The organism is Massilia oculi (assembly GCF_003143515.1).
Lineage (GTDB): Bacteria > Pseudomonadota > Gammaproteobacteria > Burkholderiales > Burkholderiaceae_D > Telluria > Telluria oculi.
In genome coordinates this window covers 5070257-5300942 of record NZ_CP029343.1, presented here as the reverse complement: position 1 = coordinate 5300942, position 230686 = coordinate 5070257, and the positions used below count along the sequence as shown (strand labels likewise).

At 68.0% G+C, this 230686-nt stretch carries 179 protein-coding genes and 6 pseudogenes (2 of these 185 cut by a window edge); 85 read left to right on the top strand and 100 right to left on the bottom strand.

The window, feature by feature from the left end; all coding sequences use genetic code 11:
• Positions 1 to 3021 carry the 5' portion of an exodeoxyribonuclease V subunit gamma gene (gene recC / locus DIR46_RS23815; RefSeq protein WP_109347449.1) on the bottom strand. Its footprint begins 390 nt before the window's first position, so the window shows 3021 of its 3411 coding nt (coding positions 1-3021); the start codon lies at positions 3019 to 3021; its stop codon lies off the left edge, out of view.
• Positions 3022 to 3099: 78 nt separating this feature from the next.
• Positions 3100 to 6159 carry a CHASE domain-containing hybrid sensor histidine kinase/response regulator family protein gene (locus tag DIR46_RS23810; RefSeq protein WP_229446386.1) on the bottom strand — a complete coding sequence of 1020 codons (3060 nt, stop codon included), beginning with the start codon at positions 6157 to 6159 and terminating at the stop codon, positions 3100 to 3102.
• A 131-nt stretch (positions 6160 to 6290) separates the two neighbouring features.
• On the opposite strand from DIR46_RS23810, the gene DIR46_RS23805 reads away from it, so the two are divergent.
• On the top strand, positions 6291 to 8333 hold the full coding sequence (locus DIR46_RS23805) for a prolyl oligopeptidase family serine peptidase (protein WP_109347448.1): 2043 nt from the start codon (positions 6291 to 6293) through the stop codon (positions 8331 to 8333).
• Between the two features lie 7 nt (positions 8334 to 8340).
• Here DIR46_RS23805 and DIR46_RS23800 read toward each other — a convergent pair whose 3' ends face one another.
• Positions 8341 to 8922: an acyl-homoserine-lactone synthase gene (locus DIR46_RS23800; RefSeq protein WP_109347447.1), complete on the bottom strand. Its 582-nt coding sequence runs from the start codon at positions 8920 to 8922 to the stop codon at positions 8341 to 8343.
• A gap of 186 nt (positions 8923 to 9108) precedes the next feature.
• Here DIR46_RS23800 and DIR46_RS23795 point away from each other — a divergent pair, with 186 nt between their 5' ends.
• On the top strand, positions 9109 to 9381 hold the full coding sequence (locus DIR46_RS23795; protein WP_109347446.1) for a helix-turn-helix domain-containing protein: 273 nt from the start codon (positions 9109 to 9111) through the stop codon (positions 9379 to 9381).
• Here DIR46_RS23795 and DIR46_RS23790 read toward each other — a convergent pair.
• Positions 9356 to 10042 (bottom strand): helix-turn-helix transcriptional regulator, encoded by a 687-nt coding sequence (locus DIR46_RS23790; protein WP_109347445.1) that lies wholly within the window; start codon positions 10040 to 10042, stop codon positions 9356 to 9358. The two genes, DIR46_RS23795 and DIR46_RS23790, sit on opposite strands and share 26 nt — an antisense overlap.
• Before the next feature lie 402 nt (positions 10043 to 10444).
• On the opposite strand from DIR46_RS23790, the gene DIR46_RS23785 reads away from it, so the two are divergent.
• Positions 10445 to 15358 carry a hybrid sensor histidine kinase/response regulator gene (locus DIR46_RS23785; protein ID WP_109347444.1) on the top strand — a complete coding sequence of 1638 codons (4914 nt, stop codon included), beginning with the start codon at positions 10445 to 10447 and terminating at the stop codon, positions 15356 to 15358.
• A 7-nt stretch (positions 15359 to 15365) separates the two neighbouring features.
• Positions 15366 to 16208: a protein-glutamate O-methyltransferase CheR gene (locus DIR46_RS23780; protein ID WP_109347443.1), complete on the top strand. Its 843-nt coding sequence runs from the start codon at positions 15366 to 15368 to the stop codon at positions 16206 to 16208.
• Positions 16209 to 16211: 3 nt separating this feature from the next.
• Here the strand turns inward: DIR46_RS23780 and glpD are convergent, their stop codons facing one another.
• Positions 16212 to 17753, bottom strand: a complete 1542-nt coding sequence (glpD, locus tag DIR46_RS23775; protein ID WP_109347442.1) for a glycerol-3-phosphate dehydrogenase — start codon at positions 17751 to 17753, stop codon at positions 16212 to 16214.
• A gap of 116 nt (positions 17754 to 17869) precedes the next feature.
• On the opposite strand from glpD, the gene DIR46_RS23770 reads away from it, so the two are divergent.
• Together DIR46_RS23770 and DIR46_RS23765 are read left to right on the top strand one after the other, a co-directional pair.
• Positions 17870 to 18508 carry a phosphohydrolase gene (locus tag DIR46_RS23770; RefSeq protein ID WP_109347441.1) on the top strand — a complete coding sequence of 213 codons (639 nt, stop codon included), beginning with the start codon at positions 17870 to 17872 and terminating at the stop codon, positions 18506 to 18508.
• A complete protein-coding gene (locus DIR46_RS23765; protein ID WP_109347440.1) occupies positions 18501 to 19316 on the top strand; it encodes an SIR2 family NAD-dependent protein deacylase in 816 nt (271 codons plus the stop codon). Before DIR46_RS23770 ends, DIR46_RS23765 begins: the two co-directional genes overlap by 8 nt.
• Before the next feature lie 267 nt (positions 19317 to 19583).
• Here DIR46_RS23765 and DIR46_RS23760 read toward each other — a convergent pair whose 3' ends face one another.
• Together DIR46_RS23760 and DIR46_RS23755 are read right to left on the bottom strand one after the other, a co-directional pair.
• A complete protein-coding gene (locus DIR46_RS23760) occupies positions 19584 to 21677 on the bottom strand; it encodes an ATP-dependent helicase (RefSeq protein WP_109347439.1) in 2094 nt (697 codons plus the stop codon).
• 376 nt (positions 21678 to 22053) lie between these two features.
• Complete coding sequence (locus DIR46_RS23755) at positions 22054 to 22272, bottom strand: hypothetical protein (RefSeq protein ID WP_109347438.1); 219 nt, start codon at positions 22270 to 22272, stop codon at positions 22054 to 22056.
• 190 nt (positions 22273 to 22462) lie between these two features.
• Between DIR46_RS23755 and DIR46_RS23750 the strand changes: the two genes are divergently transcribed.
• From DIR46_RS23750 to DIR46_RS23720, 7 genes and pseudogenes are all read left to right on the top strand, one after another.
• Complete coding sequence (locus DIR46_RS23750) at positions 22463 to 22633, top strand: hypothetical protein (RefSeq protein WP_205289033.1); 171 nt, start codon at positions 22463 to 22465, stop codon at positions 22631 to 22633.
• Positions 22634 to 22694: 61 nt separating this feature from the next.
• Complete coding sequence (locus tag DIR46_RS23745) at positions 22695 to 23321, top strand: chromate transporter (RefSeq protein WP_109347436.1); 627 nt, start codon at positions 22695 to 22697, stop codon at positions 23319 to 23321.
• Positions 23318 to 23908: a chromate transporter gene (locus DIR46_RS23740; RefSeq protein ID WP_109347435.1), complete on the top strand. Its 591-nt coding sequence runs from the start codon at positions 23318 to 23320 to the stop codon at positions 23906 to 23908. Before DIR46_RS23745 ends, DIR46_RS23740 begins: the two co-directional genes overlap by 4 nt.
• A gap of 63 nt (positions 23909 to 23971) precedes the next feature.
• Positions 23972 to 24825: pseudogene (gene fghA, locus DIR46_RS23735) on the top strand (S-formylglutathione hydrolase).
• Positions 24826 to 24913: 88 nt separating this feature from the next.
• Complete coding sequence (locus tag DIR46_RS23730) at positions 24914 to 25624, top strand: phosphoribosyltransferase (RefSeq protein WP_109347434.1); 711 nt, start codon at positions 24914 to 24916, stop codon at positions 25622 to 25624.
• 19 nt (positions 25625 to 25643) lie between these two features.
• Positions 25644 to 26966, top strand: a complete 1323-nt coding sequence (locus DIR46_RS23725; protein WP_109347433.1) for an SRPBCC family protein — start codon at positions 25644 to 25646, stop codon at positions 26964 to 26966.
• A gap of 1 nt (position 26967) precedes the next feature.
• The gene (locus DIR46_RS23720) at positions 26968 to 28302 is read left to right on the top strand and encodes an erythromycin esterase family protein (RefSeq protein ID WP_109347432.1); all 1335 of its coding nucleotides are present in this window, start codon (positions 26968 to 26970) and stop codon (positions 28300 to 28302) included.
• A gap of 9 nt (positions 28303 to 28311) precedes the next feature.
• On the opposite strand, the gene DIR46_RS23715 is transcribed toward DIR46_RS23720, so the two are convergent.
• Positions 28312 to 30309: a diguanylate cyclase domain-containing protein gene (locus DIR46_RS23715; protein ID WP_109347431.1), complete on the bottom strand. Its 1998-nt coding sequence runs from the start codon at positions 30307 to 30309 to the stop codon at positions 28312 to 28314.
• Between the two features lie 193 nt (positions 30310 to 30502).
• Between DIR46_RS23715 and DIR46_RS23710 the strand changes: the two genes are divergently transcribed.
• Together DIR46_RS23710 and DIR46_RS23705 are read left to right on the top strand one after the other, a co-directional pair.
• A complete protein-coding gene (locus DIR46_RS23710) occupies positions 30503 to 30982 on the top strand; it encodes a (2Fe-2S)-binding protein (RefSeq protein WP_109347430.1) in 480 nt (159 codons plus the stop codon).
• The gene (locus DIR46_RS23705) at positions 30979 to 33222 is read left to right on the top strand and encodes a xanthine dehydrogenase family protein molybdopterin-binding subunit (protein WP_109347429.1); all 2244 of its coding nucleotides are present in this window, start codon (positions 30979 to 30981) and stop codon (positions 33220 to 33222) included. The genes DIR46_RS23710 and DIR46_RS23705 overlap by 4 nt, the downstream gene beginning before the upstream one ends.
• Before the next feature lie 42 nt (positions 33223 to 33264).
• Here DIR46_RS23705 and DIR46_RS23700 read toward each other — a convergent pair whose 3' ends face one another.
• Positions 33265 to 33603, bottom strand: coding sequence for a hypothetical protein (locus DIR46_RS23700; RefSeq protein ID WP_109347428.1), 339 nt, complete (start codon positions 33601 to 33603; stop codon positions 33265 to 33267).
• A gap of 155 nt (positions 33604 to 33758) precedes the next feature.
• On the opposite strand from DIR46_RS23700, the gene DIR46_RS26820 reads away from it, so the two are divergent.
• Positions 33759 to 33950 carry a hypothetical protein gene (locus tag DIR46_RS26820; RefSeq protein WP_162819613.1) on the top strand — a complete coding sequence of 64 codons (192 nt, stop codon included), beginning with the start codon at positions 33759 to 33761 and terminating at the stop codon, positions 33948 to 33950.
• Here DIR46_RS26820 and DIR46_RS23695 read toward each other — a convergent pair.
• From DIR46_RS23695 to DIR46_RS23665, 7 genes and pseudogenes are all read right to left on the bottom strand, one after another.
• Entirely contained in the window at positions 33910 to 34302 is a 393-nt protein-coding gene (locus DIR46_RS23695) for an ASCH domain-containing protein (RefSeq protein ID WP_229446384.1), read from the bottom strand. The two genes, DIR46_RS26820 and DIR46_RS23695, sit on opposite strands and share 41 nt — an antisense overlap.
• 13 nt (positions 34303 to 34315) lie before the next feature.
• Positions 34316 to 34480, bottom strand: a pseudogene (locus DIR46_RS23690) (RidA family protein); the annotation flags it as partial.
• A 112-nt stretch (positions 34481 to 34592) separates the two neighbouring features.
• Positions 34593 to 35459 (bottom strand): hypothetical protein, encoded by an 867-nt coding sequence (locus DIR46_RS23685; RefSeq protein ID WP_162819612.1) that lies wholly within the window; start codon positions 35457 to 35459, stop codon positions 34593 to 34595.
• Positions 35460 to 35668: 209 nt separating this feature from the next.
• Positions 35669 to 36061, bottom strand: a complete 393-nt coding sequence (locus DIR46_RS23680) for a RidA family protein (protein ID WP_109347426.1) — start codon at positions 36059 to 36061, stop codon at positions 35669 to 35671.
• Between the two features lie 19 nt (positions 36062 to 36080).
• A complete protein-coding gene (locus DIR46_RS23675) occupies positions 36081 to 37235 on the bottom strand; it encodes an acyl-CoA dehydrogenase family protein (RefSeq protein WP_109347425.1) in 1155 nt (384 codons plus the stop codon).
• Positions 37235 to 38089 (bottom strand): enoyl-CoA hydratase family protein, encoded by an 855-nt coding sequence (locus tag DIR46_RS23670; RefSeq protein WP_109347424.1) that lies wholly within the window; start codon positions 38087 to 38089, stop codon positions 37235 to 37237. The genes DIR46_RS23675 and DIR46_RS23670 overlap by 1 nt, the downstream gene beginning before the upstream one ends.
• A 23-nt stretch (positions 38090 to 38112) precedes the next feature.
• Positions 38113 to 40494, bottom strand: a complete 2382-nt coding sequence (locus DIR46_RS23665) for a bifunctional salicylyl-CoA 5-hydroxylase/oxidoreductase (RefSeq protein ID WP_109347423.1) — start codon at positions 40492 to 40494, stop codon at positions 38113 to 38115.
• A 187-nt stretch (positions 40495 to 40681) separates the two neighbouring features.
• On the opposite strand from DIR46_RS23665, the gene DIR46_RS23660 reads away from it, so the two are divergent.
• The 8 genes from DIR46_RS23660 (at position 40682) to DIR46_RS23625 (ending at position 52041) form a co-directional block, all read left to right on the top strand.
• Positions 40682 to 41854, top strand: a complete 1173-nt coding sequence (locus DIR46_RS23660; RefSeq protein ID WP_109347422.1) for a pyridoxal phosphate-dependent aminotransferase — start codon at positions 40682 to 40684, stop codon at positions 41852 to 41854.
• A complete protein-coding gene (locus DIR46_RS23655; RefSeq protein ID WP_109347421.1) occupies positions 41851 to 44100 on the top strand; it encodes a hybrid sensor histidine kinase/response regulator in 2250 nt (749 codons plus the stop codon). The genes DIR46_RS23660 and DIR46_RS23655 overlap by 4 nt, the downstream gene beginning before the upstream one ends.
• A 186-nt stretch (positions 44101 to 44286) precedes the next feature.
• On the top strand, positions 44287 to 46155 hold the full coding sequence (locus tag DIR46_RS23650) for a putative bifunctional diguanylate cyclase/phosphodiesterase (protein ID WP_109347420.1): 1869 nt from the start codon (positions 44287 to 44289) through the stop codon (positions 46153 to 46155).
• 86 nt (positions 46156 to 46241) lie between these two features.
• A complete protein-coding gene (locus DIR46_RS23645) occupies positions 46242 to 46733 on the top strand; it encodes a MarR family winged helix-turn-helix transcriptional regulator (RefSeq protein ID WP_109347419.1) in 492 nt (163 codons plus the stop codon).
• A gap of 75 nt (positions 46734 to 46808) precedes the next feature.
• Positions 46809 to 47903: a S41 family peptidase gene (locus DIR46_RS23640; protein WP_109347418.1), complete on the top strand. Its 1095-nt coding sequence runs from the start codon at positions 46809 to 46811 to the stop codon at positions 47901 to 47903.
• A gap of 108 nt (positions 47904 to 48011) precedes the next feature.
• A complete protein-coding gene (locus DIR46_RS23635) occupies positions 48012 to 49670 on the top strand; it encodes a Na+/H+ antiporter (protein ID WP_109347417.1) in 1659 nt (552 codons plus the stop codon).
• 105 nt (positions 49671 to 49775) lie between these two features.
• Positions 49776 to 50966 (top strand): DNA topoisomerase IB, encoded by a 1191-nt coding sequence (locus tag DIR46_RS23630; RefSeq protein WP_109347416.1) that lies wholly within the window; start codon positions 49776 to 49778, stop codon positions 50964 to 50966.
• A 19-nt stretch (positions 50967 to 50985) separates the two neighbouring features.
• On the top strand, positions 50986 to 52041 hold the full coding sequence (locus DIR46_RS23625; protein ID WP_109347415.1) for an L-dopachrome tautomerase-related protein: 1056 nt from the start codon (positions 50986 to 50988) through the stop codon (positions 52039 to 52041).
• On the opposite strand, the gene DIR46_RS23620 is transcribed toward DIR46_RS23625, so the two are convergent.
• From DIR46_RS23620 to DIR46_RS23545, 16 genes are all read right to left on the bottom strand, one after another.
• Positions 52022 to 52444 carry a DUF4019 domain-containing protein gene (locus DIR46_RS23620; RefSeq protein ID WP_109347414.1) on the bottom strand — a complete coding sequence of 141 codons (423 nt, stop codon included), beginning with the start codon at positions 52442 to 52444 and terminating at the stop codon, positions 52022 to 52024. The genes DIR46_RS23625 and DIR46_RS23620 overlap by 20 nt on opposite strands.
• A 133-nt stretch (positions 52445 to 52577) precedes the next feature.
• A complete protein-coding gene (gene pncB, locus DIR46_RS23615) occupies positions 52578 to 53774 on the bottom strand; it encodes a nicotinate phosphoribosyltransferase (RefSeq protein WP_109347413.1) in 1197 nt (398 codons plus the stop codon).
• Between the two features lie 48 nt (positions 53775 to 53822).
• On the bottom strand, positions 53823 to 54365 hold the full coding sequence (locus tag DIR46_RS23610; protein ID WP_109347412.1) for an SET domain-containing protein: 543 nt from the start codon (positions 54363 to 54365) through the stop codon (positions 53823 to 53825).
• Between the two features lie 84 nt (positions 54366 to 54449).
• Positions 54450 to 54941 (bottom strand): VOC family protein, encoded by a 492-nt coding sequence (locus DIR46_RS23605; RefSeq protein ID WP_109347411.1) that lies wholly within the window; start codon positions 54939 to 54941, stop codon positions 54450 to 54452.
• Positions 54942 to 54972: 31 nt separating this feature from the next.
• Positions 54973 to 56661 (bottom strand): AMP-binding protein, encoded by a 1689-nt coding sequence (locus DIR46_RS23600; RefSeq protein ID WP_109347410.1) that lies wholly within the window; start codon positions 56659 to 56661, stop codon positions 54973 to 54975.
• 94 nt (positions 56662 to 56755) lie between these two features.
• A complete protein-coding gene (locus DIR46_RS23595) occupies positions 56756 to 58444 on the bottom strand; it encodes a 4Fe-4S binding protein (RefSeq protein ID WP_109347409.1) in 1689 nt (562 codons plus the stop codon).
• The gene (locus DIR46_RS23590) at positions 58441 to 58887 is read right to left on the bottom strand and encodes a DUF3306 domain-containing protein (protein ID WP_109347408.1); all 447 of its coding nucleotides are present in this window, start codon (positions 58885 to 58887) and stop codon (positions 58441 to 58443) included. The genes DIR46_RS23595 and DIR46_RS23590 overlap by 4 nt, the downstream gene beginning before the upstream one ends.
• A complete protein-coding gene (locus tag DIR46_RS23585) occupies positions 58884 to 59327 on the bottom strand; it encodes a DUF3305 domain-containing protein (RefSeq protein WP_109347407.1) in 444 nt (147 codons plus the stop codon). The genes DIR46_RS23590 and DIR46_RS23585 overlap by 4 nt, the downstream gene beginning before the upstream one ends.
• Positions 59324 to 59869, bottom strand: a complete 546-nt coding sequence (locus DIR46_RS23580) for a hypothetical protein (protein ID WP_229446383.1) — start codon at positions 59867 to 59869, stop codon at positions 59324 to 59326. Before DIR46_RS23580 ends, DIR46_RS23585 begins: the two co-directional genes overlap by 4 nt.
• 5 nt (positions 59870 to 59874) lie before the next feature.
• Positions 59875 to 60315 (bottom strand): hypothetical protein, encoded by a 441-nt coding sequence (locus DIR46_RS23575; RefSeq protein ID WP_109348134.1) that lies wholly within the window; start codon positions 60313 to 60315, stop codon positions 59875 to 59877.
• 9 nt (positions 60316 to 60324) lie between these two features.
• A complete protein-coding gene (locus DIR46_RS23570; RefSeq protein WP_109347405.1) occupies positions 60325 to 61404 on the bottom strand; it encodes a formate dehydrogenase subunit gamma in 1080 nt (359 codons plus the stop codon).
• 9 nt (positions 61405 to 61413) lie between these two features.
• On the bottom strand, positions 61414 to 61632 hold the full coding sequence (locus DIR46_RS23565) for a hypothetical protein (protein WP_109347404.1): 219 nt from the start codon (positions 61630 to 61632) through the stop codon (positions 61414 to 61416).
• A complete protein-coding gene (gene fdh3B, locus DIR46_RS23560; RefSeq protein WP_205289032.1) occupies positions 61629 to 62312 on the bottom strand; it encodes a formate dehydrogenase FDH3 subunit beta in 684 nt (227 codons plus the stop codon). The genes DIR46_RS23565 and fdh3B overlap by 4 nt, the downstream gene beginning before the upstream one ends.
• Before the next feature lie 19 nt (positions 62313 to 62331).
• Positions 62332 to 65151, bottom strand: a complete 2820-nt coding sequence (locus DIR46_RS23555; protein WP_109347402.1) for a formate dehydrogenase subunit alpha — start codon at positions 65149 to 65151, stop codon at positions 62332 to 62334.
• An 18-nt stretch (positions 65152 to 65169) separates the two neighbouring features.
• Positions 65170 to 65385, bottom strand: coding sequence for a formate dehydrogenase (locus DIR46_RS23550; RefSeq protein WP_109347401.1), 216 nt, complete (start codon positions 65383 to 65385; stop codon positions 65170 to 65172).
• Entirely contained in the window at positions 65372 to 66058 is a 687-nt protein-coding gene (locus DIR46_RS23545; RefSeq protein ID WP_229446382.1) for a TorD/DmsD family molecular chaperone, read from the bottom strand. Before DIR46_RS23545 ends, DIR46_RS23550 begins: the two co-directional genes overlap by 14 nt.
• A gap of 232 nt (positions 66059 to 66290) precedes the next feature.
• Here DIR46_RS23545 and fnr point away from each other — a divergent pair, with 232 nt between their 5' ends.
• The 3 genes from fnr to DIR46_RS23530 all read left to right on the top strand — a co-directional run bounded on the left by fnr (position 66291) and on the right by DIR46_RS23530 (position 68805).
• Positions 66291 to 67052 (top strand): fumarate/nitrate reduction transcriptional regulator Fnr, encoded by a 762-nt coding sequence (gene fnr, locus DIR46_RS23540; RefSeq protein WP_109347399.1) that lies wholly within the window; start codon positions 66291 to 66293, stop codon positions 67050 to 67052.
• Between the two features lie 6 nt (positions 67053 to 67058).
• Entirely contained in the window at positions 67059 to 67805 is a 747-nt protein-coding gene (locus tag DIR46_RS23535) for an AraC family transcriptional regulator (protein WP_109347398.1), read from the top strand.
• A 61-nt stretch (positions 67806 to 67866) separates the two neighbouring features.
• The gene (locus DIR46_RS23530) at positions 67867 to 68805 is read left to right on the top strand and encodes a DMT family transporter (RefSeq protein WP_109347397.1); all 939 of its coding nucleotides are present in this window, start codon (positions 67867 to 67869) and stop codon (positions 68803 to 68805) included.
• 56 nt (positions 68806 to 68861) lie between these two features.
• On the opposite strand, the gene DIR46_RS23525 is transcribed toward DIR46_RS23530, so the two are convergent.
• Complete coding sequence (locus tag DIR46_RS23525; RefSeq protein WP_162819611.1) at positions 68862 to 69626, bottom strand: transporter; 765 nt, start codon at positions 69624 to 69626, stop codon at positions 68862 to 68864.
• Positions 69627 to 69951: 325 nt separating this feature from the next.
• Between DIR46_RS23525 and DIR46_RS23520 the strand changes: the two genes are divergently transcribed.
• Complete coding sequence (locus tag DIR46_RS23520; protein ID WP_109347395.1) at positions 69952 to 72222, top strand: penicillin-binding protein 1A; 2271 nt, start codon at positions 69952 to 69954, stop codon at positions 72220 to 72222.
• 6 nt (positions 72223 to 72228) lie between these two features.
• Here the strand turns inward: DIR46_RS23520 and DIR46_RS23515 are convergent, their stop codons facing one another.
• The 4 genes from DIR46_RS23515 to DIR46_RS23500 all read right to left on the bottom strand — a co-directional run bounded on the left by DIR46_RS23515 (position 72229) and on the right by DIR46_RS23500 (position 77988).
• Positions 72229 to 73062: a metallophosphoesterase gene (locus DIR46_RS23515; protein WP_109347394.1), complete on the bottom strand. Its 834-nt coding sequence runs from the start codon at positions 73060 to 73062 to the stop codon at positions 72229 to 72231.
• A gap of 51 nt (positions 73063 to 73113) precedes the next feature.
• Positions 73114 to 75399 (bottom strand): catecholate siderophore receptor Fiu, encoded by a 2286-nt coding sequence (locus DIR46_RS23510; RefSeq protein ID WP_109347393.1) that lies wholly within the window; start codon positions 75397 to 75399, stop codon positions 73114 to 73116.
• A gap of 233 nt (positions 75400 to 75632) precedes the next feature.
• Entirely contained in the window at positions 75633 to 77462 is a 1830-nt protein-coding gene (locus DIR46_RS23505; protein ID WP_109347392.1) for a DUF885 domain-containing protein, read from the bottom strand.
• Positions 77463 to 77616: 154 nt separating this feature from the next.
• Positions 77617 to 77988: a hypothetical protein gene (locus DIR46_RS23500; protein ID WP_162819610.1), complete on the bottom strand. Its 372-nt coding sequence runs from the start codon at positions 77986 to 77988 to the stop codon at positions 77617 to 77619.
• A 134-nt stretch (positions 77989 to 78122) separates the two neighbouring features.
• Here DIR46_RS23500 and DIR46_RS23495 point away from each other — a divergent pair, with 134 nt between their 5' ends.
• Positions 78123 to 79073: an arsenic resistance protein gene (locus DIR46_RS23495; protein ID WP_109347390.1), complete on the top strand. Its 951-nt coding sequence runs from the start codon at positions 78123 to 78125 to the stop codon at positions 79071 to 79073.
• Here the strand turns inward: DIR46_RS23495 and DIR46_RS23490 are convergent.
• From DIR46_RS23490 to ccoN, 6 genes and pseudogenes are all read right to left on the bottom strand, one after another.
• On the bottom strand, positions 79054 to 79590 hold the full coding sequence (locus tag DIR46_RS23490; protein WP_229446381.1) for a FixH family protein: 537 nt from the start codon (positions 79588 to 79590) through the stop codon (positions 79054 to 79056). The two genes, DIR46_RS23495 and DIR46_RS23490, sit on opposite strands and share 20 nt — an antisense overlap.
• A gap of 39 nt (positions 79591 to 79629) precedes the next feature.
• Entirely contained in the window at positions 79630 to 81039 is a 1410-nt protein-coding gene (ccoG, locus tag DIR46_RS23485) for a cytochrome c oxidase accessory protein CcoG (RefSeq protein ID WP_109347388.1), read from the bottom strand.
• Positions 81036 to 82004: a cytochrome-c oxidase, cbb3-type subunit III gene (gene ccoP, locus DIR46_RS23480; RefSeq protein WP_109347387.1), complete on the bottom strand. Its 969-nt coding sequence runs from the start codon at positions 82002 to 82004 to the stop codon at positions 81036 to 81038. Before ccoP ends, ccoG begins: the two co-directional genes overlap by 4 nt.
• Position 82005: 1 nt before the next feature.
• Positions 82006 to 82176 carry a cbb3-type cytochrome oxidase subunit 3 gene (locus DIR46_RS23475; protein ID WP_109347386.1) on the bottom strand — a complete coding sequence of 57 codons (171 nt, stop codon included), beginning with the start codon at positions 82174 to 82176 and terminating at the stop codon, positions 82006 to 82008.
• Between the two features lie 13 nt (positions 82177 to 82189).
• Positions 82190 to 82803: pseudogene (ccoO, locus tag DIR46_RS23470) on the bottom strand (cytochrome-c oxidase, cbb3-type subunit II).
• A gap of 18 nt (positions 82804 to 82821) precedes the next feature.
• Complete coding sequence (gene ccoN / locus DIR46_RS23465; protein ID WP_109347385.1) at positions 82822 to 84282, bottom strand: cytochrome-c oxidase, cbb3-type subunit I; 1461 nt, start codon at positions 84280 to 84282, stop codon at positions 82822 to 82824.
• 256 nt (positions 84283 to 84538) lie between these two features.
• Here ccoN and DIR46_RS23460 point away from each other — a divergent pair, with 256 nt between their 5' ends.
• Positions 84539 to 84937, top strand: a complete 399-nt coding sequence (locus tag DIR46_RS23460; RefSeq protein WP_109347384.1) for a TraR/DksA family transcriptional regulator — start codon at positions 84539 to 84541, stop codon at positions 84935 to 84937.
• Positions 84938 to 84979: 42 nt separating this feature from the next.
• Here the strand turns inward: DIR46_RS23460 and ccoS are convergent, their stop codons facing one another.
• The 6 genes from ccoS to DIR46_RS23430 all read right to left on the bottom strand — a co-directional run bounded on the left by ccoS (position 84980) and on the right by DIR46_RS23430 (position 92620).
• Positions 84980 to 85135: a cbb3-type cytochrome oxidase assembly protein CcoS gene (gene ccoS, locus DIR46_RS23455; RefSeq protein WP_109347383.1), complete on the bottom strand. Its 156-nt coding sequence runs from the start codon at positions 85133 to 85135 to the stop codon at positions 84980 to 84982.
• Between the two features lie 3 nt (positions 85136 to 85138).
• Positions 85139 to 87613 carry a heavy metal translocating P-type ATPase gene (locus tag DIR46_RS23450; RefSeq protein ID WP_109347382.1) on the bottom strand — a complete coding sequence of 825 codons (2475 nt, stop codon included), beginning with the start codon at positions 87611 to 87613 and terminating at the stop codon, positions 85139 to 85141.
• Positions 87610 to 88389 carry a sulfite exporter TauE/SafE family protein gene (locus DIR46_RS23445; protein WP_109347381.1) on the bottom strand — a complete coding sequence of 260 codons (780 nt, stop codon included), beginning with the start codon at positions 88387 to 88389 and terminating at the stop codon, positions 87610 to 87612. Before DIR46_RS23445 ends, DIR46_RS23450 begins: the two co-directional genes overlap by 4 nt.
• 10 nt (positions 88390 to 88399) lie before the next feature.
• Positions 88400 to 89860: an oxygen-independent coproporphyrinogen III oxidase gene (gene hemN, locus DIR46_RS23440; RefSeq protein WP_229446380.1), complete on the bottom strand. Its 1461-nt coding sequence runs from the start codon at positions 89858 to 89860 to the stop codon at positions 88400 to 88402.
• Between the two features lie 153 nt (positions 89861 to 90013).
• On the bottom strand, positions 90014 to 90982 hold the full coding sequence (locus tag DIR46_RS23435) for an IS1595 family transposase (RefSeq protein WP_109347380.1): 969 nt from the start codon (positions 90980 to 90982) through the stop codon (positions 90014 to 90016).
• A 78-nt stretch (positions 90983 to 91060) separates the two neighbouring features.
• Positions 91061 to 92620, bottom strand: coding sequence for a methyl-accepting chemotaxis protein (locus DIR46_RS23430; RefSeq protein ID WP_109347379.1), 1560 nt, complete (start codon positions 92618 to 92620; stop codon positions 91061 to 91063).
• A 166-nt stretch (positions 92621 to 92786) separates the two neighbouring features.
• Here DIR46_RS23430 and DIR46_RS23425 point away from each other — a divergent pair, with 166 nt between their 5' ends.
• Both DIR46_RS23425 and DIR46_RS23420 read left to right on the top strand, forming a co-directional pair.
• Positions 92787 to 94010 (top strand): metal-dependent hydrolase, encoded by a 1224-nt coding sequence (locus DIR46_RS23425; protein WP_109347378.1) that lies wholly within the window; start codon positions 92787 to 92789, stop codon positions 94008 to 94010.
• Between the two features lie 94 nt (positions 94011 to 94104).
• A complete protein-coding gene (locus tag DIR46_RS23420) occupies positions 94105 to 94500 on the top strand; it encodes an MAPEG family protein (RefSeq protein WP_109347377.1) in 396 nt (131 codons plus the stop codon).
• On the opposite strand, the gene DIR46_RS23415 is transcribed toward DIR46_RS23420, so the two are convergent.
• Positions 94497 to 95297, bottom strand: coding sequence for a ThuA domain-containing protein (locus DIR46_RS23415; RefSeq protein ID WP_109347376.1), 801 nt, complete (start codon positions 95295 to 95297; stop codon positions 94497 to 94499). The two genes, DIR46_RS23420 and DIR46_RS23415, sit on opposite strands and share 4 nt — an antisense overlap.
• Positions 95298 to 95500: 203 nt before the next feature.
• On the opposite strand from DIR46_RS23415, the gene DIR46_RS23410 reads away from it, so the two are divergent.
• Together DIR46_RS23410 and DIR46_RS23405 are read left to right on the top strand one after the other, a co-directional pair.
• Positions 95501 to 96334, top strand: a complete 834-nt coding sequence (locus tag DIR46_RS23410) for a universal stress protein (protein ID WP_109347375.1) — start codon at positions 95501 to 95503, stop codon at positions 96332 to 96334.
• Positions 96335 to 96363: 29 nt separating this feature from the next.
• On the top strand, positions 96364 to 96837 hold the full coding sequence (locus tag DIR46_RS23405) for a hemerythrin domain-containing protein (RefSeq protein ID WP_109347374.1): 474 nt from the start codon (positions 96364 to 96366) through the stop codon (positions 96835 to 96837).
• A gap of 3 nt (positions 96838 to 96840) precedes the next feature.
• Here the strand turns inward: DIR46_RS23405 and DIR46_RS23400 are convergent, their stop codons facing one another.
• Entirely contained in the window at positions 96841 to 97383 is a 543-nt protein-coding gene (locus DIR46_RS23400; protein ID WP_109347373.1) for a flavin reductase family protein, read from the bottom strand.
• Positions 97384 to 97556: 173 nt separating this feature from the next.
• On the opposite strand from DIR46_RS23400, the pseudogene DIR46_RS27445 reads away from it, so the two are divergent.
• Positions 97557 to 97799 (top strand): annotated as a pseudogene (locus DIR46_RS27445) (winged helix-turn-helix domain-containing protein); the annotation flags it as partial.
• Positions 97800 to 97849: 50 nt separating this feature from the next.
• On the opposite strand, the gene DIR46_RS23390 reads toward DIR46_RS27445, so the two are convergent.
• Complete coding sequence (locus DIR46_RS23390) at positions 97850 to 100093, bottom strand: hybrid sensor histidine kinase/response regulator (protein ID WP_109347371.1); 2244 nt, start codon at positions 100091 to 100093, stop codon at positions 97850 to 97852.
• 79 nt (positions 100094 to 100172) lie between these two features.
• Positions 100173 to 100658, bottom strand: coding sequence for an Lrp/AsnC ligand binding domain-containing protein (locus tag DIR46_RS23385; RefSeq protein ID WP_005667188.1), 486 nt, complete (start codon positions 100656 to 100658; stop codon positions 100173 to 100175).
• A gap of 107 nt (positions 100659 to 100765) precedes the next feature.
• Here DIR46_RS23385 and DIR46_RS23380 point away from each other — a divergent pair, with 107 nt between their 5' ends.
• Both DIR46_RS23380 and alr read left to right on the top strand, forming a co-directional pair.
• On the top strand, positions 100766 to 102058 hold the full coding sequence (locus DIR46_RS23380) for a D-amino acid dehydrogenase (RefSeq protein WP_109347370.1): 1293 nt from the start codon (positions 100766 to 100768) through the stop codon (positions 102056 to 102058).
• Positions 102059 to 102062: 4 nt separating this feature from the next.
• Positions 102063 to 103187 carry an alanine racemase gene (gene alr / locus DIR46_RS23375; protein ID WP_109347369.1) on the top strand — a complete coding sequence of 375 codons (1125 nt, stop codon included), beginning with the start codon at positions 102063 to 102065 and terminating at the stop codon, positions 103185 to 103187.
• Here alr and DIR46_RS23370 read toward each other — a convergent pair.
• Positions 103184 to 103873, bottom strand: coding sequence for an SOS response-associated peptidase family protein (locus DIR46_RS23370; RefSeq protein ID WP_109347368.1), 690 nt, complete (start codon positions 103871 to 103873; stop codon positions 103184 to 103186). The two genes, alr and DIR46_RS23370, sit on opposite strands and share 4 nt — an antisense overlap.
• Before the next feature lie 77 nt (positions 103874 to 103950).
• Between DIR46_RS23370 and DIR46_RS23365 the strand changes: the two genes are divergently transcribed.
• Positions 103951 to 104169, top strand: a complete 219-nt coding sequence (locus DIR46_RS23365; protein WP_109347367.1) for a hypothetical protein — start codon at positions 103951 to 103953, stop codon at positions 104167 to 104169.
• A complete protein-coding gene (locus DIR46_RS23360; RefSeq protein WP_109347366.1) occupies positions 104166 to 107192 on the top strand; it encodes a hybrid sensor histidine kinase/response regulator in 3027 nt (1008 codons plus the stop codon). Before DIR46_RS23365 ends, DIR46_RS23360 begins: the two co-directional genes overlap by 4 nt.
• On the opposite strand, the gene DIR46_RS23355 is transcribed toward DIR46_RS23360, so the two are convergent.
• Genes DIR46_RS23355 through DIR46_RS23340 form a run of 4 tightly spaced genes read right to left on the bottom strand, consistent with a single transcriptional unit; the run spans position 107163 to position 111785 of the window.
• Entirely contained in the window at positions 107163 to 108752 is a 1590-nt protein-coding gene (locus DIR46_RS23355; protein ID WP_109347365.1) for a chemotaxis protein CheW, read from the bottom strand. The genes DIR46_RS23360 and DIR46_RS23355 overlap by 30 nt on opposite strands.
• The gene (locus DIR46_RS23350; protein WP_109347364.1) at positions 108749 to 109246 is read right to left on the bottom strand and encodes a chemotaxis protein CheD; all 498 of its coding nucleotides are present in this window, start codon (positions 109244 to 109246) and stop codon (positions 108749 to 108751) included. Before DIR46_RS23350 ends, DIR46_RS23355 begins: the two co-directional genes overlap by 4 nt.
• Before the next feature lie 7 nt (positions 109247 to 109253).
• On the bottom strand, positions 109254 to 110078 hold the full coding sequence (locus tag DIR46_RS23345; protein ID WP_229446379.1) for a CheR family methyltransferase: 825 nt from the start codon (positions 110076 to 110078) through the stop codon (positions 109254 to 109256).
• A gap of 9 nt (positions 110079 to 110087) precedes the next feature.
• Positions 110088 to 111785, bottom strand: coding sequence for a methyl-accepting chemotaxis protein (locus DIR46_RS23340; RefSeq protein WP_109347363.1), 1698 nt, complete (start codon positions 111783 to 111785; stop codon positions 110088 to 110090).
• 360 nt (positions 111786 to 112145) lie between these two features.
• Between DIR46_RS23340 and DIR46_RS23335 the strand changes: the two genes are divergently transcribed.
• From DIR46_RS23335 to DIR46_RS23290, 10 genes are all read left to right on the top strand, one after another.
• Positions 112146 to 112658 (top strand): DUF11 domain-containing protein, encoded by a 513-nt coding sequence (locus DIR46_RS23335; RefSeq protein ID WP_162819609.1) that lies wholly within the window; start codon positions 112146 to 112148, stop codon positions 112656 to 112658.
• A 128-nt stretch (positions 112659 to 112786) separates the two neighbouring features.
• Entirely contained in the window at positions 112787 to 114100 is a 1314-nt protein-coding gene (locus DIR46_RS23330) for a DUF11 domain-containing protein (protein ID WP_109347361.1), read from the top strand.
• Positions 114101 to 114171: 71 nt separating this feature from the next.
• Positions 114172 to 119028: an SdrD B-like domain-containing protein gene (locus tag DIR46_RS23325; RefSeq protein WP_109347360.1), complete on the top strand. Its 4857-nt coding sequence runs from the start codon at positions 114172 to 114174 to the stop codon at positions 119026 to 119028.
• Between the two features lie 19 nt (positions 119029 to 119047).
• Positions 119048 to 120736 carry a CLIPPER-2 domain-containing protein gene (locus DIR46_RS23320; protein ID WP_109347359.1) on the top strand — a complete coding sequence of 563 codons (1689 nt, stop codon included), beginning with the start codon at positions 119048 to 119050 and terminating at the stop codon, positions 120734 to 120736.
• Between the two features lie 219 nt (positions 120737 to 120955).
• Positions 120956 to 121615, top strand: coding sequence for a response regulator (locus DIR46_RS23315; RefSeq protein ID WP_109347358.1), 660 nt, complete (start codon positions 120956 to 120958; stop codon positions 121613 to 121615).
• A gap of 15 nt (positions 121616 to 121630) precedes the next feature.
• Positions 121631 to 123223, top strand: a complete 1593-nt coding sequence (locus tag DIR46_RS23310) for a sensor histidine kinase (protein ID WP_109347357.1) — start codon at positions 121631 to 121633, stop codon at positions 123221 to 123223.
• A 128-nt stretch (positions 123224 to 123351) separates the two neighbouring features.
• Positions 123352 to 123999 carry a response regulator gene (locus DIR46_RS23305; protein WP_109347356.1) on the top strand — a complete coding sequence of 216 codons (648 nt, stop codon included), beginning with the start codon at positions 123352 to 123354 and terminating at the stop codon, positions 123997 to 123999.
• A 44-nt stretch (positions 124000 to 124043) separates the two neighbouring features.
• Positions 124044 to 125618, top strand: a complete 1575-nt coding sequence (locus DIR46_RS23300; protein ID WP_162819608.1) for a sensor histidine kinase — start codon at positions 124044 to 124046, stop codon at positions 125616 to 125618.
• Positions 125615 to 125986, top strand: a complete 372-nt coding sequence (locus DIR46_RS23295; protein WP_109347354.1) for a response regulator transcription factor — start codon at positions 125615 to 125617, stop codon at positions 125984 to 125986. The genes DIR46_RS23300 and DIR46_RS23295 overlap by 4 nt, the downstream gene beginning before the upstream one ends.
• 51 nt (positions 125987 to 126037) lie before the next feature.
• On the top strand, positions 126038 to 126403 hold the full coding sequence (locus tag DIR46_RS23290; protein ID WP_109347353.1) for a VOC family protein: 366 nt from the start codon (positions 126038 to 126040) through the stop codon (positions 126401 to 126403).
• Positions 126404 to 126420: 17 nt separating this feature from the next.
• Here DIR46_RS23290 and DIR46_RS23285 read toward each other — a convergent pair whose 3' ends face one another.
• Positions 126421 to 128700 carry a sensor histidine kinase gene (locus DIR46_RS23285; protein WP_229446378.1) on the bottom strand — a complete coding sequence of 760 codons (2280 nt, stop codon included), beginning with the start codon at positions 128698 to 128700 and terminating at the stop codon, positions 126421 to 126423.
• 311 nt (positions 128701 to 129011) lie between these two features.
• Between DIR46_RS23285 and DIR46_RS23280 the strand changes: the two genes are divergently transcribed.
• From DIR46_RS23280 to DIR46_RS23230, 11 genes are all read left to right on the top strand, one after another.
• Positions 129012 to 129332 carry a hypothetical protein gene (locus tag DIR46_RS23280; RefSeq protein WP_162819607.1) on the top strand — a complete coding sequence of 107 codons (321 nt, stop codon included), beginning with the start codon at positions 129012 to 129014 and terminating at the stop codon, positions 129330 to 129332.
• 290 nt (positions 129333 to 129622) lie between these two features.
• The gene (locus DIR46_RS23275; RefSeq protein ID WP_109347351.1) at positions 129623 to 131728 is read left to right on the top strand and encodes a TonB-dependent siderophore receptor; all 2106 of its coding nucleotides are present in this window, start codon (positions 129623 to 129625) and stop codon (positions 131726 to 131728) included.
• Positions 131728 to 133158: a DUF3526 domain-containing protein gene (locus DIR46_RS23270; protein WP_109347350.1), complete on the top strand. Its 1431-nt coding sequence runs from the start codon at positions 131728 to 131730 to the stop codon at positions 133156 to 133158. The genes DIR46_RS23275 and DIR46_RS23270 overlap by 1 nt, the downstream gene beginning before the upstream one ends.
• Positions 133155 to 134555: an ABC transporter permease subunit gene (locus DIR46_RS23265; RefSeq protein ID WP_109347349.1), complete on the top strand. Its 1401-nt coding sequence runs from the start codon at positions 133155 to 133157 to the stop codon at positions 134553 to 134555. The genes DIR46_RS23270 and DIR46_RS23265 overlap by 4 nt, the downstream gene beginning before the upstream one ends.
• Positions 134556 to 134563: 8 nt before the next feature.
• Entirely contained in the window at positions 134564 to 135289 is a 726-nt protein-coding gene (locus DIR46_RS23260) for an ABC transporter ATP-binding protein (protein WP_109347348.1), read from the top strand.
• Positions 135290 to 135310: 21 nt separating this feature from the next.
• Positions 135311 to 137572 (top strand): TonB-dependent receptor domain-containing protein, encoded by a 2262-nt coding sequence (locus tag DIR46_RS23255; protein WP_109347347.1) that lies wholly within the window; start codon positions 135311 to 135313, stop codon positions 137570 to 137572.
• A 105-nt stretch (positions 137573 to 137677) separates the two neighbouring features.
• Positions 137678 to 138517 carry an alpha/beta fold hydrolase gene (locus DIR46_RS23250; RefSeq protein ID WP_109347346.1) on the top strand — a complete coding sequence of 280 codons (840 nt, stop codon included), beginning with the start codon at positions 137678 to 137680 and terminating at the stop codon, positions 138515 to 138517.
• 280 nt (positions 138518 to 138797) lie between these two features.
• Entirely contained in the window at positions 138798 to 139985 is a 1188-nt protein-coding gene (locus tag DIR46_RS23245) for an efflux RND transporter periplasmic adaptor subunit (RefSeq protein WP_109347345.1), read from the top strand.
• Between the two features lie 6 nt (positions 139986 to 139991).
• Entirely contained in the window at positions 139992 to 143144 is a 3153-nt protein-coding gene (locus DIR46_RS23240) for an efflux RND transporter permease subunit (protein WP_109347344.1), read from the top strand.
• A gap of 7 nt (positions 143145 to 143151) precedes the next feature.
• Positions 143152 to 143832: a winged helix-turn-helix domain-containing protein gene (locus DIR46_RS23235; protein WP_109347343.1), complete on the top strand. Its 681-nt coding sequence runs from the start codon at positions 143152 to 143154 to the stop codon at positions 143830 to 143832.
• Between the two features lie 24 nt (positions 143833 to 143856).
• Positions 143857 to 145239 (top strand): sensor histidine kinase, encoded by a 1383-nt coding sequence (locus DIR46_RS23230; protein WP_109347342.1) that lies wholly within the window; start codon positions 143857 to 143859, stop codon positions 145237 to 145239.
• Here the strand turns inward: DIR46_RS23230 and DIR46_RS23225 are convergent.
• Positions 145236 to 146321: an amidohydrolase family protein gene (locus DIR46_RS23225; protein WP_205289031.1), complete on the bottom strand. Its 1086-nt coding sequence runs from the start codon at positions 146319 to 146321 to the stop codon at positions 145236 to 145238. The genes DIR46_RS23230 and DIR46_RS23225 overlap by 4 nt on opposite strands.
• An 8-nt stretch (positions 146322 to 146329) precedes the next feature.
• On the opposite strand from DIR46_RS23225, the gene DIR46_RS23220 reads away from it, so the two are divergent.
• On the top strand, positions 146330 to 146542 hold the full coding sequence (locus tag DIR46_RS23220) for a hypothetical protein (protein ID WP_109347341.1): 213 nt from the start codon (positions 146330 to 146332) through the stop codon (positions 146540 to 146542).
• A 190-nt stretch (positions 146543 to 146732) separates the two neighbouring features.
• Here the strand turns inward: DIR46_RS23220 and DIR46_RS23215 are convergent, their stop codons facing one another.
• Complete coding sequence (locus DIR46_RS23215; RefSeq protein ID WP_229446377.1) at positions 146733 to 147383, bottom strand: YitT family protein; 651 nt, start codon at positions 147381 to 147383, stop codon at positions 146733 to 146735.
• A 340-nt stretch (positions 147384 to 147723) separates the two neighbouring features.
• Complete coding sequence (locus tag DIR46_RS23210; RefSeq protein WP_109347339.1) at positions 147724 to 148632, bottom strand: LysR substrate-binding domain-containing protein; 909 nt, start codon at positions 148630 to 148632, stop codon at positions 147724 to 147726.
• A 93-nt stretch (positions 148633 to 148725) separates the two neighbouring features.
• Here DIR46_RS23210 and DIR46_RS23205 point away from each other — a divergent pair, with 93 nt between their 5' ends.
• Complete coding sequence (locus DIR46_RS23205; protein ID WP_109347338.1) at positions 148726 to 149814, top strand: tartrate dehydrogenase; 1089 nt, start codon at positions 148726 to 148728, stop codon at positions 149812 to 149814.
• Between the two features lie 74 nt (positions 149815 to 149888).
• Here the strand turns inward: DIR46_RS23205 and DIR46_RS23200 are convergent, their stop codons facing one another.
• Complete coding sequence (locus tag DIR46_RS23200; RefSeq protein ID WP_109347337.1) at positions 149889 to 151055, bottom strand: mandelate racemase/muconate lactonizing enzyme family protein; 1167 nt, start codon at positions 151053 to 151055, stop codon at positions 149889 to 149891.
• A 95-nt stretch (positions 151056 to 151150) separates the two neighbouring features.
• Here DIR46_RS23200 and DIR46_RS23195 point away from each other — a divergent pair, with 95 nt between their 5' ends.
• The gene (locus DIR46_RS23195) at positions 151151 to 152047 is read left to right on the top strand and encodes a LysR family transcriptional regulator (RefSeq protein ID WP_109347336.1); all 897 of its coding nucleotides are present in this window, start codon (positions 151151 to 151153) and stop codon (positions 152045 to 152047) included.
• A 24-nt stretch (positions 152048 to 152071) separates the two neighbouring features.
• Here the strand turns inward: DIR46_RS23195 and DIR46_RS23190 are convergent, their stop codons facing one another.
• The 5 genes from DIR46_RS23190 to DIR46_RS23170 form a co-directional block, all read right to left on the bottom strand.
• Positions 152072 to 152839, bottom strand: a complete 768-nt coding sequence (locus tag DIR46_RS23190) for a sulfite exporter TauE/SafE family protein (protein ID WP_109347335.1) — start codon at positions 152837 to 152839, stop codon at positions 152072 to 152074.
• Between the two features lie 61 nt (positions 152840 to 152900).
• Positions 152901 to 155102, bottom strand: a complete 2202-nt coding sequence (locus DIR46_RS23185) for an NADP-dependent malic enzyme (protein ID WP_109347334.1) — start codon at positions 155100 to 155102, stop codon at positions 152901 to 152903.
• 201 nt (positions 155103 to 155303) lie between these two features.
• On the bottom strand, positions 155304 to 155798 hold the full coding sequence (locus tag DIR46_RS23180) for an RrF2 family transcriptional regulator (RefSeq protein ID WP_109347333.1): 495 nt from the start codon (positions 155796 to 155798) through the stop codon (positions 155304 to 155306).
• Positions 155799 to 155835: 37 nt separating this feature from the next.
• The gene (locus DIR46_RS23175) at positions 155836 to 156516 is read right to left on the bottom strand and encodes a Crp/Fnr family transcriptional regulator (protein ID WP_162819659.1); all 681 of its coding nucleotides are present in this window, start codon (positions 156514 to 156516) and stop codon (positions 155836 to 155838) included.
• 574 nt (positions 156517 to 157090) lie between these two features.
• Positions 157091 to 159502, bottom strand: a complete 2412-nt coding sequence (locus DIR46_RS23170) for a PAS domain-containing hybrid sensor histidine kinase/response regulator (RefSeq protein WP_229446376.1) — start codon at positions 159500 to 159502, stop codon at positions 157091 to 157093.
• A 255-nt stretch (positions 159503 to 159757) separates the two neighbouring features.
• Between DIR46_RS23170 and DIR46_RS23165 the strand changes: the two genes are divergently transcribed.
• From DIR46_RS23165 to DIR46_RS26815, 3 genes are all read left to right on the top strand, one after another.
• A complete protein-coding gene (locus DIR46_RS23165; RefSeq protein ID WP_162819606.1) occupies positions 159758 to 160864 on the top strand; it encodes a mechanosensitive ion channel family protein in 1107 nt (368 codons plus the stop codon).
• A gap of 344 nt (positions 160865 to 161208) precedes the next feature.
• Entirely contained in the window at positions 161209 to 161418 is a 210-nt protein-coding gene (locus DIR46_RS23160; RefSeq protein ID WP_109347330.1) for a cold-shock protein, read from the top strand.
• Positions 161419 to 161457: 39 nt separating this feature from the next.
• On the top strand, positions 161458 to 161664 hold the full coding sequence (locus tag DIR46_RS26815; protein ID WP_162819605.1) for a hypothetical protein: 207 nt from the start codon (positions 161458 to 161460) through the stop codon (positions 161662 to 161664).
• Here the strand turns inward: DIR46_RS26815 and DIR46_RS23155 are convergent.
• The 4 genes from DIR46_RS23155 to ilvB form a co-directional block, all read right to left on the bottom strand.
• A complete protein-coding gene (locus tag DIR46_RS23155) occupies positions 161646 to 162236 on the bottom strand; it encodes a nitroreductase family protein (RefSeq protein WP_109347329.1) in 591 nt (196 codons plus the stop codon). The two genes, DIR46_RS26815 and DIR46_RS23155, sit on opposite strands and share 19 nt — an antisense overlap.
• Positions 162237 to 162382: 146 nt before the next feature.
• Positions 162383 to 164788 carry a PepSY domain-containing protein gene (locus tag DIR46_RS23150; protein ID WP_307719110.1) on the bottom strand — a complete coding sequence of 802 codons (2406 nt, stop codon included), beginning with the start codon at positions 164786 to 164788 and terminating at the stop codon, positions 162383 to 162385.
• Positions 164785 to 166890 (bottom strand): TonB-dependent siderophore receptor, encoded by a 2106-nt coding sequence (locus tag DIR46_RS23145; protein WP_109347328.1) that lies wholly within the window; start codon positions 166888 to 166890, stop codon positions 164785 to 164787. Before DIR46_RS23145 ends, DIR46_RS23150 begins: the two co-directional genes overlap by 4 nt.
• A gap of 66 nt (positions 166891 to 166956) precedes the next feature.
• The gene (gene ilvB, locus DIR46_RS23140) at positions 166957 to 168723 is read right to left on the bottom strand and encodes a biosynthetic-type acetolactate synthase large subunit (RefSeq protein WP_109347327.1); all 1767 of its coding nucleotides are present in this window, start codon (positions 168721 to 168723) and stop codon (positions 166957 to 166959) included.
• Between the two features lie 86 nt (positions 168724 to 168809).
• Here ilvB and DIR46_RS23135 point away from each other — a divergent pair, with 86 nt between their 5' ends.
• On the top strand, positions 168810 to 169286 hold the full coding sequence (locus DIR46_RS23135; protein ID WP_109347326.1) for an Lrp/AsnC family transcriptional regulator: 477 nt from the start codon (positions 168810 to 168812) through the stop codon (positions 169284 to 169286).
• On the opposite strand, the gene DIR46_RS23130 is transcribed toward DIR46_RS23135, so the two are convergent.
• Both DIR46_RS23130 and DIR46_RS23125 read right to left on the bottom strand, forming a co-directional pair.
• Entirely contained in the window at positions 169283 to 170428 is a 1146-nt protein-coding gene (locus tag DIR46_RS23130) for a glycerate kinase (RefSeq protein WP_109347325.1), read from the bottom strand. The genes DIR46_RS23135 and DIR46_RS23130 overlap by 4 nt on opposite strands.
• An 11-nt stretch (positions 170429 to 170439) precedes the next feature.
• On the bottom strand, positions 170440 to 171774 hold the full coding sequence (locus tag DIR46_RS23125; protein ID WP_205289030.1) for an MFS transporter: 1335 nt from the start codon (positions 171772 to 171774) through the stop codon (positions 170440 to 170442).
• A 215-nt stretch (positions 171775 to 171989) separates the two neighbouring features.
• Here DIR46_RS23125 and DIR46_RS23120 point away from each other — a divergent pair, with 215 nt between their 5' ends.
• The 3 genes from DIR46_RS23120 to DIR46_RS23110 all read left to right on the top strand — a co-directional run bounded on the left by DIR46_RS23120 (position 171990) and on the right by DIR46_RS23110 (position 176259).
• Complete coding sequence (locus DIR46_RS23120) at positions 171990 to 173144, top strand: sugar diacid recognition domain-containing protein (RefSeq protein ID WP_109347324.1); 1155 nt, start codon at positions 171990 to 171992, stop codon at positions 173142 to 173144.
• A 71-nt stretch (positions 173145 to 173215) separates the two neighbouring features.
• A complete protein-coding gene (locus DIR46_RS23115; RefSeq protein WP_162819604.1) occupies positions 173216 to 176047 on the top strand; it encodes a triple tyrosine motif-containing protein in 2832 nt (943 codons plus the stop codon).
• Complete coding sequence (locus DIR46_RS23110) at positions 175936 to 176259, top strand: ATP-binding protein (protein ID WP_370659979.1); 324 nt, start codon at positions 175936 to 175938, stop codon at positions 176257 to 176259. Before DIR46_RS23115 ends, DIR46_RS23110 begins: the two co-directional genes overlap by 112 nt.
• On the opposite strand, the gene DIR46_RS23105 is transcribed toward DIR46_RS23110, so the two are convergent.
• The 3 genes from DIR46_RS23105 to DIR46_RS23095 form a co-directional block, all read right to left on the bottom strand.
• Positions 176249 to 177583, bottom strand: coding sequence for an MFS transporter (locus DIR46_RS23105; RefSeq protein WP_229446375.1), 1335 nt, complete (start codon positions 177581 to 177583; stop codon positions 176249 to 176251). The two genes, DIR46_RS23110 and DIR46_RS23105, sit on opposite strands and share 11 nt — an antisense overlap.
• A gap of 92 nt (positions 177584 to 177675) precedes the next feature.
• The gene (locus DIR46_RS23100; protein WP_109347321.1) at positions 177676 to 178047 is read right to left on the bottom strand and encodes a DsrE family protein; all 372 of its coding nucleotides are present in this window, start codon (positions 178045 to 178047) and stop codon (positions 177676 to 177678) included.
• 140 nt (positions 178048 to 178187) lie between these two features.
• Positions 178188 to 179087, bottom strand: coding sequence for a LysR family transcriptional regulator (locus tag DIR46_RS23095; protein WP_109347320.1), 900 nt, complete (start codon positions 179085 to 179087; stop codon positions 178188 to 178190).
• A gap of 128 nt (positions 179088 to 179215) precedes the next feature.
• On the opposite strand from DIR46_RS23095, the gene DIR46_RS23090 reads away from it, so the two are divergent.
• Positions 179216 to 179566, top strand: a complete 351-nt coding sequence (locus DIR46_RS23090) for a hypothetical protein (RefSeq protein ID WP_109347319.1) — start codon at positions 179216 to 179218, stop codon at positions 179564 to 179566.
• A 3-nt stretch (positions 179567 to 179569) separates the two neighbouring features.
• Here the strand turns inward: DIR46_RS23090 and DIR46_RS23085 are convergent, their stop codons facing one another.
• The 4 genes from DIR46_RS23085 to DIR46_RS23070 form a co-directional block, all read right to left on the bottom strand.
• Positions 179570 to 179902: a winged helix-turn-helix domain-containing protein gene (locus DIR46_RS23085; RefSeq protein ID WP_162819603.1), complete on the bottom strand. Its 333-nt coding sequence runs from the start codon at positions 179900 to 179902 to the stop codon at positions 179570 to 179572.
• A 391-nt stretch (positions 179903 to 180293) separates the two neighbouring features.
• On the bottom strand, positions 180294 to 180773 hold the full coding sequence (locus DIR46_RS23080; RefSeq protein WP_109347317.1) for a nuclear transport factor 2 family protein: 480 nt from the start codon (positions 180771 to 180773) through the stop codon (positions 180294 to 180296).
• A gap of 33 nt (positions 180774 to 180806) precedes the next feature.
• On the bottom strand, positions 180807 to 181754 hold the full coding sequence (locus DIR46_RS23075; protein ID WP_109347316.1) for a PDR/VanB family oxidoreductase: 948 nt from the start codon (positions 181752 to 181754) through the stop codon (positions 180807 to 180809).
• On the bottom strand, positions 181747 to 182682 hold the full coding sequence (locus DIR46_RS23070; RefSeq protein WP_109347315.1) for a pyridoxamine 5'-phosphate oxidase family protein: 936 nt from the start codon (positions 182680 to 182682) through the stop codon (positions 181747 to 181749). The genes DIR46_RS23075 and DIR46_RS23070 overlap by 8 nt, the downstream gene beginning before the upstream one ends.
• A 246-nt stretch (positions 182683 to 182928) precedes the next feature.
• On the opposite strand from DIR46_RS23070, the gene DIR46_RS23065 reads away from it, so the two are divergent.
• On the top strand, positions 182929 to 185715 hold the full coding sequence (locus tag DIR46_RS23065) for a TonB-dependent receptor (protein WP_109347314.1): 2787 nt from the start codon (positions 182929 to 182931) through the stop codon (positions 185713 to 185715).
• 44 nt (positions 185716 to 185759) lie between these two features.
• On the opposite strand, the gene DIR46_RS23060 is transcribed toward DIR46_RS23065, so the two are convergent.
• The 9 genes from DIR46_RS23060 to DIR46_RS23020 form a co-directional block, all read right to left on the bottom strand.
• Complete coding sequence (locus DIR46_RS23060) at positions 185760 to 187037, bottom strand: sugar MFS transporter (protein ID WP_205289193.1); 1278 nt, start codon at positions 187035 to 187037, stop codon at positions 185760 to 185762.
• Between the two features lie 40 nt (positions 187038 to 187077).
• Complete coding sequence (locus tag DIR46_RS23055) at positions 187078 to 189567, bottom strand: GH92 family glycosyl hydrolase (RefSeq protein ID WP_229446374.1); 2490 nt, start codon at positions 189565 to 189567, stop codon at positions 187078 to 187080.
• The gene (locus tag DIR46_RS23050; protein ID WP_109347312.1) at positions 189564 to 190469 is read right to left on the bottom strand and encodes a carbohydrate kinase family protein; all 906 of its coding nucleotides are present in this window, start codon (positions 190467 to 190469) and stop codon (positions 189564 to 189566) included. Before DIR46_RS23050 ends, DIR46_RS23055 begins: the two co-directional genes overlap by 4 nt.
• 10 nt (positions 190470 to 190479) lie before the next feature.
• A complete protein-coding gene (locus tag DIR46_RS23045; RefSeq protein ID WP_109347311.1) occupies positions 190480 to 191697 on the bottom strand; it encodes an AGE family epimerase/isomerase in 1218 nt (405 codons plus the stop codon).
• Positions 191698 to 191719: 22 nt separating this feature from the next.
• Positions 191720 to 192706 carry a LacI family DNA-binding transcriptional regulator gene (locus DIR46_RS23040; protein ID WP_109347310.1) on the bottom strand — a complete coding sequence of 329 codons (987 nt, stop codon included), beginning with the start codon at positions 192704 to 192706 and terminating at the stop codon, positions 191720 to 191722.
• Between the two features lie 297 nt (positions 192707 to 193003).
• The gene (locus DIR46_RS23035; RefSeq protein WP_229446373.1) at positions 193004 to 196432 is read right to left on the bottom strand and encodes a GH92 family glycosyl hydrolase; all 3429 of its coding nucleotides are present in this window, start codon (positions 196430 to 196432) and stop codon (positions 193004 to 193006) included.
• Positions 196429 to 199134 (bottom strand): beta-mannosidase, encoded by a 2706-nt coding sequence (locus DIR46_RS23030; protein ID WP_205289029.1) that lies wholly within the window; start codon positions 199132 to 199134, stop codon positions 196429 to 196431. Before DIR46_RS23030 ends, DIR46_RS23035 begins: the two co-directional genes overlap by 4 nt.
• A complete protein-coding gene (locus tag DIR46_RS23025; protein ID WP_109347309.1) occupies positions 199131 to 200669 on the bottom strand; it encodes a tryptophan halogenase family protein in 1539 nt (512 codons plus the stop codon). The genes DIR46_RS23030 and DIR46_RS23025 overlap by 4 nt, the downstream gene beginning before the upstream one ends.
• Before the next feature lie 104 nt (positions 200670 to 200773).
• Positions 200774 to 203962, bottom strand: a complete 3189-nt coding sequence (locus tag DIR46_RS23020) for a TonB-dependent receptor (RefSeq protein ID WP_205289028.1) — start codon at positions 203960 to 203962, stop codon at positions 200774 to 200776.
• A gap of 343 nt (positions 203963 to 204305) precedes the next feature.
• Between DIR46_RS23020 and DIR46_RS23015 the strand changes: the two genes are divergently transcribed.
• From DIR46_RS23015 to DIR46_RS22995, 4 genes are all read left to right on the top strand, one after another.
• Entirely contained in the window at positions 204306 to 205433 is a 1128-nt protein-coding gene (locus DIR46_RS23015; protein WP_109347307.1) for a metallophosphoesterase, read from the top strand.
• Positions 205434 to 205446: 13 nt separating this feature from the next.
• The gene (locus tag DIR46_RS23010) at positions 205447 to 206556 is read left to right on the top strand and encodes an ATPase domain-containing protein (RefSeq protein WP_162819602.1); all 1110 of its coding nucleotides are present in this window, start codon (positions 205447 to 205449) and stop codon (positions 206554 to 206556) included.
• Between the two features lie 16 nt (positions 206557 to 206572).
• Complete coding sequence (locus DIR46_RS23005) at positions 206573 to 208228, top strand: response regulator (RefSeq protein ID WP_109347305.1); 1656 nt, start codon at positions 206573 to 206575, stop codon at positions 208226 to 208228.
• 230 nt (positions 208229 to 208458) lie between these two features.
• Positions 208459 to 208854 (top strand): type 1 glutamine amidotransferase family protein, encoded by a 396-nt coding sequence (locus tag DIR46_RS22995; protein WP_109347303.1) that lies wholly within the window; start codon positions 208459 to 208461, stop codon positions 208852 to 208854.
• A gap of 31 nt (positions 208855 to 208885) precedes the next feature.
• Here the strand turns inward: DIR46_RS22995 and DIR46_RS22990 are convergent, their stop codons facing one another.
• The 4 genes from DIR46_RS22990 to DIR46_RS22975 form a co-directional block, all read right to left on the bottom strand.
• Positions 208886 to 209269: a helix-turn-helix domain-containing protein gene (locus tag DIR46_RS22990; RefSeq protein ID WP_109347302.1), complete on the bottom strand. Its 384-nt coding sequence runs from the start codon at positions 209267 to 209269 to the stop codon at positions 208886 to 208888.
• A gap of 2 nt (positions 209270 to 209271) precedes the next feature.
• Positions 209272 to 210552 carry a type II toxin-antitoxin system HipA family toxin gene (locus DIR46_RS22985; RefSeq protein ID WP_229446372.1) on the bottom strand — a complete coding sequence of 427 codons (1281 nt, stop codon included), beginning with the start codon at positions 210550 to 210552 and terminating at the stop codon, positions 209272 to 209274.
• A 174-nt stretch (positions 210553 to 210726) separates the two neighbouring features.
• Positions 210727 to 212919 (bottom strand): TonB-dependent receptor, encoded by a 2193-nt coding sequence (locus DIR46_RS22980; protein ID WP_109347301.1) that lies wholly within the window; start codon positions 212917 to 212919, stop codon positions 210727 to 210729.
• A 120-nt stretch (positions 212920 to 213039) separates the two neighbouring features.
• Positions 213040 to 214332 (bottom strand): hypothetical protein, encoded by a 1293-nt coding sequence (locus DIR46_RS22975; protein WP_109348124.1) that lies wholly within the window; start codon positions 214330 to 214332, stop codon positions 213040 to 213042.
• An 896-nt stretch (positions 214333 to 215228) separates the two neighbouring features.
• Between DIR46_RS22975 and DIR46_RS22970 the strand changes: the two genes are divergently transcribed.
• From DIR46_RS22970 to DIR46_RS22955, 5 genes and pseudogenes are all read left to right on the top strand, one after another.
• Positions 215229 to 218075: a TonB-dependent receptor gene (locus DIR46_RS22970; protein WP_109347300.1), complete on the top strand. Its 2847-nt coding sequence runs from the start codon at positions 215229 to 215231 to the stop codon at positions 218073 to 218075.
• Positions 218075 to 218410: pseudogene (locus tag DIR46_RS27980) on the top strand (DUF4874 domain-containing protein); the annotation flags it as partial. The gene DIR46_RS22970 and the pseudogene DIR46_RS27980, both read left to right, overlap by 1 nt.
• Positions 218411 to 218451: 41 nt before the next feature.
• Positions 218452 to 218664: pseudogene (locus DIR46_RS27975) on the top strand (DUF4874 domain-containing protein); the annotation flags it as partial.
• An 18-nt stretch (positions 218665 to 218682) separates the two neighbouring features.
• Positions 218683 to 219462 (top strand): DUF4832 domain-containing protein, encoded by a 780-nt coding sequence (locus DIR46_RS27435; protein WP_229446666.1) that lies wholly within the window; start codon positions 218683 to 218685, stop codon positions 219460 to 219462.
• A 230-nt stretch (positions 219463 to 219692) separates the two neighbouring features.
• Positions 219693 to 221501: an NPCBM/NEW2 domain-containing protein gene (locus DIR46_RS22955; RefSeq protein ID WP_205289027.1), complete on the top strand. Its 1809-nt coding sequence runs from the start codon at positions 219693 to 219695 to the stop codon at positions 221499 to 221501.
• On the opposite strand, the gene DIR46_RS22950 is transcribed toward DIR46_RS22955, so the two are convergent.
• Positions 221482 to 221727 (bottom strand): hypothetical protein, encoded by a 246-nt coding sequence (locus DIR46_RS22950; protein ID WP_109347298.1) that lies wholly within the window; start codon positions 221725 to 221727, stop codon positions 221482 to 221484. The two genes, DIR46_RS22955 and DIR46_RS22950, sit on opposite strands and share 20 nt — an antisense overlap.
• 358 nt (positions 221728 to 222085) lie before the next feature.
• On the opposite strand from DIR46_RS22950, the gene DIR46_RS28080 reads away from it, so the two are divergent.
• From DIR46_RS28080 to DIR46_RS22940, 3 genes are read left to right on the top strand one after another with little or no spacing between them, the layout of a single operon-like run.
• Positions 222086 to 222796 carry a universal stress protein gene (locus DIR46_RS28080; RefSeq protein ID WP_162819600.1) on the top strand — a complete coding sequence of 237 codons (711 nt, stop codon included), beginning with the start codon at positions 222086 to 222088 and terminating at the stop codon, positions 222794 to 222796.
• Positions 222721 to 222897 carry a universal stress protein gene (locus tag DIR46_RS28075; protein WP_162819599.1) on the top strand — a complete coding sequence of 59 codons (177 nt, stop codon included), beginning with the start codon at positions 222721 to 222723 and terminating at the stop codon, positions 222895 to 222897. The genes DIR46_RS28080 and DIR46_RS28075 overlap by 76 nt, the downstream gene beginning before the upstream one ends.
• Positions 222898 to 222910: 13 nt before the next feature.
• Complete coding sequence (locus DIR46_RS22940; protein WP_109347296.1) at positions 222911 to 223750, top strand: universal stress protein; 840 nt, start codon at positions 222911 to 222913, stop codon at positions 223748 to 223750.
• A 125-nt stretch (positions 223751 to 223875) separates the two neighbouring features.
• On the opposite strand, the gene DIR46_RS26790 is transcribed toward DIR46_RS22940, so the two are convergent.
• Positions 223876 to 224022: a hypothetical protein gene (locus DIR46_RS26790; protein ID WP_162819598.1), complete on the bottom strand. Its 147-nt coding sequence runs from the start codon at positions 224020 to 224022 to the stop codon at positions 223876 to 223878.
• 90 nt (positions 224023 to 224112) lie between these two features.
• The gene (locus tag DIR46_RS22930; protein WP_109347294.1) at positions 224113 to 224559 is read right to left on the bottom strand and encodes an Hsp20/alpha crystallin family protein; all 447 of its coding nucleotides are present in this window, start codon (positions 224557 to 224559) and stop codon (positions 224113 to 224115) included.
• A 273-nt stretch (positions 224560 to 224832) separates the two neighbouring features.
• Between DIR46_RS22930 and DIR46_RS22925 the strand changes: the two genes are divergently transcribed.
• Complete coding sequence (locus DIR46_RS22925) at positions 224833 to 225903, top strand: GGDEF domain-containing protein (protein ID WP_162819597.1); 1071 nt, start codon at positions 224833 to 224835, stop codon at positions 225901 to 225903.
• Between the two features lie 31 nt (positions 225904 to 225934).
• On the opposite strand, the gene DIR46_RS22920 is transcribed toward DIR46_RS22925, so the two are convergent.
• The 3 genes from DIR46_RS22920 to rbbA all read right to left on the bottom strand — a co-directional run.
• Positions 225935 to 227692, bottom strand: a complete 1758-nt coding sequence (locus DIR46_RS22920; RefSeq protein ID WP_229446371.1) for a cation:proton antiporter domain-containing protein — start codon at positions 227690 to 227692, stop codon at positions 225935 to 225937.
• Positions 227693 to 227787: 95 nt separating this feature from the next.
• Positions 227788 to 228912, bottom strand: coding sequence for an ABC transporter permease (locus DIR46_RS22915; RefSeq protein WP_229446370.1), 1125 nt, complete (start codon positions 228910 to 228912; stop codon positions 227788 to 227790).
• A gap of 1 nt (position 228913) precedes the next feature.
• On the bottom strand, positions 228914 to 230686 hold the 3' portion of the coding sequence (rbbA, locus tag DIR46_RS22910) for a ribosome-associated ATPase/putative transporter RbbA (protein ID WP_205289192.1). The gene runs 981 nt beyond the window's last position; the window shows 1773 of its 2754 coding nt (coding positions 982-2754); its start codon lies off the right edge, out of view; its stop codon occupies positions 228914 to 228916.

Here is a 230686-nt window from a genome sequence, read left to right as displayed (position 1 = left end):
GCCCAGCTGGCGCAGCCAGGGGGCGATCAGCTTGTCGCCGCGCGGGCGCCCGTTGCGGTCCAGAACCTTCGAGGAAAGCTGCATCAGCCAGGCGGTGTGTTCGCCGCTGCTGTCCTTGCTCCTGAGACGGTCGATCCAGTCGTCGAGCACGATGCCGTGCAGCTCCAGGCGGAGCGCCTGCTTGGGCGCCGCCTCGGGGAAGCTCGCGCGCAGGCGCAGCCACTCGGTGCGCACCGGCGCCAGGCTCTCGACCAGCTGCGCCTGCCACATGCGGCCCATCAGCCCGATCGGCAGCACGCCTTCGCGCGCCAGCCTTTCGGCACGCGTGGCAAGCAGGGCGCGCACCTCGTGCAACGCCTCGGGCTCGCCGCTGTCGTCCAGCAGGTGGTCCTCGATCTGGTAGCGTTCGAGCGCGTCGAGCGCGAACGGTTCCTCGTCTTCTCCCACCTGGGCGGCGTCGGCGAATACCACTCCCAGGCGGCGGCGGAAGAAGTAGCGCGCGGGCTGGCGCAAGAAGCTGGCCAGCTCGCCCAGCTTGAGCACGAAGTCGGGCTCCAGCTCGTAGGGCGGCAGCGCGTCGCCCGCTTCCAGCTGTTCGGCGCCGTGGGCCAGGCGCCATTCGCCGGCATAGGTCAGCAGGCCACCCTGCTGGAAATAGACGCGGCTGAAAGGCTGCAGCGCGTGCTCGGTTGTCAGCGCATGCAGGTCCAGGTCCCAGCCCTCTCTCAGGTAGTCGCGCAGCTGCGACACCAGCACCGATGGCGGCTGCTCGCTGTTGTCACGCACATTGCGGCCCACCCAGCTCACGTAGAACTTGTCGCGCGCCGCCAGCAGCGCTTCGAGCATCAGGTAGCGGTCGTCGTCGCGGCGCGAACGGTCGCCCGGGCGCGCCATGCCGGGCAGCGCCAGCAGGTCGAAATCGGCCTGGCGCGCGCGGCGCGGGAAATCGCCGTCGTTCATGCCCAGCAGGCACACCACGCGGAACGGCACCGCGCGCATCGGCATCAAGGTGCAGAAGGTTACGCCGCCAGAGACGAACTGGTGGTTCAGGGTCGGTTGGTCGAGCTCATTCATCCATGCTTCGCGCAGCACGCCCAGGGGCACCTCCTCGTCGAAGCCGGCAGCAGCGCAGGTCTCGAGCCAGCACTGCAGGCCTTCGTTCAGGCCCTGCAGGGTGAGGCGGTCGGCCTCGATGCTGGCGGCGTAGAAGCAGGACAGCATTTCACGCGCGGCCTCGCCCCAGGCGGCGGGCGTGCGCGGCGTGTCGAGCTGGGCGCGCCAATAAAGCAGGCAATCGACCAGCTGCGCCAGCGCGCCGGCCAGCGCCGCATCGAGTCCGCCGACCTCGGCGTAGGGCTCGATGTCGGCGAAGCTGGCGCCGGCGCCGCTGGCATAGCCGAGCAGCATGCGGCGCACGCCGAAGATCCAGGCATTCTGCTCGCCGGCCATGCCCAGGCCCAGGCCGGCGCGGTGTTCGTGGTCCAGGCCCCAGCGCACGCCGGCGCCTTCGATCCAGCGGCCGAGGGTGGCCAGGTCGTCCTCGCCCAGCCCGAAGCGGCGCGCCACGGCCGGCACGTCCAGCAGGTCGCGCACCTCGCTCTGGCGGCAACGCTGCTGCGGCAGGCGCAGCAGCCACTCGAGCGACACCAGCAGCGGGTTGACGCTGCGGTCGCGCATGTCGCCGATCTCGAACGGGATGCGGCGATCGTCGTTCTGGCGATGCTGGTCGAACACGGCGTGGATCGCCGGCGAGAAGGTGTCGATGTCGGGCACCATCACCACCACGTCGCGCGGACGCAGGCTCGGGTCTTGCGCGAACCACGACAGCAGCTGGTCGTGCAGGACCTCGACTTCGCGCTGCACGCTGTGGGTGACGTGGAATTCGATCGAGCGGTCGCCAGGCTCCGGCGGCGCGTGCGGGTGCTCATCCGGCGGCAACAGGTCGCGCACCGCGGCCTGGACTTGCCCCAGCAGGGTCGCGCCGTCGTCGTCGGCGAACAGGTCGACCCGTAGCGGCGCATCCGTATCGTCGGCCCGGTCCTGGTTGTCGAATTCGTCCAGCATGCGCACGAAGTCGCGGCCCTGGCGCCCCCAGCTCGCCAGCAGCGGATGGCTGTGCGCGTGCAGCTCCTCGATCGGGATCGCGCCCAGGTCGACGCCATTGCGCTGCGGCTGGCGCCGGCGCGCGGCCTTGAGCAGGTCGCGGCCATCGATGATGTCGCCCCAGTAGAAACGGCACGGGTTCGGCACCGCGAACAGCACTTGCGTATGGCGCGCGAGCGCCGCGATCGCCTGCAGGGTCTGGTACGGCAGCGTCGACATCCCGAACAGCACCACGCGCCGCGGCAGGCGGCCGACAGGCGCCTGGCCGGCCTCGATCGCGGCGAGGAATTGCTGGTGGATGGTGGCGCGTCCGCTATCGCGCTGCGACTCGTTCAGGCTGGCGTGCACGGCGCGCCACAGGCAGGCCTGCCAGCGCTGGTCCGGGGCCAGCGGCACCGCTGCATCGCCCAATGAGCCGGCGGCGCGGCGCAGCTGGTCGCGGCCCGCGGCCCAGTCGGCCAGCCAGTCGGCGCGGTAGACCTGGTACTGGTCGTACAGGTCGGCCACCCGTTCGGCCAGCTGCAGGCGGCGCTCGGCGTCGCCATCGGCCAGGAAGCGCGCCAGCGGTTCGTAGCCGTCTTCCTGCAATAGCGTCGGCAGCAGGCGCATCAGGCGCCAGGTCAGCGGATCCTTGTCGAACGGCGCGCGATTCGGCACCCGCTCGCGCCCCAGCATGCCGCGATAGGCTTCCCACATGAAGCGCGCCGGCAGCGCCACCCTTGTGGCGGCGCACACGCCGATCTCCTCGGCCAGCGCGATCTTGAGCCATTCGGCCACGCCATTGGACTGCACCAGGAAGATCTCTTCTTCCAGGGGGCCCAGCGGACGGTTGCGCAGCCAGTCGAACACGGCGCTGCGCAGCAGCTCCATCTGGTTGCCATGGAGGATCAGGAGGCCGGGAGTGATCGGGGAAGGCATGCTTGAAGCTCGAGCGGTCGGGGCCACAGCATACCGTGTTTGGCCCGCTCGCGGTAGGGCCGCAGGCGGCTCCTGCACTCAGCGCACCTCGCCGTCCCGGCTGCCGAACTGGGTCGACACTTCGCGTTCGATCCGGATCAATAATGCGCGCAGGCGCGCCGCCAACGCACGGGCCTGGGCGGTGCCGGCCGCGCCCAGGCGCGGCGCCCGCCTCGGCTGCGCCTCCAGGTCTTCGCAGATGGCGCCGAAGCTGGCGGCGCCGATCGCGCGCGCGGCCGACTTGAGCTGGTGCGCCAGGCTCGCGGTATGGGTCAGGTCGCCGCCGGCCAGGGCGGTGTCGATCCCCGCCAGGTTCTCGCGTGCCGTATCGAGGAACAGGAACACATATTTACGCATCCGCTCGGTGTCGCCGCCGGCCGTGCTGGCCAGGCTGGCCAGGTCGAGCACTTCTCCCTGCCCGCCCTGCCCCGCACCGCCCGCGGGCCCTGGCGCCCGCTGGATTGCCCCCGCCATGGCGACGTCGGCCACCGGCGCCGTGGTACGACCGAGGCAGCGCGCGATGGTGGCGGCCAGCAGTTCCGGCACCACCGGCTTGGCCAGGAATTCGTTCATGCCGGCGGCCAGGCAGCGCGCGCGGTCGTCCACGCCGGCATTGGCCGTCATCGCCACCACCAGGGTGTCACGCATGGATGGATCGCGGCGGATGCGGCGGGTCGCTTCCAGCCCGTCCATCAGCGGCATCTGCACGTCCATCAGCACGCAATCGAAGCGTCTGTCCACCATCGCCGCCAGCGCTTCCTGGCCATTGTTCGCCACCTCGACCGCGGCGCCGGACTCCTCGAGCAGCTCGCGCGCCACCTGCTGGTTGAAGAGGTTGTCCTCGACCAGCAGCACCGCGCAGTCGTCCAGGCGCGCCTGGGCCGGGGCCGGCGCCGCGCCCAGGCCGGCGCCGATCATGGTTCCCGAACGGGCGCCTGCGGCGTCGTCCAGCGCCAGGCGCGCCGTGAACCAGAAGGTGCTGCCCTCGCCCAGCTTACTGAGCACGCCGACCTCGCCGCCCATCAGCTCGGCCAGCTGGCGGCTGATGGCCAGGCCCAGGCCAGTGCCGCCGTGGCGCCGCGTGGCCGACTGGTCGGCCTGCTGGAACGGCGTGAACAGGTGGGGCAGCGCGGCCGCGTCGATGCCGATGCCGTGGTCTTCCACCTCGAAGCGCACCAGCACTTCGGGGCCGAAGGCGCGCGCCAGGCGCGCGCGCAGCGTGATCCGGCCGCGCTCGGAGAATTTCACGGCATTGCCGGCGAAGTTGAGCAGCACCTGTTCCAGCCGCAGCGAGTCGCCGCACAGTGGCCGCATCAGGACCGGATCGATCTCGATGTCGAAGCCCAGGCCCTTGGCCACCGCCGCGGTGCCCAACTGGGCCTCGACGTTGCGCAGCAGGGCGTCGGGCATGAAGCACACCCGCGACAGTTCCAGCATGCCGGCTTCGATCTTGGAGAAATCGAGGATGTCGTTGATGATGCCCAGCAGGTGCTGGCCCGAGTGGTAGATCTTTTCGAGGTAGTCGCGCTGGCGCGCGTCGGGCGTTGCCTGCAGCGCCAGGTGGGTCATGCCGATGATGCTGTTCATCGGAGTGCGGATCTCGTGGCTCATGTTCGACAAAAAGTCGCTCTTGGCTTTGCTGGCGGCGTCGGCGCGCGCCTTCAGGCTGTGCAGTTCAGTGACGTCGGTCGCCACGCACAGCACCGCCGCTTCCTCGTCGACCTGCATCGGCACCCGCACCGTCCACAGCTGGCGCGGCGCGCCGCCTGGCGCCGGCTGCGCCACCTGGGCGCTGCTGCGGCGGCCGTCGTGCAGCACCGCGCGGTCGAGCTCCCACGCGGCATCGGCCAGGGAGCGGTCCATGGCCTCGACGTCGCGCCTTCCGATCAGCTCCGCTGCCGGCCGCCCGAGGCGCGAGGCGCCCTTGGCATTGAGGTAGCGGATGCGGCGCAGGGCGTCCTTCAGGTAGACCTCGGCGTCCAGGTTGTCCAGCACCGTGTCGAGCAGCAGGCGCTGCTCGTCGGCGGCGCGCCGCGAGCGGTACTGGGCCAGGAACAGGCCATATCCCAGCAGGGTCGCGCCGAAGCCGAAGGCCAGCGCCGCCATCGGCAGCCAGGGATCGAGTCCGCCCAGCATGGCCGCCCTGGGCGCCGAGAAATGCGCCAGCCAGCGGCTGCCGGCGAAGTCCACGTCCAGCGCCAGGGCGAAGTGCTCGCCAGGCGCCGGCGGCGTGCGCCGTACGTCCGGGCCGTGCAGCAGGATGTCGCCCTGCGTGCCGACGGCATGGATGCTGACCGCGAGCGGCTGGGCGCCGGGGGCGGCCAGCGCGTTCTCGATTAGGTCCTGCACCGAGAAGGCGATCCCGAACGAGCCGAGATAGGCGGCGCGGCGCGCCTCGACGCCCAGCGGCGTCACGCCACCGCGATAGACCGGCATGCGCATCCCGAGCACGTAATGGGGCTTGGGCTCGCGCAGGAATATCGGCTGGCCGGAGGCGCTCATGCCGCCGCTGTCGCGCGCCTGCTCCAGGGCGCGCGCAACGGCCGGCCTGGCCGCCATGTCGAAGCCGAGCCGGCGGCTCGGCTGGTCGATCGGGAACTGGTAGGCGATCACCTCGTACCAGGGCCGGCGGCCGGCCGGGAAGATCGTGAAGTCGGGATAGCCGCGCGCATCGACGCTGCGGTCGGCGCGCATGGCGGCGATGAAGGCTTCGCGCTCGTCTTCGCGCACATGGGCGGCGTAGCTCACGCCCTCGATCGCCGGGAAGTTGGACGGCAGGTCGAGGGCGGCCACGTAGCGGTGGAAAGCGGCGCGTTCGGGCACCGCGTCGCCGCCGCCGGCCGCATGCAGCGCCGCCAGGGCGCGCGCCGCGCGGCCATACGAGGCGAGCGCGGTGTCGATTCTTTCGCGCGCCGCCTGCGCCGCGTGTTCGAAGCGGACCCTGGCCGCGTCATCGATGGCGGCGCTCGCCACCGCATGCAGCAGCAGGCCGATCGCCAGCGACAGCGCGATGCCGCCGCCCCACAGCACGAACGGCCGGCCCAGGCGCGCGCAAGCCGCTTCGATGGCGTCGATTCCTGGCATGGTCAAGCGCTTCATGCTTCCCCTGGCGGACGGTGGCCGCCACGCAAAATTGCTAGTATACAGGCGCACTGCGCGGCGCACTGCGCGGCGCACTGCGCGGCGCACTGCGCGGCGCACCGAGCCGACGCGATACTGATGAGGACAGCATGCGACACCACGACGATCCCTGGCTGTGGCTGGAACAGATCGACACCGAAGAATCCCGCGCCTGGGTCGACGCGCGCAACGCCGCCACCGAAGCCGAACTGGAGGCCGACCCGCGCTTCGCCCCGCTGCGCGAACGCTTGACGAGCATTCTTGATTCGAGCGACAAGATTCCCTATGTGGGCGTGCATGGCGGCTGGTGCTACAACTTCTGGCGCGACGCGGACCACGTGCGCGGCATCTGGCGCCGCACCACGCTCGATGAATACCGCAAGCCGGCCCCTGCGTGGGATACCGTGCTCGACCTCGATGCGCTGGCGCGCACGGAACATGAAAACTGGGTCTGGGCCGGCGCGTCCTGGCTCGAGCCCGATGGCTCGCGCTCCTTGCGCTGTTTGATACGGCTGTCGCGCGGCGGCGGCGACGCCAAGGTGGTGCGCGAGTTCGACCTGGCGTCGCTCGACTTCGTGGCCGACGGTTTCGCGCTGCCGGAGGCGAAGAGCGACGTGTCCTGGATCGACCGCGACACCCTGTTCGTCGGCACCGACTTCGGCCCCGGCAGCCTGAGCGAATCGGGCTACCCGCGCATCGTCAAGGAATGGAAGCGCGGCACGCCGCTGTCGGCGGCCACCACCGTGTACGAGGCGGCGCCCGGCGACATGGCGGCATCCGGCTACCAGGACAACAGTCCCGGCTGGGAACGCGCCTTCGTGGTGCGCCAGATCGATTTCTATACGAGCGAGCTGTTCTGGCGCCGTGGCGCGCAACTGGTCAGGATCGACAAGCCGGTCGACGCCAGCGCCTTCGCCCTGCGCGACCAGCTCGTGATCGAGCTGCGCTCGGACTGGACGATCGACGGCGTGACCTACCCCCAGGGCGCCTTGCTGGCGACCGGCTTCGACGCCTTCGTGGCCGGCAGCCGCGCCTTCGAGGTGCTGTTCGCGCCGACGCCAATGACCTCGCTGGACGGCGTGGCGGCCACCAGGAGCAGCCTGCTGCTGACGGTGCTCGACAACGTCAAGAACCGCATCCTCGAGCTGCGGCGCGAAGGCGGGCGCTGGATCCGGCGCGAGGTCGCCGTGCCCGGCATCGGTTCGCTGGGAGTGTCCGCCCTGGACTCGGACCACTCGGACGACTACTTCCTGACCGTGACCGATTTCCTGCATCCGACCACGCTGTACCTGATGCATGCCGGCAGCGACGAGCGCGAACCGCTCAAGGCGATGCCTGCCTTCTTCGAGGCCGATCCCTACGACGTGAGCCAGCACACGGCGACGTCCAGTGACGGCACGCTGGTGCCCTATTTCGTCGTCAAGCACCGGGGGCCGGGCATTGGCGCATCCAGTCCGACCCTGCTGTACGGCTACGGCGGCTTCGAGGTCTCGCTCAAGCCCTTCTACAGCGGCATGACCGGCGCCGCCTGGCTCGAACAGGGCGGCACCTATGTGCTGGCCAATATCCGCGGCGGCGGCGAATTCGGCCCGCGCTGGCACCAGGCGGCCCTGCGCCAGCACCGCCAGCGCGCCTTCGATGACTTCATCGCCGTCGCCCAGGACCTGGTGGCGCGCGGCGTCACCACGCCGCAACAGCTGGGCATCATGGGCGGCAGCAATGGCGGCCTGCTGGTGGGCGCTGCGCTGACCCAGCGTCCCGACCTGTTCGGCGCCGTGGTGTGCCAGGTGCCGCTGCTGGACATGCGGCGCTACCACCTTCTGCTGGCCGGCGCCTCGTGGATGGGAGAGTACGGCGATCCGGACGATGCCGCCGACTGGGCCTACCTGGCGCGCTACTCGCCGTACCACAATGTGCGGCCCGGCGAGCGGTACCCGCGCGTGCTGTTCACCACCTCGACCCGCGACGACCGCGTCCATCCGGCGCATGCGCGCAAGATGGCGGCGCGCATGCTGGACCAGGGGCACGACGTGCTGTACTGGGAAAACACCGAGGGTGGCCATGCCGGCGCCGCCGACAACGCCCAGACCGCGCGGATGGTCGCGCTGACCTATACCTTCCTGCTGCGACAGCTGGGCGCGCACGCGGCCTGAAGCCCGTTCAGGAGGCCAGCCGCCTGGCGAACAGCGCTTCCCAGGTCGGCTCGATCTCCACGTAGAGCGCGACCGCGGTCTCGATCCCGACCGCCTGCGGCGCCCCGATGCGGGTGGTGACCACGCCGGCCCGGCGCAGCATGCGCTCGATCGCGGTGGTGGTGACGGTGACGTAGCGCGACAGGCCGCGCTCGTGGGCGTGGCGGATGATGGCCTCGATCGATTCCATCGTCATCTCCGAAAAGCCGTAGCTGCCGGCCCCTTCGGTCTCGATCGCGAAGCGCGACAGCTCCCAGATGTGCGGGTCGCTGGGCGGCTCCTGGCCGTCGAGCAGCTGGGGGAAGGAATCCTTGAGCATATACGGCCCCTCGGTCGGCAGCAGGCGCCAGCAGCCGCGCAGCGTCTCGCCGTCGCGCATCAGCATGTAGCGCGGCTCGAGCGCGTCGTAGCCGTCGATCTCCATGCCGGACAACACCGGCACTTCCCAGCCCAGCCGCCCGCGGAACACCTTCGCACGCAGCGTATGCATTTCCCACAGCTCCTTGGATGCGAATGCGCGCCGTGGCGCGATCGTGATTTGCATGCTCATTGCCAACCCCCTCCTCGTTGAGAAAATAGGTTCAAGAAATATGCACTACGCATAGAAGCGTTATGCAAATCGGGTAGGCTGGGTACTATCAGCATTGATAGGTGGCGAGCAATATCAGCGGTGCAATACTTTTGGAAACGACGCAGTTTCTGGACTACTCGATTCATCACCCCGAAAGGAACCACCATGGCAAACGATCTGATGTGCGACGCACTGGCAGCCGAACTGCAGGCCAACCAGCTCATCCACGCCGCCGGCGCGGCACGCCTGGCGCCGCACGAACTGCGTCGGCTGCGCATCACCAAGCGCGAAAGCCAGGAAAAATTCTGGGGCCGCTTCGGCGTCACCCAGTCCAGCGGCAGCCGCTTTGAGACCGGCCTTGCGATCCCGGCGCCCGTGTCGATTCTTCTGCGCATGTACATGAACGGTAAGCTCAGCGATGGTGATCTTCAGGGGTGATGAGCCCCAGGGCGATGGCCTTGACCACCGCCTGCTGGCGAGTGTTGACGTCAAATTTTTGACGCACATTCGCCAGGTGAAAATTGACGGTGGCTTCGGAACAGCCGGTGATGCGCGCGACTTCCCATGACGACTTGCCCGCCATCACCCACTGCAACACTTCCAGCTCGCGGCGCGTCAGGCGCGGCGCCTCCTCCGGCCGCGCCGCCTCCTCGCGGAAACGCCCGGAAGACGCGAACGCATAGTCGCGCACCAGCGACAGCATCGGCAGCGCCTCGTTCATCGCGCGCTGTGCAGCGACATCCGGCCGGGCGTCGGACGCGAAACTGATCACCCCGAATTCGCCCTGCGGCCCGTGGATCGGCAGGGTCGCACCAGTGCGAATGCCGTGGGCGCTCGCTTCCTCGTACAGCTCGGCCTGCTGGGGGCTGGAAGCAAAGGTACCCGGCTCCCACACGATGGGCGTCGTACTCGACAGGCAATGGGCGACGGTCGGATCGACGTAGGCGAAGCCGTTGCGGTCGTAGCGATCGCGCCAGTTGGCGGAATAATTACTGCGCAAGAAGGCCGACTCGAAGCGGGTATGGCGCGAGTTGACGACGCCAAACAGCACCTGGTCGAAGCCCAGCCCCGCGCAATGTTGAACAAGGACGCGCTCCAGTGGGAAGCATCCTTGGCCTGCATCAGCTCGAGTAATGAAGCGGTGTCAATCATGGGGGCAAAGTTTGATGTAACACCCCTATGCTAGATGGTTCACCCCGTTCACAAATTCACAGAAATTAACAATCAAGATATTTACTTGTATCTCGGCTGCATATCGCTTGCGTGTTGTCGTGCATGGACAACAACAATTTGCAATCGTGCGCCCTCGCGGAGGGGAATCGGCTACCCTCCGCCGAATTACCTGTAACAAATTTCAGATTAGCAAGTATTTGCTAGCCCAGATACCGTTTCGCAGCTTGACGTTGATCTATAGAATTGTATCTTGTACGTGCGTAAAAACGACACCTTTGCCGGCTCCAACGGCTAACCACAGACTTCCTTCAGGACGAGGATCCAGGCGATGAACACCATGACCGATATGGGCGAACAGTTGGACGTCAAATTGCTGCTCACCACATTGATGGCCTTGAAAAAAGGCGATTTCTCGGTACGCATGCCTGATGACTGGACCGGCGTGTCCGGCAAGATCGCCGATACCCTGAACGACATCATCGAGACCAAGCAAAAGATGGTCGAAACCGTCACGGAAGTCTCGCGGGTGGTGGGCCGCGAAGGCCACCTGACCCAGCGCGCCGACCTGCCGGGCGTGGTGGGCGGCTGGAGCACCATGATCAGCTCGGTCAACACCCTGATCGACGACCTGGTGCGCCCCACGACCGAAATGGCGCGCGTGATCGGCGCCGTGGCGAAAGGCGACCTGTCCCAGACCATGGCGCTCGAAGTCGACGGCCACCCGCTCAAGGGCCAGTACCTGCGTGCGGCGATGACGGCCAACACCATGGTCGAGCAGCTGTCGTCCTTCTCGTCCGAAGTCACGCGCGTGGCGCGCGAAGTCGGCACCGAAGGCAAATTGGGCGGCCAGGCGCAGGTCAAGGGCGTGGCCGGCACCTGGAAGGACTTGACCGATTCGGTCAACTCGATGGCCGGCAACCTGACTTCGCAGGTGCGCAACATCGCCGAAGTGACCACCGCGGTGGCCAACGGCGACCTGTCCAAGAAGATCACGGTCGACGTGCGCGGCGAGATCCTGCAACTGAAGGACACCATCAACGTCATGGTGGACCAGCTGCGCTCCTTCGCCTCCGAAGTGACGCGCGTGGCGCGCGAGGTCGGCACCGAGGGCAAGCTCGGTGGCCAGGCCTATGTGCCGGGCGTGGCCGGCACCTGGAAGGACTTGACCGACAACGTCAACTTCATGGCGTCGAACCTGACTGGCCAGGTGCGCAATATCGCGGCGGTGACCACCGCGGTGGCGAACGGCGACCTGTCCAAGAAAATTACCGTGGACGTGAAGGGCGAGATCCTGGAGCTGAAGAACACCATCAACGTGATGGTGGACCAGTTGTCCTCGTTCGCGTCCGAGGTGACGCGGGTGGCGCGCGAGGTCGGCACCGAGGGCAAACTCGGTGGCCAGGCGGTGGTGAAAGGCGTGGCCGGCACCTGGAAGGACTTGACCGACTCGGTCAACTCGATGGCGGGCAACCTGACCGGCCAGGTGCGCAACATCGCCGACGTGACCACCGCGGTGGCGAACGGCGACCTGTCCAAGAAGATCACGGTGGACGTGAAAGGCGAGATTCTCGAGCTGAAGAACACCATCAACGTGATGGTCGACCAGCTGAACTCCTTCGCATCCGAGGTGACGCGCGTGGCGCGCGAGGTCGGCACCGAAGGTAAACTCGGCGGCCAGGCCAACGTGCCGGGCGTGGCCGGGACCTGGAAGGACTTGACCGACGGCGTGAACTCGATGGCGGGCAACCTGACCGCCCAGGTGCGTAATATCGCCGAGGTGACCACCGCCGTGGCGAACGGCGACCTGTCCAAGAAGATCACGGTGGACGTCAAGGGAGAGATCCAGGAACTCAAGAACACGATCAACGTGATGGTCGACCAGCTGTCCTCGTTCGCGTCGGAAGTGACGCGCGTGGCGCGCGAGGTCGGCACCGAAGGCAAGCTCGGCGGCCAGGCCTATGTGCCGGGCGTCGGCGGCACCTGGAAGGACTTGACCGACAACGTCAACTTCATGGCCTCCAACCTGACCGGCCAGGTGCGTAATATCGCGGCGGTGACCACCGCCGTGGCGCGCGGCGACCTGTCCAAGAAGATCACCGTGGACGTGAAGGGCGAGATCCTCGAGCTGAAGGACACCATCAACGTCATGGTGGACCAGCTGTCCTCGTTCGCTTCGGAGGTGACCCGGGTGGCGCGCGAGGTCGGCACCGAAGGCAAACTCGGTGGCCAGGCGAATGTGTCGGGCGTGGCCGGCACCTGGAAGGACTTGACGGAAAACGTCAACCAGCTGGCGGCGAATCTGACCAACCAGATGCGCGCGATCGGTGAAGTGGCGACCGCGGTGACGCGCGGCGACCTGTCGCGCTCGATCCAGGTGGAAGCCCGCGGCGAGGTGTCCTACCTGAAGGACAACATCAACGAGATGATCCGCAACCTGAAGGAGACCACGCAGAAGAACGCGCAGCAGGATTGGCTCAAGACCAACCTGGCGCGCTTCACGCGCCTGCTGCAGGGCCAGCGCGACCTGCAGGCGGTGACCAAGCTGATTCTGTCGGAGCTGGCGCCGCTGGTCTCGGCCCACCATGGCGTGTTCTACATGATGGACTCGCAAGAGACCGACGCGCGCCTGCGCATGATCGCGAGCTACGGCTACCGCTCGAGCCGCAAGCTGCCGACCTCCTTCCTGCCGGGCGAAGGCCTGGTGGGCCAGTGCGCGCTGGAGAAGACCCGCATCTGGCTGACCGACGTGCCGCGCGACTACATCGTGGTGTCCTCGGGCCTGGGCTCGGCGCCGCCGAACAATATCGTGGTGCTGCCGATCCTGTTCGAGCAGCAGGTCAAGGCCGTCATCGAGATCGCCTCGCTCGACCGCTTCACCGAGACCCACCTGTCCTTCCTCGACCAGCTGATGGAATCGATCGGCGTGGTCCTGAACACGATCGAGGCCAACAGCCGCACCGAGTCGCTGCTGACCCAGTCGCAGTCGCTGGCGCAGGAACTGCAGCAGACCAACCAGGAGCTGGGCGAGAAGGCGCGCCTGCTGTCCGAGCAGAACATCGAGGTGGAGCGCAAGAACCGCGAGGTGGAGCAGGCCAAGCTGGCGCTGGAAGAAAAAGCGACCCAGCTGGCGCTGTCCTCGAAGTACAAGTCCGAATTCCTGGCCAATATGTCGCACGAGCTGCGCACGCCTTTGAACTCGCTGCTGATCCTGGCCCAGCAGCTGTCCGACAACCCGGAAGGCAATCTGTCCGGCAAACAGGTGGAGTTCGCGAAGACGATCTACGGCTCGGGTTCGGACTTGCTGACCCTGATTAACGACATTCTCGACCTGTCCAAGATCGAGTCGGGCACCGTCACGCTGGACGTGTCGGAATACCGTTTCTCGAACCTGCGCAACTACGTCGACCGCACCTTCCGCCACATGGCCGAGGCCAAGCACCTGGGCTTCCAGGTCGAGCTGGCCGAAAACCTGCCGACCGCCGTGATGACCGACACCACGCGCCTGCAGCAGGTGCTGAAGAACCTGCTGTCCAACGCCTTCAAGTTCACCAGCCATGGCCAGGTCTCGCTGGGCATCAGCCTCGTGACCAGCGGCTGGACCGCCGACCACCCGAACCTGGAGCACGCCGACGCGGTGCTCGCGTTCTCGGTGTACGACACCGGCGTGGGCATCCCGGCCGACAAGCTTCAGCTGATCTTCGAAGCCTTCCAGCAGGCCGACGGCTCGACCGCCCGCAAGTACGGCGGCACGGGTCTCGGCCTGTCGATTTCGCGCGAGCTGGCGCGCCTGCTGGGCGGCGAGATCCGGGTCGAATCGACGGTCAACGTCGGCTCGGTCTTCACGCTCTACCTGCCGTACAACCGCGCCGGCTTCATCAATTACGAACAGGCGCGCCAGCCGCAGCCGGCGCGCCTGGCGCCGCCACTGAACGTCCCCGCCCCGCTGGTGCCGGTGCTGCAGGAGAACAGCGAAGTCTCGACGCTCGACCTGACGACCGACCTGCTCGATCCGAGCGGCGCCGTGGTCGAATACGCGAGCGTCCTGGATGACCGCGGCCTGGTGACGCCGGGCGACCCGTCGGTGCTGATCGTCGAGGACGACGAGCGCTTCGCCAAGGTGGCGCTCGAATTCGCCCGCGAGAAAAATTTCAAGGCGATTGTGACCCACCGCGGCGATTCGGCCCTGTCGCTGGCGCGCGACTACCTGCCGTCGGCGATCCTGCTAGACATCGACCTGCCCGACATCGACGGCTTCACGGTGCTCGACCGACTGAAACGCGACCCGAGCACGCGCCACATCCCGGTGCACGTGATGTCGAGGCAAGCGGAGCGCGAGCGCGCGCTGCGCCAGGGCGCGATCTCGTACATCAACAAGCCGGTCGAACGCGAGGCGCTGAACGAGGAATTCAAGCGCATCCAGAAATTCCTGATGGGCGGCAAGCGCAGCCTGCTGGTGGTCGAGGACGATCCGGCCCAGCGCGATTCGATCGTGTCCCTGATCGGCAATAACGACATCCATATGGTCACCGTCGACAATGGCGCGGCGGCGCTCGAGGCGCTGCAGACCTCGCACTTCGACTGCATGGTGCTGGACCTGACCCTGCCCGACATCTCGGGCTTCGACCTGCTCGACCGGATCGCCAGCTACGAACGCCTGCGCGACCTGCCGATCGTGATCTACACCGCCCAGGAGCTCAATCGCAAGGAAGTCACGAAGCTCAAGCGCTTCGCCAAGACCATCGTGATCAAGGATGCGCGCTCGCCCGAACGCCTGCTGGACGAGACGGCGCTGTTCCTGCACCGTTCGCAGGCCAGCCTGCCCGAGACCCAGCGGCGCATGCTGGAAGAGATCCACGCCCTCGACTCGGGCCTGGCCGGACGCAAGGTGCTGATCGTCGACGATGACCTGCGCAACATCTTCGCGCTCTCCACGCTGCTGGAGCGCCAGCAGATGCAGGTGCTGTTCGCCGAGAATGGCCGCGACGGCATCGAGGTGCTCGAGAAAGACCCGGGCATCGAGATCGTCCTGATGGACATCATGATGCCCGAGATGGACGGCTACGACACGATGCGGGCGATCCGCCGCATTCCGAAATTCCGCTCGCTCCCGATCATCACGCTGACCGCGAAAGCGATGAAGGGCGACCGCGACAAGTGCATCGCGGCCGGCGCCTCGGACTACATCACCAAGCCGGTCGACGTGGCGCAGCTGCTGTCGATGATGCGGGTTTGGCTGCACTGAGGCACCAGTGAATGCCTTGACTGGTGTGCCGGTCGATACCGGCCTGGCGGAGCTCGAGATCGAGCTGCTGCTCGAAGCGCTGTACCAGCGTTTCGGCCTGGACTACCGCAGCCACGAGCGCGCCATCCTGCGCCGGCGCCTGCAGGACCTGGCGCGCCTGCACGCCTTGCCGAACCTGACGCGGCTGCAGGAACAGGTGCTGCATGCGCCCGGCGCTGCGCTGGGCGTGGTGCGCGCGTTGGCCGTGCAGCCGGCGGCGCTGTTCGACCGTCCCGATTGGGCGCGGCGCCAGCGCGACGCGCTGGCCGACAGCCTGCGTCCGACCGCGCTGCCCAGGGTCTGGCTGCCCGAGGTGGCCGGCGTGGGAGAAGCCTGGACCCTGGCCGTGCTGCTGGCCGAGGAAAAGCTGTACGGACGCACCGAAGTGTTCGCGACCCTGTCCAGCGACGAACTGCTGTTCGAGGCGCGTGAAGCCACGCTGCCGGCCTCTCAACTGGCGGACGCCCAGCGCGGCTACGAAGCCAGTGGCGGCACGGGGCGGCTGGCCGACTACTTCGAGGTCAGCGATGGCCGCGCGCGGCTGCTGCCGCGGCTGCGCGAGCGCATCACCTGGCTGCAGTACTGCCTGGTGACGGATGGCTCGTTCAACGAGTTCCACGCGATCGTCTGCTGCCGCGCCCTGCCCGACTTCGGCCCGGTGCTGCGCCAGCGCGTGCTGCGCCTGTTCCGCGACAGCCTGGCCCTGTTCGGGGTGCTCGGGATCGACCGCGAACTGGCGGCCAGCGATGCTGCGGCGGCCGATTACCAGCCCCTGTTCGAGGATGGCGCCTGGTACAAGCGGGTGCGTTGAGTTTCACACGATGGCCAAGGCCGACCGCTCGGCGGCCATCCACGCATCGATCCTGCCCGCCACGCCCGGCCGCAGGTGCAGGCCCAGCTTGGTGCGGCGCCACAGCACGTCGGCCGCGCTGCGGGCCCACTCGTGCCGCATCAGGTAACGCAGCTCGGCCTCGTACAGCCCCGGCGCCACTTCAAGGCCCAGGTCGGCCAGCGACTGGCAGGCCCCCAGCAAGATGTCCATCCGCGTGCCATAGGTGCGCGCATAGCGCGCCGCCAGCGGCTTGGGCAGCCAGGCATGGCGCCGCTGCAGCGACGCCACCCAGCGGTCGAATTCCAGCACGCCGCGGCTGTCGGGCTGCGGCCCGAACAGGTCGCCGCCCGGCAGCACCGCGTGCGCCGTCCATGCTCCCGTATGCATCTTGCCGAGCAGCGGCGCGATCCAGTCGACCGCCTCTTCGGCCAGCTTGCGATAGGTGGTGATCTTGCCGCCAAAAACCGACAGCAGCGGCGCACCGCCGGCGTCGCGCTCGAGGAAGTAGTCGCGCGTGATCGCCGCCGGGTTGCCGGCATCGTCTTCCAGCAGCGGGCGCACGCCGGAATAACTCCACACCACGTCGCCAGGGGCCAGCTGGCGCTTGAAGTAACGGTTGGCCAGCGCACACAGGTAATGTATCTCGCCTTCGCCGATCGCCACCGCGCCGGGGTCGCCCGCGAAGTCGACGTCGGTCGTGCCGACCAGGGTGAACGCTTCTTCGTAGGGGATCGCGAACACGACCCGGCCGTCCTCGTGCTGGAACAGGTAGGCGCAGCCGTGCTCGAACAGGCGCGGCACGACGATGTGGCTGCCCTTGATCAGGCGCAACGCGCGGTGCGGCGCCTCCCGGTTGGCGCGCCCGGCGAAACGTGCCGCCCACGGGCCGGCGGCGTTGACCAGGCCGCGCGCGCGCACGGTCAGGGGCGCGCCATCGTGCTCGATGCGGGCTTCCCAGTGCGCGCCGCGCCGGACCACGTCGTCGCAGGCCGCATGGGTGAGCACCCGCGCCCCATGTTCGTGTGCATCGAGGGCGTTGAGCAGCACCAGCCGCGCGTCGTCGACCCAGCCGTCGGAATAGGCGAAGGCGCGCGTAAACTCGGGCTTGAGGGGCGCCCCGGCGCGGTGGCCGGCCAGCTCGATCGCGCTCGATGCGGGCAGGAAGGCGCGCGGCGCCAGGCGGTCGTAAAGGAACAGGCCGGCGCGGATCAGCCAGGCCGGCCGCTGCCCGGCCACGTGCGGCATCACGAAGCGCAGCGGACGCATGATGTGCGGCGCGCTCCTGAGCAGGGTCTCGCGTTCGGCCAGCGCCTTGCGCACCAGGCCGAATTCGCGGTATTCGAGATAGCGCAGGCCGCCATGGATCAGCTTGCTGGAGGCGGACGAGGTATGCGCGCCCAGGTCGTCCTTTTCGCACAGCACCACCGCCAGGCCGCGCCCGGCCGCGTCGCGCGCGATGCCGGCGCCGTTGATCCCGCCGCCGACCACCAGCAGGTCGCAATCGATCGTCGTGTCCGCCCCCATCGCTCTCCCCTATGGTCCCCACGCGCATCCGGTCTACTTTACGCGAGCGCGCAGGTCTTGCTTACGCATGGATCAATTATGCAGAGAATGGACGGGCCGGTGTGTAAAATCGCCACATGTCCATCCCGTCCACGCCAGACCGGACCCGCGCCTGGGTCCGCATGCCTTCCGGCCGCCGCCTCGACCTGCTCGACCCGACACCCTTCGACTGGGACGACGCCGACCTGGCGCTCGGCCTGGCCCGCACCTACCGCTGGGGCGGCCACTCGGCCTGGCCGCTGCCGCTGTCGGTGGCCCAGCATTCGATCACCGTCATGCTGCTGCGCCGCGCGGCCGCGCCGGCCATCACGCCACTGGACGAGCTGCGCGAGCTCCTGCACGACGCCGAGGAAGGCCTGCTCGGCTTCGACGCGATTTCGGTCATCAAGCCCTTCCTGGGTGACGCCTTCCGCGCGCTGACGAAGCGCCTGGAACACATGGTTTTCCTGCGCTACGGCCTGCCGGCCTGGGACGCGCGCGGCCACGCGGCGCACAAGCGCGCCGACCGCCTGGCCGCGGCCACCGAGGCCGTGCACGTGGCCGGCTGGTCGCGCGATGAGGTGCGACGCACGCTGAAGATCCGCGCCGAGGTGCTGGCCGAGGATCCGCTCGCCGCCCATTACGATTGCCGGCCGTGGGAACCGTGGCCGCCGGGCGTGGCCTGCGAGCGCTTCCTGGCCGAGCTCGAGCGGCTCAAGGCCAGCGCCCATGGATGAGATCGCGCGCGCCTGCGCTTTGCTGAGGAAGGCCGACGGCCTCCTGATCGCTGCCGGCGCCGGCATCGGCGTCGATTCGGGCCTGCCCGATTTCCGCGGCGATACCGGCTTCTGGAAAGCCTACCCGCCACTGGCCGCACGCGGCCTGCCGTTTCGCGAGATGGCCAATCCAGCGAGTTTCGAGCGCGATCCGCCTCTGGCCTGGGGCTTTTATGGCCACCGGCTCGACCTGTACCGGCGCACGCACCCGCATGCGGGCTTCGCGATCCTGCGCGCGCTGGGCGACCGCATGGAGCATGGCAGCTTCGTCTTCACGAGCAATGTCGACGGCCAGTTCCAGCGCGCGGGTTTCGCGGACGACCGGATCGCCGAAATCCACGGCACCATTCACCACCTGCAATGCACCCGTCCCTGCCGCGCCGTCACCTGGCCGGCGGACGACATCGAACCCGAGGTCGACCTTGCCCGCTGCACGCTGCGGTCGCCGCTGCCGGCCTGCCCGCACTGCGGCGCGCTGGCCCGCCCCAACATCCTGATGTTCAACGACGCCGCCTGGGTCGACATCCCCAGCGACGCCCAGCTCGAGCGGCTGGCGCAGTGGCGCGCAGGAGTCGCCCGGCTCGCCGTGATCGAGCTCGGCGCCGGCACCGACCTGCCCTCGGTGCGCCGCTTTACCGAGTCGCAGGGTGTCCACGCGATCCGTATCAATCCGCGTGAACACCGCATCGTGCGCGGTGTCGGCATCCCCATGGGCGCGCTCGCCGCCCTGCAAGCCATCGCTCGGGAAATGGAAATTGTGTTCAAGTAATATTGAACACTAAGTGGCTGATTTCATTCAGCCTTTTGGACTATCCACAAGAAATGTGGATAACTGTGTGGAAAAGCGCTACTTGACAAGCCGCAAGCGCAGTAGCGATGCGGGTTTCAACAAAATGCCCGTTCTGAAGGCAAAAAAATACCCTTGTAAAATCAGTCACTTGCACGTGCGCCACTTCTGCGTGTCCATGTCACACACGGCAAATTCCTACAAAAGACGAGCACGGGGGATAAGTCGTCAATTTGCTCGCATCTGTCGTCATTTCCACGCGTTCCGGGCCCGGTCGCGTACCATCATGCGGATGCTGTCGGGCATCGGCGTACGCAGCTCGCGCTTGTCGGCGCTGAGCCAGGCGCACTCCTCGAAATGCTTGAGCATCACCGGGGTGATGAAGCGCGTGCGCGCCGCATACACGTGGCGGTCTCCCATGCTCGACTGCTGCTTGATGAAGAAGCGGTTCGGCACCACCAGGTGCAGGTTTTCACGCGCGCGTGTCATGGCGACGTAGAGCAGGCGCCGCTCTTCCTCGATGTCCTCCTGGCTGCCGGTCGCCATGTCCGACGGAATGCAGCCGTCGACGACATTTAAAACGTGCACCGAATTCCATTCTTGCCCCTTGCTCGAGTGGATGGTGGACAGGATCACGTAGTCTTCGTCGAGCAGCGGCGCGCCGGCGCGGTCGCTGGTGGCTTCGGGCGGGTCGAGCGTGATCTCGGCCAGGAAGCTCTCGCGGTTGCCATAGCCGCCGGACAGCGCCACCAACTGGTCGAGGTCGGCCGCGCGCACCTGCGCATCGTCGTGCAGGCGCTCGAGCTGCGGCTGGTACCACGCGCGCGCCAGCTCGAGGTCCATCGGCCAGCGCAGGCCGGGTGTACGCAGGCGCCGGTACAGGTCGCAGAACGCCTGCCAGTCGGTCCTGCAGCGGGCCGGCACCGGAAACGCCTCCAGGGCCGCCGCCGCGTCGACGCTCGTGCCGGCGGCCTCGACCAGGCGGGTGGCGGTCGCCTGGCCGATGCCGGGAATCAGCTGCAGCGCGCGGAAACCCGCCAGGCGTCCGCTCGGGTTCTGGGCGAAACGGAGCACGGCCAGCACGTCCTTGATGTGGGCCGCTTCCAGGAATTTCAGGCCGCCGAACTTGACGAAGGGGATGTTGCGGCGCATGAGCTCGAGCTCGAGCGCGGCGCTGTGGCTGGCGGCGCGAAACAGCACCGCCTGCGACTTCAGAGCCATCCCGCTTTCGCGCTGTTCGAGGATGCGGTTGCAGACCCAGCGCGCCTGCTCGGCTTCGTCGGGAATCAGGACCAGCTGCGGCTTGATGGTTGAAGCCTTGTCGGTCCACAGGGTCTTGGCGTGGCGCTCGAGCGCGGCGCCGATCACGGCATTCGACGCATCCAGGATCGGCTGCGTGGACCGATAGTTGCGGGCCAAGGTGATCAGCTGCGCCGGCTGCGAGAACTGATCGGCGAAGTCGAGGATGTTGCGCACGGTCGCGCCGCGAAAGCCATAGATCGACTGCGCATCGTCGCCCACCACCATCACGCCGCGGCCGTCGGGCTTCATGCCGCTGACGATGGCCGCCTGCAGGCGGTTGGTGTCCTGGTATTCGTCGACCAGCACGTGATCGAACAGCGCGCCGAGCTCGGCCCCCAGCACCGGGTCGGCCGCCATCTCGGCCCAGAACAGCAGCAGGTCGTCATAGTCGAGCACATTCTGCTCCTGCTTGGCGTCGACATAGGCGCCGAACAGCGTCTTGAGCTGGGCTTCCCACTCGCTGCACCAGGGGAAGAAGGCCTGCAGCACCCCGTCGAGCGGCTCGCGGCCGTTGACCACCCGCGAATAGATCGACAGGCAGGTGCCTTTCAGCGGGAAGCGTTTCTCGAGCTGGCTCAGGCCGATCTCGTGGCGCACCATGCCCATCAGGTCTTCGGAGTCGCCGCGGTCGTGGATCGTGAACTGATCGTCCAGCCCGATGCGCCCGGCAAACTCGCGCAGCAGGCGCGCGCCGATGCTGTGGAAGGTGCCGGCCCAGGGCAGCGTGACCGGCGCCTGGCTTCCCTTGAGCCCGAACAACCGGTGCAGCACGCCGCCGGCGCGCTGGGTCATTTCGGTGGCGGCGCGGCGCGAAAACGTCAGCAGCAGAATGCGCTGCGGATCGGCGCCCGCCTGGATCAGGCGCGCCACCCGGTGCGCCAGCGTATTGGTCTTGCCGGAACCGGCGCCGGCCACCACCAGCAAGGGACGCGGCGCGTCGAGCCCGACGTCGTGCTCGACCGCCGCCCGCTGCTCGGGGTTCAGGCTGGCGAACGGGTCGTCGGTAGACGAGGTGATGATCGGATCGGCGACGGCGGACATGGGCGAAATCTGGAAATGCCATACTGTACATTTATCCAGTCCCAGGCCGCAAGGAGAAAATGGGGACGCCTTGTATCGCTGTCAAAAGGTTGCCAAGAATGACATCAGCCATGACCTGAGCAATCGTTGTCAAGTCACGGAAAATCAACGCCTTTTTTGGATATCCACAAAGTCTGTGAATAACTGTGTGGAAAAGCGGGGGCTTGACACGCTGGACGCGGCCTCCCGTGCGGCTTTCAACAATTTGCCTATTGGGAAGGCAATCTCGTTTCCGCTGAAAATCAAGGGTTTACAAGATTTAACCCCGGCTGACACAGTATGCACCACAAATAAATATTGCGGCAACTTCGGGGGCGATCTGGAGTTCAGGTCCCGCTCAGGCGATCGCCCGGCGGCGCGCTGGTTCGAGCAGGACGCGCTCGATCACCTGGGGTCGTACCCCATGCGCCTTGAGATACTCGAGCGCCGGCATGGTGCCGCATTCGCCCAGGGTGGCGATGCCGCGCGCCACGATGTCTCGCTGGCGGGTGTTGCGCCTGAGCTCGGAGGGCCCGGCGAGGCGTTGATCGATATCCTGGGCACGGTATGGACGCATGGCGGTCTCCGGTGGGTTATGTCGCTGACGCACCACGAGTATTGACGATGGCGGAATGAAGTCAATGTCAAACCTGTATCAATACGCGAAAACATTGTCTATGGCAGACGCCCGCCCTCCGTCTGCGCTGCGCCGCCCGGCGGCCATCCTGCCTACAATCGGCCGCAACAGACCACGCATGAGGATTTCCATGAGCACCCGACCCGACCTGAATCCCGGCGACGACGCCGCCCCCGGCACTCCTGGCGCCGGCGAAGACATCTGCGACGCCTGCGCCGGCCGCGGCACGCTGGCCGACGGCAAGCCATGTCCGCAATGCGGCGGGACCGGCCGCGTGATGGAAGGCATCGGCGGCGGCTGAGCCATTATTCAGCGCGGGTAGCGCATGGACACGGCGCGGGCCCTGCGGCGATAATCGCCGGATGAGCGCCTCACCCCTGCCCTTGCCGCCTTCCGCGCCGCAGCCTGTCCCTTCCGCACCGGCGGCCGAGCCCGATCGTCCCCGCCCGACGTCGCTGACCGACCTGTTCGTGTCATTCACGCTGATCGCCCTGCAGGGCTTCGGTGGGGTGCTGGCCGTGATCCAGCAACAAGTCGTCGAGCGCAAGCGCTGGATGAGCAACGAGGAATTCGTCGAAGAATGGTCGGTGGCCCAGATCATGCCAGGCCCCAACGTCTGCAACCTCGCGATGATGATCGGCGCCCGCCACTTCGGCTTGGCCGGCGCCATGAGCGCCCTGGCCGGCATCCTCACCGTCCCGCTGATCCTGGTGCTGTGCCTGGCCCTGGTCTATGCGCAGTTCGCCACCCAGCCCCAGCTGCAGGGCGCCCTGCGCGGCATGGCTGCCGTCGCCGCCGGCCTGATCGCCGCCACCGGCCTGCGCATGTCGGTTGCATTGACCCGGAACGTGATCCCGCTCGCCGCCTGCATCGCGATCGCCGCCACCGGCTTCGTGCTGCTGGCCTGGATCCATGTGCCGCTGGCGGCCGTGATCGGCCTGCTCGGCGGCCTCGGCTGCCTGCTGGCCTGGCGCAGGCTCAAGCCATGAACCCGCCCAGCCTGGTGTTCGGATGGCATGACTGGCTGAACCTGTTCGTCCATTTCCTGATGCTGTCCATGATGTCGCTCGGCGGCGCGATCTCGACCACCTCCGAGATGCAGCGCTACCTGGTCGAGCGCCACGGCTGGCTCAGCCAGACCCAGTTCGCCGACTCGGTGGCCCTGGCCCAGTCGTCGCCCGGACCCAACGTCCTGTTCGTGGCCCTGCTGGGCTGGAACGTCGGACTCAATACCGGCAGCATGACGGCCGCGCTCTCCGGCGTCGCGATCTCGATGATCGGCATCATGCTGCCCTCCACCGTGTTTACCTACCAGGTGGCGCAGTGGGCCCAGCGTAACCGCGAGCTGCGCGCCGTGCGCGCCTTCAAGCAGGGCATGGCGCCGCTGGTGATCGCCATGCTGCTCTCCACCGCCTGGCTGCTGGCCACCGGCGGCGGCAAGCGCGGCGAACACATCGACAACTGGCCGCTGTGGCTGGTGACGGCGGCCACTGCCATCGTCGTCTGGCGCACCCGCCTGCACCTGCTGTGGATGCTGGCGCTCGGGGCGCTGCTGGGGGCGCTGGGCGTGGTCTAGTTGGCAAGCGCCGCCCGGAACCGGCATACTGGCGCCATCCATCCACCCGCACCCGACACCAAGATGCCCCAACTCCTCAATGAACACGCCTGCTTCGGCGGCGTGCAACGCTTCTACCAGCACGACTCGTCCGCCATCGGCCTGCCGATGAAATTCTCGGTCTACCTGCCGCCGGCGGCGGCGGGAGAGGAAAATTTGCCGGTCCTGTTCTACCTGGCCGGCCTGACCTGCACCGAAGAAACCTTCCCGATCAAGGCCGGCGCCCAGCGCCTGGCCAGCGAACTGGGCATCATCCTGGTCGCGCCCGACACCAGCCCGCGCGGCGCCGATGTTCCGGGAGAAGAAGACAGCTGGGACTTCGGTACCGGCGCCGGCTTCTACCTCGACGCCACCCGGGAACCGTGGGCCCGCCACTACCGCATGCACAGCTACCTGCTGGAACTGCACGCGCTGGTGCTGGCCACCTTCCAGGCCGATCCAGGCAAGGTGGGCATCTTCGGCCACTCGATGGGCGGCCATGGCGCACTGACCATGGCGCTGAAGCACCCTGACCTGTTCCGCTCGGTCTCGGCCTTCGCGCCGATCGCGGCGCCGAGCCGCTGCCCGTGGGGCAAGAAGGCCTTCGGCGGCTACCTTGGCGCCGACGAAAGTGCGTGGCATCAATATGATGCCAGCGCACTGATGGCGTCGCAGGCGAGCGCTCCGTTCCCTGGCGGCATCCTGATCGACCAGGGCCTGGGCGACAAATTCCTGGCCGAGCAGCTGTTCCCGAGGCCTTCGAGGAAGCCTGCGCCAAGGCCGGCCAGCCGCTGACCCTGCGCCGCCATGCCGGCTACGACCACGGCTATTATTTCATCTCGACCTTCGTCGACGACCATCTGCGTTTCCACAGCCAGCAACTCGGCGAAGTCGCCTGACACCCGCGCGCGGCCCCGTCCGGGGCCGCCATTTTCCACTGCGTCATTCCTCGGGGCAAACGAACGACGGCCACGCTCGTCCCTGTGTATGCTGGAAGTTAACAACTTCTTCATCATGCAAGAGACCGAACCATTCATCGACCGCGTCGACGCGGGCACGAAGCTGGCAAAAGCGCTAGCCGGGGCGCTGCGTCAATGCGCCGGCCGCGACGATGTGCTTGTACTCGCGCTGCCGCGCGGCGGCGTGCCGGTCGTCTTCCCCATCGCCCAGGCGCTGCACGCCGAACTCGACTTGATGCTGGTGCGCAAGCTCGGCTTGCCCAACCAGCCGGAGTTCGCCATGGGCGCCATCGGCAGCGGCGGCGTGTGCGTGCTGCAGCCCGGCGTGCCTGGCCTGATGGGCGTGACGCAGGCCGAAGTCGATGCGGTCGTTGCGGCGGAACAAAGCGAGCTGGCGCGGCGCGAACGGCGCTACCGCGGCGAGCGTCCGCCGGCCAGGATCGCAGGACGTTGCGTCATCCTGGTCGACGATGGCGTGGCCACCGGATCGACGATGCTGGCGGCGGTCGAAGTCGCGCGCCGCCAGCGGCCGTCCCGGCTGGTGCTGGCGGTGCCGGTGGCGGCCCGGGATGCGCTGCAGGTCTTGCGTGGCGTTGCCGACGAGGTGGTCTGCCTTCTCGCACCGATGCGCTTTCGCGCCGTGGGGCAGTGGTACCGACGCTTCGAGCAGACCGACGATGAAGAAGTTCAATCCCTGCTGGCGCAGGCGTGGGCGTGCCAGCGCGATGCCGCCAGCTAACTTACCTCAAGGAGCCGAGATGAACGATACAAACAATGAACAAGCAACGAACGTGGGCAAGTGGATCGGCGCGGCAGTCGCAGGCGCATTGCTGATGTACGCATTCGACCCGGATCGCGGCGCCAAGCGCCGCGCCCGCGCCCGCGGCGCCCTGCGCGACGCGCGCGACCGCACCGGCGACCGCCTCGAACACGCCTGGCACAGCGCCGGCGACCGCCTCGATTCGGCGCGCCTGCGCGCCACCGGCGCCGCCGCCGTTGCCGGCGAACGACTGGCCGGCGCCGCCCATGCGGCGGGCGACCGCCTGGCCGAGGTCTCGCACCGCACGCGCGACCGGCTCGAGCATGCGCGCGAGCGCCTGGCCGACGCCTCGTACGAGGCGAAGGATCGGGCCAGCCACGCCGCGCACGAAGCGCGCGATCGCATGAAACACGCTGCCTACGAGGCGCGCGACCGCGCCAGCCATGCCGCCCATGAAACGCGCGAACATGCCGGGTCTGCCGCCGACCAGGCGCGCGACCGGGCCGAGTACGCCGCCGAACGCGCCCGCGAACGGGCCGAGCACGCGCGTGAGCGCCTCGAACAGACCGCCCACGGCATGAAAACCGAAGCCCGCTCGCGCGCCCACGCCGCCGCCAGCCAGGTGCGCAGCTGGGCCGATCACCTGACCGAGGCGTTCGGCTCGCGCAGCCCGACGCTCACCAATTCCGCCCTGCTGGGCACCGGCGCCCTGAGCGTGGTCGGCCTGGCGCGCCGCTCGCCGCTGGCCGCCCTGCTCGGCCTGGGCGCGCTGGCGGTGCTGCTGCGCAGCGACCGCGGCCGCCACATGGTCGATTCGCTGCGTCACCGCGGCGCCGCCAGCCAGGTCGACGTGGAGAACTCGATCCACATCGACGCCGCGCCGAAGGAAGTGTTCAACGCCTGGTCCGAAGTAGAGAACTTCCCGCGCTTCATGTCGCACGTGACGGAGGTGCGCGACCTCGGCCACCGCCGCTCGCACTGGGTGGTGCGCGGCCCCGGCGGCATGGAATACGCCTGGAACGCCGTGATGACCGAACAGTCGCGTCCCGAGCGCCTGTCGTGGCGCAGCGAGCCGGGCTCGGAGATCGAGCAGGAAGGCACCGTGATCTTCGAGCCGTCGGGCAACGGCACCCGCGTCACGGTGCGCATGACCTACGCGCCGCCGGCCGGCGCGCTGGGCCACGGCATCGCGCGCATGCTGGGCGCCGATCCGCAGCGCCAGATGGACGACGACCTGGCGCGCATGAAGGCGTTCATCGAGCGCGGCGGCGCCCACTACGCCGGCCACCAGCCGGCGCCGAGCCATAGCTTCCTGCACTGAAGTGCCCATCCTCACCGACGCCGCCCTCGATGCGGTGCGCGCGTCGGCCCGCCCCCTCACCGGGGGCGCGGACGACTACGACGCCCTGCTCGACATGGTCGGCAATGCCCGCTTCGTGTTGCTCGGGGAAGCCACCCACGGCAGCCACGAGTTCTACGCGGAGCGCTCGCGCATCACACGGCGCCTGATCGAGGAAAAAGGCTTCACCGCGGTGGCGGTCGAAGCCGACTGGCCCGATGCCTGGCGCGTCAACCGTTACGTGCGCGGCGAAGGGGCGGACGCGGACGGACGCGCCGCCTTGTCGGGCTTCGAACGCTTCCCGGCCTGGATGTGGCGTAACACGGCGGTGCTCGACTTCGTCGAGTGGCTGCGCGCGCGCAACGATGGCCTGGACGCGGACGCCAGGACCGGCTTCTACGGCCTGGACCTGTACAGCATGTACACCTCGATCCACGAGGTGCTGGGCTACCTGAACCAGGTCGACCCGACCGCAGCGCGCGAGGCGCGCGAGGTCTATGCCTGCTTCGACCACTACGACCGCGACAGCCAGCAATACGGCTACGAAGCCAGCTTCGGCATGTCGCCCTCGTGCCAGGAAGGCGTGCTCGCCACCCTGCGCTCGCTGCAGCAGCGCGCCTTCGACTACGTGCAGGCCGACGGTGGCGACGACGGGTTCTTCTGCGCCCAGCAGAACGCGCGCCTGGTCAGGAACGCGGAAGAGTATTATCGCACCATGTTCAAGGGCCGCATCTCGTCATGGAACCTGCGCGACAGCCATATGGCCGAGACCCTGGACGCGGTGGCGCACCACCTGTCGCAAGGCGGCAAGCCAGCGCGCATCGTGGTGTGGGAACATAATTCCCACATCGGCGACGCGCGCGCGACCGAGATCGGACGCCAGGGCGAATGGACGGTGGGCGAGCTGGCGCGCAAGGCGCACGGCGCCGACACGCTGCTGATCGGCTTCACCACCAATGAAGGCCGGGTCACGGCGGCCTCCGAATGGGATGGCGAGGGCCTGCGCAAGCACGTGCGGCCGGCCCTGCAAAACAGCTACGAACACCTGCTGCACAGTACCGGCATCGAGCGCTTCTTCCTGCCGCTGCGCGAGTCGTCTCCGGCGCGCGACGTGTTGATGGAAGAGCGGCTGGAGCGCGCCATCGGCGTGCTGTACCTGCCGCGCAGCGAGCGCCAGAGCCACTATTTCATGGCACAGCTGCCGCGCCAGTTCGACGCCGTGATCCACATCGACCGCACCACGGCGGTGGAGCCGCTCGATGCGACCAGCGGCTGGCATTCGGGTGAGCCGCCCGAGACGTATCCAGTCGGATTGTAGGGCCGGCGGCTAGGCAGTCACTCCCACCGCATACCCATCCCGGCCATTCGCCTTGGCGACGTACAAGGCCCCATCCGCCGCCGCCAGCAGCGCGTCTGCCCCTTGCCCCGGCCGCCACAAGGCGACGCCGATGCTGGCCGACACCGCCACGGTGCCGGCGCCGGTGGCGAACGGCGCGCGCATCGCGGCCACGATCTTGGCAGCGATGTGGGCCACGGTCTGTTCGGCCTCTGCGCCACCGCCGATCTCTTCGAGGATCACCACGAACTCGTCGCCCGACAGCCGCGCCGGCAGGTCGCTGGCGCGCACGCAGGCCCGCAGGCGCTCGCCGAATTCCTTGAGCACCTCGTCGCCCACGCCGTGGCCGTGGCTGTCGTTGATGCGCTTGAAATGGTCGACGTCCAGGTAGGCCAGCGCCAGCGCCCGGCCGTGGCGCGAGGCGCGCGCCAGCGCCTGCTGCAGGGTCTCGTTGAAGCTGCGCCGGTTGGCCAGGCCGGTCAGGGTATCGATGCGCGCGAGCCGGCTCAGCTGTTCCTCGACCTCTTTCACGTGCGTCATGTCGTGCTTGAGCACGTACACCCCGGCCACGCTGCCATCGGGCTGCAGGTCGGGGATGTAGACGCCTTCCAGCACCCGCGGCGCGCCCCCGATCGGCAGCCGCATCTGGCAGGTGGTGGCATGGCCGGCGAACGCTTCGTCCAGGCCCTGGGCGCCCTGGCGCGCGGCATCCTCGCCCATCAGCCGGGCTATCGACATGCCGACCAACCGCTCGGGCGTGACCCCGAACCAGCGTTCGAATGTCGCGTTCCCGAACCTGAAGCGATGCTCGCGATCGACGTAGGCGATCAGCACGGGCAGGTTGTCGGTAATCAGGCGCAGGCGCTTCTCGCTGGCCGCGCGCAGGCCTTCGACGTTCTCGCGCTCGGCCATCAGCTGGTAGAAGGCATTGCCCAGTTCCCCGATCTCGTCGCGCCGGGTGTCGTGCAGCACCGCGATGTCGGCGCCATCGTGGCGGATCGCGCGGATGCGGTCGCGTAATGCCTGAAGCGGTGAGAGCAACCGAAACACCAGCGCCCAAGCGACCACGCCGGATGCGAGCGCGAACGCAAGCGCTCCGAAGAAGGCATTGCGGCGCATCTGGGCCAGCGGCTCGAATGCTTCCGTGGTGGGATAGCGCGCACCCAATATCCATCCGGTCGTGCGCAGGCGCCTGTAGGTGTAGATATACTGCCGTCCGTCGCGGTCCGTGGCTTCGAGCCAGCCCTCGAAGCCGTTGAGCGCCGGGTCGGTGCTGACCTTGACGTACGCGGCCTTGGTTGCGGGCTGCAGCACGCGCCCCCGGTCTGGGTGGTCGATCATGGTGCCGTCGGCGGTCATCAGGAACAGATAGCCCGTGGCGCCCGGCCGCAGCGCGCTGACCTGGCGCAAGAATCCGGAGTCCTGCAAGTCCATGCTGGCAGTCAGCACGCCGGTCAGGTTGCCGCCGTCGTCGAGCACGGGGGCGCTGACGATGACCACCTCGCGCGCCGATACCCGGCTAAGCAATGGCTGCGACATATGCCCTCGCAAGGTCGCCTTTGGACGTTCGAAGTAATCGCGGCCGGCTGCATCGAGCGGCTTGTCGTTGCCGAAGGACCGCACCGATACCACCTGCTGGCCCCGGGCATCGAGCAGGAGCAGGTTCAGGTATTCACGTTCCCACAGCCGAGCCTCGGCTTCGAGAAAACGGCGCGTGCCGAGCGGGTCGGCCGCTGCCTTCGGCGGCAGGTCGGCCGCAAGCGTCTCCACCTGTGTCACACGCGCCGCGATGCGGTCGTCCATGAAGGACGCGGCGCCGACCAGCATCGCATACTGCTGGTCGCCGATCACCGACTTCATGCCGCGTTCGGCCACCGCAAGGGTGGCCAGCGTAACGAGCAAGGTGGCCACGAATACCAGGAGGGCGGCAACGCAGGCCATGCGCAGCTTCAAGGTCGCCGGCATCAGGCGCAGACCGCGTTTAACCATATCTATCTTTGTCGACCGCAACGCTACAAAGTATTACATATTACGCCGTGCCGGCCAAGAAGGCTGGACGAATCGGCATGTTTAGTACTCGAACGGCAACATCGCGCTCCTGGCAATCCGCTTGCAATACTGTTGAAAATGTGAAATATCAGCTAGGATTGTCGGCCTGTTCGGACCGCCTTGAAGGAGCGTCATGAGTACATACACCCTGAATGTCAACGGCAAGGCGCAGGCCGTCGACGTCGAAGCCGACACCCCGCTGCTGTGGGCCTTGCGCGATACCCTCGGCCTGGTCGGCACCAAGTATGGCTGCGGCCTGGGCCAGTGCGGCGCCTGCACCATCCACCTCGACGGCGTGGCGACCCGCGCCTGCGTGCTGCCGGTCTCCAGCATCGGCAATGCGAAGATCACCACCATCGAGGGCCTGGACGCCAATGCCCGCCATCCGCTGCAGGTGGCATGGCAGGAGCTCGACGTGCCGCAATGCGGCTACTGCCAGTCCGGGCAGATCATGAGCGCCTGCGCCATGCTCAAGCAGCATCCGAAACCGACCGACGCCCAGATCGACGAGGCCATGGCCGGCAACCTGTGCCGCTGCGCCACCTATATGCGGATCCGCAAGGGCATCCACCGCGCGGCCGAAATCGCATCGACCGAAGGGAAACAGGCATGACGCTCGCTTCGACCTCCCGCCGCGGTTTCCTGCGCGCCGGCGCCGCCGGCGGCGCCTTCCTGATCGGCATGTCGGCGCAAGGCGTGCTCGCCGCCGTGAACGATACCAGGGCCGGCGCCGCCCGCGCGGACTTCGTGCCGAACGCCTTCATCCGCATCGCGCGCGACGGCAGCGTGACCCTGATCTCCAAGCAGCCCGAGATCGGCCAGGGCATCAAGACCTCGCTGCCGATGGTGATCGCCGAGGAACTCGACGTCGCCTGGGAAAGCGTGCGCGTGGTCCAGGGCGACCTGAACCTGGAAGCCTATGGCAGCCAGGGTGCGGGCGGCTCGAACTCGACCCCGAACAACTACGAGAACTTCCGCCGCCTTGGCGCCACCGCGCGCGCCGTGCTGGTCCGGGCCGCGGCGCAGTCGTGGAACGTGCCGGCCGCCGAATGCACGACCGACGGCGGCCATGTCCTGCACGCGGCCAGTCAACGGCGCCTGGCCTACGGCGCGCTGGTCGATGCGGCGGCGAAGCTGCCGCTGCCGGAAGCGGCTAGCGTGGCCGTGAAGGACCCGGCCACCTTCAAACTGCTGGGCAAGCGCATCGGCGGCGTCGACAACCCCGCCATCGTCAGCGGCAAGCCGCTGTTCGGCATCGACGTCCAGCTGCCCGGCATGCTGCACGCGCAATACGTCAAGTGTCCGGTCTTCGGCGGCAAGCCGCTGCGCGCCAACCTGGACGCGGTGCGCGCCCTGCCCGGCGTCAAGGATGTCTTCATCATCGAAGGAACCGACAACCTGAACGGCCTGCGTCCCGGCGTGGCGATCGTCGCCACCTCGACCTGGGCCGCGATCCGCGCCCGCCGCGCACTCGAAGTGACATGGGACGAAGGCGGCGCCGCCAGGCACAGCTGGGCCGACTTCACGGCCCAGGCCAGGGCGGCCGCCAGGCAGCCCGGCGCCACCGTGCTGCGCAAGGATGGCGACGTCGCCGGGGCGCTCAAGGGCGCCGCGAAGAAGGTCGAAGCGGCCTACAGCTATCCCTTCATCTCGCATGCCAGCATGGAGCCGCAGAACTGCACCGCCTGGATCAAGCCCGACGGCACCCTCGAACTGTGGGCCCCGACCCAGAACCCGAATGCGGGCCAGGCGCTCGTGTCGAGCACCTGCGGCATCCCCAGGGAGAAGATCACGATGCACATCATCCGCAGCGGCGGCGGCTTCGGCCGGCGCCTGAGCTCGGACTTCATCGTCGAAGCCACCGCGATCGCCCAGCGCATCAAGGACAAGGCGCCGGTCAAGCTGACCTGGACCCGCGAGGACGACCTGCAGCACGACCACTTCCGTCCGGGCGGCTTCCACTTCCTGCGCGGCGGCGTCGACAAGGCCGGCAAGGTCGTGGGATGGCACAATCACTTCGTCACCTTCGCCAACCGGGTGGATCAGGACGGCAAGAGCACGCTGCGCAACGGCAGCGGCGGCAGCCTGTCGCCCGATGAGTTCCCGGGCCGCTGGCTGGCCAACTGCCAGCTGGAGCAAACCGCGCTGGAATGCAGCGTGCCGATGGGACCGTGGCGCGCGCCCGGCAGCTGCGTGTTCGCCTGGGCCTTCCACAGCTTCATCGACGAGCTGGCCCATGCGGGCGGGCGCGATCCGCTGGCCTTCCGCCTCGAACTGCTGGGCGACAAGGACATCGTGGCGCCGAGCGTCGAGCGCGGCCAGCCCTATAACGTGGCGCGCATGCGCGCGGTGCTGCAGACCGCCGCCGACAAGGCCGGCTGGGGCAGGAAGAAGTTCGCGCGCGGCCAGGGGCAAGGCATCGCCTTCCACTTCAGCCATCGCGGCTACGTGGCGCAGGTGGCCGAGGTGACCGTTTCGAAGGACGGCAAGGTGAAAGTCGACCGCGTGGTGGTGGCGTCGGACGTCGGGCCGACCATCGTCAACCTGTCGGGCGCCGAGAACCAGGTCGAGGGTGCGGTGATCGACGGCCTGTCGACCCTGATGTTCCCCGAGCTGAACCTGGAGAACGGCCGCATCGTGCAGAGCAACTTCCACGATTACCAGCTGCTGCGCATCGGCGACGCGCCGGCCAGGATCGAGATGCACTTCGTGAAGTCGGATCAACCGGTGACGGGCCTGGGTGAGCCGCCGCTGCCGCCGCTGGCGCCGGCGGTGTGCAATGCGATCTTCGCCGCCACGGGCAAGCGGGTGCGCGAGCTCCCGCTCAGCAAGGTCGATCTGAGCTGGAGCTAGCACGCCAGCACGTCATTGCTGCCCGAGGCAGAACAACGACTGTTACGGTGCGCGCTGTTCGCTCAGCGCGTGCGGGTTCGCCGTGCGATGGCGTTCGATGACGGCCCGCGCCAACTCTTCCTCGCGCGCATCCTGGGCCAACACCCTGAGGATGCAGGCGCCGTGTATATCGCCTTCCGGCCGATAGACGTCGTTATAGTCGGTACCTCCCTTGGCCGATGGCGAGTCCCCGACCGTGAAGTTGGATTGGCCCGGGCCCGCCTCGTCGCCGATGGGCGACAGGGCGACGCTGTCCTGGGACAGGCCGGCGGCCAGCAGGTCGGACCGCAACTGCTCGGCGATCGCGAAATCCTGGATGACGTGGACGATGGGAGTGCTCATGTGTTGCTCCTCGGTTCACTAATGAGCCAACTTACCAGAATGGCCGGGGCTATGGCGCTCGGTCGATAGCGCAGCTCAGCACCGCACCACGTTATGCTCGCGACAACACTGGCTTCCGTCCAGCGCCAACACTTGCCATGCATCCGGAGCATCCCATGAAAGATGTAAAAGTAGACGTCCGCGTCAATGTGACGGTCGATGCCGCCAGCGTGGTGTTGTTGATTGCCACCACCACGATGGCCTACCTGTTCTATCAGCTGAACAAACAGGGCAGGCAGGACAGGCTCGCATTGAGCAAGCCCTGGGTCAGCGCTCGATCACGTCGACCAGCTCGAAATGCAGGGTGACGAACTCGAAGTCGTCATGCAGTCGGTATTGCGGCAGGCAGCGAACGTGGACGTCCTGGAACTCACGGGCGCTGGCGAATCCCTCGCCCCGCCACACCGCTTCCGGGATGTCCCCGAAACGGATGGTCTGGACGTCGACGGCGCGGATAAGGCAGCGCAGGCGCTGCTTCAGGTCGTACACTTCGATCAGGTCACCGGCTTCATAGCTGCCGTCGCCGTATTCGCCATAGGGCTTGTAGTAATCCTCGACCGTGTCGGCGGTGACCGTCTTGCGCCTCGCTATCACAGCGCGCGGCAGACTGTCGTCGTTCTCGTCGGCGCCCCAGAAGGTCAGGCGTTTCAATCTCTGCATCGCTTCTGCCTCGTCATTCGTGGATGACCGCGGTCACCTCGATCTCGACCCGCGCCCGGTCCTCCATCAACGCCGCCACCTGCACCGCGCTCATGGCCGGATAGTGACGCCCCAGCACCTCGCGGTAGGCGGCGCCGAGCTCGCGCCCCGCGCCGAGATACTCGCGCTTGTCGAACACATTTGCCGGTACCTGTTGGACTTTACTGCTTAGTGGTCAGCGCCCAACACTTGATTGTAATTCCATGCAGAGCTCATATACCCGAACGGAGAGTCTTCTAGGCCCTGCCCTGCTAGCGATCCTTTTCGACTCCGATTGGGGTGAATACGTTTTTACTCTCCATCGACGCAGTAAACTCGGGTGAGGAATAGATATATCGGCGTTCATCACCCAGCTTCTGAAACAACAAAAGCGCGCCCTCAGAGCTTGCAATAACAGTGGCGTTACCAGTGAACTCTTTTGTCACAACCGCATGAGCACCCTGATCTCGCAACAAACTCGCACGCATGCTTCCCATGAAAAACGCAACAACAATTAACGCGGCAGTGATGGTAACAAATGCTGCAGATGCGGCGCGTGCAGAACGCGCGCGCCGCATTTTCATCTTGCGAATAAAAATCCGGGGTTTTGGCTGAAGAAAGAACCCAGCGCGGACAAGGCCAGATAGGACGATAAGTACTACAGATATAACAAGCCCAACCCCAGAAACCCACGTAATAGCGAATTTCACGTATATCGCCAACATCATGAATAGGAACATAGCGGCTTGAAAGATAATCCAAGCAAATCCCTCCCACTTTATAGTCTGGCTGTGCGTTCGAACGAAGCGGCGCTGGTGTTTCCAGTCCATTTTTCTACGAAACCCGGGATCAAGCCGATCGCTGATTGCTAGGAACGGGAGACAAATAAGCTGCAGAATTGACGTAAACACTCGCGCGACTACTGCACAAAAAAACACATAAAAGAGAAAGGTCGCAGTCACACCTTGGGCCAGCGGCATACCAGCAACCGCCACAATCTGCAAGGGAACTTGCATCAAAAAACCGGCGTAGTGCGCGAGGGAAAGCGATATGACGGCCAGAACTCCTCCAATTACTGATGTTTTGCGACTCCATGCTTCGCGGAGCCAGCGGTAATCAGGAATAGATATCGATTGCATTTAAGAATCCTATAACTTCTGCGAACCAACTATTCTATAACGAGAGAGCTGCATTAACACCTTCACGGCTTAGTCTTCCAAGATTCAAAAAGCATGCGGAAACAGGATTGGCGCGCCCATTAAATTAGCAGTGAAGGCTAAGCGCCAACCTATATATCTGAAACGAGCGGCAAAACTACTTAAAATGGTTGCCTATACAACGCCATATGCTAGTCAGGTATTACCGCGGTCACTTCGATCTCGACCCGCGCCCGATCCTCCATGAGCCCCGCCACCTGCACCGCGCTCATGGCCGGATAATGGCGCCCCAGCACCTCGCGGTAGGCGGCGCCGAGCTCGCGCCCCGCGCCGAGATATTCGCGCTTGTCGACCACATACCAGGTCATGCGCACGATGTGCTCCGGCCCGGCGCCCGCTTCGCGCAACACGGCGACGATGTTTTCCAGCGCCTGCCGTGCCTGTCCGACGAAGTCGTCCGTGTGGAAGCGCCCTTCGGCATCCCAGCCGATCATGCCGCTGACAAAAACCTGGCGTCCACGGCAGGCCACCCCATTCGCATAGCCCCTGGGTCGCGGCCAGAGCGGCGGTTGAAGAATGTCCATTCCTGCTCCAGACCTTGGGTTAAACCTTCGCCGCGAGCAGCTCGCGCGCGATGATCAGGAGCTGCACCTCGCTCGCTCCCTCGTAGATGCGCAGCGCGCGGATTTCGCGGTACAGGCTTTCCACCACCTGCCCGCTCTGCACGCCCTGGCCGCCGAACAGCTGCACCGCGCCGTCGATGACGCGCTGCGCCGATTCGGTGGCCGCCAGCTTGGCCATCGCCGCCTCTTTCGTCACCCGCTTGCCACTGTCGCGCAGCCAGGCGGCGCGGTAGGTCAGCAGCGCGGCGGCGTCGATCTCCAACGCCATCTGGGCCAGCCTGGCCTGGGTGAGCTGGAAGTCCGCCAGGGTCTTGCCGAACATGGGCCGCGCCTGGGCGCGCGCCAATGCTTCTTCCATGGCTCGCCGCGCGAAGCCCAGCGCCGCGGCGGCGACAGAGGTGCGGAATACGTCCAGTGTCGCCATCGCCACCTTGAAGCCCTGGCCTTCCGCGCCCACCAGGCAGTCGGCCGGCACCCGGCACCCGGTGAAACGCAGGCGCGCCAGCGGATGCGGCGCGATCACGTCGATGCGCTCGGCGATCTCCAGGCCGGGGGTCGCGGCGTCGACGATGAAGGCCGAGATACCCTTCGAGCCACGTCCGCCCTCGCCGCCGCCATCCCCGCTCCGGGCGAAGACAAGGTAGAAATCGGCGATGCCGCCATTCGAGATCCAGGTCTTCTCGCCATCGAGCACCCAGTCGTCGCCGTCGCGCCGCGCCGCGCACTGCATGGCGGCGACGTCGGAGCCGGCTTCCGGTTCGGACAAGGCGAAGGCGGCGATCGCTTCTCCACTGGCCACCGGCGGCAGCCAGCGCCGCTTCTGGGCCTGCGTGCCGAACAGCGAGATCGCCCCGCTGCCCAGCCCCTGCATCGCGAAGGCGAAGTCGGCCAGGCCGGCATGGCGCGCCAGGGTTTCGCGGATCAGGCAGATGGCGCGGGTGTCGATCGCCCCGCCATCGCTGCCGACCGCGTGCCGCAGCCAGCCGTCGCGGCCCAGGCGCGCCACCAGCGCGCGGCAGATCGCATCGACGTCGCTGCCATGCGCGTCGATCAGATTGTCCGCCGCCCAGGCATCGAGTTCGCGCGCCAGCGCGCCATGGCACTCTTCAAAGAAAGGCCAGTCCAGGTAGTCCATCAATCCCCCTCGAAGCGCGGCCGTTCCTTGGCCGCGAAGGCGTGGTAGGCGCGGTGAAAATCATTGGTCGCCATGCAGATCGCCTGGGCCTGGGCCTCGGCCTCGATCGCCTCGTCCACGCCCATATTCCACTCCTGCTGCAGCATCTTCTTGGTCATGCCGTGGGCGAAGGTCGGGCCGCCTGCCAGGGTGGCGGCGAAAGCGGCGGCCTCGCCCAGCAGCTGCTCGGGCGCGCACAGGCGGTTGAAGAAGCCCCAGCGCTCGCCTTCCTCACCGTCCATCGAGCGCCCCGTGTACAGCAGCTCGGCGGCGCGGCCCTGGCCGACCACGCGCGGCAGCAGCGCACAGGCGCCCATGTCGCAGCCGGCCAGGCCGACCCGGGTGAACAGGAAAGCGGTGCGGCTGCGCGCCGTGCCGTAGCGGATGTCGGAGGCCAGCGCCAGGATCGCTCCGGCGCCGGCGCACACGCCGTCGACCGCCGCCACGACCGGCTGCGGACAGGCGCGCATCGCCTTGACCAGGTCGCCCGTCATGCGGGTGAAGGCCAGCAGGCCGGGCATGTCCAGCTTCGTCAGTGGGCCGATGATCTCGTGCACGTCGCCGCCGGAGCAGAAGTTCTCGCCGGCGCCGGCGATCACGACCGCCTTCACGTCGTCGGCATATGCCAGCGCGCGGAACAGGTCGCGCAGCTCGGCATAGGAGTCGAAGGTCAGCGGATTCTTGCGCTCGGGCCGGTCAAGGGTAATGGTCGCGACGCCGGCATCCAAAGCGAATCCGACATGCCTGCCCTGGTAGGCGGCGAGGCTGTGGCGGCTGCCCGGCAAGTGGTGCGGCTGGCCCGGTAGATAATGCATGTGTGACTCCTGATGGATGATGATCAGCCTTCGAGCAGGCGCGCCGCCACCTGCTGAGGCGACAGGCCGCTGGAAGCCGCCTGCAGCTGGCGTTCGCGCTCCAGGTTGCGTTCCAGCTGCTGCTTGCCGGCCCCATACTGGCGTGGCCAGGCGGCGCCAGTGTAGCCGATGCGCGCCGCTTCCATCAGCGTCCAGGCCGGGTTGGCCAGGTGCGGGCGCGCCACCGCGCACAGGTCGGCGCGGCCGGCGGCGATGATGCCGTTCACATGGTCGGCCTCATGAATACCGCCGACGGCGATGGTCGGGATGCCGGCTTCGTTGCGGATCCGGTCCGCGAACGGGGCCTGGTACATGCGGCCGAACACGGGCCTTTCCCGCTTGCTGACCTGGCCCGAGGAACAGTCGATCATGTCGGCGCCCGCCGCGCGGAACAGGCGCGCAATCTGCACCGCGTCCTGCGGCGTGATGCCGCCCTCGACCCAGTCGTGGCTCGAGATGCGCACGCTGATCGGCAGGTGGGCCGGCCAGGCCGCACGCACCGCCGCGAACACCGCGAGCGGATAGCGGCAGCGGTTTTCCAGGCTGCCGCCGTAGGCATCCTGGCGTTGGTTGGTCAGGGGAGAAATAAAACTCGACAGCAGGTAGCCATGCGCGCAATGCAGCTCGAGCCAGTCGAAGCCGGCGTCAAAGGCAGACCGGGTGGCCTGCACGAAGTCGTCCTTGATGCGCTCCAGGTCATCCTGCGTCGCCTCCCGCGCGGTCTGCGAGACCCCTTCGATGTACTGCTGGCGGGAGGCCGACAGCAGCGGCCAGTTGCCGCTTGCCAAAGGCAGGTCGATGCCGTCCCACATCGGCCGGGTCGAGCCCTTGGCGCCCGCATGGCCGAGCTGGATGCCGATCTTCGCATCGCTGGCCGTGTGTACGAAGTCGACGATGCGGCGCCAGGCCAGCATCTGCTCTTGCGTGTACAGCCCTGGGCAGCCGGGCGTGATGCGGGCGTCGGCCGAGACGCAGGTCATCTCGGCCATCACCAGCGCCGCACCGCCCAGCGCCCGCGCGCCGAGGTGGGCCAGGTGGAAATCGCCGACCACGCCATCCACGGCCGAGTATTGCGCCATCGGCGAGACCACCACTCGGTTCTTCAGCAGCACGCTGCGCACCTTGTAGGGCGTGAACATCGGCGGAACCGCCCTTGAAGGCGACGCCACGCCGGCGTCCCGCGCCGCCGCGCTGGCGAAACGGCGCTCGAAACCGTCGACATAGGCGGGGTCGCGCAGGCGCAGGTTTTCGTGCGACAGCCGCTGGCTGCGCGTGAGCAGCGAATAGGCGAACTGCCCGGCCTCCATCTCCGTATAGCGCGCCACGTTCTCGAACCATTCCATCGAGTTGCGCGCGGCGCTCTGCAGTTTCAGCACCTCGACCAGGCGCGCCTCCTGGTAGCGCGCGAGTGCGGCGAACAGCTCGTTTTCGTTGTCCAGTTCGTCAGCGAGCCCGATCGCATCTTCCAGCGCCAGCTTGGTGCCGGAGCCGATCGAGAAATGCGCGGTGTGGGCGGCGTCGCCCATCAGCACCAGCGGCACCTGACGCCCATCGACCTCGATCGGATGCACCCACTGGCGGCAGGCCAGGCGCGGGAAGCGGATCCACATGCCGGATCCGCGCAGGTGGGCGGCGTTCGCCATCAGCGGCTGGCCGTCCAGGTGGCGCGCGAACAGGCGCTCGCAGAATGCCAGCGCATCGGCCTGGCTCATGTCGGCCAGGCCGCTCGCGCGCCAGGTTGAATCCAGCGTCTCGATGATGAAGGTCGAGGTGTCGCCGTCGTACTGGTAGGCGTGCGCCTGGAACCAGCCGTGTTCGGTTTCCTCGAAGGCGAAGGTGAAGGCGTCGAAGCGCTTGCGCGTGCCCAGCCACACGAAGCGGCACAGGCGCTCCTCGACCTCGGGCTGGAACGCCTCGCGGTACTGCTGGCGGACCACGCTGTTCACGCCGTCGGCCGCCACCACCAGGTCGGCGCCGTAGCGGCGCGCCAGCTCGGGCACGTCCAGGGCCCGGGTTTCGAACACGAGGTCCACGCCCAGCGCGCGGCAGCGCGCCGAGAGGATGTCTAGCAGGCGCTTGCGCCCGATGCCGCAAAAGCCGTGGCCGCGCGAGGTGACGGTGGCGCCTTTGATGTGGACGTCGATCGCGTCCCAGTGATTGAACGACTGCAGGATGGCGCGCGCGCTCGGCTCGTCGGCCCGGGCCAGGTGGCCCAGCGTCTGGTCCGAGAACACCACGCCCCAGCCGAAGGTGTCTCCTGGCCGGTTGCGCTCGATCACGGTCACCGCACGCGTCGGCTGGCGCAGTTTCATGAGCAGGCCGAAGTAGAGACCGGCCGGGCCGCCGCCCACGCAAACGATGTTCATTTCCCCTCCCGGTGCTGGTATGGGGACAGTTTACCCGCCCATGTGCTTGAGGTGTCAATCTCTTGTTGCACATGTAAGAATCCTCCTATGGAGAACGCCAGTTTTTAGTACAATCGAGAAAGAACGTACCGACAGCCCGGATGATGCGCAGCCGGCCACCCAATCTGGATAAAGCGACACCGACACGATGAAGATCTCAGACCGAATCGCGCATTCCCGTCCCCTAGCCACCACCGCCATGCACGGCCGCGCCGAAGCGCTGCGCAATGCGGGTGAGCGCGTCATCGATTTCTCGATCGCGATTTCGCACTTCCCGGCCCCGGCCAGCGTGCTGGACGCGGTGTCGGGCGCCATCGGGCGCGATCGCACGTTGCCGTATACCGAGGTGGGCGGCGCGCTGAAGGTGCGCGAGGCGCTGCGCGCCAAGCTCGCGGCCGAGAACCGGATCGAGGCGCAGGTGGACGAGATCATCGTGACCAACGGTTGCAAGCAGGCGTATTACCAGGCGTTGTACGCGATGACCGACCCGGGCGACCGCATCGCCGTGTTCCGTCCGCACTGGCCGGCCTATCTCGCCACCGCCGAGCTGCTGGGACTCGAGTTGGTGCTGGCCGACCTGCCGCAGACGCTGACCGAAGCCTCCCTGGCGGCTTTCGGCAAGGTCAAGGCGCTGGTGTTGAACAATCCGCATAACCCGACCGGCAAGGTATTCAGCCGGCGCGAGCTGGAACTGGTGCGCGACTGGGCGGCGGCGGGCGGCGTGCACGTGATCGTCGACGAGAGCTACGAACACCTGGTCTATGACGGCGAGCACGTCACGCTGGCGGCGCTGTGCGACTGGCGCGAACTGGGCGTGGTCACCCTGTTCTCGGCCTCGCAGAGCTATGCCATGATGGGCTGGCGCATCGGTTTCGCCCTCGCCCCGGCCGCGCTGGTCAATGCGATGCAGACCCTGCAGGGACCGATCACGGCCGCCGCGCCGCACCTGTCGCAGGTGGCGGCGGTGGCCGCCTTCGCCACCGGCAGCCCGCAAGCGCTGCTGCGCGACTACCGCGCGCGGCGCGACCTGGTGGTGGGCCTGTTCGCCGGCACGCCCTGGATCACCATGCACGCGCCGGCCTCCGGCCCCTATCTGTGGGGCGACGTGCGCGGGCTCACCATGGACACGATCGGCTTCGCCGAGCGCCTGCTGGACGAGGAACGGGTGGCGCTGATGCCGGGCGACGCGCTCGGCCAACCCGGCTTCATCCGCATCGGCTATATCTCGGACGACGAAGACACCCTGATGGAAGGCGTGCGCCGCATCATCGCATTCGGCGCGCGGCTGGCGGAAGCGGCGGAGATGGCGGAGCCTCGATGAGCCGTTTGCTGGGGCGCTTTCGCCTGAATAGCCTGCGCAGCCGCCTGATGCTGCTGGTCCTGCTGGCGATCGCACCGATTGCCGTCGTCACCGTACTGGGCGGCCTGCGCGAGCGCGAGGCGGCGATCCGCGCCTCGGAAGAAAACCTCCAGCGCCTCACCGCGCTGGCGGCCGCCAACGAGGCGCAATCGATCGACCGCGCGCGCCAGATCCTGGTCGACCTGGTCAGCGTGCCCGACCTGATGGGCGACACCGCCGGCTGCAATGCCCTGCTGGCCAATGTCCTCGACCGCAACGAGGGCTACGTCAATTTCGGCCTGATCCAGCTGAACGGCGACGTCACCTGCAGCGCGGTGCCGATGCTGCATCCGGTGAACCTGGGCGACCGCAGCCACTTCAAGCGCGCGCTCGCCGAGCGCCGCTTCATCGCCAGCGACTACGTGTTCGGACGCGTGATCCGCAAGCACACGATCAATCTCACCTATCCCGTCATCGACCGCTCGGGCGACGTGGTGGCGGTGGTGTTCGCGGCCATGGACCTGGCCGGCCTGGACACCTTCGTCAACGACATCAGCATGCCGCCCGGTTCGATCCTGGAGACGGCCGACGCCTCGGGCAACCTGATCTCGCGCCGGCCCGACCCCGAGCGCTGGTTCGGCAAGCGCGTCACCGGCGAGATGCTGGACGCGATGCGCGGGCCGCACGACCGCGCGCTGGTGGTGCGCGGCGAGGACGGGATCGAGCGCCTGCACGCCTTCGCCCGCGTCGGCTCGCCGACCCTCACCGACTACACCATCACCATCGGGGTGCCGACCGACCTGATCACCCAGGTCGCCCGCGACGCCCAGTTCATGTCCCTGCTCGGCCTTGGCGCCACCACCCTGCTGGCGTTGCTGGCAGCCTGGCTGGCCGGCGAAAAACTGATCGTGCAGCGAGTGCGCGGCCTGACCACGGTCGCGCGCCGCATCGCCGCCGGCGAGCTCGATACGCGCACCCGGATCGAATACGGCAACGAGGAGATCGGGCGGCTGGCGGCGGCGCTGGACGAGATGGCCGAGAACCTGCAGAAGAAGGAAGCCGCGCGCGGGCAGGCCGAGCGCGAGCTGCGCGCCGCCGACCAGCGCAAGGACGAATTCCTGGCGATGCTGGCGCACGAGCTGAGAAATCCGCTGGCGCCGATCAGCACCGGCGCCCACCTGCTCAAGCTGCTGCACTCGGATAATGCCCAGATCACCCAGACCTGCGCCATCATCGCGCGCCAGGTCGAGCACATGACCAGCCTGGTGGACGACCTGCTCGACGTGTCGCGCGTGACGCGCGGCCTGGTGTCGCTGTCGACCCAGGTGCTGGACCTGCGCAACGTGGTCGACGACGCCGCCGAGCAGATCCGCCCCCTGATCGGCGCGCGACGCCACAAGGTGGTGCTCGATCTGCCGACCGGCCCGGCCCACGTCAAGGGCGACCACAAGCGCCTGGTGCAGGTGGTGGCCAATTTGCTGGGCAACGCCACCAAGTACACGCCGGAGGGCGGCCACATCCAGCTCCAGCTGGTCGAGGCCGGCGACGACTGGGAACTGAGCGTGAGCGACGACGGCATCGGCATGGAGGCGCACCTGGTCGAGCGCGTGTTCGACCTGTTCACCCAGGCCGAACGTACTCCGGACCGTTCGCAGGGCGGCCTGGGCCTGGGCCTGGCGCTGGCCAAGAGCCTGGTCGAGCTGCATGGCGGCAGCGTCGGCGCGCGCAGCGCCGGCCTGGGCCACGGCAGCACCTTCACCGTGCGCCTGCCGCGCCACCGCCAGGAAAGCCTGCCCCTGCCCGCCCACTTGCCGGGCCACCTGCCAGCGGGCAGCCAGATCCTGGATGCGACCCCGCCGAACGCGCTGCGCATCCTGGTGGTGGACGACAACCTCGATGCCGCCCACACGCTCAACCTGTTCCTGCGCGCCACCGGCCACGACGTCGAGATCGCCTACTGCGGCGTCGACGCGATCGAGATCGCCAAGGCGTTCGCGCCCCAGGTCTGCATCCTCGACATCGGCCTGCCCGACATGGACGGCAACGAGCTGGCGCGCCGCCTGCGCCGCCTGCCGCAGACCAGCGGCGCCACCCTGGTCGCCGCCACCGGTTACGGGCGCCAGCAAGACCGCGAGGCGGCCGACCAGGCCGGCTTCGACCATTACCTGGTCAAGCCGGTCAACACGCTGCAGCTGGGCGAGCTGCTGGCCGTCGCCGCTGCGCGCTGAACCATGATTTCCAGGTCTGCATCGTGTCGACGCAGACCTGTTGCCGTTTCACCTTTGGTCGTTTCGAAACAACATTGCGGTAAATATCGCGTGACACGCGGCATGCCGCCTACATAGAATTTGCCGACAAGCAAATTTATGCACTCCGGAGAAATTCTGTGGGCATGCTGACCTGGATGCTGCCTGATGATTCCCACTGACGATATCGCGCAATGGCGCGCACGTGTTTTCTCCACCTTGCTGCCGATCGTGCTGGTGCTGGGCACCAGCACCGCCTTGCCGAGCGTCGCCCTGGCGCTGCGCCAGGGCCTTTGGCAGATCGCAGTGATGGATGCGGTGGCGCTGGCCTGGATCTTCGCCATCTGGCGCCTCGACCGCCTGCCCCATACCTTCCGCGTGCTGAACTTCCTGGCCGTGCTGTTCATGATCGCGATCGGACTGATGCTGGCGGTGGGACCGGTGAGCCTGAACTATCTGATGGCGCCGCCGATCATGGCCGTGATCCTGCTCGGCAACCGGGCCGGCATCCTCACGCTGGCGGTCGGCGCGCTGTGCATCGTGGGGTTCGGCATGAACGGTTATGCGCGGCTGTACGTGCCGGGGCTGGAGACCGATCCGCTGCTTTCCTCGCTGGTGGTGGCGATCAACTTCGCTTGCGTCGGCGCCCTCGTCACTTTCACCGCCGGCACCCTGCTCAAGGGCCTGGCGAGGTCGGTGCAGGAAGCGCGCACCGCCGCCGACACCGTCAACCGCCTGGCATTCTATGACATGCTGACAGGCCTGCCGAACCGGCGCCTGCTGATGGACCGCCTGGCCGAACTTGTCGAAGGCACGCGCTGCGGCAGCACCCTGGGCGCGGTGCTGTACGTCGACCTCGACAACTTCAAGAACGTCAACGATGCGCGCGGCCATGCCGTCGGCGACCAGTTGCTGCGCCAGGCGGCCGAACGCCTGGCTTCGGTGGCCGGGGCGCGGTCCTGCGTGGGGCGCCTGGGCGGCGACGAGTTCGTGGTGCTGCTGGACGACCTGGGCCCGGACGCCGACGCCGCCACCGCGCGCGCGCTGGCGCTGGCCGAGGAGATCCGCGGCGCCTTGTGCGAAAAGACGATCATCGAGGGCCAGCGCTATTACGCCACCGCCAGCATCGGCGTCGCGTTGACCAGGGCGGCCAATTCGCCGGCCCAGGTGCACGACCTGCTGCGCGAGGCCGATACCGCCATGTACCACGCCAAGGCGCGCGGCCGCAACGGCGTCGCCCTGTTCGAGCCCGGCATGCTGCGCGACGCCGAACGCCGCCTCACCCTCGAGCGCGACCTGGGCCTGGCGCTGGAACATGGCGAGCTGTCGCTGCACCTGCAACTGCAGGTCGACGGCGCGCGGCGCCCGACCGGAGCGGAACTCCTGATGCGCTGGCGCCGCAAGGACGGCAGCAGCGTGCCGCCCGACCAGTTCATCCCGGTCGCCGAGTCGAGCGGCCTGATCGTGCCGCTGGGCGAGTGGGTGCTGCGCGAAGCCTGCCTGGCCTGGCACGCGCTGGTGCGCGTCGGCCATCGGCTGCCGCTGTCGGTCAACGTCAGCCCGATGCAGTTCCGCCAGCCCGACTTCGTGGCGCGGGTGGAAAGCATCCTGCAGGAGACCGGCGTGCCGCCCGGCCAGCTGGTGTTCGAGATCACCGAAGGCCTGCTGGTCGACCGCCTCGACCAGACCGTCGCGCGCATGCACGAACTGGCGGCGCTGGGCGTGCGCATCTCGGTCGACGATTTCGGCACCGGCTACTCGAGCCTGGCCTACCTGACCCGCATGCCGCTGTACGAACTCAAGATCGACAAGAGTTTTATCCGCGACACCCCGCACGACATGGACGGCACCGCCATCGTGCAGTCGATCCTGTCGATGGCCGGCCACCTGGGCCTGCGCGTGGTCGCAGAAGGCGTCGAGACCGAGGCCCAGGCAGGGTATCTCGCGCGCCACGGCAACGCCAGCATGCAGGGCTTCCTGTTCCACCGGCCGATGCCGCTGGACGATCTGCTCGATCATCTGCGCACATCAACTTGAGTCGCTGACCAGAGCTGAGGAGATCGGCTCTGCCGAGCAGATCATATTTATATAAGAACTTATATAAGGCATGATATTATGCCTTCATGAAACCTGGCCTTGGCACGCAATTACGACATTTGATTGAACTGCTCGATGGCGCGGTCGAGCAGGCCTATGTAGACGCGGGGCTGGATTACCGGCCGCGCTACACCCCAGTGATGCGGGTGCTAGCCGAGCGGCCGAGCGCGACGATCGGAGAGTTGGCGACCCTCGGCAAGATCACGCAGCCCGCCGCCACCCAGACGGTGGCCTTGATGGTCAAAAAGGGTCTGTTGACGGTGGCCGCCTGCGGCGAAGACGGCAGACAGCGCGTGGTGCGTCTCAGCGCCGCCGGCGAAGCGCTTGTGCCGCAGCTCAGGGCCTGCTGGCAGGCGACCAAATCCGCGGCCGACGGCCTGGATGCGGAACTGGCGTTTCCCTTGTCCGCCTGCCTCGAACAGGCAACCGCCGCACTCGAAAAGCGTTCTTTCAGCGCGCGTATCCGCGATGCCAACCTGCGCCTGCACGACGGCCAGCCGCCCAAGCCGATTCGATGACGCCGGCCGAAGGCGCGCCACGCACACTTTTCCACGAGACTTTCAACCGCTGAGTAATACAACCTGGAGGCAAATATGTCAGTCAAGAAGAAGTTTGTTGCAGGCGTCGTATCGGGAGCCCTGTTGTCGTTTTCCGCTTTCGCCGGGGAGGATGCCCTGCTGAAGGCGTCCGATCGCGCTGCGATCGTGCAGACGCTGGCGATCAAACTGAATGCGAACTACATTGATCCCGCCGTGGCAGAACGCGTCGGCCGCGCGATCGCGGCAAAACATGCCGATGGCGGCTATGCGTCGGCCACCAGCGTGAAGGCGTTCAGCACCGCGCTGGCCACGGACTTGCGCGAACTGAGCGGCGACAAGCATTTCGGCGCCCACGTCAACGACGCTTTTCGTGAGCGAACCGGCAGCAACCAGGCACCCACCCGGGCCGAAATGGAAGAGGTGCGGGACTGGACCACACGCCGGGGCTATGGCATCGAGAAGGTGGAACGCCTCCCCGGCAACGTCGGCTACATCGACTTGCGCGGTTTCGGACCTACCGAATTCTCCGGTCCGGCGTACACGGCTGCAATGGGGCTCATGGAAGGAACGGAGGCGCTGATCCTCGACCTGCGCCGCAACGGTGGCGGCAGTCCGGCCAGCGTCGCTTATCTGATGAGCCATTTCTTCCCGCTCGGCGACCAGCGTCACCTGCTCGACATCTACAATCGCCCCGAGAATACAACGACGCAGTTCTGGACCGTGCCGACCGTCGCGCTGCGTTACGACCGGCCGGTATACGTGCTGACCTCTGCCCGCACGTTCTCCGGCGGCGAGCATTGCGCCTACGATTTCCAGGCGCAGAAGCGCGGGACGCTGGTCGGCGAGACCACCGGTGGCGGCTCCAATCCCGTCACCTGGTTCAGCGCCGGGCACGGCATCGTGGTCGCGGTCCCTACCGCGCGCGCGACCAATCCCGTCACCAAGACCAACTGGGAGCACGTCGGCGTGAAACCGGACATCGCGGTGCCGGCCGCGCAAGCGCTGCAGATGGCGCATGTCGCCATCCTGCGCAGCCTGGTTTCGTCGGCCAAGGATGACAAGGAGCGCAAGAACCTGCAGCGCGTGCTTGCAATGGTCGAGAAAGGCGAAACCGAGAAGCCGGTCTACACGCTCCGGGGAGAGAGCTGACCGAGCGAGCGCTTGCGCCGGGCGCTCCAGGCCCGGCGCAGGAAACTCCCGTCCAGCGCAATCGTCCCGTATCCCTTATCATGCTTTTTTTGAACGGGAGGGACGTCGATGGATGAGGTAGGAATCGTACTGGCAATGCTGCTGGCGGTGGTCGCGAGCGGCTACCTGGTGCGGATGCTGCCGTTCGCCGTCCCCCTGCCACTGGTCCAGATCGCGCTCGGCGCCGCCATTTCCAGCACCACCAGCCATGGCGTGCGGCTCGAGCCGCACATCTTCTTCCTCGTGTTCCTGCCGCCGCTGCTGTTCCTGGACGGCTGGCGCATTCCCAAGGTCGGCCTGTTCCGCGACCGCTCGACCATCCTCGAGCTGGCGCTCGGCCTGGTGCTGTTCACCGTCATCGGCGCCGGTTTCCTGATCCACTGGCTGATTCCTTCCCTGCCGCTGGCCGTCTCGTTCGCGCTGGCGGCGATCCTGGCGCCCACCGATCCGGTGGCGGTGTCGTCGATCGCGGCGCGCGTGCCGATTCCACCGCGCCTGATGCACATCCTCGAGGGCGAGTCGCTGCTCAACGACGCCAGCGGCCTGGTGTGCTTCCGCTTCGCCGTGGCGGCCGCGCTCACCGGTACCTTTTCGCTGGGCGACGCCACCCTCACCTTCCTGTGGGTGGCGCTCGCCGGCATCGCGATCGGCGTGGGACTGACGGTGGCCGTCAGCGCCGCCCAGCGCATCCTGGCGGCGCGCATCGGCGAGGAAAGCGGCTCGCCGATCCTGATCAACCTGCTGCTCCCCTTCGGCGCCTACCTGGCGGCCGAACACCTGCAAGCCTCGGGCATCCTGGCGGCGGTGGCGGCCGGCATCACCATGAGCTACGTCGAGCTGAGCGGCCGCGCGCTGGCCACCACCCGGGTGCGCCGCGCCGTGGTCTGGGACACCGTCCAGTTCGCGCTCAACGGCATCATGTTCGTGCTGCTGGGCGAACAGTTGCCGAATATCGTGAAAGCGGCGCTGGTTGCGCCCGAGCTGCCGGCGGCCCATGACGTCTGGTGGCTGGTGGGCAATGCGCTGGCCATCAGCGTCGGCCTGATCCTGCTGCGCTTCATCTGGGTCTGGATCTCGCTGCGCCTGACCCTGCTGGCCGCGCGGCGCCAGCAGCAGGCCGTCTACCGTCCGAATCCGCGCCTGATCCTGGCCACCTCGCTGGCCGGCGTGCGCGGCGCGATCACCCTGGCCGGCGTGCTGACCTTGCCGCTGGCGATGCCGAACGGGACGCCATTTCCGGGGCGCGACCTGGTGATCTTCCTGGCCAGCGCGGTGATCGTGGTGTCGCTGGTGCTGGCCAGCGTCGGCTTGCCCCGCGTGCTGCGCGGCCTGGAACTGCCGGCCGAGGCGGCCCACGAGAGCGAGGAAGACCAGGCGCGCCATGCCGCCGCGCTGGCGGCGCTGGCGGCGATCGCCACGGCCCCGCCGCCGCCGCCGACCATGGGCTGCGACGCCGAAGGCGCAGCCGAGATGCACGCCAGCGCGGCCGACCAGGTGCGCAGCCTGTACCAGTACCGGCTCGACGGCTGGTTGGGCAACGTCGGTGGCACCGACATCGACCCGGCGCGCGCGCGGGCAGCCGAAAGCGCCGAACGCCACTACCGCCTGGCCGCGCTCGAGCAGGAGCGCGCGGTGCTGCTGCGCATGACGCGCCAGAACCAGCTGTCGGACGAGATCGCGCGCAAGCTGCTGCGCGAGATCGACCTGGTCGAGGCACGTTATCGCTGAGCCGGGCGAACTGGTTCGGACTGCGCCTAAGTTACTTCGCGTACAGTGAGCGGGGGAAGCTATAGGTAGGATCGGCTGGAAGATCCACCTATCAGCGAACCTGCCATGCCCAGTGAAAAGCCAAGCGCCGACGCCGTTCCCAGCGATCCCCCCACCGCCGCCCGCGCGGCCGGCCTGCGTTACGTCCATGACGACCGGCCCGGCATCCGGCGCGAAGCCGTCAAGGATGGCTTTCGCTATCTCGACGCCCGCGGCGAACCGGTGACCGACGAAGCGACGCTGGCTCGCATCAAGAGTTTGGTCGTGCCGCCCGCCTGGAGCGAGGTCTGGATCTGCCCCCAGGCCAACGGCCACCTGCAAGCCACCGGGCGCGACGCCCGCGGCCGCAAGCAATACCGCTATCACCCAAAGTGGCGCACGGCGCGCGACGAGGTCAAGTACGAGCGCATGCTCAAGTTCGGCGAGGCGCTGCCGGCCATCCGCGCCGAAGTCGACCGCGCCCTGAAACTGCCCGGCCTGCCGCGCGAAAAAGTGCTGGCCACCATCGTCTACCTGCTCGAAGCGACCATGATGCGCGTCGGTAACGAGGAATATGCGCGCACCAACAAATCCTTCGGGCTGACGACGCTGCGCAACCGCCACGCGAAGGTCGACGGCAGCGACGTCGAGTTCAGCTTCCGCGGCAAGAGCGGCGTCTATCACAAGGTCAAGGTGCACGACCGGCGCCTGGCGCGTATCGTCGCGCGCTCGCGCGACCTGCCGGGCCAGGAACTGTTCCAGTACGTGGACGAGGATGGCGAGACCCACGCCATCGATTCGAGCGACGTCAACGACTACCTGCGCGCCATCAGCGGCGAAGACTACACGGCCAAGGATTTCCGCACCTGGTCGGGCACGGTGCTGGCCGCGCTGGCCCTGCAGGAGTTCGAGACCTTCGATTCCGAGGCCCAGGCCAAGAAGAACATCGTGCGCGCGATCGAGTCGGTGGCCGAAAAGCTCGGCAATACGCCGTCGATCTGCCGCAAGTGCTATGTGCACCCGGCGGTGCTGGACGCCTATCTCGACGGCGCCGCGCTCGAGGTGCTGCGCGAGCGCACCGAGGAGACGCTGCAGGAAGACCTGCATGCCCTGCAGCCTGAGGAAGCGGCGGTGCTGGCCATGCTGCAGCAGCGCCTGCGCCGCGAACAGGCTCAGTTGCAGGATCGTCCACGGCCTCCGGCGCCACGCAAGAAGCGTGCGCCGGCGAAGGCCGCGACCCGCAAACGATCGCGCACGGCCGCCCGCGCGGCCGCTTGAGCATCACGAAAGGACAGTCATGAGCGCATACAAGATCGAACTCGTCGCCCGTTTCGAACACCAGGTCACCGGCGTCTCGGTATCCGGGGACAACCGCATGTTCGTCAACTTCCCGCGCTGGACCGAGGACAGCGCGGTCTCGGTGGCCGAGTTGAAAGCGGACGGCGCCTTGCTCCCCTACCCCGACCAGGAATGGAATGCCTGGCGCAATGCGCGCAAGGACGAGGTGTCGCCAAACGACCATTGGGTCTGCGTGCAGAGCGTGGTGGCCGACGGCCGCGGCAGCCTGTGGGTGCTCGACCCGGCGGCGCCGGCCCAGGCCCACCTGGTCTCCGGCGGCGCCAAGCTGGTGCAGGTCGACCTGGCCGGCGACAAGGTCGTGCGCACGATCGCCTTCGACGAGGACGCGGCGCCGCAGGGATCCTACCTCAACGACGTGCGCTTCTCGAACGACGGCAAGTATGCCTACATCACCGACTCGGGCGTGGTCGGCGCCATCCTGGTGGTCGACCTCGAGCACGACAGGACGGTGCGCCTGCTCGACGGCCACCCGTCGACCCAGATGAAGAAGGGCTTGAACGTGACAGCCGACGGCGACGTGCTGCGCCGGCCGGACGGACGCGGGGTCGAGTTCTCGGCCGACGGCATCGAACTGTCCGGCGATGGCGCCTGGCTGTACTGGCAGGCGATCAAGGGAGATACCCTGTACCGCATCTCCACGCAAGTGCTGATCGAACGCGGCTTGAAAGGCGAGGATGTCGGCGACGCGGTCGAGGAGTTTGGCCACAACGGCGTCAACGACGGCCTGCTGTTCGACCGCGGCAGCAACCGCATGTTCCTGACCGCGGTGCAGGACGATGCGATCAAGATGCGCGACCTCGACGAAGGACCGCGAGCCGAGCTGCGTGTGGTCGTACAGGACGAACGCCTGCGCTGGCCCGACACCTTCACCCAGGGGCCGGACGGCACCGTCTACGTGACGACCTCGCACATCCAGGACTCGAGCTTCTTCAAGCCGGACGCACCGGCGGCGCTGCCGACCGAACTATGGAAGCTTACTGGATCAGGTAAGTAATCACCTTCCAGCCGCCCTCGGCCTCGAGCGACGTGACCACGGTCTCGGTCACGCCCGGGCGCTTGGCGTACACGGCGCCGTACTGGATCACCACATAGTCGGCTTCCGGTACGCCCGGCAGCGTACGGGTATAGCGCGCATTGGCCAGGGAACGCGATTTCAGTTCGCCCAGCGGCGCGCGGGCGCCGGCCAGCATGCCGTTCCACTGCTCGGCGCTGACGGCGCTGCGAAACACCGTGCCGGCGCTGCGCCAGCTTTCGACGCCATTGCTCGCGTCGGCGAGCTTGAGCCACTGCTCGGCGGCCGCCACCCCGGCCTTGGTGTGTCCGGTTTCCTGCGCATGCACGGCGGCGACGGGCATGGCGAACATCATGGCGAGGGCGATCGGTGCGAGTTGCTTCATGGCGGACTCCGTCTGGCAAGGGATCGAAAGCCGACAGCATAGCGCGTCGCCGCGCCGCACGAGCTCACACAATTTCGCGGCTCAGTCGCTCCTCAGTCGCCCTCAGTCGCCCTCAGTCGCCCTCAATCGCCCCTCAGTCGCCCGCATCGTACTTGTTGAACACCTGGCGCAGGTAAGCGATGAAGGTCTCGTCCGTGCTCTGCGACTTGCCCTTGGTGTCGGACAGCTTGGCCACCGGCTGGCCGTTGCAGCGCACCAGCTTCATGACGATGTTCAGCGGTTTATGCGGTGTGTCGTTGGTCAGCCTGGTGCCGATGCCGAATCCGGTCATCACGCGGTCGGCGAAATGGCGGTACAGCTCGAGCGCCTTGGGCACCGTGAGCGAGTCGGAAAACACGAGGCGCTTGGTGCGCGCGTCGATGCGCAGCCTGGCGTAGTGCGCCAGCGCCTTCTCGCCCCACACGACCGGGTCGCCCGAATCCTGGCGCAGGCCGTCGAACAGCTTGGCGAAATACAGGTCGAAGTCGGCCAGGAAGGCATCCATGCCCACCACGTCGGTCAGGGCCGTGCCCAGGTCGCCGCGGTATTCCTGCACCCAGTTCTCGAGCGCGGCTTTCTGGAAGTCGCGCAGGCGGGTGCCGAAGGACTGGTGGGCCTGCAGGTATTCGTGGGCCATGGTGCCGATCGGCGTCAGCTTGAGCTTATAGGCGAGATAGACGTTCGAGGTGCCCTTGAAGTACTGGGGCAGCTCCCGCGCCATGGTCGCCACCACCTCGTCGTGCCATTCGCCGGAATAGCGGCGGCGCACGCCGAAGTCGAAGAACTCGAAAGGATTGGCGCGCGGCGCCTCGTTGCCGAAGGCGCGCAGCTCGTCGATCTTCTGCTGCAGGCGGCGCCGCGCCTCGAGCAGGGCTTCCTCCTGGTCGAAGCGGCGGAAGTACAGCTCGTTGACGATGTAGAGCACGAAGATCTCGAAGCCCATCACGTGCACCAGCGGCCCGCTGGCGCGGATCGTCAGGTGCGGGCCGTCGGTATCGACCCGGATGAACTTGCGCTGGAAGCGGAACAGGGTGAGGAAGTCGGCGAAGTCGCTCTTGATGAAGCGCAGGTTGCGCAGGTAGGCCACCTCGCCCTCGGTGAACATCATGCCGCACAGGTAGTCGAGCTCGCGCTCGACGTCTTCCTTGAGTTCGGCCAGCGGATAGGCCGGCTCGTTACGGCAGCGGAATTCGTATTCGCCGATGGCGCCGGGATGGCTGTGCAGGAGGGCCTGCCACATCGTGAACTTGTAAAGATCGGTCTCCAGCAGGCTGCGGACTACGGGTTTCATCAAGGCTCCAGGCATCTGCGCAACGGGCGCGGCAGGCTGTATTGTCGCCTACTTCGTGGCGGCGCGCTTTGACGTCGGCTTTGACGCCCGATTTGAAGCCCGCTTCGGCGCCAGCATGGTGCCGGTGCAAGCGGGGGTGCCGCAGCGGCAGGCGAACAGCTTCTTGAGTGCGGGTGTGTGCCGCTCGTCGTAGATCAGCGCGTAGTTGTAGTTGAGCTCTTCGCCGGCCTCGATGTCCTGCATGGCGTGGATATAGACCTTTCCATCGTCCTCGAAGGCTTCGCAATTGGGCGTGCAGGCGTGGTTGATCCAGCGCGCGTCGTTGCCGTCGCGGCCGCCGTCGATCACGCGGCCGTCGGCCAGGCTGAAATAAAAGGTATGGTTGATCGGCCCGCCCGCCTTCTCGGCGCGCCGGGTCGCCTTGTCCCAGCTGATGCGCTGGCCCTTGTACTCGATGATGCGCTCGCCGGCAGCGATTGGGCGGCGCGCGAAGACACCGTTGCCGTGGACCGGCGACTGGCGCACTTCATACATGCGGTCTTTGTCGGCGGATTTGCTGCCGCCCTCGGTGGAGCTTTTCTTGTTGGTCATCTGGTGCCGAATGGACGATAAATGCGGGATGGAAGGAATGCATCCATTATGGCGGCAATCGGCGCGCCCTGTCCGCACGCTTCGTCAAGAAAGTCCGGCCGCGGCGCGCAGGGCGGCGACGTCGATCTTCTTCATCGGCAGCAGCGCCGTCATGACGGCATCGGCTTGCGGACCGGCCATCAAGGACATGATCTCGGTCGGCGTCACCTGCCACGACAGCCCGAACCTGTCCTTCAGCCAGCCGCACTGGCGCGCCGCCTCGTCCCCGCCCTCGCCCAGGCGCTCCCAGTAATAATCGATCTGCTCCTGGCTGTCGCACAACACCATGAACGAGACGGCTTCGGTGAAGTGGAACAGCGGTCCGCCGTTCATCGCGATGCAAGGCTGGCCGTCGACCTCGAACTGCACCGCCATCACGCTGCCCGGCGTCATGCGGTGCGCGTCCTGGCCGGCGGCGCTGTAGTGCGACACGTGCGTGATGCGCGAGTCGGGAAAGATCGAGATATAGTGCTTGACCGCTTCCTCGGCCTGGGTATCGAACCACAGGCAGGGCTGGATCGGCGCGTGCAGTTGCATGATCGTTCTCCTGTCAGGCTTTACGTAAGGCTTAGCCGGGGAAATCCTCAGCGCGGTACTCGAACGCATCCGCGGCCCCGGCGTCGCGCCCCGCTTCCTCGCGACGCAGCTCGACGCGCCGGATCTTGCCCGAGATGGTCTTGGGCAGCTCGCGGAAGGCGATGCGCCGGATCCGCTTGTAGGGCGCCAGGCGTTCGCGACTGAAAGCGAACAGCGCGGCGGCGATCTCGCGGCTCGGCTCCACCCCGGCGCGCAGGGTCACGAAGGCCTTCGGCACGGCGAGGCGCAGCGGGTCGGGACTGGGCACGATGGCCGCCTCCAGCACGCTCTCGTGCTCGATCAGCACGCTCTCGAGCTCGAACGGGCTGATACGGTAGTCGGACGACTTGAACACGTCGTCGTTGCGGCCGACATAGAAGTAATAACCATCGCCGTCCATGCTCGCCGTGTCGCCCGTGTGGTAGTGGCCGGCCCGCATCACCTCCCGCGTCTTCTCCTCGTTGCCTTCGTAGCCGACCATGAGACCGATCGGATTCGACGCAAGTTCCACCGAGATTTCGCCTTCCGCCGCAGGCCGGTCGTCGAGGTCGAGCAGCGCGATGCGGTAGCCCGGCAGCGGACGGCCCATCGAGCCCGGCTTGATCGGCTGGCCCGGCGAATTCCCGATCTGGCAGCTCGACTCGGTCTGGCCGAAGCCGTCGCGGATGCGGATGCCCCAGGCGCGCTCGACCTGCTCGATCACTTCGGGATTGAGCGGTTCGCCGGCGCCGACCAGCTCGCGCAGCACGGGCTTCCAGGCCGCCAGGTCTTCCTTGATCAGCATGCGCCAGGCGGTCGGCGGCGCGCACAGCGAGGTCACGCCGCAGCGTACGATCGTGTCGAGCACGGCGCGGCTGCTGAAGCGTTCGAAGTTGTACACGAATACGGTGGCGCCCGCGTTCCACGGTGCGAAGAAGCAGCTCCAGGCATGCTTGGCCCAGCCGGGCGCGCTGATATTCCAGTGGACGTCGCCCGGCTGCAGGCCGATCCAGTACATCGTCGACAGGTGGCCGACCGGATAGCTCTGGTGGGTATGCAGCACCAGCTTCGGCTTGGCGGTGGTGCCGGAGGTGAAGTACAGCAGCAGCGGGTCAAGGGCGCGGGTTTCGCCTTCGGGGACGAACACGCTGGCCACGTTCCCGCTGTCCGCGTAGTCGTGCCAGCCGGCCGGCGCGCCCCCCGCGCCGCCGACCGCGATCCGGGTGTAGCTGCCGGCCATCGCCTCGAACTTGTGGGTCTCGCTGGCCTGGGCGATCATGTGGCTTACCTGTCCACGCTCCAGGCGGTCGGCCAGGTCGTCGCCCGACAGCGCCATCGTGGTCGGCACCAGCACGGCGCCGAGCTTGATCCCGGCCAGCATGATTTCCCACAGCTCGACCCGGTTCGGCAACATCAGCAGCACCCGCTCGCCACGCCGCACGCCGAGATTGCGCAGGTATTCGGCCACCTGGCTCGAGCGCGCAGCCATGTCGGCGAAGGAGATCCTGCGTTCGCTGCCGTCTTCCTCGACCACCCACAGGGCGGGAGCGTGATTGTCCCGGGCCTGGTGGTCGAAGAAATCGAGCGCCCAGTTGAAGCGATCGAGTTCGGGCTGCTCGAAATCGCGGTAGGCCGTGTCGTAGTCGAGCCGGTGTCGCTGGAGGAAGTCGCGCGCCTGCACGAAGCGCTGGGTTGGCGTCATGGGTGTCTCCTGGTCGCTATGCCATGTGGATGGCGGGATGCGTGACGTCCCGCCTTGCGACCATTCTGCCACTGATTCGGCGGGCGGTGACGCGCTAGTTGCGGCGCAAAGGCATCACCTGCATCTCGTCGGCGGGCACCATCATGTCGATCACGCGGCAGTCGCCGCACATGCGCAGGCGATCGAGGTTGGCCGCGAACGCCGGGTGCGAACCCAGGCGCCCGAGCATGTTCTCGACCATCTGCAGCGTGCCGAACGGCTTGCTGCAGCGGACGCAGTGGAAGGGCTGCGATTCGTTCAGCACGACTGCCGTCATGCGCTCGGGCGCGAACGAGATGCGCGGCGCCAGCACGATCGCGTTCTCGGGACAGGTATTCGCGCACAGGCCGCACTGGACGCAGTTCTTCTCGATGAAGCGCAGCTGCGGCGCGCCCTGCCCGTCCTGCAGCGCATTGGCCGGGCAGACGCCGACGCAGGACATGCACAGGCTGCAGGCCTGGCGGTCCACAAGCAGCGCGCCGAACGGCGCCTTGACGGGCAGGCCGATGTGCGGCGGCTGCTGGGGGGCGTGGCGGTGCAGGTGGTCGAGGGCGTAATCCAGGGTGTTGCGCTTCTCGACCGACAGGTGGAACACGGCGGGCGTGGCCGGCGTGTCGCCCCGCGGCGCATGGCGCAGGGCCAGCGCCAGTTCCCGGGCCGCCTCCAGTGGAGCATTCCCCAACTGGAGCAACTGGAAGTGCGGCCCGGCATAGCCAAGGCCATCGAGCACGGCCTGGGCAATGCCCATCTGCTCGCCGAGCGCCTGCACGTATTGCGGCGCTTCGTCGCCCGTCGCCAGCACGGCGATGCCGGCCGCGCCATAGGCCAGCGCCGCCAGCCAGACGTCGATGCCGGTCGAGGCGACGTGGTGCAGCGGGAAAGGCAGGATGCGCCCCGGGACGCTGTCGCCAAGGCGGTTCACCACGTCCAGCGCCTGCGCATCGTGCAGCAGCAGCACCGGATGCGCGCCGCCCGCCTCGCGGAAGGCCCGCAAGGCGGCCTGGATGCGCCTGCCGGTGAACGGCACCGGCGGGTAGGCGTAGCTCATGGCCCCGGTCGGGCACACGGTGCCGCAGGCGCCGCAGCCGGCGCACAGATACGGGTTGACCTTCACGCGGTCGCCGTCGCTCACGATCGCCTGCGCCGAACAGATATCGACACAGGCGGTGCAGGCCTGGATGCCGTTACGGCCGTGGGCGCAGATGCGCTCCTTGTAGCTGAAGTACTTCGGTTTCTCGAAGTCGCCGACCATGTCGAGCAGCGCCTCGACCGCAGCCAGGCGCGCCGCCTGGTCCTCGCCGGGCGCGTAATAGCCGTGCGGGCGCTGATGGCTGGCGATCAGGCGCGCCGGGCACAGGTCGAGCACCAGGTCGAACCTGCCCTCGCCCACTGGCTCGCCCGCCGCGCGCCAGCGCGCCTCGAAGGCGCCCAGCCAGCCGGCCACGGCCACCTTCTGCGCCCTGTGCACCGGATACAGGCGCGGCTGCGGGCGGTCGGATGCGTCCGGCTCGTCCAGCAGCAGCACGGTGACCGACAGCGTGCCGGCCAGCCGGTCGGCCAGCGGCAGCGCGTCACACGCGCGCCCCACCACCAGCGTGCGCCCGTGCGAACGGTAGTCGACCGTGGCGGCCGCGTCGAAGTCGGGAAGGTCGCGAACGGCCTGCAGCGCGGCCAGGCGGGCGGCCCGGTCGCGGCCGTCCTGGACGGGGTCGGAAGCCGCCCCGTCATTGAATCGGATGTTCATGTGGTCCCTTGCATCGGCGCGCCCCCGCCCTCGACTGCCGGATCGTCGGCGTCCTCATCCAGCAGGCGCTCCAGCACGCCCGGTGCGTGCTTGAGCGCAGCCAGCATGGCGTCGGTGAGCGGCGCGGCCTTGTTGTAGTCGGCGATATAGATGTCCAGGCCGTCCATCACCGCGAAGTTCGGATCGGCGAACAGTTTTTTGAGCGCCATGCGCTGCACGGCCTTGTCGACGCCCTTGGCGACGAAGGCAGAGTAATCGGATTCCGGCGTGAGCCGGGCCACGTCGTCCAGGGTCGGCTGCGGCCTTGCCTCTTCCTCCACCGCCACTTGGACGGCGGGAGGCGGCGCCTCGACGGCCACGGGCTGCTCCGCCGGCTCCGGCGTCGATTTGAGGCGCGCCCAGCGGCGCAGGAATCCTTCATCCAGCATGACGTCAGCGCTCATCCGTGCTGCCTTCCCTTGCGCGGGCGCGGCGTGAAGTGCTCGCGCAGGTAGCCCGCGACCCAGCTGTAGATCTCGGCCGGCATGGTCACGCCGTCGGCCGACTCGCCCGAATCGAACATGCGCGTGCCCTCCACGTAGCTCACCGACGCGCGGGCCGGCATCGCGCGGCCGTCTTCCATCCGCCACAGGACGAACACCTTCGATTCCGGCGCCATGATGTTCTCGTAATAGCCTTCGTGCTCGTCGGTGTACAGTTCGAGCGCGAGGCCGGAGACCAGGTAATAGTCGCGTTCCGCGCTCTCGCTCAGCACCGACAGGCGCGGCAGCTCACCGCGGTCCGGCACGACGCCCACCGCGGCCCAGCTGTCCATATCGCCCCAGCGGTGCTGCACCGCGCGCCGCTGCATGATGATGGCGACCGGCATGCTTCCCATTTTCATCGCTCTGCCTTCATTTGTGCGGGGGCGTTTGCAGGGACGCCTTTCTTGTTCATCGTCTGCGGCGTGCCGGGCGGCTCGGCGCGGGTCGGGCCCTGCTTGACGTCCTCGCTTGGACGCGCCGTACCCAGTTTCTCGCTCTTGACCGGCACATTGGCCGCGTGCAGCGCACGCGCGCCGAGCGGCGCGGCAGCCGTGGCGGGCGCGGCGCCCGAAGTGCCCGGGGCGCCGCCGGCAGGGGCAGGCGCCGGCACGCCGGCGCCTGCCGGAGTCGGATCGGATGCGGCGACACCCGTTGGTCCGCTCACGGGCGGCGGCGGCTTGATGGTCCACCCCTCCTGCGCGGCGCGCTCGCGCCATTGACCGCTGATCCGGTCCATCGACGCGCTCAAGGCTTCCTTTTCCCTGGCCGCCTTGGCGTCGGCCTCGGCCTTCTTGGCCGCCGCGGCCTGGGCTTGCGCCGGCGATGGCGGCGGCAGCGCCCCCCAGGACGCGCCTGCCAGGCCCAGGCCCAACGCCAGTGCGGACAGAGAGCGCAATCGCATGGTCGTCATCGTGTTCCTCCTGATTGCCCCTGGGGCGCGGCATTATTGGCCGCCGGGGCTTCGGTAGTCCCCGGCGCCGGCGCGGCGGGACGATTCTCGCCCGACGGCACAGTGCCGCCTTCACGCCCGGAGCTGGACGGCTGGGTGACGCCGCTGGACGGCCCCTGGCCGGTTTCCCGGGTCGCGCCGCCGGTCTCGGCGCCGCTGGTATTGCCGCCCGAGCCGCCGGCTGTGCCCGGCGTGCCGCCGGCATAGGTGGCGTCGGTTTCCGGCCGCGCCGTGCGCGCCATGATCTGGCCGCTCGTCATGCCGCCGGCCGAGACCTGCCCCGGGTACCTGGTCTGGATCACGCCGTTGGCGGCGGGCGCCTGGCCGCGGTCGCAGCCGGCCAGCGAGCAAGCCAGCAGCGCCACGGGGCCCAGGATCGATGCAGTGCGTCGTCTCATCACCATTCCTCAGTGCGCAGGGCCGGGTTGTGGCCGGCCACCCTGGCCAGGCACCATTTTGCCGTCCTTGTCCATGCCGGGCGGGACGCCGGTCTTCATCTGTTCGTACCACAGCTGGTGGTGGGCCCTGGCCCAGTTCTCGTCCACCGTCCCGTAGCGCATCGCATCATAGGCGCCGGGCGTGCCCACAGTGCCGATGTAGGCGTGGCCCATCGCGGCCGCCATGTACAGCGCCGCAGCCCCCACGTGCAGCACGTTGGCCACCTGCATCACGTAGCGGGTCTGGCCGACGGCGAAGTCGAGCACCAGGCCGGTGACCGACATGATCAGGCCGAGCAGCGCCACGCCGCCCCAGAACCAGGTTTTTTCGCCGGCATTGAAGAAGCCGGCCGGGACGTGCTTGTGGCTGACGATGCCCCCGCCCTGCTTGACCCATTGCCAGTCGGCGCGGTTGTAGAAGTTGCGCTTCAAGAAGGTGAAGAACATCAGGATCGAGCACAGGATGAACAGCGGCCCGACGAAGTTGTGCAGGTATTTCGAGACGATCGCCACCCAGGAGAACAGGTCGTGCCCCATCCACGGCAGCATGATGTTCTTGCCGTACATGATGACGATGCCGGTGATGCCGAGGGCAATGAAGCTGAAGGCCGTGGCCCAGTGCACCTGGCGCTCCCAGCGGTTAAAGCGCTGCATCTTGCGGCCGGCCTCGGCCACCTGATTGGCCGGGCCGATGGTCCGGTAAAACACGAAGATCGCCAGCGGCACCGCCAGCAGGATGAAGCCGGCGATCGTCGCCAGCGGCCCGTTGCGCAGGTGGCGCCAGGTGTTGCCGCCGCGCTGGACGATGACGTTGCCCTCCTTGGCGCCGTACTGGCCCAGGTAGTGGCGGTCCATGTGCACCCGGCCCGAGGCGGAACTGGTCATGCCGGGATCGGGCACCACCGAGTCGGCCTCGATCTGCAGCATGGTCTGTTCTTCGGCATAGGCCAGCGTGGCGTTCTGGTTCTTGACGCCGGCCCAGCTGCTGCTCAAGCCCAGGGCCGTCACCAGGAGCAGCATGGCGCGCAGCACATTCAGGTTCGCTCGCATGTCGCCTCCTCAGGGATTGGCCCGGTTGTATTCGTTCTGCTTGCCGTTGCGGTTCTCGACCGTGGCCCACCAGGCCAGGCGGTCGTCGTGGAAGCGGCGGTGATAATGGCGGTCGTCCTTCTTGCCGGCGTATTCGCCATGGAGCCATGGCGGATGCTGGTCCACTTCGAGGCAGCCGGCCAGCAGCAGCGCCGGCAGGATCAGTGCGCATGGCTTGATGAGCTTCATGTCGGGAACCTCCCGGAATGGTTCTGCGAATCGCGCACGTCCTGGTTGACGCGCGGAGAGTCGCCCTTGGCCTTGTACTCGCCGCCGCGCTTGGGCTTGCCGTAGGCGATCTTCCAGCCCCACAGCTGCGGACCGTAACCACGCGTCTCGACCCGCTGGCGATAGATGTCGGCGATGATGTTGGCGTCGCCGCCCAGCAGCGCCTTGGTGCCGCACTGCTCGGCGCAGGCCGGGAGCTTGCCTTCGGCGATGCGGTTGCGGCCATACTTCTTGAACTCGGCTTCCGAGGTGTCCGGTTCCGGACCGCCGGCGCAGAAGGTGCACTTGTCCATCTTGCCGCGGTGGTTGAACAGGCCCGTCTCGGGGAATTGCGGCGCGCCGAACGGACAGGCGTAATAACAGTAGCCGCAGCCGATGCACTGGTCCTTGCTGTGCAGGACGATGCCGTCCTCGGTGTGGTAGATGCAGTTGGTCGGACACACGGCCAGGCACGGCGCGTCGGTGCAATGCATGCAGGCGACCGACACCGAGCGCTCGCCCGGGATGCCGTCGTTGATCGTCACCACCCGGCGCCGGTTGATGCCCCAGGCCAGTTCGTGCTCGTTCTTGCAGGCGGTCACGCAGCCGTTGCAGTCGATGCAGCGCTCCGTGTCGCAGATAAATTTCATTCTTGCTGGCATGTCGGTCTCCTTCGTCAGCTCAGGCGCGCACCACGCGGCACAGCGACACCTTGGTTTCCTGCATCATGGTCACGGCGTCGTAGCCATAGGTCCAGCCGGTATTGATGGCCTCGCCGCGCACGATCGGCGCCCCATGTTCGGGATAGTGGCGCTCCAGGTCTTCGCCCATCCACCAGCCGCCGAAGTGGAACGGCGCCCACACCAGCCCCACCGGCACCCGCTCGGTGACCATCGCCATCATCTTCATGCGCGCGCCGGTCGGGGTCTCGAGCCACACGTATTCGCCCAGCCTGGCGCCGATCTGGACCGCGTCGCGCGGGTTGATTTCGACGAACATGTTTTGCTGCAGCTCGGCCAGCCAGGGGTTCGAACGTGTCTCCTCGCCGCCGCCCTCGTACTCGACCAGGCGGCCGGAGGTCATGATCAGCGGGAAGTCCTTCGAATAGTCGACCGCCTGCACCGATTTGAACAGCGTCGGCAGGCGCCAGTGGTTGGCCTTGTCGTCGTAGGTCGGGTACTGGGCCACCAGGTCGCGCCGCGGCGTGGCCAGCGGCTCGCGGTGGACCGGTACCGGATCGGGGAAGTTCCAGACGTTGCAGCGCGCCCGCGCATTGCCGAACGGTGCGCAGCCATGAGCGATGACGACCCGGATGATGCCGCCCGACAGGTCGGTCTTCCAGTTCTTGCCCTCGGCCATGGCTTGCTCGGCCGGGGTCAGCTCGGCCCACCAGCCCAGTTTTTTCAGGAACACGTGGTCGAACTCGGGGTAGCCGAAGTCCAGCTCGCTGTGCCTGGTGGTCGAGCCGTCGGCCGCCAGCAGGCTCGAACCGTTGTGCTCGACGCCCCAGTTGGCGCGGAACGGCAGCCCGCCCTCGGCCACGCTCTTGTTGAGGTCGTACAGGATCGGCGTGCCGGGATGCTTCATCTCCGGCGTGCCCCAGCAGGGCCACGGCAAGCCGTAGTAGTCGCCCTTGCACGGGCCGGAATCGGCGCGCAGGGTCGTCGGGTTGAACGTGTGCTTGTTTTCCATGTGCAGCTTGAGCCGCTCGGGCGAGCAGCCCGTGTAGCCGATGGTCCAGCACGAGCGGTTGATCTCGCGCAGGATGTCCTCGACCACCGGCTCGTTGTGCACCACCTTGATGTTCTTCACCAGTTCGTCGGCGAAGCCCAGCTTGCGCGCGAACAGGTACATGATCTCGTGGTCGGTCTTGCACTCGAACAGCGGCTGGATCACCCGTTCGCGCCACTGGATCGAGCGGTTGGAGGCCGTGCACGAGCCCTGGGTCTCGAACTGCGAGGCGGCCGGCAACAGGTAGACGCCGTCGCTGCGGCCATGCATCGCCGCCGTCATGCTCGGATAGGGGTCGATCACCACCATCATGTCGAGCTTTTGCATCGCCGCCTTCATGTCCGGCAGGCGGGTCTGGCTGTTCGGCGCGTGGCCCCAGTAGAACACGGCGCGCAGATTGCTCGGCTGGTCGATGAACTGGTTTTCCTCGTTGACCGCATCGAACCAGCGCGACACCGTGATGCCGGGCTTTTCCATCAGCTCCTTGGAGCCGAAGCGCGACTTGATCCACTCGTAGTCGACGCCCCAGACCGCGGCGAAATGCTTCCAGGCGCCTTCGGCCAGGCCATAGTAGCCGGGCAGCGAATCGCCGTTGGGGCCGACGTCGGTGGCGCCCTGGACGTTGTCGTGGCCACGGTAGATATTGGCGCCGCCGCCGGGAATGCCGATATTGCCCAGCGCCAGTTGCAGGATCGACAGCGCGCGCACATTGGCGGTACCGACGTGGTGCTGGGTGATGCCCATGCACCAGACCACGGACGATGGACGGTTGGTGGCCAGCATCTCGGCCGCCATGCGCACCGCCGATTCCGGTACACCTGTGACGTCCGACACTTTATCTGGCGTCCATTTCATGACTTCGGCGCGCACGTCCTCCATGCCCCAGGTGCGCTCTTCGATGAACTTCTTGTCTTCCCAGCCGTTATGGAAGATATGCCACAGGATGCCCCACACCAGCGGGATGTCGGTGCCGGGCCGCACGCGCACATAGTGGTCGGCGAAGCGCGCCGTGCGTGTGAAGCGCGGATCGATGACGATCATCTTGGCGCCCAGCTCCTTGGCGTGCAGGAAGTGCAGCATCGAGATCGGGTGCGCCTCGGCCGGGTTGGAGCCGATGAACAGCACCGCCTTGCTGTGGTGCAGGTCATTGAACGAGTTGGTCATCGCCCCGTAGCCGAAGGTCTGGGCCACGCCGGCAACGGTGGTCGAGTGACAGATGCGGGCCTGGTGGTCGCAGTTGTTGGTGCCGAAGAACGATACCCATTTGCGCAGCAGATAGGCCTGCTCGTTGTTGTGCTTGGAGCTGCCGATCACCATCAGCGCATCGGGCCCGGCTTCCTTGCGCAGTTGCAGGAGCTTGTCACCGATCTCGTCGATCGCCTGGTCCCAGGAGATGCGCTGGTATTTGCCATTGACCAGCTTCATCGGATAGCGCAGGCGGTGCTCGCCGAAGGCGTGCTCGCGCACCGAGGCGCCCTTCGCGCAATGGGCGCCCATATTGATCGGCGAATCGAAGGCGGCCTCTTGCCGCACCCAGACGCCGTTGGCGACGACGGCATCGACCGAGCAGCCGACCGAGCAGTGGCTGCATACCGTCCGCTTGACCTCGGTGGGCACCGGGGACTCCGCGACCGGATCGGCCTGTGCCGGTTCGATCACGTTCAGCGGCAGTTGGCGCGCCAGGGCGCCGGCGCCGGCGGCGACGCCGGCGCCGACCAGGAAGCGGCGCCGTTTCAAGGCGTTGTCGCGCGTGGACTTGACCAGTGACATGGGGATTCCTCTGCTTGCCTACCAGTAGGCGGCGGTCTCGTAGTAACGGCGGATGTGATCCGTCTCGTGGTAGCCGCGCTTGGCCTTGGGGTCCGGCGCGGCCGGGGCGGCCTCGGGCGCAGCGGCCGCCGGGGCGGCGGCGGCCACCACCAGCGCGCCCAGCGGCGCGGCTTTCAGGAAGCCGCGACGCGCCGGGTCGGGCCGGTCATGGACTTGTGGATCATGCTTGCTCATCGGTTTCCTCTCCTACTCCAAAGCTTTCCGCCTCGATTGCCAGGAATGCCTGGGCGAAGCGCGCGACCAGGCGGTAGTAATTGGCGCCTTCGGCACCGGCGATGTCGTCCAGCGCGCGCATGCACCAGCTGCCGACGTGGACCTCGAAGAAGTGCCGCTGCACCGCCAGCGGCTGGCGCCGGACGCCGGGTGCGCCGGCCACCAGCACGCGCATCGTCTCGCACAGCGCGCCGAGGTGGTCCTCGAACTCTCCCCTGCCCCGGATGCGCGCCAGGCCGAGCCGGGCCAGGTCTGCGCGCAACTGCGCGAGCGGCGTGTCGTTCATGTAGCCGGCCAGGTAGCGCGAGCCGTACGGGTCGACCGGCGGCGTGCCGATGCTGACGAACAGCGCGCTGAATTCATCGTGGACGACCTGGGCATCCATGACGCCGGACGCCACGGTCAACTGGTCCCAGGCGCGTTCGAGCGCCGGGTCACCGCCCTCGGCCAGGATGGGATCGCTGGACGCGAGCGCATCGAGCAGCGCGGCGTCGGGCGCGGCCAGCAGCAGGCGGGAGAGCAAGGCATACAGGTCCGCCCTGGCCTGGTCTTCTGCTCCCGGCGGCATCTCCGGGCGCACGATGACGGTGGCAATGGCGCTGCGATCGGGTAGGCTCGTGCTTGTCGATGACACTGGGGAACACTCCAGTTGTTCAATTTATATGGGGGAGTGTAGACCTCGCAGCATATCGCGTGCGCACAGTTGCCCGCACGGCCAACCGATGCAGCCGGGGTAGCCCAGGGCGCCGACGGACTGTAACGCAACGAAATATTTCTTATACGCAAATAAATGGCATCAGTTTGCCGAGATAAACGTCTCAACACGTCTATAATCCCGCTGTAACCGAACCAAGCGACGATCCCTCATGAGCCACTCCCTGTCCCGGCAATCCGGGCCGCCTCTCAATATCCACGCGCTCAAGTCCTGCGGCCAGTGCAGCATGCACCAGCTGTGCCTGCCGATGGGACTGGAAGACGCCGAGATCGACCGCCTGGACAAGATCATCGGCCGTCGCCGCCGCATGGAGCGCGACGAGCGCCTGTACGGCGTGGGCGAGCCGTTCCGCAACCTGTATGCGGTGCGCTTCGGGCACTTCAAGACCTACCAGGTGAACGCCGCCGGTGAAGCGCAGATCACCGGCTTCCAGATGGCCGGCGAGCTGCTGGGCATGGACGCGATCAGCGGCACCCACCATTGCGACGCGGTGGCGCTGGAAGATTCCGAGGTGTGCGAGATCCCGTTCGCGCGCCTGGAAGACCTGTTCGGCGAAGTGCCGACCCTGCTGCGCCACTTCCACCGCATCATGAGCCAGGAAATCACGCGCGAGCAGAACGTCATGCTCCTGCTCGGCAATATGCGCGCCGAGCAGCGCTTCGCCGTGTTCCTGGTCAATCTGTCGGCGCGCTATGCCACCCGTGGCTATTCCGCCAACCGCTTCCAGCTGCGCATGTCGCGCGAAGACATCGGCAACTACCTGGGCCTGACCATCGAGAGCATCAGCCGCCTGCTGTCGCGTTTCAAAAAGCAGGGCTGGCTCGAGGTCGACAAGCGCGAAGTGACCCTGCTCGATCCGGTCAAGCTGAAGGCGCTGGCGGCCGGCACCGATGCGTGCAGCCCGATGGCCTGATACGGCATGACGCCCGACCTGCACCTGCGCAGCTACGACCGCGTGCACTGGGGCGACCGCCATGACTTCGCCCAGCTGGTGCTGCCGGTGCACGGCGAAGTCATGCTCGACATCGAGGAGCGGCGCGGCCGGCTCGATCCCCTGCATGGCGCGCTGGTCGCGCCTGGCGCCTGGCATGCGCAATCGAGCCCGGGCGCGAACGGCTCCCTGATCGTCGACCTCGACGGCGCCGCCTTCGACAACGGCCCCTGGCAGCGCCTGCTGGAACAGCCCTTCGTCACCCTCGGCCCCGCCCCGCGCAAGCTGGTCGAGTTCATGGGACTGATGGCCCGGGAGTCCGCCCCGCCCCATTCGCTGGTGCGGGGCTGGGTGCCGCTGCTGCTCGACACCCTGAGCCTGGACGCGCCGCGCGCCACCTCGCGCCTGGCCGCTCTGCTGGCGCGCATCGAGGCCGCGCCCGGACTGGCCTGGAGCACCGAATCGATGGCGCGCGCCGCCAACCTGAGCGTCAGCCGCCTGCACGCGCTGTTTCGCGAAGAACTGGACAGCACACCGCATGCCTGGTTGCTGAACTGCCGCCTCGACCGTGCACGCGGCCTGCTGACCCACAGCGCGCGCAGCGTGGCCGACATCGCCCTCGCCTGCGGCTTCTCGGACCAGGCCAGCCTGACGCGGGCGATGCGCCGGGTGCTCGATACCACGCCCGCCGCGTGTCGGCGCGCAGCTCGGGAGAATCCGCCAAAACCGCAGTAGTCCCGGCCAAGACCGGGCGCATGTCCACATCAGAAAATCTCCACTCAAAAGGAGATTCATCATGTACACCGCTACTGGCGCGGGCGGCCTGTCCCGCTCCACCCTGCCCGGCATCGGCGCCGGGATCGCCGCCGGCGCGCTCTGGGGCCTGGTCTTCCTGGCCCCGGAACTGGCGCCCAAATTCCCGCCGATCCAGCTCTCGGCCGGACGCTACCTGGCCTATGGCCTGGTCGCCGCCATCCTGATCGCCCCGAGCCTGGGACGGCTGCGCCGCCACCTCGGCTGGCCGGCCTGGCGCACCCTGATCTGGCTCAGCCTCACCGGCAACATCGTCTATTACCTGTTCCTCGCCAATGCGGTGCAGCTGGGCGGCGTCGCCATGGCCTCGATCGTGATCGGCCTGCTGCCGATCGCGGTCACCCTGGTGGGATCGCGCGACCGTCATGCCGTGCCGCTGCGCCGTCTGTTGCCGTCACTCCTGCTGAGCGGCGCGGGTCTCGCCTGCATCGGCTGGGAGTCGCTGTCGGCGTCCGGGCCCGGCTCGCTGGCCGGCCTGGCCTGCGCCTTCGGCGCGCTGGTGTCGTGGACCATCTTCGCGGTGCACAACAGCCGCTGGCTGGCGCGCATCGAGGGGATTTCGTCGCATGAGTGGAATCTGCTGGTGGGCGTGGTGACCGGGCTGATGGCGCTGGCGCTGGCGGTGCCGGCCTTCGTGCTGGCGCCGGGCCAGCATACCCTGCCGGCCTGGCTGGAGTTCGGCGCGCTGGTCAGCGCGGTCGCCATCCTGTGCTCGGTGGTCGGCAACGCCCTGTGGAACCACGCCAGCCGCGCGCTGCCCCTGAGCCTGATGGGCCAGATGATCGTGTTCGAGACGATCTTCGCGGCCCTGTATGGCTTTTTGTGGGAAGCGCGCTGGCCGACCGGGTTCGAGACGGCTGCGCTGGCCTTGCTGATGGCGGGCGTCATCTCATGCGCCTCCGCGCACCGGGACACGCATTAAGCGCCTGAAATCAGGCATCCGCCTCATAGGCAGTGCGCATGTCGGGCGCTCCGGGTTCAGCGCCGCACCGACAGCCCGAACGCCAGGCCCAGATCGGGCGTATGTCCATTCAGCCCACGCACCACCATCGCATCGACCTGGCAGTTCCTGTTCAGTCGCCAGCTCACGCCGGCGTCTGCCTGCACCCGATCGCCGCCATGCGATGCGGAAGCGATCTGCGGCGCCGCCACTTCGAGGAATCCCTGGAGGCGTTCGGTGAATTTCTTGCCCAGCGACGCCGCCAGGATGCCGTAGCGGTAGCGCGCGCCTTCATCGTCCACGTCGGCTCCGACGCCCGGCGTCACGGCCAACGACCAGCCTTTCGGCAGCTCCCACTCGGCCGCCAGCACCAGTTGGGGCAGGACGCCCTTGACCCGCAGCGCCGAACTACCGCTTGGCAGCGCCACTGTGCCGATCAGCCCCAGGGCCGGATGCACTCCCTCCCCGTCGGCAAAGCGCCGCTTGAACCCGACCGACGCGGCATTCCAGCCCGCAGTCGTGGTGTGCGCACGGGTAGCCGGATCGCGCTCGTGCTCGATGCTGCGGCCCTCGGTCTCGACGCGCAGTTCGGTCGTGTCGCCCACGCCGATACGCAGCAGCGCCGGCGTGCTCAAGCTGCGCACGTGCAGGTCGTCGTTGCGCTGGCGATCCCAGTTGACGCCAATCTCGAGCTGCAGGCGGCCGTCCCCGACCACCTGGCTGGAGTTGGCGACGTTGGGGCGATCGGGATTGATGGCGTCGCCGTCATCGGCGTGGGCGAACTGGGCGCCGCAAGCCAGCATCAGGAGAGCTGCCTGACGGCGCAGGCACGTGAGGGGTGGGGGTGGCGGAAAAATCATACGATTGGATGGACAAGAATGAACGTGGCAAGCGAAGGCCGAACCGGCCATCGCACCCCGGCCATTCTACGCTGTCGTTGCGCAGTTGCCCGCTTCACGGGTAGCGCCGGCCACTTGCGCAAGGCCGGCTGCGCCGCCACGGCAAGCCAAGGGAGCGCCAGCCGCGCCGCGCCGGGGCACGTCGCGCTACCTCGGGCTTTTCACATGACCCGGCCGCAGCGCGACCGTAAGATCGGCCGCGTTCGACCAACCGTCCACGAAAAACGCCATGAAACCACGTCGCTCCCTCGTCATCCTCTTCTCCACCCTGCTGCTCGCGACCACCCCGCACGTGGCCGGCGCCTCCATCCTGCCGGACGTCCCCGACATCAAGGCCGTCACCGACTATCGCCCGAAGATCCCGCTGCGTGTGTACACCGCCGACAAGGTCCTGATCGGCGAATTCGGCGCCGAGCGGCGCGAGTTCGTCGCGATCGCCAAGGTGCCGGCGCTGCTCAAGTCGGCCGTGCTGGCGATCGAGGACACCCGCTTCTACGAGCACGGCGGGGTCGACTGGATCCGCGCGCTTGGTGCGGCCAAGGCCAATATCGGCGACTTCGGCAGCCAGGGCGCGTCCACCATCACGATGCAGGTCGCGCGCAACTTCTTTCTGTCGCGCGACAAGACAATGCCGCGCAAGCTGCTTGAAGTCGCCCTCGCCTGGAAGATCGAAAAGGCGCTCTCCAAGGACCAGATCCTCGAGGTCTACCTGAACCAGATCTATCTCGGCCAGCGCGCCTACGGCTTCGCCAGCGCGGCGCGCACCTACTTCGGCAAGCCGCTGCCGGAACTCTCCCTGGCCGAGATCGCGATGCTGGCCGGCCTGCCGCAGAACCCCTCCAGCAGCAACCCGGTGTCCAATCCCCAGGCGGCCAGGAAGCGCCAGCAGGTGGTGCTCAGGCGCATGCGCGAACTGGCGATGATCACCGAAGCCCAGTACCGCCGCGCCGTGGCCGAACGCCTGCAGGTGCGCAGCTATGGCGCCACGCTGAATCCGCGCGCGGCCTGGGTCGCCGAGATCGCGCGCCAGGCCGTGCACGCCCGCTACGGCCAGGCGGCCTACGAACGCGGCATCACGGTCACCACCACCATCGTGGCCGCCGAGCAGGATGCGGCCTATGAATCGGTGCGCCGCAACGTGCTCGCCTACGACCGCCGCCACGGCTACCGCGGCCCGGAAGCGCGCATCGCGCTGCCGGCCGACACCGCAGAACGAGAGGACGCCATCGCGGTGGCCCTGCAGAAACGCCCTGCGGTTGACGGTCTGGTGCCCGCGGTGATCGTCGCCGCATCGCCCAAACGGGTGCGCGCCCAGCTCGCCAACGGCGACGCGGTCGAGATCACCGGCCCGGGGCTCGGCTTTGCCGCCGGCGCCCTCTCAAGCAAGGCCAGGTCCGCGACGAAGCTGGCGCCCGGCGCCGTCATCCGGCTTGCCAGGGCCGCCGACGGCGCCCCGTCGATCGCCCAGCTGCCCGAGGTGGCCGCCGCCTTCGTGGCGCTCGACACGGGGACCGGCGCCTACCGCGCGCTGGTCGGCGGCTTCGATTATTCGGTCCACAAGTTCAACCACGTGACGCAGGCCTGGCGCCAGCCGGGATCGAGCATCAAGCCCTTCGTCTATTCCGCCGGCCTGGAGCGCGGTTTCTTTCCCGGTACGCAAATCCTCGACGAGCCGCTCGACTTCAGCGCCGAGAAGGCGTATGCCAACTGGTCGCCGCGCAACGACGACAATGTGTTCGAGGGCCCCGTCACGGTGCGCCACGCGCTGTCGCGCTCACGCAATGTGCCGACCGTTCGCATGCTGCGCGCGCTGGACGTCGACTACGCCCGCGAGCATCTGGCGCGCTTCGGCTTCGACGCCGCCCGCCAGCCGCGCAACCTGACGCTCGGCCTGGGCACGGGCGCCGTCACGCCGCTGCAGATGGCCGGCGCCTACGCGGTGCTGGCCAACGGCGGCTACCGGGTGGAACCGTGGCTGATCGCGCGCATCCAGGATGGCGACGGCACGGTGCTGCTCGAGCAGGCGGCGCCGGCGCCACGCCAGGCAAGCGCGCGGGTGCTCGACGAGCGCAACGCCTTCATCGTCGACAGCATGCTGCGCGACGTCACCCGTGTCGGCACCGCGGCGGCGGCCTCGCGCCAGTTGCAACGAGTCGACCTGGCCGGCAAGACCGGCACCACCAGCAATGCGGTCGACGGCTGGTTCGCCGGCTATGGCGGGCAGGTGGCGGCGGTGGCCTGGATGGGTTATGACGAGCCGCGCTCGCTTGGCGGCCGCGAATTCGGCTCGACCCTGGCGCTGCCGATGTGGGTCGATTTCATGCGCGTCGCGCTGGCGAAGACGCCGCAGCATGAGCCGCTGCCGCCGGACGGCGTGGCGCGCGCCGGCGGCGACTGGGTGTATGCGGAGTATGCGGAACAGGAACATCCGCCCGAGGCGGCGGATGGAATCGAGGCCTTGATGGGCACCTTCTCGTCAGCCGACGAGGCGACGCAGTAGTCGTGCTTACAGCTCGATCACGAGCTCGGGACGAAAGGCCTCCTGCTCGCCCTTGCTCAGGTAGCCCAGCGGGTTGGCCACCACGCGGCACGACCAGGAGTGGGGGCCGTCGCGGCCCTCGACCACGTAATCGTTCAGGCAGTGCAGGTGGCCGTGCATCCACAGCTGCGCGTGCTTGAACAGGCCGTCGAGCGCATTGCAGAAGCCCGCCGTGCCGGGCGTGAGGCCGTAGCGCGGATCGGCGCTCATCAGGCTCGGCGCGAAATGGGTGACCACCGCCGTCTTGCCGTCGAAGGGCGTGGCCAGCGCCGCGCGCAACCAGACCTGGCAATCGAGCGACATGGCGCGGATGCCCTCGGCCAGCACCTGCTCGCCATCCTTCAGCGTCGTGTTCTTGCTCAGGTAGTAATTCGCCGCGCGGAATGCCTTGCTACGCTGCTGCATCTGTTTGGTGAGGTCGGTGTCGCGCAGCGCCAGGGCATCGAAGTCGCTCCACAAGGTGGTGCCGATGAAGCGCACGTGATCGATGACGACGATCTCACGGTCAAGCCAGACGATGCCGAGCCGTTCGCAGATGGCGCGCAGCCGCGCATGGGTGGCGTCGTGGTCGAGCGAATCGAATTCGTGGTTACCGGGAATGAACAGCATCCGCTTGCCGGCCAGCGCCGGCAACGCGGGAGAGAAGCGCTCGAGTCCGAAATCCTGGGTTTCCAGGCGCGAGCCGGGCTGGTAGGAGCCGATGTCGCCGGCCAGCACCACGACGTCGGTGTCCGGCAGGATGTGCGGCTGGAAGCCGGGATAGCGTTCGAGGTGCAGGTCGGAGAAAAGCTGTATGCGCATGGGCTCCGAGTATACAGCAGGCGCCGCCCGGCTTCAGGCGGCGCCAGCGCATCAGAAGCGCACGTTCGCCGTCAGGCTGGCCGAGCGCGGCGTGCCCGGCGTATACCGGTAGCCGCTCTTGTTGATGGCCGAGACGTACTTCTCGTCGCCGATGTTGTACACGTTCAGCCGCAGGTCGACGTTCTTGCTGACCTTGTAGCCGACCATGGCGTCGAACACCCAGTACGACTCGGTGTAGGCCGGGGTGCCGATCGCGCCGTCGGTGCCGCGCGCCAGCTTGTCGGAAAAGCGCGCGCCGCCGCCGATGCGCAGGCCCCATGGCAGGTCGTACGAGGTCCAGGCGGTGAACGACTGCTTCGGCGTGTAGGTCAGGCTGTTCTCGCCGGCGGCGGTGACGTTGCGGCCACGCTCGACGCTGGTGTCCATGTACAGGTAGCCGGCGCTGAGCAGCCAGTGCGGCGCCAGTTCGCCGGTGGCGCCCAGTTCCACGCCCTGCACCCGCTTCTCGCCGGTCTGGTAGTACTGCAGGTCGGCCGGATCCTGCTCGACCTCGTTCTCGACGTCGGTGCGGAACAGCGCGGCCGACAGCGACAGCTTCGATTTCAGCAGGTCGAGCTTGCCGCCGACCTCGGTGGTGACCGTCTTCTGCGGATCGTAGATCGGGTTCTGGGCGCTGTTGGCGTTGCCCGATACGGTGAAGCTGCCGCCCGGCGGCTGCTTGGAGCTGGCGACCATCGCATACACGCTGCTGTTGGCGGTCGGCTTGTACAGCGCCGACAGCTTGCCGTTGACGAGGTTTTCACCAACCTTGAAGCGGGTCGGGGTCAGCACGTTATTGGTCAATGCCACCACCGAATAATCGCCGCGGAAGTGGTCGAGGCGCACGCCGCCATTGAAGATCCAGCGCTCGCCGACCTTGACGGTGTCGAACACGTAGACGCTCTGGGTGTCGACCTCGCCCTCGTTGTAGGCGCCGGTGCGGCGCACGTTGACCGGCGTGGTCGGCGCCTGGTTCGGATCGGGGTGGTAGATGTTCGCGGCGGGCAGCGTGCCCAGGCCGGTCAGGCCCCAGGTGGTCTGGCGTTCGCTGGTGATCTCCAGGCCCGTCACCAGGGTGTGCGACACGGCGCCGGTGTTGAACTGGCTGGTCAGGGTCGTGACGTTGGTGAGGATCTTGTTTTCCTGGTCCTTGCCGGTACGGATGCTGCGCGCCAGGGTCCAGGTGCCCGGATCGCCCTGCACCGGCGTCGCCAGGTTGGCGGCGCTGGTGAGGAAGGCGGTCAGCAGGTAGTCCTGGCTGGTCTTGCCGTAGCGGCTCGTGTTCTGCAGCTTCATGGTCGGCGAGAAGTCGTGCTCGATCCGCACGGTGGCCATGTCGGCCTTGACGTCGTCGTAGTCGTCGACCGAGCCATAGAAATTCTTCGGGTCGACCTTGGGAGCATCGGCGACCCAGGGCCGGGTACGGTCCGGGCTGGTGTAGCCGGGCAGGCCGATCACGAATACGCCGCCATCCGGGATGTTGTTCTGGTCGACGTGCAGGTAGTCCAGGTGCACGCGGGTCGGGCCGTTCAGGCCGAAGCCGATGCTCGGCGCCACCGCCCAGCGCTTGTTCTCGACGACGTCGCGCGCCGCGCTGCCAGAATCCTGGGCCAGCACGTTCAGGCGCACGGCGATGCCGCGCTGTTCATCCAGCACCTTGTTGACGTCGGCCGTAATGCGCTTCTGGTCGCCGCTGCCGCCGGTAACCGCGGCGGTCACCAGGTCGGTCATGTTCGCCTTCTTGGTCACCAGGTTGACCGAACCGGTCGGGGCGCTACGGCCGTTGTCGGTGCCGGCCGGGCCTTTCAGCACGTCGATCTGCTCCAGGTTGAACACGTCGCGCGAGATCGAGCCGATGTCGCGCACGCCGTCGACGTAGATGCTGCTGGAGGTGTCGAAGCCGCGCATGAAGATCGCGTCGCCGGTATTCGTGTTGCCGTTCTCGCCCAGGAAGAAGGCGCCGACGCCGGGGGTGTTGCGCAGCGCCTCGGTCAGGGTCAGCGCGCCCTGCTGCTCGAACAGCTCCTTCTTGATCACCTGGATCGTCTGGGCGGTGTCGACCAGGCGCTCGGTGTACTTGGGCGACGAGGCGTTCTCGGCGCGGAACGGATTCTCGTAGGCGCCGACGACTTCGACGGTCGATTGCGGGGCGATGGTGGCCGGCGCTGCGGTGGCGGTGGCGGCAGCGGTGGCATCGTCGGCTGCGTGCGCACCAAGCGGCAGCAGGGCCGCGGCCAGGGCGGTGCCCGCGAGCTGGCTGCGGGTGATGGGGTGCTTGCGGCTTTTTATTGCTTTCATGGCGAGGCGGTCTCTCAGAAGTGATATGTGGTGAAACACTGCAAGTAAAACAATGATTCTACCGAGAACGTCATTACATGTAAACGATAATCATTATCATTCGCGTTCGCGCCACACTCTTGACCGGGTTCGCATCAACCCTTTGCCAGTAGCAGAAAGCAAACGTCCCCGCTGATGGCGGGGACGCTGTTCGACGGTACGGCATGCGGCGCCTCACCGCATGCCTGCCGACATCAGCTCTTCTTTTGCTGCGCGATCCAGTTATCGACCAGCTCGCCCAGCACGTCGAGCGGCACCGAGCCGGCGCCCAGCACCAGGTCATGGAAGGCCGGCAGCGAGTATTTGTCGCCCAGTTCCTTCTGTGCTTTCTCGCGCAATTCCAGGATGCGCAGCATGCCGATCATGTAGGCGTTGGCCTGGCCCGGCCACACGACGTAGCGCTCGGTTTCCTGCGCGCCGATGCCGTAGTCGATCGCCTGCTGGCGGGTCCAGCCCTTGGTGTGCAGGCCGGTGTCGACCACCAGACGGCGGGCGCGGAACAGTTCCGAACCCAGGGCGCCCAGGAGGCCCGGGACGTCGTCCTTATACCAACCCTGCTCCACCGCCAGGCGCTCGGTGTACAGCGCCCATCCTTCGGAGTGCGCGCTGCCGCCGCTGAAGATGCGCTGGCTGCGGAACTTCGGCAGGTCGCTCATCTCCTGCTGGATGGCGAGCTGGAAGTGGTGGCCCGGCACGGCTTCATGGTAGGCCAGGCTGCGCATGCGGATCATGTCGAAGGTCGGGCCGCGCAGCGGCACCCAGAAGATGCCCGGACGGCTGCCGTCCGGCGCCGGCAGGGTGTAGTGGGCGGCGGCCGACGGCTCGGTCAGCGGCGGCACGCGGCGCACGTCGACCGGCGCGCGCGGCTTGAGGTTGAACAGCGAAGCGCTCCTGCGCTCGGCGTCGCGCACCATCTCGTTGTAGCTGGCGATGATGGCCGGGCGCGGATCGCCCTCGCCCTTCGGCTGGAAGCGCGCGTCGAGCTGCTTCATGCGCGTCTCGATATTCCCTTCGGCCAGGCCCAGCGAGCGCAGATGCTTGTCCATCTCGGCCTCGATGCGCGCCACTTCGCGCAGGCCGATGGTATGGATTTCGTCGGCGGTCAGCTGGGTGCTGGTGAAGTTCTCGATCGCGCGCTTGTAGGCGGCGGCGCCGTTCGGCAGGCGCGAGATGCCGGCCACGTCGCCGGTCTTCGGATGGAGCTCGGCCATGAAGGCCTGCACGCGGGTGTAGGAAGGACGGATCTTCTGTTCGACGATGCCGGTCGCGCGCGCGATGGCGGCCGTACGCGCCTCCGGCGACAGGTCCTTGATCTCGGCGGTGCGCTGGGCCAGCGTGGTCACCAGCACGTTCTCGGCGGCGGCAGGCTTGAGGAAGTGATCGACCTGGAACTGGGCGCGCTCGAGGATGAAGCGCGGCGGGATCATCTGCTTGGCAGCCGCCCCCTTGGCGCGCACCAGCGCCTCGTCCAGACGGGTGCCGACCTGGTCCAGACGGGCCAGGTAGCTGTCGACGTCGGCGGCATTGCGCATCGGGTGGGTGTTGGTCATGAAGTTGACCAGTCCGATCTGCGGACCGCTGAACTGCGAGAACACGAAGGAATGGTCTTCGAACGGCTCGTTGGCGATCACGTTCTGCAGCGACCAGCGCATTACCGCCGCCGAGATCTTCTGGGTCTCGTTCAGCGGCTGCGACTTGAAGCCGTCGAGGCGCTTGAGCCCTTCGCGCGCCATGGCGACCGACTTCTTGCGGTGCGCAGCGGTCAGCGGAGTCAGTTCGCGGTCCAGCCTGGCCTGCTCGGCGCCGCTGAAGTACTGGGTCGAGGTCGCCAGCTGCGGGCTCAGGCGCACCCAGTCCTCGGCAAACTTGTCGCTCCACGCGTCGAAGGCTTTATAGGGGGCGACGGCGGCGGCCTGGGTGGCGGCCGGTGCGGCGACGGCTGGCAGCGACGCGCCGGCGAGCATGGCGGGGATGAACAGGGCGGCGATGGTGGCGCGCAGGCTGCGCTGGCGGATCGATGGCATCTTGGGTGTCTTCCTTGTAGTTGATTATCTGCGGCCGCAGCTGATGGATGCGGCAATTGCCGGCAAGGAATCTAACATGGAAGTAAACAGATCGACAACGCCGGTGTTGTCCGGCGGCGTACGTACGGCGCCGACAGGGACAGGGCGTGCTCAATCATCGGACGGTACCGGCCAGGCGCGCCGTGGCGATCATCCGGTCCTTGAGTTCGATCTCGCCGCAGTAATACAGCACCGCCGCGCCAAGGCAGGCCAGCACCTTCCACCCCAGCAGCAGGCTGCCGACGCACACCACCGCGGCGCCGATGGCGAGCCTGATGGCGAAGCTGCGGCGCGTCATGCCGAACACCTTGCCGCGGTAGGGACGCTGGTGGAAGAACACCACGAACAGCAGCCAGTAGGGAATCGCATACACGAAGTACAGCAGCGCGCCGATGCCCAGCGCAAAGCCGATGAAGGGCACGCGAAACGCCAGCATCCCGAGGACGCCGATCGCCAGCCAGTACAACAACAGGTTCCGATACCGCACTTCCTCTCCCGCTGAATCGCATTGGACGGCATCTTACCTCACGACCGCCTCGGGGTCGGCCCGCGCTCCGTATAATCCCGCCTGGCGAGTTTGCACGGGCTTGCCATCCTCCACGAAGAAAGCGACGACACCACATGCAGCACATCAGGGACAAGCTGGAAAACAATCAGATCGCCATCTATTTCGCGACAGTGGCGTTGGCCGCGCTGGCAGCGCTGGCGCTGCCGGGGACGACGGCGCTGGAGTCCGCGGTCAATCCTGCCCTGACCCTCATGCTGTTCGTGACCTTCCTGCAGGTGCCGCTGGCCGAGTTGGGACGCGCCTTCGCCAACACCCGCTTCCTCGGCGCCCTGCTGGCGACGAACTTCATCGTCATTCCCCTGCTGGTCGCCGGCCTGCTGCCGTTCGTGCCGGACGATCCGCTGATTCGCCTGGGCGTCTTGCTGGTGCTGCTGGCGCCCTGCATCGATTACGTGGTGACGTTTTCCCACCTCGGCCGCGCCGATGCGCGCCTGCTGCTGGCGGCGACGCCCGTCCTGCTGGTGGCGCAGATGCTGATGCTGCCAGTCTATCTGCGCATCCTGCTCGGCATTGGCGCGGCCGGCCTGGTCCAGCCGGGCCCATTCATCGACGCCTTCGTGTGGCTGATCGCCGTACCGCTGCTGCTGGCGGTCGCGCTGCAGCTCTGGGCCGCACGCAATCAGGCCGGCGCGCGCGCATCGACCGTGCTCGGCCTGCTGCCGGTGCCGGCGACGGCGCTGGTGCTGTTCATCGTAGTGGCGTCGGTGCTGCCGCAGCTCGGCCAGGCACTCGATGCGGCGCTGCGGGTGGCGCCGGTCTATGCCGCCTTCGCGCTGCTGGCTCCCCTGGCCGGGTGGCTGGTGGCGCGCCTGTTCCGGCTGGCGCCGCCCGCTGGCCGTGCCGTCGCCTTCAGCGGCGCCACCCGCAACTCGCTGGTGGTGCTGCCGCTGGCGCTGGCCGTCCCGGGCGCGGTGCCGCTGCTGCCGGCGATCATCGTGACGCAGACGCTGGTGGAGCTGGTCGCGGAGCTGGTCTACGTGCGCCTCATCGCGCGTCTGGGCTAGCGTCGGCCTCGATCACGAGCGACGCCTGCTTGGCCGGGCTCCAGCTGCGCGCCAGCCGCCAGTCGCGCGCCGCGCCCTCCACCACCGCCTGCCAGTGGGTCGCCTCGAGGACCGGCAGCGCGGCCGAGAAGCGGCCCTGGGCGTCGGGCAGCGCCTCCAGCTCCAGGTCGCGCTCGGGCAGGGTCGGATGCGCCAGCCGGATGTGGAATGGCGCCACCACCGGCTGGCCGCCGCTGGCCAGGCGGCCGTTCAGGCGCCCCGCCTGCGCATCGTGGCTGGCCTCGAAACTGAGCGCCAGCCCGGTGGCGACGCGGTCGCGCCGCAGGTCCTGGTTGATGGCCTTGCCCTGCTTGTAGTAGTCGGCCACCACCATCGCATCGGGCTGCTGCGCGCCGAGCCAGGCCGAAACGCCGGTGCCGATCATCACGGCCACCGGGCCGATCATCAGGAACCACGGCCAGCGGTGCTTGTACCACGGCGCCGTCTGCTGCGGGAAGTTGGGGTTGGTCGCTTGCATATCCTTCTCCTTGCTCATATCGGCCTCACTTCGAAACGCTCATTTAGGTACGATAAAGGCCGCCCCTTCGCTCACGCTCAGGTCCGGATCGCTCAGCGAGCGCACCGTGAATTCGATCATGTTCGTCCCCGGCTTGCCGGCGCCCTGGTCGATGCGCACCCGCACCGGCACCGCGCGCGTGGTGACTCCCTCGATCGCGATCGCACCAATGTCCGCCACCGTGGCCGAGGGGATGCCGCTCACGCTCACCTGCAGCGTCTGCGGCGCTTCGCTGGTGTTCATCACCTGGAGCCGGTACACGTTCTCGATGCGGCCATCGTCGACTTCGCGCCCCATCGAGCCGCGGTCGCGGATCACATCCAGCTTGAGCGGGTTGCGCAGCGCCAGCGAGGTGCCCATCGCCGCCACCAGCATCGCCAGCACCGCGCTGTAGACCAGCACGCGCGGGCGCAGCATGCGGCGCCGGATCTCGGGCGCGCCGAGCTTCCGGGCCAGCCCGTTCTCGGTCGCATAGCGGATCAGGCCGCGCGGTTTCTGGACCTTGTCCATCACGATATTGCAGGCATCGACGCAGGCGGCGCAGCCGATGCACTCGTACTGCAGCCCCTTGCGGATGTCGATCCCGGTAGGGCACACCTGCACGCACAGGCTGCAATCGATGCAGTCGCCGCTATTGCCGGCGAGCGCCTGGGCTTCGCCCTTCCTGCGGCCGTTGCGTGGCTCGCCGCGCGCGACGTCGTAGGTGACGATCAGGGTGTCCTTGTCGAACATCGCGCTCTGGAAGCGCGCATACGGGCACATATACTTGCAGACCTGCTCGCGCAGCCAGCCGGCGTTGCCGTAGGTGGCGAAGGAATAGAACAGGGTCCAGAAGGTTTCCCAGGGCCCCAGGCCGAAGGCCGCGATCTCGCCGCCCAGCGAGCGGATCGGGGCGAAGTAGCTCACAAAAGTAAAGCCGGTCCACAGCGCGACCGCGCCCCACGCCAGGTGCTTGGCGCCGCGCTTGGCGACCTTCTCCGCATTCCATGGCTGGCGCGCGAGCCGCATCTGGCTGCTGCGCGAGCCTTCGATCTTGCGTTCGATCCAGAGGAAGATCTCGGTGTAGACCGTCTGGGGGCAGGCGAAGCCGCACCACACGCGGCCCGCCACCGCCGTCACCAGGAACAGGCCATAGGCGCACACGATCAGCAGCGCCGCGAGGTAGATGAAGTCCTGCGGCCACAACACCACCCCGAACAGGTAGAACTTGCGGCTGGCCAGGTCGAACAGGACGGCCTGGCGGCCGTTCATGTTCAGCCACGGCAGGCCGTAGAACAGGAGCTGCGTCAGCCAGACGCAGGCCCAGCGCAGCGTCGCATAGCGGCCCTTGATCTCGCGCGGGAAGATGTCTTCCCGCGCCGCGTACATGCGAACGATCGCTTCGCGCGGCGCTCCAGCAGGGTCGGTCATTTTGCCGCCGTCGCTTTCGTCGCGTTGGAGGCAACGTGTGCAGATACGGGCGCGGTCGGATTCGACAGGCTCCATACATAGGCCGCCAGCACGTGGACCTTCTCTTCGCCCAGGAAGTCGCCGAAGGCCGGCATGGTGTTGGAGCGGCCCTTGCGGATCGTCTCCATCACGGTCTCCACGCTGCCGCCATACAGCCAGGTCTTGTCGGCCAGGTTCGGCGCGCCCAGCATCGTGTTGCCCTTGCCTTCGGCGCCATGGCAAGCCACGCAGGTGGCGAACTTCGGCTTGCCGAAGGCGACCTTGATCGGATCGGCCGACAGGCCAGACAGCGAACGCACGTAGTGGGCCACGCTCTCGACGTCCTTGTCCGAGCCCAGCGCCGCGCCCATCGGCGGCATCATGCCGGTGCGGCCGTTCATGATCGTGGTCTTGATGATGTCCGGCTCGCCGCCATGCAGCCAGTCGCTGTCCGCCAGGTTGGGGAAGCCTTTGCTGCCGCGCGCATCCGAGCCGTGGCACTGCGAGCAGTAGGTCAGGAACAGGCGCTCGCCGATCGCGTGGGCCTGCGGATCGGCCGCCACCGCTTTCAGGTCGAGCTTCCTGTACTGCTCGAACAGCGGACCGTATTCAAGCTTCGCCTGCTTCAGCTCGGCCTGGTACTCGCCCACCTGGTTCCATTTCAACGTGCCGCGCCAGGCTCCCAGGCCCGGATACAGCACCAGATAGAAGACAGCAAACAGGATCGACAGCCAGAACAGGATGATCCACCAGCGCGGCATCGGCGTGTTCAGTTCCGTGAGGTCTTCGTCCCACACGTGGCCGGTGGTCTGCTGCGGCTTGCCGTCGGCATCGAGCCTGACCTTGAACCTGGACTGCGACCAGAGCAGGATGCCGCAGCCGGCGATCGACAGGATCGTTATCGCCGCAACGTAGTAGTGCCAGAAATCGTTGAAGAAGTCGGCCATGTCAATGCTCCCCGCCTTCGTTGGTGTCGTCGGCGAACGGCAGATACGCCGCCGCGTCGAAGTCGCTGCCCTTGTGCAGCAGGTAGGTCCAGCCCACGATGCCCATGAAGGTCGCGAAGCTGATGACGGTCATGACGCTGCTGGCGTCGTCGAATAGTTGTTGGAGTGCCATATCGGTTCCTAGCTCAGTTCCTCGTCTTGATCTGGGTGCCCAGCCCTGCAGGTAGGCGACCAGCGCGTCCTGCTCGGTCTTGTCGACCAGGTCTTTCGGTGCTTCCGCGATCTCGGCGTCGGTATAGGGCACGCCGACGCGCTGCAGCGCGCGCATCTTCGGCATGATCTCGCCCGGGACCAGCTTCGTCCTGGCCAGCCATGGATAACCCGGCATGTTCGACTCGGGCACCACGTCGCGCGGATTGTCGAGGTGGGTGCGGTGCCATTCGTCGCTGTAGCGGCCTCCCACGCGCGCCAGGTCGGGGCCGGTGCGCTTGGAACCCCACTGGAACGGGTGCTCGTAGACCGACTCGCCGGCCACCGAGTAGTGGCCATAGCGCTCGGTCTCGGCGCGGAACGGCCGGATCATCTGCGAGTGGCAGCCGTAGCAGCCCTCGCGGATGTAGACGTCGCGGCCGGCCAGGCGCAGCGGCGAGTACGGCTTCAGGCCGGCGACCGGTTCGGTGGTCGACTTCTGGAAGAACAGCGGCACGATCTCGACCAGGCCGCCGAAGGAGATGACCAGCAGGACGAGGCCGATCAGCAGCCACACATTCTTCTCGATCCACTCATGGGTGAATTTCATTGCAAACTCCTGGTTTCTTTAGGCTGGGACGACGTGCCCGGTGTCAATCACGCCGCGCGGATTCTTCGGCCCGAGCGGGATCGGGACGTCGACGCTCCTGGTGCCGCGCATCGTCATCCAGGTATTCCAGGCCATCAGCACCATGCCGCACAGATACAGCGCGCCGCCGGTGACGCGGATCACGTAGTACGGCCAGGTGGCCTTGACGCTCTCGGCGAAGGTATAGGTCAGGGTGCCGTCGGCATTCACAGCGCGCCACATCAGGCCCTGCATCACGCCGGCGATCCACATCGAGGCGATGTAGAGGACGACGCCGATGGTGGCGACCCAAAAATGGGTTTCAACCATGGAGACGCTGTGCATCTGTTGTTTACCGGCGACGCGCGGGATGATGTAGTAGATCGAGCCCATGGTGATGAAGCCGACCCAGCCCAGGGCGCCGGCGTGGACGTGGGCGACGGTCCAGTCGGTGTAGTGCGACAGCGCGTTGATGGTCTTGATCGACATCATCGGGCCCTCGAAGGTGGCCATGCCGTAGAACGACAGCGAGACGATCATGAATTTCAGCAGCGGGTCGGAGCGCAGCTTGTGCCAGGCGCCCGACAGGGTCATGATCCCGTTGATCATGCCGCCCCACGACGGCGCCAGCAGGATGATCGAGAACACCATGCCCAGCGATTGCGTCCAGTCGGGCAGCGCGGTGTAGTGCAGGTGGTGCGGACCGGCCCACATATAGGTGAAGATCAGGGCCCAGAAGTGCACGATCGACAAGCGGTACGAGTACACCGGACGTTCGGCCTGCTTCGGAATGAAGTAATAGACCATGCCCAGGTAGCCGGCGGTGAGGATGAAGCCGACCGCGTTATGGCCGTACCACCACTGGATCATGGCGTCCTGCACGCCCGAGTACACCGAGTACGATTTCATCAGCGAGGCCGGCGAGGTCATGCCGTTCACGATGTGCAGGATGGCCACCGCCAGGATGAAGGCGCCGAAGAACCAGTTGGCGACGTAGATGTGCCTGACCTTGCGCTTGACGATGGTGCCGAAGAACACCACGGCATAGGCGACCCAGACGATGGCGATCAGGATCGAGATCGGCCATTCGAGTTCGGCGTACTCCTTGCCGCGCGTGAAGCCCATCGGCAGCGTGACCGCGGCGCACAGCAGCACCGCCTGCCAGCCCCAGAAGGTGAACGAGGCCAGCTTGTCCGAAAAAAGGCGGACCTGGCAGGTGCGCTGCACCACGTAGTACGACGTGGCGAACAGGCCGCAAATGCCGAAGGCGAAGATGACCGCGTTGGTGTGCAGCGGACGCAAGCGTCCGTAGCTGAGCCATGGGATGTCGAAGTTGAGCGCGGGCCAGGCCAGCTGGGCCGCGATGAACACCCCTGCCGCCATGCCGATCACGCCCCACACCACCGTCGCAATGGCAAACTGGCGCACGATCTTGTAGTTATAGTTTAGACTTCTGTCCAAGATGCTCTCCTGAAATGACACGATTGAGTGACAGTCAGGAGTGTGCGTTTACGAACCTCAAAAATCCTTGATGTGTATCAAAATGTTCCTTGATGGATAGAGTGGAGGGAACGTCTGTCTTTGCCTCGTTGTGCTCAGAGCTGCGACGCTTTCCTCCACGATTCCACGGGTATCGTTTTGAGATGAATCATGTCCAAAACTAGACGGCCCGCCATAGTCCGGGGGGCTTTTCCTCACTAACCAATAAGGAATCGCTATGCCGCCTCTTTCCCAATCCGTTCACGAAGAAATGTCCAGGCGCCTGAACGCAGCGCGTGAAGACCTGCTCGGCGCCGTTCGTGCGCGCACCACGGCCGACGAGGGCGACGCCCCGACGATCGGCCCGCTCGCGCATGAAGCACAAGGCGACGACCGCAATACCGCCGAGATGATCGGCCACGACGAAGTCCACCTGGCCGAACACGATGCCAACAAGCTGCACGAGATCGACGTCGCCCTCGGCAAGCTCGAGGCTGGCGGCGCCGGCATCTGCGAGTCGTGCGGTCGCGAGATTCCCGACGCGCGCCTGCTGGCCACCCCGACGGTGCGCACCTGCATCGAATGCCAGGACCGCATCGAGAAAGAAACCCATACCGGACGCGGTCCGTCCATGTGACCTCCCGGCGCCGGGATGGACGGCCAAGCCGTCCATCCCGTGTCAAGCATCGCCACCCCGATCATCGTCTTGCAAGACGCGATACGCCGGCCCCTCCAGATCGTCGAACTGCCCGCTCTCGGCCGCCCCGAAGAACACCCACAAGGCCACCCCCACCACCACCACGCTGAGCGGCACCAGCAAATACAAGGCTTCCATCGTCTAGTCCTTTCGCAAGCGCAGCGCATTGAGCACGACCACGGCCGAACTGGCCGCCATGCCGATCCCCGCCAGCCAGGGATTCAACAAACCCGTCGCCGCCGCCGGAATCGCCGCCACGTTGTAGACCGTGGCCCAGGTCAGGTTCTGGCGGATCACCGCCAGGGTGCGGCGCGCCGTATCGAGCGTGTCGGCCAGCGGCGCCAGGCTCTCGCCCATCAGCACGCCGTCGGCATGCAGTTGCGCCAGTTCGGCCCCGCGGCCCATCGCGAACGAGACGTCGGCCCCGCGCAGCACCGCCGCGTCGTTGATGCCGTCGCCGACCATCGCCACGATCGCGCCGTCCTGCTGCAGGCGCCGCACATAGGCCAGCTTTTCCTGCGGCAGCTTGCCGCCGATGGCGATCGGGATGCCCAGGCGGGCCGCCACGGCCTGCGCCGCGTGCTGCTCGTCGCCGCTGAGCACGATCACCGTCTTGCCGCTGGCGCGGATGCGGCCCACCACGTCGGCGGCGTCGGCTCGCAGGCCGTCGGCCAGGTCGAAACGCGCCAGCCAGCCTTCGCTGTTGCCGAGCCAGACCGAGGTGGCGCCCACCGGCGCGGCGGCGCGCGCCACGCCGCCGGCCACGCCGGCGACCCAGGCGGCGCTGCCCAGTCGATAGTAACGTCCATCGACCCAGCCCTCGACGCCCTGCCCGACCGTGAATTGCGTGCGTTCGGCGCGGGCGGATTCGCCGGGCGAAGCCGCAGTGACTGAAACGGCGGCCTCGCGGATCCCCAGCGCCAGCGGATGCGGATTGTCTGCCTCCAGCGCGGCGGCGATGCGCAGGCAGGCGGAGCCGGCCAGGCGGCCCACCGACAGGGTCCGGCGCAGCACCGGGCGGCCATGGGTGAGCGTGCCGGTCTTGTCGAACACCACGTGGGTGGCGCGGTCGAAAGTTTCCAGCGTGTGCGGCTGCACCGACAGCACGCCACGCCTGAGCAGCCGGTCGGTGGCGGCGGCCAGCGCGGTCGGCGTGGCCAGCGACAGCGCGCACGGGCACGACACCACCAGCACCGCGATTGCCACCTGCCAGGCCCGGGCCGGATCCACCTGCAGCCAGGCGAAATAGGCCAGCACGGTCAGCACCAGCAAGCCAAGCACGAACCAGGCTGCCACCCGGTCGGCCCACAGGGCCAGCGCTGGTTTACCCTGCCCCGCGCGTTCGACCAGCCGCACCAGCATCGAAAGCAGGCTGTCGTTGGCGGTCGAGGTGACGCGCAATACGATGGCGCCGGCCACATTGACCGCGCCGCCCGGCACCAGGTCGCCCACGCCGCGGCGCTGGGTGCGGCTCTCGCCCGTCAGGAGCGCCAGGTCGACCTCGGTGTCGCCCTCGACGATCATGCCGTCGGCCGGCGCCGCCTGGCCGGCGCGCACCAGCACCAGGTCGCCCACCCGCAGGCTGCCAGCCGTCACCAGCTCGATGTCGTCATCCCCCTTGCGCAAGCGCGGATCGCCGCGCAGGCGCAGCGCCGACGGCGGCAATCCCTGCTGCAGGCGCTCGAGCGCGCCGGCCGCCTTGCGGCGCGCCCCCAGTTCGAGGTAGCGACTGCCCAGCAGCAGGAACACGAACATGGTCACCGAATCAAAGTACACGTCGCCCTGCCCCGATATCAACGCATGCAGGCTGCCGCCGAAGGCGGCGCCGATCCCGAGCGCGACCGGCACGTCCATGCCAGGCATGCCGCGCCGCAGGTCGCGCCAGGCGCCGCTGAAGAAGGGCTGGGCCGAATACAGCACCGCCGGCAGGGTCAGGAAGAACGAGGCCCACTGCATCAGCGCCGTCATCGCGGCGTCCATCGTGCCCTCGTCGGCCATGTACACCGGCACCGCATACATCATCACCTGCATCATCGACAGGCCGGCCACGAACAGCTGGCGGAACAGCTTCTTGCGCCCGCGCTCGAGCTGCTCGCCGTGGCGCCGCGCATCGTAGGGGTAGGCGGTGTAGCCGATCGCGCCCAGGCTGCGCAGGATGCTGCTCGGGCGGCAGCCGGACGGATCCCAGCGCACGAACAGGCGCTCGGTGGCCACGTTCAGGCTGACGTCCAGCACCCCGGGCAGGTTTTGCAGGCGGCGCTCGATCAGCCACACGCAGGCGGCGCAGCGGATCCCCTCCACCGTGAAGCTGGCCGAGCCATCGACATCGCCGTCGTCGACCAGGTCGAGCTCGGGCGCATTGGCGGCCTTGAGGTCGGCCTGGGCGGCGTAGGCGCTGCGGGTCGCGTAATAATCGGCGAAGCCGCCGTCGACGATGGCCTGGGCCGCCGCCGCGCAGCCGGGACAGCACATGCGCTCCACATTGCCGCCGATCGTGGCTTGCCAGGCGCTGTCATGCGGCACCGGCAGGCCGCAATGGAAGCAAGCGGCCGACTGTGCGCGCGCCGCGGTCGCGCCGGCCGCATCGCGCAGCGCTTCCTTGAGGACGGCGCTCATGCCGGGCCCCCAAGGCACAGCTCGTGCATCCAGCCGGCCGGCAGGCCGCCGGCAGCGCGTGCCAGGCCGAGGATGCCGAAGGCAAGGATCGCCAACCCGCAGCACAGGCGCACGGTCCGCCGGGCCATCAGGACGCGCAGCCGGCCGCCCGCCAGGCCGAGCGCGGCGAGCATCGGCAGCGTGCCCAGGCCGAACGCCAGCATCACGCCGGCGCCCCCCAGCGCCGAGCCGCTCAGCATGGCCGTCACCAGCACGCTGTACACCATCCCGCACGGCAGCCAGCCCCACAGCGCGCCGAGCGCGAACATGCGCACGGCGCCAGCCCTGGCGCCGTTCACCCGCCGCAGCAGCGGGGCGAGATGGCGCCACAAGGCCTGGCCGGCCTGCTCGACGCGGACCAGGCCGCGCCAGGCGTCCATCAGGAACAGCCCCAGCGCCACCAGCATCAGGTTCGCGGCCCAGTAGAAGCCCGCCTGCAAGGCCGGCAACGAGGCCAGCGAAGCCGCGCTGCCGGCCAGTCCCCCAGCCAGTGCGCCAGCCGTCATGTAGCTGGCGATGCGCCCGGCGTTATAGGCCCCGACCCAGGTCAGCGAGGCGCCCGCGCTCGCGGCGCTGCTGCGCACCGGCAGCGGGAAAGCCGGTTCCCGCAAGGCCGGGGCAGTCGGGTGCGGGCGCGGCAGCGACAGCGCGCCGACGATCCCGCCGCACATGCCGGCGCAGTGCACGCTGCCGGCCAGGCCGACCAGGAACACGGGAAACAGGCTGGCGCCGCTCATGGCTGGCCTTTTACACGGTTTGTGAATGGCGCGGGCCCTCGCCCGGCCGGGCAAGGTAGCGGTCGAACACCATGCACACATTACGGATCAACAGGCGACCCTTCATCGTGACGGTAAGCCACTCCGGCCCCACCTGGACCAGGCCATCGTCCTGCATCTTGAGGAGCAGCGCCAGCTCGCCGGCGAAATACTGGTCGAAGGCGATCGGGAACGCCTGCTCGATGGCCGGGATCGACAGTTCGAACTGGCACATCAGCTTCTGGATGATCGCGCGGCGCAGCGCGTCGTCCATCGACAGGCGGATGCCGCGCTGTACCGGCAACTCGTTCTGGTCGATCAGGTCGTAGTATTCGTCGAGCGTCTTGACGTTCTGGCTGTAGGTTGCGCCCACCGCGCCGATGCTCGACACGCCGCACGCCACCAGGTCGGCGTCGGCATGGGTCGAGTAGCCCTGGAAGTTGCGGTGCAGGCGGCCCTGGCGCTGGGCCACGGCGAGGTCGTCGTCCGGCTTGGCGAAATGGTCCATGCCGATGTACACGTAGCCGGCCGCCCCGAGGCGCTCGATGCACAGCTGGAGCATCCTGAGCTTGGTGTCGCTGTCCGGCATGTCCTGTTGCTGGATGCGCCGCTGGGGCTTGAACAGGTGCGGCATGTGGGCGTAGTGGTAGACCGAGATGCGGTCCGGGCTGGCCGTGATCACCTTGTCCAGGGTTTGCGTCATGCTGGCCAAGTTCTGCTTCGGCAGGCCGTAGATCAGGTCGATGCTCACCGAACGGAAACCCGCGGCGCGCGCGGCGTCGATGATCGCCACCGTTTCAAGCTCGGGCTGGACCCGGTTGACCGCCTTCTGCACGTCCGGGTCGAAATCCTGCACGCCCAGGCTGATCCGGTTGAAACCCTGGCGCCGCAGGCTGTGCACGCGTTCGGTTGAGACGGTGCGCGGGTCGACCTCGATCGAGTACTCTCCGCGCTCGTCGGGCGCGAAGCTGAAGCAGCGCCGCAGGTGGTTCATCAGCTCGCCCATCTGCTCGTCCGACAGGTAGGTGGGGGTGCCGCCACCGAAGTGCAGCTGCTCGACCTCGTTCATGCCGGCAAACAGCAGACCCTGCATCTCGACCTCGCGCTTCAGGTAGGACAGGTAGGTCGCCGCCTTGTCGCGGCGCCTGGTGACGATCTTGTTGCAGGCGCAGTAGTAGCAGACGCTTTCGCAGAATGGAATGTGCAGGTACAGCGACAGCGGACGCTTGCCGCGGGTGCGCACGCTGGCCACCGCGTGCAGGTAGTCGCGGTAGCCGAAGTCAGGGCTGAAGCGATCGGCCGTCGGATAGGAAGTATAACGGGGGCCGGACTTGCCGAGCCGGGCCAGCAGGTCGCCATCGAATTCGACGACCGGGTGGAGCACGATGGCGGGTTGGGACGGGACCTGCGCGGGGACCGGCACGGGGGGCGCCGCTTGCACTTCTGCGAACATGACTGAGGTACTCCAGCTGCTGGCCAATTTGCGGAAATGCAAAGTGGCACGATTAGCTGTCAGTTTATTGATCTGCTTCACGCGAATCCTTGACATGCATCAAATATGGAAGAGTTGACCTAGCCGCCATGTTTGAACTTGGCGCTGTTCTCGTTATCTGTTGATGACTCCGAATACGATTCGCAGCAATTGCTCGACAGAAGAGACTCGCCCGCCATCGAGCGCCCACTGCCAGCCGAGATAGTTGGATAACCAGCGCGACGCCACGCCATGGAAGCGCAACAGCCATTCCTTGAAACGCCGGTGGTAGGCGTTCACGTTCTGCACATGGATGGCGCCCTCGGCGCCGCTGCGGACCCGTTTGCCGGCGCCGAGATTGACAGCCTGGTGCGCAATGCCATGCGCTTGGGCGAAGGCGCGATAGGCGGCATTGGCGTCGGTGACCAGCAGCGCTTGCGAATCGAGTTTCGGCAGCAGGTGCTTGATCAGTTGGGTCACCTTCAAGGGGCCGCGGCCGGTAACGGCGTCGATGGTCTGCCCTCTGCGGTCGCGCGCCACCAGGATGCAATCGAGATGATGCGAAATACCGCGCAGGGCGGCACTGCCGCCGCGCTTGCGCGGCTGGCGATCGAGCTTGCGTGAACCCTTCTGCGATTCGAGCAGGAACGTTTCGTCGGCCTCGACGATGCCGACCAGGCGCTCGGGCCGGTCGTCCTTGACCCGGTCGAGGAAGCGGTGGCGCCAGCGAAACGTCGTGTTCGGGTGCACGCCTACCCGTTTGGCAGCAGAACGGACCGTGCGGGAATCGAGCACCGCTTCCAGGTAATCGAGCCACTTGCCCTTGTGCCTGAGCCGCGCCAGCGGCGTGCCGGTCAGGTCATTGAAGGTGCGGCCGCACGCGCGGCAGCGATAGCGTTGCAGGTCGTTTGCCTGGCCATGGCGGTGGCAACGCTCGCAGCCGCAATCCGGGCAGCAGCGCCCCATTGACCGGATCTCGCCGATGAGGACGACCACCCGGTCGAGCCCGGCAGCCGGATGCAGGGCGGCCAGCACCTGTTGGCGCTGCGGCTGGTTCAGTTGAGACAGTCGATCGCACAGCTTTGTTAAGTTCGGCGCTTTCATCGTGCGCTCCCAGTCGATGGCGACCGGGATTGGACCGCGGGTCAGCTCGGCAGTTCAATGCTCATCCATATCTAACGATTACAGCGCCTTGAACTTGAACACCGACAAAGCCAGCGACAGGCGGGCCGCTTCATCGGCCACGCTGCTGGAGGAGACGGCCGATTCCTCGACCTGGGCGGCGTTCTGCCGCGTGATCGCGTCCAGCTCGCTCATGGCGGCATTGACGCCCAGGATGTCCCGGGCCTGTTCGCGGCTGGCGGCAGTGATCGCGCTCATGATGGCGGCCGCCTCGGCCACCTGGTCGACCACCGCGCGCATGGTCTGGCCGGCCTGGCCGACCAGTTCGGCGCCCTCTCCCACGTGGCCGCTGGAGACCTCGATCAGTCCCTTGATCTCCTTTGCGGCGCCGGCGGTGCGCTGGGCCAGGCTGCGCACCTCTCCGGCCACGACGGCGAAGCCGCGTCCCTGCTCGCCTGCCCTGGCCGCCTCGACCGCTGCGTTCAGCGCCAGCAGATTGGTCTGGAAGGCGATGCCGTCGATCAGACCGATGATGTCGCCGATGCGGTTGGCCGAGCCGCTGATCCGTTCCATGGTCTGGCCGATGCGCTGGGCCGCCTGGCCGCCCTGGCCGGCCACCGTGGTGGCGGCCAGCACCATGCCGTCGGCCTGCACCGCGCTGTCGGTATTGCGGCCGGCGGCGCGCGCGATATTACCCAGGCTGCTCGCGGTCTGCTCCAGGCTGGCGGCCTGGGCTTCGGTACGGCTGGCCAGGTCGGCATTGCCGGCGGCGATCGCGCGGGTGGCGAGTTCGATCGAGCTGACGTTGTCGCGCACGTCGCCCATGATTGCCGTCAGGTTGACGTTCAGCTGGCGCAGCGCCAGCTGCAGGCGGCCGATCTCCCCGCCGCCAGGCGCCGGGACGGGACGCGCGAGGTCGCCGCCGGCCAGTGCATAGACGGTCGCGACGGCATCCTGCAGAGGCCGCGCGATGCTGCGGTTGAGCTCATACCAGACCGCCAGCGAGGCCAGCACGCCGGCGCCGGCCAGCATGCGCCAGGCCGGGCCATCCGCGGCGGCCCCGAGCGCTGACAACACCAGGGCCTGCCCGCCCATCATCCAGCCCAGGCGCTGGCGCAGCGGCAGCTCGCGCAGGGCGGCCAGCAGATTCAGACGCCGGCGCCAGCCGGTGCGCACCACCTGGCCGCGCACGATGCCGAGGCCGCGCGCCTGCCCGGCGCGGATCTGACGGTACAGCCGGTCGGCCTGCTCGATCTGCTGGCGGGTGGGCGCGGTGCGCACCGACATATAGCCGGTCACGCGGCCGCGCTCCTGGATCGGCACCACGTTCGCCACCACCCAGTAGAAATCGCCGTTCTTGCGGCGGTTCTTGACCAGGCCGGTCCAGGGGTCGCCCGCCTGCAGAGTCGCCCACATGTCGGCGAAGGCCTCGGGCGGCATGTCGGGATGGCGCACCATATTGTGGGCCTTGCCCAGCAGCTCGCCTTCGCTGAATCCGCTGACGTCGACGAAGCTCGGGTTGACGTAGGTGATGCGACCCTTGGTATCGGTCTTCGAGACGATCGACTGTCCCGCCCCCATCACGTATTCGTTCCCGGTGACTGGCTGGTTGTTGCGCACTGTGCTCTCCTGTTATTGCTTGTAAGAAAATATAATTTCTTGCATTCTAACGACGAGGAAATGCGAAAAATATGACCTGCATCAAAAATGCGATGGTCCACCGTGGTATGTAACCAAGAGAATCTTGATTTACTTCAATATCTTGCTTTCACGGTAAACTTGTGGGATGGACAATCTCACTCACTCCCTGGTGGGCCTGGCGCTGGGCGAACTCGCCGACCGCGCCCTGCCCGCCCATCCCGATCCCCATCAAGCGCGCACACGGCGCCGCGTCCTGCTCGCCACCGGCGCGCTGGCCAGCAATTTTCCCGACCTCGACCTGATGCTCACGCCCTTGCTGGCGCCACCGCTCGGCTATCTGCTGCACCACCGCGGCCATACGCACACGCTGCTGTATGCCCTGCCCCAGATCGCGCTGCTGCTCGGCCTGCTATGGCTGCTGTGGCCGGGGGCGCGGCGCCTGATGCGCGACGACCGCACGGCGCGCCGCGCGGTGCTGGCCACCGCCGCGCTCGGGATGGTGCTGCACCTGTCGCTCGACTTCCTGAACGTGTATGGCGTGCACCCCTTCCACCCGCTCGACTCGCGCTGGCTGTATGGCGACATGGTGTTCATCATCGAGCCGGTGTTCTGGACCGCGCTCGGGGTGGCGCTGGCCTTGCTGGTGCCGAACCGTGTGCTGCGCTGGCTGTTCGCGGCCCTGATCCTGGCCGCACCGGTGCTGTTTACCTATATGGGCTTCCTGCAGTGGGGTTCGCTGGCCGGCCTGCTGACGGTGGCGGCTGTCGTGGCCGTGATGGCGCGCCGTGGCGGGTCGGCCGGCCTGGTCGCCGCGATCGTGGCCTGCCTGGGCTTCATCGCGGTGCAGGGCGTGGCCGGCCACCTGGCGCGCGAGCAGATCCGGTCAGCGCTCGCCCAGCTCGAGCCGGGCAGCCGCATCCTCGACATGCCGCTGTCGGCCTTCCCGTCGAATCCCCTGTGCTGGTCGTTCGCGGTGATCAGCGACAACGGCGGCGCCGGCAGCTATGCGGTGCGCATCGGCGCGCTGAGCCTGGCCCCTGGCGTGAGCGACGTCGCCGCCTGCCCGGCGCGCTTCGGCGGCGAGCCGGGCGCCGCCGAGCGAACGCTGTCGTGGAAGTACAAGGAAGACGGCAGCCTGGCCGGCCTGCGCGCGCTGCGGCAGGATAACTGCCACTTCGACGGCTGGCTGCGCTTCGCGCGCGTGCCCTCGCTGATCGACGGCAAGGCCACCGATATCCGCTTCAGCGCGCCCGGGGCCGATAATTTCTCGACCCTGCCGTATGCGGAGATGGCGGACCGGCCCTGCCCGGCGCCGGCCCTGGTGCCGCAATGGGAGCGGCCGCGCCAGGACTTGCTGGATGGGCGATGAACGTCGGGCCCGGGTAGATCGTTAAGCAGAGCGGGATTTCACGCCTGATGCCGTATGATCGAATGCAGCCGCCACCGCCCGGAAAGGAAGATTGATGACCACCGAACTCACCCTGCTGGCCTGGACCCTGGTGCTGGCCCTGGTCCAGATCCTGCTGCCCTCCACCCTGCGTACCCAGGAGACGGGCGCGCAATACAACTTGGGCGCGCGCGACGGCGCCGCGCCGCCGCCGCGCCCGGTGACGGCCCGCCTGCAGCGCGCCCAGGCCAATCTGTTCGAGACCCTGCCGCTGTTCGCGGCGGCGGTGCTGATCGCCCACGTCTCGGGCACGCACGGCGCGCTGACCCTGTGGGGCTGCTGGCTCTACCTGCTGGCGCGCATCGTCTATGTGCCGCTGTACGCGGCCGGCATTCCGGTGCTGCGCACGCTGGTCTGGATGGTGTCGGTGGCCGGCCTGGTGCTGATCCTGGTCGCGCTGCTGTCGGCCTAGCGCGCTGCGCGGGGCCCGGCCTGGCCGGGGCCGATGCCGCGCCCGGTCGCCGCCCAGTAGATGCCGCCAAACAGGTGATGCAGGAAGACCGGATCGCGGTAGGTTGCCGCCATATGGCCCATTCCGGTGTAGAAGGCGCGGCCGCCGTCGTGGTACTGGTACCAGCTGATCGGGTGGAAGGCGCCCATCCCCTTGCCCACGCGGTCGGGCCAGGTCGTCTGCGGACGATAGCTGCTCTCGTCCACGCTCAGCAGGTAGACCAGGTCTTTCGAGCGCGCCGGCCCGAACTCATACCATTCGTCGGTGACCAGGTTGCGCGGCGCGAAGCGTTCCATGCCGGGAAAGTTCGCGTCCTCGACCTTCACGACAGCGGTCTGGACCGCGGGATGGACGTGGAACATATGTCCCACCATTCTGGTGTACCACGGCCAGTCGTACTCGGTGTCGGCCGCGCTGTGCACGCCGACATAGCCGCCGCCGCGCCGGATGAAGCGCTCGAAGGCCGCCTGCTGGGCTGCGTCGAGCACATCTCCGGTGGTAAGCAAAAAGATCACCGCCTGGTACTTCGTCAGCTCGGCATCGTTCATCACCCGCCCGGCGTCGGCGGTCCAGAACACGTCGAAGTCATGCAGCTTGCCCAGTTCCTGTACCGCCGTCACGCCTGCGTGCACGGCATCGTGGTGCCAGGCGGTCGACTTGGTAAACAGCAGCACATTGAACTGGGCCCCCCGTGCCGGGGAGGCAAAGGTGAAAGCGACCGAGCAGGCGAGGACGAGGGAGGCAAGCGAACGGATCATTGGCGTGGACGGTCAAGATGGCGAGGCGGTCAACGCTAATCCTTCACTTCTTGCTTGTCAACAAAACCATTCCAGCTTAGGCAGCCGCGATATTTCACCCCTGTTTGATCGAGATCAAGCGTGCGCCTGACATGCTCCCTTGCGCGGCGTATAGTCAAACGCCGTGCCACGTTCCAGTATCGCGTCCGAACGGAGTCATCAACATGCTCAAGACCATACTCGTCCATGTCGACGGCGGCCCCTGCCAGGAGAGCCGCCTGCGCGCCGCCGCGCTGCTCGCCGGCGCGCACGACGCCCACCTGGTCGGCAGCGCCGCCACCGGGCTGTCGATGGCCAGTTATGCGGTACTCAACGGTTCGATGGCCATGCCGGTCTCCAACCGCGAATTCCAGGAACTGCGCGACGCCGTCGCCACCCTGCTCGACGATTTCGTGACCCAGGCCGGGCGCCTCGGCATCCACGGCGCCGAGGCGCGCATGGTCGAAGACGCCGACCGCGACGGCCTGCTGCTGCAGGCGCGCTATGCCGATCTGGTCGTGGTCAGCCAGGACCATGGCCGCAGCCGCGCCACGACCGCACGCGGCCTGCCCCAATACCTCGCCCTGCACGGCGCCCGGCCGGTGCTGGTGGTGCCCGACAGCTACCACGGCAAGCCGATCCCCGGCGACGCACTGGTCGGCTGGGACGGCAGCATGCCAGCCCAGCGCGCGATCAACGCCGCCCTGCCACTGCTGGCCCAGGCCGGCACCGTGCACCTGGCGCTCGTTAACCCCGACCTGCAATCCGGCCTGCACGGCATCGAGCCGGGCGCCGACATGGCCCACTACCTGGCGCGCCACGGCCTGAAGGTCGACGTCGCCGTCGCGCATACCCGCGCCACGGAGGGCGAGGCCCTGATGGACATGGCGCGCGACTGCCACGCCGGGCTGATGGTCACCGGCGCCTTCGGCCACAGCCGCTACCGCGAATGGATCCTGGGCGGCGTCACGCGCGACGTGCTCGACCACGCCCCGGCGCCGCTCCTGATCGCCCATTGAATCCTCACCCACTTGCCACTATTTCCGCCATGACATTCCACCACTATCCAGGAGGCAGCGCCGGCGCCATCGGCGCCGCGATCCGTCATGCCCGCCGCCACCTGTGCGCCCGCCTGGCCGAGACGGCCGACGGCAGCTGCACGCCGGACGACCGCTTCGCGCACGCCTTCCGCGCCATCGTCACCGCCGTCGAGGTGGAGTTCCGGCACGAGGAACTGGTGATGGAATCGCTCGACTACGCACGCCTGCACGAGCACCGCGCCGAAAACGCCACCATCCTGGCCGCCCTGCACCGCGCCATGCCACTGGTCGAGGATGGCGACGTCACGCTCGGCCGCCAACTGGTGGCGGCGCTGCTCGACCTGCTGTCGCTGCACCGGATCAGCACCGACCTGGCGCTGGCCACGGCGCCGCATGCGCCGGCCGGCCGCGCCGGCGGGCGGGTGCCGCGCATCCTGCTGCATCGGGGCGGGCACGCGGGCTGGCGCTCGCGCCACCATTAAAGGTCACTTCAGGCCAGGGCGCTGGCGCCGGATCACCTTGCCCGACACCATGAACGTGCCGTCGCCCTTGTAATGCAGGGTTTCGGGATGGCGCGGCCGCGCCGCGGCGCGCGCCGCCACCACTTCCCAGATAAAGAAATCATGGCGCCCGACCAGGCTGTCGTCGTGCAGCCGGCACTCGAACTGGGCGTGACACTCGCGGATCGACGGCGCCGCCACCTGCTCGCTTTCCTCCGGCGTGAGGCCGAAGGCCGCGAACTTGTCGATCTCGGCGCCGGTGGTCGAGCCGACGCCCAGCACCGCCTCGAGCTGGCGCGTTGTCGGCAGGTTGATCACGCATTCGCCGCTGGCGCGGATCAGGCCGTGGCTGTGGTTGGCGGACGAGATCACGCAACCGATCAGCGACGGACTGAATTCCATCACCGTGTGCCATCCCATCACCATCACATCCCGTTCGCCGGCGTGGCTCGAGGTCACCAGTACCACCGGTCCCGGTTCCAGGTAACGCCGCACCTCGTGCAGCGGCAGGTCTTGCTTGCGTGCCATCCGTCCTCCGTCGTGGGCCCGTCCGTATTATCGCCCCGCCCCGACGGGCCCGGCGTACGCTTGCCGGCGCTGCACGCGACAGCAGAAAAATTCTAGCGCCGGCGCGCGCCGGGGACGGACAATCCGACAAGATACGACCCGACCCGCCGCCACTACCCGATACGAGGCTTGCCATGGATTCCGGCCCATCCGCCCCCACCAGGATCGCCTTCCTCGACTTCGAGCTGCTGCTCGCCCAGCGCCTGCTGCTGCGGGCCGGCTGTCCACTGCCGATCGGCGCGCGCGCCTACGATCTGCTGGTGCTGCTGGCGTCCCAACCCGGCGACATATTGAGCAACCGCGCGCTGATGGCCGGGGTGTGGCCGCACAGGGTGGTGGTGGAGGCGAACCTGCGGGTGCAGATCGCGGCCCTGCGCAAGCTGCTGGGCGACGCCGGCAGCGCGATCGTGAACGTGGCCGGACGCGGCTACGCCTTCACCGCCGTCCCCGCGTCGGATGCCCAGGCCCCAGCCACCGCCACCGCTTCCTGCAGCGCCTCGATGGTCGCCGGCTTGGTCAGGTGCACGTCGAAGCCGGCCGCCAGCGCGCGCGCGACGTCGGCCTGCTGGCCGTACCCGGTCAGCGCCACCAGCCGCAGCGCGGCGCCGGCAGCGCCCGCAGCCGGTACTCCCGCAGCCGATACTCCCGCATCCTCGCGCAAGGCCGCGGCCAGCGCGTAGCCGTCCATGTCGGGCAGGCCGATGTCGAGGATCGCCACCTCGGGCGGTTCGACCAGGGCCAGCGCGCGCGCCTGGGCCGCGCTGTGGGCGACTTGCACCGCATGGCCCAGGTGGCGCAGCAGCAGGGCGCTGGCCGCGGCCGCATCCTCGTTGTCGTCGACCAGCAGGATGCGGCGCCCCTGCGCCGCCGGCGCCAGCGCGTCCGGCTCGCGCGCCACGCCGGGCGCGCCGAGCGGCAGGATCACCTCGAAGCGGCTGCCGGCGCCCGGGCCGGCGCTGTAGGCCGCGACCCGGCCGCCATGCAGCTGGGCGATCTCGCGCACGATCGCCAGGCCGAGCCCGAGGCCGCCGGTGCGCCGCGCCAGCGGCTGCGGCGCCTGGTAGAACGGCTCGAACACGCGCGCCAGCAGTTCCGGCGCCATGCCGGCGCCGTTGTCGCTCACGCCCAGCACCGCCTCGCCGGCGACGACCGCCAGGCTGACGCGCGTGTCGCTGCTGCCGAAGCGGGCCGCGTTCGACAGCAGATTGCCCAGCACCTGCACCAGGCGGGTCTCGTCACCGATGACCCAGACCTCCGGCGGCGCCTCCAGGGCGATGGGCTCGCCCGGCAGGGCCGCCACCGCGTGACGCGCCAGTTCGGCCAGGTTCAGCGGGCGGGTCTCGATCGCCAGCTTGCCGGAAGCGATGCGCGAGACGTCCAGCAGGTCGTCGACCAGTCGCCGCAGATGGGTCACCTGGCGCCGCATGACGGCGCGCTCGCGCTGGCTGCCTGGCTCCTTGCGCAAGTCCATCAGGTCGAGCGAGGTCAGGATCGGGCTGAGCGGATTGCGCAGCTCGTGGCCCAGCATGGCCAGGAAAGCGTCCTTGGCCTGGCCGGCCTGGCGCGCCTGGGCCAGCGCTTCCTCGAGCGACGCCAGCAGGCGCGAACGCTCCTCTTCCTGGGCGGCGCGGCGGCTGGCCGCGGCCTCCAGCGCCTGGCCCATCTCGCGGATTTCCTTGATCCGCGACGGCGCCACCCTCACCGTGCGCGCGCTGCCCAGGGCGGTGGCCCCGGCCTGCACGCTGTCGATGCGGCGCACGATGCGCCCGGAGAGCCACGAGGCCAGCCCGATGCAGGCGCTCAACACCACCCAGGCGCCGAGCACGTAGACCGCGAAGCGCTGGAAGAAGCCCACCCCGAAACCGGCGCTGGGGGCGCCCACCGCCACCACCCAGCCGTAGCGCGGCGAGGTGGTGTAGGCGCTGACCACGTCGTCGCCTTCGAGCGTGCTGGTGGCACCCACGCCTTCCGGCCCCCCGCCCTTCATCAGCGCCGTGAGCGAGGCGCTGGGCGCGCCGACCACGGTGTGCTCCTGGTCGCGCGAGCGCGCCACCAGCGCGCCGCTGCCATCCATCACGGCGATCACGGAATCGGCGGGAATCCTCTGGCGCGCGATCACGTCCAGGAAGCGGTCCGGCTGGACCACGGCGCTCAAGACCCAGGGCTGGCCGTCGGGCCCGGTGACCGGGACCCGCACCGGCACCGCCGGGCGCCCGCCCTGTCCGCGCGCGACGCGGCCGGCCACCGGGCGACGCTGCTCCATCGCCTGGCGCAGGCTGCCCGGATCGGCGATGCGGGCCGGCGGCGCCCCGTACTGGGCCATGGTGCGAAACAGGGGCTGCCCGTCGGCGCCGCTGAGCACCACCCCCAGCCAGTCGGCGCGCGACATGCGGCGCGCGGTCTCGTGGAAGGCGCGCAGGTCGCCGCTCGCGAGCTGGGGACTCTTGGCAATGCCGCTCAGGGCCGCCACGGTGGCGTCCAGCTCGGCGTCGACCGCGCTCGACAGCGCGCGCGCATGGCCGACCATCATCCTTTCCTGCTCCTGCTCCAGGTACAGGCCGGCGCCGTGGATGGTCCAGACGCCCAGCAGGACCAGCGGCAACAGGCCGATCGCGGTGAGCAGGATCAGCAGGTGTCGAAGGGACAGGACGGGTCCGGCAACGGCGCGCATGGGAATTCCAGAAGGGAAACATCCATTATAGGATGAGCCGGCGACATCGTTGCGGTTTTTGCGGGATCGACGATGAGGATCAGCGCGGAATCGACAGCGCCAGCGTTTCCTTCAGCTCTTCCATCACCACATAGCTCTTCGACTGGCCGGCGTCGGCCACATGCAGGATCTCGCCCAGCAGGCGCCGGTATTCGGACATCTCGGGGATGCGCGCCTTGATCAGGTAGTCGAAGTCCCCCGACACCAGGTGGCATTCCATCACTTCGGGAATGGCCAGCATCGCGCGCCGGAAGCGTTCGAAGGCCTTGTCGGATTTCTGGTGCAGGTTGATCTCGACGAATACCAGGATCTGCATGCCCAGCGCCTGCGGATTGATGCGCGCGTAGTAGCCCTGGATGACGCCGTCGCGCTCCATGCGCTTGACCCGCTCGATGCAGGGCGTCAGCGACAGCCCGACCTGCTCGGCCAGGTCCTTCATCACGATCCGCGCATCCTGCTGCAGGATGGACAGGATGTGCAGGTCGATCCGGTCCAGGATGCGGTTCGAGGCTTTTTGTACGCGCATGGCTCCAATCCAGAATATTTTCTGAAAAATTACGTATTAACAGAAACAATTATCCCCTACCCGCGCTACGATGGCAACCTTTTCTGGATTCAGCTTTCGAGGAGCGTATGCGAGTCATCGTATTGGGCAGCGGCGTGGTCGGCGTTACCACCGCGTATTACCTGGCGCAGGCCGGCCACGAGGTCACGGTCATCGACCGCCAGCCCGGTCCGGCCCTCGAGACCAGTTTCGCCAATGCCGGCCAGATCTCGCCCGGCTATGCCTCGCCCTGGGCCGCGCCCGGCATTCCGCTGAAGGCCGCCAAATGGCTGTTCCAGCGCCACGCGCCGCTGGCGATCCGTCCCGACGGTTCGCTGTTCCAGCTGCAGTGGATGTGGGAGATGTACCGCAACTGCGACCCGGCCCGCTACGCCGTCAACAAGGAGCGCATGGTGCGCCTGGCCGAATACAGCCGCGACTGCATGCGCGCGCTGCGGCGCGACACCGGCATCGCCTACGAAGGCCGCCAGCAGGGCACGGTGCAGCTGTTCCGCACCCGCCAGCAGTTCGACGGCGCGGCCAAGGACATCGAGGTGCTGCGCGACGCCGGCGTGGCCTATGAAGTGCTGGAGGGCGCGCAGCTGGCCACGGCCGAACCGGCGCTGGCCAACGTGGCCGACAAGCTGGTCGGCGGCCTGCGCCTGCCGAACGACGAAACCGGCGACTGCCAGCTGTTCACCACCCGCCTCACCGCCATGGCGCGCGACCTGGGCGTGCGCTTCGAGTTCGATACCGCGATCCGCCATCTGAATGTAGCAGGCGGCGAGATCGTCTCTGTCGAAACCGACAAGGGCGCATTCGCTGCGGACCGCTTCGTGCTGGCCCTGGGCAGCTACTCGCGCCTGCTGCTGCAGCGCTGGTTCCCGCTGCCGGTCTATCCGATGAAAGGTTATTCGCTGACGGTGCCGATCACGGACGCCGCCCGCGCGCCGGTGTCGACCATCCTCGACGAAACCTACAAGATCGCCGTGACCCGCTTCGACGACCGCATCCGCGTCGGCGGCATGGCCGAGCTCTCCGGCTACAACCTCGACCTCAATCCACGCCGCCGTGAAACCCTGGAGCTGGTCGTCAACGACCTGTTCCCGGGCGCGGGCGACACCGCCCAGGCCAGCTTCTGGACCGGACTGCGCCCGATGACGCCGGACAGCACCCCGGTGGTCGGCGCGACGCTGCTCCGCAACCTGTTCCTGAACACCGGCCACGGCACGCTGGGCTGGACCATGGCGGCCGGCTCGGCCAGCGTCATCGCCGACCTGGTGGGCGGCAAGGCGCCGTCGATCCGCGCCGACGACCTGGCTGTGTTCCGCTACGCGGGCAGCAGCGGCGGCGCCGCCAGCGGCAAGCTGGCGCAGGCTTGACGCCATGAGCGACCAGGCCAGCTGCGCCCGCGCCGGGTCCATCCTCACGATCGACCTGGACGCGGTGCGCGCCAATTACCGACTGCTGCGCGAGCGCGGCCAGGCCGGTACCGCGCAGGCCGCCTGCGCGGCCGTATTGAAGGCGGATGCCTACGGGCTCGGCATGGGCCAGGTCGCGCAAGCGCTGGTGCGCGAAGGTTGCCGCAGCTTCTTCGTGGCCCACCTCGACGAAGGCATCCGCCTGCGCCGGCTCGTGCCCGAGGATTGCACGATCCATGTGATGCACGGCGCCATGCCGGGCGCGGCGCGCGACTGCCTGGCGCACGACCTGGTGCCGGTGCTGAACGATCCCGGCCAGCTCGCCGAGTGGCGCGCGCTGGCGCGCGACCTTGGCCGCGCGTTGCCGGCCGCGCTGCAGGTCGACACCGGCATGTCGCGCATGGGCATGGCCCCGCCTGACCTCGACCGGCTGCGCCAGGATCCCGACTGGCTGAAGGGCATCGACCTGCGCCTGGTGATGAGCCACCTGGCCTGCGCCGACGAGCCGGCGCACCCGCTCAACGAGCACCAGCGCCAGCGCTTCGAGGAAGTGCGCGCGCTGTTCCCCGGCGTGCCTGCCAGCCTGGCCAATTCCTCGGGCGTGTTCCTGGGCGGCGCCTGGCACTTCGACCTGCTGCGCCCGGGCTGCGCGCTGTACGGCATCAATCCCCAGCCGGGGCACGCCAATCCGCTGGCGCAGGCGGTGTCGCTGGCGGCGCGCGTGGTGCAGCTGCGCACCGTGGCCGCCGGCGACATCGTCGGCTATGGCGCGCGCTATGTCGCGCCGGGCGAGCGCCGCATCGCCACCATCGCCATCGGCTATGCCGACGGCTGGCTGCGCGCCCTCACCGGCCGTTCGCAAGCCTTCGTCGACGGCATGGCCGTGCCCTTCGCCGGCACGGTGTCGATGGACAGCATCACGCTCGACGTCACCGGCATCGCCGAATCGCGGATCGCGCCGGGCCAGGCGGTCGACCTCCTGTGCCCGCAGCAGACGGTGGACGACGTCGCGGCCCAGGCCGGCACCATCGGCTACGAGGTGCTGACGCGCCTGGGGCCGCGATTCCACCGCCGCTACGTGGGCGGCTAGAACAGCTCCATGTTCGGCGATGGCGGCGGCGCGGCGCGCTTCGGCGCCAGCGGCGCCGGCCACGCTTTCATGCGCTCGGCCGGATAACGCCGCAGGAAGCTGCGCGCGACGTCCGTGTCGCGGCAGGCCAGCCAGTCCCCCACTTCCTCCTGCGCCAGCAGCACCAGCGAGCGCTTCTCGTCGCCCGGCTTGTGCATGCGCCGCATCAGCGGATGGTCGTCGGCATTGATGGTGATCTGGGTGAAGGCGGTCGACATGGCGCCGTCGGCCTCTTGCCACTCGCGCCACAGTCCCGCCACCCAGAACATCGCGTCATCGGCCATGCCGATCGCGGTGCGCTCGGCGCGCCCGTTCTCGTAGCACGGCTCGTAGAACCGCAGCATCGGTACCGCGCACAGCTGCAGGCGGCGCCAGGCCGGCGCGAACGAACGCCGCTCGAGCAGCGATTCGGCGCGCGCATTCATGGTGTCGAAGGGCTTGACCTCGGGCGGGATGTGGCGCCGCGGCACCATGCCATAGCTGGCCACGCAGGCATCCAGCGGCAAGCCGGGCGCCGCGCGCAGGATCGGCGCCGCGTAATCCTTCCAGGTTTCCTCGGGCCAGTGCCAGTCGCGCGGCAGGATGCTGAAGGCGCCAATGCGGCCGTTGAACTGCTCGGGTGTCGGAGGACTATAATTAACGCACATGAGAGATATCTGAAAGATGTTGCCGAATAATAAAGGTGGCGGCGTACGTGGCGTCCCCATGGTAACTGAAGTGTAAAATGCATCGTTCACTTTTTAGCATTCGCGCCGATGCCGCCAGCCAGCCCTCCCTTCCTGCCGCCAATGACGAGACGTCGCGACTGATTCTTGCCTTCCCCTGGGATACCACGAGCCTGGGCCCCATCGAAGACTGGCCGACCGTGCTCAAGACCACGGTGGCCCTGATCATGGCCACCCCGGCGCCGATCGTCACCCTGTGGGCGAGGATGGCTACATGATCTACAACGACGCCTACCGGGTGTTCGCCGGCGGGCGCCATCCGGTGCTGCTCGGCTCGAAGGTGCGCGAAGGCTGGCCCGAGGTGGCCGACTTCAACGACAACGTGATGAAGGTGGGCCTGGCGGGCGGCACCCTCAGCTATCAGGACCAGGAACTGACCCTGCACCGCAGCGGCCAGCCCGAGCCGGTCTGGATGAACCTCGATTACTCGCCGATCCGCGACCAGGACGGCGCCATCGCCGGCGTGATGGCGGTAGTAGTGGAAACCTCGGCCAAGGTCAAGGCCGAGCGCCACGTGCGCGCCGAGCGCGAACGGCTGAACACGATGTTCGAGCAGGCGCCCGGCTTCATCTGCCTGCTCGAGGGCAGCGAGCACCGCTACGCCCTGGCCAACGACGCCTACCGCGCGCTGACCGGCCACCGTCCCCTGCTCGGCATGCCGGTGGCGCACGCGGTGCCGGAACTGGCCGAGCGCGGCATCGTCGAGGTGCTCGACCGCTGCTTCGCCGACGGCACGACCTTCCGCGCCGAGGGCGTGGAAATCACGCTGCGCAATCCAGGCCTGGACGCGCCGGTACGCACCTTCATCGACTTCGTGCTGCAACCGCTGAAGGACGCCAACGGCGCCGTGTTCGCCACTTTCGTCGAGGGCAACGACGTCACCGAGCGCGCGGTCGCCGAGCGCGCGCTGCGCGCCAGCGAGGCGCGCTTGCGCACCTTCGCCCAGGCCATGCCCAACCATGTCTGGGCCGCGCGCGAGGACGGCAGCGTCGAATGGATCAACGACCGCGTGCACGAATATGCCAGCGCCGGCGCCGCGCCCCTGGCCATGCTGGGCCATGGCTGGGGCCCGCTGGTGCATCCGGACGACGTGGCCCGCTTCCGCGCGCTGTGGGACGCCAGCGTGGCCTCCAGCGCCCCGCTCGACGCCGAGATCCGGCTGCGCCGCCACGACGGCGAATACCGCTGGCACCTGGTGCGCGCGCGGCGTTCGCCGGGCGAGGCCGGCGACGGCGCCCTGTGGATCGGCAGCAGCATCGACATCGAGGAACAGAAGCGCGCCAGCGAGGCGCTGGCCGCCGTCAACGCCACGCTCGAGGAACGGGTCGGGCGCCGCACGGCCGAGCGTGACCGCATGTGGCGGCTGTCGAAGGACATCATGCTGGTGGCCGACCTGCAGGGAGTCTTGTCCGCCGTAAACCCGGCCTTCACGACCATCCTTGGCTGGCTTGAATCCGAGGTGCTCGCCACGCCGCTGCTCGACCTGGTGCACCCGGACGACCGCGAACCCACCACGCGCCAGATCGAGGCGCTGCGCCTGGGCGGCCAGGTGTACCGCTTCGAGAACCGCTATCGGCGCAAGAACGGCAGCTGGTGCAACCTGTCCTGGACCGCCTCGCCCGACGACCAGTACATCCACGCGGTCGGCCGCGACATCAGCACCGACCTGGCCCAGATGGAAGCCATGCGGCGCACCGAGGCCGCGCTGCAGCAGGCGCAGAAGATGGAAACCATCGGCAAGCTGACCGGTGGCGTCGCGCACGACTTCAATAATCTGCTGCAAGTCATCGGCGGCAACCTGCAACTGATCGCGCGCCGCGCCGACGGCCTGCCCGAGATCAGGAAGCGCGTCCAGAACGCCATGAGCGGCGTCGAGCGCGGCGCCAAGCTGGCCAGCTCGCTGCTGTCGTTCGCGCGCCGCCAGCCGCTCGAGCCGAAGGCGGTCAAGATCGGTCGCCTGCTGGGCAGCATGGAAGACATGATGCGGCGCGCCCTGGGCGAGGAGATCGATGTCGAGATGGTGATCTCGGGCGGCCTGTGGACCACCGAGGTCGATCCGGCCCAGCTCGAGAACGCGATCCTGAACCTGGCGATCAATGCGCGCGACGCCATGGACGGCGCCGGCAGGCTGACCCTCGAAGTCGCCAACGCCGCGCTGGACGCCGGCTACTGCGCCGCCCACCCCGAGGTCGCTCCCGGCCAGTACGTGCTGCTGGCCGTCAGCGACACCGGCAGCGGCATGCCGCAGGAAGTCATCGACCAGGCCTTCGAGCCCTTCTTCTCGACCAAGCCCGAGGGCAAGGGCACGGGCCTCGGCCTGTCGATGGTGTACGGCCTGGTCAAGCAATCCGGCGGCCACGTCAAGATCTACAGCGAGGTCGGCGAAGGCACCACGGTCAAGATCTACCTACCGCGCTCGCTGCAGGCCGAGGACCACGCCGCCGAGCATTTGGCCCAGCCGGCGACCGGCGGCCACGAGACCGTGCTGGTGGTCGAGGACGACGAGCAGGTGCGCCTGACCGTGGTCGACATGCTGGCCGACCTGGGCTACCGGGTGCTGCGCGCCAACGACGCCGCCTCGGCCCTGACCGTGATTGACAGCGGCATCCACGTCGACCTGCTGTTCACCGACGTCGTCATGCCGGGCCCCTTACGCAGCCCGGAGCTGGCCAGGAAGACGCGCGCGCGCCTGCCGAACGTCGCGGTGCTGTTCACCTCGGGCTATACCGAGAACGCGATCGTGCACGGCGGCCGCCTCGATCCGGGCGTCGAACTGCTCGGCAAGCCGTATACACGCGACGCGCTGGCGCGCAAGATCCGCCATGTGCTGGCGAACCAGCAGCAGAAGAACGCGGCCCTGCAGCCATCGCCCGGCGCCGCCGCGCCGGCCGGCTCGAAGGCACGCGTGCTGCTGGTGGAAGACGAGGACGACATCCGCGAGAACGCCGCGGAACTGATGCGCATCATGGGGTATGAGGTGCTGGAGGCGGCCAGCGCCGAAACGGCGTTGGCGCTGCTGGATCAGCGGCCGGACATCGTGCTGACCGACCTGCAGTTGCCGGGCATGGGTGGCGCGGAGCTGGCGCGCGCGATCAGGGAAAGATCGCCGCGCACGCGCATCGCGTTCGTGAGCGGCGCCAGCCACGCATCGGGCGAGGCCGGTGCCGATTCGGCGCTGGCGCTGCTGCCGAAGCCCTACGATGCGCAGCAGTTACAGGCGCTGCTGGAGAGACTGACGTAGGGTCGCCAGGAAGCGCTCCTTGTCCAGCAAGGTAAGCACACGCTCCTGCCCATCCATGCGCCCGTCCTCGCCCGGCACCTCGAGCACTTCGGCGGCGTCGCGCCGCATGTCCTCGGGTCCGTTCACGCGCAGCAGCTGCGGCGAAGGACGGCGCTGGCTGTCGGGCAGCGACAGGATGGTGTCCACGCGGTCGACCACCAGGCCGAAACGCTCGCCCTCGTGCTCCAGCACCAGGATGCGGCAACCGGAGCGGTCCTCGAGCGGCGCCATGCCGTACAGGGTGCGCAGGTCGATCACGCACACCATCTGCTGGCGCACCTGCATCATGCCGAGCACGCAGTCCGGCATGCCGGGCGGACGGGTGACGGGACCGTCGAAATCGACGATCTCGCGCACCTGGCCGATGTCGGCCGCCCAGCCGGTGTCGAGCGAGAACGCCAGGTAGACGCGACGCGCGCCCACTTTCTTCTCGGCCGCGCGCGCCGCGCCGGCTTCGGCCGCGTACAGGCGGCGGTGGCCAGCGCAGATCTCGGCCACCTCGGCATCCGAGAACAGCGCCTCATGCGCCAGGAACAGGCTGTCGCCCAGCTCCGCATTGGGCAGGCAGCCGCGGTACATGGCGCCGCGCGCCGTGCCCAGCATCGGGATCGGCAGGATGTCGCTGTCGAAGTAGGGCCGGATGTCGTCCACCGCGTCGACCAGAAGGCCCAGCTGCTCGTCGCCGATGCGCACCACCAGCACCCGCGCATCGTCCGGATCGCAGGCAGAAGGCGCGCACTGCAGCAGCGCGCCGAAGTCGACCACGCCGACCGGCGCGCCGCGCAGGTTGAGCCAGCCCTTGCACAGGCGGCCCAGCATCACCGACGGCTGCAGCGGCGGCAAGCGCATGATTTCCTGGATCGCCTCCATCGCCAGCGCGAAGCGCAGAGCGCCCACGGTGAACGAGATGCACTTGCGGCCCTGGGCCTGGCGCAGGAAGCGCATGCGCCAGGCTTCGCGCGCGACGCTGGCGTGGGCCCGCACCTGGGGCACGTTATCGATGCGCACCAGATGCGCGGCATCGAGCATCTGGACGATGCGCGCGCCGTCTTCCAGCGTGATCGCGCCCGCGACCACGCCCGGTTGCTGGCCCTCGCTCCAGCGCAGCCCGGCACGCTGTTCGGGGCGCACGCGCAGCACTTCGCCGGTGGCGTCGAACACCAGGCCGACCTGGATGTCGTCGACGTCGACGATCGCGATCCGTTGCCCGCTCGAGGCGGCGGGCGCCGCCGGATCGAAGATGCGGCCCAGGTTCAGGAGCGGGATGGCGGCGCCGCGCAGGGTGAAGATGCCTTCCAGGCAGGCCGGCGACAGCGGAATCGGGGTGATCCGCTCAGGCATGCCCACCACTTCGCGCACATGGTCGGCCGGCAGCGCGAATTCCTGGCCGGCCAGGAAGAAGGTGCCCACCACTTCCATGCCGGCCGCCTCGCGCAGCACGCGCGCGGCGGCGGCCTGCTGCGCATCGATCGCGGCCACCGCGGCGCGCGCGTCGGCGTGCATGTCGTCCAGCGCGTTCATGCCGCCACCATCTGCTCGCGCTGCGCGGATTGGATGCGCACCACGCTGAAAGTCTGGCGGTCGCAGTCGATCGACAGGCGCCGTCCCTGCGAGCCGCCGACGTCCTGGAACGCCACCTGCAGGCCGCGCAGCGAAATCTGCGAGCGCGCCGCCGCGATGTTGCGGGCGCCCACCGCGCCGTCGTGGGTGCGCAGGTTCAGCATGCGCGCGCCGCCGGCGATCACCACGTCCACCTCGTCGTACTGCTCGCGCCGCACGCCCATCGCCGCCAGCAGGCGCGGCACCGCGGCGCTGACGTAGCGCGCCGAGTCTTCGCCCGTCTCGATGCCCTCGGGCAGGAAGCAGTGCGCCAGGCCGCAGCGGCGCTGCTTGCGCCAGATAATGCCGATCCCGACGCAGGAACCGAGCAGCGCGGTGAGGACCTGCTCGCCCTGGCCGATCTGCATCTGGCCAGTCAGGACGTGGGACGTGTGGTTCATGCTGTGCGTGTTCATGGTGTGTTCAATCCCCGATACGGTAGACGTGGGCCTGCTCGAACACGAAGTCCGTGTCCAGCCGGGTGATGGATTCCTGTTCGCCGAGGACCAGGCGCGCCTCGCGCCGCATCGATGCGCGGGCGCCGGCCAGCACCCGCTGCTGGGCCTGTGCGTCGAAGTAGATCAGCACGTTGCGCAGCATGACCAGGTCGAAGCCGGCCACACGCGGGGGCCGCTGCAGCAGGTTGTGTTCGCCGAACTCGACGTACTGCGACACCTCGCCGGCGACGCGGAACGCCTCGCCCACCGGGCGCAGGTATTTGCGGAACAGTTCCGGGTGGTCGCGCTCGAAACGCTCCACGCTGCGCCCGCGGTACATGGCGGCGCGCGCCGTGGCCAGGGCCTCGGTCGAGATGTCGGTGGCCAGGATCTCGAAGCGCAGGCCAGGGAAGTTGCGGCGCGCCTCGAGGCAGGTCATGGCCAGCGAATACGCTTCCTCGCCGGTGGCGGCGGCGGCCGACCAGATGCGCAGCGGCGCATCCTCGGCGCGCGCGGCCCACTCGGGCAGGAACTCGCGTTCCAGCCAGCGCCACACGGCCGGAGTGCGGAAGAAGGCGGTATCGTTGGTGGTCACCGAATTGATGAACGACACGACTTCCTGGCGGTCGTGGTCGAGGCGCGCGATGTAGGCGCCATAGCTGTCGAGCCCCAGCGCACGCAGGCGCGGCTGCAGCCGCCCCTGCAGCAGCACGCGCTTGTGCCGGCCCATGGCGATGCCGGTGTGCCGGCGCACCAGGCCGATGATGGTGTCCAGCTTGTCGTCGCTCAGTTCCATGTCGCTCAGTCCCATATCGCTCTTTTACACCACGAAGCGGGCCACGGTGGCGTTCAGGTGTCCGGCGTGTTCGTTCAGGCCCTCGGTCGAACGCGCGATGCTGTCGCAGGAACCCGCCGATCGCTCGGTTTCCTGGGCGATGTAGAGAATCGCGGCGCTCACTTCCTTGGCCGTCAGCGACTGCTCGCTGGCGCTGTCCGAGATCTCGGCGATCGCCAGCGAGGTCTTGCCCACGCCCGTGGTGATGCGGTCGAAGGCTTCGCTCGCCTGTCGCGAGATCTCGCTGCCCTGGGCCACGCGGCGCACCGATTCATTGATCAGTTTCGAGATTTCCTTGGTCGCCTGCGAAGAGCGTTCAGCGAGCTTCCTGACCTCGTCGGCCACCACCGAGAAGCCCAGGCCGTGCTCGCCGGCGCGCGCCGCCTCGATCGCGGCATTGAAGGCCAGCATATTGGTCTGGCCGGCGATCTCGCCGATCACCTTCACGATCTCGCCGATGTCTTCGGACGACTGGTTGATCATCGCCATCGCCTCGATCGAGCGGGCGATCGCCCTGGCGCCGATCTCGGCCTCGTCGCGGGTGTTCTGGGCCAGGGCATTGGCTTCCTGGGTGCTGCGCGCGATGGTGTTGATCGAGGCGGTCAGGCCGTCGACCGAGGCGTTCATCTGCTCCACCGTGGCGCCCAGCGCCTGGGCGCTGGCGGCGACCGTGTTCGAACGGTCGGCGATCGCGCGCGAAGAGTCGTTGAGCTTGCCGGCGGCGTCGACGGCGTCGCCGATCACGGAGCGCAGGTCGCCGATCATCTTCATGACGCCGCGCGCCAGCTGGTCGAGCGGCTCGTCGCCGCTGGTGTCGATCGAGCCGGTCAGGTCGCCGCGCGAGGCGCGCGCAACCTGCTCGAGCAGTGTGTCGACCTTCTGGCGTTCGGATTCGGCGCGCGCGACGGCGGCGTGCTCCAGCATCACCTGCTCGGTGATGTCGGTGGCGAACTTGACCACCTTCACCGGCTTGCCGTCGGCGTCGAAGATCGGGTTGTAGGTGGCCTGGATCCACACCGTCTTGCCGTTGTTGCCATGGCGCTTGTAGCGGCCGGCGTCGAATTCGCCGCGGTTGAGCTTGCCCCAGAAGCGACGATAGGCCGCGCTGGCGGCATATTCGTCGTCGCAGAACACACGGTGGTGCTCGCCGCGCACGTCTTCCAGCGCGTAGTCGAGCAGGTCGAGGAAATTGGCGTTGGCGTCCAGCAGGATGCCGTTCATGTCGAATTCGACCACGGCCTGGGCCTTGCCGATCGCCGCCACCAGACCCGAGGTCTCGGCGGCGCGGAGTTTTTCCAGCGTGATGTCGGTGGCGAACTTGATGATCTTGCACACGCGGCCGCTGGCGTCCTTGACCGGATTGTAGGAGGCATTGATCCAGAACTCTCGCCCGCCCTTGGCAATGCGCTTGTACTCGGCGCGGTCGGTCTTTCCGGCGGCCAGGTCTTGCCAGAAGCGCAAGTAGGCCGGCGAGTCGATCAGGTCGCGCTGGCAGAACATCGAATGATGCCGGCCCGTCAACTCGTCGTCGGTGTAGCCGGTCACGGCCAGGAAGTTGTCATTGGCGCGCAGGATATTGCCATTTATATCGAATTCGATGATGGCCTGGGCGCCGTCGAGCGCCGAATAGATCGCGCGCAGGTCCTGAAGGGCGTCGGGTGATTCCAGGTAGATGGTTTCCATATATCCACAGGTTAAAGGTGAGGGCGACGCGGAGCGCGGCGCCACAGGAGGCATGGAAACCATCATGCGCCAAAAAATGCCCACAGTAAATTCAGCAAAGTCAGAAGATTGAAAAACAGAACATATGTCGTTGTTGCTGAGCAACACTGATGCCAACCGGTCCATCATCCATGCGGAGTTGCTACGAGGTATCCACTATCCATCTCCCAGTTCGTTTCCTAAAAACATCAAAATCTGCAAATACGAAATATTTTTCTTGAGCAAATCGGTAAATCCGATAGAATTCGGCTCATCGACCAAACCAGTAAAACCGAAACCATGATGACTTCTCCAATCCACCGTCTGATTCAAAGGAATTCCATGACCATCCGTATCCTGAATATCCTGCTGTTCTGGACCATCGTGCTGGCAGGCACCAAAGTATTCGCGGCCGATACCCAGGCCGTCGACGTGCGTCTGCAGGCCTTCCAGGTCGTTGCCCAGGACAAGGGCGGCGAGAAACTGGTGCCGGCACTCGAAGCCGAAATCGGCGACACCATCGAATACCAGATCACCTACCAGAACCAGGGCAAGGCCGTGGCCCAGGCGGTGGCCGCGACCCTGCCAGTTCCCGAAGGCGCGATGAGCTACCTGGCTGGCAGCGCGGCGCCGAAGGCGGTCCAGGCCAGCCTCGACGGGAGGAACTTCGCCCCCCTGCCCCTGACCCGTGAAGTCATGCGCAAGGGCCTGCGCGTCGTCGAGCGGGTGCCTGCCTCCGAATACCGCTTCCTGCGCTGGAACCTGGGCGATCTCGCGCCCGGCCAGGCAGTCACCGTCAGCTCACGCATGAAAGTGATCTCGATCGGCAGCGCCCCCAAATTGGCAAGCAAATAAGGGAGGAAAGCCCTGACGCCCGAATTCCGTTCATATAGTTGTTTTTTTGATAATTTTATTTCGTTTTTACCCGGTTCAATCGCAGTACAAACCCGATTCATTTCCCGTCTGACAAGAAGGAAGAAGCCATGAAAACCCGTCTCACGCTCGTCGCCGCAGCCTCGCTGCTGGCCGTCGCCAACGCCAGCGCAGCCCCGACCGCCGCCGGCACCCTGATCACCAACCAGGCCAGCGCCACTTATACCGACTCGACCGGCACCAAGACCGTCCAGTCGAACGTGGTCACCACCACCGTCCAGCAAGTGGCGAGCCTGAACATCAACAACGGCACCGCCAAGAGCGGCGCGGCCGGGACCCAGGTGGTGTTCGCCCACAGCGTGACCAACACCGGCAACGGTCCGGATACCTTCGCGCTCAGCCAGACCAACAGCGGCGCCCTGGCCCTGACCGGCGTGGTGTTCTATCTGGACGCCGACGGCAACGGCGCGGCCGACAACGCCACCCCGATCACCTCGACCGGCCAGCTGGCCCCGGGCGCCACCTACAGCTTCGTGGCCGTCGCCACCCTGGCGGCAGGGGCGACCACCGGCACCACCAACACCATGCAAGTGAAGGCTACCAGCGGCTTCAACGGCAGCGTCAGCGCCACCAGCACCGACACCACCACCGTCGGCGCCGGCGCCCTCATGGACATCACCGCCAACGCCTTCGGCCCGACTGCGCCGGGCAACGGCCAGGGTCCGGAAGCGGCCGCCATCGAGACCAAGCTCACCACCGCCGGCACCATGACCTCGTTCGTCATCTACCTGAACAACACCGGCGGCAGCCCCGACACCTTCGCGCTGGCAGCCAGCACCGATGTCAACTTCGGCGGCGCCCCGCTGCCGGCCGGCTGGACCGTCGTGTTCAAGGACGCCAACGGCCAGGTGATCACCAACGCCACCGTCGCCGCCGGCGCCAACGTCAAGGTCACCGCGGAAGTCACCCCGGCCGCGGGCGCGACCCCGGGCACCACCGACATCTGGTTCCGCGCGCAGTCGACCACCAACGGCGCCATCTCGGACCGCATCCACGAAGCCGTGACCGTCGTCGCCGGCGACTCGCTGCTGGAACTGGTCAAGACCCAGGCCCTGGACGCCGACTGCAACGGCACCCCGGAAGGCGTGTTCACCAAGGACCCGATCACCGCCGCGCCGGGCGCGTGCATCCGCTACCAGATCGTCGCCACCAACAAGGGCCTGACCACGATCAACGCCGTGGTCATCACCGACAACGTGCCGGCCAACACCACGTACCACACCGGCGCCGCCGCCCAGACCGTGCTCGGCTCGATCCTGGCGCCGCTCAACGCGGGCGTCGTCACCACCGTGTCTGCCACCGGCTTCAACCTGAACCCGAACGAGTCGAACACGCTGAATTTCGGCGTCAAGATCAACCCGTAAGCGTTCCTTCATCCAGCAAGCGCGGCGTCTTCGGACGCCGCATCTCGAATTCTCTTTCCGACTCCCGCGCCATGGTCACTCAGCTCCGACACTTCGTCTTCTTCTGCCTGGTCACCACCCTGCTGCTGTGCGGCGACGCGGGAGCCGCCATCGTCAACAAGGCCAGCGCCAGCTTCGCCCAGCCGGGCGGCGGCACCGGCGCCGTCGAATCGAACACGGTGCGCGCGCAGCAGACCGACACCATCACCTATTTCACCTCGGCCGCCTTCTCGACCGTCGCGCGCGCCACCCGCGCCAACGGCCAGCTGTTCGTGCAGATCGCGGCCGCCGGCTGCAACGCCAACCCGGCACGGGCCGAAGACATCCGCGTCACCATTTCCTCGAAAAAGACCGGCGACAGCCAGTCATTCATGGCCAGCGAAACCGCGGCCGACAGCGGCCTGTTCCGCATCACCCCCATGACCATGGACCGTGCGCGGGACGAGGACGGCGACGACAATGACATCGGCGACGGCATGCTCGAGGTCATGCCCGACGACACCCTCACCGCCAGCGTCGCCGGCTGCGGCAACGGCGCGATCTCGACCGACATCCTGGTCGACCCGGTCGGCATCGTCTACGACAGCGTCAGCAACGAGCCGGTTGCCGGCGCCACCGTGACCCTGATCGACGTCACCGGCGAAGGCAACGGCGGCAATCCGGGCGCCCCGGCGATCGTGTTCGACGTCGACGCCGCAACCCGCTTGCCGAGCACCGTCGTCACCGACGGCAACGGCATGTACCACTTCCCGCTGGTCGCCCCGAGCCTGTACCGCCTGAAGGTCACCCCACCCAACAACTATGGCTTCCCATCCAAGACTTCGCCGGGCCAGCTGCCGGGCAACCGCGAGACCAACCTGTACGGCTCGTTCGGCGGCGAGTTCACCGTCAGCGCCGCCCTCGGCGTGGTCACCATCGACGTCCCGCTCGACCCGATCCCGGGCACGCTGTACCTGCAAAAGAACGCCTCGCGCGCCGTGGCCGAAGTCGGGGAAGTGCTGGACTACACCGTGCGCGTGTTCAATACCGCCGACGAGGCCTTGAGCGGCGTTACCGTCATCGACGACCTGCCGGCCGGTTTCAGCTACGTGCAGGGCTCGATGCGCCTGGATAACGCGCCGTTCGACGGCAAGTTCGCCAACCGCGGCCCGCAACTGGTGATCAATGTGGGCGACGTGCCGCGCCGCTCGAACCGCTTGCTGCGCTACCGCGTACGCATCGGCGCCGGCGCGCTGCAGGGCGACGGCATCAACCGCGCCCACGCCACCAGCGCCGCGCCCCTGGTCCTGACCAGCACCGTGGCCGCCGCCAAGGTGAAGGTCGAAGCCGGCATCTTCAGCGACAAGGGCCACATCGTGGGCGCCGTGTTTGCCGACTGCAACGCCAACGGCCTGCGCGACCAGGACGAGCCGGGCGTGCCCGACGTGCGCATCTGGCTGGAAGACGGCAACTTCGCGCAGACCGATGCAGAAGGCCGCTACAGCTTCGCCGGCGTCACCCCGCGCACCCACGTGGCCAAGGTCGACGTCACCACCCTGCCGGCGGGCAGCCAGCTGGCCATCCTGTCGAACCGCAACGCGGGCGACGCCGGCAGCCGGTTCGTCGACCTGAAGGACGGCGAGCTGGCGCGCGCCGATTTCGCGCTGGACGCCTGCTCCGACGAGCTGCGCGCCGCGGTCAAGGGCCGCGCCGAGCGCCTGCGCGCCGAACTGCAGGCCGCTTCCGAACTGGCCATGCCGGAAAAAACCGTCACGATCACGAAAATCGAAGACCTCGACCTGGCGACAATGGACAACCAGCTGGCCTTCATCGGCCTGGAAGACGGCGCCGTCCTGCCCTACGGCCAGGCGATGGTGCGCATCAAGGGCGCCGCCGGCAACAGCTTCACCCTCACCGTCAACGGCGTGGAAGTCGACGACAGCCACGTCGGCCAGCAGAGCACCGTCGCCGACCGCCAGCTCGACGTCTACGAATACGTCGGCGTCGCCCTGCGCCCTGGCCGCAACGAGCTGGAAATCTCCCAGAAGGATGCCTTCGGCAACGCCCGCGGCAGCCAGCGCATCGGCGTCGTGGTGCCGGGCAAGCTGGCGCGTCTGCGTATCAAGCCGCAGACCGAGGCGGCACCGGCCGATGGGAAGCAGCCGGTACTGATCGCCGTGAGCCTGGAAGACGCCGACGGCGTGCCCGTCGTCGAGCGCACCCCGGTCACCCTGGACGCGAGCGCCGGCCAGTGGGACACGACCGACCTCGACCCGCGCGAGCCCGGCTACCAGGTGTTCGTCGAAGGCGGCAGCGCCGAATTCTCGCTGCGCGCACCGAAGGAAGCCGGCGAAGCCCGCCTGCTGGCCGCCAGCGGCCTGCTGCAGGCCAGGGGCGCGCTGCGCTTCGTGCCCGACCTGCGTCCGCTGGTCGCGGCGGGTGTCGTCGAAGGCTCCATCAGCCTGAACCGGGTGCGCGGCAACACCGCCAACCCGCTGCGCGATTTCGACGGCTTCGAGGACAAGCTGCGCCACATGGCCGAGCGTCGCAGCGGTAACGCCAGCGGCAACGGCCTGGCCGCCGGCGCCCGCGCCGCCATGTTCGCCAAGGGCCAGGTGGGCGAAGACACCCTCTTGACCATGGCCTACGATTCGGACAAGGAAACCGAGCCCAAGCTGTTCCGCGACATCGATCCGCTGGCCTACTACCCGACCTACGGCGACGACGCGCGCCGCGGCTTCGAAGCCCAGTCGACCAGCCGCCTCTACCTGCGCGCCGACCGCGACCGCTCCTACGTGATGTACGGCGACTACGTGCCGCCAGGCGTGACGCCGGCGCGCAACCTGGGCGCCTACAACCGCAACCTGACGGGCCTGCGCACCCATTCGGAAGTCGGCAACCTGACCTTCGACGCCTTCGCCAGCTACGACACCACGCGCCAGATGGTCGAAGAGATCGCCGCCAACGGCACCTCGGGCCCGTTCCTGACCGGCGGCGGCCTGATGGTCATCAACAGCGAGCGCGTCGAGATCGTCGTGCGCGACCGCAACCAGACCGGCCTGATGCTGTCGCGCCGCCTGCTGGCGCGCTACGCCGACTACGACATCGACCCGCTGACCGGCCGCATCCTGCTGCGCGCCCCGGTGCCGAGCCTGGACCCGGACATGAACCCGATCAGCCTGCGCATCAGCTATGAAGTCGACCAGGGCCACCCGCGCTTCTGGGTCGGCGGTATCGCCGTCCAGTACAAGATCGGCGAGATGGTCGAAGTCGGCGGCAGCGCCGTGGAAGACCGCAACCCGGCCGCCCCGACCCGCCTGGTGAGCGTCAACGCCAGCGTGACCCCGGACGACAAGACGACCGTGATCGTCGAAGCCGCGCAAATGGAAAAGGCCGACCAGAAGGGCCGCGCCGCCCGCCTGGACGCCACCCGCACCGACGGCAAGCTGGAAAGCCGCCTGTTCGCCGGCCGCGCCGACGCCAACTTCGACAACCCATCGTCGTCGCTGCCGAAGGGCCGCACCGAAGGCGGCGCCACCGTGCGCTACCGCGTCACCGAGCGCGCCAGCATCGGCCTGGAAGCCCTGCACACCGCCGACCTGGAAACCGAGGCCGAGCGCAATGGCGTGCAGCTGTTCGGCGGCTACACCTTCGACAACGGCGTGCAGGTCGAACTGGGCGTGCGCCATGCCCGCGAATCGGCCGGCGCGAACGTCGTGCTGGCCCAGCCGGACCTGACCAGCGTGCGCGCCAAGATCGCCACCCAGATCCCGGGCCTGCCGCAGGCCGGCGTGTTCCTGGAAGGCGAGCAGGACATCCGTGACAGCGGCCGCCGCATGGTGGCCCTGGGTGGCGACTACCGCTTCGCCGGCGGCAGCCGCGTCTACGGCCGCCATGAACTGATCAGCAGCCTGGGCTCGACCTATGCGCTGAACCAGGGCCAGCAGCGCAGCGCCACCGTGTTCGGCGTCGACAGCGACTACATGCAGGACGGCCGCGTGTTCACCGAATACCGTGCCGGCGGCACCTCGCCGGCCGGCACTCTGCTCGGCGAGCGCCAGGCCGAGGCGGCCCTCGGCCTGCGCAACCTGTGGACCCTAGGCGAAGGCGTGCGCGCCAACACCAGCGTCGAACGCGTCAAGGTCATTTCGGGCGCCCGCGACAACGAGGCGATCGCCCTGACCGGCGCCATCGAAGTGAGCCGCCATCCGACCTGGACCGGCAACGCGCGCCTCGAACTGCGCCATGGCGAAGACAGCGACGGCCTGCTGTCGACCCTGGGCCTGGCCTACAAGATCGACGAGAGCTGGACCTTCCTGGGCAAGAACACCCTGGCCGCGACCCGCTCGAAGGGCGCCGGCACCACGCTGCGCCTGACCGAGCTGCTGCAGAGCGGCGTCGCTTACCGCGCCCTGGAATCGATCGGCGTGACCGGCCTGGCCAAGTACGAGTACAAGCTGGAACGCGACGACGGCCCGGCCAACCTCAAGCGCGCCGTGCACGCGGTGTCGATGAACGCCAACTGGCAGCTGCGCCGCGACACCGTGGTCAGCGCGCGCTACGCCGCCAAGGTCGCGCTGGACCGCTCGAACGGCCTGTCGACCCGCACGGTGAGCCACCTGGTGGCCGGCCGCGTGACGCACGAGATCAACGAAGACTGGGACGTCGGCGCCACCGCCCAGATGCTGCTCGACCGCGACACCCGCGGCCGCCAGTACGCGGCGGGCCTGGAAGCGGGCTACCAGCTCAGGAAGAACATGTGGGTCTCGGCCGGCTACAACTTCATGGGCTTCGCCGAGCGCGACCTGGCCGGCGCCGACGCCACCGCCAAGGGCGCCTATGTGCGGATGCGCATGAAATTCGACGAAAATACCCTGCAGGGCCTGCTGTCCGGCGATCTGCTCAAGTAACAAGAACGAGGAAAAAGACATGACTTCGCGATTCGTGAGCTTCACCTGGCTGCGTGCCCTGCTGGTGGTCCTGTGCCTGGCCAGCGCACTGCCGGCGCGCGCAGAATGCACCGCCACCGGCGCCTGCATCACCGCCGGCCCGCGCCTGGCCAGCGTCGACACCAACAAGAGCGCCCTGCTCGGTCCCCTGCTGGGCGGCCTGCTCGGCACCGGCGTCTCGCTCAATGCGCACGACTGGAACGCGCTGGCCGGCGGCAACCTGAACCTGCTCAACTTCCTGAAGGTACTGCAGACGCAATTGAACCTGTCCAGCCCTTCGCAGGTGCTGGGCGCGAACATCACGCTGGCCCAGATCGCGAACGCGCTGTCGGTCGAGGCGCAGGCCGAAGCCAAGCCGCAGCTGGCCACCGCCCTGTCCGGCCTGGCCTCGCAGCTGAACGGCGCCGGCGCCACCGTGCGCCTGGGCGACCTGCTCAAGATCACGGCCGATACCGGCTCGCTGGGCGCCAGCACCGTCAACGCGCTCGACATGTTCACCGGCCTGATCCAGCTGTACAACCGCCGCAACGTGCTCACCACGCCGGTCCCGGTCGGCATCTCGGGCGGCGTCCTCGGCGCCGCCGGCATCGTCAACAGCGTGCAGCTGTACGCCCAGGTGATCGAGCCGCCGTCATACGTATGCGGCCCGACCGGCTCAACCTTCTATTCGGCCGCGGTGCGCATCAAGCTCAAGCTCGACCTGGTCACGCTGGCCCCGGTCACCAACACCCTGGTCGGCCTCGGGCTGCTGCAGAGCGCCTCGATCGCGATCGGCAAGCTCGACGTGTATGCCGACGTCGCGCGCGGCCAGGGCAGCCTGGCGGCCGTGGACGCCGCCACCAAGGCCGTCACCCTGCAGGTGGCGCCGGGCGTGGCCGACCTGTACATCGGCAAGATCGACGACAGCGTGTTCTTCAACCGCTCGCGCACGATCCAGGACTCGGACGTCGACTACGGCAACATCGGCAACCTGCAGGCGACGCTCGCGCTGGGCCTGGCCGCGGTCAACGTGCCGCTCGACGTCAAGAGCATCGTGCGCGGCCAGGCGCCGTTCTCGACCAGCGTCACCATGAGCGGCAGCTTCCCGCAGACCCGCACCGTCAGCAGCAGCACGGTATTCGTGACCAATGCCGCCAACAGCCTGGTGACCAACCTGAAGTTCCGCGACATGCCGGGCCTGGGCCTGCTGCAGGGCGTGGTCCAGCCGCTGGTGGTGACCCTGGTGACCAAGACCGTGTCGCCGCTGATTGCCCCGATCCTGTCCGGCGTGGTCGATCCGCTGCTCAAGCTGCTGGGCATCGGCCTGGGCGAAATGGTGGTGACCGTGGAAGGCATCTGCCAGACCTGCGACGATTTCAAGCTGACCAAGGCGGCCGACAGGTCCGCCGCCCTGCCCGGCAACACCATCACCTACACCATCACTTTCGAGAATACCGGCACCACCACGCTCAACAACCTGAAGGTGAGCGACCCGACCCCGGCCTATACGACCTATGTGGACAGCAGTTGCGGCGCGATGCCGGCCGGACTGTCGTGCACGGTGGCGAGCAAGCCCGAAGTCGGCGCTACCGGCAAGGTCGAGTGGGGGTCAGCGGCACCCTGGCGCCCGGGGCGACCGGCAGCGTCACGGTATCGGTCAAGGTGCAATAATTTCAATTGTGCTGCATAACTTTGCCACCGCAAGTTACAATAAGGAAACGGATTATCGCGTTTCACTATCGCAAATTGTGAGAATTTGATAGATTGTTGACTTGCCCGTGCGTATTTGTGCGCATGCCGGTAGCCTGTATGATGCCCGTTTCGCATGCTTGCCCATCCGGCAAGCGTACTCCGCGTGTTTTTGCCGGCCTTGCTTGCAGGGCACTTAACCATATGCACACCTGAATCCATGAAATCGCACAGCAGTTCACCGCCGGCGCAGCCAGATCCCGCTTCCTCCGAAGTCTGTTCGACCAAGGAGGCCGCCAGCCTGCTCGGCGTCTCTCACCGCACGGTGCAACTGTGGGTCGAGGGCGGCGTGCTGCAGGCGTGGAAGACGGCGGGCGGCCACCGCCGCATCCTGCTCTCTTCGGTGCACCGGCTGGTGGCCCAGCGCAACCAGGCGGTGACGGGCGGCGCGGCCGCCAACCAGCCGGCCGCAGCGAGGGAGCCCTCCTCGGCGCGCCGGATCGTGATGGCCGACGACGACGCCGCCCTGCTGCGCCTGTATGAGCTGGAAATCTCCGGCTGGGGCCTGGATGCCGAGCTGATCAAGGCGCGCGACGGTTTCGACGCCCTGATCCGGATCGGCGAGGCCAGGCCCGACCTGTTGATCAGCGACTTGAACATGCCCGGCATGGATGGTTTCCGCATGGTACGCACGCTACGTGCCGATCCGCGTTATGGCAAGATGGCGATCATCGTCATCAGCGGGCTGGACCGGGCAACGATCGCCTCGATGGGATTGCCGTCCGACATACCGGTATTCTCCAAACCGGTGCGTTTTCCCGAACTGCGCGCCAAGGTCGAACAGATCCTCGGCGCAGGCGACCAGGCCATGGAGACTTAGACAGGAACAAGAAGAATGCGACACGAGCCGCACAAGACCGTTCGCACCGCCTTGCTTGACCCCCAGCCCGACGCCGCGCGCGTCCGGGCCCTGCACGAGCTGCAACTGCTCGACACCCCATCCGAAGAACGCTTCGACCGCATCACCCGTCTCGCCTGCCGCCTGCTCGGCGTGCCGATCTCGCTGGTCGCCCTGGTCGACGCAGAGCGCCAGTGGTTCAAGTCGCGGGTCGGCATCGACCTGCACGAAACGTCGCGCGCCACCTCGTTCTGCACCCACACCATCCAGCACTCCGAAGGCCTGGTGATCGAAGATGCGCGACATGACCCGCGCTTCGCCGCCAATCCCTTCGTGCTGGGCGAGCCGCGCGTGCGCTTCTATGCCGGCATCCCGCTGGCCGCGCCCGACGGCAGCCGGGTCGGCGCCCTGTGCGTGATCGACAGCCAGGTGCGCCAGTTCGACCAGGACCAGATGGCGACCCTACGCGACCTGGCGGCGATCGCCGGCGACGAGCTGCGTTCGCGGCCAGCCGGCCGTCCCGCGCCGGAAGGCTGGGAAAAGGCCCTGGTGTCCCACCTGCCGGACGGCATCCTGATGCTCGATGTGCACGGCGTGATCGTCGCCGCCAATCCGGCCGCCGAGAAGATCTTCGGCGCCAGCGGCGCCATGCTGGCCGGCCGCCCGCTGGGCGAACTGCTGGACGAAGACCTGGTCGCGCGGCGCCGCGCCGGCCTGCTGCTCGAGGGCTGCCCCTACGAGACCGGCGCGCGGCGCCTGGACGGCAGCCGCTTCCCGGTCGAGTTCTCGTACTGCCGCATGGCCTGGGCCGCGCGGCCCAAGTTCGCCGTCACCGTGCGCGACATCACCCAGCGCCGCGCCCAGGAGGAACGCGCGCGCGCCACCGACGAGCGGCGGCGCCACCACTTCGCCACCGCCACCCATGAGCTGCGTACGCCGATGTCGAGCGTGCTGGGCTTTTCCGAGCTGCTGCTCAAGCGCGACTTCGATCCTGCCACCCAGCGCGAGCTGGTCGAGATCATCCACCGCGAATCGGGGCGCCTGGTCGACCTGGTCAACCAGCTGCTCGACCTGGCGCGCATCGAGGCCGGGGGCGCGGCCGAACTCAAGCTCGCCGCGGTCGCCCTGCCCCCGCTGGTGGAACAGACCCTGGCCTGCCTGGAAGGCCTGGGGCAGTCCCACCGCGTGCGCACCGATCTCGCGCCCGACCTGCCGCCGCTGGCGGCCGACGCCCAAAAGATGCAGCAGGCGCTGACCAATATCGTCAGCAACAGCATCAAGTATTCGGCCCCCGGCACGCCGATCACGGTCCAGGCGCGCCTGGAACGGCGCGACGGGCGGCTCATGGTCGCGGTCCGGGTGCGCGACCAGGGTCTGGGCATGACGCCCCAGCAGCAGGCTCAGGTGTTCGACGCCTTCTACCGCGTCGATCGCGATTCGAGCGTGTCCGGCAGCGGCCTGGGCATGACCATCCTCAAGGAAATCGTCGACCTGCACGGCGGCCAGATCACGCTCGAATCGCAGCTGGGCGTGGGTACGGAAGTCACACTGTACCTGCCGCCCGCGTTCACCGACGAAGGCGCGGGATAAGCCTTCCGGGGGCCGGTGTACCGCCCGCGCCACACCGGTATTGCGTTCCAATCATTTGCTCAGTGGTAATTTGATCTCCCTGTGGTTTGCCCTTGACAGGCAAATGCGAAACAGTAAAATCAGTAAATATGAAAACCGTCGATCAGCAAGTCACCGAGGAACGCACATTCGACCGCGCCGCCTTTTGCACGACGAGGCAGGCCGCCGACCGGATCGGCGTATCGCACCGTACGGTGCAGATGTGGGTCGAGAACGGCACGCTGCAGGCCTGGAAGACGGCGGGCGGCCATCGCCGCATCGCCGTCGAGTCGGTCGAGCGCCTGCTGTCAGAACGCCGCGCCGCACTGGCCGGCGTACCCCGTCCGATCGCCGCGGCGCGCCCGATCGCGCCAGCCCCCTGCACACGCAGCGTCCTGATCGTCGACGACGACGCCATCCTGCTGCGCCTGTACGAGCTGGAGATCTCGACCTGGGGCCTGGACCTCGCGGTGCGCAAGGCCAGCAACGGCATCGAGGCGCTGATCCGGATCGGCGAGGCGCGGCCCGACATCCTGGTGAGCGACCTGCACATGCCCGGCCTGGACGGCTTCGGCATGATCCGCACCCTGCGCAGCAATCCTGCCACCGCCAGCCTGCCGCTGGTAGTCGTCAGCGGCATGGACAAACCGATGGTGCTGGCCATGGGCCTGCCCGAGGACGTACCCTACCTCACCAAGCCGGCCCCGCTCGCGGCCCTGCGCGCGGCCGTCACCGCGCGGCTGCCGGCGACAGGCTGAGCAGGGCCAGGACAGCCAACTCGCGCCAACGCACGCCAATGAACATGAACGAGACACTCCCTGATTCCGCCCCGCTGCCCGCCGACGAGGCGCGCCGCATGCAGGTCCTGATCGACCTCGACCTGCTGGATTCGCCGCCCGACGAGCGCTTCGACCGCATCACGCGCCTGGCCGCGCGCCTGTTCGGCGTGCCGACCGCGCTGGTCAGCCTGATCGACGCCGACCGCCAGTGGTTCAAGTCGCGGGTCGGCATGGCGCTGACGGAAACGCCGCGCCCGTCCTCGTTCTGCGCCCACGCGATCCTGCAGGACGACGTGATGGTGGTGCGCGACGCCTGCGAGGACGCCCGTTTCGCGAACAATCCGCTGGTCCTGGGCGATGCCGGGGTCCGCTTCTACGCCGGCTCGCCGATCGAGATCGGCGACGGCGCGCGCGTCGGCACCCTGTGCATCATCGACCGCGTGCCGCGCGAGTTCGGCCCCGATGAACGCACGATGCTGCGCGACCTGGCCGGCATCGTCGCGGGCGAAGTCGCCGCCCTCGAACTGCAGGCCATGGCCGAGCGCGAGCGGCGCAGTGCCCAGACCATGCGCGCCCTGCTCGAGCACCTGCCGGACGGCGTGCTGCTGTTCGACGCGGCCGGCACGATCCAGTCCTGCAACCCGGCCGCCGAGCGCATGTTCGGCGCCCCCTGCCAGGTGCTGGCCGGACAGCCGTCGGGCGCCCTGATCGGCATCCAGCCGAAGGCGGTGGCGCGCCACGAGGGCACGGGCCGGCGCATGGACGGCAGCACCTTCGCGGCCGAAGTCTCGATCGCCGAGATGCGGCTCGACGGCCAGGCCTACCTGGTGGCCACGGTGCGCGACGTGGCCTGGCACCGCGCCGAGCAGGAACGGGTACGCGCCGCCAACCGGCGCCGCCACGATTACTTCCGCACTGCCAGCCACGAGCTGCGCACGCCGATGGCCAGCATCCTCGGCTTTTCCGAACTGCTGCTCAAGCGCGACTTCGACGCCGCCACCGGGCGCGAGCTGATCGACATCATCCACCGCCAGGCCACCCGCATGGTCGGCCTGGTGAACCAGATGCTCGACCTTGCGCGCATCGATTCGGGCGGTTCGGACCAGATGCACCCGGCGCCGCTCGATCTCGCCCAGGTAATGGAGAAGGTGAAAGCCGGGATCGAGGACCCGGCGCAGTCGGCCCGCATCGTGCTGCGCCCGGCCCCGGCCCTGCCACAGGTCCAGGCCGACCCGCAGCGCGTGCAGCAGGCGCTGGCCAATATCGTGGCCAACGCCCTGGCCTATTCGGCGCCGGACAGCCAGGTCGAGATCGGCATCGCGGATGCGGCGCGCAACGACCGCCCGGGCGTTGCCGTGACCGTCAGCGACCGTGGCGTCGGCATGACGCCAGAGCAGCGCACCCAGGTGTACGAGGCCTTCTGGCGCGCCGGCGCCCTGCCCGACGTGCCGGGCAATGGCCTGGGCATGACCATCGTGCGCGAGATCGTGGCCGTCCACTGCGGCCAGGTGGAGATCGCCTCGAATCCGGGAGACGGCACCCAGGTGACCTTCTGGCTGCCGCGCGACGGCGTGCCCGCCGACCCGGAGGCCTCTTGACGACCCGCAGCATCCTCGTCGTCGACGACCAGCCCGACCTGCGCCTCCTGATCCGCCTGACCCTGCGCGCGCTGGGCGAGGTGACGCAGGCCTCCAGCGCCGAGGCCGCGCTGGCGCGGCTGGCCGAAGCGGTGCCCGACCTCCTGATCCTGGACGTCTGGCTGGGCGAAGGCATCAGCGGCCTGGAACTGTGCCGCAAGCTGAAGGGGCTGCCTGCGACTGCCCGCATGAAGATCATGCTGCTGTCGGCCTGCGGCCAGCAGAGCGACGTCGCGGCCGGGCTGGCCGCGGGGGCCGATCATTACATGGTCAAGCCCTTCAGTCCCGAGGCGCTGGTGGAGGCGGCGGCGGGCTTGCTCGACGGGTGAGCGGCGAGCTGGCGTAAGATCGCGTCTCCACCTCACTTTCGAAAGACGTCCATGGGCACACAGGGCAACCACCACCAGATCGACAACATCGAATTCGCCGTCGCCGACATCGCGCGCAGCAAGGCGTTCTATGGCCAGGTGTTCGGCTGGACCTTCACCGACTATGGTCCCGGCTATACCGAATTTCGCGATGGCCGCCTGGCGGGCGGCTTCACGACCGACGGACCGGTGCGCGCAGGCGGGCCGCTGGTGATCCTGTATTCGAACGAGCTCGAAGCAACCCTGCGCCGGGTCGTCGACGCCGGCGCCCTCATCAGCAAGGAAACTTTCTCCTTCCCCGGCGGGCGGCGCTTCCATTTCATCGACCCCGACGGCTACGAGCTTGCCGTGTGGACGGCCGACCAGGAAGCCGCCTGACAGTCAGGCTGAAACGCTCAGGCGGCTAACGCGCGCTGCGATGCCGCCGTCAGCGGCAGCTCGACGTGGAAGCAGGCGCCGCCGCCCTCGCGGTCCTCGAACCACAGATCCCCGCCATGCTCGACCATGATCTGGCGGCTGATCGCCAGCCCCAGTCCGGAGCTGGTCTTGCGGTCCGCGCCGGCATCCGCCTGGGAGAAGCGCTGGAAGATGCGCGCGCGGAACGCGGGCGGGATGCCCGGCCCGCGGTCGGCCACGGTGACGCGCAGGCCGCGGCTGCTGCGCGCCAGCATCACCTCGACCGCGCCCTGCGGCGGCGAATACTTGAGCGCATTCGACAGCAGGTTCATCAGGACCTGGGTGATGCGGTCGCGGTCGACCTCGGCCGCCAACCGTTCCAGGCCCGCTTCGCAGGCGCTGCGCAGCGCGACCTGGGCATCCTGGGCCTGGACCCGCATCGCGCCCAGCGCGTCCTCGATGATCGGCATCAGGGGCTGCGGCCTGGGATGGCCCGACAGGCGCCCCGATTCGATCTTTTCCACGTCCAGCATATCGCTCACCAGCCGCACCAGGCGCTCGCAGTGGCGGTGCGCGATCTCGACCAGTTCCTCGACCTCGCCGTCGATCGGCCCGGCCGCGCCGCTCTTCAACAGCGACAGCGAGGCGCGCATCGAGGTCAGCGGCGTGCGCAGCTCGTGCGACACGGTGGCCACCAGCTCGTTCTTCATCTGCTCGACGCGCTTCCTGAGCGAGATATCGTGCAGGAAGATGCTGAAGAAGCTGCGCTCGCCGATGCCGGCGATGCCGGCCGTCATCTCGATCGCGAATTCCTCGCCCTGGCGCGTGCGCACGATGCGCTCGACGCGCCGGTTCAGGGCGCTGGTATGGCCGGTGGTGCGGAACTCGACGATGGCGCGCCGCAGCGAGTCATGGTAGCGCTGCGGCAGCACCAGCTCGGCCAGCGGACGTCCGATCGCCTCGTGGCGACGCCAGCCGAACATGCGCTCGGCCTGGGTGTTCCAGTCGGTGACGATGCCGTCCAGGTCCATGCCGATGAAGGCGTCGTGGGCGGTTTCGATGATGGTGTTGATGTGCTGCGCGTTCTGCTGGACGATGGCCAGCGCGCTCGCCAGTTCCTGGGTGCGGTCGGTCACCCGCTGTTCCAGCGTGCGGTTGAGCTCTTCCAGCTCGCGGCCGCGCCGCACCAGGTCGGCCAGCAGCGTGTTCAGGGCGCTGGCCAGGCTGCGCACCTCGTCGTAGGAATGCGCGTCCGGCACCAGCGGCGCGGCGCCGCCGCGGCGGATGCGGTCGGCGTAGGCCTGCAGGTTCTTGATCGGATGGGTGATCCAGTTCGCCACCAGGGCGCCGGCGATCGAGAACAGCACCGCCAAGCCCACGCCGGTCCACAGCGCATACCGGCCGAGCCGGTGCACCGGCGCATGGGCATTGTCCGACTCCTGGCGCAGCAGCACGGTCCAGCCCAGGCCGGGATAGTCGGCATAGCCGCCGGTCTGGCTGTAGCCGACCAGGTATTCCTTGCCGTCGGTCCAGCGCTCCAGCACGTAGCCGATGCCGCGCTCGCCCCGCGCGCGGCGCAGGCTGGCTGTATCGATCGTTGTGCCCTGCAGGCCGGGCGGTCCGAGCAGGACCAGGCCCTTGGTGTCGACGATCAGGGCATCCACCTGGCGACCCTGCTGGATCGGCTCGATCACCGAGCGCTCGACGTCGTGCGCCCACTGCCACGACAGGTGGGCGCCCAGCACCGCGCGCGTCTGGCCATCGGGGGCCTCGACCGGGAACGCGACGTCGACGAAGCGCTGCGGCTCGCCGTTTACCGAAGGCAGTAGCTTGGCCAGCAGCAGCGCCTCGTGCACGTCGCCGATGTGGATGCCGGCCAGGGCGTTCGTGAACCACGGCCGGGCCGCGACGTTGGCGCCTTCCAGCAGGCCGCGCGCCGCCACCTCGACCTCGCCGTCCAGGTTCGCGATGCCCATCCAGCTGTAGTAGCCATAGCTGCGATGGGCGTCGTCGAGCAGGCGGCGCTGCGATTCCAGCGTCGCCTGCGGCCCCAGGTCGGCGATGCGGCGCGCCAGCAGGCTCACTTCACGGTAGCGTTCGTACATGCCGCGGTCGAGCTTGTCCGCGGCCTGCCGGGCCAGCTCGCCCAGGCCGAAGCCAATGCTTTCGCGCACGTGGTCACGCGCCTGGTTCTGGACCAGGGCGACCAGGATGATGGTGAGGACGCCGCACAGGACGGAAGTGGCAAGCGCCATGTAGCCGGCGAGTCCGCGGGGCACCAGGACACGGGGCAGGTTCCGGACAGTTGGCAATGGCATCTATGCGAATTTGTAGGGAATGTGTAACCAGGCGATTTTACGTGAATAGTTGCCCTGCGAGAACTCCAGCGGCGCCTGTTCAATATCGACCGTGGCCCCTTCGCCACAGTAAGAAACGGGTTAATGAAAGGGTCAATGAAACGGGTCAATATCACGCCGTTTATGCAAAAAAGATTAATGTTTCCAGAAGACTCTGGTTTATACTGCAAGCCCCTATTCGTCGCTATCCATCCGCGACCGTTTTTCACTTCTCGCCCAGGCTGATCCGGACCGTGCGCCGCCCCTTGTCACTGCTGCTGATGCTGTTCCTGCTGCTGACCCAGCAGGCCACGCTGTCGCATGCGGTCAGCCACCTGGCGCCGGCGGCGATCGCCGCCGCGGCGCAGGAAGCGACGGGCGACAGCACCGAATTCGCGGCCCACGATTGCGACCTGTGCGTCGCCGCGGCCCAGTTCGCGGCTGCCCTGCCCACCTGTTCCATCCCGCCACCGCCGTCCGTGGCGGCCGGCAACGTCCACCACACCTTCCTGGCGCGCGGCTTCGAGGCCGCTCCCGCGCTGGCGTTCCGCTCGCGCGCGCCTCCGTTCGCCTGATCCGTCGCTGCACCTGAAGTCCGCCTGGCGCCGCTGCATGCGCCCGCGCGTCCTCACATCCCGGTCCGGTCGGTTGCCGGCGCTTTTGCGCAGGACGCCGCCGTGACCCTGAACCGGATCGGCGCCACGCCATGACCATCGCTCTCCATCCGCACGCCGGTACCGGCCGTGCGGGCCCGCGCCCGGCCTTGCCGCGCGCCTGAATTCGCAACGCCGTTGCATCAACCAGCGGCGTTGCCGCGTCCCGCTCAACGCGGGACGAGGCCGCCGCACGCCTCGAGGAAAGTACAATGAAGAACCCTTCCGATACCGCATGCCGCCCTGGGCCGCGCCGCAAGCTCATGGGCCTGTGCCTTGGCGCCGCGCTCGCCGCCCACGCAGTCGCCCAGGACATGCCGCAGGTCGTCGTCAACGCCAGCCTGGAAGAACCGTATGCGCCATCGCACGCCACGGTCGGCGGCAAGACGCCGCAGCGCCTGATCGACATCCCGCAATCGGCCACCGTGTTCAGCGCCGAACGGATCCGCGACCAGAACCTGTTCACCCTGGGCGACCTGATGCAGCAGGCGCCGGGGGTGAGCGTGATGCCCTTCGACGGCGCCAATCCCGACTTCCGCGCGCGTGGCCATGCGATGGAGCTGAGCTATGACGGCATCCCCGCCAGCCAGGCCGGCAGCGGCCAGCAGGAATTCGAGCTGGCGGTCTACGAGCGGGTCGAGGTGCTGCGCGGCCCATCGGGCGTGACCGCCGGCGCCGGCCAGCCGGGCGGCGTGATCAACTTCGTGCGCAAGCGCGGCAGCCGCGAGCCGCTGTTCTCGGGCGCCGTCAGCCTCGGCTCCCACGACAACCGCCGGGTCGAGATCGACGCCGGCGGGCCGCTCGACGCCGCCGGCACGCTGCGCGCCCGCGCAGTGGGCGCCTTCCAGGACCGCGACTACTTCCACGACGTCACCCACGACCGCAAATGGCTGGGCTACCTGGCGCTGGATGCCGACCTGGCGCGCGGCACCACCCTGGGGATCGCGTTCACGCGCCAGGTCGACGATCTCGACTCGACCACCATGGGCTTGCCGGCCTGGAGCGACGGCGCCTTCATCGACGCGCCGCGCGAGACCCACGTCTATCCATCCTGGAACCGCATGTCGTGGGCCACCAGCCAGGCTGAACTCGACCTGGCCCACAAGCTCGGCGCCGGCTGGGAAGTGCGCGCCCGCCTGGTACGCCGCAGCGTCGACAAGTTCTACAAGGACGGCTACCCGAGCACGGGCGTGAACCGCGCGACGGGCACCGCCACCTATGCGCGCCGCATGGCCGGGATGGATTTCGAACGCGAGGCGGCCGACCTGTTCGCCAGCGGCCCGTTCTCGCTGTTCGGCCGCCGCCATGGCCTGGCGGTGGGCTACAACTTCGACCGGCGCGAGTCCGACAACCTGGCGGTCACCCATGCGGCGGTACCGAACGTCGACATCTTCGATCCCGACAGCGTGCCCGAGCCGACCGGCAGCTTCACCCGCGGCAGCGCCAACCGCGTGACCCAGAGCGGCGCCTATGCCCAGGCCCGCCTGTCGCTGGCCGACCCGTTCACGCTGGCGCTGGGCGCGCGCAGCTCCAACTACCGCAACGAGAACCGCAATATCGCGCCGTCACCGGAGACCGACTTCGTCGCCACCACCCGCGAACGCGGCGAAGTCACGCCGTCGGCCGCCCTGCTGTGGCATATCGCGCCGGACGTCAATGCCTACGTCTCCTACGCCGACATCTTCTTCCCGCAGTCGCAGATGGACGCCCAGCGCCGCACGCTCGAGCCGCGCGTGGGCAGCCAGGTGGAACTGGGCGCCAAGGGTGTGTTCCTGGACGGCCGCCTGAACGCTTCGGCCGCCGTGTTCAATGCGCGCGACCGCAACCGCGCGCTGGCCACCGACGTCATCGACGTCTACGTCCCCGCCGGCGAGGTCAAGGTGCGCGGCGTCGAGTTCGACATCGGCGGCCGGCCGCTTCCCGAGCTCAACCTGACGGCCGGCTACACCTTCCTGCGTACCGAATACGGCGCCCATCCGACCCTGGAAGGCGCCGAATGGTCGACCTTCGAACCCAAGCACAGCCTGAAGCTGTACGCGCGCTGGCAGCCGGCCTGGATGCGCGGCCTGTTCGGCGGCGGCGGCGTGACCGCCAGCAGCGCGCTGCTGGGCGCCGGCGTCCCCGGCCCGCGCGAACAGGGCGGCTACGCGGTCGCCAATGCGCAGCTGGGCTATGCGCTGGACCGCCGCCTGGCCGTTACGCTCGCCGTCAGCAACGTGTTCGACCGCACCTACTGGGCGCGCGTGGGCGGCTTGAACACCTATAACATCTACGGCGACCCGCGCAGCGTGCTGCTGAGCGTGCGCGGGAGCTACTGATGAACGCCGGTATGTCACCCCTGCCGCTGATCGCGCGCCAGCAGTGGAGGTCGCTGGCGCGCGAGCGCCGCCTGCGCCTGCTCGGCCTGCTGGTGCTGGCCCTGAGCGCGCTCGCCCTGTTCGATGCGGCGCTGGACACCCGGCGCCTGGAAGCCGCACGCATCCACGACACCGTGGCCGAGGAAGCGGTATGGGAGGCCCAGGGCGAGGCCAATCCGCATGGCGCGGCCCACTTCGGGCGCTACGTCTACAAGCCGGCGGCGCCGCTGGCGGTGCTCGACCCGGGCCTGACCGATCACGTCGGGTCGAGCGTCAAGCTCGAAGGCCACGTGCAGAATGCCAGCCGCTTCAGGACCACGGACGGCGGCGCCGCGCTGGGCCGTTTCGGCGGCTTCAGTCCGGCCTTCGCGCTGCAGGTGCTGGTGCCGCTGACAATCGTGTTCGCCGCCTTCGGCGTCTTTTCCGGCGAGCGTGCGCGCCAGCTGGCCTTGCAGGAAATCGGCGCCGGCGCCACGCCCTGGCAGCTGGTGCTGGGCCGCTTCGGCGCGTACGCCGCGGCCCTGATGCTACTGCTGGCGCTGGTCGGCGTGCTGGCGGCGCTGGCCACGGTCCCGGCCTGGAGCGCCGCCCACTTCGCGGCCCTCGGCCTGATGCTGGCCGCCCATGGCCTGTACTGGCTGGCCGTGCTCGGCGTCACGCTGGCCATCTCGGCATGGAGCGCGAGCAGCCGCGGCGCGCTGTCCGGCGCCCTGGCATTCTGGATCGTGGCCGTGGTGCTGGCGCCGATGCTGGCGCCCATGCTGGCCGAGGCGCGCCATCCGACCCCGAGCGCCGAAGCCTTCGAGGCCGCCGTGACCGAAGAAGTGATGAAGGGGCCGGACGGCCACAGCCCGCGCGACGTGCGCTTCGCCGAATTCGAAAAGGCGACGCTCGCCCGCTACCGCGTCAAGCACATCGATGAGCTGCCCATCAACTACGCCGGCCTGCTGTTCGAGCATGGCGAGAAGGCGACCGCCGACATCTACAACCGCCACGTCGACCGGCTGTACGACGGTTACGCGGCCCAGGCGCGCTTCGCGCTGGCCGGCAGCACCTTGTCGCCGCTGCTGGCCCTGCGCCCGCTATCGTCCAGCCTGGCGCGCACCGACATGGCGGCCCACCGCCACTTCCTGGCCCAGGCCGAGGCCTATCGCTACCAGACGGTGCAGGCGCTCAACCGCGACATCAAGCTCAACCGCAAGCCGGGCATGCGCGAGTACGCGACCGACGTGGCGGCGATCACGCGCGGCATCGCGTTCTCGCCGCAGCCGCTGGCCCTGGGGGAGCTGCTGCCGCGCACGGTCCTGCCGTTCGCCGCGCTGGCGGGCTGGGTGGCGGGCGCGCTGCTGCTGATGCGCCTTGCCGCGCGCCGGCTGGAGGGCGCGGCATGAATGCGACCTCCACCATCATCCGCATGGAAGCACGGCGCCTGCTGCGCGGGCGCTGGCTGCTGCCGCTGTGGCTCCTGTTCGGCGTGCTGTGCGCCTGGGCGGCCTGGAACGGCGCGGCCTGGGTCGAGGGACGCCAGGCCACGCTCGCGCTCATCCTCGAGGACGAACGTACGACGCATGCCATGCGCCGCACCCAGCTCGCCGAGCAGGTCACGCCGGACAACCAGTCGCGCTTCGGCGGCGCGCTGTACGCCACCGCGATGTCGCTGCGCGCCACCCTGCCGCCGGGCGAGCTGGCGCTGCTGACGGTCGGCCAGGCCGAAGGCTATCCGATGGCGGCGACGGTCTTCCCCTTGGTCGCCAGCAATACGATCTTCGACCGCCACACGGCCGGCATGGAAAACCCGGCCGTGCTGGCCGCCGGCCGCTTCGACCTGGCCTTCGTGATCGTCTGGCTGCTGCCCCTCATGGTGCTGGCCGGGAGCTTCGACCTGTTCGCGGCCGAGCGCGAGCGCGGCATGGCGCCGTGGCTGCTGTCGCAGCCGATCGCGCCGGCGCGCCTGCTGGCGGGGAAGGCGGCGGCGCGCGCGCTGCTGCTGGCGCTGCCGCTGGCGGGGATCGTGGCGGCGGCCCTGGCCTTCGCGAGCGAGGCCGGGCCGGCGGCGCTGCTCCAGGCCGGCGGCCTGGCGCTGCTGTACGCGCTGTTCTGGCTCGTGCTTGCCTTGCTCGTCAACCTGGTCGCGCGCAACGCCGCCCAGGCGGCGCTGGGCTGCCTCGCCGCCTGGCTGGGTCTGGTCGTGCTGCTGCCCGCACTGGCGCTGGGCGTGGCCGACCTGGCCGCGCCGCCGGTCAACCAGGCCGAGCGCACGAACGCGCTGCGCGCCGTGGCGATGCAGGCGCGCGCGGAACTGCGCAGCGCGATCGTGCCCGAGCGCGTACCCGCGCCCAACATCCCCGACGGCCTGCGCCGCCGCGCACTCGAGGTCGAGCGCGGCGAGCGGCTGATCCAGGAGGCGTTGCAGCCCTACCGCGCGCAGCAGGCACGGCGCCTGGCCTGGCTCGATGGACTGCGCCTGGTGTCGCCCGCGATCGCGCTGCAGGATGCGCTGGAGCGGCTGGCCGGGAGCGACGCAGGCCGTGCGCTGCGCTTCCAGGACCAGGCCCACGGCTTCCTGCTCGAGGTGCGCCAGCTCGTGCAGCGCCACCTGGAGCAGGACCGCCTGCTCACCGTCGCCGACTACGACCGCGGCCTGCCGCGCTTCATGCTGCGCGAGGCGCCGCCCGCTGAACGCCTGGGCGCCCTGCTGTTCGACGCCGCCGTCATCGTCATCGGCATGGCCGCCCTGCTGCTCGCGGCCGCCCGCCGGCTGCGCCGCCACGCCACTTTCACCGAATGAGGTCCACCATGCTGCACGCACAAGCGCTGTCCAAATCCTTCGGGGCTCAACGCGCCCTCGACAATCTCGACCTGCGCATCGCGCCGGGCGAGATCTTCTGCATGCTCGGCGCCAACGGCGCCGGCAAGACCACCACCATCAAGCTGCTGCTGGGCTTTCTGGCGCCGACCTCGGGCCGGGCCCTGGTCGACGGCATCGACGTCCAGCTGGACCCGCTGGCCGCGCGCCGGCGGCTGCTCTACCTGCCGGAGCAGGTGGCGCTGTACGAAGAGCTGAGCGGCCTGGAAAACCTGGATTACTTCGCCGGCCTGGCCGGCGTGCCCGACCGCAGCCCGGCGCGCCTGCGCGGCTGGCTCGAGCAGGCCGGCGTACCCGCCGCCGCAGTCGAGCGCCGCGCCGCCGGCTATTCGAAAGGCATGCGCCAGAAGGTCGCGATCGCGCTGGCCATTGCGCGCCAGGCGCGCGGCCTGCTGCTGGACGAGCCGACGTCCGGCCTCGACCCGCAGGCCAGCGCCGAATTCCACCGCCTGCTGCTGCGCCAGCGCGACGCCGGCGCGTCGGTGCTGATGGCCACCCACGACCTGTTCCGCGCGCGCGAGGTCGCGACCACGATCGGCCTGATGCGCGACGGCCGCCTGCTGCGCACGCTGCGCGCGAACGAGGTCTCGGCGCTGGAACTCGAGCAGATCTATCTGGAAGAAATGGCGCTCGCCTCGGCGCCGCCTACCGTTTGACATCAATTTGAAAGGATGACCATGAAATGCCTTCCCCTCCTTGGCGCCTGCCTTGCACTCGCGCCTGCCCTGCCGCTGGCCGCCGAGCGCGATCCGATGCCGGACGCGGAACCCGACAGCACCGTCGTCGTCACCGCCCGCCGCGACGACGCCGCGCCACTGACCGTGACGCCCGTGCAGACACTGTCGGGCCAGGAACTCGTCCACCGCCGCATGGGCACCCTGGGCGAGACGCTGGCCGGCCTGCCCGGCGTCCACCTCGACAATTTCGGCGCCGGCGCCGCCCGGCCGGTGATCCGCGGCCAGACCCTGCCGCGCATCGAGGTGCTGAGCGACGGCGCCAACCTGTTCGACGTGTCGTCGATCTCCCCCGACCACGGCATCGCCACCGATCCACTGCTGCTCGACGCCATCGAGGTCCAGCGTGGGCCGGCGGCCGTGCGCTACGGCGGCAACGCGACCGGCGGCGCCATCAACCTGATCGACAGCAAGGTGCCCAAGCTGGTCCCCGAGGGCGGCGTCAGCGGCGCCACCGAGGTGCGCTACGGTACGGGCGACAATGAAAAGACCGTGGTTGGCCGCGTCACCGCCGGCAGCGGCAACTTCGCCGTGCATGCCGAGGGCGCCAGGCGCAAGGCCGGGGAATATGACGTGCCCTCCGCCTTTGGTGCGGACAAGCTGCATGACTCCTTCGCCGACAGCGAAAGCTACAGCGTGGGCGGTTCGTGGATCACGAAGAAGGGCTATATCGGCGCGGCCTATACGCGCGTGCGCAACGAATATGGCCTGCCCGGACACAGCCATGCGAATGGCGTGTGCCACCTGCACGGCTATGTCGATCCGCAGCGGGTCGACCTGCATTGCGCGGGGCATGGCAGTTACCAGAATCCGCTGGACAATCCCGACTCGGACACGGCCTGGATCGACCTGCGCAGCGATCGCGTGGACGTGCGGGCGGACTACGCCGATCCCCTGCCCGGTTTTTCCAGCCTCAGGTTCCGCGCCTCCCATACCGACTACCAGCACGACGAGATCGATGGCCCCATCCTGTATAGCCGCTATACCAACAAGGTCAGGGATGGCCGCCTCGAGCTCAGCCACGAGCCACTGTTCGGATGGTCCGGCACGGTGGGCATGCAATACACGGACGGCACGTTTGGCGGCCTGAATCTCATCGACCTGCACGTTCCATCGACCAATTTCTACGGGTTCGACGGGCATACGCGCTACGTGACCGAGAACACCGGCCTGTTCCTCAGCGAACGGCGCGCGTTCGGCGCCGTCGACGTCGAGGTCGCCGTGCGCAAGGATTGGCGGTCGGTCGGCGTGCCGATTCCGGGGCGGTTCTTCATCAGGGTGCCGGACGAATATATCCCCTCCTACGAGCAGATGTACGGTGCGAACTGGCGCCAGGAGCTCGAAGCGGACATGCGCGAGGGCCACGTCAGCAGGAACCCCGACCGCAAGCATCGTCCGCTCTCCGCTTCGGTCGGCGCGACCTGGGATCTTGGCGGCGGCTACGCGGCCGCCCTGTCGCTGGCCCGCACCGAACGGGCGCCGACCGTGCGCGAGTTGTTCGCCTTCGGCAACAATCTCGCCACCAACAGCTACGAACTGGGTTTGCTGGCCGATTGGGAATTCATCGATCCGATCCTCGGGGAGGCCGGCATTTTCCGTGGCGACGTCCTGGAACAATCGGATGCGTTGAACCTGACCTTCCGTCAAGCCGGAGGACCGCTCGAGTTCGAAGTCGGCCTGTTCCACCAGGAGGTCGACGACTATGTGTACGCCCACGCGCTGGAAACCGAAACCCGCAACGGCGTCGCCCACCATTTCCTTGTCTATACGGCTGGCAAGGCGCGTTTTTCCGGCATCGACGGCCAGGCGAGCTACCGTCTGACGCCCGCCTCCCGCGTCACCGTCTTCGGCGACTACGTGCATGCCGAGCTTGGCGACGCGAAAGGCTATCTGCCGCGCATCCCGCCGGCCAGGCTGGGCGCGCGCTACCACGGCGACTGGGGACCGCTGACCGCGGGGTTCGAAGTCTATCGCCAGTTCACCCAGGACCGGCTGGCGCCGCTGGAGACGCGCACCGATGGCTACAATATGCTCAACGCGACCCTGGCTTACCGTTTCCCCCACGGCGCCGGGCGCTGGACCGAGCTCTACCTCAGCGGCACCAACCTGACGGACGAGCTGGCATATAGCCACGCCTCCTTCGTCAAGGCCCAGTCGCCACTGCGCGGACGCAATATCGTGTTTGGACTGCGCAATCAGTTCTGATCCTTGATGCGGTCGGCAACGCCTTCCTGCCGATCCGGAACAATCGACGAAGCCCGGCATCTGATCCATGCCGGGCCACCGCCCACCACGTCGAAAGGAAACACGATGGCCTATTTCACCACCCGCGATGGCGTCGACATCTATTACAAGGACTGGGGCCGCGGACGGCCGGTCGTGTTCTGCCACGGCTGGCCGCTGGGCGCCGACAGCTGGGAGTCGCAGATGCTGCACCTGTCGCACAACGGTTTCCGCACGGTCGCGCACGACCGGCGCGGGCACATGCGCTCGAGCCAGCCCTGGGACGGCAACGATATGGACCATTACGCCGACGACCTGGCCCAGCTGCTCGAACTGCTCGACCTCGACGATGTCTGCCTGGTCGGATTCTCGACCGGCGGCGGTGAAGTCGCGCGCTACGTCGGCCGCCACGGCACCGGCCGCATCGCCCGGCTGGCCCTGATCGGTGCGGTGCCGCCGCTGATGGTGCAGCGGCCCGACAACCCCGACGGCGTGCCGCGCGAAGTGTTCGACGGCATCCGCGCGGGGCAGCTCGAGAACCGGGCACAGCTTTACCTGGACATCCCCTCCGGCCCCTTCTACGGCTATAACCGGCCGGGCGCCACGCCATCGCCGGGGCTGATCCAGTCGTGGTTCCTGCAGGGAATGTTAGGTGGACACAAGAACACCTACGACGCGATCGCTGCGTTTTCCGAGACCGATTTCCGCGATGACCTCAAGAAGTTCGACAAGCCCACCCTGATCATCCACGGCGACGACGACCAGGTGGTGCCGATCGACGTCGGCGGCCGGGCCTCGGCGCGCCTGGTGCCGCACGCGACCTTCATTGCCTACGCCGGGGCGCCGCATGGCTTGACGGACACGCACAAGGATCGGCTCAACGCCGACCTGCTGGCCTTCGCGCGCGGCGAAACCGTCGGACACTAGGCGCGCATGCTCCCCCCACTCCAGGCCGCGAAGGCGGGATACTCCCCCTCCTGCCTGCGGCGGATGTGCAGGGCGCGTTGCAGGTCATGCGGTCACTGGCTATCGCTCATCCGTTATCGGCGCGCCAAGAACATCTATCGCTCATCCATGGTCATTCTGGCGTATGCGAGGGAACATTAACAAAAATTAATAATTCGCACACCCCCTCTTAAGCCTGCGCCGGGCATGATCGAAGGTTGGGACAATAACGCTCTCAACCTTGCAATCCGGATTTAATCACATGCCCTCGACCACTTCCTTGCGCCGGCGCCAGCCGGCCCTCGGCGCCGCCGTGCTGGCGGCGCTGCTGCTGTCCGCCTGCGCCAAAGACCCGAAACCCGTCGCGCCCACCGTTCCGGAGGTGGCCGTGTTGACGATGAACACGTCCGATGTGGCGCTGAACATCGCCCTGCCGGGTCGCACCACGCCCTTCCTGCTGGCCGAGGTCCGGGCCCGGGTCGACGGCATCGTGCAGGCGCGCCGGTTCAAGGAAGGGGCCGACGTGAAGGCGGGCGATCCGCTGTACCTGATCGATCCGGCGCCCTACCGCGCCGCGCTGGCCAGCGCCGAGGCCGAGCTGCAGCGGGCCCGGGCCACCCTGGCCAGCAACGCCTCCCAGCTCAAGCGCAACCAGGTGCTGGTCAAGGAAAACGCGGTCAGCAAGCAGGAATTCGAAAACGCCGAAGCGGCCCAGCTGGAAGCCGCCGCCGACGTCGCCGCCGCCAGGGCCGCCGTCGAAACCGCGCGCATCAACCTTGGCTACACCAGCGTCAGCGCGCCGATCACCGGCCGCAGCAGCGTGTCGGCGGTGACCCAGGGCGCTTATGTCCAGGGCGGCGCCGCGACGCTGATGACCACCATCCAGCAGATCGATCCAATGTACGTCGACCTGCAGCAGTCGAGCGTCGAGGGGCTGCAGCTGCGGCGCGAGATCGCGGCCGGCAAGGTCCGCATGGGCGGCGACGGTGCCGCCCGGGTCGTCCTGACGCTGGAAGACGGCAGTACCTATGCCCGCGAAGGCACCCTGGAGTTCAGTGGCGTGACGGTCGACCCCGCCACCGGCTCGGTGACCATGCGAGCGCGGTTCCCGAATCCCGACCACCTGCTGTTGCCCGGCATGTTCGTGCGCGCCGCCGTCAGCCAGGGCGTGCGTCAGTCGGTGATGCGCGTGCCTGCCCAGGCCGTGACGCGCAACCCGCAGGGCGCCGGCACCGTGATGCTGGTCGGCGCCGACAACAAGACCCAGCTGCGCGTGGTGCGCACCGGGCCGCTGGTCGATGGACACTGGCTGGTCGAGGATGGCCTGAAGGAAGGCGAACGCGTCATCGTCAGCGGCACCCAGAAGCTCAAGCCGGGCATGACGGTGAGGGCACGGCCCGCCGCGCCGGCCGCGCCGACGGTCGCAGCCGCCTCCGCGACGCGAGGTTGAGCGGCAATGGCGCGATTCTTCATTTTCCGTCCGATCTTCGCGATCGTCATTTCGCTCCTGATCATGCTGGGCGGCGGCATCGCCCTGTTCCAGATGCCGGTCGAGCAATACCCCGCCGTGCAGCCACCGGCGGTGCAGATCCGCGCCACCTTCCCGGGCGCCTCGGCCGAAACCATGCAGAACACGGTCATCCAGGTGATCGAACAGCAGCTGACCGCGATCGACAACCTGCTGTACATGGATTCCTCGAGCGACGACACGGGCCAGTCGACCACCACCCTCACCTTTGCCGCCGGCACCGATCCCGACATCGCCCAGGTCCAGGTGCAGAACCAGTTGCAGGCCGCCGTGCCGCGCCTGCCGGCCGAAGTCCAGCAGAACGGCTTGCGTGTGACCAAGTCGACCAGCGACTTCCTGATGGTGGCTGCCTTCGTGTCCGATGACAACAGCATGAGCAAGTTCGATATCGCGAACTACGTGTCGTCCAACATCCAGGACCCGATCAGCCGCGTTCCCGGCGTCGGTGACCTGAACGTGTTCGGCACGCAGTATGCGATGCGGATCTGGATCGATCCGGTCAAGCTCACCGGCTATGCGCTCACGCCGATCGACGTGACCAACGCGATCCGCGCCCAGAACGTGCAGATCTCCGGCGGCCAGCTGGGCGCCACGCCGGCGGTGCCGGGCCAGGCCCTGAACGCCACCATCACCCAGGCCACCCTGCTGCGCACGCCGGACGAGTTCCGCCGTATCCTGCTCAAGGTCCAGCCCGACGGCTCGAGCGTGCGCATCGGCGACGTGGCCCGGGTCGAACTGGGGCCCGAAAACTACTTCGTCGACGTACGCTACAACGGCAAGCCGGCCTCCGGCCTGGGCGTTCAGATGGCGCCCGGCGCCAACGCCCTCGACACCGCGGTCGCGGTGCGCGCGCGCCTGGCCGAGCTGGGCGAATTCTTCCCGCCCGGCCTGCGCACGGTGTATCCGAACGACGTCACGCCCTTCATCGAGGCGTCGATCGACGAAGTGATCAAGACCCTGATCGAGGGCATCGTGCTGGTGTTCCTGGTCATGTACCTGTTCCTTCAGAACTTCCGCGCCACCCTGATCCCCTCGATCACGGTGCCGATCGTGCTGCTCGGGACCTTCGGCATCATGGCGGCGCTCGGCTTCACCGTCAATACGCTGTCGATGTTCGGCCTGGTGCTGTCGATCGGCCTGCTGGTCGACGACGCCATCGTGGTGGTCGAGAACGTCGAACGCGTGATGCAGGAAGATGGCCTGGGGCCGAAGGAAGCCACCCTCAAGGCCATGGGCCAGATCAGCAGCGCGCTGATCGGGGTGGCGCTGGTGCTGTCGGCCGTGTTCGTGCCGGTGGCGTTCTCGAGCGGCACCGTAGGGGCGATCTACCGCGAGTTCTCGCTGACCGTGGTGTCCTCGATGCTGCTGTCGGTGTTCATCGCCCTGAGCCTGACGCCGGCCCTGTGCGCCACCATGCTCAAGCCGGTCGATCCGGACCACCACGAAAAGAAAGGCTTCTTCGGCTGGTTCAACCGCTCCTTCGACAATACCCGCGACCGCTACCTGGGCGCGGTGTCGCGCATCCTGGGCCGGCGCGCGCTGTGGATGGTGGTCTACCTGGTCATGATCGGCGTGGTGCTGGCCTTGTTCATGCGCCTGCCGGGCGGCTTCCTGCCCAAGGAAGACCAGGGCTACATGATCGTCCAGGTGCAGGCCGCGGCCGGCACCACCCAGGAGACGACCGGCAAGGTGCTGGAAGAGATCAGCCAGTACCTGCTGGGCGACGAGAAGGCGATGGTCGAAGCCACCATGATCATCAACGGCTCGGCCCAGGGCCAGCGCGGCCAGAACGTTGGCCGCATGTTCGTGCGCCTGCGTCCATGGGACGAGCGCGGGGCCGACGAGCTGCACGTGTCGAGCCTGAGCGAGCGCATCGCCGCGCGCTACAAGGACTTCCAGGGCGCCCAGGTGGTGCCGATCGAGCCGCCGTCGATCCGCGGCCTGGGCTCGGCGACGGGTTTCACCATGCAGTTGCAGGACCGCGGCGGCGCGGGGCGGGCGGCGCTGGCCGATGCGCGCGACCAGTTGCTGGCCCTGGCGGCCAGGGAACCGGCACTGACCCGGGTGCGCTTCACCGGCCTGTCCGACAATCCGATGTTCAAGATCGACATCGACCGCGAGAAGGCGGCGGCGCTGGGCGTGGACCTGACCGAAGTCGACGCGAGCTTTTCCACCGCCTGGGGTTCGCGCTATGTCAACAACTTCCTCGACACGGACAACCGCATCAAGCGCGTCTACGTGCAGGCCGACGCCGAATACCGCATGAATCCCGACGACATCCGCCTGCTCCACGTGCGCAACCGCGACGGCGAGATGGTCCCGTTCTCGTCGTTCTCGAGCGCGCGCTGGACCTGGGGCGCGCCTTCGGTGCAGCGTTATAACGGGCTGACCTCGGCCGAGATCGTGGGCCAGCCGGCGCCCGGCTACAGCACCGGCGAAGCGATGGCGATCATGGACCGCCTGAGCAAGCAGCTGCCGCAGGGCATCGGCTACGAGTGGAGCGGCATCTCGCTGCAGGAATCCCAGGCCGGGGCCCAGGCGCCCTTGCTGTACGGCCTGTCGATCCTGGTGGTGTTCCTGTGCCTGGCCGCGCTGTACGAAAGCTGGGCGATTCCGGTTTCGGTGATCATGGTGGTGCCGATCGGCGTCCTGGGTGCGCTGGGGGCGGCCACCGCCTTCGGCATGGAAAACGACGTGTTCTTCCAGGTGGGCCTGCTGACCACCATCGGCCTGTCGGCCAAGAACGCGATCCTGATCGCCGAGTTCGCGCGCGAGCTGCAGTTGCAGGGCAAGGGCGCGGTCGAGGCGGCGCTGGAAGCGTCGAAGACGCGCCTGCGTCCGATCGTCATGACCTCGCTGGCCTTCATGCTCGGCGTGACGCCGCTGGCGATCGCCAGCGGGGCCGGTTCCGGCGCCCAGAACGCGCTCGGCATCGGCGTGATCGGCGGCATGATGACGGCGACCTTCCTGGCGACCTTCATGATTCCGCTGTTCTACGTGGTGGTCGCCGGCCGCGCCAAGCCGCCGGTGGCCCACGCCGCGAAGGCCGAGACAGCGGATACAATGCCGGCTTCCCACTGAGACTGCCGTGAAACTGCTACTCGTCGAAGACAATGAACGCGTGGCCCGCTTCGTCAAGAAGGGGCTGACCGAGGCCGGCCATACGGTCGATCACGCCGACAATGGCCGCGACGGCATGTACCATGCCGTCAGCGAGCCCTACGACGCGATCGTCATGGACCGCATGCTGCCGGGCGGGATCGACGGGCTGGGCATCGTCGAAGCGCTGCGCCAGCAGGGCAACCGGGTACCGATCCTGATCCTCTCCGCGCTGGACGGCGTGGACGACCGCATCCGCGGCCTGCGCGCCGGCGGCGACGACTACCTGACCAAGCCGTTCGCCTTCGGCGAGCTGCTGGCGCGGCTCGACGCCCTGCTGCGCCGCTCGCAGAGCCAGGCGGTGGAAACCGTGATGAGCCTGGGCGACCTGTCGGTCGACATGCTGTCGCACCGCGTCACGCGCGCCGGCCGCCCGGTGGCGCTGCAGCCGCGCGAATTCAAGCTGCTGACTTACCTGCTGCGCCATGCGAACCAGGTGGTGACGCGCACCATGCTGCTCGAGAACGTCTGGGATTACCACTTCGACCCGCAGACCAACGTCATCGACGTCCACATCAGCAAGCTGCGCCAGAAGATCGACGCCGGCTTTCCGACGCCGCTGCTGCGCACCGTGCGCAATGCCGGCTACATGCTGACCGACCAGCCGTGACAGTCGAGTTGTGAGACAAGTCTCTTGAGCCTGCGCCTGCCCAGCTTTTCCGCCCGCACCATCGCGATCGGCTACGCCGTCGTCACCCTGCTGGTGCTGGCGATGTTCGCCGCGCCGCTGTGGTTCGCCTGGCACAAGAACATCGGCGAGGTGCGCAGCCAGCTGCTCAAGTCGGACGCCCGGCACCTGCGCAATCTGTTCGAACGCCAGGGGCCGCCGGCGCTGGCGGCGGCGATCGACAGCCAGGTCCATGGCGTCAACGACGGCGTGCGCAAGATCATGCTGTTCGTGGCGCCCGACGGCGCCAAGCTGGCCGGCAACCTGCCGGAGTGGCCCGAGGGCGTACCCGAACGCGACGGCCTGTGCCGGGTGACGATCCGGGTCGACGACAGGCCGCGCAACGTGGAGCTGGTGCGGGTGACGCTGGAAGACGGCTACATGCTGCTGGTGGCCAGCAACCTCGATCGCTTCCAGCAGCTCGAGCGCCTGTTCGCCTATGGCCTGCTGGGCTGCGCGCTGGCGGTGCTGGTGGGAGCGGCGCTGGGCGGCGTCCTGATCCGGCGCGCGCTGCTGGGACGGGTGCGGCGCATCAGCCAGACCACGGCTTCGATCATCGAGGGCAAGCTATCGCACCGGCTGGTGGAGCCGCGCGACGGCGACGAGCTGCAGCAGCTCACCCGCACCGTCAACCGCATGCTGGACCAGATCGAGCACCTGGTGACGGGGGTGCAGGATGTGTCGAACGCGATCGCGCACGACTTGCGCACGCCGTTGTCGGAGCTGCGCGCGCGGCTCGAGGAACTGTCGGTGGCGCGTCCGCCGAGCGAGGAGACCTTCGCCGAGATCGACGCCGCCATCGACGACGTCGACCGCGTGATGGGCATCTTCAACGCGCTGTTGCGCCTCGCCGAGATCGATAGCGGCAGCCGGCGCGGCGGCTTCGTCGAGGTCGACCTGGCCGCGCTGGGCGCCGAGGTCACCGAATTCTACGGCCCGGTGGCCGAGTTGAAGGACATCGACCTGGGTTTCGACGCGCCCGAGGATCTGCGGGTGGTGGGCGACCCGGTGCTGCTGGCCCAGGCGCTGGGCAATATGGTCGACAACGCCCTCAAATACGCGCCGGTGCGCGGCGCGATCGCGATCACCGCGCGCCGCCTGGACGCCGAGCGGGTGGCGGTGGTGGTGGCCGACAACGGCCCGGGCATTCCGGAACACGAGCGCACGCGCGTGATCGAGCGCTTCTACCGGGTCGACGCCAGCCGCGGCACGCCGGGCGTGGGCCTGGGCCTGAGCGTGGTCTCGGCGGTGGCGCGCCTGCACGGCGGCAGCCTGACGCTGGAAGACAACCACCCGGGCCTGCGCGCCACGCTGCTGCTGCATGCCAATCCGGCGGCGCAGGCCTTCTAGCGGGGAGCGCCGGCGCGTTCGAGGATGGCATCGATCGAGGAGCGCGCTTCTTTCATCACACGCGGAACATCGACGCCGAGCAGGCGCCCGCCGCGCTTGAGCACGACGCCGTCGACGATCACCGTGTCGACGTTGGCCGGCGTGGCCGAATACACGATCAGGGCATAGGGATCGGCATCGCCGGCCAGCGCCATGTTCAGGGCGCCGGGATCGAGCAGGATCAGGTCGGCGCGCTTGCCGGGCGTGATCGAACCGATCTGGTCATCCATGCCGATCGAGCGCGCGGCCTCGATCGTCGCCAGTTCGAGGATGCGGCGCGGCGCGACCGCCGTTTCCTTCTTGCCGGCGCCGGACGCGGTGAGCGCGAGCAGGCGCATATTGGCGAACAGGTCGGCGCTGCCGGCCAGCGCCGTGCCATCGATGCCGAGGCCGATGCGCCCCACGGCCGCGTAGTCGTCCAGCACAGTCAGGCCGTAGCCGACCCGCTGCTCGGTGACCGGCGTCAGCGACAGCGCGCTGCCGGCCTGTCGAAACGCCGCCAGCTCGGCGGGCGTGGCGCCGGTGGCATGCACGATCTGCACGTCCTCGCCCAGCAGGCCGCTGGCGGCCAGGGCGCCATTGCGCTTGCCGCCGGAATGCACGGAGACCGGCCAGCCGAGCTTGCGCGCGGCCGCGATCTCGCGGCGGCCGGTCGCGGCCACGTCGGCCTTGCCCTCCCCCACCCCGCGCCAGCCCAGCCCCAGCGTGACCCGTGCCGGCCGCGCCCGCGCCGCCGCTGCGGCGAGCAGGTCGAGGTCGACGCTTTCAGCCGGCCCAAGATCGTCATGCGCGCCGGCCAGCAGCCGCGCGCGGATACCGCTTTGCAGCAGCGCCCGTTCAGCCGCCTCCAGGTGCGCCGGACTGCGCAGGTTATGAAAGAAGTCGACGGTGGTCGTGACGCCCGACGCCAGGGTCTCGACGGCGCCAAAATACGTGCCGATGCGGACGTCGTCCGGCGTGTAGTGCCGTCCCAGCCGCTTCTTGAGCGCGAAATAATCGGTCTCGGGGTATTGCGAAACTGCCCACGCGCCGCGCTGAGCCACAGATGGTTATGCGTATCGACCAGTCCCGGCAGCAGGATCATCCCGCGCGCATCGATCCGATCCGCCCCCGCCGCCTCGAGCTCGCGCCCAACGGCAACGATACGCCCATCGCGCACCAGCACATCCGCATCGCGCCGCTCACCCTGCTGCGGATCGAGGCTGACGACATGCGCATTCTGGATCAGCAAGGCGCGCGGCTGACCTGCAGCGGCCTGGCATGACGCGAACAAGAAGTAAAGCACGACACAGTGCAATAGCCGCGACATGGCAACCCTCCAAACAATAGAATTGCCACTAATTCTACAAGCCCGTACTGCCGAACCGCGCGCGCTTCCGACCGCGACACCCACCGATAGAACCCGGGGGCAGGGTCGACCTGTTTGAATTCGACCCTGAGCCTGATTGGATGTGTCAGCTGCCGAAGTAGCGGCCGGCGCGGTGCCAGGCCATTACCATGCTGCTCATGGCGACGGCGCTCACGGCCGACCAGCCGACCAGGTGCGGGGCGACCAGGCCAAGGGCCAGCAGCAGGATGACGCTGTCGATCATGACCTGGGTGCGGCCGGCGTTGATGCCGTATTTCTTTTGCAGCCACAGAGTCACGATGCCGGTGCCGCCGACGCCTGCACCGTGGCGCGCCATGGCCAGGATGCCCATGCCGCAGAAGGTGCCGCCGCCCAGCGCGGCCACGGCGGGATGGATGTGGCCGATCACCAGCACGTGCGGCATGATTTTCAACAGGCCCATGATCAGGGCGCTGCCGGCCAGCGACTTCAGCGTAAAGAGCGGGCCCATGAACAGGTAGCCGAACAGGAAGAACGGCACGTTGATCATCATGAACAGGGTGCCCACTGACACCCCGCTCACGTACGACGACAGCAGCGCGATGCCGGCCACGCCGCCGGTGATCAGCTGGGCCGCCTGCAGCAGCACGATGCCGATCACGACGAACAGCACGCCCACGGCAATGCCGTAGACGTCATCGAGCGGCGAATGCGGCTTGACCACGACCGCGCGCGGGGCCGGCGATGCCGAACCGGGGAACATGGCAGACTGGCTCATCCGCGCACCGCCGCATCGACGATGGAAGCGATCGCCACGCGGACGGACAGGGTCCGGCGGGTGGCCGTGCAGGGGATAGCGACGAGCGTAGAGCTGAAGTTCATGTTCCTTGCGATAGTGTGGTAACAGGAATGCGGGCGCGCCGGGTAGGCGCATATGCGCGAAACGCACGGGATACGGTGCGCTTCGGGTCGCTATTATCGCTCATGTTGCGGCGCAATGTCGATACGCCACGCATCGAACCGTACCAGATGAGAAACACCCTATGGAACACCCTTGTGCGGCGCACTATTGCAGTGCACATACCCCTGTTACGGTGCGGATTCGACCAGTGGAAGCCCTATTCCGGTGCCCGCCCCGCCGCCAGCTCGCGTTCCAGGAATTCGACGCACACCCGCACCTTGGCCGAATTGCCCAGCCGCCGGGGATACACGGCCCAGACATTGGCTTCCTGGGTGAAGTCGGGCAGCAGCTGCACCAGCCGCCCGGCATCGAGATGGGGTTGAGCGTGCCAGCGCGAGCGCAGGATGATGCCGGCGCCGTCGAGGGCCCAGCGCAGCGCGATCTCGCCATGGTTGGTCGACAGCACACCCGAGACCTTCACCGTCTCCTCGCCAGCGCGCGAACGCAGCCGCCACACGCCGAACGGATGGTCGCGCTCCTTGATCACCAGGCACTGGTGGCCGGACAGCTCCGGCAATGAGCGCGGCGCGCCGTGCCGTGCAAGGTAGTCCGGCGCGGCGCACAGGATGCGGTGGTTCGCCATCAGGCGGCGCGCGATCAGCTGCGGCGCGATCTCGTCGCCGATGCGCACGTCGAGGTCGAAGCCTTCGGCCACCGGATCGACCAGGCGGTCGAACACCTCGAAGCGGATGTGCAGCGCCGGATAGGCGCGCACCAGCTTGGCGATGGCCGGCGCCACCACATTGCGCCCGAAACCGAAGCTGCTGCACATGCGCACCCGGCCCCTGGGCTCCCGGCGCCGCTCGGATACCTCGTCGACCAGTTCGTCCAGACTGTCCAGGATGGCCTGGGCCCGCCCGAAAGCCTGCTCGCCCTCCTCGGTGATAACGACGCGGCGCGTGGTGCGCTGGAACAGCCGCACGCCCAGCGCCTCTTCCAGCACGCCGATGCGCTTGCTGACATAGGCCGCCGACATGCCCAGCTCCGCCGCCGCCTGGGCGAACGAACCCTTGCGTACGACGGTCACGAAGACACGCAGGTCGGCGTTTTCCAGCAGATTATTCACGCATCGTGTTCCTTGCCGCCACGGAAAGCCATATTATAAACAGCTTGTTTCGGATTATCCTGATCGTATCCATCCAGCACCCAGGAGCGCCACATGAACACCCACAAGATCGCAGTCATCGCCGGCGACGGCATCGGCAAGGAAGTCATGCCCGAGGGCCTGCGCGCCCTCGAGGTCACCGCCCGCCGCTTCGGGATCAAACTCGACTTCACCACCTTCGCCTGGGCCGACTGCGACTACTACGCGCAGCACGGCAAGATGATGCCGGACGACTGGCGCCAGCAGCTCGACGGCTTCGAAGCCATCTATTTCGGGGCCGTCGGCTGGCCCGACACGGTGCCCGACCACGTCTCGCTGTGGGGCTCGCTGCTCAAGTTCCGGCGCGAGTTCGACCAGTACGTCAACCTGCGCCCGGTGCGCCTGATGCCCGGCGTGCCCTGTCCGCTGGCCAACAAGAAGCCGGGCGACATCGACTTCTACGTGGTGCGCGAGAACACCGAAGGCGAATACTCCTCGGTCGGCGGCAAGATGTTCGAAGGGACCGAGCGCGAATTCGTGCTGCAGGAATCGGTCTTCACCCGCCACGGCACCGACCGCATCCTCAAGTACGCCTTCGACCTGGCCCAGCGCGGTCCGAAAAAACACCTGACCGCCGCCACCAAGTCGAACGGCATCTCGATCTCGATGCCCTACTGGGACGAACGCGTGGCCGCCATCGGCCAGCAGTATGGCGACGTCAAATGGGACAAATACCACATCGACATCCTGTGCGCGCGCTTCGTGATCTCGCCCGAGCGCTTCGACGTGGTGGTGGCCTCGAACCTGTTCGGCGACATCCTGTCCGACCTCGGCCCGGCCTGCACCGGCACCATCGGCATCGCCCCGTCGGCCAACCTGAATCCGGAGCGGCGCTTCCCTTCCCTGTTCGAACCGGTGCACGGCTCGGCGCCCGACATCTACGGCCAGAACATCGCCAACCCGATCGCGATGATCTGGTCCGGCGCGATGATGCTCGAGTTCCTGGGCCAGGGCGACGCCACCTATACCGCCGCGCACGACGCCATGCTGGCGGCAATCGAGCGTTGCCTGGTCGAGGGGCCGCGCACGCCGGACATGGGCGGCACGGCCAACACCACCGAAGTGGGCCAGGCGGTTGCGCGCTATCTTGACAAGGACAGCTGACCTGCGGCTCACCTGCGCCTTGCCTGCGGCCGGCCTGCTTGCATGCATGCCGGCAGGGCCGGCCTATTCGCCACTCAAGCGGTAAGCCGCCGCATCTCGGCGATCAGGTCGGCCTTGCCTTCGAAGCCGATCCCCGGCAAATCCGGCATCGTGATGAATCCATTCTCGACCTTCACGCCGTCCGGGAAGCCACCATAAGGCTGGAACAGGTCGGGATAGGACTCGTTGCCGCCCAGTCCCAGCCCGGCCGCGATATTCAGCGACATCTGGTGGCCACCGTGCGGAATGCAGCGGCTGGCCGACCAGCCATGCTGGCGCAGCATGTCCAGGGTGCGCAGGTACTCCACCAGGCCGTAACTGAGCGCGCAATCGAACTGCAGCCAGTCGCGGTCTGGACGCATGCCGCCGTGGCGGACCAGGTTGCGCGCGTCCTGCATGGAGAACAGGTTCTCGCCGGTGGCCATCGGCTTGTCGTAGTAGTTGCGCAGCGTGGCCTGCAGCTCGTAGTCGAGCGGGTCGCCGGCTTCCTCGTACCAGAACAGATCGTAATGCGACAGCGCCTTGGCGTAGCGGATCGCGGTGTCCAGATCGAAGCGGCCGTTGGCGTCCACCGCCAGCTTCTGGCCATCTCCCAGCACGCTCAGGATCGAATCGATGCGGCGCAGGTCTTCGTCGAGCGAGGCGCCGCCGATCTTCTTCTTGACCACCGTGTAGCCACGATCCAGGTAGCTGCGCATCTCGTCCTTGAGCTTGCCGTGGTCCTGGCCCGGATAGTAATAGCCGCCAGCCGCGTACACGAACACTTTCCGGTCCGGCTCGCCGTTGCCGTAACGCTCGGCCAGCAGCTGGAACAGCGGCTTGCCGGCGATCTTGGCGGTTGCGTCCCATACCGCCATGTCGATGGTGCCGATGGCCACCGAGCGCTCGCCATGGCCGCCCGGCTTCTCGTTGGTGAACATCGCCTGCCACACCTTGTGCGGGTCAAGATTGTCCCCCGTGTCGTCAACCAGCGATGCGGGATCGGCTTCGAGGATGCGCGGGATGAAGCGCTCACGCATCAGGGTGCCCTGGCCATAGCGGCCGTTGGAATTGAAGCCGTAGCCGATCACCGGCTTCCCGTCGCGCACGACGTCGGTCACCACGGCGACCACGCTCAGCGTCATCTTGCTGAAATCGATATAGGCGTTGCGGATCGGGGAGCTGATCGGGACTGTCTTTTCGCGGATTTCGACGATTCTCATCTGGTATTCCTTCGCTTGCGGTTGAACGAGCCACCAGATTATTCGCTTCAAAGCCGGTTATGATTGAGCCGGATTCACTAGATTTTTAACTTGCGGTGAAAAACGACCTCGCCTCCCACCTCGAATTCTTCGTCCTGCTGGCGCGCCACGGCAACCTGTCGGCCGCCGCGCGCGAGCTGGACCTGACCCCGCCCGCCGCCACCAAGCGCCTAGCGCTGCTGGAACAACACCTTGGCGTACGCCTGGTCAACCGCACCACCCGCACCAGCAGCCTGACGCCGGAAGGCGAAACCTATCTGCACTACGCGACCCGGATCCTGGCCGAGCTGCGCGAGATGGAAGAAGCGGTATCGAGCACGCGCTCGGTGCCGCGTGGGCGGCTGAAGGTGAACGCCTCGCTGGGCTTCGGGCGCACCGCGATCGCGCCGCTGGTCTCGAGCTTCGCCCAGCGCTATCCGCAGGTGGAGGTGCAACTGGACGTCACCGACCGCCCGGTCGACCTGGTTGCGGGCGGCATCGACCTGGCGATCCGCTTCGGCGAACTGCCCGACCAGCGCCTGGTGGCGCGCCGCATCATGTCGAACCGGCGCTTCCTGTGCGCCTCGCCGCGCTACCTGGAGCAGCACGGCACGCCGGGCAGCCTGGCCGACCTGGCGCGGCACCGCTGCATCGTCCATCGCCAGAACGAGGACGCGCACGGCGTGTGGCGCCTGGTGCACGAGGGCCGCAATGTCTCGGTGAAGGTGCAGGGCACGCTGTCGAGCAACGATGGCGACATCGCCCTCGGCTGGGCGCTGGACGGCCACGGCATCCTGGTGCGTTCGGAGTGGGACTTGAAAAAATACGTCGACAGCGGCCGCCTGCGCATCGTGCTGCCGCAGTACGTGCAGCCGGCGGCCGACCTGTACGTGGTCTATCCGGGCGGCCGCCGGCAATCGGCGCGGGCGCGCGCCTTCATCGATTTCCTGGCCGCGCAGTTCGCGCCGGCCTGAGCCCGACCAATCGGCCCATGCGGCTCAGGCGCCGCCGGTCACCAGCATCGTCACGGCCGCCGCCAGCAGCACCGTGCTGAACACCACCCGCAACAGGCGTGGCGGCAAGGTATGCGCCAGGTGCACGCCCCACGACACGGTCAGCACGCCGCCCAATGCCAGCGGCAGGCCTACCCGCCAGTCGACCGCGCCGCTGTGACCATAGGTGGCCAGCGCCACGAAGGCGCCCGGCACCACCAGCGCCAGCGCCATGCCCTGGGCGCGCGTCTGCGGCATCTTGAACAGGCTCACCAGCGCCGGCACCACCACCATGCCCCCGCCGATCGTGAAGAAGCCCGACACCGCGCCGCTGGCGACGCCGATCGCCGGCATCAGCCGGCGCGGCACTTCCTTCGCGGGCGGCAGCGGCGCGCCGGTCTTGCGCCGCGACGGCCAGCCGAAATACAGCGCCAGCGCCAGCAGGAACAGCGCGAACGCATAATGCAGCACCCGGGCGTCGATCGCCACCGCGAAGCGCGCCGCCAGCCATGCGGTCCCGATCGAGCACAGGCCGGCCACGCCCACCGAGCGCAGGTCGACCGGGTGCTTCTGGTGATAGCGCCAGAAGCCGATCGCCACGTTCGGCGCGATCATCACCAGCGCCGTGCCCTGGGCCAGGTGCTGGTTCATGCCGTACAACAGGCCCAGCACCGGGATGGCGATCAGGCCGCCGCCGATGCCCAGCATGCCGCCGGCGATGCCGAGCGAGGCGCCCAGGCCGAAGTTCAATGCAAGGTCGATCATGGAAATCATGGAGGAGCCAAAAACGCGACGGCCCCTCGCAAGGGGCCGCCGGATGGGAAGGACTACCGCCTTAGACGACCTGCGCCGCCGCCAGCGCGGTCATGTTGACGATGCGGCGCACGGTGGCGCTCGGGCTCAGGATGTGCACCGACTTGGCCGCGCCCAGCAGGATCGGACCGACCGTCACGCCCTTGCCGCTGGCGACCTTGAGCACATTGAACAGGATGTTGGCCGCGTCCAGTGACGGCATCACCAGCAGGTTGGCGCTGCCCGAGTAGCCGGCGTCGATCCCGTAGATGTCGCGGATTTCCTGCGACAGCGCGGCGTCGCCGTGGATCTCGCCGACCACCGCCAGCCTGGGTGCCTGTTCGGCCAGCAGTGCGCGGGCCTCGCGCATGCGGCGCGCCGACGGACGCTCGGACGAACCCTGCGAGGAGTGCGACAGCAGCGCCGCCTTCGGCTCCAGGCCGAAGTGCTGCAGGGCGTCGGCCGCCAGGCGGGTGATCGCCGCCAGTTCCTGCGCGCTCGGCGTCTCGTTGACGTAGGTGTCCGTGATGAACAGGGTCAGCTTGTCGAGCACCAGCGCGTTCATCGCGGCCAGCACTTCGGCGCCCGGCGCCACGCCGATCTCGTTCCTGACGTGCTCCAGGTGGCTGTCATAGCTGCCGGTCATGCCGCAGATCAGGGCGTCGACCTGGCCCGACTTCAGCAGGCGCGTGCCCTGCAGCGTGGTGTCAGACTCCGCCGCGATCACCGTGTAGTCCACGCCCGCCTGCAGGCGCAGGCCGGCCTGCCTGACGGCGCGCGCGATCGCGGTCTCGTCGCCGATCAGCACCGGCCGGGCCAGCCCCTCGTCCACCACCGCCTGCACGGCGCGCAGCACGCGCGGCTCGTTTGCCTCGGCATAGGCCACCTTGCGCAGGTTGGCGCGCGCCTTGTTGAACACGGGCTTCATGAAGAAACCGGTGTGATAGATCATCTGGCCCAGCTTGTCGCGGTAGGCGTCCATGTCCTCGATCGGACGGGTCGCCACGCCGGATGCGGCGGCCGCTTCGGCCACGCGCGGCGCGATCGCCGCCAGCAGGCGCGGATCGAACGGCTTCGGGATGATGTATTCGGGGCCGAAGGTCAGGTCCTGGCCTTCGTAGGCCAGCGCCACCACGTCGCTCGCCTCGGCTTCGGCCAGCTCGGCGATCGCGGTCACGCAGGCCAGCTTCATCTCGTCGGTGATGCGGGTCGCGCCGCAGTCCAGGGCGCCGCGGAAGATGTAAGGGAAGCACAGCACGTTGTTGACCTGGTTCGGGTAGTCCGAACGGCCGGTGGCGATGATGACGTCCGGACGCGCGGCCCTGGCCACCTCAGGACGGATCTCGGGTTCCGGATTGGCCAGGGCCAGGATGACCGGCTTGTCGGCCATGGTCTTGACCATGTCGGCGGTGAGCACGCCGGCGGTCGAGCAGCCCAGGAACACGTCGGCATCCTTGACGATGTCGGAAAGAAGACGGGCATCGGTCGCCTGCGCATAGCGCGCCTTGTTGGCTTCCATATTCGCTTCGCGGCCCTGCCAGATCACGCCCTTCGAGTCGGTGACGTAGATGTTCGACTGCTTCACGCCCAGCAGCACCATCATGTCGAGGCAGGCGATGGCCGCCGCGCCGGCGCCCGAGGCGACCAGCTTGATCTGGCCGATGTCCTTGCCCACCACCTTCAGCGCATTGAGCAGCGCGGCGGTCGAGATGATGGCGGTGCCGTGCTGGTCGTCGTGGAAGACCGGAATGTTCATGCGCTCGCGCAGCTTCTTCTCGATGTAGAAGCACTCCGGCGCCTTGATGTCCTCGAGGTTGATGCCGCCCACGGTCGGCTCGAGCATGGCGATGGCGTCGACCAGCTTGTCCGGATCCAGTTCATCCAGCTCCAGGTCGAACACGTCGACGCCGGCGAATTTCTTGAACAGGCAGCCCTTGCCTTCCATGACCGGCTTCGATGCCAGCGGACCGATGTTACCGAGACCCAGCACCGCGGTGCCGTTCGAGATCACGGCCACCAGGTTGCCGCGCGAGGTGTAGTCGAAGGCGGTCGCCGGATCGGCGGCGATTTCCTCGCAGGCGTAGGCCACGCCCGGCGAGTAGGCCAGCGACAGGTCGCGCTGGTTCGACAGCGGCTTGGTGGCCACCACTTCGATCTTGCCGCGGCTTGGACTACGGTGGTATTCGAGCGCGTCGATGCGCAACTGGGTGTTCTGGGCTTCGTTCAGATTACTGTCGGTACTCATGGTCTTCCTATAACTTGGGTGTCGCGGCGTGGAAGGCGGCCTTCCATTCATGGGCAAACATTCTAGCCGAAGCGACACCATCGCGTGTGGACGCGCTTGCGTACGGTCGTGCTGTTTTGCGCGGGCATCGCCGCGCGGCTCAGGGCGCGCTGCATGCGGGCGCCGAGACGCCGATCCGGACCGTGCCGGCGGCGATGGCATTCATGCGCCCTCCTCCAGCGCCGAGTGCTGCCAGCGCCACGCATTCGTGGCCAGCCAGCCCGGCATTTCGTCGTCCGGCTGCGCGCCGCCGGGAATCAGGTCGGCCAGGGTCACGCGATTGAGTTCGGCCAGGTAGGCGGCGGTGGCCACGGCCAGCGACTGCCGCAGGCGGTCGTCCGGCTGGTGAGCTGTCGGCCGCTCGCCGTCCGGACCGCCGCGCGCGCCGCGCGCCAGTCCGCGCTCGGTGCAGCGCACGACTTCGCCCAGGCGGATGTCGCGCGGCGCGCCGGCCAGGCGCATCCCGCCCAGGCGCCCGCGCGAGGTCTCGATCAGGCCCGAGGCGGCCAGCACGCAGGACACCTTGGCCAGGTGGTGGCGCGAAATGCCGTAGCGCTCGGCGATCTCGTTGATGGTCGCGATCCGCTCGCGGTGGTTGCCGAGGTAGACCAGCAGGCGCAGGGCGTTGTCGGTGAATTCGGTCAGGTGCATGTACATGTGGACGCCTCCGTGATTGGTTGATGGCTGCGCGGCGTCAGCCTTCGTAGGCGCGCAGGCGCTCGATATCGAGGATGGTGATGCTGCGCCCGGCGATGCCGACCATGCCGCGACGGGCCATGTCGTGCAGCACCCGCGAAAAGTATTCGGGCGACAGCGAGAGGCGCGACGCGATCATCTTCTTGCGCGCCGCCAGCGTCACCTGCGCGCCCTGCGGCGGATCGTCCTTGAGCAGGTAGCTGACGATGCGCTGGCTGCCGCTGCGCAGGGTGTAGGATTCGACGTCCGAGATCAGGCCGTGCAGGCGCCGGCTCATGGACGCCAGCAGGCGCCTTGAAAACCCGGGATTGCGCTCGATCTGGGCATGGATGGCGTGTTTCGAGATGTGCAGCAGCATGCTGTCGGCCAGCGTCTCGGCCTGGGTCATGTAGGGACGCTCCATGAACAGCGGCGCTTCGCCGAAGCTCTGGCCGGGGCCGATCAGCTCGACCACCTTCTCCTCGCCTTCGCTCGAGACGATGGAGAGCTTGACGTCGCCGTAGATCACGGTGTGCAGGCCGCTGCAGGATTCGCCGCGCTCGACGACCACGCGGCCGCGCGGCACGTGCAGCTCAATGGTGGCTTGCGCGAGCAGGTCGAGCTGCTCGGGCGAGAGGTCGGCGAACAGGGGCAGGGTTGCCAGGAACTGGCGGGGTGCGATGCGGTGTCGGCTCACGATAGATTCAGGGCATAGCCCGTGGAAACGAACGAAACGGCGCGCCTGGAACGATGTGGCGCACCGAAGTGCGCATTCGCTCCAAAGCGGCGATTGCGCATGCCGCATCCTACAATTCGTTGCCTAAATAAAAACTTGATGTGGATCAAAAACGATCTAGCTAACGGTTGAAATAGCCAATTTGACCTGAAAGCCGAAGGCCGTCATGCCGACTGCCGCCGCCCCTGCCTCCAGCGACCGGCGGCGGCGATCAGGCGACGAGAACATTCACATGGTGGTGCGCGACGGCCTGTGGAACGAGATGGCCGGGGGGCGCCGCATGCAGATCCGCGCATGCCTGCGGGGCAAAGCGCAGCCCGGAAGATCGCGGGCACAGGGATGCAGGAACGCTGCGGGGACGTGCGCGAGCTGCCGCTGAACTTGCGCAGGAAACGCTATCGAACGTGCGCGAGCACGCTCGCGCCAGCCGGATCGGCGTGCCGCCGGCGGGACGACATACCCTGTGTCGCAGCGCCATGCGCTCGCTGCTGCAGCGCAATCCGCGTTGCGACGTGATGGGCGAAGCGGCCGGCGAAGCTCATGCCCGCACTTCGTCCAGCGCCATCCTCACCTGGCTCGCCAGTTGCGCCAGCGTAAACGGCTTGGGCAGGATGCGCGTCCGCTCCAGCAACCCCTTGACCGCCTCCACGTTGCGGGTGTGGCCGCTGGTGAACAGCACCGGCAGGCCGGGCCGGCGCTGCAGGGCGCGCGCGGCGAGCTCCCGGCCATCGAGTTCGGGCATCAGTACGTCGGTGAACCGCAGATTGACGGCCGGATGCGCGTCGAGCAGGCGCAGCGCCGCCGCCGCGCCGTCGGCTACCTGCACCGTGTACCCCAGCGCCTGCAGCATCTCGGCCGACAGGCTGCGCACCGCGGCTTCATCGTCCACCACCAGGATGGTTTCGCCGGGGCGCGCGCGCACGATGTCAGGCGCCGCCCCGGCCGGCGCGACCGCGACGCTGGCCGCGAGGTAACGCGGCAGGTACAGCTCCACCCGGGTTCCCTCGCCAGGCGTGGAAGCGATGCGCACCTGGCCGCCCGACTGCTTGACGAAACCATACACCTGGCTCAAGCCCAGTCCCGTCCCGCGTCCCACTTCCTTGGTGGTGAAGAAAGGCTCGAAGGCCCTGTCCATCACCTCGCGGGGCATGCCGGTGCCGGTATCGCAGACCGCGATCATCACGTGGTCGGCGGCCTGGCCACCGGGCAGTTCCGGAAAATCGCGTGGCTCAAGCGTGCAGTTGGAGGTCTGGATCAACAATCGTCCTCCGCGCTCCATGGCGTCGCGCGCGTTCACCGCCAGGTTCAGGATCGCATGCTCCAGCTGGTTATGGTCGACGTGCAGCAGCCAGGGATCGGGGCCCAGGTCCAGCTCGACGCGGATGGCGGCGCCAAGCGAGTGCCGGAACAGCTCGGACATTCCCGCCACCAGGTCGTTGGCGCGCACCGTTTCGGGCCGCAGCGGCTGCTGCCGCGAGAACGCAAGCAGTCGCTGGGTGAGCTGGGCCGCACGCCGCACGCCGCCCTTGGCGATGCCGACGTAGTGCAGCGCCCGCTCGTTGCCATCGTCCAGGCGCCGGCCGAGCAGCTCCATCGCGTTCGAGATCACGGCCAGCATATTGTTGAAGTCGTGCGCGATACCACCCGTCAGCTGACCGACCGCTTCCATCTTTTGCGACTGGCGCAGCGCTTCCTCCATGCGCGCGTGGCGCTCGACCTCCTCTGCCACGCGCCGCTCGAGGGTATCGTTCATGTCGCGCAGGACCAGTTCGGCGCGATGCCGTTGCGTGATGTCCTGGAACAGCACCGCGACCTGGCGCCGTTCCGGTGGCTCGATGCGCAAAGCCGCCAGCTCGAGGAAGCGCCCTGTGCGCTCCAGCTCGCGCTCGAAGCGGATCGGGCGCCCGCTGATCAGCACCTCCCGATAGATCTCGACCCAGGCCTGCGCCTCCAGCGGCACCATGTCCCTGACCTTCTGGCCCACCACGTTCTCGATGCCGGCATTGGCGGCATAGGCCGGATTGGCCAGCACGTGGACATAGTCGCTCAAGGGTCCGTGTGGACCATCGAGGAATTCGATCACACAGAATCCCTCGTCGATGGACTCGAACAGGGTGCGGAACAGCCGCTCGCTCTCCTGCAGTGCGGCGCGTGTCGCCTTCTGCTCGCTCACATCGAGCATCGCGCCGATCATGCGCCGCCCCCGTCCGTCGCGATCGCGCAGGACGGTGCCGCGGTCATAGATGTCCGCATAGCTGCCGTCGGCGCGCCGGAACCGGTACTCATCAGACCAGTTGCTGCTGGCGCCGTCGATCACGGCGTGGATCGTACGGTCGATCCGTTGCCGGTCCTCGGGATGGATGTGATCGAGCCACCAGTTCGCGGTGGTCGCGTCCAGCTCGTGGCCGAACAGGGTTTCCACCGCCCGGTTCCATACCACCTGACCGTCCGCCAGATTCCAGTCCCAGATGGCGTCATTGGTGGCGAGCAGGGCCAGGCGATAGCGCTCGGCGGTCTCCAGTGTCAGCGCGCTGCCGCGTGCCGCGGCCGCTTCGCTGTCGCGCAACCTGCGCCGCGCAGCAACCATCGCCCCCATGTCCTGCATGGTGCACACGGCGCCGCGCACGCTGCCCGCAGCGTCGCGCAGCGGCGCGAACGAAAATGTGACCCAGTGGGGAGTGACCCCGCCGGCGCGCTCCAACGCCACTTCCTCGAGCAGCGCACCCGCTCCGGCGAGCGCCTGCGCGAGGGCCGGCCGAAGCGCGGTCCATGCATTCCCCCAGACGCCGGCGGCGCTCTGGCCCTGACGAAGCGGTCCGCCCGGCAGCAACGCGATGCAGGCTGGATTTGCCAGCAGCGCCAGGGTGTCTCCCCAGGCGAGCCACATCGGCGCCGGCGATTCGAGCACCATCGACGCCGCGCAACGCAACTCCGGTGGCCAATCACGCACGGGCCCCAGCGCCGAATCCAGGCATGCCTGCTCGCTGATTCCTGCCCGGTTTAGTACATCTGCAATCATGGAAAGTGTAAGAAGGGTGACGTGCCCCGCCAATCGGCGGCTCGCCGTGGATCTTACAGGATCGTTCACTTTATGTCGTGCAGGAAAGCAACCGAAACGGACTTCCGGTGTCTGAACAGGTGTCGCGGGAACGCCGCCCTGGACCCCGATCGGGCACGCACGGCTGCCGCCGAACTGGGAGAGCGAATGGACGGACAGTTGACCGCAAACCATCTGGAAGCCTGGATCACGGCCATCGCCATCGCGACCGGCAGCACCGCGCTGATGTACTACGTTCGCTGCTTCGCGGTGCGAAGGATGCGCGCGCTTGCCCAGCGCAGCCGTACGCGGCTCGACGATTTCGCGGCCACGGTGCTGGGACAGACCTACCTCGCCCTGCTGCTCTGTTTTGGCGCCTACTTCGGCAGTCTGTGCCTGTCCATGCCCGATGGCTACCGCATGGCCGTCTCGCGGCTGGCCGGCGCCGCGCTTGTGCTGCAGCTGGCCATCTGGGGCGACACCGCCCTGCGCGCCTGGCGCGTCCAGTTCATGGTCATGCGCGAGGACATCGCGCGCAAGGCGTCGAGCATGATCCTGGTCTTCATGCTCCGCCTGGCAACCTGGGCTGTCGCCTGCTTGATGTTGCTGGATAACTTTGGGTTCAGTATCACTACCCTGGTGGCCAGCCTTGGCATCGGCGGCATTGCCGTGGCTCTGGCAACCCAGAATATCCTGGGCGATCTGTTCGCCTCGCTGTCGATCATGATCGACAAACCGTTCGACATCGACGACTTCATCATCGTCGGTGACGCGCTCGGGTCCGTCGAGTACATCGGGCTGAAGACTACCCGGCTGCGTGGGCTGGGTGGCGAGCAGATCGTGTTCTCCAATGGCGAGTTGCTCAAGAGCCGCATCCACAACCACGGGCGCATGCAGACTCGCCGGGTCGCATTCATCCTGCGCGCGGCCTATGGGACCAGCGATACGCACATCGCCCGCATCCCCGTCCTGGTGCGCGACATCGTCGCCGCCCGCGGGGACGTCGTCTTCGAGCGCGCCCATTTTTGCCGCATCGGCGAATGGTCGCTCGATTTCGAGGTGGTGTACCACGTCCAGACTGCCGACTACATCGCACATATGGATGTCCAGCATGCGATCTTGCTCGAGATCTATCGCTGCTTCGGGCGCGAACGTATCGAGTTCGCCCACCCCCTGTCGGTGATCCGGTTTGCCGGGCCTGACAATCCGGCCGGCGGATGGCCGCCCGAATCGCCTTCGCGACACAACGGGCAGCGCTGGGAGCCGCGGCATTGAATCACACCCTCCTGATCCTTAAGGAGGCCTCTTTTTCTCGTCAAGCGTCGGCGCCACCCGACATTATTCGTTCTGCTCATGCGCCGTATTGCGGCCGGCATGGTCAGGCAAGCCTCGGTTTATCACAATAACAGGTTTCGCAGATAATCCAGAAATCGCTAGGACATCCAGGCCAAGTCGTGTATCGTCCATTTCTGCACCTCATCAAGTCATTGTTATTGTTGGATTTTCTTTCCCGTCTTGCCGTTCTGGCAGTCCCGTTTGATTCTCTCCCCATTACACCTCTCTTGGTCGAATGTGCATCTGAGCAATTTCACTCAATTTAATGCAAAAGGAAATATCAAATGACTACCCAAACCGGCACCGTAAAATGGTTCAACGATTCCAAGGGCTTCGGCTTTATTACCCCTGATGCAGGCGGTGGCGATCTGTTCGCACATTTCCAGGATATACAGTCCAACGGTTTTAAAAGCCTTGCCGAAAATCAGCGCGTGTCTTTCGTGCGATCGACCGGGCCGAAAGGCGAAAAGGCCGGAAACATCTGCCCCATCTAAGGCAAGCTGGCCGCCAGCGGCGCGCACCACACGGATAGCGTGGGCGAGGCTGCGGCAGGCCAGGTGCAAGTCGAGCGCCCGCCTTCATGGCGGGCGTTTTCGTTGGTGGCGCGCGACCGCAGCGGACAGGCCATCGACGCCGTCACCGGCCGCGGCGCCCTGACGGCCACGCGCGCCAGCGGCTGCCGAGGCGGCTTCGGCGAAAGCTGGGCGCCGCGCGCCGAAGATCAAATGCTGCTCAGGTAAGCCGCTGCGTCCGGCGTCGGACGCGGCAATTTTTCGATCGCCGCCGTACCCAGGCCGATGAAGCAGATCGCGCGCTCGTGCGCCTCCAGGCGCAGCAGGCGGCGCATGCCCGGCGCGTCCATGGCGGCGCCGCTGGCCAGGCCGGTCGCGAATCCGGCCGCGCTGGCCGCGAGCAGCAGGTTCTGCATGGCGCAGCCGAGCGAGACCAGCTTCTCGGTCACGGGAACCGCCCTGGCCGCCGTGTCGTCGCGCAGCACCGCCACCAGCAGGCAGGGCGCGCGCTGGGCCTTGTCGCGCGCGGTGGCCAGCGCTTCCTCGCCGCAGCCGGGGTCGCGCGCGGCCAGCGCGTCGGCGAACACCTCGCCCAGGTCGGCGCGCCGCTCTTGCGGAATGAGCACGAAGCGCCATGGCCGCAGCAGGCCATGGTCGGGAGCGTGCGCAGCCGCTTCGACGAGGCGTGCGAGCGTCTGCGCATCGGGGCCCGGCGCGTGCAGGCGCCGCAGCGTGAAATTGCGGCGCGCCGCCACGAGGGCCTGGAAATCGCCGCCGGCGTCGGATGGGGGAATGGTCATGCGCGCAGTATAACGAGCCCCGCGCCAGCCTGCAGAGGGAGGAGGATCGTGCTTGCCGCACCTGGATGGCGCTCGGCGCGCTGCTGGAAGTTCGTGGCGCGCCTCGGGCCCGTCCTCGGCGGCGCGGCTCCAGGGCGGCAAGTGAATCAGTAGACGTCGCGCCGGAAGCGCCCCGTGTCCATCAGGCGTTCCATTATCGCCTGTCCCAGGATCGCGGCCAGCGCCTCGTGCACCGCCCCGGCCATGCCCTGCAGGCTGCCGCAGACGTGGATCGTGGCGCCGTCGTCGATCCACCGGCGCAGCAGGTCGGCGCGCGCATGCAGGCGGTCCTGGACGTATTCGGGCTGCGGGTCGCGCGAGAACGCCAGGTCCAGTTCGGGCAGCATGCCCGCCGCCCGCAGGACCGCCAGCTCGGCGTCGCACAGGCTGTCGAAGGCGCGCTGGCGCTCGCCGAACAGCAGCCAGTTGCGGCCCCATCCCATGGCGGCGCGGCTGCGCAGGTGGCCGCGCAAGCCGGCCATGCCCGAGCCGTTGCCGATATAGATGCAGGGACGGTCGTCGTCCGGCGCATGGAAACCGGGATTGGCCACCAGGCGCGCGCGCACCGCCGCGCCGACGGCCAGGCGTTCGGTCAGCCAGCCCGAAGCGAGACCGAGACCCTGTGCATGACGCTGCTGGCGCACCAGCAGTTCCACCGCGCCGTCCTCCTGCACGCTGGCGATCGAATAGCGGCGCGGCGCCAGCGGCGCCTCGGGAACGGCGATCTCGAGCAAGTCGCCCGCCTGCCAGCTGGCCGCGATGCCCGGCCGCAGGGCGATTTCATACAGCGGCGCGCCCTGGCTGCCGGGGTTGAGCAGGCGCCTCGAATGCAGTACCCAGTCCGAAAACGGCGCGGCCTGTTCGGCTGGCGGCAGCTCGCCCGCGCTGGCGCCAATCCCGCCCAGCGCATGCATCCAGCGTCCGAGCGCCGTTTCGTCGCCCTGGTCCACTTCGATCAGCGGGAACAGCGGCTTGCCGCCCAGCGCCCGCAGGCGGCGGTCCAAGGCATGCCCATAGCCGCAGAAACGCGCGTAGTTGCGGTCGCCCAGCGCCAGCACGGCGAAGCGGCAGCCCTCGAACATCGACTGCCACGCCTCCAGTTCGCGGCTGAAGCGCCGTGCGGAATCGGGCGCCTCGCCTTCGCCGAAGGTGCTGGCCACGAACAGCGCCTGCCCGTAGCCGGCCAGGTCTCGCGGCGCCAGCGCCGACACCGCGCGCAGGTCGACCGCGCGGCCGCCGGCGCGCAGGGCGCCGGCGCTGTGCAGCGCGATCCGTTCGGCCTGGCCGCCCTGGGTCGCGAAAGCCACCAGCACCGGCGCGCCGGTGGTGTTCGCGTCGGCCTTCGCCGCCAGGCTGCGCTCGCGCGTCAGCGCACGCTTCTGGCGCCGGCGGCCAAGGTAGAGCATCCAGCCGGTGATCGCGAAGCCCGGCAGGGCCAGGCTGGCCAGCATCATGACGATCCGGCCCGGCAGGCCGAAATACGTGCCGGTATGCAGCGGACGGATGGTGGTCAGGGCGCGCTGCCCGGCGTCCTTGTCGGCATGGCGCTCGTCCCGACGCACCGTGCCATCCCCGCCGAGGGTCATCCGGTTGCGCGCGCGGTCGTGCGGTGCATCCTGTGCGAGCCAGGTCAGTTGATAGGCCCCGCCCCCACGCTCCGGCAAGCGGATCGTGGCGCTCGACCAGTCGGGGGCCATCGACACGAAGGTGCGCCAGGCCGGCGCCAGGCTGGCGTCGCCACGCCTCGTGGCAGCGGACCTGGCCTCGCGCGCCTGTGCCGACGGCGCACCTGCCCAATCCTGCAAGGTGCCGCGCACGATATCGAAACTCCAGTAAAGTCCGGTGCCAGCCACCACCAGGTAGGCGACCAGCGCCCAGGTGCCGGCGATTGCATGCAGCGCCCACAGGAAGGATCGGCCGCGCAGCGATGTGTTGAAGGTCAGCCAGCTGCGCCAGTCCTTGTTGCGCGGCCAGCGCAGGACCAGGCCGCTGAGCGCCAGCCCGACCAGGCACAGGGCCAGGATGCCGAGCACGATGCGGCCCGGCGCGCGCGGCAGCAGCAGCCAGCGGTGCAGCGAATCGACGAACTGGAAGAAGGCAGCGCCGCGCGTGGCGGGCAGCACGCTGCCGTCATAGGGATGGACGTGGATCTCCAGGCCATGCCGCTCACCGCGCGGCGGGGCGAAGCGTACGCCGACGGTGCGGCCGGGCTGCGCCTCGAACGTGAGGCTGGCGACCCGTTCGCCGGGATGGGCCTGGCGGGCCGCATGAAGGATCTGTTCCGGTTCCAGACGCGGCCGCTGCTCGACCGGCACGGCGAACACGCCGGGGTTGATGCTTTCCAGGATCTCGTCCTCGAAAGCGAGGATGGCGCCGCTCAGGCCGATCACCGCCAGCAAGGTGCCGGCCGTGATGCCGACGAACCAGTGCAACTGGAACCAGACCTCGCGCATGGTCGGCGGACGCCAGCGCGGTGGCGCATCCGGCGCCGCCTTCACGGATTGACCGTTCACAGCGCCACCTTCACCGACAGCTTGACCAGGCGCGGCAGGCCGGCCGAAAGGCGCGTGCCGGCGCCTGCCCAGTACCGCTTGTCGCCCGCGTTGTCGACATTGAGCTGCCAGGTGGTGCGCTTGCCGAACGCCTGCGTGGCATAGCGCCCGCCCACGCCGAACAGCGTCACGCCGCCCAGCCAGGCCTGGTTCAGGTCATTCACCGGGCGCTCGCCCGTGTAATAAGCGCCCAGGGTCAGCGACAATCCGGGCACCGCGTCCAGGTCATAGGCCAGGTAACTGCTGGCGGTGCGGCGCGAAGCGTTCTCGGGCAGCTTGCCGTCATAGGCGGCGCCGATGTCGCGAAATTCCGGATCGAGCACCTGGGCCGAACCCTGCCAGGACAGGCGGCGCGTGAGGCGCCCCTGCGCCGACAGCTCGATGCCGCGATAGCGCTGCTCGCCGTCGGCGGTGAACACGTTGGCGGCATTGGTGTAGTAGCCGGGACGGTCGATGTCGAACAGCGCCAGCTGGGTCAGGAAGCCGCCGCCGCTGCGCCATCGCGCGCCGATTTCCTTCTGCTTGCTCACGCCCGGCGCCATGCGGGTGCCCTCATTGGCGCTGCCGGCGGGTGCGGCCTCGCCTTCCTCGAGCCCTTCGGCCATCGAGGCGTACAGCGAGAAGTCGTCGCCGGCGCGCCAGATCAGCGCCGCCAGGGGCGTGGTCTCGCTCACGTCGTAGCGGTTGGCGCCCTGGCTGCTCCGGTAATCGACCCGGCGCACCCCGCCGATCAGCTGCCACCGGCCCAGCCCGATGCGGTCGACCAGGTACAGGCCCTTGTCGCGGCTGTCCAGTGCGGCCGTAGTGGGCCGCGTCGGCACGGCGCCGAAGCTAGCGCTGCGGATCGGGACCGGGTCATGCAGGTTTTGCAAGGGGATCGTGTAGTTGGACTGGTAGACCGGCGCCTGGGCCTTGTCGGTGCCGCTCACGCCGAGCGTCAGGTCGTGGCTCAGCGCGCCGGTCGCGAAGCGCCCGGCCAGCTCGGCGCGCAGCATGTCGGAGCCGACGTCGGCGAACTGGGAGTTGCCGGTGATCCGGCCGGCGCCGGTGGCGACGCTGGCCGCGCTGTCGAAGCGGAAGATCGGCAGGTTGCGCTCGCGTCTGGTCTCGGCGTGGCCGGCCTCCAGGGTCAGGGCCCAGTCCTGGTTCAGGGCGAGGTCGGCGCGCAGCTGGACGTTGCGCGCATGCGTTTCGAAGCGCGCCCAGTCGGGGCCCACCAGGCGGCGCGGATCCACCGGCCGCGGCAACCCGATGGCGCCGCCGACCACCGGCGGCAGGTTGATGCCGGCCTGCTCGGTCACGCGGCGCTTGTCGTATTCGAGGTCGGCGCGCAGGCGCACACGCTCGTTCAGGCGCCAGTCGAGGGCGGCCGAGACAAAGCCGCGGTTGCCGTTGCCAACGCCGTCGAGGTGGGAGCCGAGCGTGCCGCCGGCGGCATTGACGCGCACGCCGAATTCCTGGCGCTGCCCGAAGCGGCGCGCCACGTCGGCGCTGGCGACGGCGGAACCGTTGTCGTCCAGGGTCAGCCCGACCGTGTCGACCGGCGCGCTGCCGGCGCGCTTGGTGACGAAGTTGACGACGCCGGCCGGCGAGGTGAAGCCATAGTACAGGGCGGTGGCGCCCTTGAGCACCTCGACCCGTTCTTTATTCTCCATCGAGACCTGGCCGAAATTCATCAGCGGCAGCGAGCCGTTGAGGCGGTAGTTGGTGCGGTTCTCGACCGCGATGCCGCGGATGACCAGCTGGTCCCAGGTGTCGCCGCCATTCTGCTGGCGGGTGACGCCGGCGGTGTTGCGCAGCGCGTCGTACAGCCCGGCGGCGGCCTGCAGCTCGAGCACCTCGCGCGTGATCACGTTGACGGTCGAGGGGACGTCCATGACGTCGGAACCACGGAAGCTGCCCGCTTCCACGGTATTCGGCATGAAGCCCTGGGCGCGGGTGGCGGTGACGCGCACGGCCTGCATGTCTTGTTCGTCAGTCTCCTGCGGCGCCGCGAAGACTGGGAAAGCGTAGGACAGGGCAAGGACGATCAGGAGCGGACGACGGGACACGGGCGTGGGCATGGCATGCAGGATTCATGAACGAACCGGCATCCTATCGTGAATGATAATCATTTTCAATACGAGCAATCACTTAGTCTTGCCATACCAGCGATCCTTGCCCAGCATGATCTCGTGGTGTCCCCGCCCAGCCGGCATCATCGGGAAGCAGTTCTCGGCCTGGGCCACCCTCACATCGAGCAGGAATGGCCGGCTCGACGCCAGGCAGGCATCCATCCCCTCCTCCAGTTCGCCGGCCTGCTCCACTCTCCGCGCTTCCCACCCGAAGGCCCGCGCCAGCGCCACGAAGTCGGGCAAGGCTTCCGAATAGCTGTGGCTATAGCGCCCGCCGTGATGCAGTTCCTGCCACTGGCGCACCATGCCCATGCAGCCGTTGTTCGACAGGACCAGCTTGACCGGACAGCGGTGCTGCACCGCGGTCGACAGTTCCTGGATATTCATCAGCACCGAGGCGTCGCCGCTGACGCAGACGACCAGCGCATCGGGATGCGCGACCTGGGCGCCAATCGCGGCCGGCAAGCCATAGCCCATGGTGCCGGCGCCGCCCGAGGTCAGCCAGCGCCGCGGCGCCTCGAAGCCCAGGTATTGCGCGGCCCACATCTGGTGCTGGCCGACGTCGGTCGAGACGATCGCGTCCCTGCCCGCCAGGCGCCGCCCCAAGGCCGACATCAGCTGCTGCGGCACGATCGCGGCATCCTGCGCGGCGAAGTCCAGGCAGCGTTCGGCGCGCCAGTCGCCGATCGTGCGCCACCAGGCTTCGAGCGGGACCGGATCGGCGCGCAGGCCGCCAAGGCGATCCAGCAGGCCGCGCAGCACCGCGCCGCAATCGCCGCGCAGGCCGACGTCGGCCGGCACCACCTTGCCGATCGAGCGCGGATCGATGTCGACGTGGACGATCTTCGCGCCCGGGCAGAAGTCGGCCAGCCGTCCCGTCACGCGGTCGTCGAAGCGCGCGCCGACGCACACGACCAGGTCGGCGTGGTGCATCGCCAGGTTCGCCTCCAGCGTGCCATGCATGCCCAGCATGCCGAGCCAGCGCCGGTCCGAGGCCGGGAAGGCGCCGAGGCCCATCAGGCTCAGCGTGCATGGCGCGTCCTTCCAGCGCACCAGGCGCGTGAAGGCGGCGCAGGCGTCGATGCCCGCACTGATCAATCCGCCGCCGCCGTAGAACACCGGGCGCCGGGCCTGGCGGATGAGAAGCGCCGCGGCAATGAGGCCTTCCAGGTCGTCGCCCGCGGCCGGCAGTTGCGGGGCCGGTTTCACCTGGCGCCCGAAGTCGGCCGCATCCACCGCGCGCGCCTGGACATCCTTGGGCACGTCCACCAGCACCGGACCGGGCCGGCCTTCGAGCGCCTCGCGCACCGCGCGCCGGACCGTGGCGACGATGTCGCGCGTGGCCCGCACCTGCGTGTTCCACTTGGTGACCGTGCGCGAGATGCCCAGCGCATCGCACTCCTGGAAGGCATCGGTGCCGATCGACGTGGTCGCGACCTGGCCGCTGACGCACAGGATGGGGATCGAATCGCTCAGGGCGTCGAGCAGGCCGGACATCGTGTTGGCGATGCCCGGCCCGGACGTCACGAACACGACGCCCAGCCGGCCGGTCGAGCGCGTATAGCCTTGCGCCGCATGGACCGCGGCCTGCTCATGGCGCACCAGCACGTGACGAATGCGCCCGTCCTGCGCCAGCGCGTCGTACAGGGGCAGCACCGCGCCGCCCGGATAGCCGAACACGGTGTCGACGCCACAGGCGACCAGGGTGTCGAGCAGCAGGCCGGCGCCGGTCAGGGCGACCTTGCCGGCGTGCGGCGGGAGAAATTCGGGATGTGGTTTCATGCCTGAAAGTCTATCGACTCAGGACATGAAAGTGCTTTATATTTTCAGTTAAAATTCCGGGATTATCTGAATGATTTTCACCAAATATGAGTCAAGATAAAAAATCTTTCGACGCAGCCGATTTGACCATCCTGGGCATCCTGCTGCGCGACTCGCGCACGCCGCTGCAGGAGATCAGCGCCACTGTCGGCCTGTCGACCACCTCGTGCTGGAACCGCATCAAGCGGATGACGGATTGCGGGGCCCTTCAGGGCTACACGGTCAAGGTAGACCTGCCCAGCCTCGGCTACCACGACCAGCTGATCGTGCAGGTCACGCTGGACAGCCACAGCGAAGAGACGCTGTATGAATTCGGGCGCGCGCTCGAATCGATTCCCGAAGTGCTGGAAGCCTCGCTGATCTCGGGCGACTACGATTATTTCCTGCGCATCGCGGTGAAGGACACGCGCGACTACGAGCGCCTGCTGCGCGAACGCCTGTACAAGATCCCCGGCATCCGCCACAGCAAGTCGAGCTTCGTGCTGCGCACCTTGAAGAAGGTCGATACGCCGCTGATCGCTTAGCGCTGCAGGTTCATGCCCAGCGCAAGCGCGGCCGCGATATTGCGCGCCGTGCACTGCAGGTTGAACTGCGCGCCCGCCAGCACCTCGGCCACCGTCCCCGCCCTCATGACGGTGCTGAAGGTCGCGGCGATGCCGTGCGCATGCACCGCACTGGCGTCGTTCGCGAGGCAGCCACCGATGGCGATCACCGGCTTGCCGTGCCGCCCGGCCACGCGCGCGACGCCGATCGGCGTCTTGCCGTTGACGGTCTGGCTGTCGATGCGCCCCTCGCCGGTGACGACCAGGTCGGCATCGCGCACGAAAGCGTCGAGGCCCACCGCGTCGGCCACGATTTCGCTGCCGGGGCGCAGGCGACCTTTCAGGAACACCAGCATCGCCGCGGCGATGCCGCCGCCGGCGCCGGCACCCGGAATATCGGCCACCTCCTGGCCCAGGTCGCGCGCGATCACGTCCGCATAGTGGCGCAGGTTGGCGTCGAGCTGCTCGACCATCGCGGGCGTGGCGCCCTTCTGCGGCCCGAAGATCGCCGACGCGCCTTTGGGGCCAACCAGGGGGTTGCTGACGTCGCAGGCCACCTCGAACACGCAGTCCGCGATGCGCGGGTCGAGCCCCGAGGCGTCGATGCGATCGAGCAAGGCCAGCGCGCCCCCGCCCGGCGCCAGCTGGTCTCCTCGCGCATCGAGCAGTCGGACACCGAGCGCCTGCAGCATGCCGGCCCCGCCATCGTTGGTGGCGCTGCCGCCCACGCCCAGGATGAAACGGCGCGCGCCGCTATCCAGCGCGGCGCGGATCAGTTCACCGGTGCCGCGGCTGGTGGCCACCAGCGGATCGCGCTCGTCGGGCGCCACCAGTTCGAGGCCGCTGGCCGCGGCCATCTCGATCACGGCGGTCGACTCGTCGCCGCTCAAGCCATAGAAGGCCTCGACCGGCCGCCCCAGCGGACCGGCGGCCTGCAGCACGACCTGGCGGCCGCCGGTGGCCGCGACCATGGCCTCGACCGTGCCTTCCCCGCCGTCGGCCACCGGCACCTTCACGTAGACCGCGTCGGGGAAGATCTCCCGGAAGCCGGCCTCGATGGCGCTGGCGGCTTCCAGCGCCGACAGGCTTTCCTTGAACGAATCTGGAGCGATGACGATTTTCATGGACCTCTCCTTTAGCGATTGACCAGACGGGCAGGCACCACCAGCACCAGCATGGCGCCGACGAACAGGACGGCGGACAGGATGTACAACGCGACGTCGGTGCTGCCGGCGGCGTCCTTGATCCATCCCACCAGGAAGGGGCTGACGAAGCCTGCCACCTGCCCCATCGAGTTGATCAGGGCCAGGCCGCCGGCCGCCGCCGCGCTGCCGAGGAAGGCCGCCGGCAGGGGCCAGAACATCGGCAGGCCGGTCAACGCGCCCATGGTTGCCAGGGAGAGGCCCACCAGCGCGAGCACCGCGTTGTCCGAGAAATTGGCGGCCATGAGCAGGCCGGCCAGCGCCATCAGCAGGGGCGCCGACAAGTGCCAGCGGCGCTCGCGCCGGCGGTCGGCCGAGCGGCCCACGATGACCATGAACACGCCGGCGAACAGATACGGAATGGCGCTCAGCCAGCCGACCGTGGTCGCGCTCTCGAAGCCGAGCGACTTGATGATCGAGGGCAGCCAGAAGTTGATCGCGTAGACACCCATCTGGATGCTGAAGTAGATGAAGCCCAGCATCCACACATGCCAGTCGCGCAGCACGGCGCCGAAGGAATGCACCGCGTGCACGCCCTGCGAGCGCTGCTGCTCGTCGTGGTCGAGCGCGTCCTGCATCGCCGTTTTCTCGGCATCGCTCAGCCAGCCGGCCTGCCTGATCCCGTCGTTCAGGAAGAAGAACACGGCCGCGCCCAGCAGCACGGTCGGCAGGCCTTGCAGCAGGAACAGCCACTGCCAGCCGTCCATGCCGCCCTGGCCGTGCGCGAAGTGGCTCAGCATCCAGCCCGACAATGGACCGCCGATCAGGCCCGAGACGGGGATCGCCGACATGAACAGCGCCATCACCTGGCCGCGCTTGTGCGACGGGAACCACTTGGTGAAGTACAGGACCATGCCGGGGAAGAAGCCGGCTTCGGCCACGCCGGTGAAGAAGCGCAGCACATAGAATTCCATCGGCGTGGTCACGAACAGCATGCAGGCCGACAGCGAGCCCCAGACCATCATCATGATCGCGATCCAGCGCCGCGCGCCGAGCCGGTGCAGGATCAGGTTGCTCGGCACCCCGAAGGTCACGTAGCCGATGAAGAAGATGCCGGCGCCCAGGCCATACACGGTTTCGCTGAGCTGGAGCGCGTCGAGCATCTCGAGCTTGGCGAAGCCGACGTTGACGCGGTCCAGGTAGTTGAACAGGTAGCAGACGAAAATGAAGGGGATCAGGCGCCAGGTGGCCTTGCGGTAGGCGCCATCCAACAGGGCCGCGCCGGCGCCCCCGTCCTGGATGCCGGATGTGCTTGCGGTGGTGCTCATGCTGTCTCCGAATTTCTAATAAGGGTGGTCTGCAGGATTATCGGCCAAACAAGGGCGATCGGGCGTCGGCGACACGCACAAAACGGAGCGGGAAATACTCGGCATTTTTCGTGCAAACTCACAATACTCACCATCATCCGCCGAAAATAGCCCCATCGACGCAAAGAGTTTTGTGCATAATCACAAGGACCGTTCCATCTCCCAGGCCCTACCCAATGCACATCCTCGACACCCGGCTCGCCCAGGAAATCGTCACCCGCACCATGCGGATCATCCCGTTCAACGTCAATGTGATGGATGCCAACGGCGTGATCCTCGCCAGCGGCAATCCCGAGCGGGTCGGCGAACTGCATGCGGGCGCCCTGCTCGCGCTGGCCAAGAAGCTGACCGTGGAGATCGACGCGGCGGCCGCGCGCAAGCTGCATGGCGCGCAGCCGGGCACCAACCTGCCCCTTTCCGTGGGCGGCCAGCCGTGCGGCGCGGTGGGCCTCTCCGGCGCGCCGCACGAGGTTCGCCAGTTCGGCGAACTGGTGCGCCTGACGGCCGAGATGATCCTGGAACAGGCGGCGCTGGCGAACGAGTTGCAGGACAACGCGCGCTATCGCGAAGCCTTCGTGCTGAACCTGATCCGCAATGACAGCGCGCAGCGGCCGGAGCTCGAAGGCTGGGCGCGGCGCCTGGGCCTGGACCTCGAGCGCATGCAGCTGGTATTCCTGCTCGAGCTGCAGCCGCGGCCGGACGGCGCCGACGCCGGGGCCGCCCTGCACGACATCCAGCGCCTGCAGATGCGCCTCCTGGCGCGGCGCGAGGATGCGCTGACCGCCACCGTCGGCCCGTCCGAGATGGTGCTGCTCGATTCCTGGGACCCGGCGCGCAAGGGCTACGAGACGACGCCGCAGCGGCGCCTGGACCTGCTGGCCCAGCTGGTGCGCGAGGAATGCGAGCTGCCCTTCACGCTGGCGATGGGCATTGCCCTGCCCGGCCTGGAAGGCGCCGCCGTCTCTTACCAGAGCGCGCGCAGCGCCAGCCGGCTGGGGCGTCTGCGCACGCCGCAGCAGCAGGTGTTCAGCTATGACGACCTGGCCCTGCCGGTGCTGCTGTCCGGGCTGGACAGCGGCTGGCAGGCGCACCAGCTGCGCATGCCGATCGCGCGCCTGGCCCACGACAAGAGCCGCGCCATGCTGCGCACCACGCTCGACACCTGGTTCGCCCAGGACGAGAACTCGGCCGCCACCGCGGCGACGCTCGGCATCCACCGCAACACGCTCGACTACCGCCTGCGCCGCATCGGCGAGCTGACCGGGCTCGACCTGGCGCGCAGCGAGGACAAGCTGCTGCTGTACGTGTCGGCGCTGCTCAGCCCTGCCTGAACGTCGATATTGCTTTATCACCGGGAGTCGTCGTAGTGTAAACACATTCATACCGACTCCCGGGAATGTTCTTGAAGACCGCCACCGCCTCACTGCTGCTGGCCGCGATCGTCGCGATCGTCGCGTTCAGCATCCGCCCCTTGCCGGCCGCCGCCGCGGCGGACGACGAGGGCCGGCTGCAGGCCGCGTTTCCCCCGGCCTCCCCGATGCTCCATGCGCGCTGGCTGGTCAGGGATGGCGCGCCGCGCGACGTCCAGGGCATCGCCCAGACGCCCGACGGCTGGCTGTGGCTTGGCAGCACGGATGGACTGTACCGCTTCGACGGCGTCGCCTTCACGCGCTACCGCCCGCCGCCCGGGGTGACGATGTCGACCAACCTCTCGAACATCGGCACCCTGCCCGACGGCACCCTGTGGACCGTCCCCTTCTTTGGCGGACTGGTCCTCATCAAGGGCGGACAGGTCCGCATCTTCGACGAGAAGGACGGGCTGCCGGGCGGCACCATCAACAAGCTGGCGGGTGGGCGCGACGGACGGCTGTGGGCCGCCGCCGACAGCGGCCTGTTCCTGCTGGAACCCGGCGCCGGGCGCTGGCGCACGGTGACCGGAGAACTGGGACTGCCCGGCGGCGTCGGCGACGTCATCGTCGACCGCCAGGACACGGTCTGGGTACAGACCGCGGAGGGCGACCCGATCGGCAACCATGCGATGCGCAGCGGCGAACCCCGCTTCCGCCTGGTCGCGACCCAAGCCGCGACCGGTTCGATCAAGGAGGGCCCGGATGGCGTGATCTGGGCAACCGACAGCAGCAGGCCAGGATTGCGGCGCCTGTCTCCCGGCGTCACGCCGCCCGCGCTCGACGCGCTGCTCGGACGCATGCCGATCACGGGCGGCGTCCACATCGACGACCGCGGCGGCTTCTGGTTCGCCGCCACGCGTGGCGTGGTCCGCGTCGCGCTCGATGGCGAGCGCGGCGAGGCGCAGGAGTTCACGACCCGCCAGGGCCTCAGCGGCGAGCAGGCGATCGCCGCCTTCACCGACCGCGAAGGCAATGTCTGGATCTCGACCGAGGGAGGACTCGACCAGTTCCGGCCCAGCCGCATGCGCCGGCTCGCGCCGCCCACGCTCATGCAGGACGCGCGGGCGCTGGCCGCCAGCCCGGCCGGGGAATTGTGGACCGACACCGCCTATTATCGAGACATCGATGCCGCGCCCCGCCCGTACCGCGAGCCGGGCACCCGCAGGGACACGGTCCTGCAAATGGTGCGCGACCGCCACGGCGCCATCGTGTACTGCACCTACAGCAGGCTGTGGCGGCTCGAGGGGCTCACGCCGGTGCGCATCCCGTTGCCGCCCGGCGTCGAAGCGCGCCAGATGCAGCCGATCTACGCCATCGCCAGGGATGCCGGCGACGCGCTGTGGATCTCGCTCGGCCGGCGCGGCCCCTGGCGCAACGAGGACGGCGCCTGGCGCGCCCATGGCGGCATCCCTGCGCTCGAAGGCTTTGCAAGCACCAATATCGCGGCCGGCCCGGATGGACGGTTGTGGTTCGGGTCGGTCGGCAGCAGGATCGCCGTCCTGCGCGAGGGCGAGGTGCGACTGTTCGGCCCCGCCGATGGCCTCGACATCGGCGCGGTGCTGACGATCGTGCCGGATGCCGAAGGCGCCTGGCTGGGCGGCGACGAAGGGCTGGCGCGCTTCGACGGACGGCGCGCCCGGCGCCTGCAAGGCAGCGACGGCGAACAGTTCCAGGGCGGCTCCGGCGTGGTGCAGGACCACGATGGCGCCCTCTGGATCAATGGCCCGCGCGGCCTGGCCGGGATTCCTGCCGCCGAAGTGCGCCAGTTCCTGCGCGACCCCCGCTACCGCGTGCAGTATCGCCGTTTCGACGAAAACGACGGGCTCACCGGCACCGTCCACATGATGTTCCCCATACCGTCGATGGTGCCCCTGCCCGGCGGCCGACTGGCGGTGTCGACCACCGGTGGCGTGTTCGTCTTCGATCCGTCGCAAGCGCAGCGCAACCGCCTGCCACCGCCGGTGCACGTGACCGGCATCGTTGCCGACGGCACGGAATACGCGGCGGCGCAGGCCAGCGTCGGCCTGGCGCCGGCCCCAGACAACGTCCGCATCGACTACACCGCGCTCAGCCTGTCCCTGCCCCGGCGCGTGCGCTTCCGGTACATGCACGAAGGCGTCGACCGCGGCTGGCAGGAAGCCGGCAACCGCCGCTCGGCGTTCTATACCGGGCTGGCCCCGGGCAGCTATACCTTCCGGGTCAAGGCCGCCAACGACGACGGCGTCTGGAACGAGGACGGCGCGCGCCTGGCCCTCACGATACCGCCAACCATGTTCCAGACCGCCTGGTTCCGGCTGGCGTGCGCCCTGCTGCTGGCGCTGGCCGTCTATGGGCTGCACCGCCTGCGCCTGGCGCTGGCGCTGCGCACCCAGCGCCGCAGCTTCGAGGCCCGCGTCGCGGAGCGCGAACGCATCGCACGCGACCTGCACGACACCTTGCTGCAATCGGTGCAGGGCCTGATCATGCATTTCCGCCGCATCGCCCTGCGCACGCCGCAGGACGCTCCGACCCGCCCGCTGATGGAAGAAGCGCTCGTACTGGCGACCGAGGTGCTGGAGGAGGGCCGCGACAAGGTCGGCGACCTGCGCCACGCCCCCAGGACGCCGACCTGGCGGTCCTGCTGGCGAGCCATGGCCAGCGCCTGGCGGCCCAGCATGCGGTGGCGTTCGCGCTGCGCGAGGAAGGAGTCCCGCGCCCGCTGCGGCCGGAGGCGCTGGACGAGATACTGGCGATCGGCCGCGAAGCAGTCGGCAACGCCTTCCTGCACGCCAGGGCCTCGCGCATCGAGGCGCTGCTGCAGCATGGCGACCACGAACTCGTGCTGACGGTGAGCGACGATGGCCTCGGCATCGATCCGTCCCTGCACAAGGGACGCGCCGGCCATTGGGGCATTCCCGGCATGCGCGAGCGCGCCGCCGCGCTCGGCGCCGCGCTCGAACTGGACGCCGCCCCCGGGAAAGGCAGCGCCTGGCGCCTGCGCCTGCCGGCGCGCGCGGCGTATGCCGGACGCGGCGCCGACCCGGCGCTCAGCGATTGACCAGCCGCGCCGGCACGGTCAGCACCAGCAGGGCTCCGACCAGCATCACGCTCGAAAGGATGTACAGCGCAACGTCGGTGCTGCCGGTGAGATCCTTGATCCAGCCGACCAGGAAGGGGCTGGCGAAGCCGGCCACCTGCCCCATCGAATTGATCAGGGCCAGGCCGCCGGCCGCCGCCGCGCTGCTCAGGAAAGCGGCCGGCAGGGGCCAGAACATCGGCAGGCCGGCGAGCGCGCCCATCGTCGCCAGGCACAGGCCGATCATGGCGATGACCGCATTGTCCGAAAAGTGCGCGGCCATCGCCAGGCCCGCCAGCGCCATCAGGAGCGGCGCCGACAGGTGCCAGCGGCGCTCGCGCCGGCGGTCGGCCGAGCGGCCCACGATGACCATGAACACGCAGGCGAACAGGTAGGGAATGGCGCTCAGCCAGCCGACCGTGCCGACGTCCTCAAAGCCGAGTTCCCGGATGATCGACGGCAGCCAGAAGTTGATCGCGTACGCCCCCATCTTGATGCTGAAATAGATAAAGCCGAGCATCCATACATGGCGGTCGAGCAGCAAGGCGCGCAGCGAATGCACGACGGCCGCGCCGGGCGGACGCTCGCGCTCGTCGCGCGCGAGTTCCTCCTGCAGGGCGGCCTTCTCATGGTCGCCAAGCCAGCTGGCCTGGGCCACGCCGTCGTTCAGGTAGAACAGCGCCGCCAGGCCCAGGAACACGGTGGGCAGCCCTTGCAGCAGGAACAGCCACTGCCAGGCGGCCATGCCGCCCTGGCCGTCGGCGAAGTGGCTCAGCATCCAGCCCGAGAGCGGACCGCCGATCAGGCCCGAGACGGGGATCGCCGACATGAACAGCGCCATCACCTGGCCGCGCTTGTGGGACGGGAACCACTTCGTGAAATACAGGACCATGCCGGGGAAGAAGCCGGCTTCGGCGACGCCGGTGAAGAAGCGCAGCAGGTACAACTCCAGCGGCGTGGTCACGAACAGCATGCAGGCCGACAGCGAGCCCCAGACCATCATCATGATGGCGATCCAGCGCCGCGCGCCCAGCCGGTGCAGGATCAGGTTGCCCGGCACCCCGAAGCTCACGTAGCCGATGAAGAAGATGCCGGCGCCCAGGCCATAGATGGTTTCGCTGAACTGCAGGGCGTCGAGCATCTCGAGCTTGGCGAAACCGACGTTGACCCGGTCCAGGTAGTTGAACAGGTAACAGACGAAGATGAAGGGGATCAGGCGCCAGGTGGCCTTGCGGTACGCTCCTTCCAGCGTGGCCGGGCCGGTCCCTGCAGCGAGCGTGCCGGGCCGGCTTGCGGTGTCGAACATGCTGTCTCCGAGTTTTTTGATAAACCCTGACATTATCGTCTGAACCGGAGACGACGGGGGAGCCCGTGTGCACGGCGCGCCCCGCCGACCTTTCAGAAGGTGAACACGGTATAGCCGTCGGCCGAGATCTGCGCGATGCTCGGCAGGCCCGAGGTGCCCGGCACGCTGTTATCGGTGATCAGGTCGAAGCCGGCCTTCTCCGCTTCTTCACGCGCCCCGAACACGTCGGCGCAGCCGCAGGAAATGCCGACCACCTTGTCTTCGACCGCCTTGTACAGGGCGTGGATCGGATGCTTCCCGTCGGCCAGCACGCCCGGCCAGCGGGTGCCGGTGCCCTGGAAGTAGATGCCGACTTCGGTCTGTTTCTGCTTGAAGTCGTAGGCGGCGGCCAGGCCGTTGAACATGCGTCCCAGCGCGTCTTCGCCGGCTTTGGGATCGGACAGGATGATGATGGCTGCTTTCATGGAGTTCTCCTGGTGTCGTTGGTGGGCTCGTGTTCGCCGCGCCGTGCGGCGAATGAAGCCATTCTAGGAACCGGAGGCGCCAAGAGAAATCCCGCGCAGGACAATACATCGTTGCGCCTGCCGAAATGCCGGACGGAAGGCTAATTGAGGTGCGGGTCGGCGCGCAGGTGGTTGGCCAGAAGGTCGATGAAATTGCGCACCTTGGACGAACCGAACTTGCTCTCGCGGTGCACCAGGTGCACCGGCCATGGCGCTTCCTCGTACTCGGACAGGACGATCTTCAGGCGGCCGGCGGCCAGGTGGTCGGCGATCTGGTACGACAGCAGCCGGCAGATCCCCAGGCCGGCGCAGGCGGCCTCGATGGCGGCGTCGTTGCTGGTCACCGTCAGGCGCGGCCGCAGGCGCACCATGGTCGGATCGTCGACCGCGCCGAACTTCCACTCGACCCGCGGCGAAATGCCGGTGGCGGCGATGATCGTATGGCGCAGCAGGTCGGCCGGATGCTGCGGCAAGGGCTGCCGCGCCAGGTACTCGGGCGAGGCGCACAGCACGCGCCGCACCTGGCCCACGCGCAGCGCCTTGAGGCTCGAATCGGGCAGGTGGCCGATGCGCACGGCGACGTCGATGCCCTCGTCGACCAGATTCACGATCCGGTCCAGGAACAGGGCCGACACCTCGACTTCCGGATACTCGTTCAGGAACCGCACGATGCAGGGCATGACGAAGGCCTTGCCGAACAGGACCGGGGCCGTCACCGACAGATGGCCCTTGGGCGCCGCGTTGACCCCGGCCGCCGCCTCGTTGGCCTCATCGATGCTGGCCAGGATGGCGCGCGTGTCGTCCAGGTAGCGCCGCCCTGCTTCGGTCAGGCGCACATTGCGCGTGGTACGCAGGAGCAGCTTGACGCCCAGCCTTTCCTCGAGACCGGCGATGGCGCGCGTGACGGCGGCCGGCGACAGGTCGAGGCGCCGCGCCGCCGCGGCGAAGCCTTCTTCCTCGCCGACGGCCACGAAGACGTTCATCAGATGGATCTGGTCCACTCATTACTCCCTGCGAAATAGTGCCTTGCGTAGCACGCCGATTCCACTGATCTTCATTATTTCGCAGAATGGCACTCCCAGCAATCACCAGCCTGCGCAATCACCACCATGATCGACCATCAGTTCGCATGAGTTCCCATGACGGGCGCCCCACCGACACGGGACTCGACCTGCGCACCCGCATCCGCATCGACCTGTTCCTGGCGCGCCGCCGCGCCGGGACGGGTACGGCCGCGCCGCGGATCCTCGCCCTGCGCGCGCGCGGCCGGGCAGCCGGCTTGAACACGGCAGAAATGCTGGCCAACGAGGAAGGCGGCAGCCATGAGGCCAGGGCGGCCGCCTGCCTCGCGTTCGTCGCGACGCTGCTGGCGCAGCCGGGCGCGCCCGCGCCGGAGGCGCTGCGGCGCATGCACGACGCCGGCTACGGGCCGGACGGCATCGAGGCGGTGATCGCCCGGGTCGGGCGGCAGGCGCACTGACGGTCAACGGCGCACCACCGCTGCGGTCAGGAGGTAGCCGCGCCCCGGCACGTTCAGGATGTAGCGTTCCACCCCTTCGACGTCGAGGGCGCGGCGCAGGGCCGCGATCTGCACCCGCAAATTGGCCTCGCCGACGACGCGCCCGGCCCAGGCCCGTTCGAGCAGGTAGCGATGCTCGAGCACCTGGCCGGGCGCCTCGGCCAGCAGCCACAGGATGTCGAAGGCGCGCGCGCCGATGCGCACGACCGCGCCGCCGCGGCTGAGGCGGCGCAGGCGCGGCTCGATGTCGAAGTCTGCGAACGACAGCGTGTAGCCGGCGCGTTCGTCCCTGGTCATGGTTCCCATCATGGTTCACCGATAGTGCACGGCGCCGCCAGCCCCCTGGCCAGCCAGGCGCACGTCATCATTGTCGTAAATACTGACCATTTAGGGAATGGATACCGCTGGAAATTCATCGTTTCGCTGAAAGCAACACTCGGATGAGTATCAGCGCAGTGCCTGCAAGCCGCCGGCATGGTCGAGCGCCGCCAGCGGCCGCCTGGCCATCGTGCGGTACGGGCATTGCAGGGTGGTGTACATCGTTACCTGGTTCATTCCGCGCTCCGGCTGGTCGGGATGAAGACCAGTCCGGAGCCTCAGGCCACAGGAATGCATGCTCGAATCGTGCGGTCCCTTGCTCGTGCGTCCCGATCGCCTCCGCGAGCGGGATCGCGCCGGGGGGCCGCCCTTACAGGCCCAGGTCGGACAGCCCTGGATGATCGTCCGGACGACGGCCCAGCGGCCAGCGGAACTTGCGCTCTTCTTCCGTGATCGGCATGTCGTTGATGCTGGCGTAGCGGTTGATCATCAGGCCGTCCGGGCCGAATTCCCAGTTCTCGTTGCCATACGAGCGGTACCAGTTGCCCGAGTCATCGCGGCTCTCGTAGGCGTAGCGCACCGCGATGCGGTTTTCGGTGAAGGCCCACAGCTCCTTGATCAGGCGGTACTCGAGCTCCTTGTTCCATTTGCGCTCGAGGAAGGCGCGCGCCTGGTCGCGGCCGACGGCGAATTCGGCGCGGTTGCGCCAGCGGGTGTCCAGGCTGTAGGCCAGCGACACCCTGGCGGCGTCGCGCGTATTCCAGCCGTCTTCGGCCAGGCGCACTTTTTCGATCGCGGATTCGCGGGTGAACGGCGGCAGCGGCGGACGCACTGCGGTGGGCGTTGTCATGGTGAGGCCTTTCAGTCGGTAGTGGAAGACAGCTTACAGATCGAGCTCCAGCAGCGGCCCCCTGGCCCAGGAAACGCAGGGCGTCATGCCGATTGCCCGCTGCTGCGCGTTCAGGCAGACGTCGCGGTGCAGCGGCTCGCCCGACACCACGCCAGCATAGCAGTTGCCGCATTCGCCGCGCTTGCACTCGTAGGAGACGAATACGTCGGCCTCGATCATCGCAGCGAGGATCGACTTGCCCGGCGCGACGTCGAGGGTCATCCCCGTCTGCCGCAGGACGACCTGCAGCGGACCATCCTCTTCGTGGGCGCGCGCGCCGAAGCTCTCGAAGCGGACGTGCTGCTGCGGCCAGCCCTGCGCCGTCGCGGCGGCGCGGATCGCGTCAAGCAGCAGCGACGGCCCGCAGGCGTGCAGCTCGCAACCTTCTTCCCACGGCCCGATCAGGCCTGCCAGGTCGGGACGGCCCTGGCTGGACGTGAGGTGGGTCTGGACGCGCGCCAGGCCCAGGGCGGTCCAGTCGTCGGCCAGGACCAGCCGTTCGGCGTCGCGCGCCAGGTAGTGCAGCCGGTAGCTGGCGCCGGCCGCGTCGAGCGCGCGCGCCATCGGCAGCATCGGCGTGATGCCGATGCCGCCCGCGATCAGCACCGTGCGCGTGCGGCCCACATGCAGCTTGAACGCGTCCAGCGGCAGGCTGGCCTCGAGCGTCATGCCGGGCTCGAATTCGTCGTGCAGCACGCGCGAGCCGCCACGCCCGCCGTCCTCACGCTGGACCGCGATGCGCAGCATCCCGCCCAGTTCGCCCACCACCGAATAGGCGTTGCGGTGACGCACGCCGGCGCGCGAGGTGAATGCCAGTTCGACGTGGGCTCCTGGCTGCCAGGGCGGCAGCGGCGCGCCGTCTTCCGGCGCCAGGCGGAACTCCTTGACCGCGGGGCCATGGCGGACGACGGCCTCGATCCGGTAGCGGGTCAGCTCAGGCATGGCCCACCTCCACCGCGGGGTTGAAGGGCGAAGCGTCCAGGTATTCCCAGTCCAGGCGCTGCGGCGCGCGGCGCAGCAGCCAGCGGTCGATCGCGATTTCCCAGAAGCGCCCGGTGCCGCCGCTCAGGCCGTGCGGATCGTCCTGGCCATGCAGGATGCGTGCGCGGCCGCTCAGCTGCAGCAGGCGCTGGCCCTCGAAGTCGGGAATGCACAGGCCCACCCGCGGATCGACCGTCAGGTTGCCGAAGGTGTTGAACAGGCTGTTGCCGCTGTAGTCGGGAATGCGCAGCCGGGTGTCGTCCATCACCTGGACAAAGCCGGGGCTGCCGCCGCGGTGCGAGGCGTCGGCGCCGCGCTCGCGGTGGTTGCTGGCGACAAAAATGGTGTCGGCGCGGCGCACGATGGCGCGGCTGGCGTCGTCCAGCGCGCCCCCCTCGCCCAGCAGGGCCGGCGCCGCCTCGGCATCGATGCGGCGCAGCTGGCGGCGCTGGATGTATTTGGGGCAGTTCGGATAGGCTTCGCGCACGGCCAGGTCGAAGCCCGCGTCGTCCAGGCGTCCCAGGACCCCATTGATGCGGTAGCGGCGGCGCGAGCCGAGTTCGATGAACAGGCTGCCGATCGCCGGATTGGCCGCAATGTTGCGCCAGAACGGCTCCTCGGGGTCGCGCAGCGCCGCCGGCAGGTCGACCGTCACCTGGGTCGCGCTGTCGGCATGGGCGAAGCCGGGCTGCCCGAACAGGACGGTGGACCAGGGCGCGCCGTCGGCGTCCACGCTGGCCAGCACCACCATCGACTGCTTCCCGATGAAGGGCCGGGCGCCGCCCAGGATGGTGTCGGCGATGACCACGCCATTGCGGTCGGCGATGCCGACCTCTCCGGCGCTGTGCTGCACGGCGCGTTCGCCGTCATGGTAAACAGAAGTCGTCATGCTGCGTTCTCCCGGGATGGCGGCTGTCCGGCCGCGTTCGTCGTGGGAGCATTTTCATGAATTATGCGAATGCAGGGAATCGGCGCAAGCCGCAATTCATTATTTCTCCTCAGGGAATACCGAACGGGATCGGCAGCACGCGTATCAGATGCGCAACATCCCTCGTGTCCGGCAACGATTGTCGTCATGACTACTCGCCACGCGTTTGCACTCCTCGGTATTGACGTAGTTTCATAGGGACAACTGATGAAGATGAAGTTGAAGGCGGCGGCGCGCGCCGTGCGCGGCGCGCTGCTGGCGGGCGCCTGGATGGCGGCGGGCGTGTCGGCGGGGGTATCGGCGGGGGTATCGGGCAATGTGCTGGCCCAGGAAGCGCCGGCGGCAGCGACCACGCCAACGCCGACGGCGGCGCCGGCCGACATGCCGAAGGTCGAAGTCACCGGTTCCGCGATCCGCCGGGTGCAGGCGGAAACCGCCCTGCCGGTGCAGATCGTCTCGCGCGCCGAGATCGAGAAGGCGGGCGTGACCACCGCCTCCGAACTCATGGCCCGTGTCTCGGCCAACGTGGGCGGCCTGACCGACGGCGCCAGCATCAATGTCGGCGGCGACCAGCGCGGCTTCAACAGCGCCAACCTGCGCGGCATCGGTACCTCGTCGACCCTGGTCCTGCTCAATGGGCGGCGCATGGCCAACTTCGCCTCGCCCGGCGACGACAGCGGCGTCGACCTGAACAACATCCCGGCCGCCGCGCTGGAGCGGGTCGAGGTGCTGCTGGACGGCGCCTCCGCGCTGTACGGCACCGATGCGATCGGCGGCGTCATCAACTTCATCACCCGCAAGGACTTCCAGGGCCTGGAACTGAACGCCTACGGCAGCACCACCGACGAAGGCGGCGCCGGCAAGCGCACCGCCAGCATCAGCGCCGGCAAGGGCGACCTCGAACGCGACGGCTACAATGTGTTCGCGGTGGCCGACTTCCAGCGCACCAACGCGCTCAATACTTCGCAGCGCAGCTTCATCCCCGGCCTGCGGGTCGAGGAACGCCTGGGCCACCTGCTGTCGGGCTATACCGGCCCGGCCAACATCCGCCTGACCTCGAACCAGCGCGACCACCTGCAGGAACTGGGCTTCACCATCAACGGCCGCCCGATCACCAACCGCCTGATCAACCTGTCGGCGCCCGACTGCGCGCCGCCGGCCAATGTCTACCTGCCCGACGGCACCGGCGGCGTCGATGCCTGCACCTATAACTACATGGGCGACACCGAGCTGTATCCGAAGACGGAAAAGGCGAGCCTGCTCAGCCGCGGCGTCCTGAAGCTCGGCGGCGGCCACCAGGCCTATGCCGAGGTCGCGCTCAGCCGCGCCAAGTCCTATTACACCGGTTCGTCGGCGCGCGTGACGGGCTATATCGACTATCGGCTGGTGCCGCAACTGGCCGGCACCGGCCTCGATGAGCTCGACGACGACTATCCGGGCGAACTGGAACTGCGCATGCGCCTGTCCGAAGCCGGCCAGCGCACTAGCGAACTGACCAGCGAAGGCATGCGCTTCGTGGTTGGCGTGAGCGGCACGGTGGGCGGCTGGGACTACGACACCGCCTACAATCACAGCGTCAACACGGTCAAGGACCGCGACACCAATGGCTACGTGCTGTACAACGAGCTGATGGAAGGGATCCTGGACGGCCGCATCAACCCGTTCGGCCCGTCCAGCCCCGAGGGCCGCGCCCTGATCGACAGCATCCAGGTCGACGACGTCGTGCGCCGTGCGCGCGGCACCCTCGACGCGCTCGACTTCAAGTTCTCGCGCGCGCTCATGCCGCTGGCGGGCGGCGAGCTGGCCGTGGCCATCGGCGGCGAGGTGCGGCGCGAGAAGAACAACTTTACCCCGTCCGCCCTGCTCCTGTCCGACAACATCAACAACGACGCCGCGCCGGAAGGCGGCCGCGCCACCAGCGACAAGCGCGACGTCGCCGGACTGTACGGCGAAGTGCTGGTGCCGTTCGCCAAGCAGTGGGAAGCGCAGCTATCGGCGCGCTACGACCATTACGAGCAGGTCGGCGGCGCGGCCAGCCCCAAGATCGGCCTCTCCTACCGCCCGACCGACGCCTTGCTCGTACGGGCCTCGGCCGGCCGCGGCTTCCGCGCGCCGACGATGACGGAACTGTTCCGCCCTACCGTCTACAGCAGCACCGCCACCCTGCCGGATCCGGTCTATTGCGCCACGGTCGAGAACAACTACGCCGACTGCGCCGACAACTGGGATACGCGCCGCTACAGCAACGCCGACCTGAAGCCGGAGCGCAGCCGCCAGTTCTCCTTCGGCGCCGTGTTCGCGGCAGGCCGCAACGTGAGCGCCTCGCTCGACTACTGGAACATCAAGCGCACCGACTTGATCAGCGAGATCGGCGACGACATCATCCTGGGCAACCTGGCCAAGTACGGGAGCCTGGTGTACCGCGACGAGGACGACGTGATCGACTACATCGAGCTGCGCAAGGAAAACCGCGGCGCCCAGGTGGCCAAGGGCCTGGACCTGGCGGTCACGGTGCGCGGCGTCGACACGGCCATCGGCCGCCTTGGCGGACGCCTGAACGGCACCTATGTGCTGTCGTCCGAGATCCAGAACGCGCCGGGCGACGCCTTCGTGAGTAACCTGAACAAGTTCGTGACCGACGGCGTGGTGCAGCGCTGGCGCCATACGGTGAGCTTCGACTGGGAGCGCGGCCCGGTGTCGGCCAGCCTGCAGAACACCTGGTCGAGCGGCTACGACGACCAGAACACGGCGATCAATATCGACGACGGTTCGGTGGTGGCGGCCAACAACGTCAAGTCGTACTCGCTGTGGGATCTGTCGGCGGCGTATCAGGCGACGCCGCGCCTGAAGCTGCGTGCGGGCGTGCAGAACCTGTTCGACGAGAGCCCGCCGTATTCGAACCAGGCCTACTTCTTCCTGTCCGGCTACGATCCGAGCTATACCGATCCGCGCGGGCGGCGCTTCTATGCCAGCGTGAATTACGCGTTCAACTGAGGCAGGAAGTGAAACGGCGCCGGGGGACCCGGCGCCGTATTTTTTTATTTTGCGGTGTACATCGACGCGTACCTGGCGCCGAAGTACAAGACGAACGCATAGCACGCCGCCGGCAGCAGGAACGATACCTGCACGTTGAACGAGTCCGCCAGCGCCCCTTGCGCGAACGGCACCAGCGCCCCGCCGACAATCGCCATGCACAGGATGCCGGAGGCCTGGCCGGTGTGCCTGCCCAGGCCATGCAGCGCCATGCTGAAGATGGTCGGGAACATGATCGAATTGCACAGGCCGACGGCCAGGATCGCCCACATGGCCAGGTCGCCTTCGGTGAAAGTCGCCACCAGCACCAGCGCGATCGCCGCCAGCGAATTGAAGGCCAGCGTCTTGCCCGGGCTGACCACGCGCATCACGGCGAAGCCGATGAAGCGTCCGATCATCGCCCCGCCCCAGTAGATGCTGACGTAGTGGGCGGCGTCGGCATGCGACAGGCCGGCGATGTGCGGCTCGCCGATGAAGTTGATCAGGAAGCTGCCGATGCTCACTTCGGCCCCCACGTACAGGAAGATGCCGATCGCGCCCAGCACCAGGTGGCGGTGCGCCAGCGCCGAACCCTGGCTTTCGCCCGCCAGCGGCGCGTCGTCGGTATCGGCGATTGCCGGCAGGCGCGCCAGCCGGAACAGCACCGCCAGCATGACCAGCACGCCGGCCAGCACCAGGTAGGGGCCGCGCACCGACGCCGCTTCGGCCGCCGCCTCGGCTACCGTATCGACACCGGCTACCGCAACCGTCCCCGCGGCCGACAGGATCAAGAGGCCGCCGACGGCCGGTCCGATCGTGGTGCCCAGCGAATTGAAGGCCTGGGTCAGGGTCAGGCGGCTCGATGCCGTGCGCGCCGGGCCGAGCACCGCCACGTACGGGTTCGCGGCCACCTGCAGCACCGTGATGCCCGAGGCCAGCACGAACAGCGCCAGCAGGAACAGGCCGTAGCCGCCGAACGAGGCCGGATAGAACAGCGTGCAGCCGGCGGCGGCGACCAGCAGTCCGGCCACCGCCCCCTTCTGGTAGCCGATGCGGCGGATCAGCGCACCGGCCGGCAGCGACACGATGGCGTAGGCGCCGAAGAAGCAGAACTGCACCAGCATCGCCTGCACGTAGGTCAGGGTGTAGACCGCCTTCAGGTGCGGAATCAGGACGTCGTTGAGCGACGTGATCAGCCCCCACATGAAGAACAGGATCGTCACGATGACGAGCGCGCTCGTATTGCTGTCCAGCTGCGTCGCCGCGCCCTGGTTCTGGGCGGCTGGCGCCGCCTTGTATGGCATGTTGGCCATGCTGTCTCCTGATTATTTTCGCGACGAGTGCTTAGTTGGCGACACCTGCCGGTGGGCGCGGCAGGTCACGCGCCCGCGTGCCCCAGCCTTTGGTGTCCGGCTGGGTGGTGAGCTGGTACTTCAGCGTGCCCGCCGACTGCAGCTGCTCCCAATCCAGCCACACGCGCTCCACCGCGCGGCCGCCGTAGTTCACCGACTTGACGAAGCGGCGCTCGCCCGGCCTGGCGCCCGGCGCCTCGATGCGCAGGATGCGGCCTTGCGGCAGGTCGATCTCGGCCTTAACGAAGCGCGGCGCATGCAGCAGGAAGCGGCCGCTGCCCGGCATGTCCGGATACATGCCCAGGGCGCTGAACAGGTACCAGGCCGACATCGTGCCCAGGTCGTCGTTGCCGGTCACGCCGCCGGGACCGTTGGTGAACAGCGTCTCGGCCGCGCGCACCACGGTGGTGGTCTTCCACGGCTGGCCCATCAGGGTATACATCCATGGCGCGTGCAGGTCGGGCTCGTTGTTCGGGTTGTAGCGGAACTGGGCGTAATAGCTGTACGGCCCCACCACCCACGACTTGCGCACCGCGTTCGGGTCGGCCAGCACCGCCGGATAGTCGAAGAACTGGTCCAGGCGGCCAAGCGCCGGCCCCACGCCGCCCATCGCGGCGGCCAGGCCAGGCACGTCCTGCGGCACCAGCCACTGGTATTGCCAGGCCGTGCCCTCATGGAAGCCGTGGTCGCCGCGCGGATCGTAGCCGCTGCCGACGTCGCCGAACCAGCTGCCGTCCAGCAGGCGCGGACGCGGGAAGCCTTTCTGGCCGGTCTCGGCGTCGACCACGCTCGGGTCCCAGAGCGTCTTCCAGTTCAGCGCGCGCTGCGCCAGCACTTTCGCATCATCCAGATGGCCGAGCGCCTGGGCCATGCCGGCCAGCGCGCCGTCGGCCGCCGCGTATTCGAGCGTCGCCGAAGCGCCGTGGTGCGGGTCGGTGTCCATGCCCTTCGAGATGAAGCTGCGGTCGTACTGCACGAAGCCCTGCTTCAGGTAGCTCGGGTTGCCCGAACGGCCTTGCGGACGGATGCCGTGGGCCGGCACGCCGAAGGCGTTCTCGCGCAGCGCGGCATAGGCCTCGGCCTCGCGGCCCTTCAGTGCGCCGAAGCGCCACAGGTCGACCAGGAACGGCGTGACCGGGTCGCCGGTCATGATGTTGGTCTCGAAGTTGGCGTAGCCCCAGCGTGGCAGCCAGCCGCCCTGCTCGCGGATCTTGAGCACCGAGGTCGCGATGTCGCTCGCGCGCTCCGGACGCAGCAGCGCCAGCATCTGGTTCTGGGCGCGGTAGGTGTCCCACAGCGAGAAGAACTCGTAGTAGGTCCAGTCCTTCGCGGTGTGGATCTTGTCATCGTAGCCGCGGTAGCGGCCGTCGGCGTCGTTGCCGGTCAGCGGCTGGAGCAAGGCGTGGTACAGCGCGGTGTAGAACACGGTGCGGTCGTCCTTGCTGCCGCCTTCGATGCGCACGCTGGCCAGCTCGCGCTGCCAGTTGGCCTGGGCCTTGGCCTTCATGGCGTCGAAGGTCATCGGCTTGCCACCTTCCATGCCCTCGGCCTTCAGGTTGATGCGCGCGCCTTCGGCATCGACGTGCGAGATCGCGCTGACGGCGGTCACCGCCTGGCCAGCCTTGAGGTCGAAGCTCAGCCACACGCCGTGCGGCTTGGCCTCGCCCTGCTGGCTCGGGCCGTCGACGTCGGGCCAGCCGGCGCGGTCGTCCCAGATGCCGCGCTTGGCGAACGGCTGGTCGAACTCCATGCGGAACCAGGTCGTGTATTTGGCGCCGCCGCAGAAGCTCCTGGTGACGATACGGCCCTCGACACTGCGGTCGCCCACGATCTTCACTTCGCTGCCGATGACCGAATGGCGCTCGTTGGCCTGGCCCAGGTTGAGCAGCACGTGGCCGGTCTTCGTCCCGGGCGCATAGGTATAGCGCTCGGCGGCGGCGCGGGTCAGCGCGGTGGCCTCGGCCGTGATGCCGCCGTAGCTGGTCAGCTTGACCTTGTAGTAGCCGGCCTGGCCGACTTCGCCGTCATGCGTGTACTCGGCGGCGTACTGCTTGTGGTCGAACGCGCCCTTCTTGGCGGTGTCGAAGTCGCCGCCGGGGCCGATGGTGCCGGTGACCGGCAGCACCGACAGCTGCCCGCCCTGTTCCCAGCAGCCGGCGCCGGAGATGAAGGAATGGCCGAAGCCGCGGATCTTCTTGTCGGTGTAGCGGTAGCCGGCGTAGTGGTCGGCGATCGGGCTGACCTGGATCATGCCGAACGGGGCCGAGGCGCCGGGGAAGGTATTGCCTTCGTCCTGGGTGCCGATGAAGGTGTTCACCGGCGTCGTGCCGACGGCGACGGCAGCCTTGGCAGGTGCGCTGGCAGCCGTCGCATCGATGGCGGACAGCGGCAGCAGGCAGGCGGCAAGGGCCAGGCACACGCCACGCAGGATGGGCTGGAACGGGGTGGTGCGGGTCCGGGTCATCGGGCTGTTGTTGATCACGCTGCGTCTCCTTCGAGTTGTTCGAATAGTTGTTGCATGGCTGCGGGCGGCGGCGGCGTGGCGCCGGCCTGCAGGCAGGCGGCGGAACCGGCGGCCAGCGCCGCGTGCAGGTGCGATTGCAGGGGGCGTTGCGGGTGATGCGCCAGGCTGGTCAACAGGCCGGCGGCGCTGGCGTCGCCGGCGCCGACGGTGTCCACCACCGTGACTGCCGGGGCCCGCGCATCGCAGCGCTCGGCGCCGTGGAACAGGCTCGCGCCCTGTCCTCCGCGTGTCAGCAGGCAATACGCCGCCGGATTGAAGGCGCGCAGGCGCGCCAGCGCTGCGTCCAGGTCGAGGCCGGGGAACAGGCCGCGCAAATCGTCGTCCGACACTTTCACCAGGTCGGCGATCGACGCCATCGCTTCGAGCGTCGGCGCATAGCGCTCGTCCATCAGGTTGCGGTAGTTGGGGTCGTAGCTGATCGCCACGCCCTGGGCCTTGAGTTCACGCGCCAGCGCAACGAGCCTGGAAGCCAGCGGCTCGCGCGCCAGGCTGATGCCGCCGAAGTGGGCCCAGCGCAGACCCTCGGCCCAGCCGGCCGGCAGCAGCGCCGGCTCGAAGTGCAGGTCGGCGGAATCGTCGCCGATGAAGAAGTAGCGCGGCGGCTCGCCCTGCTCCACCACGGCCAGCAGCGGCGAACGGTCGACCCGCTGCAGCAGCCGCGTATCCAGGCCGACGGCCTCGCTGGCGCTGTACAGCGCGTCGCCGAAGCGGTCCAGGCTGATGGCGCCCGCGAAGGCGGTCGGTTCGCCCAGCGCCGCCAGCGCGCGCGCCACGTTCCAGGTCGATCCGCCCACGCGGCTCACCCATTGCTCGTCGCCCTGGTGGATCATGTCGGTCAGCGCCTCGCCGGCGCACAGCATGCGGGGAGGATTAAGCACGCGCGCCACCCTTCAGCACGGCCACGATGTCGTAGGCGGCGCCCATGGTGTGATAGTCGACCTTGCCGGCCGGGCTCTTCTCGTCGGAGAGCTTGCGGTTCTCGCGGTCGAGGATGCGGTACCAGGCGCCGTGCTGGTGGTCGACGAAATGGGTCCAGCTGTATTCCCACAAGCGGTCGTACCAGGTCCAGTAGTCGGCATTGCCGGTGCGCGCGGCCAGCATGGCCGCCGCCGCGGCGCTTTCGGCCTGCACCCAGAAGTATTTGTGGAAGTCGCACACGGTCAGGTCCGGCGCCAGCGAGTAGCACAGGCCGCCATGTTGCGGATCCCAGCCCTTCTCAACCGCCACCTTGAACAGCTTTTCCGCGGTCGGCAGCAGCCAGCCCAGGTCTTGCTCCAGCACGTCCTTGCCGCGCGCCTCCAGCTGCAGCAGCAGCTTGGCCCATTCGGTGAAGTGGCCCGGCTGATAGCCCCAGGGACGGAACAGGTTTTCCGGGTCCTCGATATTGAATGTCCAGTCGGGCTGCCAGCTGGTGTCGTAGTGTTCCCAGATCAGGCCACCGCAACGCTCGGCCTGGCGCTGGGTGATGTTATAAGCCACCGTGTACGCGCGCTCCAGGTAGCGCCGCTCGCCGGTCGCCGCATGGGCCGCCAGCAGCGCCTCGCAGGCGTGCATGTTCGCGTTCTGGCCGCGGTAGGTCGACAGCTCGCGCCAATCCTGGCTCGCCTCGTCGGCGTACAGCCCGTCCGCCGCATTCCAGAAGCGCCTTTCCATCAGCTCGAAGGCTTCGGCGATCCAGGGACGCGCCTCCTCCAAGCCGCCCATCGTGGCATGCGCGTAGGCCAGCAGCACGAAGGCCTCGCCATACGCATGCTGGGTGCCGTCCTCGATCGCGCGGCCGTCCAGCATCCAGGCATAACCTTCGCCATCCGGCGCCCGGTGCGATTCGCGCAGAAAATGGACCGCATGCGTCAGGCCTTCGCGATAGGCCGGATCCCCGAAGTGGCGGTAAGCCATGGCATAGGTGAACACGAAGCGCGTGCTGCTGACCAGGTGGCGGTGGCTCGGGTCGTAGACCGCGCCGTCGTCCTTGAAGTAGTGGTACATGCCGCCGGCGGGATCGATCGCGCGCGGGTGGTAGAAGCGCATCGTGTGGCGCGCATGGTCGAGCAGCACGTCCGGGCTGCGAAAGTTCGGAAAAGTGGTCATGGTGGCTTGGGGTGGGTGTGCGCTAGTCGTCGTAGCTGCTCTCGCGCACGATCATCTCGACTGGCAGGGTTATCTGGGATGGGTTTTCGTCGGGTTTGTGCAGCAGGGAGTCGACCCCGGCCCGCCCCAGCGCTTCCTTGTCCACGTGGACGGTGGACAGCGGCGGGATGGCGGCGGCCGAGGCGGCGATATCGTCGAAGCCGACGATCGCGAGGTCGTAGGGGATCTTGAGTCCCTCGGCCAGGCAGAACTTCATGGCGACCAGGGCGGTGCTGTCGTTGTAGCAGAACAGCGCGTCCGGACGCTTGGGCAGGGCCAGGAGGCTGCGCATGGCCTCGATCACGCCCTCCTCGCCCTCGCCCATGGTGGGCACGATGACTTCGAGGCTTGGATCGGCGTGCACCCTGGCGTCGAACAGCGCCTGGCGGAAGCCCCGGTTGCGCTGCTGGATGCTGTAGTGGGCCAGGGAGCCGGACAGCATGGCGATGCGCTTGCGGCCGCAGCGCAGCAGGTGCTGGGTGGCGAGGTAGCCGCCGCCCATATTGTCCGGATTGATCGAGGTGAAGCCGCGCCGGTGCATGTCCACCAGCACCATCGGCTTGCCGGTCTGCTGCAGCGCGCTCAGGACTTCGGGCTCGAAGAAGCCGGCGCACAGGATCGCGTCCGGCTGGTGCAGGCGGATCTGTTCCAGCACCGGCTCGGCCGGGCCGACCACGATCAGCGACAGGGCAATGCCCTCGCGCCGGCAGGCTTCCTCGGCGCCATGCAGCACCGGCGTGAAGAACGGGCTCGAAGTGAGCGTGTTGTGCTGGCTGTGCAGCAGGAAGGCGATGCGGCGGATGCGCCCCTTCTTGAGCAGGGAGAAGTCATAGCCCAGCCGGATGGCGGCTTCGCGCACGATCGACCGGGTTGCCTCGGTCATGCCGCCCTGATTCTTGAGCGCGCGCGAGACGGTGCCGATCGACAGCCCGGTCTCGCCGGCGATGTCGCGCAGGGTCACCTGGCTCATGGCAGCACCAATATCCACAACATGCTGTGTCTCCGTTACTTTTTTATTCAACACTGTTTTATTAAACGCTGGACGCGGCGCTTGCCGGCCTCATAGCGCCTCGCGAAACCCGCCTGCTTCCAGCAGGTTTTATAACAGTCCCACTTTCGGCGCGTCAATCGAAGAGCAATTGGCCCGGCGCTTTTTAGCGCATTTTAGTAAACAGGCCTCGCGCCGCCTGCCGCCGGGGTCTGCCGAGGCATGTCTTGCCTCGGCAGGACGTACATACTGCGGGCCGATGTCGTGTTTACCTGGCGCTCAGCACACCGGTCGACGGCTTGCGCGCGCCCGGCTGCAGCAGCTCGAGTTCGGCCAGCTCGACCGTGCTGCCGTTGTCGAAGCGCAGGCGGTATTCGCGGTAGGCGCCCGGCTTGGCGATACCGAACGGCCGCAACTGGCGTTCCCAGTCGAAGCGCTCGCCGCTGCGCCGGTCGAGCGCGGTCCAGCCGCCCTTGCCGGCGCGGCCTTCCAGCGTCCAGCCCAGGCCCTTGGGGCAGATGCGCCCGCGGTGATCGTGTAGTGGCTGATCCGGGTCGGCGCCGCGAATGCGAACGCCACGCTGGCGCGCGGCGGCAGCGACAGCGCCGTCGCCGCGTCGTCGTCCACCAGCGCGCCGGCGGTGCGCTTGCCGTCCAGTGTCACGCTGCGCGCGCCGCCGCTACGGTCGTCCAGGCCCTCCGGCTGCGCGCCCGAGGGCGTGAGCGAAGCCGGCAGGCTGGCCGCGTCGCTACCCCAGGCCGACGGCGCACTGCCCATCGTGAATTCCAGGGTGGCGCCATTGGCGATGTCGGCGTGCCTGATCCAGGCCTGGTTCCACGGCTTGCCGTTGACCTTGAGCGACTGCACGTACACGTTCTGCGGGCTGTTGTTGTGCGCGATCACGCTCAGCATGCGCCCGTTCTCCAGCCGCACGTCGGTGCGCGCGAAGGCCGGCGAACCGATCACGTACTCGGGAGAGCCCATCCGCATCGGATACAAGCCCATCATGGCGAAGGTGTACCAGGCCGACATCTCGCCATTGTCCTCGTCGCCGGCATAGCCCTGGCCGATCTCGCTGCCCAGGTACAGGCGGCGCAGCGCTTCCCGGGTCAGCGCCTGGGTCTTCCACGGCTGGCCGACCGAGGCGTACAGCCACGGAATGTGATGCGAGGGCTGGTTGCTGTGCGCATACATGCCCATGCGCACGTCGCGCGCCTCGGTCATCTCATGAATCACCCGCTTGTAACGGCCCGAGAATTTTTCCTCACCCGTCTCCGGGGTGGCGAAGAACTGGTCCAGGCGCGCCGCCAGCTTGTCGCGTCCGCCCATCAGGCTGGCCAGCCCCTCGACATCATGCGGCGTGGTAAACGCGAAGGTCCAGGCGTTGGCTTCGGTGTAGTCCGCCGCCCACAGGCGCGGCTCGAAGCTGGCCGCCGGCTGGCGCCACTGGCCCTTGGCGTCACGGCCACGGAAGAAGTTCGTCGCCGGGTCGAACAGGTGCACGTAGTCGGTGGCGCGGGAGGCGAAGTATTCGCTCTCCTCGCGGTAGCGGCGCGCGCGCGCCGAATTGCCCTTGCCGGCCTCTTCGACCGCCAGCGCCTGCCCCATGCGGGCCAGGCCGAAGTCGTTCAGCGCGCCTTCCAGCGTCCACGACATGCCCTCGTGCACCGAGGTGTCGGCGTAGCCGCGGTACATCGACTTGGCCAGGCCCTTGCGGCCCACGTTCGAGACCGGCGGCGCCACCGTCGCGTTCTTCAGGCCCGCTTCGTAGACCTGGTGCACGTCGAAACCGCGCACGCCCTTGAGCCAGGCGTCGGCGAAGGCGACATCGGAGCTGGTGCCCACCATCAGGTCGGCATAGCCCGGCGACGACCAGCGCGCCATCCAGCCGCCGTCGCGGTATTGCTGCAGGAAGCCGTCGACCAGCTCGCCGGCGCGGGTCGGCGTGAGCAGCGCGTAGGCCGGCCAGGTGGTACGGAAGGTGTCCCAGAAGCCGTTGTTGACGAAGTTCTTGCCCGGGATGATCCTGGCCGAGGTGCTGGCGGCGTCGCCGCCGGCATTGTCCTTGGACCAGCCGCTCTGGTCGGCATGGCGCCAGTCCGGCCGGGCCATGTTCGGATACAGGAACAGGCGATACAGGTTGGAGTACACGGTCACCAGCTGGTCTTCGCTGGCGCCCTGCACGTTCACCCGGCCCAGTTCGGCGTCCCAGGCGACCTGGGCCCGCTCGCGCACCGTCTCGAAACCGGCGTCGCCGACTTCCATCTCCAGATTGCGCCGCGCCTGCTCGAGCGAGATCAGCGAGGTGGCGATGCGCATGCGCACCTCGCCGTTGGCATCGGGCTTGAACTTGACGTAGCCGGTCGGGCGTCCGGTCTCGAGCGCGCCGCTGGCGGTCCATGGCTGGTCGAAGCGCGCGAACACGAACATGCGCGAGGCGCCGTTCGACAGGCCGCTGCGGGTGTCGGTGTAGCCGCGCAGGGTCTGGGTCGCCGCGTCCAGCGTCAGGCCGCCGCGCGCGTCGACGTTGTCGAACAGGAGGTTGGCGTCGGCATCGCGAGGGAAACGGAAGCGGAACACCGCGGCGCGCTCGGTCGGCGCGATCTCGGCGCGGATGCCGTTGTCGAAGTCGACGCGGTAGCCATGCGCACGCGCTTCTTCCTGCTCGTGCGAGAACGACAACGCGCGGCGCTGGCGGTCGGGGTCGGGCTGGCCGCTGGCGGCCGACGGCATCACCTGGAAGGTCTGGCGGTCCCCCATCCAGGGGCTCGGCTGGTGGCTGAGCGACAGCGCCTGCAGGCGCGGCCGGTTGTCGGGACCATTCTTCTCGTTCCAGCTGTACATGAAGCTGAGCGTGCTGGCGTCGGTGACCGGGGTCCAGAAGTTGAATCCGTGCGGCATCGCCGTGGCCGGAATGTTGTTGCCGCGCGAGAAGGTGCCGTTGGCCTGCGTGCCGCGCGTCGCCCGCACGTAGTCCGACACGCGCGTGACGGCCAGCGGCGCCTGGTCGGCGATGACGATGTCGTCCAGCCAGCCGACCGCCTTGCCGGCCTTGCCGCCGGCAGGCTGCACCTCGAGCTCGATCGACTTGATGCGGCGTCCCTTCAGCTGGCCCAGGCGCACCGATTTGTTCGCCCACTGCTGCGGGTACAGGGTCTTCGATTCGGCCTGGGAGGCGGCGCCGAGGCGCACGCCATGGTGATCGAGGGCGCCGAGTTGCGACAGGCGGCTGCCGTCGTCCAGCACCAGGTCGAGCGAGACGCCGGTCGAGGCGACCGTGTCGTCGTCCACGATCTCGGGCAGCACTTTCCACGACAGCGTGGTGTTCGCATCGATGGCGATATCGACCGGAAACAGCTGCATCCGCCCGCCACTGCCTTCGGCCTGGTAGCGCAGTGCGCGCAGGCCCGTGTAGCCGGCCTTGGCCTTGGCGGTGTAGGGACGCTCCGGGCCAGCGCCGGCTTCGACGCGCACGCCGCCGCCGGCCAGGGCGACCGGCATGGGGTCGTTGGTCTCGAACGAGCTCGAGAACCGGGCCGCGCCTCCGGCGGGGCCCAGGGTGTCGGGCGTGGTGCTGGCGCAGCCGAGCAGCAGCGCGGCGGCGGCGACCTGGGCGGCGATGGCGCGCAGGCGCGGGCCGGCGCTGCGTGGTTGGTCGGACAGCAAGGCGGCGCTGCGGGAATCGTGAGCGGTGGCGTTCTGCGTCATGGTGCGGAGGGGCTCCTGGTCTGTGGAAGGGTGGCTGGCACGGCATCGGCCAGCGTGCGGAGTTGCAGGGCGGCGCGCAAGGCGTCTTCGCTGGCATCGGACGTCACGTTCAGCGTGATGCGCTCGCCGGGCAGCAGGGTCAAGGCGTTGTCGGACAGGTCGGCGTCGAGATTGCCGAAGTCGATCCAGACCGCGCGCGCGACGCTGGAAGCGGAGACGTCGAGCAGGTAGGCGCCGGGGTGCGCCGGGTCGCGGCGCAGTGTGGCGTTCAGGCCCGCATCCCGCCAGGCGATGCGCTTGGCCGGCGCGAAGTACACCACCGCGCGCGCAGGCGGTTCGTCCTCGGCCCGCAGCTCGAACACGGCGACGGTGGATGCGGGATCGGCCTTGCCCAGCAGCCCGGCGTCGCGGTAGCCGGCCACCCTGGTCGCCGACAGCGGCGCCATCTCGACCGCCTTGCTGTCGTCGCGCAGCACCGTGCCGTCCAGCGTCATCACGCGGGTCCGCAGCTCGCCGCGCACGCGGCGGGTACGGTCATTGAGCAGGCTGACCCCGGTCTCGCCCCCGGCGTCGCGCAGCGCAGCCAGCGCCACCGGCGCGAAGAAGCGGCGCGCGTGGAAGTGCAGCGCCTTCGGGCGGCCATACCAGTCGATGCCGGACCAGGAAGCGCCCGGCCAGACGTCGTTGAGCTGCCAGTACAGCGAGCCCATCGTGTACGGGCGGCTGCGCCGGTGATGCAGCGCCGCCAGCTCGATGCCTTCGGCCTGCATCGCCTGGCTCAAGTAGACAAAGCCGGCGAAGTCGCGCGGCGTGCCGAACTCGTCCTCGATGTACTTCATCAGGCGTTCGTTGCCCTTGCCGGCCATGAATTTCTGGTGGGCGTCGATCACGGGCGAGCCGAGCTGCTGCTGGTCGCGCCGGGCGAAGGCGTCGATGGTGCGCTGGACCGGCCACGCCTGCAGGCCGTATTCGGACATGAAACGCGGCGTGATCTCCAGGTACTTGCTGACCGGATGGGCCGGATTGCCCCACACTTCCCAGTAGTGCATATCGCCGCTGGCCTCGGAATTGGCCACTTCCTGCAAGTCTTCGCTCGGCGAGCTGGACCAATAGCCGATGCCGCCGCCCTCTTCCCGCACCACCTGGCGCAGGTCGGTGCCGAACAGCTGTACATAGCCCTTCCACACCTGGTCGGCGAAAGCCGGATCGGCCGCCTTCAGCGTCTTGCCGTGGCCCCAGTATTTCCAGGCGATCTCTTGCTCGTTATTGCCGCACCACAGGACCACGCTCGGATGGTTGCGCAGGCGCCGCACCTGGTCGCGCGCCTCGTGCACGACGTTCGCGCGGAACGCCGGGTCGTAGGCCGGCTGCATGCCGCCACCGAACATGAAGTCCTGCCAGACCAGCAGGCCCAGCTCGTCGGCCAGGTCATAGAAGTCGCGCCCTTCGTAGTAGCCGCCGCCCCAGCTGCGCAGCATGTTCATGTTGGCGCCCTGCGCCAGTTCCAGCGCGCGGCGCAGCTGGGCCTTCTTGACGCGCGGCTGGAACATGTCGAACGGGATCGTGTTGGCGCCCTTGGCGAACACCGGGATGCCGTTGACGACGAAGTAGAAGGCGGTGCCGCGCGGGTCGCGATCGCGGCGCAGTTCGACGCTGCGCAGCCCGGTGCGGGCGAATACGCTCGCCAGCCGGGCCTTGCCGTCGGCCGTGTCCATCACCTCGAGCTCGTAGCGGTACAGCGGCTGCTTGCCGTAGCCGTTCGGGAACCAGCGCTGCGGCCCGTCGACCGTCACCGGCAGCGCGATGCGATTGGCGCCGGCGGCCAGCCGGGCGCGCTGGCGGGCGGCCAGCGTGCGCGCGCCATCGGGTGCGGTCTGCCACAGGCGCAGCTCGACCGTAGCTTCGCGCACCGCGTCGAGCGAAGCGATCGCGCTCACGTCGGCGCGCGTGGCGTCGACCCGGTCCTGGCGCAGTTGCAGGTCGTCGATGCGCACCGCATCCCAGCTTTCCAGCACCACCGGCCTGGTGATGCCGGCGCCGACGTAGCGCGGCCCCCAGTCCCAGCCGTAGTGATAGCCGGGCTTGCGCACGAAGTTGGCGGTCATGGCGTCCTTCGGCTCGTCGCCGTAGGGCGAGGGATAGTTGCCGGCGATCTTGTGCGGCATCGCCGCGACCTGCGGCAGCATCCGCGCGATCGGCGAACGCAGCACGATGCGCAGGACGTTGCCGCTCGCGCGCAGGCGTTTCTCCACTGGCACGCGCCAGGTGCGGTGGGCGTTGTCGGCGTCGAGCACCTTGTGGCCGTTGAGCCAGACTTCGGCGAAGGTGTCCAGTCCTTCGAACACCAGGTCGCTGCGCGCGTTGCGCATGGCCGCGCCCGGGGCGTCGAATTCCACGCGGTATTCCCAGTCCGCGAGGCCGATCCATTGCAGCCCGGCCTCGGCAGCGCCGACATAGGGGTCGGGAATCAGGCCGTGCGCCATCAGGTCGGTGTGCACCGTGCCGGGCACCGTCGCCGCGCGCGACGGCGCCGCTTCCGGATAGGCGCCGGCCTGGGCGTCGCCCGGCACCATGCGGAAGGTCCAGCCCTGGTCGATGGTGAACTGCAGCGGGGCCTGGGCCTGGGCGGCGCCGGCGAACAGCGCCAGGGTCAGCGCCAGCAGCAGGCGCGTGGAGGACATCATTGCGGACAGTGCATTCATGCGACGGGAGCCTTCCAGTAGCGGTCGATCCATTCCTGATGGGTCGGCATGGTGGCGACGGCCTGCGCCAGCATGGCGCGCACGCCGTCGACGTGCTCCGCCACCCGCTGCCCGGGCACCTGGTCGACCATCGGGTGATAACTGCGCGGCACGATGCCCTGCCCCAGCATCACCTGCACCCAGTTCGGCAGGGCGAAAAAGTCCTCGCCATGGCGCAGGTAGCGCCCATCGGCGCGGAACAGTTCGATGGCCTCGCGCAGGCTGTCGGGAATCGCCATCGTGCGGCAGGCGTTCCAGAATGGCGTGTCGTCGCGCGTGGTGGCGTGGTAGTGCAGGATCAGGAAATCGCGGATGCGTTCGTATTCCGCGGCGGTATCGCGGTTGTAGCGCTCGGCCAGCAGCGGACTGACATCGCGTCGCGGGAACAGGCCCAGCAGGCGCGTGATGCCGGACTGGACCAGGTAGATGCTGGTCGATTCGAGCGGCTCGAGAAAGCCGCTGGCCAATCCCAGCGCCACCACGTTGCGGCTCCAGAATTGCTTGCGCATGCCGGTGGTGAAGGCCAGCCGGCGCGGCTCGGCCAGGGCCTTGCCGTCGAGATTGGCCAGCAGCGTGGCATGCGCTTCGTCGTCGCTGATGACGTGGCGGCTGGAATAGACATAGCCGTTTCCGGTGCGGTGCTGCAGCGGGATCCGCCACTGCCATCCGGCGGCCTGCGCGGTGGCGCGGGTGTAGGGCGTTACCGGATCGACCCGTTCGCTCGGCACGGCCAGGGCGCGGTCGCACGGCAGCCAGTGCGACCAGTCGACGTAGCCGGTGCCCAGGGCTTCCCCGATCAGCAGGCCGCGAAAGCCGGAACAGTCGATGAACAGCTCGCCGTCGACGACCTGCCCGTCTTCCAGCGTCACCGACTCGACGAAGCCGTCGGCGGCGCGTTGGTTGACGTGGCTGATCGTGCCTTCGATGCGCTGTACCCCGCGGCTTTCGGCCAGTTCGCGCAGGAAGCGCGCATACAGGGTGGCGTCGAAGTGGTAGGCGTAGGCGATGTCGGCCAGCGGCGAATCCGGCGTCGCGTTGCGCTCGCCGGGGGCGAACTTGCCGAGCGGCGCCATCAGGCCTTGCGCCGAATAGTCGCCGATCGGCCCCGCCCGGCCGGCCAGGCGCTCCTTGAGCCAGAGCTGGTGGAAAGGCAGCGGGCCGAGAGACCGGCCGGGCGCGCCGAAGCCGTGGAGATAGCTGTCGCCGATGCGGCCCCAGTCCTTGAACTGGATGCCGAGCTTGGCGGTAGCCTGGGTGCGGCGCACGAACTCGGCTTCGTCGATGCCCAGCCACTGGCCATTGAACAGCCGCAGGTGGGGCACGCTGGCCTCGCCCACGCCGACGATGCCGATCGCTTCGGACTCGACCAGGCGAATCGTCGCATCCCTGCCGACGTAGGTGGCGAGGGCGGCCGCGGCCATCCAGCCTGCGCTGCCCCCACCGACGATCGTGATCCGGCCGACCCGGTCGTGGGTGTCGCCGTCGTGTGCATTCATTGACATGTCCATGGAACGAAGACCCTGGCCGCGGTGCGGACAAGGCCATGGATACGCCTTCCCCCGCCCCGGAGACGGAGCGGGGGAAGGAGCGGAGCCGGGGCTTAGAACTTGTAGTTCAGGCCCACGTAGGCCACGCGCCCGGCGTAGCCGCTCGAGTAGTAGCGCGCCTTGGTGTCGTTGCCCAGGCGGGAACGCGACTCTTCCTCGGTCAGGTTCAGCACCGACGCGGTCAGGCTGAGTTCCTTGGTGAAGTTGTAGGCGGCGTTCAGGTCGACCTGGCTGTACGGCTCGTCATACACGTTCAAACCGTTGACGAGGCCGTTGACCACTTCGCCGCGACGGTTGTACGACGCGCGCAGCATCATCTTGTCGTTCGAGTAGAACACCGTCAGGTTGGCCTGGTTCTTGGCGCTGCCCACCAGCGGCGAGGTGCCGATCTGCTGGCCATTGGACAAGGTGATCGCGGCCTGGTTGGTCTTGTTGTACGTGTAGTTCGCCTGGAAGCCGATGCCGGAACTGAAGGTGTGCTGCGCGTACAACTCGATGCCCTTGGACACCGCATCGCGGCCGCCGGCGCTGGTGCTGTAGCTCTGCACCGCCACCGCCTCGCCGCCGATGTCCAGGGTCACGTCACGCACCACCGGCACCGCGAAGTTGCTCACGTTCTTGCGGAACACGGCCGCGCCGAGCACCGACCCGCGCGTGAAGTACCACTCGAGGCCCAGGTCGTACTGGGTGGCCTTGTAGGCGTCCAGTTCCTTGTTGCTGCCCGAGCCGAACCAGCCGACCTGGTCGCCGCCGCCGATCAGGCGGCGGTCGTCGACGTATTCCTGGCTGAAGTTGCGCAGGCTGCCCGGAGCGGCGATCGCGTTGTAGCTCGGACGCGCCACCACCTTCGACGCCGCGCCGCGCAGCAGCAGGGTGTCGGTGAGGTCGAACGCCAGGTTCAGGCTCGGCAGGTAATCGGTGTAGGTACGGTCGAGCGCGCTCACCACGAAGGTCGAGATGTGGCCGCTGGCCGGATTCGTCTGGCTGTCCGACAGCACGGTGAAGCCGCTGGTGCAGCCCGAACCGGCCGGCGCGCCGGCGGCAGGTGCGCCGCCCGGCAGGCATGGCGCGGGCGAGCCGTCGGGGCCGTCGAAGAAGTAGTCGTTGTAGTAATCGACCTGATCGGTCGAATCGGCGTGCTGGCGGGTGCGCACCACGCGCATGCCGAGGTTGCCGCGCAGGCGGTCGGTCTTGATGTTGGCCTGGACGTACATCGACGTGATCTTCTCGTCGACGTTGTAGACGAAGTTGTCCTCGTTACGGGTCTGCATCGCGCCATAGGTGCTGTTCAGGTGCGCGATGTAGGCCGGGTAGTTGATGGCCGGGAAGGCGCTGGCCTTCAGCCCGTTGGTCAGGTTGCCCAGCTCTTCGCTGTACAGGAAGTCGGGGCGGAACTTGTTGGCATTGACGTCGCAACCGTTCTGGAAGCGGCTGTCGTAGTCGCCCGGATCGGCGCCCTGGCACACCCAGTAGTTATTGCCGGTACGGCGGTTGGTGCCGCCGTCGCGGTACTTGGCGCCGAACTGGATCGAATCGAGCCAGTTGCTGTTGTCGACGTGCCAGGTCAGGTCGGTCTGGGCGTAGTTCTGGTCGGTCTTGTTGCGGGTCCACGACGAGCTGGTCGAGCCGAGGTCGATCTCGCCGATGCCATTGCGCAGGTTGGCCATCAGCTCCGGCGAGAAGTTCATGGTCGGGGTGCCGGTCAGGTCCCACGCCGAGTAGTAGTTACCCAGGCTCCAGCTGCCGTCGGCATTCTGGCGGCGCGGCTTGATCGGCATGCCGAGCGTCATTTCCGGACCACCCTCGGCCCAGGTGCGACCGAGCTTGATGTTCGCGTCGAGGGATTCGCCCTTCCATTCGAGCTCGAAGTCGGCGGTCTGCGACAGCGCCTTCTCGCGGCTCAGGTTGCCGGCGATCTGCGGGGTCGGGATGGTGCAGTCGTCGGGACCGAAACCGCCGGTGTTGGTCAGTCCGCCGGCGCCGGCCTGCTCCGAGCTGCAATAGTAATTCTTGCCCGGACGCGCGCTGTACTGGGCGCCGGTGACGATGGTGCCGCTCGGGTCGAAGGTGAACCGGTCGAGCATGCGGCCGCCCGGATAGTTGCCGTCGCCGTCGAAGCGCGCGATGCTCCATTCGGGAATCTTGAGGGAATTGGTCTGCGTGTTCTGCTTCAAGTCGAAGCGGAAATAGTTGGCCGTCATGTTCAGGTTGCGCAGGGGCTTGAACTGCAGCGTCAGCTGGCCGCCCTTGCGTTCGCGCTCATTGGTCACCACGTCCAGGTTGACCGAGGTCGGCAGCGCGAAGTTGGTGTAGTAATCGCCATCCTGGTTGTAGAAGCCCGATTCGCCCCACCAGTACGAGTTCAGTCCGTTCGGCTGGCCGTTGACGTCGACCGATGGATTGGTGGTGCGGCTGTCGCTGTACCACTGCCAGTTCGAGGTGCTGCCGCCCATGGTGCGGATGGTGCGCTTCTGCTGGGTGTAGCCGATCAGGACGCCGATGCGGTTGCTCTCGTCGTGCCAGGCGTACTGGCCGGAGATCTGCGGGTCGGTCTTCTTGGTGGTGTCGGACCAGGTGCCTTCGGCGTTCACGAAGCCGGAACCCGATTTCACGTCCAGCGGACGGCGGGTGCGCAGGATCACGGTGCCGCCGATGCCGCCTTCGTCGAAGCGCGCTTCCGAGGTCTTGTACAGTTCGGCGCTGGCCAGCATGTTCGACGGCATCAGCGTGTAGTTGAAGGAACGGGACGGGTCGCCGTTCGACTCGGCGGTGGCGACGTAGTTGCCGTTCAACTGGGTCAGCGTCAGTTCCGACGACAGGCCCCGTACCGAAACGTTCTTGCCCTCGCCGCCGCTGCGGGTGACGACCACGCCCGGCACGCGCTGCAGCGCGTCGGCCACGTTCTTGTCCGGGAACTTGCCGACGTCTTCGGCAGTGACCACCTCGACGATCGAGTTGGCGTCGCGCTTCTGGTCGAGGCTTTTCTCGATCGCGTAGCGGTAGCCGGTCACCTGGACGGTCGCGGCCGGGCTGGCGGCATTCTGCTGGGCCGGGGTCGGGAGCGCCGAAGCGGCCGGCGACTGGACTGCGGGCTGGACCGGCTGGTCGGCCGGCGGCGCCGTCGCGGTCTCGGTTTGCGCGTAGGCGCTGGAAAGGGACATCAGCGCAACGCCGACCGCCATGGCGATGGGCGTGACGCGGCAGCGCTGCTGCCGGGAAGCGGCTTGGGTTCTTGAAGTCATCGTTTGTCTCCTGGTCTTGCCCTACGGGGGCTTTTCTTTTGGGTGGAGCCTTTCGGGCCCCATCGAGCGGCGTGCCGTGCTGTCCCCGGGATGCGGAACGCCTGGATGATAGCGTTCACAGGGATTTACTAAACGACAGTGATGCCGTGTGCATAGCAGAGGTCTTCGTGTAACAACAAGCGAATTTATACAAAGGAAATAACTTCCACTCAACAGTCTTTCACGGATTGGGCGAAGTTTAGCGAAGTTTAGTAAACGAGGTTAAACCGGGTATACGTCCGCTCCCCGGCGTCGGGTGCGATATCATCGCGGAAACTTAACCAGAGACAAGAGTGTTGCCGCTGTGTTTTTTCCCTATGTTTATCTCGCCTACCTGTACCTCGTACTGCGCCTGATCGCTCCCCTCCCCCTGCAGCGCGCCACCCGCATCGGCCTGGGACTCGGCCTGCTGCTGGTCTGCCAGCACCACCTGATCCAGCGCTGGGTGTTCGGCACGATGTTCTCCCCCGAGATCCCGCGCATCTTCATCATCCTGCTGGGCTGGTTGTATTGCAGCTTCCTGCTGGTGCTGCTGCTGCAGCTGCTGGCCGACCTGGCCCTGCTGGCCGCCTGGGCGCTGCGGCGCGGGCGCGCCGTCGATGCGCGCCTGACGCTCCGCATGCGGTATGCCGTGGTGGCCTTCGGCGCGCTGCTGTCGGCGGTCGGCGTGGGCCAGGCGGTTCAGGTGCCCGAAGTGCGCCGTGTCGAGCTGGCGATCCGCGACCTGCCCCCGGCCCTGATCGGCTTCCGGATGGTACAGCTGACCGACCTGCACATCAGCCGCCTGATGCACGGGGCCTGGGTGCGCGAGGTGGTCGAGCGCAGCAATGCGCTGCGGCCCGACCTGGTCGTCATCACCGGCGACCTGATCGACGGTTCGCCGCAGGCGCGCGCAGGCGACGTGAGGCCGCTGGCCGAGCTGGCGGCGCGGCACGGCGTCATCGCCAGCCTGGGCAACCACGAATACTATTTCGGCGCCGAGCGCTGGACGCGCGCCTTCGAAGGACTTGGCATGCGGGTACTGGCCAACCGCCACGCCACGATAGACCACGATGGCGGCCGCCTGACGATCGCCGGCGTCACCGACCCGGTGGCGCCGCGCTTCGGCATGGAAGGACCAGGCACGCGCCGCGCGCTCGAAGGCTCGGCGCCGGATGCGCCGGTCGTGCTGCTCAGCCACCAGCCGATCGGCGTCGCCGCCAATGCCGAAGCCGGGATCGACGTCCAGCTGTCGGGCCATACCCATGGCGGCATGATCCGCGGTGTCGACCAGGTCGTGAAGCGCGCGAATGGCGGCTACGTCTCGGGCGGTTATCGGATCGGCGGGATGCAGCTGTACGTCAGCAATGGCACCGGGCTGTGGAATGGCTTCCCGATCCGGCTCGGGGTGCCGGCCGAGATCACGGAGTTCGTCCTGAAGCGCGCGCAGTGATGGAATGCGTGGCGTGGTGATCGATTCGATGGTCGAGATCAGGCTGCTGGCGCGCGACAGCGCCCACTACCGGCGCCAGATCATCGCCCTGCGCGAACGCCTCAGCGGCATCGGCGCGACCGTGCTGCTGCTCGACGACATCACCTCGGATGGCCGCGAGTACGAGTTGCAGAGCGCCGTGCATGGCGTGATCTCGCTGGAGTACGTGGAACGCAGCTTCGGCGCCGCCCGCCGCCGCCTGCACGTCGTCAAGATGCGGGGCGGCAGCTTCCAGAGCGGCTGGCACGACTACAAGATCCTGCCCGGCGAGATCCTGGTCTTTCCGAGCCTGATCGCGCAGGAGCATCACCGGCCGCCGCAACGCAACGACATCGTGAGCGGTATCGAGACCCTCGACGAACTGGCGGGAGGCCCGCTGGTCGCCGGCAGCTCGACGATGGTGCTGGGGCCCTCCGGCGTCGGCAAGACCACGCTGGCGCTTCAGTATGCGCGGTCGGCGGTCAGGTCGGGCCTGCAGGTCGCCTACTTCAATTTCGACGAATCCGAATCGACCTTGCGTTCGCGCCTGGTCGCGGACATGGGCGAAGGACCGGTGCGCGACCTCGACACCGGCGACGCCGGCGCCGGCGACACGGCGGACCCGGGCGACAATCGCCGCTTCTTCCTGCGCCGCGTCAACCCGTCGCGCATCTCGCCCGGCGAATTCATCTGGAACGTGCGGCGCCTGGTCGAAGACCTCGACGTCAAGCTGGTGATCATCGACAGCATCAATTCCTACCTGGACGTGATCCGCGAGGAGAAGTCGCTGCTGCCGCAGATGAACGAGCTGTTCTCCTACCTGAGCAATATGAACGTGTCCTCGATCGTCGTCGGCGCCCATTCGGCGCGGCTGGATACCTCGAAGGAGCCCGATGCCGTCAGCATCATCACCGACAATATCATTTCGCTGCGCTACTACGAGCGCGACCACATCGTGTGCAAGGCGCTGTGCGTGCTCAAGAAGCGCCAGGGACCGCACGAGCACGAAATCCGCGAGCTCGAGCTGACCGACGACGGCATCCGCATCGGCGCCCGGGTGCGCAGCGACGACGACCACATCGGGGTAGCGGCCCTTGGCGCCTGAGTCGACACAAGCGGTCGTGGTATTCGCCCCGCTGGCGGGCGACACCGCCGCCCTGCGCGCGATCGTCGAACGCGAAGACGTGGCGGCCAGGGTCTGCGCCGACGCGCCTGCATTCTACGCAGCCCTGGACGACGGCGCGCTGGCGATCGTCATCACCGAAGAAGGCCTGGCGCACTGCACGCTGCAAGACCTGGCGGACCGGCTGCGTCGCCAGCCGGCATGGTCCGACCTGCCGATCCTGGTGCTGGCCGGCGCCGACAGCCGCGACGTCGACGACGGCCGCTTCCGGCGCTTGGGCGACCTCGGCAACGTGACCCTGCTCATCCGCCCCACCGCGCGCCTGGTGCTGTCGATGGCGCTGCGTTCGGCGCTGCGCACGCGGCGCCTGCAGTTCGCCGTGCGCGACCAGCTGGCGCAGCTGGCGGGCCACGCCGGCGAACTCGAGGCGACGGTGGCGCGCCGCACCGCCTCACTGGAACGCGAGGTGCTCGAACGGCGCCGGATCGAGCAGGCGCTGGCCGAAGCGCGCCGGCTGGAATCGCTCGGCAAGCTTACGGGCGGCATCGCCCATGACTTCAACAACATGCTGCAGGTGGTGGCCGGCAGCGAAACCCTGCTGCGCATGCTGCTGGCGGACAGCCCTGACGCGCGCGTGGCGCGCGCGCTGGACGGCATCCGGCGCGCCTCCGACCACGGCGCCGCGCTGACCCAGCAATTGCTGGCCTATGCCCGCCGCCAGCCCTTGGCCAGCGTCGCGGTCGACCTGCGCGCGCAGCTGCGCGCGACCTCGGACATGATCCTGCGCACGCTGGGGCGGGACATGGAACTGCGCAGCGACGTCGCGCCCGGCCTTTGGCGGGTCGTGGTCGACCCGGCCCAGCTCGACGCGGCGGTGCTGAACGTCGCCGGCAATGCGCGGGACGCCATGCCGGATGGCGGCGTGCTGACGCTGACGGCGCGCAACTGGACCCTGCCCGACCCCGCGCTGCCGGAAGGCGGACACCTGGCCGGCGACTTCGTCGGCCTGTTCGTCAGCGACGACGGCCAGGGCATGAGCGAAGAAACGGCGCGCCAGGCCTTCGAGCCCTTTTTCACCACCAAGCCGATGGGCAAGGGCACCGGGCTCGGACTGTCGCAGGTGTACGGCTTCGCCATCCAGAGCCAGGGCCTGGCCTTCATCCGGCGCGATCCGGTCGGCACCACGATCGGCATCCTGCTGCCGCGCAGCGAGGAGCAGGCCGCAAGCCCGGGCGTCGATCCGTCCACCCTGCGCGCCGACGGCCTGGGCGGCCTGCGCGTGCTGTACGTCGAGGACGACCCCGACGTGGCCGATACGACCGGCGCGCTGCTGCAGTCGCTGGGGGTCGAGGTGCGCCCGGCAAGCAGCGCCGATGCGGCGCGCGCCTGCGACCTGGCGGACGTCGACCTGGTGTTCTCCGACGTGATGATGCCGGGAGAGATGGACGGCGTCGACCTGGCGCGCTGGCTGGCCGCCCACCATCCGGCGCTGCCGGTCGTGCTCACCAGCGGCTACATGCTGTCGCCCGAACGGCTGCAGGAACTGAAGGTGGGGTTCGTGCGCAAGCCCGCGTCGCTCGGGGCCATCAACGACGCCTTCGTCACCGCGCTGCGCAAGCGAACAGCCGGCCGCGGCGCGCGCCAGCCGCGCTGACCGCACACAGCGGACGCATACCCAGGCATGCCCCGCCCTACCCGATGCGGCGACAGGCGACATCCCGGTGCGGCGCGCCCGCCACGCAGCCCTGGCCTTGCCCGGCGGCCCAGGCCCGCTGGCGGACCGGGCCACCGCCCCCGAGGTGGAGGTGGAGGTGGAGGTGGAGGTGGAGGTGGAGGTGGAGGTGGAGGTGGAGGTGGAGCAGGCGCTCGCGCGCCGGCCTGATCGTGTCGGCGGTCTGCCACGGCCCCTGCGCCCTGCTCGGGGTGAAGACCGAGGATGGCGCGTCGCTCATCAAGGGCCGCAAGCTCACCGCGTTCTCGACCGGCGAGGAGAAAAACCATACGAAGGCAGATGTGCCCTGCATGCTCGAGGATGCGCTGGTGGCGCAAGGCCCTGATGACGAGGCAGAATCCCGCATCGGCCGGTCCGCTGGCGGAAGAGGTCAGGACGAACGCGGTTTCTTTGCTTTGCCGATACGGCTCTCGCCTGTTGCAGTGTCCTCGGACAAGGTTTGCTTCACGGTAGAAGGTGGTGTGGCGGCGGTGCTCGTCAGATCCAGGGAGATCAACCTGTCGACTGCTTCGTTCATGCTGTTGACTAACTCACTGAGTTCCTCCTGATGTGCTTGTGCGCGATCGTTAATTTTGTTTTTTATATCAATGGCGCGACGCAAGAGTTCCGCTGGCAACACGTCCGTGTCGTCGCCTGAGGTGGCAACAGAATCGTCTTCAGGCTGGGGCTTCCCGCAGCCTGCGCTTCGCGCCTGATCGGGACGAACGCCACCTCGAGACCGAAGAACTGTCCGATGCGGTTCAGCGTTGCCATCGTGGGATTGCCCTGTCCGAGTTCGATCGCCTTGACCACCCGGGCGCTGACGCCCCGGTGCCGCGCGAAGTCTTCTTGCGTCATCCCCGAAATCGCCCGCATCTCGCGCACGCCTTCGGTCGGCGACAGCCTGGCGGCGGCTGCGGATGCCAGCATGCGATTGCGTCGCTCGCGAATCTGCGTCTTGTCGACCGGCTTTCTTCTGCTCATGACTACCTCAATGCCAAAAGTTGGGTTCGTTGCGCTTCGACACTGGGTGTGACGAACTCGACGATGTCATTGTCGACGCCGGCCTCGCGCATGCAGTCGGGCAAGGTCTCCAGCTGCTCGCCGAAGCGTACCAGGGCATCGACGACCTGCGAGCGCTCCCGGTCGGACAAGGCCAGGTGATCCAGGATGTCCGTCCAGTGCCGAAGTTCCTTGCGTATCTCGCGGTGATACCAGCGCGCCGAGCGGGTGACGCCCTCGGGGTCCAGGTACATCGGTGCGAAATCGAACAGGGGCGTCAGGCGGACGACACCGTCGACAGATTGCACCGCGGTGTTGCGGGCATGGTTATCGGTATTGCGCATGGCCAGGTTGAGCACGTCGCGCCGGATGAACTCGATGGTCTCGTCGGTCGGCGCATCCACGACCTTGCGTATTGCCGCCAGCAACTCGAACTGGTTGGCCTGGGTGCCGAAACCGGCCAGTCCGGCGATCGAGGCGACGCTTTCCTGGTGCAAGCGCTGTACGCATCCGTTCCCGGCGCGGCGGTCGAAGCGGGGAACGAACAAGGTGTTTGCATGCCATGTCGGCAAGTCGAAGGTACGGATGCCGAGACGATGAGCCACTTTCATATAGGCGGCCTCGTTGCGCAACACCTTGCGGTCGTGTTCGGATGGTCCGCGCGGTCGCTTGAGGATGTAGTGGCGCCGGGCACGGTCGTCGGCGAGCGCCGCATCCGGATACCATTTGCCGTCCTGCCCTTCGGTCAACAGGTATTTGGGGGCGACTCCCTGGACACCCGTACCGCCTGTCGCAAGCATGCCATGAACCATCATCACTTCATGAAAGTCCGCCGAACGTGCGAGCAACTCATCGAAATCGAAACCCTCGGCAGCGACATCATGGCGTTCGACATGCTGCTCGTAGTAATGCACGGCTTCCCGGATCCGCAATCGCCCAATGGGATTGAAGGCGCCTGCGCACAGCAGCGGGACATCGGACGCCTGGGCATCGGGGAGCTTGAGATGGTCGAGGAGAAACTTGCGACCATTCCCTTGCGGTACGAGATCGTACAAAAAAGTGGGCCAGGCCTCGCGAACATGGCGATCGGCATCGACTGGGATGACGAGCGACACCGGAGACGGCGCGTTACCGAAAGCGTAGGTCAAATCATATTCGAACAAGCAGTCGTTTGCCCTGAAGCCATTGCGGACGATGTCTGAAAAGCTCGCATCGGCCGCTACCATCCACTGGCCATCCTGGAATATCTCGATATGGCAATCCATAGTCGCTCAACACCCTCAAAGTGCACTAAATGATCCTGAAACCAGTATATCAGCTGGTTTGTGCACCGGACAGCAGATGGCATGCGACGGTATTCGCCACTGGCGCATCCTGGCGTCCGCACTGAACATTGCCGGCATCAGCCGGCAATGTTCAATCCATTTCCGCATCGAGCCTCACATGCTCGCCTGGAAATCGAACTGCGCCGACACCAGCGCGGTGCGCGACGCGGCGGCGGTGGCGAAGGTGCCGTTGGCCAGCCAATAGGCCTTGTCGGCGACGTTCTCGACGCTGGCGCGCAGGATGACGGGGCGGCCCATCAGGCTGGTGCGATAGCGCGCGCCGATATCGAAGCGGGTCCACGACGGCAGGAACAGCGTGTTGGCGGCGTTGTAGGGAATGTCCGAGGTGTGGATGGCGCGGGCATTGAAGCTCAGGCCCGGCACCTGCGCCAGATCCCAGTCGAGGCCGGCGCTGAGGGCGCGCTTCGGCACGCCATTGGCATCGTTGCCCTCGTTGATGCCGCCCTGGGTTTTGCGCAGTTCGGCGTCATAGAAGGTCGCGCTGGCCATCAGGCGCAGCTTGGGCACGACCTCGCCCATGGCCGACAGTTCCAGGCCGCGGTTGCGCTGCTTGCCGTCCATGCTGTAGATCGTGGTGACCGGATCGGTGACGGCGTTCGGACGATCGATCTGGAACACCGAGATGCCGGTCAGGAGCCTGCCCTGCTCGACCTTCACGCCGGCCTCGTACTGCTTCGATTTGTACGGAGCGAACACCTCGCCTGCATTCGCCGCAGTCTGGGGCGCCGTCGCACCGCGCGTCAGGCCCGACGTGAAGTTGGTGTACAACGACACATTGGCCATCGGCTTGACCACGATCCCGAGCAGCGGCGAGGTCGCGCTCTCGTCGTACGAGGTCGTGCTGGCTCCGCTCGGTGCGATGTTCTTCGCGACGACCTTCTGCTTGCGCACGCCGCCGGTCACCAGCACGCGGTTGTCGAAGAACGACAGGGTATCGGTGAGGGCGACACTGGACAGCTCGGTGCCCGAGGTCGTGGTCGGCGACTGGCGCACCCCGGTCATGGCCGGCAGCGGCACCGGTCGATAGATGTTCGACCACACCGCGGTGCCGGCCGGCGCCGGCAGGTAGAAGCTGCCGGATTCCTGTTCCAGGCGCGAGGCCGAAACGGTGAACAGGTGCTTCACGCCCAGCCCTTCGACGGTGGTGCGGACGCCGACCTCGCCGGTCTTGTTGCGGGTGGCGGCGTCGTACCAGGCGCTGGTGATGCGCAGATTGCCCGCCATGTCGATCGCATCGTTGCCGCGCGCCGCAGGGAAGTCCTGCTCGTAGGCGTTATAGTGGTAGCCGGCGGCGGCGTACAGCATCACGTTCGGGGCCAGGTCGTATTCCAGGCGCGACGAGATGGTCGAATCGCGCATCGCGAGTTCGACGCCCGGATACATCGCGCGCTTGCCCGACGGCGCATCCGGGATCCGCGTCACGTTGGGACGGAAGCTGGACTGGCCGCGGAAGCCGTCGGTGTCCTCGCGCTGGGCATAGGCATCGACCACCCAGCGCAGCGTCGAGGAACGGTAGTCGAGCGCCAGCGCGGCCAGGCCGGATGCGGTCTTGCTGTGGTCGAGCGTATTGTCGCCGTTGCGGTAGACGCCATTGAAGCGCACACCCCACTGGCCGGCGTTGCCGAAGCGGCGGCCGACGTCCACATGGGCGCCGAAGATCGACTTGCTCTCGAAAGTGCCTGTGATACGGGTGAGCGGCTTGTCGCCCGCGCGTTTGGTGACGATATTGATGCTGCCGCCGACGCTGCCGCCGGGAGGGATGCCATACATGAGCGTGCCCGGGCCTTTCAGCACTTCGACGCGCTCCATCATCGCCGCCGGCATCCGGTTGCCCGAGGCGAGCCCGTACAGGCCGTTCACGCCGACGTCGCCGCTGCCGACGCCGAAGCCGCGGATCTGGAAGTCCTCGCTGAAGCCGGAGGTCGAGGTCTGCACCCGCACCGACGCTTCGTTGACGACGGCGTCGGCGAGCGTGCGCGCCTGCTGGTCTTCCAGCAGCTGCGCGGTGTAGTTGGTGGTGCTGAACGGCGTATCCATGATGTCGCTTGCCCCCAGCACGCCCACGCCGCCACGGCGCGCCACGCCGCCGTTCATGTACGGGGCCTCGTCCAGCGTGCGGGCGCCGGTCACCAGCACCTGCTCGATCTGCGGCGCCGCGCTGTCCTGGGCGTGCACGGTGCCGGCCAGCAGGGCGATGGGCGCCGCGGCGAAGGCGCGGCCGATCAGCAGCGACAGGGTGGATTGGCGGGTGGTCCGGATGGAGGGCGAGCGCCGAAGCTTGGTCATTAAGAGGTCCAGTCAATATGAGTGTGATAACGCGAATGAGAATTATACTCATTTGCATTATCGATCACAATAACCGGGGTCGCCGTCTCGCGCGGCGGCGGACGGCCTCAGCCGATGGCGCTAGAAGTAATAGCCGGCCTGCAGATTGATCCGGCGCGTGAAGCCCTGGTGCTCGGACGAGGTCGCGGCCAGGCCGCCGAAATCCGGCGACAGATAGGGGTGGTGCTTGCCGATCATCAAATCGGCATAGAACGACCACTTCCCTGCCCCGAAGCTCATTCCGGTCACGTTCTGCACCGAGTCCCTGTAGTCGCCGCTGCGCTTTTTCAGGACACTGTAGTCGTTGTAGACCTTGAACCCGCTGAACGGGCCGATGCTGCCGGGGAGGTCGTAGCTGACGTTGGCGATATGGATGTCGCCCTTTGATGCGACCGGGAACGGATAACCGAAGCCGCCGACCAGCACGAAGCTGTTGGGATCCAGTCCGCCATAGGTCTGCTCGGGGCCGTGCGCGGTGCGGTAGCTGTAGCGCATCGATTGCAGCATCACGTTGACGCGGCCAAACTTGCCGGTGTAGTGGACCGCACCGGCGTGGCGCCGGGTATCGGTGCCACGGCCGTTGTCGATCTCGCCGGTCAGGCCCGAGAAGCCGAACTGGTGGCGCCCCTCAGGTCCGAGGTTCCACACCACGCGGCCCACCAGGGTATTGCGCTCGCTGTCGGTCTGGCCGGTGCCATAGCCCTGCTCGTCGTCATCCTTGACGATATTGTAGGAATACCGGTTCGAGGCGCCCGCCGTATTGCTGCCGCCGCCGTAGGAACCGCCATCGCGCGGGAAGAAGGCGAGCTGCCATTCGACGGGGCCGGGGCGGCTGATGTATTTCACGCCGAGGTCGTACTTGTCTTCGAAGCCGGCGTAGAAGGCGATCGACTCATAAAAATTATTCGAGGCCAACGGCAGGAGGCCGAAGGGATTGATGTCCAGGCCGACGTGCAGCTCGCTCTTGTCGTCGAAGCGCACGCCGCCCCAGGCATGGTGCAGGAAATGCTGCCAGTAGTCGCCCTGCCCCTTCGGGTAATTGTTGTAGCGGTACTGGGCCGAGCCGATCATCCGGCCGTCGTCGTAGTTGACGTCCAGGCGCGCCGTATCGAGGCCGACGAAACCGCTGCGGCGGTCCTTGTCCCAGCTCTTGTGGCCGTAATTGAAGCGGATCGCGCCGCCGATCGTCAGCGGCGATGCCGTTTCCTCCTGCGCGCTCCCGATCTCCTGGGCATGAGCGTGGCCGGACGCGAGGAGCGCGATGGCGGCCAGGGCGGCGCACAGGCGTGCCGCCGTCTTCATCTTCATGCGTGCGGCAAACGCTGCCGTTGTCGAATCGGGTGCTTGCGAAGCAATGGTGTAGTTCAAATTCACGTAGTTGTCCTGAGTAATGATCAGCGCGCCGCAGCCGGCGTCGAGCGGGCGACGGCGCAATTGATGAGGAATCCCGGGCGTACGGCCTGTCGGTGGCGCAGCAGGGCGTGATATCGGGCGAAATATGACATGACGTGCGATGTGCAAGTTCCCGAGGTCGAAGCGGCCTGTGATTGCTCTCGATGACCGGCACGGCCAGGCCAGCGACGTCATCGTCGAGAGAATACAGGACGAGGGTCGCCCGCACGGGTGACGACACCGCACAGCGCGCCCTGCCTGGCGCATGGGATCGATCCAGACAAGACGGCGATCCCGAACGCTGCCCAATGCGCGCCATGGATGCACGCGCGCCTGGCGGCGCAGCAACCGGGGAGACGCATTGATGAGTGCCAGACCATGATTGGCGGCAAAAAAGCATATTGTAACGCAGCAATGCATATTCGTACGAATGTACGTGCCAATTATACAATCTCACGGCTGCATTCTCCGCATCGGCGCCGGGAGCACGGCCTTTGTGCAGCCGATCGCGCCAGGTACCTACAACAGAAATGGTAAGCATGCAAAACTTTCGAACGAAAGCCGTAATGGGGAATAACGCGGATACAACAGGCCATTCGAAAAAAATCGAAAGATGTTTTGTCATGCTCCAGATTTCGCTATAGACTAAATATCGCTGTACCAGCAATGCCCTCCCAGGTGCTTTCGATATCGAAAAAACCGAAACCGCTATACGTGAGAGACAACGTCATACGAAATCAAACGAAAGCACCGACCGATTCACGACAGCCCGTCCGCGCCCCTGGCCGGCAGAAGTAGTGATCGCAACCGGACAGCCTTCCCGTGTACCAGCACTCGCCCGTGCTGCTTCAACAAACCTATAAAAAAGGAAGCGTTTAATGAGTTCTCATCTGCAATGCCGTTCGCACGCCGACAGTCATGCTCGCTTTGTGCTGAATCCACTAACTTCCGCCTGCCTGCTCGCACTGGCTACCCTCACGGCCCCGGCCCGCGCCCAGGAGGATGCCGCCACGCCGGACACCGACAAGGTCGAGCAGGTCGTCGTGACCGGCACCCGCGCCAGTCTGCAGCAGTCGCTGGCGCTCAAGCGCAACTCGGCTGTCGTGCAGGACAGCATCAGTGCAACGGAACTCGGACGCTTCCCGGACAATAACGTCGCCGATTCCCTCAGCCACGTCACCGGCGTCTCGATCTCCCGCACGGCCGGCGGCGAAGGCCAGCAGGTCAGCATCCGCGGCCTGGGCCCGGACTACACGATCACCACCTTCAACGGCCGCCTGCTCGGCACCGACAGTGCGGGCCGCTACTTCGCCTACGACGTGCTGCCGGCCGACGTCATCAGCGGCGCCGACGTCGTCAAGTCGACCCAGGCGCAGCTGGTCGAAGGCGCCATCGGCGGCCTGGTCAACCTGCGTTCGGCCAGCCCGTTCGACCAGAAAGGCCAGCGCGGGCTGCTGCGCCTGGAAGGCGACCGCAACGATATGAGCAGCCTGAACGGCAAGAAGCTGTCCGGCACGTACAGCAATACCTGGGATAACAAGGTCGGCGTGCTGCTCGGCGTCGTCTATGCCAAGCGCGACGTCCGCACCGACACCGCCGGCAACGACGGCGGCTGGACGCGCAACGCGATCCCGAGCGACCCGAGCCAGTTCTGGGAGGGCGGCAATGCCTGGGGCGGCGCCATCGACCCCAACGGCAACGGCATACTCGACCCCGAAGAGGAAGGCCTGATCGGGCCGGGGCAGTTCCGCTTCGGCTCCATCATGGAGAAAAAAGAACGCATCGCCCTCTCGGGCAAGGTGGAGTGGCGCCCCACCAGCGACGTGAAAGTCATCTTCGACGGCTTCAAGACCCGCCTCGATTCGCCGCAGGTAGGCTACCAGCTGTCGTACTACCCCTTGTTCGCGCCGGGCCGCTGGTCCAATATGCAGGTCTCCAACGGCGTGGTGACCGACATGACCCTGGACAGCACCGACCCCGAGCTGCGCCTCAATCCCGAAGTCCTGAACCAGACCGAGTACCGTGTGGTGGATACCGCCATGTACGGCACCCGGGCCGAATGGAAGGTGTCGCCGACCTTCAAGGTGGCGGCCGACGGCTACATCTCCACCTCGGAGCGTAACTCCGGCGGCAACGACAGCTATGTCGTGCTGCGCATGAACCAGCCCAACACCACCCGTATCCGCCTCACCGGCTCTTCCGTGCCCGACGTGACGACCACGCTGGCCGACGGACGCGACCTGCAGACCGGCCTGGCCCAGGGCCTGTTCACCGCCAACGACTTCAATACCCACTACTACAGCCGCACGGGCGACAACATCAAGGACCGCATCGGCGGCCTGACGCTGGATGCCGACTGGCGGGTAGACCGGTTCAACGTCGACAACCTGAAGTTCGGCGTGAGCCAGACCAACCGCAAGAAAACGCGCGACATGATCAACAACGCGTTCAATGCGGGCCAGGATCATTACTCCGGCGAGAATGCGATCAATGTGGGCTCCCTGGGCAACAACGTCATCAACCAGACATTCAGCCCGGGCGGCTTCCTGTCTGGCGTGAGCGGAAACTTCCCGCGCAGCTTCCTCGGTTTCGACGTCAACAACTATGCGCAGGCACTGGCCGGCCTCGACGGCCAGCCGCGCCCGGGCGGCGGCGTCTACAGTTCGACCCTGTCGGCGCCCGCCTTCAACCCGCTGGAAAGCTACCGCGTGGAAGAGAAAACCACGGCTGCGTTCGTGCAGGCGGACATGTCGGGCGACCGCTGGTTCGCGGACGTCGGCGTGCGCCTGGTGCGCACCAGGACCAGTGCCCAGGCCTGGGACGCGAAGATCAACGACATCCTGCAGAACGGCGCGTTCAACTTCACGGCCGTCTACGCCGATCCGTCCGTCATCCAGCAGGACGCCAGCTATACCTCCGCACTGCCATCGGGTAACTTCACCTACTCGCTGACCGACAACCTGCAGCTGCGCCTCGGCGCCGCCAAGACGATGGCGCGTCCATCGGTCGACAAGCTGGCGCCGTCCAGCACCACCGCCAGCATCTCGTGGGGCGACTTCACGCAGATCTACGGCGGCAATGCCGACCTGAAGCCGTACACCGCGCGCCAGGCCGACGTGTCGCTCGAATGGTATTACGCCAGGAGCTCCGCGCTGACCTTCGCCGTCTACCAGAAGAACATCAAGAACCATATCACCAACCAGTGGCTGACCGGCCAGGACATCGGTGCGCCGGGCGGACGCCTGTTCAACGTGCAGCGCCCGATCAATGGCGACAGCGCCAAGGCGCGCGGCATGGAGATCGGCCTGCAGCACCTGTGGGACAACGGCTTCGGCGTGCGTGCGCAATACACGCGCAACCTGTCGAAGAGCTGGGTCGACGGCCAGGAACGCCCGCTCGAGGGCATCGCGCCGGCGACCGCCTCGCTGGGTGTCCTGTACGAGAAGGGCCCATGGAGCATGAGCGCCACGGCCGACTATACCGATTCCTTCGTCACCGCCACCAATGTGATCGGTTCGGGCTTCAACGAGATGGCCAACTCGATGACCTGGGTCACGGCCCAGATCGCCTACGAGGTGAACAAGTCGCTGCGCATCAGCCTCGAAGGCAACAACCTGAGTGATGCGGAGCAGGCGCCGAAGCTGACCAACGGCATCATCAGCCTGCCCAATGGCTATTACCGCTATGGCCGTTCGTTCACCCTGGGTGCGAGCCTGAAGTTCTGATGCGATTCGTCGTCTCTCCGCTTGCCGCCCTGTTGTCCGGGGCGGTCCTTTTTCCGGCCCAGGCGGCGGACACGGTCGAGACCACATTCCGCGCAACGGACGAAGAGATCGCCAATCCCGAGCGCGGCATGTATGTCTGGGCGGCGGACGACCTGGCCGGGTGGACGCAAGCGCAGGCCAATGCGCAGTTCGCGGCCGGCCATCGCCTGGTCTATGCGCCGGTGCGGCTGGACCGGCATGCCGGTGGCGCGCTGCCGGCCAGCCTGCTGGACGACGTGTCCGAAGGCTTCGCCAGGGCGCGCCGGGCGGGACTGAAACTGATCCCGCGCTTCATCTACAACTACCCGGGGGCGAGACCGGCTACCAGGCGGCGCAGGATGCGCCGCTCGCGCGCGTCCTCCAGCACGTCGGGCAGCTCAAGCCGGTGCTGGCGGCGAACGCGGACGTCATCGCCTACCTGCAGGCCGGCTTCGTCGGGGCCTGGGGCGAATGGCATACATCGTCCAACCAGCTCACCCTGCCGGAGGCGCGCACGCGTATCCGCGACGCGCTGCTGGCGGCGCTGCCGGAAGGCAGATTCCTGCAACTGCGCTACCCTCCCTATCTGATGGCGTGGGCGCCGCAGGCGCCGCGCTGGCAAGACGGCTCGAAGGCGGCGCGCATCGGCGTGCACAACGACTGCTTCCTGGCCTCCAGCACGGACGTCGGCACCTACAGCGAAGACGCGCCGACACGCCGCCGCGAGCGCGACTACGTCGCAGCGCTGGCTGCCGTCGCACCGTTCGGCGGCGAGACCTGCAATCCGGCCGATGCGGTCGATCCGACGCCGCGCGGGGACTGCGAGGACATCCTGCGCGAAGGACGGCAGTTCGGCCTGACCTACCTGAACGACACCTATTACCGCAAGCTGTTCCATGCGCGCTGGGAGGCGCAGGGCTGCATGGCGCAAGTCAGACGCAGCATGGGCTATCGCTTCGAGTTGGCGGCGCTGCGGCACAGCGCCACGGTCGCGGCCGGCCGGTCGGGCGAGCTGGCGCTGACGGTCAGCAACCGGGGCTGGGCGCGCGCCTTCAATCCACGCGCCGTGCACGTCCTGCTCAGTCACCGGCCGACCGGCGCGCTCGTGCGCATCCCCCTGGCGTCGATCGACCCGCGCGACTGGCTGCCGGGAACCACCAGCAAGGTGAACGCACGCCTTGCCGTACCGGCCGGCACACCCGCCGGCGCCTACGACGTGCTGCTTGCATTGCCGGATGGCGCCGCCGCGCTCGCCGGCGACGTCCGCTATAGCGTGCGTCCCGCCAATGCCGCGGATGGCGCGCGGTCGCAGGGATGGGATGAGGCACTGGGGGCGTTCCGCGTCGGAACGACGCTGCGCATACAGTAAGGCGAAAATTTCGTTCGATTATCATCGAATGACAACGACAATAAGGAGATCTGGATGAAAGACCGCTCGACCGAGAGGAGTCAACCCAAGCCGTGGAAACTTGTTTACGGTAGCCTGGCTGCCGCCGTGGCCTTGTCGTGTGCGTCGGCGCATGCCACGCCCGCCGGCGATCCGCTGGCCCCGCTGGGCGTTGGGAGGGCGCCACGAGCGGCAGCGCCAGCACGCCGCCGATGGGCTGGAACAGCTGGAACGCGTTTCGCACCGAAGTCGATGAGGCCAAGGTGCTCGGCGCCGCGCAAACGCTGGTCGACAGCGGACTCGCCAAGCTCGGCTACAAGCACGTCAACATCGACGACGGCTGGTGGGTGAAGCGCCGCACGGGCGACGGCCGCCTGCAGATCCGCACCAGCATCTTTCCATCGGCCGCCACTGGCGGGCCTGCCGGCACCAGCTTCAAGCCCTTCACCGACAAGCTGCATGCGATGGGACTGAAGGCCGGCATCTACACCGACATCGGACGCAACGCCTGTTCGCAAGCCTACGACCTGCATTCTCCCAACCTGCCGCAGGGCACCACCGCCGAGCGCGAAGTGGGACTGGAAGGCCACGTCACCCAGGACATCAACCTGTATTTCAAGGAATGGGGCTTCGACTACATCAAGATCGACGCCTGCGGCCTGGCCGACTTCGTGCCGGGTTCCGACCTGGTGAAGAAACAGAATTACCGCGCGGCGCCACCCCTGATCGAACGCGGCTCGATCAACCGCACCGACGTCAAGGCGGTGCGCGCGCGCTACGAAGACGTCGCCGCGGCGCTCAAGGAAGCGCGGCCGGACAACGACTACGTGCTGTCGATCTGCGCCTGGGGCATGGCGAACGTGCGCACCTGGGGCAAGGACGTCGGCAACCTGTGGCGCACCAGCGCCGACATCACGCCGAGCTGGACGAGCATGCTGCACAACTTCGACAGCGCGGCGAAACGCGCGCTGTACGCCGGCCCCGGCCACTGGAACGATCCGGACATCCTGCACATCGGCCATGGCGCATTCGACGCCGCCAACCCGGTCGAAGTGCGCTCGCATTTCTCCTTGTGGGCGATGATCAACGCGCCGCTCCTGATCAGCTATGACCTGCGCAATGGGCCGGCTTCCTACCTCGAGGTGCTGGGCAACGCGGACGTGGTCGGCCTGAACCAGGACAAGGCGGGACACCAGGGCGTGGTCACCTACGATTCCGACGATGCGCAGATCATCGTCAAGACGCTGGGCTCTGGTGAGCGCAAGGCGGTGGCCCTGTTCAACCGCGGCGCCGCGCCGGCGCCGGTGACCTTGCTGGCAAGCCACCTGAAACTCTCGGGCAGCGCACCGGTCACCCTGCGTGACCTGTGGACGAAAGAGCGTTCGACCTTCACCGGCGAAAAGGCGTTCACGCTTGCGCCGCACGAGACGCTGGTGTTCGAGGCGACCGGCAAGCGGCAACTGGAAGACGGCGTGTACCTGTCGGAGATCCCCGGTTCGATCAACGTCGCCGTCGACGGCACCCGGCACCCGCAACTCGATCCGACCGTCCACCGCATGATCGACCCGTGGTCGAGCACCCGCTCGGGCGGCTCGCGTCCCCAGTACGCGGGCTGGGGCGGCGCGCAGGCGGATACGACGCCGTATGGCCAGTCGCTGCAGGTGGCGGGACGGATGTTCGAGTCGGGACTCGGCGTGCTGTCGAACTCGCGGCTGCAGGTCAAGAACAATGGCGGCCATGCGCAGTTGACGGCCTCTGTCGGCGTGGACGATTCGACCGAGGACACCCGCCAGCCCGTGCGTTTCTACGTGTATGGCGACGGCAAGCTGTTGGCCGAGAGCGCACCGATGGCGTTCGGCGCCAGCGCATCGCTGTTGAAGGCGGACGTCCGGGGCGTCAAGCTCATTGAGCTGGTGGTGCGTGGGTCACAGGCAGCCGATGCGCCGCCCGTGGTGGCGACCTGGGGGGATGCCCAGTTGACGCGTGCCGCCGCATCCCCGGCTACTGTCCAACGCAAATGATCTTGGTGTCGTATTCCTGGGCATTGCCTTTCTTCCTGGCAGCCCAGTCGATGACTTCCTGAGCGTCGGCCACCGTCATGACGGTGGCCTTTTCCTTGTTCTTGATAAAGGACACGCCCTCGAACTTCCCTTCCTTGCTGCGCATTACCTTCGCGAATACCGGCGGTTTGCCCTCCTCGGTACGCTTTTTTTGCTGGACGAGGTAACGCTGGTCGATGGTTTCCATGGGAATGCCTTGTGCATAGTGGGTCAAGGGCGCATTTTACGCCTGTGCATGCTCGCGCAGAAGCTCCACGCGCAGCGACTGCGGGCGCTCCGGCTCCACCATGCGGCCGCTGCCGGGACGCGGCGCGTTCTTTTTCGGACTGGCCTGCGGCGTGGATGGGCCTTGCCGTGCTGCTGCCCGTCATCATGGGCCTGGGCATCCAGCTGGCGCGCCGCGCCCGGCGAAAGGCAGTGCGGCGAATTTGATTCATGTCAGATTCGAACTTCCGGAAAGCAGTATTGGTGATGCTTGTGACGGCGCACGGGCGGTTCCACCTGACCGCGCCGACGGAAACGGATGCGATCACCGGAGCGCATCGATGGCATACAAGACGATTCTGGTCCACGCGGCGCCCGAAGCCGAGGCGCAAGGCCGCATCCGCCTGGCGGCGCGGCTGGCGCGCGCCATGGACGCGCACCTGGTCGGCAGCGCGCCGACCGGCGTCTCGCGCTACACCCCGGACGCGACGCGCGCCTTGCTGGCCGTGCCATGCGCGGCCTTGCGCGAGGCTGCGCGACAGGCGCTGGCGCGCTTCGAGCGACTGGCGCACGAAGAAGGCGTGGCCTCGGTCGAAACGCGCCTGGCCGACGACGAGGCGGGCGCCGCGCTGCTGCTCGACGCCCGCTACTGTGACCTGGTCGTGGTCGGGCCCGGCGGCCACGACACGACGCCCTTGCGCCCGTCCGACCTGGCGCAGTTCCTCGCGCTCGCCGGCGGCCGCCCCGTACTCATGGTGCCCACCGGCGGCAACGCCGCGCTGCCCGGGGTGGTGCGCTGGTGGCCTGGAACGGCAGCACCGAAGCCATCCGCGCGGTCGACGGCGCCCTGCCCCTGTTGCGCGCGGCGCGCCAAGCGACCGTGCTGCAGCTCATGGACGGCGCCGTCGATGGCGACGATTCCGGCCCGCGCCTGGCCGCCTTCCTGCGGCGCCACGGGGTCGTCGCCCGCACCGCGTTGCGCCCGGCCGCCCCCAATCCCGGCGCCGCCCTCCTCGACGCCGCGGCGCGCGAAGGCGCCGACCTGCTGGTGATGGGCGCCTACGGCCGCCCACGCTGGCGCGAGACCCTGTTGCGCGGCGCCAGCGCGGTCGTCCTGCGCCACGCCGCCTGTCCCATCCTGCTGGCCCACTAGAAAGCCGCTTCCCATGTACAAGACCATTCTCGTCCATGCCGACCTCTCGGTCCACGCCCCGGCCAGGATGCGCTGGGCCGCTACCCTGGCCCACGCCCACGGCGCCCACCTGGTCGGCGCCGCGATGCTGGGCGTGTCGCGCACCATCCTCCCGCATGGCTGCCGCTGGCAACCCGGCTCGCTCGAGGCCAGCTACTTCGAGCCGCTGGCCGACAGCGCGAGGAGCGCGCTGTCGCGCTTCAGCGCAATCGCCGGCGAGGCGGCGGTGTCGTGCGAGGCGAGGCTGGTGTGCGACACCGCCGACGACGGCCTCGCCCGCCAGGCGCGCAGCGCCGACCTGGTCGTCATCAGCCAGGACGACCCGGACGAGTCCGCCCCCGGGATGGGCACCCGGCTACCCGAGTACGTCATCCTCAACAGCGCCCGCCCGGTGCTGGTCGTGCCGCGGACCGATCCGGCGCCGGCGCTCGCGCCCAGGATCCTGGTCGGTTGGGACGGCAGCAAGGAGGCGTCCGGCGCGCTGGCGGCGGCCCTGCCTCTGCTGCAGCGCGCGCTCGCGGTGGTGGTGGTCGGACTCACCCTGCCGCAGCGTGGCGGGCAGGACGCCTGGTTCGAGGCCGACCAGCAGGAGCTATCCGGATTCCTGCACCGGCACGGCGTTTCCGCCCATTTCTGCACCCGCGAAGAACGCCACGGCAGCGGCCGCGACCTGCTGGCGCTCGCGCAAGAGATGGACTGCGGATTGCTCGTCATGGGATGCTTCGGCCACAGCCGCTTTCACGAACTGTGCGTCGGCGGCGCCACCCGCACCATCCTGGCCGACGCCACGCTGCCCGTGCTGCTGGCTCACTAGCGCGAACGCCCGGGCCGGGCGCCATGGACCGCATGCGGCGGCAGCCGGGCGGGCGCGGCACCCGGCCCGGCGCTGTTGCAGACCGGCTGGTTCGTCGAATCCATGCTGCCCCAGTCGCTGATCGTCTACATGCTGCGCACCGCCGCGCCGCCTTCGCTGGCCAGGCTGCCGTCGCCGGCGCGGCTGGCGGCAACGGCGCGGGCGACGGGCCTGGAGGCGCTCGCCGCAAGCAGCACCGTGGCGCCGAGGATCTGGTGAGCGGGAGCCAGCATCGCCCTGCACAAGGGCCGGCCCGACGCATACGGCGTCAAGGCCGCCATCGCACCGGGCGCTTTCCACCTTTCATTCGACTATGCGACGGGCTACTGGATGGCGATCTGCTTGCGCGCCGTGCCCGGCTTCTTGGGCAGGGTCAGGTGCAGTACGCCGTCCTCGTATTTCGCGGCGGTCTTGGCGTCGTCGACTTCCTGCGGCAGGCTGAAGCTGCGGAACTGCGCGCCACTGTAACGCTCGCTGTACACGGTGTCGCCGGAGGTCTGCTGCTGCTCGCCCTGAACCGTGGCGCTGATCGAGACCATGTTGCCGTCGACCGAAACCCGGATATCCTCTTTCTTGACGCCCGGGATGTCGGCCTTCACGAGGTAGTCCTGGTCGTTCTCGGTGACGTCGACCCGGATGCGGCGGTCGGTGTCGAAGCCGCGCAGCACCGATGCGAGCGGAAAATCGCGCATGATGTCGTCCAGGCCGCGGAAAGGATCGATGCGCATCAGCTCGCGCATCGGATCGTAGCGTGTCAGGTTGTTTGCCATGATGTCCTCTTGGAAGTGAGTGATGAAAAGAGAGGCGATCGCGCCGGCGGCGCCCGGATGGAGACGACCGGCCGGGCCACGGACTGCCCTACCCCGCACCATCGTAGGGTGCGAGGCCATCGTCTCCATGAGTTGCATCAAAGTGCGCCGCTTGCATTCGCGGACCTGCCGCGGCGCGGCGCGGCGGAACTTTCCTCCATGCCGGCCATCGAACCGGCGTGGCGGCCATTGCGGCCGCCACCATCCGGTGCGGCGCCCCGCACCGACAAACCGATGAACAAACCCGATCGCGCCGGCGGCACGGAATTCGACGCCCAGCTCGACCGCCACGTGGCCCGCTGGATTCCCGTGCTGGGCCCGCTGCTCGGCGCCTTCGTCATTCTGTTCGGCGCCTGGGATGCCTGGATCGACCCGGTCCACGCCCGCGCATCGCTGGCCTGGCGCCTGACCCTGGTGACGGCCGGGATCCCGTCCTACGCCGACACCCGGCTGGCGGTGCGTACCCGCTGCCTGCTCCTGTACGCCACCCACGTCGGCGCGATGACGGTCGCCGCGGGACTGCTGGAGCACGGCACGGTGCTGGCCCTGCCGGCGCTCACCGGCGCCCTGTTCATCCTCGCCCTGGTCGAGCCGCGCCCGCGCCGCTGGCTGGCGTGCACGCTGGCCCCGACCCTGCTGTTCCTGGCGCTGGCCGCGCGCGCACTGCCGCTCACCGTCTTCCTCAACAGCGCCCTGCTGTACGCGCTGTCATGGCTGCTGGCCGGCGGCGTCGCGGCGATGCACCTGCAGCTCTGGCGCCGCACCTACCAGGCAGAGCAGGCTCTGCTGCGCGCCAGCCGCTACGACAGCCTGAGCGGGGCGCTGTCGCGCGGCTACCTGACCGAGCTGGCGGCGCGCGACATCGCGCTGGCACTGCGCCACGGGCGGCCGCTGGCGATCGCGATGCTCGACATCGATTTCTTCAAGCGCGTCAACGACACCCATGGCCACGGCGTCGGCGACCGTGTGCTGGCGGCCATGGCGCACGCCTGCAGCGCCAGCCTGCGCGCCAGCGACTACTTCGGCCGCATCGGCGGCGAGGAATTCGTTTGCGTGATGCCGGAAGCCTCGACCGCCGACGCGCTGGCCTGCGCCGAACGCATGCGCACCGACATCGCCGCGCTGGCCGTGCCGACCGACGCCGGCCCCCTGCACATCACGGTCAGCCTGGGCGTGGCCGTGCTCGACCGCCATCACGACAGCTGGGAGACGCTGCTGTGCGCCGCCGACGCCGCGCTGTACCGCGCCAAGGCGGCCGGTCGCAACCGCACCATGCTGGCGCCGACGCCGCGCCCGGCATGCTGAACGGCGCCGCGCGGCCGGCGCGCGGGCCAGGTCAGGGCAGGCGCGATTGCGGCAGCCCGGCCGCGAACAGGTCGCGCTCGCGCCCGACGATCTCTTCGACCAGGCGCTCGTCCACGCCGACCGCCTCCAGCACGAAGGCGGACAGCTGCAGGCTGGCCTCGAGCGTCTCGGGCACGACCACGCTGGCGCCGGCCAGGCGCAGCGCACGGGCATGCGCCTCGTCGCGCGCGCGGACGAACAGGCGCGCATGCGGCAGTTCGCGCCGGATGCCGCGCACCGCCAGCAGCGCCGCCCCCGGCTCGTCCATCGTCAGCACGATCGCCGGCGCCGCGCCCGCATGCAGCTTGCGCAGCAGGTCGGCGCGGGCGGCGTTGCCGAACCAGACCGGCAGCCCGCCGGCGCGCAGGCGCGCCACCAGCGCCGCATCGGCCTCGACGGCCACGTACCGGATGTCTTGCGCCGCCAGCAGCTTGCCCAGTTGCTGGCCCACGCGGCCGAAGCCGGCGATGACGACCCGGGACTCCTCCGTCGGGGCCTGCTCGCCGGCGCCGTCCGCCAGGCCGGGCCCATGGGGCTCGGCACGGTCGCCCAGCAGGCGGCCGAGCCGCGCCAGCACCGGCGTGAGGAACAGCGACAGGCCCACCACCAGCGTGGCCATTGCGCCCGCCGCTGGCGCCAGCACCCCGACGCCGATGGCGTAAGCGATCACGACGAAGGCGAACTCGCCGCCCTGCCCGAGCATCAGGCCGCCCTCGGCCGCGCGGCCCCACGGCAGACCGCCGGCGCGCAGCAGCAGGAAGGCGACGGCGCTCTTGAGCAGCACCAGGGCGGCGACGGCTCCGGCCACCAACCACGGCGTCGCGAGCGCCAGGCGCAGGTCGATGGTCATGCCCACCGTCATGAAGAACAGGCCCATGAGTAAGCCCCGGAACGGCTCCACCATCAACTCGACCTCGTGTCTGAACTCGGTCTCGGCCAGCAGCAGGCCGGCGACCAGGGCGCCCAGCGCCATCGACAGGCCGGCCGCGCCCGCCAGGGCGGCGAGACCGAAGGTCGTGAGCAGGATGAGCGCCATGAAGGTGTCCGGCTGGCGGGTGCGGGCCAGGGCGCGAAACAGCGGGTGCACGAGCTTGCGGCCCGCCAGCCAGATCAGGGCCAGCGCCAGCGCCGCCCTGGCGATGGCGCCGGCCGCCTTCAAGGCGACATCGGCGCCGGAAACGCCGGCGCCGTGCGCCAGCGCCCCGGTCAGGATCAGGAGCGGCGCCACCGCCAGGTCCTGCAGCATCAGGACCGAGAACACCGCCTGGCCGAGCGCGCTGCCGGTCATGTGTTGCTGGCGCATGAGCTGCATGACGACGGCGGTCGAGGACAGCGCCAGCGTCAGGCCGAGGATCGCCGCGGCGGCGCCGGACAGGCCCCAGGCGAACAGCGCGGCGCCGAGCACGCACGCCGTGAGCACGACCTGGGCGCTGCCGGCGCCGAACACCCAGCGCCGCATCGACCACAGGCGGCCCGCCGTGAGTTCCAGGCCGACCGTGAACATCAGGAACAGCACGCCGATCTCGGCCAGCAGGGACACGCCCGGCCCGGCAGGAAACGCCAGCGCGGCCAGCCATGGCGGCGCGCCGGCCAGCGGCCCGGCGGTGAACGGGCCCAGCAGGACGCCGACCGCGAGGAAGCCGAGCACCTGGTTGACGCGCAGGCGCTGCAGGGTCGGCACGAGCACGCCCGCCAGGATCAGGAACAGCAGTATCTCGCGCAGGAAGGGAAAGACGGGGGTGTCGTGCACGGACGTTCCTTCGAAGGACGGCAAGGCCGGTATCGCCTCCGATTCTAAGCGATAAGCAGGCGCTCCGGCCAAGCCCGATGGGCCCGGCTGGCCGCTCAAGCGCGCCGCATCGCGCCGCCGAAGCGGACCAGCGCGATGCCGAACAGGGTCGCCCCGATGCCCAGCAGCGCCAGGGCTGGGCGCCATACCGCCTCCAGCCCGGCGCCGCGGAACAGGATCGCCTGGCTCGCTTCGACGTAATGGGTGGTCGGCGCCAGCAGCATCGGCTCGCGCAGCAGCGCCGGCATGCCCTCGCGTGGGGTGTTGGCGCCGGACAGCATTTCTAGCGGCAACAGCACCAGGATCACCAGCAGGCCGAACTGGGCCATGCCGCGCGCCAGGGTCGCCATCAGGATGCCGAGCGAGGTGGTGGCGAACAGGTGCAGGCAGGTCACGGCGGCGAACAGTCCCACCGAGCCGGCCAGGCCGACCCCGAGCAGCGTGCCCAGGATGCCCAGCAGCGCCAGCATGGTCGCTCCCAGGACGACCAGCGCCGTCGACCACAGCTTGGCCAGCATGATCTCGGCCGGCCGCACGGGCATCGCCAGCAGGTGCTCGACGGTGCCATGCTCGCGTTCGCGGATCAGTGCGGCGCCAGCCAGCACCACCGACAGCATCGTGACGTTGTTGACCAGCTCCATCAGGCCGCCGAACCAGCTCGGGGCGCGGGTCGGATTGAACCGCGCGCGCAGCGCCAGCGCCACCGGCTGCGGCGCGGGCCGGCGCACGCCGGCGACGAAGGTATCCACCTCGTCCAGCGCGATCTGGCGCACGTAGCCGCTGCCGCTGAAGGCCTGGCTCATGCGGGTGGCGTCCACGTTCAGCTGCAGGGCCGCCTGGCGCCCGGACAGGACGCGACGCTGGAAGCCGGCCGGGATCACCAGCACGAAGGTGGCGCGCCCGCGATCGAGCAGGGCGTCGGCCTGGTCCAGGTCGACCAGCTCCGGCGCCATGAACTGCGGCGGCGCGAAGGCGCCGCGGATGCGCAGCGACAAGGGGGAGCGATCCTCGTCGACGATGGCCAGCGTGGCCCGGCTCAGGGTGTCGGGCTGGGCCGTCGCCGCCATGTACACGCCGCCGCTGAAGGCGTAGACCACCAGCGCCAGCATGACCGGATCGCGCGCCAGGCTCCACAGCTCCTTGACGCCCAGGCGCCAGATCGTGCCCAGCGCGGCCGCCACGCTAGCGCTCCTGCTTCGGCAGCAACGCGATGGCCAGGCCGACGATGACCGGGATCGCCGCCAGCAGGGCCAGGAATTCGGGCCCGAGCTCGCGCATGCCCAGCGCCTTGCCGAACACGCCGCGGCACACGGTCAGCATGTGCGACGCCGGATAGGCTTCGCCGACCGCGCGTCCGGCCCCCTCGAGCGACGTTACGGGGTTGATCAGACCGGCATACTGGATGGCCGGCACCATGGTGCCGATCATGGTCAGGAAGATGGCCGCGATCTGGCTGCGCGTGAAGGCCGACGCCAGCAGCCCGATGCCGGTCGAGCAGATGCAGAACAGGAACACGGCGGCGGCGAAGGCGGCGGGGCTGCCCTTGAACGGCACGCCCATGCCGGCCACGGCCAGCAGCGTCATCAGCGCCGCGTTGACCATCGCGAGCGCCACGTAGGGCGCCTGCTTGCCGAGCACGAACTCGCTGCGCCGCAGCGGCGTGACATACAGGTTGACGATCGATCCCAGCTCCTTCTCGCGCACGACCGCCAGCGCCGCCTGCATCGCGGGCAGGTTGAGCAGCAGGAGCGCGATGATCGCCGGCGCCATGGCCGGCAGGCTGCGCAGGTCGGGATTGTAGCGAAAGCGCGTCTCGACCTCGGCGTGCGCCGGGGCCTCGGCGGCGCGGCGCCGGGCGGCCGCCCCGGCCAGCCACTGGGCGTGCATGCCCTGCACGTAGGCGTCCACGGTTTCGGCGCGTACCGGATTGGCGCCGTCGATCCAGGCGCCGACCTCGGCGGGCCGGCCGCGCGCCACGGCGCGGCCGAAGCCGGGCGGAATCTCGAGCGCCAGCGCCAGTTCGCCGGAACGCATGCGCCGGTCGAGGTCGTCGTATCCGGACAGCGCCGGACGCTCGACGAAGTAGCGCGAACCCGACAGGTTCAGCGCGTAATCGCGGCTGAGCACGCTCTGGTCGCGGTCGAGCACCGCGTAGCGCAGGTCTTCGACGTCCATGTCGATGCCGTAGCCGATCACGATCATCAGCAGCAGCGAGCCGAGCGCAGCCAGCGCCGCGCGCACCGGATCGCGCCGCAGCTCGAGCGCTTCGCGCCAGCAGCAGGCCGCGGTCCGGCGCCAGCGGTGGGCGCCGCCGGACGCGCCGCGCGGCGCCGCTGGCGGCAGCGCCGGCGGCGCGGCGACGCCTTCGGCGTCGTCGCCGGCGTCGCGCAGCCAGCCGACGAAGGCTTCTTCCAGCGTCGCCGCCGCGCGCGCGGCGCGCAGCGCGTCGGGCGTGCCGGTCGCGAGGATCCGGCCTGCGTGCATCAGCGCGACGCGGTCGCAGCGTTCGGCCTCGGCCATGAAGTGGGTGGACACGAAGATCGTCACGCCCTCCTGGCGCGACAGGCGCTGCATCTGTTCCCAGAATCCTTCGCGCGCGGCAGGATCGACACCGGACGTCGGCTCGTCCAGGATCAGGAGTTCGGGTCCATGCACCAGCGCCACCGCCAGCGCCAGGCGCTGGCGCATGCCGGGAGGCAGGCGTCCCGGCAGCGCGTCCAGCACCGGCTCCAGCCCAAAGCGGCGCGCCATCGCGGCGCAGCGGACCGCCGCGTCGCGCCCGGCCAGGCCGAACAGGCGCGCATGCAGCAGCAGGTTCTGGCGCACGCTGAGCTCCCGGTACAGCGAAAAGCCCTGCGACATGTAGCCGATCCGGCGCCGGGTAGCGGCATCGGCAGGCCGCAGCGCTTGCCCGAACAGGCGGGCGCGGCCGCCGCTGGGCGCCAGCAGGCCGGT

Excerpts from the sequence above, each read along its gene's own strand:
- DIR46_RS23810 (WP_229446386.1), bottom strand. The coding sequence starts at position 6,159 with ATGAAGCGCTTGACCATGCCAGGAATCGACGCCATCGAAGCGGCTTGC.
- DIR46_RS23805 (WP_109347448.1), top strand. The coding sequence starts at position 6,291 with ATGCGACACCACGACGATCCCTGGCTGTGGCTGGAACAGATCGACACC.
- DIR46_RS23800 (WP_109347447.1), bottom strand. The coding sequence starts at position 8,922 with ATGAGCATGCAAATCACGATCGCGCCACGGCGCGCATTCGCATCCAAG.
- DIR46_RS23795 (WP_109347446.1), top strand. The coding sequence starts at position 9,109 with ATGGCAAACGATCTGATGTGCGACGCACTGGCAGCCGAACTGCAGGCC.
- DIR46_RS23785 (WP_109347444.1), top strand. The coding sequence starts at position 10,445 with ATGAACACCATGACCGATATGGGCGAACAGTTGGACGTCAAATTGCTG.
- glpD (WP_109347442.1), bottom strand. The coding sequence starts at position 17,753 with ATGGGGGCGGACACGACGATCGATTGCGACCTGCTGGTGGTCGGCGGC.
- DIR46_RS23770 (WP_109347441.1), top strand. The coding sequence starts at position 17,870 with ATGTCCATCCCGTCCACGCCAGACCGGACCCGCGCCTGGGTCCGCATG.
- DIR46_RS23765 (WP_109347440.1), top strand. The coding sequence starts at position 18,501 with ATGGATGAGATCGCGCGCGCCTGCGCTTTGCTGAGGAAGGCCGACGGC.
- DIR46_RS23760 (WP_109347439.1), bottom strand. The coding sequence starts at position 21,677 with ATGTCCGCCGTCGCCGATCCGATCATCACCTCGTCTACCGACGACCCG.
- DIR46_RS23755 (WP_109347438.1), bottom strand. The coding sequence starts at position 22,272 with ATGCGTCCATACCGTGCCCAGGATATCGATCAACGCCTCGCCGGGCCC.
- DIR46_RS23750 (WP_205289033.1), top strand. The coding sequence starts at position 22,463 with ATGAGCACCCGACCCGACCTGAATCCCGGCGACGACGCCGCCCCCGGC.
- DIR46_RS23745 (WP_109347436.1), top strand. The coding sequence starts at position 22,695 with ATGAGCGCCTCACCCCTGCCCTTGCCGCCTTCCGCGCCGCAGCCTGTC.
- DIR46_RS23740 (WP_109347435.1), top strand. The coding sequence starts at position 23,318 with ATGAACCCGCCCAGCCTGGTGTTCGGATGGCATGACTGGCTGAACCTG.
- DIR46_RS23730 (WP_109347434.1), top strand. The coding sequence starts at position 24,914 with ATGCTGGAAGTTAACAACTTCTTCATCATGCAAGAGACCGAACCATTC.
- DIR46_RS23725 (WP_109347433.1), top strand. The coding sequence starts at position 25,644 with ATGAACGATACAAACAATGAACAAGCAACGAACGTGGGCAAGTGGATC.
- DIR46_RS23715 (WP_109347431.1), bottom strand. The coding sequence starts at position 30,309 with ATGGTTAAACGCGGTCTGCGCCTGATGCCGGCGACCTTGAAGCTGCGC.
- DIR46_RS23710 (WP_109347430.1), top strand. The coding sequence starts at position 30,503 with ATGAGTACATACACCCTGAATGTCAACGGCAAGGCGCAGGCCGTCGAC.
- DIR46_RS23705 (WP_109347429.1), top strand. The coding sequence starts at position 30,979 with ATGACGCTCGCTTCGACCTCCCGCCGCGGTTTCCTGCGCGCCGGCGCC.
- DIR46_RS23700 (WP_109347428.1), bottom strand. The coding sequence starts at position 33,603 with ATGAGCACTCCCATCGTCCACGTCATCCAGGATTTCGCGATCGCCGAG.
- DIR46_RS26820 (WP_162819613.1), top strand. The coding sequence starts at position 33,759 with ATGAAAGATGTAAAAGTAGACGTCCGCGTCAATGTGACGGTCGATGCC.
- DIR46_RS23695 (WP_229446384.1), bottom strand. The coding sequence starts at position 34,302 with ATGCAGAGATTGAAACGCCTGACCTTCTGGGGCGCCGACGAGAACGAC.
- DIR46_RS23685 (WP_162819612.1), bottom strand. The coding sequence starts at position 35,459 with ATGCAATCGATATCTATTCCTGATTACCGCTGGCTCCGCGAAGCATGG.
- DIR46_RS23680 (WP_109347426.1), bottom strand. The coding sequence starts at position 36,061 with ATGGACATTCTTCAACCGCCGCTCTGGCCGCGACCCAGGGGCTATGCG.
- DIR46_RS23675 (WP_109347425.1), bottom strand. The coding sequence starts at position 37,235 with ATGGACTACCTGGACTGGCCTTTCTTTGAAGAGTGCCATGGCGCGCTG.
- DIR46_RS23670 (WP_109347424.1), bottom strand. The coding sequence starts at position 38,089 with ATGCATTATCTACCGGGCCAGCCGCACCACTTGCCGGGCAGCCGCCAC.
- DIR46_RS23665 (WP_109347423.1), bottom strand. The coding sequence starts at position 40,494 with ATGAACATCGTTTGCGTGGGCGGCGGCCCGGCCGGTCTCTACTTCGGC.
- DIR46_RS23660 (WP_109347422.1), top strand. The coding sequence starts at position 40,682 with ATGAAGATCTCAGACCGAATCGCGCATTCCCGTCCCCTAGCCACCACC.
- DIR46_RS23655 (WP_109347421.1), top strand. The coding sequence starts at position 41,851 with ATGAGCCGTTTGCTGGGGCGCTTTCGCCTGAATAGCCTGCGCAGCCGC.
- DIR46_RS23650 (WP_109347420.1), top strand. The coding sequence starts at position 44,287 with ATGATTCCCACTGACGATATCGCGCAATGGCGCGCACGTGTTTTCTCC.
- DIR46_RS23645 (WP_109347419.1), top strand. The coding sequence starts at position 46,242 with ATGAAACCTGGCCTTGGCACGCAATTACGACATTTGATTGAACTGCTC.
- DIR46_RS23640 (WP_109347418.1), top strand. The coding sequence starts at position 46,809 with ATGTCAGTCAAGAAGAAGTTTGTTGCAGGCGTCGTATCGGGAGCCCTG.
- DIR46_RS23635 (WP_109347417.1), top strand. The coding sequence starts at position 48,012 with ATGGATGAGGTAGGAATCGTACTGGCAATGCTGCTGGCGGTGGTCGCG.
- DIR46_RS23630 (WP_109347416.1), top strand. The coding sequence starts at position 49,776 with ATGCCCAGTGAAAAGCCAAGCGCCGACGCCGTTCCCAGCGATCCCCCC.
- DIR46_RS23625 (WP_109347415.1), top strand. The coding sequence starts at position 50,986 with ATGAGCGCATACAAGATCGAACTCGTCGCCCGTTTCGAACACCAGGTC.
- DIR46_RS23620 (WP_109347414.1), bottom strand. The coding sequence starts at position 52,444 with ATGAAGCAACTCGCACCGATCGCCCTCGCCATGATGTTCGCCATGCCC.
- pncB (WP_109347413.1), bottom strand. The coding sequence starts at position 53,774 with ATGAAACCCGTAGTCCGCAGCCTGCTGGAGACCGATCTTTACAAGTTC.
- DIR46_RS23610 (WP_109347412.1), bottom strand. The coding sequence starts at position 54,365 with ATGACCAACAAGAAAAGCTCCACCGAGGGCGGCAGCAAATCCGCCGAC.
- DIR46_RS23605 (WP_109347411.1), bottom strand. The coding sequence starts at position 54,941 with ATGCAACTGCACGCGCCGATCCAGCCCTGCCTGTGGTTCGATACCCAG.
- DIR46_RS23600 (WP_109347410.1), bottom strand. The coding sequence starts at position 56,661 with ATGACGCCAACCCAGCGCTTCGTGCAGGCGCGCGACTTCCTCCAGCGA.
- DIR46_RS23595 (WP_109347409.1), bottom strand. The coding sequence starts at position 58,444 with ATGAACATCCGATTCAATGACGGGGCGGCTTCCGACCCCGTCCAGGAC.
- DIR46_RS23590 (WP_109347408.1), bottom strand. The coding sequence starts at position 58,887 with ATGAGCGCTGACGTCATGCTGGATGAAGGATTCCTGCGCCGCTGGGCG.
- DIR46_RS23585 (WP_109347407.1), bottom strand. The coding sequence starts at position 59,327 with ATGAAAATGGGAAGCATGCCGGTCGCCATCATCATGCAGCGGCGCGCG.
- DIR46_RS23580 (WP_229446383.1), bottom strand. The coding sequence starts at position 59,869 with ATGCGATTGCGCTCTCTGTCCGCACTGGCGTTGGGCCTGGGCCTGGCA.
- DIR46_RS23575 (WP_109348134.1), bottom strand. The coding sequence starts at position 60,315 with ATGAGACGACGCACTGCATCGATCCTGGGCCCCGTGGCGCTGCTGGCT.
- DIR46_RS23570 (WP_109347405.1), bottom strand. The coding sequence starts at position 61,404 with ATGCGAGCGAACCTGAATGTGCTGCGCGCCATGCTGCTCCTGGTGACG.
- DIR46_RS23565 (WP_109347404.1), bottom strand. The coding sequence starts at position 61,632 with ATGAAGCTCATCAAGCCATGCGCACTGATCCTGCCGGCGCTGCTGCTG.
- fdh3B (WP_205289032.1), bottom strand. The coding sequence starts at position 62,312 with ATGCCAGCAAGAATGAAATTTATCTGCGACACGGAGCGCTGCATCGAC.
- DIR46_RS23555 (WP_109347402.1), bottom strand. The coding sequence starts at position 65,151 with ATGTCACTGGTCAAGTCCACGCGCGACAACGCCTTGAAACGGCGCCGC.
- DIR46_RS23550 (WP_109347401.1), bottom strand. The coding sequence starts at position 65,385 with ATGAGCAAGCATGATCCACAAGTCCATGACCGGCCCGACCCGGCGCGT.
- fnr (WP_109347399.1), top strand. The coding sequence starts at position 66,291 with ATGAGCCACTCCCTGTCCCGGCAATCCGGGCCGCCTCTCAATATCCAC.
- DIR46_RS23535 (WP_109347398.1), top strand. The coding sequence starts at position 67,059 with ATGACGCCCGACCTGCACCTGCGCAGCTACGACCGCGTGCACTGGGGC.
- DIR46_RS23530 (WP_109347397.1), top strand. The coding sequence starts at position 67,867 with ATGTACACCGCTACTGGCGCGGGCGGCCTGTCCCGCTCCACCCTGCCC.
- DIR46_RS23525 (WP_162819611.1), bottom strand. The coding sequence starts at position 69,626 with ATGCTGGCTTGCGGCGCCCAGTTCGCCCACGCCGATGACGGCGACGCC.
- DIR46_RS23520 (WP_109347395.1), top strand. The coding sequence starts at position 69,952 with ATGAAACCACGTCGCTCCCTCGTCATCCTCTTCTCCACCCTGCTGCTC.
- DIR46_RS23515 (WP_109347394.1), bottom strand. The coding sequence starts at position 73,062 with ATGCGCATACAGCTTTTCTCCGACCTGCACCTCGAACGCTATCCCGGC.
- DIR46_RS23510 (WP_109347393.1), bottom strand. The coding sequence starts at position 75,399 with ATGAAAGCAATAAAAAGCCGCAAGCACCCCATCACCCGCAGCCAGCTC.
- DIR46_RS23505 (WP_109347392.1), bottom strand. The coding sequence starts at position 77,462 with ATGCCATCGATCCGCCAGCGCAGCCTGCGCGCCACCATCGCCGCCCTG.
- DIR46_RS23495 (WP_109347390.1), top strand. The coding sequence starts at position 78,123 with ATGCAGCACATCAGGGACAAGCTGGAAAACAATCAGATCGCCATCTAT.
- DIR46_RS23490 (WP_229446381.1), bottom strand. The coding sequence starts at position 79,590 with ATGCAAGCGACCAACCCCAACTTCCCGCAGCAGACGGCGCCGTGGTAC.
- ccoG (WP_109347388.1), bottom strand. The coding sequence starts at position 81,039 with ATGACCGACCCTGCTGGAGCGCCGCGCGAAGCGATCGTTCGCATGTAC.
- ccoP (WP_109347387.1), bottom strand. The coding sequence starts at position 82,004 with ATGGCCGACTTCTTCAACGATTTCTGGCACTACTACGTTGCGGCGATA.
- DIR46_RS23475 (WP_109347386.1), bottom strand. The coding sequence starts at position 82,176 with ATGGCACTCCAACAACTATTCGACGACGCCAGCAGCGTCATGACCGTC.
- DIR46_RS23460 (WP_109347384.1), top strand. The coding sequence starts at position 84,539 with ATGCCGCCTCTTTCCCAATCCGTTCACGAAGAAATGTCCAGGCGCCTG.
- ccoS (WP_109347383.1), bottom strand. The coding sequence starts at position 85,135 with ATGGAAGCCTTGTATTTGCTGGTGCCGCTCAGCGTGGTGGTGGTGGGG.
- DIR46_RS23450 (WP_109347382.1), bottom strand. The coding sequence starts at position 87,613 with ATGAGCGCCGTCCTCAAGGAAGCGCTGCGCGATGCGGCCGGCGCGACC.
- DIR46_RS23445 (WP_109347381.1), bottom strand. The coding sequence starts at position 88,389 with ATGAGCGGCGCCAGCCTGTTTCCCGTGTTCCTGGTCGGCCTGGCCGGC.
- hemN (WP_229446380.1), bottom strand. The coding sequence starts at position 89,860 with ATGTTCGCAGAAGTGCAAGCGGCGCCCCCCGTGCCGGTCCCCGCGCAG.
- DIR46_RS23435 (WP_109347380.1), bottom strand. The coding sequence starts at position 90,982 with ATGAAAGCGCCGAACTTAACAAAGCTGTGCGATCGACTGTCTCAACTG.
- DIR46_RS23425 (WP_109347378.1), top strand. The coding sequence starts at position 92,787 with ATGGACAATCTCACTCACTCCCTGGTGGGCCTGGCGCTGGGCGAACTC.
- DIR46_RS23420 (WP_109347377.1), top strand. The coding sequence starts at position 94,105 with ATGACCACCGAACTCACCCTGCTGGCCTGGACCCTGGTGCTGGCCCTG.
- DIR46_RS23415 (WP_109347376.1), bottom strand. The coding sequence starts at position 95,297 with ATGATCCGTTCGCTTGCCTCCCTCGTCCTCGCCTGCTCGGTCGCTTTC.
- DIR46_RS23410 (WP_109347375.1), top strand. The coding sequence starts at position 95,501 with ATGCTCAAGACCATACTCGTCCATGTCGACGGCGGCCCCTGCCAGGAG.
- DIR46_RS23405 (WP_109347374.1), top strand. The coding sequence starts at position 96,364 with ATGACATTCCACCACTATCCAGGAGGCAGCGCCGGCGCCATCGGCGCC.
- DIR46_RS23400 (WP_109347373.1), bottom strand. The coding sequence starts at position 97,383 with ATGGCACGCAAGCAAGACCTGCCGCTGCACGAGGTGCGGCGTTACCTG.
- DIR46_RS23390 (WP_109347371.1), bottom strand. The coding sequence starts at position 100,093 with ATGCGCGCCGTTGCCGGACCCGTCCTGTCCCTTCGACACCTGCTGATC.
- DIR46_RS23385 (WP_005667188.1), bottom strand. The coding sequence starts at position 100,658 with ATGCGCGTACAAAAAGCCTCGAACCGCATCCTGGACCGGATCGACCTG.
- DIR46_RS23380 (WP_109347370.1), top strand. The coding sequence starts at position 100,766 with ATGCGAGTCATCGTATTGGGCAGCGGCGTGGTCGGCGTTACCACCGCG.
- alr (WP_109347369.1), top strand. The coding sequence starts at position 102,063 with ATGAGCGACCAGGCCAGCTGCGCCCGCGCCGGGTCCATCCTCACGATC.
- DIR46_RS23370 (WP_109347368.1), bottom strand. The coding sequence starts at position 103,873 with ATGTGCGTTAATTATAGTCCTCCGACACCCGAGCAGTTCAACGGCCGC.
- DIR46_RS23365 (WP_109347367.1), top strand. The coding sequence starts at position 103,951 with ATGCATCGTTCACTTTTTAGCATTCGCGCCGATGCCGCCAGCCAGCCC.
- DIR46_RS23360 (WP_109347366.1), top strand. The coding sequence starts at position 104,166 with ATGATCTACAACGACGCCTACCGGGTGTTCGCCGGCGGGCGCCATCCG.
- DIR46_RS23355 (WP_109347365.1), bottom strand. The coding sequence starts at position 108,752 with ATGAACGCGCTGGACGACATGCACGCCGACGCGCGCGCCGCGGTGGCC.
- DIR46_RS23350 (WP_109347364.1), bottom strand. The coding sequence starts at position 109,246 with ATGAACACGCACAGCATGAACCACACGTCCCACGTCCTGACTGGCCAG.
- DIR46_RS23345 (WP_229446379.1), bottom strand. The coding sequence starts at position 110,078 with ATGGGACTGAGCGACATGGAACTGAGCGACGACAAGCTGGACACCATC.
- DIR46_RS23340 (WP_109347363.1), bottom strand. The coding sequence starts at position 111,785 with ATGGAAACCATCTACCTGGAATCACCCGACGCCCTTCAGGACCTGCGC.
- DIR46_RS23335 (WP_162819609.1), top strand. The coding sequence starts at position 112,146 with ATGACCATCCGTATCCTGAATATCCTGCTGTTCTGGACCATCGTGCTG.
- DIR46_RS23330 (WP_109347361.1), top strand. The coding sequence starts at position 112,787 with ATGAAAACCCGTCTCACGCTCGTCGCCGCAGCCTCGCTGCTGGCCGTC.
- DIR46_RS23325 (WP_109347360.1), top strand. The coding sequence starts at position 114,172 with ATGGTCACTCAGCTCCGACACTTCGTCTTCTTCTGCCTGGTCACCACC.
- DIR46_RS23320 (WP_109347359.1), top strand. The coding sequence starts at position 119,048 with ATGACTTCGCGATTCGTGAGCTTCACCTGGCTGCGTGCCCTGCTGGTG.
- DIR46_RS23315 (WP_109347358.1), top strand. The coding sequence starts at position 120,956 with ATGAAATCGCACAGCAGTTCACCGCCGGCGCAGCCAGATCCCGCTTCC.
- DIR46_RS23310 (WP_109347357.1), top strand. The coding sequence starts at position 121,631 with ATGCGACACGAGCCGCACAAGACCGTTCGCACCGCCTTGCTTGACCCC.
- DIR46_RS23305 (WP_109347356.1), top strand. The coding sequence starts at position 123,352 with ATGAAAACCGTCGATCAGCAAGTCACCGAGGAACGCACATTCGACCGC.
- DIR46_RS23300 (WP_162819608.1), top strand. The coding sequence starts at position 124,044 with ATGAACGAGACACTCCCTGATTCCGCCCCGCTGCCCGCCGACGAGGCG.
- DIR46_RS23290 (WP_109347353.1), top strand. The coding sequence starts at position 126,038 with ATGGGCACACAGGGCAACCACCACCAGATCGACAACATCGAATTCGCC.
- DIR46_RS23275 (WP_109347351.1), top strand. The coding sequence starts at position 129,623 with ATGAAGAACCCTTCCGATACCGCATGCCGCCCTGGGCCGCGCCGCAAG.
- DIR46_RS23270 (WP_109347350.1), top strand. The coding sequence starts at position 131,728 with ATGAACGCCGGTATGTCACCCCTGCCGCTGATCGCGCGCCAGCAGTGG.
- DIR46_RS23265 (WP_109347349.1), top strand. The coding sequence starts at position 133,155 with ATGAATGCGACCTCCACCATCATCCGCATGGAAGCACGGCGCCTGCTG.
- DIR46_RS23260 (WP_109347348.1), top strand. The coding sequence starts at position 134,564 with ATGCTGCACGCACAAGCGCTGTCCAAATCCTTCGGGGCTCAACGCGCC.
- DIR46_RS23255 (WP_109347347.1), top strand. The coding sequence starts at position 135,311 with ATGAAATGCCTTCCCCTCCTTGGCGCCTGCCTTGCACTCGCGCCTGCC.
- DIR46_RS23250 (WP_109347346.1), top strand. The coding sequence starts at position 137,678 with ATGGCCTATTTCACCACCCGCGATGGCGTCGACATCTATTACAAGGAC.
- DIR46_RS23245 (WP_109347345.1), top strand. The coding sequence starts at position 138,798 with ATGCCCTCGACCACTTCCTTGCGCCGGCGCCAGCCGGCCCTCGGCGCC.
- DIR46_RS23240 (WP_109347344.1), top strand. The coding sequence starts at position 139,992 with ATGGCGCGATTCTTCATTTTCCGTCCGATCTTCGCGATCGTCATTTCG.
- DIR46_RS23220 (WP_109347341.1), top strand. The coding sequence starts at position 146,330 with ATGCGTATCGACCAGTCCCGGCAGCAGGATCATCCCGCGCGCATCGAT.
- DIR46_RS23215 (WP_229446377.1), bottom strand. The coding sequence starts at position 147,383 with ATGAGCCAGTCTGCCATGTTCCCCGGTTCGGCATCGCCGGCCCCGCGC.
- DIR46_RS23205 (WP_109347338.1), top strand. The coding sequence starts at position 148,726 with ATGAACACCCACAAGATCGCAGTCATCGCCGGCGACGGCATCGGCAAG.
- DIR46_RS23200 (WP_109347337.1), bottom strand. The coding sequence starts at position 151,055 with ATGAGAATCGTCGAAATCCGCGAAAAGACAGTCCCGATCAGCTCCCCG.
- DIR46_RS23190 (WP_109347335.1), bottom strand. The coding sequence starts at position 152,839 with ATGATTTCCATGATCGACCTTGCATTGAACTTCGGCCTGGGCGCCTCG.
- DIR46_RS23185 (WP_109347334.1), bottom strand. The coding sequence starts at position 155,102 with ATGAGTACCGACAGTAATCTGAACGAAGCCCAGAACACCCAGTTGCGC.
- DIR46_RS23180 (WP_109347333.1), bottom strand. The coding sequence starts at position 155,798 with ATGTACATGCACCTGACCGAATTCACCGACAACGCCCTGCGCCTGCTG.
- DIR46_RS23165 (WP_162819606.1), top strand. The coding sequence starts at position 159,758 with ATGGACGGACAGTTGACCGCAAACCATCTGGAAGCCTGGATCACGGCC.
- DIR46_RS23160 (WP_109347330.1), top strand. The coding sequence starts at position 161,209 with ATGACTACCCAAACCGGCACCGTAAAATGGTTCAACGATTCCAAGGGC.
- DIR46_RS23155 (WP_109347329.1), bottom strand. The coding sequence starts at position 162,236 with ATGACCATTCCCCCATCCGACGCCGGCGGCGATTTCCAGGCCCTCGTG.
- DIR46_RS23145 (WP_109347328.1), bottom strand. The coding sequence starts at position 166,890 with ATGCCCACGCCCGTGTCCCGTCGTCCGCTCCTGATCGTCCTTGCCCTG.
- ilvB (WP_109347327.1), bottom strand. The coding sequence starts at position 168,723 with ATGAAACCACATCCCGAATTTCTCCCGCCGCACGCCGGCAAGGTCGCC.
- DIR46_RS23135 (WP_109347326.1), top strand. The coding sequence starts at position 168,810 with ATGAGTCAAGATAAAAAATCTTTCGACGCAGCCGATTTGACCATCCTG.
- DIR46_RS23130 (WP_109347325.1), bottom strand. The coding sequence starts at position 170,428 with ATGAAAATCGTCATCGCTCCAGATTCGTTCAAGGAAAGCCTGTCGGCG.
- DIR46_RS23125 (WP_205289030.1), bottom strand. The coding sequence starts at position 171,774 with ATGAGCACCACCGCAAGCACATCCGGCATCCAGGACGGGGGCGCCGGC.
- DIR46_RS23120 (WP_109347324.1), top strand. The coding sequence starts at position 171,990 with ATGCACATCCTCGACACCCGGCTCGCCCAGGAAATCGTCACCCGCACC.
- DIR46_RS23105 (WP_229446375.1), bottom strand. The coding sequence starts at position 177,583 with ATGTTCGACACCGCAAGCCGGCCCGGCACGCTCGCTGCAGGGACCGGC.
- DIR46_RS23100 (WP_109347321.1), bottom strand. The coding sequence starts at position 178,047 with ATGAAAGCAGCCATCATCATCCTGTCCGATCCCAAAGCCGGCGAAGAC.
- DIR46_RS23090 (WP_109347319.1), top strand. The coding sequence starts at position 179,216 with ATGAGTTCCCATGACGGGCGCCCCACCGACACGGGACTCGACCTGCGC.
- DIR46_RS23085 (WP_162819603.1), bottom strand. The coding sequence starts at position 179,902 with ATGACCAGGGACGAACGCGCCGGCTACACGCTGTCGTTCGCAGACTTC.
- DIR46_RS23080 (WP_109347317.1), bottom strand. The coding sequence starts at position 180,773 with ATGACAACGCCCACCGCAGTGCGTCCGCCGCTGCCGCCGTTCACCCGC.
- DIR46_RS23075 (WP_109347316.1), bottom strand. The coding sequence starts at position 181,754 with ATGCCTGAGCTGACCCGCTACCGGATCGAGGCCGTCGTCCGCCATGGC.
- DIR46_RS23070 (WP_109347315.1), bottom strand. The coding sequence starts at position 182,682 with ATGACGACTTCTGTTTACCATGACGGCGAACGCGCCGTGCAGCACAGC.
- DIR46_RS23065 (WP_109347314.1), top strand. The coding sequence starts at position 182,929 with ATGAAGATGAAGTTGAAGGCGGCGGCGCGCGCCGTGCGCGGCGCGCTG.
- DIR46_RS23060 (WP_205289193.1), bottom strand. The coding sequence starts at position 187,037 with ATGCCATACAAGGCGGCGCCAGCCGCCCAGAACCAGGGCGCGGCGACG.
- DIR46_RS23050 (WP_109347312.1), bottom strand. The coding sequence starts at position 190,469 with ATGCTGTGCGCCGGCGAGGCGCTGACCGACATGATCCACCAGGGCGAC.
- DIR46_RS23045 (WP_109347311.1), bottom strand. The coding sequence starts at position 191,697 with ATGACCACTTTTCCGAACTTTCGCAGCCCGGACGTGCTGCTCGACCAT.
- DIR46_RS23040 (WP_109347310.1), bottom strand. The coding sequence starts at position 192,706 with ATGAGCCAGGTGACCCTGCGCGACATCGCCGGCGAGACCGGGCTGTCG.
- DIR46_RS23035 (WP_229446373.1), bottom strand. The coding sequence starts at position 196,432 with ATGACGCAGAACGCCACCGCTCACGATTCCCGCAGCGCCGCCTTGCTG.
- DIR46_RS23030 (WP_205289029.1), bottom strand. The coding sequence starts at position 199,134 with ATGAATGCACTGTCCGCAATGATGTCCTCCACGCGCCTGCTGCTGGCG.
- DIR46_RS23025 (WP_109347309.1), bottom strand. The coding sequence starts at position 200,669 with ATGAATGCACACGACGGCGACACCCACGACCGGGTCGGCCGGATCACG.
- DIR46_RS23020 (WP_205289028.1), bottom strand. The coding sequence starts at position 203,962 with ATGACTTCAAGAACCCAAGCCGCTTCCCGGCAGCAGCGCTGCCGCGTC.
- DIR46_RS22990 (WP_109347302.1), bottom strand. The coding sequence starts at position 209,269 with ATGAGCAGAAGAAAGCCGGTCGACAAGACGCAGATTCGCGAGCGACGC.
- DIR46_RS22985 (WP_229446372.1), bottom strand. The coding sequence starts at position 210,552 with ATGGATTGCCATATCGAGATATTCCAGGATGGCCAGTGGATGGTAGCG.
- DIR46_RS22980 (WP_109347301.1), bottom strand. The coding sequence starts at position 212,919 with ATGACCAAGCTTCGGCGCTCGCCCTCCATCCGGACCACCCGCCAATCC.
- DIR46_RS22970 (WP_109347300.1), top strand. The coding sequence starts at position 215,229 with ATGAGTTCTCATCTGCAATGCCGTTCGCACGCCGACAGTCATGCTCGC.
- DIR46_RS27435 (WP_229446666.1), top strand. The coding sequence starts at position 218,683 with ATGGCGTGGGCGCCGCAGGCGCCGCGCTGGCAAGACGGCTCGAAGGCG.
- DIR46_RS22955 (WP_205289027.1), top strand. The coding sequence starts at position 219,693 with ATGGGCTGGAACAGCTGGAACGCGTTTCGCACCGAAGTCGATGAGGCC.
- DIR46_RS22950 (WP_109347298.1), bottom strand. The coding sequence starts at position 221,727 with ATGGAAACCATCGACCAGCGTTACCTCGTCCAGCAAAAAAAGCGTACC.
- DIR46_RS28080 (WP_162819600.1), top strand. The coding sequence starts at position 222,086 with ATGGCATACAAGACGATTCTGGTCCACGCGGCGCCCGAAGCCGAGGCG.
- DIR46_RS22940 (WP_109347296.1), top strand. The coding sequence starts at position 222,911 with ATGTACAAGACCATTCTCGTCCATGCCGACCTCTCGGTCCACGCCCCG.
- DIR46_RS26790 (WP_162819598.1), bottom strand. The coding sequence starts at position 224,022 with ATGCTGGCTCCCGCTCACCAGATCCTCGGCGCCACGGTGCTGCTTGCG.
- DIR46_RS22930 (WP_109347294.1), bottom strand. The coding sequence starts at position 224,559 with ATGGCAAACAACCTGACACGCTACGATCCGATGCGCGAGCTGATGCGC.
- DIR46_RS22925 (WP_162819597.1), top strand. The coding sequence starts at position 224,833 with ATGAACAAACCCGATCGCGCCGGCGGCACGGAATTCGACGCCCAGCTC.